We start from the raw sequence: 186,103 nt of genomic DNA on the forward strand, positions 1-186,103 counted from the left end.
GGAACGGGCCCGTGGTCTCTATCCAGCCAAGGTGAGGATACCATTTTCTCTTGCCTACAACTTGTTTTTAAAGAATTTTTGACACACTCTTTCATAGCTGTAGGAAGTTGAAACACGTCTTGATACACTGTTTCCGTTTCTAATTGACCTCTTCTGATTGCATCTAAATCCAATTCCTGGATCAAAATTGTTCCGTTCTTTTTATCTGCTCTTTTTGCCAAAATTTTCCTTAAATTCTCTTTAGTCCCTTCACAGATAAAAATCTTTCTATTTACTTGATGACAGTACATCCCCGGAGATAGAAAACGCAGCCGCCTTAATAAAGAGAGGTACTCTTTCTCTGTTATGGAGGAGATGCTAGGTTTACGATAATGTAACTTTGGAATTTCTATACGCGTCCAGGCTTTGGCATATTGACAATACGCAACAATGCATAGCAGAATCCCAAGAATTAACAACCCAATGCAGGGGAGGAAAGTTTGACACATACTTGCAGCAAGCACACTACAGGAAAATGCTGCGGTCCCTAATAATGAAAGGAGCCCTGCAGTGATTTTTCTAGCTGCGTGCCGAGCAGTAGGAATGTAATGAACCCTGCCCTTTTCTTTCGTACACATAAATGCGGGTTTTGGGAGGTGCCCAAAACTCATTCGAGGCAATTTCATTTAAAAAACCTTATAAAATTGAAATATTTGTCTCGCGACTGAAAATAATGACCTTTAAATGCAATTAAGTATAACAAATCAAAGAAATAAAAAACTGCTAGGATCTTCCAAACAAAAAATTTTTATCAATTTTATATTTATACAATTGCGCAGATCTTTCATACGTACGCCTTAAGATGAAAGTCCTAGATTAAAATGGTAGAGGAAATCAAGGCATTGAATCCGACATCAATTTTAAGAAATATTTTTATAGTCGAGATAAAAAACACGGGCCTGTGCTATCTCTATCGAGTAAAAACTCAAAGACAATTCCCCTAGGACCAACAACCTCAAAATCACTCGTTAGAAGTCGTCCTTGAAATTTGTAAGGCTTTCCCCTTCTGGGAAGACGACATTGATTTAAGAATGTCAACTTGTCAAGATATGGTGTTTCTTCTACTATGCCTCTCGGGATTCCAATTTTTTAAATTGTTGTCAGGTTGTTTTGCATTTCGAGAAACCTACAAGGCTTTTTATCTACGATTTTAGCTTAAAAAGGGGTTTATCTGTTGTCTTTGAAACCAAGCCATAACTCACACTGCACAACTAACGATGTAAATATGTCTCTCACCTTAAAACAGGCGGATCAAGCTGATCCATCAACGCAGTCTCTACCGAGGCATGTAGCCATTATTATGGATGGCAATCGTCGTTGGTATCAGCGACATCAAATACTAAGATCTATCCAACATTCCTCAGGGCATCATTACGGAGCCAAAGCCCTGCCTGATATTATTGAATCTGCGTTTTCTTTAGGTATTGAGGTTCTCACTTTATTTGCTTTTTCTACAGAGAATTTTCTCAGGTCAACTGAAGAGGTTGAAGAACTTTTTTCTCTTTTCCATTCCCAACTGGATGAGCAGCTTCCCCATCTTATTGAAAATAAAATCCGTCTGCGCTGTATAGGGAACCTGCTAGCTTTACCTAAACACCTACAACAACAAATTGCTAAGATTACATCGCAAACTAAGGAATATTCGGGAAGAGAACTTGTTTTAGCAATTAATTATGGCGGGAAAGACGAACTTGTACGCGCGTTTAAGAAACTGCATCAAGATTTATCAGATCAAAAAATATCTTTAGACTCTGTTTCAGAGGGGTTGATCCGCTTGTATTTAGATACCTCAGAAATCCCTGATCCTGATTTATTAATTCGCACTGGTGGCGAAATGCGTGTCAGTAATTTTCTCTTGTGGCAAATAGCATATACAGAGCTATATGTAACTGATGTTTTATGGCCGGATTTTAAACCCGATCATCTTCTAGATGCTATTAAAGCTTACCAACACAGAGCGCGACGAGGAGGCAGGTAGCCATGTTGAAACTGAATAAGTTTAAAACTCCTTTCTATGGGGATCTTTTCCAACGAGTTGTTGTACATTCGTTGGTTCTTACATTCTTGGTACTTCTTCTTTACAGTTCCTTATTTCCTATAACATCTTTCGCTTTAGGATTTATCTCTGCTCTTTGTAGTGCCGTAGGAACCTATGAATATGGGACCATGGCCAAAGTTAAGATGCTGTACGCTTACCGTCTTTATAGTGCGATAGGATCTTTTATTTTTGTCTTAACCAGCTTTATTGCGATTCGTTGGCATCATGTTCTTCCAGAATTTATTTCAACAATCCCTTGGTGTTTCCTATTCGCTTGGGTAGTGATTAATGTCTTTAGATCGAGGAAAAAAACCTGCGGTCCTTTAGAGACTTCAGGAATCACTTTATTTTCCATGCTGTACGTGGGTATTCCCGTGCGTTTGTTTTTACAAATACTGTATGGGTTCATTCATACCAATGAGCCATTTTTAGGTGTGTGGTGGGCATGTTTTCTCATTGCCACAACAAAAGGAGCTGATATCTTCGGTTATTTCTTTGGAAAGGCGTTTGGTCAAAAGAAAATCACCCCTGTAATCAGCCCTCATAAAACTGTAGTTGGTTTTGTTTCAGGATGTTTAGGCGCTACATTGATTAGCGTAGCTTTCTATTTACAAATTCCCTCTAGGTTCTCTAGCTATATCACTATGCCAAGCATTTTAATTGTATTAGGATTGATTTTGGGAATTAGTGGATTTTTCGGCGACATCATTGAATCTATCTTCAAACGAGATGCGAAAATTAAAAATAGTAACCAACTAAAAGCTGTGGGAGGCACTTTAGATACTCTAGATTCTCTATTACTTTCTACTCCTATTGTATATATTATGCTTTTGATCACGCAAAAATCTATGTTTCTAAGATGATTATTACAATAGACGGCCCTTCAGGAACAGGGAAAAGCACGGTGGCAAAGGCGCTTGCACAGAGATTAAAATTTAATTATTGTAACACGGGGGCTATGTACCGCACCCTAGCCTACACGCACTTGCAAGAGCCTTGGAATTGTCTTTCTATTCAAGAACTCATAGACAATCCTCCTTTTTCCTTTTCATTTATTTCAGAACAACCCTTGGAAGCCTTTTTAGACGGGCATCGTTTATCTGAGGAATTAGGAACTCAAGAAGTAGCAAATGCTGCTTCGCGACTTTCTCAGCTTCCTGAGGTGCGCTCTTTTATGCATAAACTACAAAGAAAGTATGCAGAATTGGGCAACTGTGTTTTTGAGGGAAGAGACATGGGCTCTAAAGTGTTCCCCGATGCTGATGTAAAAATTTTTCTAACAGCAAGTGCTGAAGTAAGAGCTTTGCGAAGGCTGAAAGACTTACCCAAGGGCTCTCTATCGCAAGAAGCTTTACACGCTGAGCTTGTAAAGCGTGATGAAGCAGACAGCCGACGTATTCATGATCCTTTGGTCATTCCTGAAGGAGCTATTGTTTTAGATTCTTCAGATTTGACAATAAGCCAAGTTCTAGAGAAAATTTTAGCTTTAGTTTCCCCTGAAATGCCATGATATTTACAGTTTGTAAATTCCTTACTAGAGTCGTTTTTTCCTTACTCTATAGACATAAAGTTTATGGAGTGAAAAAGAATCTTGTTAAAGGAGCCGCTATCGTTGCTGCAAACCACAATTCCTACCTTGATCCTATAGCTTTACAGTTATCAGTTCGTGGTTGTATGCATCATCTTGCTCGCTCCACATTATTTAGCAATCGGTTCACAGGATGGTTACATAGACAATGGGGGTCGTATCCTGTCAAAAGGGGCGGGGGAAATTCTGCAGCATTTAAAGCTGCTTTTGAACTCTTTAAAAAGAAAAAAAAGCTGATCATTTATCCCGAAGGAGAACGCAGCCCTACAGGAGAGCTGCTTCCTGGGAAAATCGGCGTTGGGTTGATCGCCATTAAATCTCGAGTTCCTGTAGTGCCAGTTTATGTTGGAGGAACCTACGATATTTTCAATCGTTATCAAAAATTCCCTAAAATTTGGAAAACAGTCACATGTGTTTTTGGTACTCCATTAACTTTTGACGATTTGATTGGCAATGAGACATTAAGTTCTAAGGAGACCTATCAGATAGCGACCGACAGAATTATGAGCAAAATAGCGGAGCTAAAAACTTGGTATGAAAACGGCTGTATTGGAGAGGTACCTTAAATAGTATGACTCTTCTTTCTTATTTATCTTCTCTATGTCGAGAAGCAACTCTATCAGCGTTTCCTCAAGTAGAAAATCCTTCTCCCGACATTACACAATCCACTAAAGAACATTTCGGTCATTATCAATGTAATGATGCGATGAAACTTGATCGCACATTAAAAATGGCTCCTAGAGCTATTGCTGAGGCGATTGTTAACAACCTTCCTAAAGACAACTTTTCTTCTGTAGAAGTTGCTGGTGCAGGTTTTATTAACTTCACATTTTCCAAAGAATTTTTAAAACAGCGTTTGGAGACATTTTCTGCAGATTTATCTTCAGGATTTTGCGTTAAGGATCCTAAAAAAATCGTCATAGATTTTTCTTCTCCAAATATTGCTAAAGATATGCATGTGGGTCATCTACGCTCTACAATCATAGGAGATTGCCTTGCTCGTGTATTTTCTTTTGTTGGCAATGATGTTTTAAGATTGAATCACATTGGTGATTGGGGAACAGCTTTTGGCATGTTAATCACCTATCTTCAAGAAGAAGCCTCTGAAGATGTGGGAAATCTTGAAGATTTGACAGCTTTGTATAAAAAAGCACACGCACGTTTTGCTGAGGATGTGGAATTTAAAAAGCGCTCGCAAGCTAATGTTGTTGCTTTACAATCTGGGGATCCCTCAGCATTAAATTTATGGAAACACATTTGTGAAATTTCTGAGCGCGCTTTTCAAAAGATTTATGATATTTTAGGTGTTGCTATAGAAAAACGTGGTGAGTCTTTCTATAATCCTTTTCTTCCTGAGATTATCCAAGATTTAGAAAATAAAAAACTCATCACGGTTTCTGATAATGCTAAATGTGTTTTCCACGAAGGATTTTCTATTCCCCTAATGGTTCAGAAAAGTGATGGCGGCTATAACTATGCGACTACAGATTTAGCTGCTATGCGTTATCGCGTAGAAAAAGACCATGCGGATAAAATCATCATTGTCACTGATATGGGACAATCCTTACATTTCCAACTTCTAGAAGCTACGGCATTAGCTGCTGGGTACCTTCGCGATAAAGAAACCTTTTCTCATGTAGGTTTTGGTCTTGTCCTTGATTCTGAAGGGAAAAAATTTAAAACACGTTCTGGAGAGAATATCAAGCTCAAGGAATTATTAAATACAGCTGTAGATCAAGCCGTAGCCACCCTAAAAGAACACCGCCCGGAAATGTCCGAGGAAGAAATCTCTCAACGTGCGCCTATTCTTGGTATCAATGCTATCAAATATGCAGATCTTTCCTCACACCGTGTGAGTGATTATGTCTTCTCCTTTGAGAAGATGCTCCGTTTTGAAGGAAATACTGCGATGTTTCTTCTTTATGCTTACGTACGTATTCAAGGGATAAAACGACGATTAAACATTGAAAAATTAAACTTAGAAGCCGTGGTAAACATCCAAGAGCCTGCTGAAGAGGCTTTAGCTTTAGCCCTATTGCGCTTTCCAGAAGCTATTGATGTAACTCTTAAAGAACTTTGTCCGCATTTCCTAACAGATTATCTTTATATGCTCACGAACAAGTTCAATGCCTTTTTCAGGGATTGTCACATCGAGGGATCTCCTTATCAACAAGAGCGCCTATATCTTTGTGCTCTTGTTGAAAAGACCTTAGCTACAGGAATGCATTTACTAGGATTACAAACTCTAGACAGGTTGTAAGATTAGGGAGCTACAGGATCTAAATGTAATAAATGGATCCTTGCTCCTAAAGAGTTTAACTTCTCTACCCAATTATAATATCCTCGATCTAACAATTGGGTATTTTCTATTAAGGAGGGTCCCCCTTCGGCAATAAGAGCGGCCATAATATAGGCAAACCCTGCCCGCAAATCAGGAATAACCAGGTGTGAAGCTTTTAGAGGAGTCACTCCATGAATAACAGCGCTATGAGGAAAATTCCCTGTGGCATAGCGACAAGCCTTTGAGCTTAAACACTGATAGAATAGCTCGCAATTTGCTCCCATTTGCTGCAAACCACGTAAATACCCTAGACGATTCTCATGTACTGTTTCATGAATTACTGAAGATCCCTCAGCTTGAGAGAGAAGGACAGAAAAAGGTTGTTGCCAATCCGTAAGAAATCCGGGATGAACGTCTGTTTCTAAAACAACTCCCCCTCTTAACGGCTCATTATAAAAAAACTCGATTCCTGATTCTGTAACTGAAAATCCCCCACCTATAGAGCGCAAGGTTTTAAGAAAGGGAATCATCAAATCTTGTTCGGCATTTTCTACAAAAACGCGTCCTCCGGTAAGGACTGCAGCCATACCAAATGATGCGGCTTCTATCTTATCAGGAATCACCCAGTGATCTACTTCATAGAAATCATCGCAACCGAAAATTTCTATAGTCCTATCATTGTCTGTGGTGATCTCCACGCCAGCTTTTTGTAAAAACAGTATAAGATCAAGGATTTCGACTTCTAAAGCGGCATTTTTAATAATCGTTCTACCTTGAGCGCGTACAGAGGCCAATATCAAATTCTCAGTAGCGCCTACAGAAGGATAAGGGAGGGTGATATAAGCCCCTACAAGACCTTTAGAAGCAGAAGCTTGATATCCATGTCCATCATAAGAAACTTTCGCACCAAGCTGCTCTAACCCCTCAAAATGAAAGTTCAGAGTTCTTTCTCCTATAGCATCCCCCCCAACACAGGGAACAACAACACCTTCGGGACAACGTGCAAGCAGGGCTCCCAATAATAAAATGGGGATGCGATTTACCCGAGAAAACTGCGTAGATACCTCAGACACACGAATCTCAGGAGTGTGAATTTCTATAACTTCCGCCTGTTTATCCCAATGTACTATAGAACCTAAAGACTGACATAGCTCAACAGTTAAACGTACATCTCCAATATCCGGTACATTGCGTAAAACACATTTGCGATCCGACAATAACGAGGCGACAAGCAGCTTAGTTGTAGAGTTTTTCGCTCCGGATACTCGTACCGAACCCTGTAGCACACAACCACCAAAGACTTCTACCGCCGCCATTCTTTCCCCTCACTGTCAGTTTCTCTTCATCTTAAAGAAACGTTAACTCTCCTTAGCGTTATTTTCCACGCAAACTTTTCATTTTTTTAAACAAAGGTCTTTTAACCACAGCAATTAAAAACTTTTAAAAACAAAAACATAAAACACTAATCAAATAAAAATCGAGATATTAATAAATAATTTGTTTTACAATCTAATTAAATTAAAAGTGTTTTTATTTAGTTGTTAAATCATGACTTTTCCAATTAATAATCCAGTTACAACGAATGTCACAACAACGACTTCCACAACTCCTGTAGTAACAACATCTACATCTTTTGGCGGACACGTTGTATCTACCACAGGGACTGGGAATGTAGAAACAACTGCGCAAACTGTGAGCACAGCAGCAGATCAGGCTGTATCCCAGGCAGAAGCAGATCCAGGAGCAGTGATCTTTACAACTGAAAGAAACGTCTCTTCAACAACCCCATCTACGGGAGGAGCTGCTGCAACAGCAACAGCTGCCAATCTAGTGGGATCTCGTATTCTAGGAATAGGAAGAGGAAGAACAGAAAGTACATCGAGCAGTGATAGTAGCATTTCTGACACATCAAGCTCTTCATCATTACAAGGAGCCGGCGGGGCTACAGGAGGAACTCAAGAAGCCTCTTCTGACGTAGATTTAGGAGACCTTGCCGGTCTTCGTGGTTCAGAAGCTACTGAAGGCGCTGCACGACCCGATGGTCCCGGCGGTCTGCCAAGCATGGCTCTGCCTAAATACGATCCGACAAATAAAGCTTCCATTATCAAATTCTTGTCCACTCCCTCTGTACAAGCCAAGTTACAGACCAAGGCGGGTCATATTGTGTTTATGGATGAGGCTAGAGGAAGTTTTATTTTCGTAAGAAATGGCGATTGGAACACAGCAGAGTCCATAGCTGTAACTAATGGGAAAACCAAAGAACCCATTACAGATATTAAAGATTTAGAAATGTGTATTGCAAAGTTCTGCGTAGGTTTCGAATCTATGCACGCGGATTGGGAAAATAACATTCAACCACGTATCGCAGGACAAACAGGAGAACAAGGAACTTACAATCACCTGCTTATGAGCATGAAGTTTAAAACGACTGTGCTCTATGGTCCGTGGAATTCTAAAGAATCTAGTGGAAATTATACGCCCTCCGTATGGCGTCGAGGAACCAAATGTGACTCTGGACCTATATGGGGCGACGTTGGAGGTTTGAAAGGAATCAACTGGAACAATTTCCAAAAACCGGAAGAAAGTACGGCCTTCTCAAGAGAAACGGCATCTGCTACACAACCTCAGACTGGTCCATACACTCCACCTGTGATCAATGTTAACCTTGGAGGCATCAGTACCAATGTAAATGTTACTGGGGGAACAACAACTACTACTGTTAGCTCAACATCTTCGCAGCCTACAGACACTTCTGGTGGCAGGGTTTCTCATGATCAGAGTACGGATACTTCAGAATTCGATGAAGTGGGTACTCCTGGTGAAGACCAGCAAGAAGTATACGACTTTGATGAGGTAGACTCTCTAAGCACCACAAGCCTCAAACACGAAGACGAATTATTCTTCGAAAGTGAAGGTGAGGGTGAGCCTAGCTTAGACCCCCTACCTCCTGGGCCACCAGCCGCACCTCAAGAAGCACCTCCACCTCCAGCCGCACCTCCAGCAGCTGCTCAAGGTGGTGTCAATATTTCAGGAATGCCCGTAGATACTTTAAAAGATATACTAGCCAATGCCCGTCAGCATTTAGATACCGTCTATGATCAAAATGGAGCACACCACGAAGGCAACCAGGACTTGGGTACTGTAATCAGAACTTCTGAAAACGGAACATACCAACCCACAATATTATTGAATAAACACCAGGCTGATGGTGGAACTAGTGTTCAAGGAGGAGGAGGCCTAGACAATGATGAAGGAAGTGAATTAGGAAATATCTTAAGTCATGTCCGACAACACTTAGACGTTGTCTATCCTGCAGGAGGCGGTGGAGAGGCTATCTCTGCAAATCAGAATCTTGGTGACGTCATCAGGGATGTTCAATCAGGAAACACTCCAAAACCTACACAACCCGAGGGAGTATTTACAGCCAGACGCGTGGATATCGGTGGTGATGAAGACACCACAACACAGGGAGCTCAAGGAGGCGAAGGGACATTCTTTGCACAACGTGTAAATCTCGATGAGAATGGGAATATCGTTGGCAACTCAAGAACCGAACCTGGATCACGAGCGAGTCGTTTAATGGGAGCGTCATCTGGCGAAGGCCCTGGAGAATTAGAGCATTTATTACAAAAATTAAGAGCTCACCTAGACAATTCGTTCGATCAACAAGGGAATCTAATCACTCCTCAGAATACCAATGTAGGACGGCTTATCAAAGCTTTCCAAGAACGTACAGGTTCAGGAGGTATCGTTGGTCCTGCCCCTATGCAGGCTACCGTAATAGCTTCAAGCCCTACCATACAACAATTGCCCTCCACAGAGACTCTTCAACAACCACAGACAGCAGAAACAATCTCTTCTAACGCTGCTCCAGATCTTTATGCAGCTGCCGGAAATGTTGCGGACAGTTTATCTAATCTATTACAGGCTGCTACCCCTCCCGTGGGACAAACAGTAACCTCTCCTGCTATTACGCAAGGGACAGCAACATCTATGCCCGTTGCAGGGTCTAGACAAACAGCAACGACCCTAACAGGAGAATCTCCGTCAGGAATTCCCCAAGCGGCAGCAAATGTTACACAAACATTAAGCAATGTTACCCAAAAACTTCTGTTATTTGAGAAAGGTAGAAGATTACAAGAAGCTCTTAACAGTGCGGATACTCCTACCCAAGGGCAGAAGCTATTCGATGCAGCAAAACAAACAACAGCACAGCTATCAAAAATGATCTACCGAGCTACTGGAGCCCCGCCGCCGCCTCAACGGAGTTCCTCTCTTCCTAAATAAAACCTTCTAAGGCTTTTTTATTATTATAAAAAAGCCTTAGGCCATGTTGTGATAAACCTCATCGACATCGTCAATCTTCTCCAACCACTCAATCAAAGCAAGGTTTGCCTCGCCGTCTTTTTCGTCACAATCTACGACGCGTAAAGGAACATAAATCAGTTTTTCCTCAGTACAAGTCACTCCCAAGGCAACTAACTGTTCCTTCACGGAAGAAAGATCTACAGGGTCGCATAAAACAACGAAATGCTCTTCGTCATCATTATCGAGATCCTCGGCTCCTACTTCGATAACGTGAGATAGCAATGCCGCTTCATCTATAGAGTTCTTAGGAACATAGCAAGCTCCTTTGCGAGAAAAATTATAAAGAACGCTTCCGGGTTCAACAAGAGAACCTCCACGTTTGTTAACAGCTATGCGCATATCGGAAGCAGTACGATTTTTATTATCTGTCATGGCTTCGACAATAATCCCCACTCCCCCATAACCATAAAGCTCATAAGTCACATCTTCGAAATTTTTCTGATCTGCTGAAGAAGCTTTCTTGAGGTTTCTTTCAATATTTTCACTAGGGATATTTTGATCTTTCGCCTTTTGTATAATCACTCGCAAACGCGCGTTTGTTTTGGGATCAGGACCTCCCATTTTCACAGCAGATATGAGTTCTTTTATCGTTCGGGAAAAGATTTTTCCCCTTTTATGATCTGCTCGTTCTTTCCGATATTTTGTATTTGCCCACTTACTATGTCCTGCCATGTCTCTTACCTAACCTTGATTTATATCCTTGCAACAAAACGTAAATGTTAGCCTTTTCCCACGCTACAGCACTTTCGTATAAAGGGAAACGCCTCTCGCACTCCTTAAATTTCTTCCCGTGAAAAATTGTTCTTCCCGAGGGAGAATATTCACGAGGAACCACGCTATGGACCATTTCATGATAAATAAGATATTCCATAAAAAATAACGGAATATCTTCACGATCTAAAGATCGGTGTATGCGTATTGCCTGTTCTTCTTCATGATAGGACCCTAGGACAACCCTACAGGCTTTCCCCGATCGTTCTCGACCAAACCATCCGATCTTCAGATTCAAAGAACCTTCAAATAGCCTTAAGTTTAAGTCTTGGTATATCTTTTCTAAGTCGTATACTTTCCCAGGAGTATAATCGATAAGAAGAGCGGATCTTCTTGGGAGAGTGCTATATCTCTCCGTTAGCTGCGTAGACGTAGCTTTAGAGACAAGAAGCGACCTAGAAAATTTTTTAAGGATTTTGCGAATTTTCTGAAATGACATAGCACTCAAGGAATACAAATAGGTTCTAGAAAAATTACCTAAAGGTCTTTTTCCATAGTAATCTTAGCAAGATACCCTATCTCATCTTTATAAAAACGCCTTTGTCTCCCTACTTCAATAAATCCAAAACGCTTGTACAACTCTATAGCAGGATTTTCTTCGTATACCTCTAAATAAAGAATCTCCAAATGAAAACGACTTTTGGCCAAGTGGCAAAGGTTATTTAACAATGCCGTTCCAATACCTTTATTTCGATAAGGCTCACCAACGATAATAGAAATTAAAGAATGATGCGATACCTTAATATAGGGGTTTAAAATCAGAGTTGCCACACCAGCAACTTCTCCTTCATATACAGCTGTTAAACTACTGTGATAACGGTAAAAGCCTACCCAAAAATTTACACTGTCACGAATTTCCGCTTCGGTCTTTAATGGGAATCCTCGAAGTATCTTAGGATCGTTCAACCACTTCTGCATATACACACCATCACTGGGTAGTGTGTAACGTATTTCCAATCCTGGGACTCCTGTATCTCTACTCTCTGTCATGAGACCTCTCCATACTCTGCTAAATACGCCTTGACGAAATCATCTAGTAATTCTCCGTCCATCATAGCCTGAACATTGCCAGTCTCATATCCTGTACGCACATCCTTGACTAAGGTATAAGGCTGAAAAACATAATTACGAATTTGTGAACCCCAAGCAATTTCTTTTTTATTTTTCCTTTCAAGAAGCTGCTTTTCTAACCGTTCTTGAAGAATCTGTTGATACATTCTTGCTCGCAACATCTTCATACAACTTTCACGATTCTGCAGCTGACTACGTTCATTTTGACAGGACACTGTGATTCCGGTGGGAATATGCGTAATTCTCACTGCAGAATCGGTTACATTGACATGTTGTCCACCAGCTCCTGATGAACGAAACGTATCTATCCGCAAATCATTGGGCTGGATATCTATCTCTATCTCATCGTCAATCTCAGGATACACGTCCACAGAAGCAAAGCTCGTATGACGTTTCGCGTTGCTATTGAATGGAGAGATGCGCACAAGCCTATGGACTCCCCGCTCTGCCTTAGCATAGCCGTAAGCATAGTCCCCGGAAAACTTCACTGTAACATGTTTAATCCCAGCAACGTCACCGTCTTGCCGATCTATAACCTCTACTTTCCATCGGTGTTCGGACGCCCAGCGACAATACATCCTGAAAAGCATTTCTACCCAATCGCAAGATTCTGTGCCTCCAGCACCAGCATTAATCGTTAGAAAACAGGAATTTTTATCTACTTCTCCAGAAAGCAGACGTTGAATTTCCCACTCGGAAAGAATGTTCTCACAAATAGAAAATTCCTTTTCTAAATCTTCACGAAATTCGGGGTCTGAAGAAGCTTCACTATCATTTAAAAAAAAGGTCAGGTTATCGACCTTACTTTTAAAGTTTTGATAATCAGAAACTTGTCGTTTTAATGATGCGATGCGTTCGGAAATTTTTCCTGCATTGGCAACGTCTTGCCAGAAGTCCTCTTGCGAGGCCTGTTCTTCTAAGGTTGCTAACTCTTGTTGCTTACCTTCAAGGTCAAAGAGACCTCCCGGCTAAAGCCAAGCCTGTAATCAGGCTCTCTAACCGTTTGTCTAAATTTTCGTGCATACGCCTCTCTTAAAAAGACTTAATATTAGAATTCTAGAAAAGCAAAACCAATAAAGTCAACGAGTCCGATTTTGCTTAATCCCTCTGGGGATCTCTATCATGTTTCTTCTCCGAGCTCTTCTCGAGACTGCCCCTAAAACCTTAACAAAGAGTTATTGAGGAGCGAATTCTGTTTTTTTGTTTTGACGAGAAACCTTCTCGAAAGATAAAAAAGTTGCGATGAAGAGCTTGTGTCTCTTCGTACCACCTTTACTAGGAGTAACCGAATGAGTCAAAAAAACAAAAACTCTGCTTTTATGAACCCCGTCAATGTTTCTGCTGATTTAGAAGCTATCGTTGGCAAAGGGCCCATGCCCCGCACCGAAATTGTAAAAAAAGTATGGGAACATATAAAAAAACATAATCTACAAGACCCTAAGAATAAAAGAAATATTCTCCCTGACGATGCCCTAGCTAAAGTCTTTGGTTCCAAGAACCCTATCGATATGTTTCAAATGACAAAAGCTCTCTCCTCCCATATCGTAAAATAAAATTAAGAGTTGGCTCTTTTTCAAGATCCTCGTCCTCAAGGGCGAGGAGAAAATGTATTTATAGTGTTTTTGTGGTTATTGCTTCTCTATCTTTAGCTACTGCAGTTCCTCTTGTCGCCTTTTCGTGGGCAAACTTTATAGAGCCGAACTGGGTGCGAACATCTTTATTAACATGGAAGCTGCCTAAGAAGTATGCGCATCTTCATGGATTACGCATAGCCCAAATCTCTGACCTACACTTTCACAAGGGTGTTCCCAAGAAATTTCTTAAAAAAGTTTCTTCAAAAATCTCAAAGTTTTCTCCTGATATCCTTTTATTTTCCGGTGATTTTCTTTGCCGAGCACAAATAGAGAACCGTTCTCAATTGGAAGTTTTTTTAAATACTTTACATGCTCCTTTAGGGACATTTGCCATTCTCGGAAATCACGACTACCAATCATATATTTCTCGCAATATCCAAGGGAAAATCAGTGTGATTTCCATGAAAAGCAGCCAACCATTAAAACGAGCGTTTGTTTCCATCACTCAAGGACTATTTGGCCCTAGGCATTATGAATATGATGAAAATCTTGAAAAACAAGAACCCAATAAAGAACTTTTACAAATATTAAGAAACACACCAGTTCGCCTGCTGCATAACGAAAGTCATCAAATCCCTGATATGTTAAATATTGTGGGTTTAGGTGATCTTTTCGCTAAACAATTTGATCCTGAAAAAGCGTTTATTAACTATAATCCTTCCTTGCCAGGCATTATTCTTTCTCACAATCCAGATACTGTGCATCAGCTAGAGGATTACCCAGGGGATATGGTATTTTCTGGTCATACGCATGGCCCACAAATTTCTATTCCTTGGCCAAAGTTTGCCAATAAAATTATGAATAAAATTTCTGGCTTAGAAAACCCGGAACTAGCGCGGGGTCATTTCTTCTTTTCTGGTGGGAAAAGACAATTGTATGTGAATCGTGGGCTGGGGGGATTGAAAAGATTGCGTTTTTGTTCTCCCCCAGAAATTTGTTGTGTTCGGTGTGTATATGAATCCTAAATGTTCTTTGATCTTGCTTAGTGGGGGAAAAGGAGAGCGCTTCGGAGCAAATCAACCTAAACAATACTTACCTTTTCAAGGTCAGCCTCTTATCTTACATGCTTTAAACTCAGCTCTGCTCATTCCTGAAATCAATGAAATCATTGTAGTGTGTGATGCTAGCTATGAGCATATTTTTGAAGGTTATTCTGTAAAATTTGCTCCAGCTGGAATGCGTCGTCAGGATTCTGTTTTTTCGGGATTACACCACGTTACCAATCCTTGGGTCTTAGTACACGACGGTGTACGACCTTTTATCTATCCTGATGAAGTTTCTGAACTTATTGTTATTGCACAACAAACAGGGGCAGCAACACTCGTATCTAATGTCCCCTACACTATAAAACAACGCAATCCCGTAAAAACACTAGATCGCGATTCTTTATCTATTGTTCATACACCTCAATGCATCAAGACAGAGATCCTTTTGGAAGGTCTTGAGCTAGCCGATAGAGAACAGATCACTCTTGTTGATGATACCCAAGCAGCGGAGCTTCTAGGCATTCCTGTATCTTTAGTATCTAATAAACATCCACAAATAAAAATTACTTATCCTGAAGATTTAACCATCGCTCATGCTCTGCTATGAAACGAGTTGTTTTACTCTTAGCTTATCAGGGGACTGCCTATGCCGGTTGGCAAAGACAACCTAACGACCTCTCCATTCAAGAAGTTATAGAAAGCGCCTTAGCAAGAGTTTTAGGGAAGCCTATTGTTGTTTCCTCTTCAGGCCGTACCGACTCTGGAGTTCATGCTTATGGTCAGGTAGCGCATTTTTCACAACCCGACCATCCGTTATTTTCTCAACCTCAGAGCATAAAAAAAATGCTCAATGCCATTTTACCTAAGGATATTGTTATCCGCGATGTTGTGCTTAGCGATGTAAACTTCCACGCTCGCTTCTCAGCTATTGCTAAGGAATACCGTTACTCGCTAACAAGGTCTCCTAAACCTCTTCCTTGGCAACGGTATTTTGCCTATTACCCACGACACTCTATAAAAATAGACCTTATGCAAAAAGGGGCAAAGTATCTATTAGGCACACATGATTTTGCCTCTTTTGCCAATCATGGACGTGATTATACCTCGACAGAGAGAACTTTATTCAAATTAGACATTATAGATAATGAGGAAATAGTCACCATCATATGCAAAGGCAACGGGTTTTTGTATAAAATGGTAAGAAATATCGTAGGATCTCTTTTAGACATTAGCAAAGAGAAATACCCTCCTGAATATATCCAAGAAATCCTAGCACAGAAAAGTCGCAGGAAGGGACCGCCAGCGGCTCCTAGCCACGCGTTGTCTTTGCACCACGTATGTTATCCTAAACCCTACAACTGGTTTTGTACTCCAGAGTGCGACATTAACTCTTTAAAAGAAGAAAAATAGTGAAAGTCTTTTTCATAAAAATCTTCATGGCTATTGTGAGACAATGGCAAAGTCGAATTTACAGCAACTAACGTTGCGGGAATTCCTGAAAGAGCGCGCAAACCTTTTACACTATCTTCAAAACCAATAACCTTCTCTCCTTCTTGAACAAAAGCTTGGTAAGCGTATTGATAACTATCAGAATAGGGTTTGGGACGTGCATAATCTTCACGGGTCACCCAAAATTGAAACAGATTCAAAACAGGAATAGTCTTACGAAAATGTTGGGTAAGCTCTTCTGAAGAATTTGTCACCACACCTAAGGTTTTATTTTCAGCAAGTATCAACCCAAGGAAATCTTCAACACCAGGAAGCAGAGAGGGAACCTCGGTCTGTATTAACTTTTTATAGATGCGTTCGCGATCATGAAAACATTGTGGGAAGAAGGACTCCGTATTAGGATAAAGATTCAAAAATTTCTGTTTAAAAACCTCTCTACCCAACATGGAAAATAAATAATAGGTGGAGAAGTCCATAGTTACATCTAAGGAATTCTCCCTACACGCTTCTAAAAATGCCCGATAGTATAGGGGTTCGGTATCAAGAACCAAACCGTCTAAATCAAAAAAGAAAACCTGATAATCATTGATATTCATAGTTATCCTAACTGCCGCCCTGTAAGCTTTTTCACTAATTGAATATAGTACATCTAAAACATAGTTAAATAAGTTTAGAAGTTGTGCTACATTTCCCTTAAAAAACATTATGAGAGATTCTAATCCGTGCTTAGGATTCTTATTAAGATAAGTTTTGGATTATTTTTAGTCCCTCTGCTTTGCGCTTGTTCAACAACAGCAGAACCTAGCAGACATATACGCGCAGGAAGAATCACCTCGCAACAAGGACATTCTGTCATTATTTACCCAGAAATAAAAGAGATCCCACCGCCTGTTTATCCCTGGCCAACACCTAAGAATTCGGTAATCACCGCATATTCTTTTCATTGCCGAGGATCCTTAATGTCTAGGGAAACAGAAATGGGAACTCTGTATGATTGTGACGGATTAAACCACAGCTTGTGTAAACATTTTTCCATACACCCAAGAATCATCGATATCACACGCTTATTGCATAATCTTTGCCCTCTTTCTATAGTTGAAGGATTTTGTTGTCATAAGCACTTTCGTTTTCTAAAAGCCTCTGGACAATTACTATCAACAAAGCATCTCTCTGGAGATGCGGCTATTTTATTTACTGAGGAAGAACCCTCTATACAAATTCTTTGCTCAAGATTAAGTTCTCTTTATAAAAAGAAATCCGCCTACCCATGTTCCACGGTCTTCATTATGGGAGAAACGACTCTGCGCAACGAAGAATTCCTCCTTACCCTAGTAAAAAAGGATGGGGGAACCTACTTATCTATAGAAATGTTGTATGACATAGAGAAAGCTCAGCCTATAGTTGTTCCTCTATCTTCCCTATCTTAAAAGATTTCCCTTGCGCATATTAGAAAAGAACACTTACAGTGTAGGTGCACTTTGTGCCGGCGTGGCGGAATGGTAGACGCGGTAGACTCAAAATCTACTCTTAGCAATAAGGTGTTGGTTCGAGTCCAATCGCCGGCATAAGTTTTCTTTACGAGCTTTTTTTCAGGTTGCCAATAAATTCGTTAGTAGTTTTTTTTAAGAAAAGCTACATGCCGAACCCGTTGCTTCCTATGAAAGAACAAGCTCTCTTACTTCTCCTTAAAAAAAAGAAAGGCTTTTTCTTAGCCATTCTTGATCTCACAGAAACAGAGCCTTCTCTAACTCCTGTAGAACTTGAAAAAGTATTACGGCAGAAAAAAACTCTCCTATCTTGTATAGACAAAGTTGATAACCAGATAAAAGAATTTCGGCATTGCTTTACTTCTGTACTGCCTCAAGATATTCAAGAAGAACTCTCAGAAATTCGAGAAATCATTACGAAAATTCTTGATACAGACAAACTCAACTATCTGCAAAGAAAAAAAGAGTTAGGGATTTATGAGAAGCAACGATTGTAAGTCATGTTCTTCGACTCAGGAACTAATAGAGATAAAATCTCGCATCACGCAATCGTATAAAGAAGCGGATACCATTCTTACAGCAATTCCCGACGGGATTATTCTGCTTTCAGAAATGGGCAATGTCCTTATTTGCAATTCACAAGCACGCGAAATCTTGGGCATTCCTGAAGGATTAGAAATGCTGCATAAGCCCTTCACAGATTTTTTCCCCGAAACCTTCTTTGGATTTTCTATAAATGAAGCTCTGAAATCTCTACCTTCTCCGAAAACACTGCGTTTAACCTTATCGAAAAACGACCAAGAGCGAGATGCAGAGATATTTGTCAGAAGAAACGCATTAAACGGGTACCTGTTCTTACTCATTCGAGATCGCTCGGAGTACAAACAGCTAGAAAACGCTATAGAACGTTACAAAAATATCGCCGAACTAGGGAAAATGACAGCTACTCTAGCTCATGAAATTCGCAATCCCCTAAGCGGAATTGCCGGATTTGCATCTCTATTAAAGGAAGAACTCCCCTCTTCACGTCATCAACGTATGCTATCCTCGATCATTGATGGAACACGCTCTCTCAATACACTAGTTTCATCCATGTTAGAGTACACGAAATCTCAACCGTTAAATTTAAAAGCTGTAGACTTGCAAGAATTTTTCTCATCACTAATTCCCCTATTATCGATTACATTCCCCTTTTGCAAATTTGAACGTGAAACCACAGCATCTATAGTACGGTCTATAGATCCTGATAGAATGAATAGTGTGGTGTGGAATCTTGTAAAAAATGCTGCAGAAGCGACAGAATCCCCTATGACACTAACGCTGCATACATCGGGAGATATCTCAGTAACCAATCCCGGACAACTGTCTCAAGACGTTTTTGACAAACTGTTCATCCCGTTTTTTACAACAAAAGCTCAGGGGAATGGCTTGGGCCTGGCAGAAGCTTTAAAAATTATGCGTTTGCATGGAGGTGACATTCGCGTAGACAATGCTAATGCGAAAGTCACCTTCACTTTAAAACTTCCCTAATCCTAAACTAGAGATTTAAATATCTTTTGGAGGTATCCATGAACCGGCTTGATACTTTTGGGTCCACCCTCCTGTATAAACCTGGGTGGTTGTCCTTACTACGCTCTCACAAATATCACTCATTTCTAAGATAGCCGGACCACTGAGGTTGCTTCTTGCAACCAAGAGCCCCTCAACTATTCTCTCCAACCTACCCCAGGTAATATTGCCTAAATTTGCAAAATTGCAATCTCCTAGAGGATTTGCTGATCCTGGAGTTGTTCCAGCACCGTGGCCGATACTTCCTAAAACTAAAGGAAGCTTTCCAGAGAAGTTAGATATTACTTTGAAGAATTTCTCTTCTTCCTCAGAGAGATTTTCTAACATTCCCCCGGTTCCTCTGTGCATTTTCTGCAACAGAAGCACTAGGAAATCAGACCAGCGGATATAATCATTAAAACACTCAAGCTGGGTCACATAACCGTAGCAGTTTGTCAACCACGCATTCAGCATGCCAGACGAAACGCGAAGGTCTGGGAACTCGTCTGCTAACGCATCAAATACTCCCCCAGGTCTTAACTGTCCTTGAGATGCTTGGATTAATTGTTCAGCTTTTTTAGACAAAGTCTCGATCTGCTCCAGAGAGAAAGATCCTAGCAAAGCCAAAAGCCATTCACGTAGGCAGCGCTGTTGGACAACCTCTTGTTTTTGAGTTTCAGTAGCATCTTCAGGGAGTTCCGCTTCTAAGAACACACCAGGACGCAATCTGTTACAAGATATGTCGGCTCCTATATATCCAAAGAACCTTGGAGCACAGAAAGCAAGCATTTCTGCGAACTCTAGATGCTGTATTGCACTTTTTTTCCTTTGCTTGATAGTTGAAGATAAAGATATCAATTGCGAAACCAGCATCTGCATCGCTCCCTCATTACCATGTCCAGCCATTTTCTGGGCATCTCGAAGTAAATTCTCTAACTGCAGTTTCTCTGCCTGCACCCGAGAGACCTCTTCTGTATGCTCTAAATGGCGATCTTGCAGAGTTTGTTGGAGTTGAGCCACTTGCGCTTCTAAATTCGCTTTTTCTTGAGCATAACGTGCTCGCAAATCCTGGATCTCTAGAAGCAGCTTCTCTTTTTCCTCTGTGCTTTGTTGTAGCAGACCTACATTCTTATGGTTTTGAACAGAAGCTTCTACAACACAAGAGTTAAGACGAAGTATTTCTTGTTCCTGTCTCTCAATCTCTCTTCTCAAGATATCCATAGAGCTTTTTAAATCAGTCTCGCCTACTAGAGAACTTTGTAGTTTGCCCATGTCCTCTTTATACATCTCGACTTCACGACGTAATCTCTCAATTTCTATCTTAAGCCGATCAACTTCTTCGTCTTTAGCTAAAATCTCTTCTTTGAGTTTATTGTAGCGCAATTGAGATTCTGTCAATTGTGAATGGGTAACCGAGCAAGCCTCAGAAAGATCTGCCTTCTCCTGAACCACAGCATTCAACTCACTTGTTATTGCACGAATTTCCCTTTGAAAAGCTTCTATTTGTGTAGTTGAATCAGTACCGCTTTCACTTTGTGAAACTAAATCTTTTAAATGATTATTTTCCTTTCGCAAATGCTGTTCTTCGCGACTACATTTATCAAGCTCAACTTGTAAAGCCTGGATTTTCGTAGTTAAAATCTGTTCTCTTTGTTCTAAAGCGGAAAGCTGCAGGTTTTGACGTTCTTTCTCCTGGTTCCACTGGGAAATACGTCTGTTCACAACAGCAGCCTCTTCAATAAGATTTCGGTATCTTACCAGCTGTTCTTGGAGTTGATCTATAGATAAGTCCCTAGAAGCTATAGTTTTATGGAATCCATCTATATCCTCTTGAGAATATATTCCGTTGGGATGATGATCCCGTAATCTGGCCACTTCTTCACTCAGGGCTTCGATTTCCGTAATGAGAGATAAAAGAGTTGCTTCTTTTTCACGCAAATTATTTGTTAGTTGATTTATGGTTCCTGCAGAACGTAGATATTTTTCCTTGTATTCGCGGTTAAACGTCACCTGTTCGGATGCAGATTCAAGAATGCCTTGAATTTCCTTCTCCACACTCATACGACTGCGCGTTAGGCTTTCTTCCCGTATAGACAAAGTAATTATCGTATTATAGGCTTGAGCAAGCTTAGCTAATAAAGTATTTTGCTCTTGCAACAGAGGCTGAAGAGTTGTGACCGAGTCCTCGTCTTGCAATCCTCTGCTTGTATCATCAGAAAGTTGATGTTCTATCCCCCGAATCCGTTGAGTAAGAGTATTTAAAACAGACTGCAGTCTTACAATATTTTCTTCTTGATTTGATTTTTCAATCCCGATACCAGAAAGTTCCTGAATCTGCAAATCTCTCTCCTGATACAGAGCAAGCACTCGCTCATCCCGATGCACCCCTCCAAGAGCTCCTGTCAGGTGCTGATTGTAACAACGATATAAAAGCTCAAGCTCCTCACTAATATGTTCCTGCATTTCACGAAATTCTGATAAATCAGACAACGCCTCATGTCGATTTTCTGTATCAGAACTTAAAAGACGGTATAAATGAACTTCCTTCTTACGTAAATCCCTATCGAATGTCGCTAAAAGCTTCTCTCGTTCTTGAATTATTAATCGTGGGTCGCCATTAGGATCAAAACCTTGTTCTGCTAAACCACGCGCATCCGTACTTGCTAGTAAACAGTGAAGTTGGGTTTGCAAATCTTGGATATTAACCTGTTGTATAGGCACTTTTTTACTAGGCCGTGTCGAACAGTATAGTAACGCACTCGTTACTAGTAAAACGCTACCAAGAGCGATAAAGGCTACACCAAGGAGAGCGGGAGTTCCGGGAAGCAAAGTCAAAACTAAAATCCCAGCACAAATAGCAAGCAGAGATAAACACAATAGTCCTACACAGGAGGCTAATTGACATTTTTCCTTCCACGAGGAAGAAATTTCGCCCCTCTCTAAGGGAGTTAAATCCGAAAATAGAGACAAACGAGAACGTACAGTTTCTGGATTCGATGAAGAAACCACAGCATTTGATGTTGAAGATGCAGCCATGCTATAAAGGCCCTAAAATAAAATTAAATCGAAAGATTTTACAACCTTAAGCGACTATAAATCAAACAAAAACACCAAATTCCGAAAGAATTGAAAGAAAATTAAGACTAATTAAATCCTATTTACACAGATTAATAACATTTAGTAATAAGAAATCTTAACTTAAAAAACTAATTACAGCCCAATGACCATAGAAAAAGTTCTGATCGTGGACGATGAGCCCCTACTTAGAGATTTTCTTTCTGAACTTCTTTTGTCTCGAGGATTCTCTCCGTTTACGGCCGACAATGTTAAGATAGGCTGCCACAAGATCAAGACTGAAAAATACGATCTGATTATCTCGGATATGAACATGCCTGATGGAACTGGGATCGACATTATCAAAGCAGCTAGGGAACACTCTCCTCTGACTCCGGTCCTAGTGATCACCGCCTACGGGACCATAGAGAATGCCGTAAAAGCAATGTATCACGGAGCTTTTAACTATCTGACTAAACCCTTCTCCTCAGAAGCTCTTTTTGCCTTCATTGCCAAAGCCGAAGAACTACAAAATTTGGTCAATGAGAACCTTTTACTAAAATCGCAAATTTCTTCAGAATCCCACCCTCTAATCGCAGAAAGCCCCGCAATGAAGGATTTACTGTCTAAAGCAAGAAAAGCTGCTGACAGCGCGGCAAACATCTTTATTCATGGAGAATCTGGGTGCGGGAAAGAAGTTCTTTCCTTTTTCATTCATAGGAATTCCCCCAGGGCTTCCCAGCCTTACATCAAGGTAAACTGCGCTGCCATCCCGGAAACCCTATTGGAGTCTGAGTTTTTCGGTCATGAAAAAGGAGCCTTTACAGGAGCAACAGCGAAAAAAGCCGGGCGTTTTGAACTTGCTCACACGGGGACTCTTTTACTAGATGAAATTACCGAGGTTCCTATACACCTTCAAGCCAAGCTACTCAGAGCAATTCAAGAGAAAGAGTTCGAACATCTAGGAGGCACTAAAACTCTGTCGGTAGATGTACGCATTCTGGCCACATCAAACCGCGATCTCAAAGAAGCTGTGAGTCAGAAAATCTTCCGTCAAGATTTATTCTACCGTCTTAATGTTATCCCTCTCTATCTTCCTCCTTTAAGAGAGAGGAAGGAAGATATTCTTCCCCTCTCTCAATACTTCTTAGAAAAGTTTTGTAGATTAAACAACAGGCCGATAAAAACACTTTCGGCAAGTGCCAAAGCCGCGCTGCTGGATTACTCCTGGCCGGGGAACATCCGCGAGCTCTCAAACGTATTAGAGAGGGTAGTGATCTTAGAAAGCCCCACACATCTTACAGACACCATGCTTGCCCTATGCTAAGTATGGATAAACTCAATACCAGGGAGTTTTTCTTGAGTTTCAGAAAATCTTCTGCTAAGCTATCCATCCTCCAAGGTCTCCAATCTCGCGGGAGAAGGATGTCCTAGGCACCGATAGCTCAATCGGATAGAGTACCTGGCTTCGGACCAGGTGGTTAGAGGTTCGAGCCCTCTTCGGTGCGTTAAAAACTTTTTAGAATAAAGATCTTCCCTCCTATAATAACGAATAGGAGAATCTCTTTTTCTTTTTCTGATTTTTTCATCTCCATATGTTGTACAAATCTTTCTACCATAAGGAGACGGCATGCACAGCCCACAACGTCGATCGTCTAAACAGAAAAAAATTCCAAGTCCTAAAGTCCCTAACCTAGAAATCACGGGGAAATCCTTTCATATTTCCCAACCGCTACGCCAGTTGATCATGGAAAAGAATGCTCAACTATCTGCAGTAGACTCTACACACGTAGTGTTGACATCGCACAAAGATAAGCGGGAGGGGACTGAGGTACATCTTACCGCTACGAAGGGGAAAGAGATATTTCAAGCGAAAACTCATCACACCAATGCCTATAGCGCGGTAATTTCAGCCTTTAAAAAAATCCGCACATTAGCAAACAAGCATCAGAAAATCCGCCAGGACAAGAAGAAACATGATCTGGGACTATCTAAAAAAGAAGAACATATCATTGAACTTCAAGAGTCTTCCCATCTTTATGACGATCTGCTACCTATAGAAACTATGGATGCTTGGGACTCTCTAAAACAATACGGTTTTATCCCTGGATCTGCAAAAAAGTTGCTGTTTAAGAAAAAAATACCTCTTCCTGTTCTCTCCGAAGACGAAGCTATTAAGAAATTCGAAGCCTCTCGAGATAAAGTTCTAGTTTTCCTAAATGAAAAAGAGCATAAAATTCAGCTAATCCACAAACAAAACGACGACAATTATGTCCTCATCGAACCTATTATCTCCCCAGGATTCCACATCTTCTAGTGAGCAGACGCCTATAACAGATTCGTTTAAAGTCTTCGATCCGATACGGGATAAGATCTTGGCTTCCACACCGGAAGAAAAAGTACGCCAAGAACTTATCACGTTTCTGATTGAAGAGCTACTCTACCCCCCCTCTTTGATTATTGTGGAAAAAGGGCTCAAAACCCTATTTCCTCTTCTTACACGCAAGAATATTCGTCCTCCCCGACGGCGTACCGATCTCCTAGTGATCACCCCAACAACATACACGAATTTAGAAGGAAAAACGTATAACTTAGGCAATCCCAAACCTCTTCTGCTCATTGAATGCAAAGCACGGGTGATTAACCAACAAACCTTCAATCAATTACTAAGTTATAATTATATTATTGGGGCACCGTGTCTTTCCGTTGTGTGTTATCAAAAACAACAAACAGGATTCCTAAATCCAAAAACGCAAACCCTAGATTTTTACCCGGGATTGCCCAGTTACTCCCAGCTCCTCTCCTATTACCTAACTCTCAACTCCGCACAACCTGTAAACTAAACACATGCACACCCTAACCCCTGCAATTGCATTAAAAAATCTTCCTCTGGGGAAAAACCACTGTGTAACTACAATATTTTCTCCCTTAGGTCTGCTTTCATTTTTCGCCAAGCATGGCCAAACCCTACACTGTGATTTTCGAGAAGCCCTTATCCCCTTATCTCTGGGAATTTACAGTCTAGACTACTCTCCCCCTAAAATGCGCAAGCTGATCTCCGCTGAAGTAAACAATCCCTTTTCAGAAATAAAATCGTCATTCCCTCTACTTCAAGCTGCAGGGAAAATGGGACAGAGTATTTTAGAATCGCAGTGGCAAGAAAAACCTTCTCAAAAACTGTTTTCTTTATTTTTAAACTTCCTCCACCGCCTACCCGAAAGTAAAAATCCCGAAATGTTTTCAGCGACTTTCTTACTCAAACTCTTACAATATGAAGGGATCCTTGATCTCTCCTCCACGTGCGCCACCTGTAAACAACATATCCCTACGCAACAGTGTTATCGTCATAAAGGAATGAAATTTTGCCTAGAACACGGGCCTGAATCCGCAGTGAGTATAGAAAACGAGGAAGAACAAATTCTCCAAGCACTTGTACATGCCAAGAGATTTCAAGATCTGCTACATTTATCGGATTTTCCCTTAGGATTTTCGGAAAAAATTATCCACATGTTTGAAAGCACTATCCATGAGGATAAGAAATTACTGCAAAGTGATGGTTCCACCAGAGCCACTGTGCACGTCAAAGACTAGGGTAATTGGCGCTATACCCACCAAAGAGTTGTGATATGTTTTCTTCCAAATACCACGACCTTGTTTTTCAAAATTTCCCTCTACAATAACCTTCCCTTTTGTGGAGACCTTGGTATGAACAATTACGCCCACATCTTTCGGGAAAGTTAACGTAAGGGGTGCAGATTCGTTACTCACGGAAATCGAAGTATTTTTCTCCCACTTCCCTCGGAAATCTAAATCCATTTTGCATGATGAACAAGCAATCACTAACGAAGTCAGCTCAGGATACCATCCTGTTAATTTTGCTCTTAAAAAGCCAAACGATCCGTTATAAACAATAGATTCTAATTTTGGGAAAACCCCAGACGCATCGAAATGCACACGCTTTTTACGCTGTGCGTGAATTTCCATAGTTTCCATATCAAGAAACTTTCCGGAAAAATTAAACCGGTCCACATGAAACTTTTCGTCCTCGGAAATATAATGCTCAGAAAACGTAGGGAAGTTTAATGAGATTAGAGGAGAAAAGATAAAAAGAAAAATAGAAAGAAACCGCAAGGTTTACACCCCAATCTTGCAACTATGCTCACTATGAAAATTCGAGATAAAGAAATCAAGAAGAAGAGGATCTATTCGCAACTTCCATTGCGAAAGAGGGGACTCGAACCCCTAAGGAAAGCTCCACTACCACCTCAAGATAGCGCGTATACCAATTCCGCCACTTCCGCAAGAAAACTAGCTTAGCGAGGAAATCCCCTTTACCTCAAGAAAAAAAATGTTTCCGACAGAGGAAAAATGAAGTACATTAGAGAGAGATTTAACAATAATTTTTAGGAATCATGCGTTGTACCGCTCATTGCACAGCTTCGTCGTATAATTTACACGTGCTCTTTCACTTACTTAAGACACGTTTCCCCACAGTGCTATCTAGGGAATATGTGCTAGTCTCTTCGGAAAATCCTGATGAATATGACAAGATTGCTGTGTTTTTCCCTTTTGGAGTTGCTGTTTTTTGGGGTTGGGAAGAATTTGAGGAAATCAAGGTTCTTCAATCTATTGTTACAGCTTCTCCGGAAATTCTTCCCCAACCAGAAATAGACTGTTACAATTTTCATTACGGAGAAAAACTTCAAATACGCAGAGACAGACTTATTCTCTCTGATTCTCAATTAAATACAAAATTAGCGATATCTTTTGGTCTCGCCCAATCAGTAAAGCTCACTATATTTGAAGCCACCATTTATAAAACTATTGAAGATTCCAAGCGTCTTCCTCAAGATCTGGCAACAAAAGGGAAAATCTCCATGCCAAGGAGGGCTATCGCAAAAAAAATTGGCAAATTATTTTTGGATAAAGCCTCTGTTAACCTCCATTCTGATATTCTTGATGAGCCAGACTTTTTCTGGGAACATCCGGAAACACAACCTATTTACATTGACGTACTCAACTGCCTGGATATTAACGCGAGAATCAATGTTCTCAATCACAGGTTAACAATCCTTGGAGATGTATTGGAAATCTTAAACGATCAGCTCAACCACCAGCACTCTTCATCCCTAGAATGGACTATTATCTGGCTTATTATGTTAGAAGTTTCTGTAGCCCTACTCAAAGACGTTTTCAATGTCATTTAAATCGCTTTTAAAAAACCTCCCTAAGTTCTTCTTCCTTGGGCTTATTCACATCTATAGATGGACTATTTCCCCTTTACTAGGAAGCCCTTGCAGATTTTTCCCGACATGCTCACAGTATGCTCTGCAAGCCTTAAAACATCACGGGTGCATTAAAGGACTGGGATTCACCATAAAAAGAATTGGGAAATGTGGCCCCTGGCATCCAGGTGGAGTTGATCTAGTTCCTATGACGACTTTGGAGGAATCTTTAGACATTTCCCCGGCAACAAACGATGATGACTCATGTGATTCACAAGCATAATTTCTTCAACTGTTACCCCAAAACGCCGCGCTATTAGCCATAAGGAATCTCCATCTTTTACAATATACTCCTCTTCAACAGCTTTTTGAGCATCAGAAGCAAGAGTTTCTATTGTATTCTCTTCACTAACAGAATAAGAACGTGGCGACGAACTAACTCGAGAAATAAAATTCTGACTATAAGGAGATTCTTTAGGAAGCAAGCTAATAAACGTCTTCAAAGCCTCATCAGTGAATTCATGAATAACCCAATCTTCATCGTGAACAAGTAACAATAAAGCTGCTAAAGGCTCTCCTAAACTCATATAAGTAGACAATACTTTTTGGCGTTGCCTATCAGAAATATTTGTAGCGCGGTTATGCTCGTTACATAAAGAAAAAAAGACCCCTTTCCCATTACATATGACCATTTTTGCTAACGACGCCACAGAGGATACCTGCTCATCAGCACCACAAAGTAATGTTCGCAAATAGAGAAATTCTGGCGTATGACAAAAGTGATAAAGACAATCTTCGTCAACAATCCCCTGTTCTAAATGTTTAGAAATAGAAACAAACAAACCTCGAGAGGTAAAAGGATAGCGCTCATAAGTTAAGTAGCGACGTATTAAACTATACTCCCTCTCGTCAACATTTGGGAGTAACCACGTTTTCCCACGACTACGCAATTGTGTAAATGTCAGAGGATGAGATAACGCCCCTCCCACATCCACATCATAAGTGTGAATAGCCACACTTAACGCCCATAATTTTAACGGATACCCATAAAGCAAATGATCCTCGTCTAATAAACGATATAACTCTTCAAGAGAAGCTTCTGATAACTGATCTAAAAAATCTTCGGGGATTCTCTGTACCCGGCAGCTCTTTGCTACCAAGGGGCCTGAAAACAAACGCAGTTTATAAATATCTTTTCTAAAGATTGTTGAGTAAAACAGAAGTAAAAAAACAATATTTAATACTGCACTTAAAATTAATGCCTGCCATAACCAACGTGTTGTTTTTTGCACAGCCATTAAATCTACCTTCTATAGCGGAGTTTCTCTCTGAACATTAAAATACTTGCCACTATACACCCCTCCCCGTAAAATCTGTCATAAAAACGTCTCATCTTTAATATCCATGCGAGTTTCTTTATCCTCATTACAAAGATTTTTTTCTTCACCCTTGCCTATAAAACAAATTATAGAAGCTTGCGATCGTATAGGGATTGAAACTGAGATAGAAACACTTCTTACCTGTTCTTTCTCCTCCATCGTCACAGCAAAGGTGTTAACAACCCTTCCCCATCCTAATGCGGATAAACTCGTAATCGCCACTCTCTTTGATGGACAAAAAGAATACCAGATAGTCTGTGGTGCTCCTAATTGCCGTCCTGGTATCATAGTTCCTCTAGCTCTTCCAGGAGCAAAACTTCATGATAGTGAGGGCAAAGCTTTCACAATAAAAAAATCCAAAATTCGTGGTGTAGAATCCCAAGGCATGTGCTGTGGCGCCGATGAATTAGGATTCCCGCATTTGCAAACTTCGGACCGAGGACTCTTTGAGTTTCCTTTAAACACCCCTTTGGGAGAAAGCGCCTGCACCATCCTTGCCGATACTTTGATTGAATGCTCCCTAACTCCTAATCTAGGTCACTGCGCCTCCCTTCTAGGCCTAGCCAGAGAAATTACCCATGTAACAAATGTGGAGCTTGTTCTTCCGAAAGAATTCTCACTTGCTCCTCTAGAAACTAATGCAGAAGAAAATCCTGAGCATGATCAAAATCTTTGCCCCATCTTTTGCTGTGTAAAAATTTCTGGAGTATCTTCAGAAACCTCTCCCCAAGAGCTACAAAACGCTCTCGGCGAACTTAAACAAAAATCTATAAATTCCATCGTAGACATCACCAACTACATCATGTTGTCTTTAGGCCAACCCTTACATGTCTATGATGCCCAATCTGTGGATTTCGATTCCCTAAGAGCTCAAAAATCACAGGAAAAACACACTGTAAAACTTTTAAATAACACAGAAGTCGTTATCTCTGAAGGAATACCTATCATTTGTGATAAAAACCATACAGTAGGTTTAGCGGGTGTTATGGGGAGTTTAGATTCTTCTTTCATCGAAACGACAACTGATATTGTCTTAGAAGCTGCGTATTTTTCTCCCCAAGCCATACGTGCTTCACAAACTCACATTCCTCTACATTCTGAGGCTGCGTACCGTTTCACAAGAGGTATCGATCCCAACAACGTTCTTCCTTCATTGTATGCAGCTATTCACTACGTTAAAAAGTTGTTCCCTAATGCTAAGATATCACCGATCCGTGTTTTGGGTGCCGCTCCTCAATCTCCATCTCTGACATTACGTACAGATATGATAAAAAGGCTCCTCGGGATCTCGTTAAGTGATTCTCAAGTCGAGGAAAAGCTTGTTTCTCTAGGATTTACTGTTACTCCTCAAGAAACCGGCAGTTTATTAGTACATGTCCCCTCCTATCGTCATGATATTCATGAAGAAGTAGATCTTGTTGAAGAAATTTACAGAACACAACCATGGAAAATAGAGAGTAGAAAAGCTCCAGCTGTTTACACTCCTATGTACTCTTTGAAACGAGAAGTGGTAGATTTCTTAGCCAACTCCGGGTTGCAGCAATTTTTCACCTGTGACCTTTTAGATGCAGAAACAGCGGCATTAAATAGGCAAGAAGCCGATTACATTTCGTTACAGGGATCCAAACAAGCTACTGTATTACGCGATTCTCTACTTCCTGGATTATTGAAAAGTACCGCAACGAATTTAAATAGACAAGCACCGTACGTACATGCTTTTGAGCTAGGGACTACGTACTCAAAGAAAGATTCCAAATATCAAGAAACACAGAGTTTAGGAATTATCCTATCTGGACAAGCTGAAGGCTTATCTTGGATATCTCATGAGCGTCCTTTATCGTTTTATTCTATAAAAGGCTGGCTGGAACGATTATTCCAGTATTTTCATATTTCTTCCCAGGCCTATACACTCCTTCCTAGCGATAATCTAAATTTCCATCCTTATCAACAAGCGGAGCTCTATCTTCACAAGAATATGTTAGGGAGATTTGGAACATTACATCCGCAATTGTGTAAGAAGGCTCAAATTAAACATTCTGTATTTTTTGCTGAGCTCTCTTTGGATGTTCTTTTGTTTATGCAAAAGAAAGCCATACACCTATATAAACCGTATCCTATTTATCCTTCTTCATTCAGGGATATTACACTTACAGTTCATGAATCTGTACCTGCGAATTCTTTACGCAAGAAACTTTTAAGTTTCCATTCTAAATGGCTTGAAAGTGTTTCCATTATCAGTATATATCAAAATAAGAACCCCGATACTCAGAATAAAAATGTTTCCCTACGCCTTGTGTTCCAAGACAAGGAAAGAACATTATCTAGTCAAGAAATAGAAGAAGAACATGAGCGTTTACTTGCTATGCTTAAAGAGCAAATAGACGATACAAAAGGAATGATCTATTCATGAAACAGCTGCTTTTTTGCATTTGCGCCCTCTCTTTCTCATGCTTTACCTATGGGTCTGTTCTAAAACAAGATTCCTCGGTTATGAAGGAAACCTTCCGAAATAACTACGGAATTATCGTATCGGGGAAAGATTGGGTAAAACGGGGTTGTGATGGAACAATCACTAAAGTTTTAAAGGATGGGTCTACCCTTTATGAAATTTACGTTCAGGGTCTTCTTCATGGCGAGATCACATTAACATTCCCCCATTCTACAACTCTATCCGTAATCAAAACTTACGATAGGGGAAGACTTGTTTCTTATAAAACATTCTTCTCTAATGGTCTACCCTCTAAAGAAGAGGTATTCCAAGAAGATGGATCTCTCACTGTTACCCGTTGGCCTGAAAGTAAAAACAATGATACAATTACCGATCCTTATTTTATTGAGACCACCTATCAGGGACGTGTAATTGAAGGGAGCTATTCTTCATTCAATGGGAAATACACATCAACCATTCGCAATGGAGAAGGTGTACGCTCAAACTTTTCTCCAAATAACGTTCTTCTTTCTGAAGAGGCCTTTAACGACGGTTTTATGGTAAAAAGAACGACATTCTACGCCACTCGAGACCCCGAAACCGTCACCCATTATGTTAATGGCCAACCTCATGGATTGCGGCTAACTTATCTCCCAGGGGGTATTCCTAACACTATTGAAGAATGGCGTTATGGATACCAAGACGGAACGACAACAGTATTTAAAAATGGTTGTAAGGCTGCAGAAATTCCTTTTATAAAAGGATGCAAGGAAGGATGTGAGTTACGCTACAATGAAGAAGAAGTTATTGCCGAAGAAGTATCTTGGAGAAATAACTCCCTCCATGGTATGAGAAAAATTTATGCCGCCGGAATTTATAAATGTGAGTGGTATCATCGCGGACGCCTGGTCTCAAAAACAAAGTTCGAGAGACTCAATAATGCTGGATAATATAGTTTGTTTTCATGTCCGAGAATCTTTACCTAGTTTCCGACGATTCTAAATTTTCCCTATCGCAAGCCTGTTCTCAAGGCTTGCAGATAGCTAAGTACCCGCCTCTCCAAGTCATAGTTCACTTCCAAAACAATACCGTCATAAAAACTCAGCTTTCTATAGCTCCTGTATTTTCCTGTTTATTTCTTGGTCCCGGCTCACATAAAGCTATGGAAGAAATTGTCCTACTATGTGCTAAGTATTCACAGAAAATTGCCATTCCGCAATCCTCTTATATCAATACATCCGTGTTGTCTGGACAGCAGGAAACAATTCTGAATAGCGTTGCGCAAATTCCTTTCGGGCAGACGCGCACATATAAAGATATCGCCAGAGAAACCGATACGCATCCACGTACAGTAGGATCCGCGTGTAAGAATAATCCCTTTCTTCTATTCTTCCCCTGTCATAGGGTAATAGGAAGTAACGGCGAACGTCATTACTGTGCTGGAAAACAAATCCAAAATATTCTTCTGAACTTTGAGGAATCTTTAAGTTAGTCCTGCAGCTTAGGATCCAAAGCATCCCGAACACCGTCACCTATCAATGCTATAGCAATAAGCAATGCGGTAAGCATGATAGCTGGAGGCCAAAGAATCGCGCTCTCTGATGGGAAAGCAGTCACTCCTTCTTTCATAAGATTTCCCCAAGAAGCGGAATTTTCCTCACCAAGGCCTAAAAATGTTAGACTCGTTTCACAACTAATCATGGCCATCACAGAAAAGGGCAAAAGAGAAATGATCGGCACTATGGCATTAGGGAGTATCTGATGCACCATAATATGGTAATTACTGTAGCACATGTTCGTAGCAGCCAACACATAGGACATATTGCGTTGTTTTAGAGTTTCAATCCTGACGTATCTGCTAAATCCCGTCCAACCAAAACACCCCAGTAATACGGTATCTAAGATTAAGGATTTTTTCTGCGTTATAGAAACAACCAGCATCAAAATAAATAACATTGGCATAGTTTCCCAAATTTCGGTGAATCTAGAAAGAACTATGTCCGTGGTTCCTCCAAAATACCCAGAAACCAAACCAATAATGGTACCGATCAACAAGGCGATAGCTACGGCAAGCCCGCCAAGAACCAAAGCAACACGAATACCGAAAATCAAGGAGGCTAAAAGATCCTTACGGTTAATTCGGGTAAGCTGCCACCAACGGACATACTTGTTCATTTCTCGAGAACCTCCGGCATCGTCTTCCCAATGAAAAGTACTCAATAACGGACTGATAAGAATGCGCAGTTTTTCAGATTCTTCATTAATCCACGCGCGCTTATCTTGGATAAAATTAATCGCACTATGAATTTTATTATATTCTTCAAGGACCTGACGCGTACTTATCAAACGCTTGCGGAAAGGCTTGGCTTCTTCTTCTATCGAAGAATACATTGAGAGTAAGCCTTCATGATGATCTTTATTATACAAGGCCAGATTTAAATCATGTTCCACTCGGGTTAGAGACATAAGAAAAGGACGGTACTCATCAACAGCTCTATGCCAATTTTGTAAAGAAGACTCGTAAGAAGTACTCAACTTATCTAATCTTTTCTGTAGTCGCTCTAAACAAATCTGCTCATTTTTTATCTGTGAGAGATGTAGCGTGGGTATTTGTGAGCCTCGGGCTCCCTCATAAGCTACGCAAAACTTCTGTAATTTCTCGTGCTGAAGTTGGCGATATTTTGACTTTATCAAAATCCCCAACTGCTCGTACTTGCTCATATAAGTCCTTTCTAATTCCCAAGTACGTAGATCTTTAGGGAGCAAAACTAGAGTTTCTTCTTTGCTATTTGCTATTTGCGAAAGGATTTTCTCTGCACGTAATTTCTTCAGATTTTCATCTACAGAAGGATCCTGGATATTACCACGATAGACAAAAATAAAACCGGAGACTTGTACTATGGCTAAAATGCCCAGAATTACTTTGCGTGCATTTCTCTTAAAGAACTTACATCCTATAAAGAAAAAGGGCAGAGTCACCATCAACACATTAAAAAAGAGATCGATAGCCTTAGTATAAAAACCAGGGAACCACAAGTATCTAAATAGGGGGAAAAACAGAGAACCTTCCCACTGCACTAAAATGGGTTTACTGCTAGCAAATAAAGGAGCATAAATCCCGATTAGAGACAAGACTATGACAAATTTCCAAGATAACGAAGCCAGGAAATTTTTTTTATAAGCTTGAAAAAATCTCTGGAGAAAAGAAGTCTGGGATTGCATTTTCTAAATCCTCCTACCTTCTAGCTGTACTCTAGGGTCTAATAACACGTAACAAATATCCCCTATTAAATAGCCTAATAAAGACAGTGCAGACCCAACAAGCACAGAAAATAACACTACGTTATGATCACGATTTAAAATAGCCTGGTAGAAAAATTTTCCAAACCCATCAATATCAAACAAAGTTTCTACTATTAAAGCACCTCCTAATATCGCTCCTAAAGATGAAGCTAGAGGAGTAATCAGAGAAGAAGCAGCGCTCTTTCCTACATGCTTTACAAGAATATCAGAACGAGACACTCCTCGAGCGCGTGCCGCACAAATATAATCTTCACCTAGGATTTCTAAGAATATGGATCTGCTTAATCTCGACTGAGAAGCAAATGCTCCATAACTTACAGCACAGAAAGGAAGAAAACTATGGGTTAAAGTGTCTAGAATCTTGCCGAAAGAACTCAATTGATTAAAAATTTCTGGAGAAGACTGTAGTCCGCTATACGGCATGGGTATAGAGGTAAAGGGTATGGTTTTATTAATAACAAACTTATCAATAATCCAAGGAACTGCGACAAAAACGGGAACAGAAAAAAGAAATAGGAATATAAAATTCAATGTATGATCCAACCATTGATTCCTATTTAACGCCATAATCATTCCAAATACCTGGCATAAGACAAATACCAAGATCATAGGAAGGACGGAGAGGGTTAATGATGAACGCAACCGTTTGACAACTTCAGACACCACTGTCTTATGAGGATCGTTACGTAATGTCCCGAAATCCAAACGCAAAACACGAGACATATAACGGGAAAAACGCGTCTCTAAAAGCAGTGTTTTCCAAGAGAAGCTTTTATAGGAAAAAGTTTCCATTCCTCCTTCTTTATGAAACCATTCTTTTAAAGAACTCACTTTTATTCCTATATCTTCTTCGGCAAGCAGCTTTACAAGAAAGCTGTTGTTTTTAGAAACTTTTTCATTATAGGCGTATTGCTCTGGAGATAACCCCGAGCCTACGATTCCCTGCCGGATACCTCCGCGAATAAATAAATCCGCAGCAACATGACGATAGGAAGGACTTTTCGTATTATCACTAGCTTCAAACAATAGTGCTGGCATAATAAATTTTGCCCTATCGCCCCAGTAAATCTTTAGCTTAGATGACGATAGTGTCTTGGTTTTATTCTGAAAGCTATCTACGATTTCCTGAATTCCCATTTTTACTTTAGCGTGAGATATGCTCGGCCGGGTATTAAAGAAAATGGGTAAAGTCAATCCGTAGTGCTCCCGAAACTGCAGGTAACGATCTGGCCCCTTGTACGCGCGAATTTTATCGGATCTCCCAGCCTCTCCATGAGCATCTACGGATTGATCTTCTATAACATCTCCTGGAGCTGCATTAAGTATGATAAAATTAATCGAAACGATTGCAAAAAGCGTCAGAGGAATCAATATCAGACGTTTTAAGATATACTTGAGCACTCTTCCTCCTTCCTGTCTAGCCAAACCGTGTGAAGATTAACCATTTCGTCTTGAGCATCAGGGATCAAATCAGTTCTCTGTTTAGGAACAAAGACGTTTTTCACGTAATCTTTATAGAGCAAAGAAAAAGTACGAGAGTATAAGAAAGCGTAGGGAGATTCTTCATGAATAATTTCGTGGAAACGGTGGTATAAATCCATCCGTTTTCTTGCGTCATATTCATAACTAAGTTGATCTATAATTTTATCGGCTTCGGGATTGTGGAAACCAACAATATTCGCAGATCCCTTCTCCATAGCACCTTCAGAATGCCAAAGAGCTCGGGGATCTTCTGGAGGCGCCCCTAGACACCAACCAGAGAGCATAGCATCGAAATTTTTTTCTTCAACAGCTTGAGAAAGGTCGGCAGTATCTAATCCCAACAAACTGCATTCTATACCGATCTCCTTACAGACCGTGGCTACGTATTCTGCAATAGTCCGACCTGTGATGCTTTTTACATAGTAACATAGGCGGAAACGAAAAGGAATAACGGCTCCATCTATGACTTTTTCTCGAATGCCATCACCGTCAGCATCTACCCAACCTTCATCTTCCAATATACGTATAGCTTCTTCCGGGGAGTGGTGCCACCCCTCTACTTTTTGATTATAGGCAAGAGAAAAAGGCGAAAACGGTCCGCTGATTACATGAGCACGACCGTCTAGACATTCTTCTATAATTCTGTTTCGATCTATGAGCATATTCATAGCACGTCGCACTTGACGACTCTCAAAAAACAAAGAGTAGCAATTCCAGCCAATATAAGCATAGGAACGATCTGGGTAAACCATTTCACGAATGGCTTCACCTCTAGCAGCTTGATTTTTATAGGCCGGGGTTCTCATAAAACTTGCAAGATTATCTATATGATTCGGTGGGAGGTAGGCTAAATCCAACTTTCCCGCTTTAAAATCTTGAAATAGAGAGTCGGTATTGTCCTTAATGTAGACATAGCGCTTCTCCACGAGCGCTTCCAAAGGATCATAATGGTTTGGATTCCTCGTAAAAACAATCTTTTCATCATCCATCCCGGAGAAACAAAACGCACCACAGCTAACAAGATAATTCATGGACCAGTGCGAGGCAAAGTTCTGAGCCCATACAGAATCTTTACGATAGGTATCGGGATCAGAATCATCTTTAACGATTTTCTCTCCGTTAGCAAAATATTGATATACAAAGCGAGGCAAGGGATTTAGACATAAAGTGTTAAAGAAAGCTGAGTACAGAACCTTCTTCTCCTCTTTCCCTTCTTCATTTACAAGAGTATGAGCTTTCCATCGCACCACAAATTTTAAATCATTTTCTACTGTAACAGACACAATATCTTCAAAATACGAACGCAAAGCTACTGCGCGCATTTCTGCAATATAGGGATTCATTACAGCATCGTAGTAGAATTTAAAATCATGTGCTGTCACGGGATGGGGTTGCATGAAATCATCAGCTAACTGCACATGTTTGGGGAAACGAGTCGGATCAATAGGCTCCCAATATACATTTGGGCGTAAATAAATATGAAACTCGCGATCACCTGAGCCGTCTGCAACACCGCGCTCTTCTATTTTCAAAGCTAGCGCTGGAGAAAATTCCTCATGTTTTCCCACATGAGCATTTGCCAGTCCGGGAACGCACAGATCGTATAATTGTACGACATAGGCATAGCAGTTAAAAGGACTCAGATTATCGGGTTTCCCCACATGAGCCGTACGCAAAATACCTTTGGGGACAAACCCATCTCCCACAAGATTCGCTAAAGTTTTTCCCCTATAAGGATCTGGAGAAAGTAGATTGGGGTAACGGGGATCTCCCACTTCTGAAAGATTATTAGCACAAGTAGCTACGGATAACGCCGAAGGATGTACTGTATTAGAAGATCGTGCTGCATTATTTTGCTTCACAATACTAAGTAATTCCTGGATGTCTTCTTGTACATCCCGAACTTTCATTTTGATTAACTTGACGTCTTTTTCAAGTAAATCAGATGACCAGTATAACAAAACCAAAGAGGCAATAACTACACACTTTAAAATTTTGTCTATTACACACCGTTTATTCATATAAAACAGATCCTCTGCCAAAGACTATTAAACTCTGACAGTTCCTGAAAAACATGTCTTTCAGCCTTTAGGCTTTTCAAGACTCTCGTGCTCAACTATTATAGCAAACCTCGACAAAAGCAGCTAAAAAATTCAAGCCCTCTGAGTTCTATCAAACGACAAAAAAATTATTTACCCGTTAAAATAACGCAAAAAAGCACTCTAAGTTTATTTATAGAAAGATTTCCCCTTTTTAGACAAACTCCACTTCGTTGCTTAGGACTCTATTTAACCGAAAAACCTAATAAAAAAATTTTAATACCATGAGGACACATGAACTAAGAAGAAGTGCCCTGAAGTTCAGAACAGAAGCTTTACCAACTCTGGTTATCTCTGTTTTGCCTTCCCAAACATTTAAAATACGATCTGAATTAGGTCTTTTGAATTAAACTTTTCATATATTAACCGTGAATCAAATAAAGCACCTAAAAGCACCTCTTAATCAGATCTTAAAATAAAACGAAAAATCCTTTTGAAAAGGTTTTAAATAATTGTCTTTATTAATGCAATAATTTTAATCCCCGTGGAAACCTTCTCTGTAATACCCCACGAAGCTTTATTCCTATTTTAAAATAAAAAAGACAGAATATTGGAATCTTTGTTATTTCTCATATATTCCCAAGAATAATTCCCCTTCAGAATCATCTAGAAAGCCTATCAAGGATTGGGAAATGCGCAATAACATCCTTACAAAGGCTATATCAGGGAATTTTATGATTATCAAGAGAATCAAAGCTTGGTAATTTGCAAACTATATTAAATTGAAAGAGAACTAGAGGAACTTTTTATAAAGCAATTAGAAAGTATTTTTACGACGAGAAACAGGGGGGCCCCCCTGTTTCCTCAACACAAGAGAAGAAACTCTTATTCCTGATTTTCGGAACCATTGGCTTCTGATCCGCCAGTCTCATTTCCGGACTCAGTTCCTGTCTCGCTGCTTTCGCTCACCTTTACATCATCACTATCATCGGCAAAAACAGCTGTTCCTAAAGAACATGAAGAAGCCAAAAGAAGAGTTAAGATTAATTTTTTCATTTTTATTCTCCTTGTTGTATATGCCAGAAAAAATACATCCTCACCATGTTTAGAAGACTTCGAAACATGGGCAAACTTACTCCAGCATAAAGGTTTTCGCGGATTTTATTAGGAAATAAGAATAATGCGCAATTAAAAAACTATGACATCTGGATGTGAATCTATATATTTCTCTCTGTAGCAGGAATAAATAAATCCTAGATTATCTTGTAAATTAAACTGTTAGATTTTTGATATTTTCAAATTTAGATACAGCCGATAATACTGTGGGAACCATTTTCTCCAAACTTGAATGATACTAGATGAAGATAAATCCTGTTATTTCTAACCATTAGAATAAACAATTTCAATCTCATGAATTACTAACCAATCTGCATATCTAAGGCAGTCTTAGCAAGATTTTCTACTTATACGACAAAAAAGATCATCCAGGAATTTTAATAGACTTGAGAACATAACTATTCTCGATACAGATAGGAGAAAAAATAGGCGTAAAGTATGTTTGAAATCATAAAAAGGATCTTCTTAAAAACCGTGTATCTAAAAGACCCTTACAAGAGTCTTTTATTATACAGACGTGGGAGCGATTTCGAAAAGGATATCTAATCTTCCCAGCATTCTCCTCCGGTGCAAGAACCCTCAGTACTGCCTCCTTCTTTTTCTTCACTATCTTCTAAACAATAAACTTTATCAAAAGACGTTTCACAACCAAATACACGCTGTGCAGAACAAGAAGTTAACAATAACAACGCTAGCATAATTTTTTTCATTTTATTCTCTTTATTTTACATTAGGTTAATCGTGCGTACACTATTTTCTGAATAATAAATACACAGGCAAATAGTCATTACACTGAATAAGAAGAGTCACTTTGACTCTTCTTTCTGCTGTGGCAATAGGTAGATACCGTAAAGAAGAATCAGAATACCCAGGAGTAAAGAAAGTATCGCCACAGGAATAGGCATTAATCCTAAAGAAACACATCCTAGAATAAACGAATCAGAAATAGCGCATGATGTAAAAGCAAGATAGACAGCTCCGGATCCACATAAAGCTAAAACTAGGCCAAAGATAGCCACAATACTTGCTATTTCATAACGGGCACGAACAGAAAAGCGTGCTCGCCATGAAACACTCATCCTGTCGCAAAGCCCGTTTCGCATTACTGTATCGCTACCTACATCAGCACTTTTCATACGTAAGATGCTCTATAAACCAAGAGAACTATTATAAAGAATGAGAAGAAAAATTAATAACCATTGTATTCTATCCCATAGAATTTAATTAGTTTTCTAGATCTCTTGTAATCTCTTTTTTTTAACTCCTCATATATGCGTAAGCCTTTCGCATTCATCCCTTGTTGAAAATAGAGAATGCCCAATTTAGTCATTGTCTCTACATCTGCGGGCTTTAACTTAAGAATCATCTCGTATTCTTGAATCTCTTCTAAAGGCATTTGCAAATCATGATAACTATAGGCTAATTGTGTGTGTACCCAAGCATTACCAGGAGCATAGTCATTTAAAATTTTAAATTCCTCTATGGCGCGTCGGGCTGTTGTGAAAAATTTTTCTCGAACTTCTTCCCCGTATCTTCCTGGGGGGACCCAGTAATTAGAATCAAATTCGGGATATTTTCTTGGATCAGCATAGAGGCCTGAGAGGGCTACGTAGGCATCCGCGAGAGATACATGAGCTCCGAGGTCTACGGGAATGGATTGTACTACTTTAATGTAAGCATCTATAGATTTTTGCAGTAGGCATTCTCTAAACAGAAAGTAATCTTTCCAGAAGCAAAAACAACTAAAATTCCTCATAACATCTTGCTGAGGAAGAAAATTTAGCATACTAGACAAAAGAGTGTATTCTTGATTTTGTAAATCTATAGCGAGTTTTGTAGCTGAAGATGCTAGATGCGTTTGCTCTTCAACAACGTTTTGTTTTCCCTTAAACAAAGCTTGAGCATCTCTTAAATAGCTGGTTGCGAGATTTTCAAAAAAATCGGGTTTCCCCGACAGTATATACATACGTGCAACGAGGCAAGCAAATAGGGTCAGAAAAAAGCACGCTAAGCAAAATGCTGGAACGATAGTTTTCCCTGAAAACAAGAAGAAATATAGGAAGACTCCCAATTCTACAGCCATTAATAATACAGATCCAAATAACAGCAGTCCGTATCGGATAAGGTATTGGCGTAATTTTTGGTGTGTTTTTTTACATAAAGCTTCTAGAGTCGGGAGAGCATTATTTAACTTCATGTATCTTAAAAACTCATCTTAACTTTATGGGAAATTATGCAACTAATTGTTTTAATGCAATAGCTCCAATATTATTAAATAATAAAGCTTGTTACCATGGTTTCTGTGTACTTATTAGCAAATTTTGGCGGTCCTCGTCATGCTAGTGACATTGAAGTTTTTCTTACTTCATTACTTACAGATCGTGATGTTACTGGGAAGTTTCTTCCACCTTTCATTCACAAACGTTTATTTTCATTCATTGCTAAAAAACGTGTTGCTAAAGTTCTCCCCCAGTACAACTGTATTGGTGGATTTTCTCCTATATATCGAGATACAGAAGACCTTGCGGACACCCTATCCTTGTACTTAGATGCCCCCGTAATTACCTTTCACCGTTATTTACCTGATACGCACCAGCTTACAGTTCAGAGATTGAAAGCCTTTGGAGATTGTCCCGTTATTGGTGTTCCCCTCTTTCCTCATTTTACTTATTCTGTGACAGGAAGTATTGTGAGGTTTATTCATGCTCACCTTCCGTTACTAAATATCTCTTGGATATCCCATTTTGGAAATCACCCTCAGTTTATTTTCTGCATGATTGATCATATTCTGAAATTTTTACAATCCCACGATATCTCCATACACGACTGCTGTCTATTATTTTCTGCCCACGGGCTTCCTATGAGATATATAAATAAAGGCGACCCATACAACAAGCATTGTGAAAAATCTTTCAAAACAATTTCTGAAAGATTACCTAATATAGAAACTCACCTGTGTTATCAGTCTAAATTCGGTCCGGGGAGATGGCTAACGCCATCAACAAAAGACGTATGCGAGACGTTAAAGACAGATAAAACATACGTTCTTATCGTGCCTTTTGGATTTACTTCAGATCACATCGAAACTCTTTACGAAATAGAAAAGGAGTACATCCCGATACTTAAAGCTAGGGAATATAGAGCTTTACGCGTACCAGCGATTTACCAGTCCCCCGAATGGGCAGCATCTTTAGCTACAATCATTCAAAGTACACCACGTGCGGAGAAGGAAAGCTTAATAAAACCGTAACAACTTAAGGAAGACGGTATTGCTGTTTGATAGCTTGATACTTACCGGAGCGAATGCTTTTTACTAGTCCCATATTAAAACCCTCTAATAGGTTATCCTTCTCGCCACGAAGAACTACCAATCTTAAGCCATCTTGATTCAAAGGTTGAGAAATGATTTTCAAGCGCCCTTTATATGCTGTATCTATCAATGCTGTAACTTCTATAACAGGAGCTAATAAAGCATCGTAGCAATTGGAAGACAGGGCTTCTAAGGCTATGGGGACATGCTGATAGGGTTTCAAAACAGCATCAGGGATATCTTGACCCACAAGTACCGAAGAATCAAATTTGTAAACACCGATGAGTTTACCACGAAGGTCCTGAATAGACTTATACGAAGATCCTTCAGCAACAACAAGAACAGGTCCTGTAAGTAATATAGGATTGGAAAATTGATAACGATCTAATATCTCTGCTGAGGGCAACATAGATGTGAAAGCCCCGGCCGTCTTTTGATCATCAAGATTTTCAAAAAGATGCAGCCAATCTTGATTTATGATATTGATATTGAGATTCTCACGGTAGTTAATTTCAGATACAAGATCATTCAGGAAAGCGTTGATATTTGCAGTATAAATACCAAATTGCTTCGGGAACCAAGTAGTATCCCGTCCTACTAGTAGTTCTTTCTTTTCTCTAGAACATCCTAGAAAAACCAAAGGAAGGGAACACAAAAGAGCTAGGAAATATAGCTTGGAAGATTTCTTGATTTTCACGCTAACTCACGCCTCGGATTCCGGACTTATTTTTCGCATCATATTCTACAAAAGAAATTTTATCCAGCATGCTCTCCAGGATAAACTTTAAGTAAAAATTCCTGGAAGAAACAGCCAAAAAGCGAAAAAAGTGTTTATCAAAACAAAAAACACACCAGCTGTTTAATGTTAAGCGTTTTATGCAAAAATTTTTCTAGTCCAGACTCTCTTCAAGAACATATTCTGATAAAAATGTTCCGCCAAGCTTTCTTCTTCGTTTCAGTATTAAACCATCAACTAAGATGGGTTCTGCAGAAGCATTTTCTAAAAATAACAAACCGTGCTTATCCAAAAGCTTCCCAACAACAATATCTCTTAATACGGCTGCAAGATAGCGATCTTCAAGGTCATAAGGAGGATCCAGGTAAATTAGATCAAAAGACATGTCTTTTTTGGCAAGCCTTTGAATAGCAGATCTTACCTCATGTTTCATAATTGTAATTGGTAAATCTGGATTAATGAGTTGGCTGTTTGCGCGAATCAAGCGTACAGCTTGTGCTGAAGAATCTACAAAGGTTACCGAAGAAGCTCCACGGCTTAAAGCTTCAAACCCTATAGATCCTACTCCAGAAAAAAGATCTAAAAATAGTGCGTTTTCAACATAGGCAGAGCAAATATTAAACACAGCTTCTTTCACTACGCCACAGGTAGGACGTATCGAAGAATTAGAAAAAGTTTTTAAAGATTTCCCTTTGTATTTTCCAGCAAGAATTTTCACATTATAACCTGAGGAATAAAATCTATATAATCAGCAGCAACTAACTTATATTCTATATTACGTATCTTCCCAAATCCCTCTAAAAAAGAGCTCACTTTGTGCATATGACCAAATATGCAGTGGGATACTCTTCCATCCGCTTCTAAAAGTTGTGATACGGGTCCTGAGGAGCCATCACTACTGATAGGTGGATAGTGAGTCATGACAATAATCTGTTCAATATCTTTAGGTACCGCACCCAAAGCTCTCTGCAATTTGCCCAGTTCTCTTGAGAAAATTTTCTCATCTTGCTCACTATAATCTCTTTCCTTTTCTGGATGTGGGGCTTGAAAACACTGGGGAGCGACACGTATGGTAGGACTATCCCAAAGTCTTACACCTACAACAGCTATCCTTGGCTGGATTACAGCAAAGCCTTGTGCTAGATAGTGTAGATTTTCGGGAAGAATGTGAGATATTTTCGTCGCTGATGCGGAACTCCAGTAGTCATGATTCCCACGAATCATATACTTTGTTCCGGGAAGATCCCCTAGAAAATCAAAGTCTTCTTTAGCTTCTTGGATATGCATAGCCCAGGAAATATCTCCGGGGAGCAAAACTATATCAGCGGGTGTTATTGTCTGTTGCCATCTTTCACGGATTTTCTCCTGGTAGGAAATCCAGGGCTCACCAAACACTTCCATGGTCTTTTCAGGGACTCCGATAGCTAGGTGTAAATCCGCTATTCCGTATATCTGCATACAAGGGTGATCCGCGCTTTATCTCTATGGGAATATTCTACTGGATAGAGTCTAAAATCTCGACGGATAAAAATAATCTGGGAGATTTTTATTTCTTATAAAAATCGCCACTCAGAACACATAATTATCAGGGATTTTAGTTCCCCGGGGAATAATAATAATCCCATCTCGAACAACTAACTTCCCGTCTGGAGAATCGTAATCTTTATATCCTTGAATATTTGTGAGTTTCACTCCATTGCCAATTCTGCAGTTTTCATCGATAATGGTTTTATAAATCTCACAATTATCGCCAATACCCAAAGAATTCTGGTGAGCATTTCCATAGCGGTCATTTCCCATAACAATAGAGTGATCTATAATAGAGTTTTTCCCTATCACTCCACGAATCCCCACTACGCTGTGAAAGACGTTACTAGAGTCAATAACAGCACCCTCGCAAAGCAGAGAATTCGAAATCATAGAATCTGTGACTATAGTTCCAGGAAGGTGATGGTTCTTACTATAAATCATGCCTCCATCATCATAACAATTCAGCCCACGGACTTGAGGATGTGGTCTTTGTGTTAGGGCAATATTTGCTTCATAATAAGATGCGATAGTTCCAATATCTGTCCAATAACCATCATAAAGGAAGGTCTTTACTGATCCCCGTTTCATTTGAACTTGAATAAGATGCTTACCGAAATCATCTCCTTGTTCTTCTTGAAGGAGTTTGAATAAGCTTTCTCTTCGGAAAAGGTAAATTCCCATATTCCCCAAAAAGTTTCCATATTGAGGATCAAGCTTATGTTTACGACACTCCTGTGAGGATAGACGGAAACGATTTAAAATTTCTTCTTCTTGAGGTTTTTCGTAGAAATCTAAAAGATTTGCCTCTTCATCTATCTGTAAAACCCCCATTCTTGAGGCATCTTTTTCCTGAATCGGTTGAGCAACGATGACCATATCAGATTGCATAGACAGGGCGTAATCTACAATCTTGCGGAAATCCATATTGTATAACTGATCTCCAGACAAAACCAAAAAATACTCTATTCCCGTATCTTCCAAGTATAAGAGGTTCTGACGAATGGCGTCTGCGGTTCCTTTGTACCACACTTGACTTCCATCTCGCCCTTCTGGGGCTAGAAGATGGATCTGATCCTGGAGTACTCCGTGATAGAAATATGTCTTCACAATGTGCTGTTGTAAAGTGTAGGTAAGATACTGGCCTATCACGAAAATCTTAGAAAATCCTGAGGCTATTGCATGTGAAATAGGCACATCAATTAACTTGTACCTACCACCAAAAGACACGGTAGGTTTACAACGCCAACATGTTAGAGGGGATAATCTTTTTCCCTCGCCGCCGCATAAAACAATAACACCAACCTTATCTCGATAAAAATGAGAAGCCTGATAATTTGGGGGATAGCCCTGAAAATCGTTTTCTATCATTTGCCCTGCCTTCTGTAATTCCAATTTTAAATTAGAATCAAATAAAAAGGCTATACAAACTAACTAGAATATAATTACAACAAAAAGAAACAAAATCCAAACTTTTGTTATTAAACAGAATAAAAACAAACAAATGCAATTACAAATTTTTTATAAGCGCAGAGGCCATGGCCGCATCTGTATCTTTCAACTCGCATTTGGATAATAAGGATTTAACAAGATCTTCTAGAGTAAATACAGACCGTAATTTTATTCCTGCTTCTTTTAGGACCGCCTCCCCTCCGACTTGTCTATCCAAGAAAACCAAGGATTCTCGGATATTTAAACCCTCATCTTCTAAAGCTTTAGCTGTTTCTAAAATTGAACGTCCTGAAGCAATAACATCATTGATTACCAAGCATGTCTGTCCTGAAGAAAATAATCCCTCTACTTTTATTCTGTCTTCTTGACTTGAATGTTTTAATTCTTTCCTTCTTAACACCATAGAGATGTTGTATTTCAAGGATATGCAAGTTGCTAGGGCTAAAGCTGTGTAAGGAACACCGCATAATAAGCTACTATTGAAAGAAGGGCGTAGACGCCAAATCAACGAAGCGATAGTTTGCAATACATCGGGGCAAGAAATAACCGGACGCATGTCGACATAAATATGGGTTTTTTGGCCATCTGAAAGATTAAAATCACCGAATCTTATTGCCCCTATCCGGTATAGGTTAGCCACGGCATGATCACGCAACTGTTCTTCTTCAAAGCTCGTCATTATCTGGTACCCTCATCATTTTTTGACAAAATACAAAAGCCCTTATTATAAACACAAAGATATGCTCATTCGCTTATTTTTTGGTATTCCACTAACTAAAGAACTACGGGGAATTCATCAGACTCCCCTAACCGTGGCAATCTTTCAAAGAAAAGAATACCTAGGAATCTATAGTCCTGCGGAGCCTTCTTTACATGTTGTAAATCTTGAAAGATATTATCGCCAAGCACAAGAAATCCTGGAGAAGACAACTCAAGGCAGGCATCTCTCTAACAAAGAGATATCTTTGATTGTTTTCCCAGAAATTCTCATCGGAAAGTAAATTTAAAATAAAAAGACGACCTTTCTTCCCTTTTCCCAATGAGTTGATAGATATCCATCTATCAACTCAACAAAAAGAGTATAAGACCCTTGAATTGATAAGATCAATCACTTCAGGATTTTCACCGAATCATAGGCATGATTAGGAACAGTAATGAGCGAGAATCTGATCCGATAACGGCCTGACAACTATGTCAGCAAGCTTCTCTCCTATCATTTCGGATACTTTCCACAAGCAGAAACACAATAAGCTTATCGTTTATTCTTTTAAAGAAAGCAAAAATTCTGCATTGCTATTTGTCTTTTTTAATCTACCCAATAACAAATGCATAGCATCTATAGCGGTAAGATCGGCTATCGCCTGACGGAAGAGATACACCTTTTCTAATTCACTAGGATGATAAAGTAGCTCTTCTTTTCTTGTGCCGCTCTTAATGAGATCAATAGCAGGATAAGTTCTTCGATCAGAAAGACGACGATCCAGCACAAGTTCCATGTTTCCTGTACCTTTGAATTCTTCAAAAATCACTTCGTCCATTCTAGAGCCCGTATCAATCAGCGCTGTAGCTAAAATGGTTAATGATCCCCCACCCTCAATATTTCTGGCGGCTCCGAAGAATCTCTTTGGTTTATGTAGAGCGCTGGCGTCCACACCACCTGTTAAAATTTTTCCTGAATGCGGTTGTACGGTATTGTAAGCTCGAGCTAAGCGTGTAATAGAATCGAGAAGAATCACAACATCCTTTCCGTGTTCAACTAGACGTCGAGCCTTTTCTATAACCATTTCCGCAACTTGAATGTGTCTTTCGGGTTGTTCATCAAATGTAGAAGCCACAACTTCACCACGCACCTGACGAATCATGTCTGTAACTTCTTCAGGTCGTTCGTCGATGAGCAGAACGATTAAAACAATATCTGGATTATTAACGGCAATAGCATGCGCTATGCTTTGTAAGATTACAGTCTTTCCAGAACGTGGAGGAGCGACAATAAGTCCTCTTTGACCTTTCCCAATGGGAGCCGTAAGATCCAATACCCTTTCTGCAAGGTGCTCTTTCCCCATTTCCATAACAATTCTTTCATTAGGATAGAGAGGAGTTAAGTTTTCAAATAAAACTCGTTCCTTGGCTTTATCTGGGGTAGATCCATTAATTTTATCTACTTTTAATAAGGCAAAATACTTTTCCTTCTCTTTTGGAGAACGTATAGTCCCTATAATTGTGTCTCCCTTTTTCAAATCAAATCTGCGGATCTGAGCGGGAGAAACATAAATATCTTCAGCTGAGGGGAGGTAGTTATAAGTAGGAGATCTTAAAAAACCAAACCCGTCGGGAAGCACTTCTAAGACCCCTTCTCCAATTAGAAGCTCATCGGAACGCTCCGATTTTGCTTTAACAATCTCAAAGACCACTTGAGATTTAGTAAGAGACCCAATGTTCTTCACTCCATATTGACGAGCCAATATGTTAAGCTCTTCAATTCCCATCCTTTGCAATTTGGCAATTTTGGTAATAGTTACAGGTTGATTTTCATCAACAGCCTCTGCAACTACTGCACATTCTCCTGCAAAAGATTTCTCTTGCAACACAGGACACGTATGTTTTTTATTCTCTTTCACCTTTGGCAAGACTTCTGAAGAACGTTCTTCTTTCATAATGCTCCCTTTAAAGCGTAAAAATATTCTTCAACTTTATGACGTAATTCTTCTTTAGTTCCGTTATTTTCTATAATAATATCAGCATGCATCATTTTTTCTTCATTAGAAGAAAACCGCGCACACCTTTGATAAAAATTTAAATCAGAACAATTAGTTTTTCTGGTAAACCTTTCCCTACGAGTATTCTCATCGGCTGTAATAAGAATTACACGATCAAACTTGTTCGCATACTGTATTTCATACAACAAAGGCACCTCAGCAATGAACAGAGGATATTTGTTCTCCTTGGCGACCAGACAATACTGTTCTTCAATTATTCGACAAACTTCAGGATGTAGAATTGCTTCTAAAGCTTGTAGAAGAACTAAATTATCAAAAACTTTTTCTGCTATGACTTTCCTATCGAATGCATTGTCAACAACAACATCAGAACCCAGAAGATCTATAACGCGATGACCTATATGCGAGTGAGGAACAAGGAAACTATGCGAAACTTTATCAGCACTAATTACATAAGCTCCCAGATCTTGAAAAACCCTACAAGCTTCAGTCTTTCCTGAAGAGAGATCCCCTGTAATAGAAACTTTTAACAAGTCTAACATTCTGCCCAATTTTTTCCAATTAAGATATTCACAACTAATGGGACAGATAAAATCATTGCAGATTCCATTATATCACGCACTAAGGTTTGCATTTCTTCTTTTTCTTCTTCAGGAACTTCGAAAATTAATTCGTCATGTATCTGTAACAACATACGACTTCTCAATTTACGTTTTTCCAAGGCATCAGAGAGTTGCAGCATCGCGAGCTTTATCAATTCAGCAGCGCTACCTTGTATGCGGGTGTTAACAGCAAGACGTCCTGAAGCAGCACGAGAGTTTGAAAACTCTGTCCAATTATCAATAATTCTTTCTCTTCCTAACAACGTCTTCACTCGTAAATTTTCACAAGCTTGACTGACCGTTTCATTAATAAAACGAGCTACGTCAGGATAACGATCAAAATATGCATCTATTAACTTTTGAGCTTCGGAAACACTGATTTTTAAAATCTTTGACAATCCATAAGCCTGTTGCCCATAGATAATACCGAAATTTACCGTTTTTGCCTGCATGCGCTGTTGTTTCGTAACTTTTTCTAATGGCACATGAAATACTTGAGAGGCAGTAAACGTGTGCACGTCTTCTCGCGACTCAAAGGCCAATTTTAACGACTCATCTTGGCTCAAATGTGCAAGAAATCTTAACTCAATTTGAGAATAATCTGCAGATAAAAAATATGTATTCTGATGGGTATCACAGAAAGCTTTTCTTAACAATCTTCCCCTCTCTGAGCGAATGGGAATATTTTGCAAATTTGGGTCCTGACAAGCTAGTCTACCGGTTACTGTGCCCATTTGATTAAATGTAGGATGAATTCTAAATGTGCAGGGATCTACTTGCTTAGGAAGAGCTCTGACATATGTAGAGAGCAACTTTTCAACAGATCTAAATGCTAAAATCTTCTCAATAACATCATGTTCCCCCGTCATGGCTTCCAAAACTTCTGCTTTGGTAGATCGGGCTTTATCCACAGGTGTCAAGCCAAGCTTATTATATAAAACCTCTGCCAACTGCTTAGGAGATTTAATATTAAAAGGAGATCCTGCCAAGGCATAAATATCATCAGCGAGAATTGCCAATTCTTCGGATAAAATTTTCTCAAGATTTTGAAGATCTTCCACATCTAAAGGCATTCCATTTCTTTCAATAGTGAAAAGGACCTTCTCTAGGGGCATTTCCATATTAAAAAAAATATCTTCAATATTTTTGCTTTTCAGCTCTTTTAACAAGGTTTCTTTAATTGTGGGCAAATGAGAAACAAATTCCCCAAAATACTGAGCAGGATTAGGGGGAGACTTCTGTATAGGCAAACTTAACTGTCCCCATTCCTTTCCGTATCTACCTGCTGAACTAACTAACCCAAGGTCGGCAAGAAGCGTTTGATAAGAGATCTTTGCTCCTCCATTGATTAAATGTTCGGCCAAGGCTAAATCTAGGGCTATATTATTAACATGAATACCTGCATTTTTTAATGCATGGCTATCTCTTTTTATGTTGTAACCATAAAATTCTGTGTCTTTTCTTCCAAAGAAGTCTTTGAGAGGTTTGATCACATCATCAGTAGCATTTTCTACATCAACATAATAGACAGAATCATCACAGGCTAAAGCCACGCCCATTAAAGACAGAGAGGGAAGAAAGCTTCCTTTATACCCAACAGAAAAAGGGACTTTTTTCCCATGTAAAGTAGGTAGGACTTCAATAAGATTTTCACTATTATTGATAACCTCTACATATACATTGGATGCTTCCTCAACCTGTTGAACTAGAGTTTTAAAACCTTGTCGCATGTAGAAAGCATTCATTTCTTCCTGACGAATTTCATGCATGGGGAATTCTAGATCTTTTATTTCTGTAGGCAGCGGGACGTTATTGTTTAATACAGCAAGATCCTTACTCAATAATAAAATATCTTTTTGCTCTGAGAACATTTTATGAGTGGATCCGGTCAATTCATCAAGATGTTCTAAAATTCCTTCTACAGAATGATATTTTTGTAAAAGCGCTGCAGCTTTTTTAGGACCACAACCAGACACGCCCGGAATATTATCAGAAGTGTCCCCAACTAAAGCTAGGTAATCGGGAATTCTACATGGCGGTACGCCGTAAATATTCACAACTCCATTTTCATCAATCGGGGGTTGATCTTTCCAAGGATTTATAACAACTACATTGGGACTAACTAACTGGAGTAGATCCTTATCTGCAGTACAGATACAAACTTCATAACCTTCAGCAATAGCCAGTTTTGAAACACTGGCAATTACATCGTCAGCCTCTACTCCCTCCACTTCCAAGTGGGATAGACCGAGTAAATTACAATATTCTTTAACCACAGGAATTTGTTGATAAAGATCCTCCTCTTTTTTCTCTCGATTACTTTTATAATCGGCATAGATCTCTCTACGACTCTGTTTATTATTTGGGCCATCAAAGACGGCCACCATATGATTAGGAGAGAATTCTTTGATTAATTTATTAATAGAACGAATAAAGCCAAAAACTGCTTGCGTTCCTTTTCCAGAAGAATTTTTCATATCTGGGAGAGCAAAATACGCTCTGAAAACAAATCCTGAAGCATCTAAAATAAAAATCTTTCGCACCGATTCTCTCCGCTTTCTAATTAATCAGAATCATGAAGCCAAGTAATAAAATGTACTTGTGGAATTCTCTAGATTAGGCAGTAGTTCATGTTGAATCTTCCCTGTAATTAATGGACTGTTAGTTATTGAAGACATAACTTTTTTCAACCAACCATCACTTCCTAAACCAATTACACGGTAGTTATTTTCAATTTTACAATCAGAAACTAAATCCTGAATCACTTGTTGCTTAGTAACATTTACGACATCAACATAACCTTCTTCTAAAGCTTTTTCTGGAGAGTATAAACGTGCGCCCAAAACGCTAACCAATTTATCTTTGGTTAGCAGCGGTCGATTCGTTACAACAACATCAACAAATTGGCCATAAAGATAATTTATAACCTCTTGTCGGATTTCACGATCCTTAGTTGTCCATTCCGTATAGGGATTCATGGGAGCTTTATCTTTTCCGGCTGTTAGCAAATCACTTTGCACTCCGTAACGAGATAAACCTTCTTTTACATTAAAATATGGTCCGGAAAGCACTCCTACAGACCCTATCAAAGAGGAAGATGTGGAATAAATTTTATCCGCAGCGCAGGCAACATAATATCCACCGGAAGCACACAGGCCATTTACAAATACATAAATGGGACAATTTGTACGTTGTTTCCAGAATTGAATTACTGAGTACGTACGAGCAATTTCGAAAACTTCCCCCCCAGGACAATCCATATCAATAATTATACCCTTCACTCTGTCTTTATATGGGGCAGAATCTAGTGTCGTAATGGCATCTTGAAGGATTCTTGCTGTATGTTTGGCCGAAGAGATAACATCCTTCATCTCTAACACAGCTATAATTGGCGCATCTTTGCCAAGATCTTTTACTTCTCCCCTAGCATCAGGCATATTCACAAATTGAGAATCATTCATTCCAGAAGTAGAAACAACTAACATCACAGTAACTAAGAAGGCGAGAATCACCCCCAGAGACAAACCCACAATCGCAAGGAAGCCTTTAGACAAGAAATGCCAAAACGTTTTCATAAATACCCGTAACATCAAAAATTTATAGAATAAATAAAATAAAGTATGTGAGGGGAAGCTTAAAGATCAAAAAAAATATGAATAAAAAGGGCTTAAAAGCCCTTTAAACTATAGAGTAGCAACTTCTTCTTTAGCAGAATTTTCTCCAGAAGTTCTACTGACAGCCAAGTCAGATACCATTGGATCAGCATCCGCGTTTTCATCAACGACAGCAGCTTCTTTAGCGTTGTATTCTTTTCCTATAAAAGCAACAACACCAATCCAAATTACCATAATAACAAGAAGCACTACGGCAATAACATTGAGACTTGCAGCTACAGAAGAAAAGATAATCAATAGCCCTTGATAAATCAACGAGCCCCCTGATTTCCCTACTCGAGATACCACACCATCAATGGCGGCCTTACCAAAGTTTTTCTGATCATTGGGTAACGGAATAAACGCCATTTCTTTAGTCTGATCAAAGAAGGTAAATTTAGCAGAACGTGCAAATACGTTTTGCATCCCTCCCATCCAAGCCGCTATGGCCAAAGGAGCCATGTTAAAAAAACCACCGAAAATCATGACGTCTTTCTTTACAGCAAATACAGCTCCAAAGAATAGCAGACCAGTGATTAGCATAACAACGGGGGTAGTCAATGCTCCAGCTGTCCAACCCCATTTTCGGATACTCTGTCCTGTCAGGAAAAGAGCAGCGAAAACAGATACAATCCCTGTCAAAGTTGTAATCCTACTCATGTAACTGCTGAATTCAACATGGGAGCTATAAATCTGACTGACTTGGTCTTTCCAAACGACTTCGAATAAGTGAATGACAAGGTTATAGGATAAAACTATAACAGCTAAGCCTAGCAAGTAACGAGAACGAATAAGATAGAGGAAAAGACTTTTTGCTTTGGTTTTGGTTTTTTTCTTAGCCTTTACACTAGCCACGCTTTCTTCAATCTGAGGAATAGCTTCTTCCGGAGCTTCAGAAGAAATGGCTGTTGAGAAGTGATAAGAATTTTGTGTCAGGATATGAACCTTTCTATATAGCCAAATCATACATAACCCAGCTAAAACAATTAACATTGTGAGGTTCATCATAATTTCATGCCACCGATCCTTAACAAAAGGAAGAGAGCAGAGAGAATTTTTGCTCATCCAATAGGAAATTTCACCGGCAAATATAGAAGCAAGATTCAGCCCAGTATTAATTAAGGAGTAAAACCTTCCAGCTTCTCTTACGCTGGTCACTTCGTTGGCCAACCCCCAAAAGAGAGTTGAAAGAACTACGGAGCTCCAAAGCTCCGACATTACGTAGTAAAGGCTATAACTCCAATAGCGAATCATTACAATGAATCCGCGCAATCCTGTAGGCAGTATGTCTTGTAGTTTATTTGCCAAGGAATGCAAATGTAGAGCATCCCCCAAAGGATAAATCACTACGGCAAATAGGAAAAAGAAACCAAGAAAAGCACCTATGAAAGAGTAGAAAACTGTGTCTCTTGGACACCGACTACTTAACCAACCATAGACCATAGTGACGATAACGGCTCCAGGGACTATCCCCCACACCTTCAAGAACGGTATAACTTCTGCACCCGCATCAGACCCGACCACCACTAAAGTATCTTTCATACTTTTAAGGAGGCAATAATTAAATCCTACGAAAAAGGCTAACCAGAAAAGAGGAAAAAATTTTGGGAACTCTGATCGATATATGGGGCAGAAGTACGCCCGCAGTCTTGAAAAGGATTTCATCTCTGATGACTGCATAGACTCCTTCCCAAAATTATAGAGTATAAAGTGTTGTAAACAGATGATAAATCATGCCTGAAAGACTTTGAACCCGTGAAGTTCTCATGATACTTGTTGCAGAGCAAACGGCAAGGCATATTTTAAAAGACGTTGACAAATGTAAAGGACCATTGTAGCGAAACCCCGCCTAAAATACAAGTTGTTCCTATGAGATACCCCGCTCTTTTTCTAAAGAAAAAACTTGTCGAAACATTTAATCGAGACATTGCTTTCTGTAGTCTATCACTCTTTCTAGGAAATAAAGAAATCCAAGAATAATTAGAGGCATCAACCCAAATACAGGAATCTGCAGCCCGGCGGTAACTCCAAGCAAAATAATAAATTGAGCCACTGTAAAAATCTTTCCAAAGAAAAGAGCTCGGTAATCGTATCCTCTCCACCCCCTAACAACAGAGAGATAGATGGCAAATAGAACAAGAAAAATGTCTCTAGCAAAAATAAGGAGCAGGTGCTCTGGAGAAAGAGATCTTTCCCAATAAAGGATGGCAACGCAAACAAAAACAAAGAACTTATCAGTAAGCGGGTCCAGCATGGAACCGAAACGACTGGTAGCCTTATAACGACGAGCAAGATATCCATCTAGAACATCGCTAGCCATAGCCCCAAGAATCACCAACAAACGCAAGTGTATCTTTTCTTGGTAAAAGAACAGGGCTAGCCATATACGTGATAGAGAAAGTAAGTTACAAAATTGTCTCATGGTTTTGGCTAACGCGATCTTTTTAAGGAATCTTAATATAATCTAAAAGAGCTTATTATAGGATAAGCCGAGTCTACAGGCAAGAAGAGAGTGCTTCTCCTTTACGACCATCTCCCAGATTACCTTATATTGATACCTATTTGATATTTTAGAAAAATTTTAAAGAAAAAGAGCAGCAGACTAACTTTATTGTGGTCCTTATTGGGAAAAATCGGAAAGAGAGGGATTCGAACCCTCGGTACCCTTTAGGGGTACGCGTCCTTAGCAGGGACGTACTTTCGACCACTCAGTCATCTTTCCTTATTAGAGGCGCATCTAGAAGTTCCCAATTGAAAAACTTTTGCCACCTTCTTGTTCAATAAATTAGAATAATTCCTATCTTTAATGAAAGCAAGTTAACTTTTAGCTCTATAGCTTCTGCCCCTTAGGCCGAATAATAAAAGAGCAAAGCAAACCAAGAATTTGCTCTAAAAGAAGAGACTCATTCTATTGCAAGTGAGTATTAGTGATCTAGTAATTTCTACTCCGCTTTCTTCGAGATTTCCCCGCAAGTCCCACCCAAACTTTATCGTCTCCCCGAACCTTATAACTTGAGCATATATTTTCGATATCCTAACCTGATCTCGAATGACTCACGACTTAGATTGCATCATAAAAACTATGTCAACTCAAATCCAAAAGACCCCTGCACCTGCTTTGCCCAGCCCCCCTAACTCTAAAGAATCAGAAATGATTGTCCTGGGTTGCATGCTCACTGGAGTTAACTATCTTAATCTAGCAGCAAATCAGCTTAATGAAGATGATTTTTATTATCTTGAACACAAAATTATCTTCCGCGTTCTTCAAGATGCTTTCAAACACGACAAACCCATAGATGTACATCTTGCTGGAGAAGAGCTTAAAAGAAGAAACCACCTTACCGTCATTGGGGGGCCTGGTTACTTAATTACCTTAGCAGATTTTGCAGGAACCGCAGCATACATTGAAGAATATATTCAGATCATTCTTTCTAAATCGATTTTAAGAAAAATGATCCAAACTGCTAAGGAGATAGAGAAAAAGGCAATTGAAGAACCGAAAGACGTTGCTGTGGCCTTGGATGAAGCTCAGAACGCTTTATTTAAAATTAGCCAAACAACCTCCCTCACACAGTACGTTCTCGTTGCCGACAAACTGCAAGGTTTAGTTTCCGCCCAAGAAAAACCCTTCCTTGTTCAATTACAGGAAAAACAAGAGTTCTTTCAACAGCACGCACAAAGCGGCGATGCGTTACCCATTTCCGGCATCCCCACACATTTCCTTGATCTAGACAAAATGATCAATGGTTTTTCTCCTTCTAATTTAATGATCCTTGCAGCCCGACCTGCTATGGGGAAAACCGCTCTTGCCCTAAATATCGCAGAAAACATGTGCTTTCAAAGCCGACTTCCTATAGGAATTTTTTCTCTAGAGATGACTGTTGATCAGCTAATTCACAGAATCATATGCTCTCGGGCTGAAGTAGAATCTAGAAAAATCAATGTAGGAGATTTATCCGGTCAGGACTTTCAACGCATTGTTTCTGTTGTAAATGAAATGCAGAAACATACTCTACTTATAGATGATCAACCCGGATTAAAAGTAACCGATCTGAGAGCTCGCGCTCGAAGAATGAAAGAAAGTTATGACATTCAATTCTTGATCATTGACTACCTTCAACTTCTTTCCGGTTCAGGGACCCTACGTTCTGCGGAAAGTCGTCAAACTGAAATTTCAGAAATTTCCAGAATGCTGAAAACTTTAGCTAGGGAATTAAATATTCCTATTCTCTGTCTATCACAGTTATCTAGAAAAGTGGAAGACAGGGCGAATCATCGGCCTATGATGAGCGATCTTAGAGAAAGTGGAAGCATAGAACAGGATTCTGACTTAGTTATGTTCCTATTGCGTCGAGAATATTATGATCCTCATGACAAGCCTGGAACAGCTGAACTTATAGTAGCTAAAAACCGTCACGGGTCTATAGGTTCTGTGCCTTTAGTTTTTGAAAAAGAACTTGCAAGATTCAGGAACTATGCAGCTCTTGAATTCAACGGGTAGAAAAATTTTTATAAAATTAATGCAGAACATCTTATTGATATTTGAATCAAGTTTCACAAAAAAATTCATCCCGTTTCTCTAGTGAGACGAGGTTAAAATCGTTAGTAGACCACAAAATATCTTTGTAGTAACATCTCTCATGTTGTTTCCTGTGAGGGACACTTGCTCCGCAATCCTAGGTTTACTTAGTGTGTTGAGACTGCGGGGAAAAACGAGCAGAGCAACACGGAGTACCTGATTTAAGTTGGGTATCCTGGAAATAGTTCTAGTTGAAATCTAACTATTCCACCGGCGATCTTTTCTTGATTGAGAGAGGATCAAACCATACACATATTCATACGCTAACAATAAAAAAGACTATGTCATCTGTTAAGAAAAAACGAAGACTAAAAATCGCTAAACATAAGCGTAAAAAAAGACGTCGAAGAGACCGTCATAAAAATAAATAATTGCTAGTTTATGTGGACTCACCCAATTAGTTATGATGTTATTGTAGTTGGGGCTGGGCACGCAGGTTGCGAGGCCGCATTTTGCTCTGCAAAAATGGGAGCCTCCGTACTCATTTTAACGTCAAACTTAGATACTATTGCTAAGTTAAGTTGTAATCCTGCCGTTGGCGGTATCGGCAAAGGGCATATTGTTCGAGAAATCGACGCCCTAGGCGGTATTATGGCTGAGATTACCGATCGGTCTGGGATACAATTTCGCATCTTAAATCAGACCAAGGGTCCTGCTGTCCGAGCACCAAGAGCTCAAGTTGATAAGCAAATGTATCATATTCATATGAAACGCTTATTAGAGAGCACCCCTGGCCTACATATCATGCAAGGTACGGTCGAGTCCTTACTAGACAAAGAAAACGTCATTCAGGGCGTAACAACAAAAGAGGGTATTGCATACCTGGGGAAAACAGTTATTCTTTCTTCTGGGACGTTTATGCGCGGTCTCATTCATATTGGCGATCGTAGTTTCTCTGGAGGACGTCTTGGAGATCCTGCAGCTACAGGGCTGTCAGCAGCTCTAAAAGAGCGGGGTTTCCCGATAAGTAGACTAAAAACAGGTACCCCCCCTCGTTTACTTGCTTCTTCCATAGACTTTTCAGTAACAGAAGAACAACCTGGGGATCCTGGTGTAGGATTCGTCCACAGAGATGAACCGTTTGTCCCTCCCCTACCACAAGTATCGTGTTACATTACTCACACCACTGAGAAGACTAAAGAGATCATTACGGCTAATATTCGGCGTTCAGCTCTTTATGGAGGGCGTATTGAAGGGATTGGCCCTCGGTATTGCCCATCTATTGAAGATAAAATTGTTAAATTTGCAGATAAAGAACGCCATCATATTTTCATAGAACCTGAGGGAATTTACACCCAAGAGGTCTACGTTAACGGCTTATCCACATCCATGCCTTTTGATGTGCAGTACGAGATGATTCGTTCGGTTCGTGGTTTAGAAAACGCAATCATTACCCGTCCTGCTTACGCTATTGAGTATGATTACGTCCACGGGAATGTCATCTATCCCACTTTAGAAAGCAAGACCATAGAAGGCCTATTTCTTTGCGGGCAAATCAACGGAACAACTGGATACGAAGAAGCGGCGGCCCAAGGTCTTATTGCGGGTATTAATGCGGTAAATAAGGTGCTTAGGAAGCCAGATTTTATTCCTTCAAGGCAGGAATCTTATATTGGAGTTATGTTAGATGATCTTACAACTCAAGTATTGGATGAACCTTACCGCATGTTTACGGGAAGAGCAGAACACCGCCTTCTTCTAAGACAAGATAATGCCTGCTTGCGCTTATCTCACTATGGTCGTGATCTGGGGTTACTAAGTAAAGAGCGTTATGAGCTTTTCGAACATCAAAAGCAAATTATAGAAGAAGAAAAACTTCGTTTAAGTAAGACATTCAAAAAATACGGGAATTCCGTTGTTTCCCTAGCCAAGGCTTTATGTCGTCCTGAAGTATCCTATGATACTCTTAGAGAGGTATTCCCAGAAGAAGTGCGTGACTTTGGTTCTATTCTCAATGCTTCTTTGGAAATGGAAATCAAGTATGCAGGATATATAGAGCGACAGAAATCTTTGATTCATAGTTTATCGAAATCAGAAAATATGACGATTCCTGAAGATATAGATTATCAAAGTATTTCCTCTTTAAGTTTAGAAGCCAGAGAAAAACTAGCTAAATTTACCCCAAGGACGATAGGGTCAGCATCGAGAATATCGGGCATAGCTAATGCTGATATTCAAGTATTGATGGTTGCTGTAAAAAAACATGCGCATAAATAAGTGTATTTTCTTAAATCTATCTGGGAAAACTATCTTTGAGCAGCTGCAAATAGAAGAAGCCCTTCTTCGCAACAGCAGAGAAAATTACTGTATTATTAATTTTGATGCACCTGAAGCTGTGGTTTTAGGTATTTCAAGACTCCCACAAGAAGATCTTTATCTTCCAGAATTACGATCCGATAATATTCCTATAATTAAGCGTTACAGTGGTGGAGGAACAGTATTTATCGATAAAAATAGTTTATTCGTAACGTGGATTATGAACTCTTCAGAACCCATGGCCAATTCTCAAGATTTGATGCATTGGTCTTATGAAATTTACTCCCCTATTTTCCCAAAGACATTTTCCATTAACGAAAATGATTATACTTTAGAAGAGAAGAAAATCGCAGGAAATGCCCAATATATCCAAAAATCTCGCTGGGTACACCATACAACATTTCTCTGGGATATGGATATAGAGAAGCTTTCTCGTTATCTACCAATACCCCAAAAACAACCGTCGTACAGGAAACAACGTCTACATCGAGATTTCCTCACAACTATTCGTCCGTGGTTCCCTACCAGAGAAAGCTTTTTCGAGAAATTAAAAGCATCAGCAGGTAGAGCTTTTCATTGGAGCGCCCTTTCAGAAAATGAGCTGAAGGACCTTCTAGAAACGCCCCACCGAAAGTCCACCACTTTATTGTAAAACTATTTCCTTCTACTCAACAGAATTAACGATTTCGGTTTTGCTGAAGAAATAGCTAATTTCTATAGCTGCGTTTTCCAAACTGTCAGATCCGTGTACAGCATTGATTCCAATAGATTCACCAAACTGAGCACGAATAGTGCCTTGAGCCGCCTCTTGAGGATTCGTAGCGCCCATAATTTCTCTATTGCGAACGACAGCATTATCACCTTCAAGAACCATAACAACTACAGGACCAGAAATCATGAAATCTACAAGTTCTTGGAAAAATGGACGAGATTTATGAACAGCATAGAATCCTTCGGCTTCTTTCGCTGATAGATGCACCATTTTCATAGCAGCTATGCGAAATCCAGCTTTTTCAAAAATTGCAACAATCTCACCGATATGAGCCTTACCAACAGAATCTGGTTTGATAATTGATAGTGTTTGTTCCATGTATACACAATCTCCTTAAACAAAATGAACTGAATACGGAGAAAATTATACCACGATCTTTAGGAAAGTCTAGCTCTTGTTCAATCCTTGTAAGTTCTTTTTTAAAGCAATAGGAAGAATCTCTGCTAGGGAAGCATTATCAGGAAGTTCCGTTATAGCTTCAGCTATCATCCTTTCAGCTGAAGATTTCGGATACCCTAACGCAGCTAAAGCTTGTATGCCATCTTCCATACACGAAGGCTTTGCAGGTTTCCAAGAAGTCAGTGTTTGAGAATCTAAAGGAAGTAATTCTGGAAGTTTCTGCTTCAGATCTACCATAAGCTTTTCTGCGGTTTTCTTCCCTATACCAGGAACTGATGCTAGGGCTTTTACATCCTCTGCACGCGCTATAGAACATAATTTGCTAAGAGCAAATGTATTTAAAATTGCTAGCCCTGTCTTAGGGCCTACTCCAGAAAACGATATTAACATGCGGAAACACTCACGTTCTCCTCGAGAACGAAATCCATAAAGAACATGCTCAGTCTCTCGCACAACCGTATATGTATAAACTATAACCTCGCGATGTAACAGCCCTGCTAACTCCATAAGCCATCTATCGGAAGCACAAATACTAAATCCTAATCCTTGGCATTCGATTACCATCGTTCCTGAACTCATGTAAGTAAGAATTCCACGAATATAGTCGTACATTATCGAACTCCTAAGAAATCATAAGAAGAAGTATGCGCATGGCATATGGCCAAAGCAAATGCATCCGCAATATCTTCACAATTGGCATTTAAAACATCAGGAATATTTAACATCTTACTAACCATAAGCTGCACTTGCTGCTTACTTGCGTTTCCTCTACCGACAACAGCCCTCTTAGCTACGTTCGGAGCATATTCAAAAACAGGGATATCTCTTAAAGCAGCTGCTAGCACAAGCACTCCTCGTGCCATGCCCAATTTTATCGTGCTTTGAGGATTCTTATGAACATATTGTGTTTCAAGAACGACAGCATCGGGAGTAATATCATTCAGTACTCCGGATATTGTTTGGAAAAGCTGTTTATAACGCTGCGTTAATGAATCTTTAGAAGATAAACGAATAGCTCCGTAACTATGAGCTCGGATCTTATAACGCTGTTCAACGAGGATAATTGCATATCCAGAAACTAGTGTTCCAGGATCTATCCCCATAATCAATTGCGTCATAATTAAGTTCCTTATTGTAGGCTTAAGAGAAAGCTTCCCAGAACAACTTAGTGTTTAGTCTAGCCTTATATCGTACAAGAAATCTCTATGTAAGATCTATACTCTAGGACCTTATTATGTGAGAAATTCTTGCACGCATTCTCTACTTGTACAGTCTAAATCCCTGCCTAAAAGCTGTTTTAAATGAGGAGCATTCTCAATATCCTCCAGCCCGAATTTCTTTCTAAGTGATTGTATCTGACAATACTGCTCTTCAATAACATCCTGTAGTAAGGCTACTTCTTTCTTCTTCTGAACTAGCTCATCTTGAATTTGGAGAATTTTTTGAGACCCCAGATTTGTGTGTTCAGACTGTCTATAGTACTGTAATTCTAGATTTAATCTTGCAATTTCTTCTTGATACTGCTTAAATTGATCATCCCGTTCCTGTCGCAACACTATTAAAGCTGCATTCAAATCAATGATCTCCTGCTCTTTCAATGAGCTTTCTTTAGATCTTTGTTCAAACATATCAGTTTCAGGAACACGAGATAACGTCAACTTATCTAACTGTTCCTCGAGGATCTTAATCTTATGTTCGTAACATAGACGCCTTCCTTCACTAATTTCTGTTTGCTGAACGCTCTCTATCAAATCCCTCTTCAATTCATCAATGACATCATTTTGATGACGTGATTGTTGTAGCTTCTCAGAAAGACGATGTTGTAACCAACTATTCTCACTTTTTAACTTCTCAATTTCAGAATTTTTAAGCTCATCACGAGATGCAAGTTCTTTCTCCAAAGCTACACATCGATGCTTCCATTCAGAATGATCATCTTGATCATGAGGAAGATCTACTTTCACTATTTCAGATTGATTGGATACAAGGTGTTCGCTCATCTTACTGCAAACATCTACTAGGGCATTACATGCGTATTGCCATTCCATAATGTCTGCATCTTTCCATCGACAGAGTAGCAGAAGCATAGATCTCGAGTACATACCGTAATGATTAGAAGAGGAGTAGGAGGAATTGCTAGACCGTATAGAAGTTAGATGCAGCTTAATTGCCGATAAGAGCCGCCGCAAAGGATACCTCTAAGAGTATATTATATTTTTCTGCGTTATAGCACAGAAGGGAGTTCTTGTCTCAAATTCACAGGCAAGAAAAAATATCCGAAAAACAGAGAAAATCTAAGTTAATGTTCTCTAGTGCAGATTTTCGAATCTTAGAATTTCACAAAAATTAAACGAAAATAAAAAACCAACCGCTCGTTCCATATTCAATAAGGAACACGAATTACTTGGTTAAGATCTGAACAAAAAGCAAGAAACTGCTCAGAACAAGACTCGAACTTGCACGGGCTTGCGCCCAAGGGATTTTAAGTCCCTAGTGTCTACCATTCCACCATCTGAGCAATAAAGAACCGTATCAATCATTAGGAAAACAACTGAAACAATTCGAATTATAGTTTTTAGAAGTTTCTTTTCTAATCGAAACAACAAAAACATAAGTCAAGATCTTACCAGAAGACTCTTTCTAGATCAATGGTTTTCAAAGAAGAAGACGAGCAAAATATTGGATGTTATTACTCATCTTCTGTAGGGAAAGAGGAGGGCAAAGGCTGTTCGCAAGCCGGAGCCACTTCCATTTCTTCTTCTGGGAAAATAAGAGACTGATCACCGGACAATAAAGCGTTGATCACATCAGAACTTTCAGCAACTAACGCTTGCAAAGACTCATCCAAATCTGCTGAAGTCTCAGTAGGATCAGACACAGACTGAGAGATAATCTCAGAAATCAATTTCGCAGGTGGAGGTAGCAGTGAAAACTTTTTCTGTTCGCTTAACTTATTTTCTTGTGATTCTTCCCAAAACTCTTCAGTAACGGCGTTAATAATCTCTTGAGAATCACCCGCAACTTCAGATACTTCTTTACTAGCCTTTTTACGCCCTTGCTTTTTCTTCTCTTTCCACTTATCTCCCTTACGTTCCTTTTTTTCTTTCCTAGCGGCAGGATAAGATGCTGATGTTGAGGGAGTTTCCGAAGATGAAGTTTCAACTGCAACAGTTTCTGAAGATCCTTCTTCAACAACCGTTACAGGAGCTGCTTTAGGTAACTTAATTAAAGCTTCACGACCCCCAGCAATCTTAATGCCACGATCTAATCCCACAGCTTTAAGATTGATCTTAGTATCGCGAATCTCCATTACTTCATAATCACCGGCAGGAACTATGAAGGGCTTACTGTGATCGCAATTACGAAAAAAACAAGTATTCCCTAAAGAGATCACTTCCACAGCTTCAACAACAAAAGGATCCTGGGAAAGATGCTTAGTATTGCGAACTGATAGTTTGTATCCTTCTCTAGACGTAATTACAGTTTCAATAACTGGATCTCTTGTAAAATACACGAATATAACCTTTTATTTAGAGTTCTTTGCTACATACTCTAATAAATCCACAATGCGGGTTGCATATCCTATTTCATTATCATACCAAGAAACTAGTTTGAAAAAGCGATCTGTTAACGCTATTCCAGCACCAGCATCAAATATAGAAGAATATTCGCATCCTATAAAATCAGAAGAAACAACTTCTTGATCAGTATAACCTAAAATCCCGCGCAGATTAGTTTCTGAAGCATTTTTAATAACAGCACAGATTTCTTCGTATGTTGTTGACTTTTGTAATCTCACAGTAAGATCAACTACGGAGACATCTGCAACAGGAACTCTAAAAGCCATTCCTGTTAGTTTATTTTTTAATTGTGGAAGACATAGAGCTACGGCTTTAGCAGCTCCTGTAGAAGCGGGGACGATATTTTGAAACGCTCCTCTGCCACCTCTCCAATCTTTCTTAGATGGACCATCTACAACGCTCTGCGTGGCCGTAGCGGCATGGACTGTGGTCATTAATCCTTCTTCGATACCAAAATTATCTAGTAGGACTTTAGCTAAAGGAGCAAGACAATTTGTAGTACATGAGGCATTGGAAATAATTACATCCTTTTCAGGATCGAACTTATTTTCATTTACTCCCATGACAAATGTTGGGACTTCTCCTTTTGCAGGAGCAGTAATGAGTACGCGTTTAGCTCCGGAGTCAAGATGCTTAGCAGCGTCCTCTCTTTTAGTAAATAATCCCGTACTTTCAACGACAACATCTACACCTAGATCTTTCCAGGGAAGCTTTTGAACATCACGTTGATCCAACAATTGAATTCTATGGCCATCAACTACGAGATGGCCATTATCATAAGACACGTCGGCAGAGAAACGCCCGTGAGTAGAATCGTACTTAAATAAATACGTTAAAGCTTCTCCAGGGACAAGATCATTAACAGCCACGACTTCAATAGAAGACTTTCTTTTAAGAATTTGTCTTAAAACTAATCTTCCAATCCGTCCAAAACCGTTAATTACAACTTTCATCGTTTTTCCCTAATAGTCAGTATTCGCAAAAAAAATAGCCTAGTTTGCTAAAAACTCTATAATACACTTTCGTGCATTATCACCAACTCTATTTTGCAATTTCAAAATACGTGTATATCCACCTTGTCTAGAGACAAAACGAGTGCCTAATTCATCGAAAAGCTTGTTTATCACTTTACGATCCACATTATAAACTGATAAATCGCCGGCCTTAGCTTGACGAGCTTCTTTGCTTGTCAATTTATTGTATCTAACCATAAGCCTAGCAACAGCTAAACGTCTTGCAGCCAATGTATTTTTCTTAGCCAAAGTAATCATTTTGTCCGCACAACGACGCAGCTCTTTAGCTTTAGGCAAAGTAGTCTCTATTCTTTCTTGATGGATTAGAGATTTCAACATATTAGCTAACATACAACGATTATGAGCAGAAGTACGACCAACTCTAAATTTCTTTCTAGCGTGTTGCATATACTTAATTATCCCTTGACGTTTTTAGACCGAATTTTTTCGGCATACCACTTCATTTTTTCTTTCACGTTGTCTAAGCCAACGCCGAACTGACTGAGATCCATTCCCAATTCAAGCTTCATTTCTTTCAACTTATTCTTAATCTCACAAAGAGACTTCTTACCAAAGTTTCTGAATTGTAGCAGGCGAGGCTCTGGCATAATAACCAACTCACCAATGGTTTCAATATTTGCATTAGACAAACAGTTTGTGGATCTTACGGATAGTTCTATCTCGTTAATACCTAAAACCAACTTATGAAGAATATCGTCTTTATTCTCTTTCTCAATAGAAATAGCTTCTTCAAAGACAATCTTCTTCTCATCCATTTTTTCAAAAATGGAGAAATGTTTAGTTAAAATTTGTGTAGAAAAAGCCAAAGCCTCTTTAGGCGATACCCTACCATCTGTTTCTACATACAAAATCAAGCGGTCAAAATCTGTATCTTGACCAACACGAGTATCTTCTACAAAGTAGTTAACTAAAACTACAGGAGAAAAAGCCGCGTCTAACACGATTTCATTAACACCTTTATCTTCAAGGATGATTCTCTCTGATGTAGAATACCCTCTACCGAAAGCCACTCTTAAAGCGACTTCAACCTGCATAGGTTGAGTTACAGTAAAAATCACATGCTCTGGATTAACAGCTTCAAACCCGCCTTCTTGCAACAAATCAGCCAATGTTACAGCTCTCTGACCACCACAGGCAGCCAAATCAGAGGCATCTATAGAAATCATAGACTTTAATAATTGAGGGCGACGACCGTCCTCACTGTCTTGGAAAGGATACTTCTTTAGTAAAGCACCTTTCAAATTTAAGACGATGTTTGTTACATCTTCTATGATCCCTTCAATTGCCATGTACTCGTGAAGCACTCCGGTCATGGAGAAAGAAATAATTGCAGGAGCTTCCAAACCAATTAGCAATGCCCTTCTCAAAGCATTACCCAAGGTATGACCCATACCTCTTTCTAGAGGCTCAGCGACAAAACGTGCGTGTTTATCGATCGACCCTCCGCTACCTTCTACAGTCATCATTTTGACTGACTTTGGCAATTCAAATTTATCGTATAGTAAATTTTGTGAATTATCCGACATCCCCTACTCCCTCCTTAAAACTACACTCTGCGCCTTTTTCTTGGTCTACAACCATTATGAGGAACAGGAGTTTCGTCACGGATGACAGAAACAACTAAACCAGCGGCTATGAGAGCGCGAACTGCAGATTCTCTTCCGGCTCCGGTGCCTTTTAAACATACTTCGACTTCTTTAAGGCCAGAATTCATAGCATTTTTTGCTGCGTCTTGGGCAGCTACTGTTGCAGCAAACGCCGAAGACTTACGAGATCCGGAATACCCAACTTTTCCAGCTGAAGCCCAAGAGATAACATTCCCTGCAGGATCTGTTATGGACACTATCGTATTGTTGAAGGTAGCCTTAACGTGAACAACGCCCGAAGGAATATTTTTTAACTGTTTTCTTTTTACGCCTTTTTTCTGCGTTTGATGTTTAACCAAAGCACGTTCTCCTAAAAAAATTATTTCTTCTTACCTGCGACAGTTTTGCGCTTGCCTTTACGTGTTCGAGAATTTGTTTTTGTTCTCTGTCCTCTTACAGGCAATGAAAGACGATGTCTTTGCCCACGATAAGCGTGGATCGAAATCAATCTTTTAATGTCTGACTGCACGCGGCGTCGCAAGTCTCCCTCGACCACATACTCTGATTGTAGGAGAGAATTGAGGCGACCGATTTCTTCTTCCGTCAATTCAACAGCCCTAGCCTCAGGATTTAATTGCAGCTTAGCAATAATCTCTTCAGAAAGAGCTGGCCCTATCCCATAAATATATGTAAGACTTATTTTTAATTTTTTCTTCGCAGGAATATCAATTCCAATGATGCGTGGCATACGTAGGGCCTCCCTTAAAGTAGTATAAGCATCTTAGGTCAAAAATTGTTATTTTTCAATGCCTTCCTTTGGGACGATCTTTTTTCAAAAAACTATCGTACCGGCGCATAAGCAAAAAGGCATCCACTTGTTTCATCGTATCTAAAACCACCCCAACAACGATCAACATTGCCGTTCCGCCTAAAAAGTAACTTACATTGGCATCTACATGAAGAACGCGTCCTAAAATAGATGGCAAAATGGCAATAACAGCTAGGAAGACCGCTCCTAATAAAGTCACGCGGTTCATAGTGTATTCTAAATACGTTTGTGTAGGTTTCCCTTGTCGAATTCCGGGAATAAAGGCGTTATTCTTTTTCATTTCAGAGGCAATCTGTTCTGGATGGAACTGTGTTGCCGTCCAAAAATAGGTAAAGAATATTATAAGCAGAACATAGCACAAAGAGTATACCCAGCCCCCTGGGGATAACATCATTGCGATCCGCTTCAGCCAAGAAGAATCCGAGGACATAAACTGTCCTATAGTCGCAGGAAACATAAGCAAGGACGATGCAAAAATAACAGGTATAACGCCCGCGTAGTTAACCTTTAGCGGCAAATAGGATCCTCCTCCGGGGATTTCTCTCCTACCAATTACTCTACGTGCATATTGCACGGGAATTTTCCTCACGCCTTCAATGATTAATATCGTTGTGACAAGGACAAATACAAAAATAAAGCACAACAATAGGAGTGAGAATAAACCTAGTTGAGAAGGGTCTTGAGAACCAAGATTTAATTTATTTACTATCGATCCCAAAACAGAAGGGAAAGAAGCTAAAATCCCAAGACTGATAATTAGGCTAACGCCATTACCAATACCCTTATCAGAAATCTGTTCACCAATCCACATGAGCAACAAGGTTCCTGTCGTCATAACAATAACCGTTGTCATATAGAAGATCCAAGGGCCTCCAAATAACTTAGAGGATAATAGAGTTGGGAGCACTATGCCCGGGATAGACATATTCATCTTTAAAGCGAACTTAGCAAAAAGCAATGACTGAATAAAAGCTAAGCCAACAGTAAATAGACGGGTTAATCTACCTATCTTTCTTTTCCCTTGGTCAGGGCTCTCTCGCATTTCCCTCTGAATGGAAGGCATAAATACTAAGAGAAGTTGCACAATAATCGATGCTGAAATATACGGAACCACACCTAATGCGATAACCGTCATTTGTGCAAAGGCTCCTCCAGAAAAAATATCAGCTAACTGAAACAAATTCTGACTGGAACCTAATAGTTGTTTAAAATAAGCAACGGCGCGCTCCCCGTTAATTCCAGGGACAGGAATGAACACGCCAACTCGGCAGGCCGCAAGTAAAGCAAACGTAAAAAATAACTTCTGCCTTAACTCAGCAATGGAAAATATCTGTCGTAAAGTTGTCATAGTCGGGCCCAAAAATTTTTATCTTTAAGCAACACCAATAAGGTTTCGTACTCCTTGAGACAATACCACATTAGCATCCTTCCAGATAAATGTTTTCTCTAATTCGCCTTTAACAATTACTTTTACTCGAATAGCGTGCTTATCTATGGCTTTTTTCTGCTTCAATGCATCCAAAGTAATTTCCTCTCCTTCGTTGAACAGGCTATTCAAACGTTGGGTAGTGATTTCTTCTACACATTCATCAAAGCGTGCGTGAGAAAACCCTCTTGTAGGGACCCTTCTATAAAGAGGAACACCGCCCCCTTCATAACCAAATCGGCGTTTATAACCAGAACGACTTCCGTCCCCTTTATGGCCTCGGCCACTGGTTTTACCGTGTCCCGAACCTGGGCCTCTTCCTAATAATTTTTTTCTTCTCTTACGTGGTGAAGGATCTTGTAACGATTCTAATTTAATCATGTGTCACTCTTCTCCTTTGTAAAACGTCTTTCCTGCTAGAAAGACTCAAGAGAGCTTTAAAAGCAGCCTTTACTTGATTCATGGGGTTATTTGAGCCTAAACTTTTAGCAACAATATTTTTGATTCCGGCCATTTCTAAAATCAGACGAATGCGAGAACCTGCCACAATTCCAGTTCCTGGTTTAGCGGGTTTCAAAAGCAACTGAGCTCCGTCCTGATCAACTAGAACCTCATGAGGAATGGAATCTCCATCCAAAGTTTCAATAGTGATTAGATTTTTTCTCGCAGCTTCTCCACCTTTGCGAATAGCGTCTGTTAACTCGTTAGCTTTGGCAAAACCGCAGCCCAAACGTCCTTTACCGTCACCCACCAAAATAAGCGCGGAAAAACTAAATTTACGACCGCCCTTGACTACTTTTGAACAACGATTGACAACAAGAACTTTCTCCTCTAGCTGATCTTCTTTGTGAGAATTCTTTGATAACGTCATCTCTTTAAACCTTTCTTAAAACTGTAATCCGCCCTCTCTAGCACCGTCAGCAACCATGGCAATAACTCCATGATATTTGAAAGGACCACGATCGAAAACGACTCGATCTACTTGAAGATTTTTCCCTAGCTCGGCAATTTTGCTTCCTAACGCTTTAGCAACGTCTTGATTCTTTTTAGTTAATCCGGAAGCTTTACTTGATTTCGCCATAGTTGAGACAGAAGCCAAAGTTTTGCCAATAGAATCATCAATTAATTGTACATAGATATGCTTGTTAGTCTTTACAACAGACAAGCGAGGCTTTAAAGAAGAGCCTCTTAAGACTTTACGCACTCTTAAAGCCCTACGAATTTTCTTTTCAGACTTCTTGAATAACGAATTTTCCATAACCTAACTCTGCCTTGCTACACTATTTTTTACCTGTTTTTGCCGCTTTTCCAGCTTTACGACGGACATACTCGTTTTCGTAGCGGATCCCCTTCCCTTTATAGGGCTCAGGACGACGTTTAGCGCGGATATTAGCAGCAAACTCTCCGACTAGCTGCTTATTTATTCCCTTCACAGAAATCAAAGTGTTCTTTTCGACAGTAACTTGAATGTCTGCAGGAATAGGAATTTTTGTAGGATGAGAAACTCCGATCGATAAATCCAAAACTGATCCCTGAACAGCAGCTCTAAAACCGACTCCTATCATTTCTAATCGTTTTTCGAACCCTGCGCTGACTCCTTGAACCATGTTAGAAATGAGAGCCCAAAATAAACCTTGCACACGACTTGGTCTATCAACAACATTGGGAGCTGGGGAAACAAACACCTCTTTGTCTTTAATTTCGACAACTACTTCTGGAGCCAAAGTTTGTGTTAAAGAGCCCTTAGGACCTTTTACTACGATTTCATTATTTTGAAGGGAGACCTCTACTCCTTGAGGGAGTACAATAGGGTCTCGAGCTTTACGAGACATTCTTTACCGTCCTATAAATTCTTTTATCCTGTTACCAAACCAAACAGAGTAGTTCACCACCAATATTTTTAGCTCTGGCTGTTGATCCATCCAATACTCCTTGAGATGTGGAAAGAACGGAAATTCCCATATTTCCGAACACATAAGGAATCTTTGCTGCGGGGACATAAACCCTTCTAGAAGGTTTAGAAACTCGCTTCAATTGGCGTATCACAGGCCTACGGTCATCACTATATTGTAAAAAGATACGCATTGTGCGTTTGCGATTTTCTTCTTTCACCAAATAACGAGCTAAAAACCCGTGGTGTTTCAGAATTTTTACAATCGACTCACGCATTTTGCTATGTTCTAAATCCACATATAAATGCTCTGCTTTCAAAGCATTTCGGATTCGTGTTAACAAATCGGCTATAGTATCACTAGTCATGCCCATACGATCTTATATCTCCCCTATTGAGCCTTCTTAAAGCGCAAACCCATCAACTCTAAAAGAGTAGTGCATTCAGCATCTGTTTGTGCTGTCGTTACCCAAGTAATATTCATTCCTTGAGTTCTCTTAACGCGATCTAAATCTACTTCAGGGAAAATCTGTTGATCTTCTAGCCCTAAAGAATAACATCCGCGTCCATCTCCTTTTTTCGAGAAACCACGAAAGTCACGAATTCTAGGAGAGACTATGTTGCAAAAACGATCCATAAAATCGTACATACGTTCACCACGTAATGTTACTTTGGCCCCAATGCCTTGTCCTTCACGGAGCTTGAAGCCCGCGATAGAATTTCTAGCTTTCGTTACCAAAGGCTTTTGTCCGGAAATCATAGAAAGTTCTTCTAAATGAGCCTGGAAAAGATTCTTATCCTTAGCTGCTTCTGCAAGACCCATGCTTATTACAATTTTTTTAAGAACAGGAATTTGCATGGTATTGGTATACCCAAACTTTTCTTGGAGGGACTTTCGGATCTCTTCAGTATATAGTTTCTTTAACCTGCTCATATTAACCTTTTCTCTCTTTCACAAAACGATACAGTTTGGAAGTGCCGTCTGGAAATTTATTCCACAACTCTCGTCCTTTCTCAGTAACTTTGACAGAAATCTTTGCTGGAGCTCCTTCTATACTTAAACGAACATTAGAAACGTGTATTGGAGCTTCAATACTAATCCTTTTACCTTTAGGATTTTCTTGACTGCGCTTGATATTTTTTGTGCGAACGTTGATGCCTTCAACGACCACTTTATTTTTTTCTCTAAGACAGGATAAAACTTTGCCTTGTTTTCCCTTGTCGTTCCCGGCCAGCACATAAACCGTGTCGCCAACACAAACACTACGTCTTTTCATATCTTTTCTTATCCTTAAATCACCTCAGGAGCCAAAGAACTAATTTTCACGAAGCCACGATCCCGAATTTCTCGAGCTATCGGACCAAAAATTCGTGTTCCTTTGGGATTTCCTTTTTCATCGATAATTACACAGCTATTAGTATCGAATCTCAAAGAAGAACCATCTTTTCTAAGAATATCGCGACGTGTTCTAACGATTACAGCTTTAACCACATCGCCCTTTTTAATAGAGCTATCGGGTTCAACATCTCTAACAGAGCATACAATGATGTCACCCACTGTAGCGTAGCGTCTACGAGAACCGCCCAAAACTTTAAAACACTTTACTTTTTTAGCCCCGGTATTATCGGCAACTTTTAACTGACTTTCTTGCTGAATCATAACTGCATCTACCCAATGTTGCTAATCTACCCAACTAACTTATGCGCTCAACAACACGCCATCTTTTTAACTTAGACAAGGGTCGCGTTTCTTGAATTCTAACTTTCTCGCCTTCAGAAACGTTCAAATCATTATGCGCATAGTACTTTTTAGAGTCTCTAACAACTTTAGCGTACTGAGGATGAGAGTATACTCTTTCAACTCGAACAATTACGGTTTTATCCATTTTCGACGAGACAACAACGCCCACCTTGGTTTTTCTAAGGCCTCTTACTTCACTAGCCATCGATTTTTCCCTCTTTTTCTTGTTTGACCGTCATAGATCGAGCTATGTTTTTCTTATACATAGAGAACAGGTGCGTCTTGACAGCTTTATTTTGCAAACCGACCTCTGCTCTCAAAGAAAAAAGAGCTTTCTTATTTTCATGGATAAATGCATCTAGCTCGTCTGTGCTTTTCTCTCTAAGCTCAGCCAACAATTTCTTCTTTCCTGCCATATAACTTATACCCTTTCGACCCGCTTAACAAAACGCGTTCTTATTCCTAATTTTGCTGCAGCTCTTCTTAAAGCGTCTTGAGCATCTTCTTTAGAAACGTTAGCCACTTCAAAAAGAATCCTTCCTGGTCGGACGACTGCTACCCAATGGTCTGGAGCCCCTTTACCTTTACCCATACGAGTTTCTGCAGGCTTCTTAGTTACGCTTTTATCTGGGAAAACACGAATCCAAACCTTTCCCTTACGTTTTAAATATCTATTGATGGCAACCCTGCAAGCTTCTATTTGCCGACTAGTTACCCAACCTCTTTCCAAGGTCTGCATTCCGAATTCGCCAAAGTCAATAAAAGTAGCACCCTTGCTTAGGCCTGCAAATTGACCTTTTTGCTGTTTGCGAAATTTTGTTCGTTTAGGCATCAACATAATAATTCACACACCCTTATTTACAGCTATTGTGCGGTAGAGACCGCAGAGCCTGCGCTGGCATTAGCTGTAGAGGTTTTCTCTCCAAGATTAATCCAGACTTTTACGCCGATAATTCCATAAGTAGTCTCTGCAGATGCTGTGGCGTAATCAATATCAGCTCTCAATGTATGCAGAGGAACGCGACCATTTTTATACCACTCAGAACGAGCGATTTCAGCACCCGCTAATCTTCCAGAAACTTGAATCTTAACGCCAATAGCGCCAGCTTCCATAACGGATTGCATAGCTTTCTTCATGGCACGCCTAAAGGAAACGCGGCGTTCGATTTGTCTAGCGATATTGTCTGCAACTAACTTAGCATTCAATTCGGGGCGTTTGATTTCTGCGATTTCTACCCAGACTTCTTTACCAGTAAGCTTTCTTAACTCTTCTTTTAAAAGATCTACTTCAGCACCTTTTTTCCCGATGACGAGTCCTGGGCGAGCCGTTTGAATTGTAACTTCAATCTTACCGCTCATACGTCTTACGACAAAACCCGCAGCTCCTTGACAAGAAGGTTTCTTTCTTAAGTGTTCGCGAATTTTAACATCTTCGATAAGAAACTTACCAAACTCTTGTTTGTTTCCGTACCACAGGGAACGCCATTTTTTAGTAACGCCTGTACGAAAACCAATTGGACATCCTTTCTGACCCATAATTTCTCCTACCGCTCCCTCTCACCAACAATAACAGTTAGGTGGCTAGTGCGTTTTAAAATTGGGGATCGCCCTCCCCGACTTTTTGATTTAGTTCGCTTATACACAGGGCCTGCATCCACTCTAACTTCGATAACATTCAATTGCTCACGTTTTACATTTTCGTTGAGCTCGGCGTTAGCTACAGCACTATCCAAAACTTTTTTTAGACATCTTCCAGCTTTTAATTGAGAAAAACTCAATTGCTTTTGAGCTTCCATAACACTTAAATTTCTCATAAGCCCAGCAGCCAGTCGAGCCTTGCGAGGCTGAACCCGTATGTAGCGGGCGGTCGCTTTAAACATAACGCGTCTCCTTTAGACTTACCCCTTCTTCACGGGATGACTTTTAAACATTCTTGTGGGAGAAAACTCTCCCAACTTGTGCCCTACCATGGTTTCTGAAACAAAAACCGTTAAAAATTTTTTTCCATTATGAACTTCAAATGTGTGTCCAATCATCTCGGGGGTAATCATAGAACGACGAGACCAAGTTTTAATTGGAGCTTTCTTCTCCAATAAGTTCATGGCGCGCACTTTTTTTATCAGACTGTGATCAACAAAAGGACCCTTTCTTAACGATCTTCCCATAATCCCTATTTCCTACGATCTTTAACTATCCACTTATTGCTTTTGCGCTTGTCACGAGTTTTTAGACCTTTCGTAACTTTACCCCAAGGAGTTCGTGGAATATAACCATTATGACGGCCTTCACCTCCCCCGTGAGGGTGATCGACAGGGTTCATTGCAGTACCACGAACGGTTGGACGAACGCCCTTCCATCGCTTTCTTCCCGCTTTACCGTCAACACATAAATTATGATCGGCATTAGAAACTTCGCCGATAGTAGCTCTACAACCTTCGTTTAGCATGCGGAACTCGCCAGAAGGCATTTTTAGTGTAACATATCCTGGAGTTTTAGCAATAACCTGAGCAGCCAATCCTGCGGATCTTACTAATTTCCCTCCAGAATGGGGTCTCATTTCAATGTTGTGAACAGTTGACCCTAAAGGCATGCTTTTTAAAGTCATGCAGCAACCAAGTTTGAAAGGGCTGCCTTCCCCAGAGATAACTTGATCTCCTCTTTTAATGCCTTTTGGAGCTAGTATGTAACGTTTTTCTCCATCAGCATAATTTAATAAGGCAATGTAAGCGGAGCGATTTGGATCGTATTCAACAGAAACCACTTTAGCTTCGATACCATCTTTATTACGCTTAAAATCGATAACTCGGTATAGACGTTTAGCCCCTCCACCACGATGACGGCAAGAAATGTGACCCAAATTATCGCGACCACCAGAACTCTTTTTGAAAAACGACAGCTTCTTATTTGGCCGCACACTTTTTCTAGTTCTTTTTCCAGTCAAATCTCCTTGCCTGGTCAGCTCATCAAAAGCCGGAAGAACCAACTGTCTAGTCCCTGGAGTTACTGGCTTAAACTTTTTAAACATGTTTTTCTTCCCTCTACTCTAATAGATTACCCGATAGAATGGCCTTCGTAGAAGGTTACAACAGCCTTCTTAAATCCTGCAGTCTTTCCTTTTCGTTTTCCACGAAACATTCGGGCTGGCTGAGGCTTCACACATATCGTGTTTACACTTTTAACTTTTACTTTTTTATCCGCATAAATAGATTCCAAAGCTTGAGCAATTAAAGGCTTAGTAGCATCACAAGCCACAATAAATGTGTATTTTGGATGCTTACAGAAACTGCCTTTCTTTTTGCCCTCGCCACTTCCGAGACTTAAACCTTCTAGAGTTTTAGCTTTCTCGGTTACATAATGCCGCTTGATTACATCGTAAGGATCTTTCATGTCCTAAAATTCCCCTTTAATCTTTCGTTCCAGAAGTAAGATGCCCAACGAGTCCAGTGAGGGCCTTTTCGGAGATCACTATGTTGCGGGCGGAGACCAGGTCATATCCATTGACATTCATTCCATACGCAAAGCCACGCACAGCTGGTAAATTACGCAAGCTTAGTCTTAAACCTTCGTTGTTTTGAGCATGATTTAAATCATCGATGAAGAGAACTCCGCGACACTCCACATTGCAAGATTTTAAAAATCTCAAGGCTTCTTTTGTCTTTGGAGCAGTCAGACTTTTTGTGAACACGCTATCATCAGCTACAATCAATCGATTCGTTTGAATCTTTTGAGATAGCAACAAGCGAATTGCCGCTCTTTTTTCTTTCTTATTGATACGAACGTGTTGATCGAACTTGGGTTTAGGACCGAAAACAATTCCACCACCACGAAACTGAGGAGCTGCCAAACATCCCTGACGAGCATTTCCGGTACCTTTTTGTCTAAAAGGCTTTTTCGTGGAATGGCTAACTTCTGAACGGTTTCTCGTGCATGCGGACCACTGTCTTTTATTAGCGCGGATTGCCACAATATAGTCCTTCACTAATTGAAGCCCATTTCCTTCCTGAGCAAAAAAGGCATCTGGCAATTCAACCTCTCCCGCCTTATTCCCAAAAAAATCAAACTTTGATAATAAAACCATTAGGACCTCTTCTGTATTACGCCTTTGCTCTGGAAGAACGTCTTACGACAACAACAGAGCCCCTAGGACCAGGGATCGCCCCCTTCACCAGCAATACTTTTTTCTCTAAATCTATTTTTATCACTTCTAAATTCTTAATGGTTACGTTAACCGCTCCCATATGACTAGGACGCTTGCTTCCAGGGAAGCATCGTCCAGGAGTTGAGCGCATTCCTATTGAACCCGCATGACGATGGAACCCAGAACCGTGAGTTTTAGGTCCTCCACGAAATCCGAATTTCTTCATGACCCCCTGAAAGCCCTTACCTTTAGAAACACCACTAATATCTACGGACGAGACATCTTCAAAAACTTCTAAACCAAACTCGCTTCCCAAAGAGGCTTCATTAACTGCATCCTCAGAAACGCGCACCTCTTTTAATGTACGAAAAACACGAGAGCCTGATTTTTTAAAATGCCCGAGAATAGGCTTATTGACACGTTTTTGCAGAGTCTTTTCCGGAACGCTGATTTCATCCGCGCCCATCTGAATAGCGTTGTAACCATCAGTCGAATCAACTTTTATCTGAGAAACGACATTGGGACTCATGCTAATTACTGAACACGCAACCAGATTTCCATCTTTGTCAAAGACATGAATCATGCCTTCCTTTTTTCCCATTAAGCTAAGCTGAGATCGCATATAATTACCCATTAATACACTGGACTGTTCGCACTCAAGTGAGAGCAATCAGGTAAGTCGTTTTAGCATTTTTACTCGTAGAATTCCCTAAAAGGAAAAGGAACCTTTTCCTTAAGAAAATAAAGGGACAGGTTATCAGAGGGAGGAGATTTTTACAATAAGAAAAAGCGGGAACAACTTAATGAGAGAAAGATAAAAAGTTCTTATAAAATTTTATTCCCCTAATAAATAAAAAAATCGCTTCTAGAAAACCTAGAAGCGATTTACAAGATTATCTGAAACTGACAAATCTTTTTCTTAGGAAGAAGTCCACAAGCTGTAAAGACCAATAGCGCTGGAAATTGAAACGGCTCCAGATGTTACAGCTAATCGGACGGAGGCCGCACAAGGGAAAGGAATAAATTTGACTACATCAGCAATTAATTCAAATGCTTTTTCTAATATTCCAAGTATAATCTTCTTAACAGCAGCAAAGTGCGATGCTTTCAATTGTCGAGACACCTGGCTGTAAACCTCAGCGTTTACTTCCGTCTCAACTCTAGCTAGCTCTAATCCTTCAGAAGCACGTTTATATGCGCGATTTTCGTATAACAGGGAAGCAGCTCCACCGATAACGCCTGCAGCATGGTTGGCTGTCATCATATACGTTACCCCGTCACCCAATCCAACCTTAGCCGTGTCAGGAAGAAAAGGCTGGTGCGCAAGCTTATTGGCCAAAAGCACCGGACGACAAACTCCGAACGTTCCGACAAAAGTTGCCGCGCCTATCGCAGAACATCCTTCTTTAACTGCTGCCAATACATGATCACCTCTAGTAAGGTAGAGCTTGTTGTAAAGCACGCCTTTTTCAGCGTTGCCAAAATTGCCTTCCTCGTTTGAAGAAAAACATTTCCTAATATGGTTAAAACAATTTTTAGAAGAGGAGACAAATCCTGGAATTGCGCCGTTGAATACGTTAGCTAAAGCTAGAACAGATCTTGTTGTTCCCAAAGCTCCAGCCACATTTTTAGCCACCTGAAGAGCGGGGCCGGTCTCTCCTGAACTCTCAATAACACCGCAGCTAAATTCGGAAACCGATTTAGCTAATTTAAACGTCTTGTCTAGATTTTTTGCACCACTAACGAAGCGCGTTAGATGATTGTTTCCACTAGTAAAAAACTGCTTAATACAGTTCCCGGAACCAACTCTTTTAGCCTCAAGCGCTGCTGTTTGCATAAACACGTTTTTGCCTGCCATGACAAGGCCTGTCACACGTGGCATTGCGGACGCCATATCCACCTCCCCAAAATTAAAGGGTTTTTAGAATAGAACAAATATGTCAGGGAGCAATTGTAACACAAAAGCAACTTAATAGAGCAAAGGAACTTGAATTATCTTGAAATTAATCTCTTTTAGTAAAAGATAATTTGAGTTTATGCTGAGAATGACCGTTCAAGAAAGTTTTTGAGTCCATCACTCCTTTGCCTTCGGGCTGAATTTCTTTTAAGCAAACAGCTCCTTCAGAACAAGCAATGAGAAGTTCTTGTTGACCCGACACGATAATATCCCCGGGATTGCCATAAACCCGTTTGTCAGCAACCAGGGAAGCCTTACGAATAACCAAACGCTTTTCTGGCTTATCTTGATAGGAATAGAGCGCCCAAGCTCCCGGAGCGGGTGTTACACCCCGTATTTGAGCGTACACTTTATCGGCGGGACGATCCCAAAGAACAAACCCTTCTTCCTTGGACAGCTTTGGAGCAATGGATGCTTTCGACGAATCCTGGGGGGTATGAGAAATCGTCCCATTAGAGATTTGTTGCAAAGTTTTTATTAGGATCTCCCCACCTTGATTGGCCAAGACTTCTGCCAACTCTCCTGCCGTCATATCAGGCCCTACAGGAACATAGGATACGCCGGCAATGTCTCCGGTATCCATACCAGCATCCATGCGAATTACAGTATTCCCAGACTGCGTGACGCCATCCATAATACATCGCTGTATGGGAGCTGCGCCTCGATAGGCTGGCAATAGGCCCGCGTGCAAATTATAACAGCCGTATTTTGGGACGTCTAAAACAACTTGGCGCAAGATAGCACCGTAAGCGACAACGACAAATACATCAGCTTCAAAAGCTCGCAACTGCTCAATGAATTGAGGATCTGAAGCTTTTTCCGGCTGTAAAACAGGAAGATTCTTAGATAACGCTAACGTTTTAACCGGGGAGGGGATGGGTTGCGATGAACGTTTTTGAGGTTTGTCTACACGAGTAACTACCCCTATAACATTTACATCATGATGTAACAAATCTGCTAAAACCGTGGCGGCAAATTGCGGGGTGCCGAAATAAATAACCTTAAGACTCAATGAGAGCTCCCTCCTTATCCACACTCTCTTCTTGGAATGCATCTTTAGTAGCCCCGCGTTCTATTCCACGTTTGCTGGGATTTTGACAAAAATGAATAAAATTTTGAACTTCAGGAATATGACCATACTCCTCTTGAGCTTCTAAAAGAGCTTCGGAAAAACTGTCTTCGGAACGATAGACTTTTTTAAACACCTTGATCAAAGCTAAACGTGTTTCAAAGGGCACCTGTCGTCTCTGCAATCCGACTTTATTAATACCACCTAGTTGATAGGGATTTCCTGTACCTATGGTATACGGAGGAATGTCCCTGCGGACACCACTTAAAGCTCCAACCATGGCGTGAGCGCCAATACGTACAAATTGATGCACTCCCACCATTCCGCCAATAATTGCGTAATCCTCTACGACAACGTGTCCAGCTAATTGAGCGTGATTACTTAAAACTACGTGACTCCCTATCACGCAATTATGAGCCACGTGAGCCCAGGGCATAATAAGACAATTATTGCCTATCGAAACTGTTGTCCCTTCGAATGTAGATGAAGTAATAATGGCGAATTCGCGGATCTCGCACTTCTCTCCTATAGTGACATAGGTCTTCTCCCCCTGATATTTCAAATCCTGAGGTTTGTTCCCAATCATTGCGGATGGCCAGATCGTTGTTCCCCTACCTACAGTAGTGTATCCATCAATATATGCATAAGATTTTACAACTACATCATCACAAAGGGTCACCGTAGATTTAATAACAACATACGGCTCAATAACAACATTCTTTCCGATTTTAGCCCCGGGTTCGATAATTGCTGTTGGGTGAATGTTCGTCATACGTCTCCGTTAATCTAAAGATTCCTTATCTACAAGAGCAAAGCTCAGTTCTCCCTCAGCAGCAACCTGAGAACCCACACAAGCTCGAGCCGAAGCTTTCCCCCCCTTCGAAGAAATCAATGAAAACTCAGCGCTCAATGTAAGAATATCGCCAGGCCTAACTGCATGACGAAACTTTGCTTTCTGTATTCCCAAAAACAAAGCCAATCTTTTATTCCTGTCGTTTTCTAAAACCAAACCCAATAAAACCCCGGCCGCTTGCGCTAAAGATTCCAATATTAACACTCCGGGCATAATGGGCGCCTCGGGGAAATGCCCTACAAAAAAAGGCTCGTTTATTGTTACGTTTTTTTGTGCAACAATAGATCGTTTCTCTAAATCATAAGACAACACCTTATCCACAAGCAAAAAAGGATAACGATGTGGAAGTAAGTTTAATAATTCTCGTAATTTAATTACAGGCGCCTCTTTCATCTATAACTCATTTCTTAGGGTTGTAGCTCTTCTAAAATCTTTCTACCCAAGGCAATATTCGAAGAATGTCCCGATCCTACAGCAACAATATGAGCAACAAAAGGTCTACCCACCAGAGATAGATCTCCTATTAAATCTAGGATCTTATGTCTTACAGGTTCATCTGGGAACCGTAGTTGCCCCAGGCTAATAATGCCATCATCTTTAAAGACCACGGCATTTTCTAGGCATCCTCCTCTAATCAACCCCCTATCCATTAAAAAGCATAACTCATTGTATAGAGCAAATGTTCTACAAGGAGCGATTTCTTTACGAAAAGACTCTTCTGTTATAACAAAGGAGCGATATTGCGTTCCTATAGTGGGACTTTGAGGATAGTGTAAAGTGTAGGAAATCTTCAATTCATCACAAGGAAATGCAGCTAGAAAAGTATCCTGAGTTTGATAGTACACAGGCCGAGCTAGTTTGGCGATAGGGACGGTATCATTTTGCGTGCAAATGCCAGCTTCATCTATCAGTTGCATAAACACATGAGAACTTCCATCCCCTATCGGAATTTCCTCTTCGCCACAACGCACTATGACATTATCGATATTGCTCGAGCGTAAAGCGGCCATCAGATGCTCAACAGTGGCAATAACAGAATCCCCCGAAGACAACGTGGTACTGCGTCCCGTATTGCATACATGAGGAAGTAAAGCGGGGATACGATCTCCCAAAAGATCGGAGCGGTAAAAGACTATTCCAGTATTTTCTTCAGCAGGTTCTAAAGTTAAAGTCGCCGATTTTCCAAAATGTATTCCCACACCTGAGTAATGTACTTTGCGCTTTAACGTTCTTTGAGCTCGTTCCAACATGCAAAAACCTGACAAAGAGAGTCCGTATATTATCCTTTTTCTTTTTTAGCAAGCAAGCGATATCCAAAATAACATCCAATATACCCCACTGATAGCAAAGATAAAAGAATCATAGGGAAGTCTCCCCAAAATGCATATAGCGTGGGGTAATTGTACAATGGAAGATCCACTTGTAAAACTCCTGGAGAAGCTTTTCTAGAGCGAGTTTCATAGGGAAGCATATTTACAATCCTTCCGATTGAATCTGCTGCTACGGTAACTCCGGTATGACAAGAGCGAATACAAGGCATCCCTAGCTCTTGGTTGCGTAAAATTCCGTGATAAAAATGCACTTGTGGCAGCCTTGATGAAGGATACCAGCCGTCGTTGCTCAGGTTTACAAGGAGTTGGGCTCCTTCTTGCTTGTAATGGCGCAATAAGCTTCCGAAAGTTTCCTCATAACAAATAGAGACTCCCATTTTAGGCAAATTCTCTACTTGCATCACGCCGGAACGTTCCCCGGGTATACGCTGACACGCCAATGCGTATTCTGGGAAATATTTCTTACAGACAGACCAGCCGAATTTGCCTCCTGGGATATATTCTCCGCCAGGCACTAAAACACGTTTATCGTATCCGACAGGCTCCCCGTGTTGTGAGATGCACTCTGCAGCGTTATATAGATGTAGCTGAGCCTCTCGTTCTTCCCAACGTTCTAAGCCCATAAGAATAGGGCAATTAAAGTGGTTTGAAAGAGCCTGCATCCAGTCTATATTCGTCAGAAGATCATCTTGATGATTAAAGCATGTTAAGGGGGAGAGAATCTCTTGACTATCTTCATATGGATAGACTCTTCTATCTCTTCCAAAAGGTACAGAAACCTCAGGGAAAATAAGGAGATCGACGGGCTTTCTTACAATAGACGAAAGACTCACAAGTTTTTGCCAAGCCATAGCTGGGGATCCTGACCAAGGCCCGTCTAAAAAGGTTGAGGATGCTGGCTGTATAATGGCAACGCGAAGATTTTCTTCTGTTGAAAACGTCCGTTTGAGATATTCGTAATGTATTCCACCCAAGATATAAGGAAATAACAGACAGATCAACCAAGCAAGTCGAGAAAAACGCTTTTTTAATAAGACGTGATAAAAACTCATTCCTGTTGCCACTAGGGCAAAGCTTTCTCCAGCCCAACCAAAAAAACCACCAAACTGGCGTCCATAAGCACACGCTGTTATGGGCCAGCCCAAGTAATCCAACGACATTCCTGAACAGAGATAATAAAATCTTATCATCTCCATGCCCACCCAGAGTCCGGGCAAGCACCAAAAAATTTTTACATACTTTTTGCGCACTACATAGAACAATAGACAGGAGAAAGCGGTAAATAGCGCAGCCAATAAACTAGTTAGCACACACCAAACAAGATAGATAAATTTCCCCACATATAAATCGGAAAGCATCCAGGAGAAATGCGCTCCATGTATTGTGACGGACCACAAAAACAGTAGAAGAATCAGTAGTTTCCAAGAAAGACGAGGATTCTTTAGAGGCTCTAAGCTGTACCATAAAAGTCCATAACCTACGGCGCCTCCTAATAAAGATAAAACCCAGCTCATATCAGGTTGAGCAAAAGCTACTAGAATCCAGGAACAAAAAAAACTAAGAATTCTGAACAAAATGTTCCTATTTATTCATATTCAATCGAGCTTGTCTACGCTGATCAGCTTCATCGTATCGACGTTTTTCTTCTGGAGTTTCTGGGACAACCTGATGAACAGGAGTGGGGGCATTATTCTCATCTACAGCGACAAAGGTAAAGTAAGCCGAGGTAATGTGACGCCGCTCCTGCCTATAGATATTTTCTGCCCAAACTTTAACTCCAACTTCTAACGAAGTTTTCCATGTGCGATTCACAGAGGCTTTACAAATGAGATTTTCTCCCATATACGCGGGGGCATAAAAACATAAAGCGTCCACAAAAGCGGTTACGCAAATGCGTTCGGTATGCCTTTCTGCAACGACAAGAGCCAACCGATCCAATAAACTCATTAATAAACCACCAAACACGGTATTATTTGCGTTTAAATCGTTTGGGAAAATTTTATAAATATGGCCGTCAATACAACTAAAAGATACGGGCTTTTTCTTAAGCATTAAAAATTCCCCCGGGAAGAGATAACACTCCCAGCTTTTTGTTGGATAGTATCTTTAGACTCAAAGAAAATCAAGAGATTACTCGAAACGAATTTTCTATTTCGTTAGTAACTAGAGCTTCAAAAATTTCAAATAAATTTTTATAAAATAAATTTGTTCTATAACCCTATAAAAGGATTATTAACTTGAGTGAAACCAGTGCCTTTTTGTCGGTGTTTGATTTCATGTCTTATAGAAAAAAGCAAATCTGCATCAAAATCCATCTTAGATGCCCACTGCAAGTAGGACAGTGGGATTTCAGAAAAGCAACGTCCTTTATGTTTGCCTAAGGGCATATATTTCATTTTTATTGGCTTTGATAGTACTTGCTTTAGCTGTTCTATTGTTCGAAAACGTTTACAGAAATGTTTGAAAATGTTGATGTTGATCTCAACATCTTTCATAGCGCGATGATTGCCATCGTATGGGACATTGAAGTGTACAGCTAGGGCTTCCAATGAATTATTCGGGCTATCCCCGTATTCCTTAGCCAATCTCAAAGTATCGATAATACAGTACTTAGATAAAAAAGTTTCCCCAATACGCTCAGCTTCTTGAGTTAAGACTTGTAGATCAAAACCTACGCTATGTCCAACTATATAGTCACCTTCTTTCAAAAAGGCTTGAATTTTTGGAAATACCTCAGAAATCCTGGGTTGATCTTTTAACATTGCGTCAGAAATACGATGTATTCTCTGAGATTCTGCTGAAATAACGCGGTCGGGATTGATCAGGGTCTCCATGGAATCAATCACATTATCAAAAGTGAAACGCTTTGCAGCAAATTCAATAATACGATCTTTTTTTACATCTAACCCAGTCATTTCACAGTCTAGGCAAACAAAAATCGTATCTTTTAGTAAAGTCATGATTCTCTTTTATTCCTTAAGCAATTTTAACAATATCAATGGAGAGGCATCTATACTTACCTCTCTTTGAGAAACCGTTAGAGTATCAATCTGAACTCGCACTGTCTCTCGAAATTGCGGAAGCTTGATGTTTTTCGGCCATTCTATACAGAGAACATCGTCCTCTTCAGCATCTTGAAAAAGACTTTGCTGATTTTCTCCGATAGTATCTACACGATAAAAATCATAGTGGCAAATTCTTCGCGGCCCACTACCATACACATTTAAAAGGGAAAATGAGGGACTGGCGACTTCTTGGGCCAAGGTATCCCCCAGATACCCTTGTGCGACACCGCGCACAAATTCTGTTTTCCCTGAACCATAATCACCAAACAGAAACAAAACAACCCCCGGAGGAAGGGTTTTGCCAAGTTCGATACCTATACCCGCAGTTTCTTGAGAAGAATTGGTTACTCTTCTGTATCTACCCATTGACTAATATATACATGAAAGGCTGTATCATCCGCCAAACCTTCTACAAACTCGGCGATTTTGTCTTCCACTAGAGCATCTTGTAGCAAAGATAAGAAAGTGCTTTCTAGTTGGAACTTATTTTGATTTTGCACTTCTTCTAAAGTCATAGGACGCAAATATGAAGAAGTAAAATCTTCGATCAGCGCTGGCAAACTATGGAAGAGCTTTCCTGTGATAGCAGAAGCAAAAACAGTTTTAATAATGGGCTCTTTAGGAGGAACTATATATTCTTTGATCATATTTGGATCATCGGAAACCAAAAAACGCTTTACACGCACACCACTTTGACGCTCTGTATTCTGGGGACAGGACGATAGCCAGTCATAAATAGCGTCTTGAGGATCAGCATATACATTGTCTGCAAACACTTTCCCCGTGAAAGGACAGATGTAAATTCTTTTTGTCTGTTCGTTAACTTCTGGTTTCCCAGAGCAAATTTGTATCTCTGTTTCTCGCCAAACTTTCTTGTCTTTTTCAAGAATTTGAATGGCATCTTCTGGGGTTTTAAAAATTATTTTGTCCCGAACAAAAACCACAGGATTTATATTTAGAGCTTGTTCCAAATAAAATAGATACGTAGCCAACAATTCTGGTGCTTTTTGTTTTCCCAAAAACTGGAGGAGTTTCTTCTTGATACTTCCAGAAATATTCATGCCCATCCCTTTTTCAGCTAATGAAGCAAATTACAAGTTTTCCTGGCCTACTGAAGAAAAATTATTTTTCTCAAACAATAAACGCAAGAATAGTTTAGCTCTGTTTCTCATTAAATCAATCATACTAGCATAACACGAGAATTATGTTGAACATAAAGCTACTAACCCTCTTTCTTAGCTAAAAAGATAAAGTTATTATTCGCAATAATGATAAGAACAGTATTGTTGAAAAAATTGCCCGGGCTATGCCTAGAGCAACTTATTCCAGTTTCAAACGAAATTAAATAATTACCTAATATGTCTTAGGAAATATCTTATAAAATACTTCAACCTTTTAAAAAGTTAGTAAATAGAACTAATCCAGCTTTATTAAAACTGCTCTGCACCTTGCCGAGGTATAACCTCATGGGCACTCGTCTTATAAACATTTTCAATTTTGAAAAAATGTTTATAGAAATCTCCTAGGCCTCTATTCCCATAAATTCCCGAAACTCATCTTCTCATTATAACTGTTTTGAACATCTTTTTGTAACAGGCCTCAGTCAAATAATTTAGAAACAGGTCAAAACGAATCCTGACTAAATCCTGACTATATGGATACGCATGAAATGTTGTTTCTGTCTCAAAATAACCGTTCGTAAAGATGATCATTTGACTTTAGCCCCTGCTTATGACCACAGTATAGCCCTTAAGCATAGACGGGTTTTTCTCTTTTTCTTTGAAAAAGTTTCCGAATTGTGTTTTTTTTATTCCTCGTCTACAATCAGCCTGCGTGCAGCTGTGGCGGAACCGGTAGACGCGCTAGATTCAGGTTCTAGTGAGCTTATGCTCGTGGAAGTTCAAGTCTTCTTAGCTGCAAGTAACATTCAAAACGCATACCCCGAACTTATTGGAGAATTATGGTCAAAGTCGTATCTGCTGAAAATTTCGATTCCTTCATTGCCTCAGGCCTAGTGCTTATAGACTTTTTTGCTGAATGGTGTGGTCCTTGCAAAATGCTTTCCCCCGTCTTGGACAGCCTTGCAACAGAAATGCCTGCGGTACTCATTGGAAAAGTAAATATCGATGATCATCCTGCACCCGCAGAAAAGTACGGCGTTTCTTCGATTCCAACTTTAATTTTATTTAAAGATGGGAAAGAAGTAGATCGTGTAGTTGGATTAAAAGATAAAGATTCTTTAATTAAGTTGATTAATCAATACGCTTAACCTCCATTACGGATACAAGCACTTTGATTATTTTGTCGAACTGCTTCGAAAAGTACTACACCCACGGTTGTTGCCAAATTTAGAGACCTGACTCCAGGTTTCATAGGCAAGTAATAACAGTGGTTGTAGTATTTTTTTAATACTTCTTCGGGCAATCCCTTTGATTCGGAACCAAAAACATATACTCCATCCATAGGGAGAGAAACATCCCCATAGCACTGAGAACCTTTGGTTGAAAGACAGAAAACTTTGTTCTCATCGATACCAGACAAAGCTTCATCTAAAGAGTCTACAACAGATGGATTCACCTTATCCCAGTAATCCATCCCTGCGCGTTTAACAAATTTATCTAACAAAGAAAACCCTAGGGGCCTCACTAAAATCAATTCAGCACCTAGAGCTACACAAGTTCTTCCTATATTCCCCGTATTCTGGGGAATATCAGGATTATAAAGAACTACCTTCATGACGCCGAGTTTTCGTTCTCTGTATTTTTTGTAGCTACAGAATCTTCTGTAGTTTCAATTAAATTAATTTCAAAAATTAAAAGAGAGTTTGGTGGCAATTGACCAGATGTTCCATAAGCAAGATCTGGATGAATATAAAGAATACGAGTTTCGCCTTCTCTCATACCCTGCATTCCCATAGCAAATCCAGGTATTGTTTGTGCTAAAGGAAGAAGAATAGGTTCTTTATTAGCTTCAGAACTGCTAAAGACCTGACCATTGATAAAACTACCTTTATAGTGAAGAAGAGCTGAAGGTTTGCCTGTTATAACCTTACCAGAACCTTCTTTCACGATGCGGTATTGCAATTTATCAGGTTGAACTTCTACGACACCTGCATTCTTCTTATTTTCTTGTAAAAATTTTTCAGCTAGGGAGAGATTCTCTTTTGCTTTATTCTCGAAAATCTTTTGCTGTATTTCCGCCATTTTTTCCTCATATTCTGATTCTGTTAAAGGTGCTCTTTTGCATTCTAACTCAGCTTGCAATCCTTTAGCAACCTCGGTGATATCCATAATAATATCTTCCGACTTACGTAATTGTCTTGCCAGCAAATGACCGAAAGTACGCGATATCTGTTGATTTACAGAAAGTTGTGAATCATTGGCAGTGCTATTTTCTTCAACTTGTGGTGCTGGGCTCCCATTTTGAGAACTCTGATCACAGGAAGCAATGGAAAAGGACACAACCATTGTTGTTATAATTAAAAGCCAGCATTTTTTCATATTTTCTCTCCTATGGTTGTAGCCTAAACGCTCACGTCATATGGTGCTGTGCACCCGAAATAGGTATAAAATTATTTAAGAAGTTACCTTAATATTTAGTTCTTTTAATTGGGAAGTCATAATTTCTGCAGGGGCGCTCATCATTAAATCCGCAGCCTTTTGAGTTTTCGGAAAAGCTATCACTTCTCGAATACTCTCTGCTCTTGTTAACACCATCATAATACGGTCTAAACCTAAAGCAATTCCTAAGTGTGGTGGTGTGCCAAAACTCAAGGCGTCTATAAAGAAGCCGAATTTTTCTTTTATACTCTCTGGAGATAACTCTAAAATAGAAAATATTTTATTCTGCAAATCTGCGTTATGGATACGTTGCGATCCTGAAGCGATTTCATATCCATTAAGAACCAGATCGTAACTAGAGGAACGTACTGACAAGGGATCTGTATCTAATAAAGGAATGTCTTCCTCTAAAGGCGCGGTAAATGGATGGTGCTCCGAACATATTTTCCCATCTTCTTTAGCAAATAGAGGGAAATCCGTAATCCAAACAAAATTGTATTGCGATTCGTCGTATAGGTTGCGCTCCTTAGCAATCAATCTACGTAGATGATCCAAAGACTGATTAGCCACAGATTCTGGAGCTGCTATCAAAAGTAAAATATCGTTATCTTTGGCGTCGAAATCAGCAAACATTGCTTTAAATACTTCTTCTGAAGCGAATTTAGCTACGTTAGAGGCTACACTATTTTCTTGTTTTTTAATCCAAACAAGTCCCATAGCCCCGTAACGCTTTACAAACTCTGTATAAATATCTAGTTGTTTACGAGACATATCAGCGCCACCAGGAACACAAAAACCTTTTATTGTGCCTCCTTGAGCAAGTTGATCCAAAAATATGGAGAAAGAAAATTCTTTTGCATGTTCTCGACAATCACGTAATTGTAAACCAAACCGAAGATCCGGTTTATCTGTTCCGTATAAATCTTTGGCTTCCTGATATGTCATTCTTGGCAAAGGAAGATCTATGTTAATTCCTCGAACAGAAAAGATCTCCACGACTAATTGCTCAATAATTGGGAAGAGATTCTCAGGAGTAGCAAAACTCATCTCAATATCAATCTGAGAAAATTCGGGCTGACGGTCGGCTCGCAAATCTTCATCTCTAAAACAAGTAGCTATTTGGAAGTAACGATCTAGCCCCCCCACCATGAGAATTTGCTTAAACAATTGTGGAGACTGGGGCAAAGCATAAAAACTGCCAGGATATATCCTAGAGGGCACAAGGTAATCCCTAGCTCCTTCAGGAGTAGATTTCCCCAAAACTGGAGTAACAACCTCTGTGAAACCTTGTGTATCCATGTATTGACGGCAAGCCATCATAACTTTATGACGATAGATCAAGCGGTCCAAGATTTGACCTCTACGCATATCTAGGTAACGATACTCTAATCGCAATTCTTCATTCACATTGATATGATCTTCAGATATGGAAAAAGGAAGATTTCTTGCTTTTGACAAGATGTCAACTTGTTCCAAATCAACTTCAATATCTCCTGTAGCTAAGTTTGAATTTTCCATGCCCTCCAAACGTCGGCATACCGTTCCCTCTACAGATAAAACCCATTCCGAACGTACAGAATCCACTAATTGATGTAATTCAGGCTTTTCATCTTCACAACAAACTATTTGTGTGATTCCAAAACGATCTCGTAAGTCTATAAAAACAACGCCTCCATGATTGCGATAACGATGTACCCATCCAGACAGGCGCACACGTTCTCCAACATTGCTTAGGGATAATTCGTTACAACGATGTGTTCTGTATTTCATATAGCAACCTTTGCTCTACTTCTTGCTTTGAACCAGAGAACTCTTGACGTGAAGACATATCTTTTATAGTCAACTGCTCTGAAAGTAACTCTCTTTCTCCTACGAGACAAACAAAAGTTGCTTTCTCTGCGTCTGCTGTTTTTAAAGCGTTTTTTAATTTCTTATGCGTCCAATCAATTTCTGTGGGGATCCCCAATCCACGCAAATGCTGAGCCCAAATAAAACAAAATGAGTCTGCTTGTGATTCAACTGGGATCAAACGTAATTTATGAGACGACGGAAGTGTTATATTCCCTTGAGCTAATAAAGTCTGCATTACCCTCTCCAATCCAACTCCGAAACCGCAGGCAGGAGTTGATGGTCCTCCGGATGCAGCAACAAGACCATCATAACGCCCTCCCCCGCCAAGAGCATAAGAATGCCCTCCAAATGTCGTAATTGCTTCAAAAACTACGTCAGTATAATAGTCTAAACCGCGCACAAGCTTCGGATTAATGGAATGCGGAATATCTAAAGAGTTTAAAGCTGTAAGAATCTCATCGAAATATTTTTGATCTTCGTCAGAAATATACTCAAGAATCGATGGTGCTGATTTAATAATCTCTTGATCTTCTGTCTCTTTAGAATCCAGTATTCTCAATAGGTTTGTATTAAACCTTTCCTTACTTAAAGAAGATAGGGACTCAAAATGTTCGAGGAAATATTCTCGCAAAACTTTGTCATAGCGTTGGCGTGTAGTCCCTCCCCCCAAGAAATTCAACTGAATTTGCATGCCTTGCAGACCTACGGCAGAATAAAAATTCCAGAGTAAACTGAGAACCTCTGCATCACGCAAGGGATGACGAACGCCTATAGCTTCTAAACCAAACTGATGATGCTGGCGGTATCTTCCCGATTGCTGTCGCTCATAACGAAACATAGGAAGAATGTAATAAAATTTATTATCATCACGTTGATTCATAGAATTATCTATAAATGAACGTACAATCGGAGCTGTTCCCTCCGGCCGTAGTGTTAGTGACCGTCCCTTTTTATCTAGAAAGGTATACATTTCTTTTTTTACAATGTCACTTTGTTCTCCGGCATGCAAAAAAACTTCAGACTTTTCAAAAACAGGTGTGCGAACTTCCGAAAATCCATATAAATCGCATACTTCATGAATTACATCTTCTACCCGATGCCATAGAGAAGTATGTCTCCACATATGTTTTGCATCAGTAATGTAAGGGAATATGTCGAAAACCCCTTTGGGCAAAGCTACTTTCACCGTATGTCTTTAATTTTAATTGAATGATTTTAAGAGCAGAATATCCAAAATTCAGATAAAGAGCAAAATTAAACCCTTCCTACGCGAAGGTCTAAAGATTCACAAAAGAGAGGTTCTATAACCTCTTGTCGAGGAAAGCTGCTTTCATAAGCAGGTATTTGCAAGATTTTTGTCCAAGTTATCGTCTCATGAGAAAGCATTTCTTTATTGTCTTCGCCCCCAATTGGAGTTAAAAACAAGCTTATGAACAATACAACCACCCTCTTCACAATCTGGTTCCCCGATTCGGTTCCCTAATGTTTATCTCTGTAATAATACACTAATATAAGGATGCTAACTTTGGGTATTATTGCATCGATTTATACTAAAATAAGTAACAGAAAACTACAATTAATCAATATTTATGCGTACTACAGGGGACTATTACTCTCTTGTTTTTTCATTGCCCATATGTTAACCTCAGGTCGTCCCTCTCCACTGAAACTATATTAAATATTTAAACATGAGATCTTATGATGAATATTTGGACCAAATTCTTTCAGCCTCCCAAGCCCATTAAAGAACTTGATGATCCAGAGTTAGTCAAAAAACAATACAAGTATTGGAGAATTCGAATCTTCTACAGCATGTTTATAGGGTATGTCTTCTACTATTTCACAAGGAAGAGCTTTACCTTTGCCATGCCTACATTGATGACAGACCTAGGTTTTGATAAAGCACAACTAGGAATCATCGGAAGTACGTTATACATCAGTTATGGCATCAGTAAATTCGTTAGTGGTGTTATGTCTGATCAGTCAAATCCTCGCTATTTCATGGCTGTGGGTTTAATTATCACAGGATTCACTAATATCTTCTTCGGAATGTCCTCCTCTATTCTCTTATTTGCTTTATGGTGGGGGCTTAATGGTTGGTTCCAAGGATGGGGCTGGCCACCATGCGCACGTTTATTAACCCACTGGTATTCAAAATCTGAAAGAGGAACCTGGTGGAGCGTCTGGAGTACATCGCATAATATTGGCGGCGCCTTGATTCCTATTCTTACAGGATTTGCTATTGATTGCTGTGGTTGGCGTGGAGCAATGTTCATCCCCGGCATTCTATGCATTATCATAGGATTTGTTTTAATTAACCGCCTTCGTGACACACCCCAGTCACTAGGTCTTCCAGCCATTGAAAAATACAGAAAAAAACAAGAATCTAGAAAACACGAAGAAACAACAGCAGATATTCTAGAAGAAGAAGCTGAGAAGGAACTATCGACTAGAGAGATTCTTCTTACTTATGTTTTGAAGAACAAGTGGATCTGGTTATTATCTTTCGCCTCATTCTTCATTTATGTTGTCCGTATGGCTGTAAATGACTGGAGCGCTCTATTTCTTATTGAAACCAAACGTTATGCTGCTGTTAAGGCAAATTTCTGTGTTTCTTTATTTGAGATCGGAGGTCTTTTCGGCATGCTAATCGCTGGATGGTTATCTGATAAGATCACCAAAGGGAAACGCGGCCCGATGAATGTTGTCTTTTCTTTAGGGTTGTTATTTTCAATTTTGGGCATGTGGTTAAGTCGCTCTCAAGGTATGTGGTGGTTAGACGGCACCCTGCTCTTTGTTATCGGTTTTTTCTTATTCGGCCCACAAATGATGATTGGTTTAGCTGCTGCTGAATTATCTCATAAAAAGGCTGCGGGTACCGCTAGCGGTTTCGCTGGCTGGTTTGCTTATTTTGGAGCAGCGTTTGCTGGTTATCCACTAGGAAAAATAGCTCAAGATTGGGGCTGGAAAGGTTTCTTTGTTGCTCTACTAGGCTGCGCTTTAATCGCTCTGGTCTTATTCCTACCCACATGGAATGCCTCCGAGAGAAGTTTACAAACTAAAAAGTAATACGGGTTGACACGAGGGATTACTTGTGACTTGGATACCTCTTCATTGTCATTCTCAATATTCTATTTTAGATGCTACAAGCTCTATTAAGAGCTTTGTAGCAAAGGCAAAGGAATATCAAATCCCGTCTCTCGCATTAACAGATCATGGCAATCTATATGGAGCGATTGAATTTTACAAAGAATGCTATCAGCAAGACATTAAGCCTATTATCGGCTGTGAAGTCTATGTCGCTCCCTCCTCTCGCTTTGATAAAAAGAAAGAGAAGAAAAGTCGCGTAGCGAATCACCTCATTCTTTTATGTAAAAATGAGCAAGGCTATCGTAATCTTTGTTTACTGTCTTCCTTAGCTTTTACTGAAGGATTCTATTATTTCCCAAGAATAGATAGAGAACTTCTTAGCCAATATTCTGAAGGACTAGTTTGTTTATCCGCATGTCTTTCCGGTTCTGTAGCTCAAGCTGCTTTAGAGTCTGAAGAAGCTCTTGAAAAGGACCTCCGCTGGTATCAGAGCCTATTCGGCGAGGATTTTTACAGTGAAGTTCAGCTTCACAAAATGTCCGAGGAAAAAATAGCCTCTCTAGGTGAAGAATGGCTAAAGCATGAGTATCACCAATTTATTGAAACCCAGACCAAAGTTAATCAAGCCGTATTAGAGACAAGTAAACGCTTAGGGATACGTTCAGTAGCGACTAATGATATTCACTATATTCATCCTGAGGATTGGTTAGCTCATGAGATCCTTCTTAACGTGCAGCTCGGGGAAACGATAAGAATTGCTAAGCAAAATACGTATATTCCTAATCCCAAGAGAAAAGCTTTCCGAAGTAGGGAATATTATTTTAAATCCCCAAAGGAAATGGCAAATTTATTTGCCGATCACCCGGAAACGATTTCTAATACTTTGGAAGTCGCAGACAAATGTAACCTTAAATTAGATTTTTCTGTTAAGCACTACCCTATCTATGTCCCTGAGTTTTTAAAAGAAAAGCAAACCTATACTGAAGAAGAGCGTTACACAGCTTCTTCAGCTTTTCTTCGAGAGCTTTGTGAAAAGGGTTTATTAAAATATACTCCAGACAAACTCGCTCACATATCTAAAAAATTCCCCAATCGCGATCCTTTGGAATTAGTTAAAGAGCGCATGGAAATGGAAATGTCTATTATCATCCCCAAAGGGATGTGCGACTACCTCCTTATTGTCTGGGATATTATTCATTGGGCTAAAGCACACGGGATTCCTGTAGGCCCGGGGCGAGGCTCCGGAGCAGGTTCTGTGATGCTATTCCTTTTAGGAATTACAGAAATTGAGCCTATTCGTTTCGATTTGTTCTTTGAGAGATTTATCAATCCCGAGAGATTATCCTATCCCGATATCGATATCGATATTTGTATGGCAGGACGAGAACGCGTTATCAACTATGCAATAGAACGCCATGGGAAAAACAATGTTGCTCAGATTATTACTTTCGGAACGATGAAAGCCAAAATGGCTGTAAAAGACGTGGGAAGGACTTTAGATGTTTCTCTTTCTAAAGTTAACCTCATTGCTAAGCATATCCCAGAGCTAAACGCCACGCTATCAAAAGCTTTAGAAACAGATCCCCATCTAAATCAGTTGTATGCGGATGACGCTGAGGCGGCTCAGGTTATTGATATGGCAATGCAACTAGAAGGATCCATTCGCAATACAGGAGTTCACGCCGCTGGAGTTATCATCTGCGGAGATCATTTAACGAACCATATTCCTATTTGTATTTCTAAAGACTCTACCATGATCACTACACAATTTTCCATGAAGCCTGTGGAAAGTGTTGGGATGCTTAAGGTGGACTTCTTAGGGTTAAAAACTTTAACAAGTATCCATATCGCTATTCAAGCCATCCAAAAGAAAACGGGAAAGCTATTAGAAATGGCGACTTTGCCTCTGGATGACAAAACGACATTTTCTCTTTTGCACCAAGGGAAAACCATGGGGATATTCCAGATGGAATCTAAAGGGATGCAAGAATTAGCCAAAAATCTTCGTCCCGATTCCTTTGAAGAAATCATAGCTATAGGTGCTTTATATCGTCCCGGTCCTATGGACATGATTCCCTCCTTTATCAACCGAAAGCATGGTAAAGAAGTCATAACCTATGACCACCCGCTTATAGAATCTATTCTCAAAGAAACCTATGGCATTATGGTGTATCAAGAGCAGGTCATGCAAATCGCGGGATCTCTAGCCAGCTATTCCTTAGGGGAAGGTGATGTCTTACGTCGTGCCATGGGGAAAAAAGACATTAACCAGATGCTTCAGGAACGAACAAAGTTTTGTGAACGAGCGTGTAAAAATGGTATTGATGCCGATTTAGCAACGACCATTTTTGATAAAATGGAGAAGTTTGCTTCCTATGGATTTAACAAATCCCATGCCGCTGCTTATGGATTGATTACCTATACAACAGCTTATCTTAAAGCCAACTACCCTAAAGAATGGCTAGCAGCCCTTCTTACCTGTGACTCTGATGATATTGAGAAGGTTGGAAAACTGATTCATGAAGCTCATAGCATGAATATCTGTGTCCTCCCTCCTGATATCAATGAATCGGGGACAAACTTTGTTGCTACAGATAAAGGCATTCGATTTGCAATGGGAGCCATTAAAGGCATCGGTAAGGGGCTTGTAGAGAGTATTATTGAGGAAAGAGAAAAACACGGACCTTATCAAAACATTCAGGATTTTCTTAAGCGTTCTGATTTAAAAAAGGTGACTAAAAAGCATACAGAAAACCTTATTGATGCAGGATGTTTTGATGTTTTTGAACCCGATAGGGATGTGGCTCAAGCAGTTTTAGAATCTATCTATGAGAGTATATCTAAAGAAAAGAAAGAAGCTGCTACTGGTGTCATGACTTTCTTTTCCTTAAACACTATGCTCAAAGAACAGCCTATAGTACTTACTCCAACTACACATATTGTTCGTAGACAGAAAAAAGAAATACTTAAGAAAGAGAAAGAACTTTTGGGTATATATCTAACGGAGCATCCTATGGATGCTGTTAAAGATATTTTACCCCGGCTCTCTGTTGTAAGCCCTGGAGAATTTGAAAGTCTTCCCCATGGGGCCGTAATTCGGACCATATTTATTATTGATAAAGTAACAACGCGCATCTCTTCAAAAGGCCAAAGAAAATTTGCTTTATTACGTGTTAATGATGGTGTTGATTCTTACGAGTTACCGATTTGGCCGGAAATATACGCTGAACAACAAGAACTTTTAGAAGAAGATCGTTTGATTTATGCTATTTTATCTATAGATAAACGCAGCGAGTCTTTACGCTTATCATGCCGATGGATGAAGGATCTTTCTCTTGTTAATGAAGATCTCCTTAAAGAATGCGACGATATGTTTGACAAAATTAAAAGTCAGATGCAGAAAATGTCGTATTTAAACTCAGAAACTCTTAAAGATTCGAATCAGAGGAAAACACCTACTATGTCAAAGACTACTGATAACGGGTCTCCGGTTTCTACAGTCAAGCTCTCTTTGGATCTTGGGCAACTACGCCATAGCCATTTATGTATGCTAAAACAAATAATACGCAAATATCCGGGTTCTCGTACGCTTTCTCTAGTTTTCACCCAAAATAATGAACGTGTGGCCACGATTTCTCCTGATGCGGATTATTTCGTCTCCGACGATATTAGCGGTCTTCAAAAAGAACTGGAAAGTTCCCAACTTCCCGTTCGGCTTGTGGCAGTTTAAATATCAAGAAAAGGTTTCCCTGTTACCGCATTGATATACTCTATACGCACGCTGTTATCCGCAGCCGCTAAAGACACCTTATACACAGGAACATAAACAACAACCTTATCTAAAATTAGAAAGTTATTTCCAAAAACCATTCCAGCAAGATTACTAATGCAATCTTCAGAAAACTGTTGAGATACAATAGAAGAACCCCGAGGTCTTCGTAACCACACTGGAGAAGATTGGATCGTTGTTGTACAACCCTTAATTGGTTGGAGCTGTTGGAAATGGCTTCCAATTTGACTACCCATAGAGAAAATCAATTTCTTTTTTTGACAGGATCGGATTACCTTTTCTGCTCTGATATTTTTCATAGACAGGGCGTGTGCTAAAGATTCCTTAGAAGCAGCTCCTCCGAGATTGGCCAATGTTTGCATAACACTTACGTCTTGCTTGCCAGCTTTTAGTAACAAACACTCCCTAAATCCTCTAGAACAGGTCCATGTTCCTGTATTCAGAACCATCTCACCGTTGGCTAGGTTCCAAAGGATTTCACCCTCTTGGCTAACCATGCTTTTCCTAATCGCATCTTCTCGAGAAAAACGCACATGCATCAATGTATGAGGAACAAAAATTAGTTCGATAGAAGCCTTTCCCTCAGCATGTTCCGGGAAGAAAGTTAATATCTGCTCAGGAGAAAACCTCCTCTCAAAAACACGTAATTTCTCAAATCCAGAAATTTTGCGAACAATCCGGCAACTCTTTTCAAAAACATCAACACTATAATTTGCGGTAACTTGCATGGCCTTATGTGCGCAAGGCACATTATCCCACAAAAAAACTCCGCAAAAAAGAGATGCTACAAAAGTGCCAAAGTAGAAAATTAACTTTCTCATAAAAAAACCTTTTTATTTATTTTACTAAATAAAAAAATGTTTTATCAAACAAAAAAAATATATTTTGTAAATAAAACAAAAACAACGGATTTGACAAATTCTCTTTTTCTTTTTTATGATGACGTTTTGTTGTCATAGCTTCATGCCGGATTTATGAAATCTGTTTTACAGTTTGTTGTTTTATCACTACTTTTATGTTCTGGATGCTATGCCAGACCGGTTTCTTTTGAGCCTTTTTCTGGAAAATTATCTCCTCAAAAGTTTGTGCCTAAATACTCTCCGGAAGAATATCTTTCCGAAGGAAAGTACTATTTAGAACAACAGCGTTATCGCCAAGCGTTACTTTGTTTTGGCATGATCACTCACCATTTTCCAAAAGATCCTTTATGTACTGAAGCTTTGTACTTAACAGGAGTATGTTATTTTAAAAATGATCAGCCAGATTTAGCTGAAAAAGCTTTTGCTTCCTATATGCAACGTCCTGATTCTGACTATTCTGAAGAATTATTTCTGATGAAATATTCCATAGCACAGAGCTTTGCCCAAGGGAAACGCAAGCGCATATTCCTTTTAGAAGGATTTCCTAAATTAGCGAATGCGGATGCAGACGCCTTGCGTATTTATGATGAAATTCTTACAGCTTTTCCTAATAAAGATTTAGGGGCTCAAGCTTTGTATCTAAAGGGAGACTTGCTGATTATCAAAAAGGATCTTCCTGAAGCCATTAAAACATTTAAGAAGTTAACACTACAATTTCCTTCGCATGCATTATCGCCTAAGTCTTTTGTACGTCTTTCAGAGATTTATCTTATGCAGGCGAAAAAAGAACCTCACAATGTGCAGTATCTAAACCTCGCGAAAATCAATGAAGAGGCTATTAAAAAGCAGCATCCTAACCACCCCTTAAATAGCGTAGTTTCTGAAAATGTACGTTCTATGTGTGAACGTTATGCTTTGGGTTTGTATTCTACGGGTCGCTTTTATGAGAAAAAGAAGAAGCTTCATGCCGCAAGTATTTATTACACTACGGCACTAAATAACTATCCTGAGTCATCTTTAGTGGCAAAGTGTCACAAACGACTAAATAGAATAGCCAAACATTCTTCTTAGTTTTACCTCTCATGCGCATATTAAGCTTCGCCCTGTTTTTCTGTTTATCCGGTTTAGGACTGTCTTCTTGTTCTGGATATTCTATTTTAAACTTTCCGGGATCTTTATCAGAAGTAGGGAACTCTGTTCGTTCTGAAGGAGTTTATCTTTCTCCTATTGATAAAGACTCTCTTGGGCAATTGACATCAGCTCTCATCTATGAATTAGAGAAACGCTCTCTTACTGTACGCAATAGCGAAAGCGCTACTCGCTACCATCTCAAGGTACAACTCCTGAATGAAGTTGACGAGAATACGGGTTTTACGTATGCCCCGAAGAAAGTTGATGATAAGACCCCGAGACATTTTATTGTTTCTAGTGAAGGGCGTTTATCTGTGTCTGCGAAAGTACAACTTATTGACAGACATTCGGGCCAGGTCTTAGTCGACGACTGTATATCAAGAAAATCGGTCTCATTTGATTTTGAACCTGATTTAGGCGTGGTGAACGCTCATCAATTTGCCTTAGGTCAATTTGAAATGCACAATGAGGCTATTAAGAGCGCCTGGCGCTTATTATACGCTCATTTAGCTGAGACTATTGTTCAACAGGTGTATTATGACCTCTTCTGATGGAGAAGCAGTCTTCCCAGCACTCCTTAGTGAGCTTCACAATATGCTAAACTTCGTTAAAGGGACAGGGCAGCTCCAAACCTTTCCGAGAGAGAAACTTTTAAAACTCGAACTTGCTTGCGAAGAGTTACTTGTTAATATTATTTCTTATGCTTATCAAGAAACGAAATCTCCAGGAACTATAGTCATCTGTTGTAATGGGAATAAAGAAGCTTTGCAGGTAACTATTAAAGACAACGGGCCTTCTTTTAATCCCCTAACTGCTCCTATTGATCTTCAAGATCAACTTCCTTTAGATGAAAGAAAACTTGGGGGTTTAGGGATCTTTTTAGCTAAAAACTCTGTGGATGAATTTCTATACGAACGACATGGAGATTCGAATATTGTACATTTAAAAATCCACAATAACTGAATTAGTCTTGATTAAACCGGAAAGAGCGCAGAACACTTTCCGTATCTTTTATATCTTGTAGATATATCTGCAGGGCCTCAAGAATCAGAGTGGATTGGTTATATTCTCCAGCAGCTTGAAAAGCCATTTCTGGGGTATACTCCCCTCCAGAATGGTACAAAGCAATGTATCCTCGAGTTACGGCCTCTCCTTGGACAAGCTCGGGGACTAACCAAACAGCAAAATCAGCATTAAATAAAGTGAGTTTATCTTCCGATTCTGCAATGATAAAATTGTTAATAGGAAGATCGCTAAAAGAGTCGATTTTATATTCAGATACAGAATGAGGCAGGACGTCGGCTATATCCATAAAGCCCTCGGGGAAAGCTGTTCCTTTATTACAAATAGAACGGCGATAAAACTCTTCTAAAAAATCCAAACTCATAGTGTTTTCCCTCCTACTTATGGTAATTCTTTATTTTAAGAGGCGTCAAGAGCTTTCTCTGGCGGTTGCGAAGATTTAACCCTAAGTAACAAGCTATCAAAATCCCTACAATGACAAGAGTTTTTTTAATATCTGGACTGTTTAGTTTGCTTTTAGGATTATTCACGGTTCCTTCATATGGGGACATACCTTTTCCTGAAACCCGAGGGAATGCTGCAGCTGTTATTCATGCCGACTCTGGCAAGATACTTTATGCTAAGGATATAGACAAAAAAATCTATCCTGCGAGCATGACTAAGATCGCCACAGCCCTATTTATTTTAAAAAAGCATCCCGAAGTGTTGAATCGTTTCATAACCGTAAAACAGGATGCGATTGCCTCTATTACTCCTCAGGCTAAAAAACAATCAGGATATCGCAGCCCCCCGCATTGGCTAGAAACTGACGGAGTGACAATACAGTTACAAAACAAAGAAGAAGTCTCGGGCTGGGACTTATTTCATGCGTTATTGATCTGTTCTGCTAACGATGCGGCAAATACTTTAGCCACAGCTTGCTCAGAATCTGTAGCAGAGTTTATGAAGCAATTAAACACATTCCTTAGGGAATTAGGGTGCGAGCATACGCATTTTAACAATCCCCATGGTCTACATCATCCTAACCACTACACAACAGCGCGTGATTTAACACGCATTATGCGTGAGTGTTTAAAAGAGCCCTTATTCCGTCAGGTTATCCGAACAACCAACTATAAAATGGCGCCTACAAACCTTAGCCAAGAAAGAGTTCTAAATCTAACGAATAAGCTAATTCTTCCCGGATCTACTTATTACTATCCTCCTGCTTTAGGGGGAAAAACGGGAACGACAAAAGATGCGGGAAAAAACCTTATCTTTGCAGCGAAGAAGCATGGCCGGTCTATTATCACGATAGCTGCCGGTTATCCTGCCATGGGGGAACTGTATGAGGATGTGATTGCTTTATGCGAAGGAGTCTTCAATGAACCTTTATTACGAAGATATTTAATTCCTCCGACAGAAAAATACACGCTGCGGTTGGGTCTTTTAGGGAAAGTTTCTATTCCTTTACCTCAGGGAGTATATTACGATTTCTATGCTTCTGAGGAAGAAGAACATCAGACAATTTCCTTTGTTCCTCACGCAACAAAGTTTCCCATTCACCGAGGAGATCTTCTGGGTCATTGGGTATTTCGTGGTCTTTCAGGAATGCAAATCCGTGCCGAGCCCCTGTATGCCTCCGAGACTATCCAACCTTCCATTACTCAGAAGTTTCGCTTGTATGCCAAGAGAGCTGTGACCTCTTACAGAACGTATATAGTCCTAACATTAATACTGCTTTATTACAGAAAAACTCGGATGCATAGGCATAAATCTTCTCGTTACTACCTATAATACAACTCTTTCTTTTAGCTTATGGAAAACCTGATTTTCGCATAAACTACACGGGTACTATTGAGAATAAGGCTTATCATGCGCAAATATCTAGTTTGTAGCTTACTTGCTTCTCTTTTCTTACCTATAGTAGGAATGGCGGAAGATGTTCCCGAAACTTTAATATCTACTTCGTTGAGCATTTCTAGGAATGTCACTCCGGAGACATTTACTTGGCATTTTTGGAAAGACCCTAAAGTTGTACGAGAAGAGCAGCATACCCTTTTTCTAAAACAAGTGATCTTTGCATTAAAACGTCCTGAAATCTGGAATGATCCTCTGAATCTGCTGCTTATTTTATTACAATTTGATAAGTTCCCCGAGGCATCCGGAGAGTGTCACAACTTATTGACAGTCATTATCAAACATAGAGTTATGATACTGACCATGAACATGGCGTAAATCCTACGCTATACAAGAATCTTTCTGCCCTTGCGAACAAAGCGGGCAGAAAAAAAGCCATCGCCACCTTCGGGGGACAGTGCGGTGTGCATACAACGTTCTTCTTCCCATCCTAAAGACTGCATAAAAGCAACTTGCTTTTCATTTTCTTCAGAAAGTAGCGAACACGTGATATAGACTAACTTCCCTCCAGGTTTCACGTAACGTACAGCATCCCTAAGGATTTTTCTTTGCACCTGAGAGAATGTTAGAAGGAGTTTCTTAGAAAACTGACTTTTCTTTTCTGGATGACGACGGAATACTCCCGATCCTGTACAAGGAGCGTCAACAACTACGATAGAAAAGCTATTTTTCCTTAGATATTGTTCCCCTATAGAAAAATTCCTTGCTCCAGCTCTACGTAAACGCTGTTTTGCTTCTTCCAAAACGTCTTTTCTACTGTCATGTAAAACAACATGATGCGCTCTGTCAGCAAAAATGAGGCTTTTTCCTCCAGCTCCTGCACAAAAATCCAGAATACGATCTTTTTTGCTCACAGGAATATCTAGCGTGACTTTCTGAGACGATTCGTCTTGAATTTCAAACAATCCGCGATGAAACGCTGCGCTATGCTGCAAAGGATAGCGTTTATCAAAACGCAGGGAACCGGGAACAGATCCAGGTTCGCAGGGATATTGCAAACGCTTTCGAAGGTCTTCTACAGAGGTTCTTCGTGTGTTCACACGAATAGCGCAGGGAGCTTCCTTAAGAAAAAATCCTGCAAGTTCTTTTGCTCGTTCTTGGCCATAATCTTCAATCAAGCATTCGGCAAGATCATCGGATATAGAATACCTTACAGGCCAAGGAAGATCCTGATACTGCTCAATATCATCTAAAGCTCCCTCCTCTACTTTAGCAACTAGAGTCTCGGGGGAAACCTCTTGATTATCTCGTAGAATAAGAGTCTCTAACAATCGTCGGTGACGAAGGATCGCGAAAATACGTGCACTCATCCATTGGCGATCTTTAGATCCCAAAGAGCGGTGTTGTTTAAAATACAGAGCCACACGATTTACCTCACCAATAGGTGTGGTGTATAGCTCATTAAGTAATGTATATAGATGATAAAGACGAAAAGGCAGCATAACGAAAATAGTCTACACTTTTTTACGATATTTTCCTTTGAAAAAACCTTAAAAGAAAAAATATGACTAAAATGGCATCTTTCAAAAAGATGAGATACGAATATTGAACGGAAGAGATATTATTAAAATTTTTTAAATAAGTGCCAGATTTGTTGCCAGAAAGTCGGTTTTGGCGTGTAGAAGTTAATACTTTTTTTCAACAAAGAGTGTACCCTATCATCGAAATCTAAAAGCCAGCGCATGAGAAGTATGCGCATCATTTTCACCCACAATCCCGGGCTGCAATCTCGAATACTATACATTTTGCCGATTTGTTCTGGAGTGGCATCATTAGCGATTGAAACGATATTTTCTAGGTCTTCTGAAACGATTCGTCGAAGGATTTCTGATAGGAATCCCTGAGTAAGAGTGGCTTCTTTAGGGAAAAATTCCGAGACTTCCTGCCATGTGCTCACCATAGCTTTCCCCTGGGGAGAGAGTAGTTGAGATCCGACCAATGAATCTGCAAGCACATCAGAAAGAGAACCTGTGATAATTCCCCCAATGATTGTTTGAAAGTCTTCTCGACTGAAAGCGTAGAGGTTTTTTAGCTCAGTCAATAACTGAAAACTTCTTTCTGAAAGAGTATGAAGAGAGGTGACCTTCTCAGATAGAAATTGATCTAGTAATTCCAAACTTAGGGGAAGGTAAGAAGCTTGACTTTCTAAAAATGTCATCAGAGCTTCCATGACTACTTGAGAAGAAGACTCCGCAGAAATTCCTTCTTTTGCAGCAGAGCTTATACTGGTATTGTCTGCATGAATCTCCACGTCATGGGTAAAGTCTTCCCAGGAAGAAAAATTTGTTTTTTCTTTTCCAAACACGGAGTTTGCTACATTTGAGATTTTATTGAGGGGGCGTTGGCGTTCTAGGAAAATGATATTTTTTAATAACAGGAGCTTTTTAACAATGGTCTTTTTTCTCTTAAAGGTATCCTTACAAAATATCCTATAGAGAATACGAGTGTATGGGGATTCCTGACGTAGCCGCATGTCAATAATCGAAAGAAGTCTTCCTGATAGCGAGTAGGAAATCTCCGAACGGGAAAAAAGCTCTTGTATGGCTTTTTGGATAGTTTCTTTCATACCGTCTTGCTCCGGAGAAAGATCTATATTTATCGGCCAAGTTTCCAAAAGACCCTGTTTCTTGTTATAAACAAGAGTCCGAGAGCCATCGCGGATAGATAATTCAACGACACGGAGGTAATAGTCTGTAGAAAATCGCAAATCCAACATCATAGAAGAAATAAGGCTCTATAGAGTTTTTTTGCTTATTCTTTAGAAGAACTATTTAGTGCATTACTTTTTTATATTTCACAAGTAGCTTCCTCTACTTCTCCGGGTCTTCATCATCCATATTTTGAGGATATTCTATATTGGTTTGATGTAACCTTCGCTGCTTATCCCCTTGTGTTTCGTAAGCAAAGAAAAAGTGGCGGATAATGTCATTAAGCTTTTTTTCGTATTGCTTATGATTATCTCGATACGCCTCTTCTAAGCTGGGTAGATTAATCGCAACAATGTCAGCGACTAATTCATAATTTACAGGAAGTACTGTCTCCAACTGCAATGCATCATCTCCCCATAAATTGAGGTATTCTCCCATTGCTTGGGAATGTGTAACACGCAAAGATGCAAGAATCTGTCTTGCCAGAATAGTTTCTTCATATCCCTTACGGGCAAGATTATCAATACGAGCGGCTAGATCTAGCATAAATGAGTAGTCATAATTAGGATCGGTATCGCTTAGGGATTTTATAGCACGTTTACAATCAATTTTTTTACTGTGAGACACAGCCGCAAGCTTTGCAATCCCCCGCATGGCTGCGATAGGATCTTCTTGAGATTCTCCGGAAACTAAGGACTCTAGACGTGTCACAATCACAGAGGTCTCTACATAACTTGCTATGGGGGCAATAGCCGCAGCCACAGCAGGGCTAAATTTTTGACTTCCTATTTCATAGGAGAGATCCTCACCTGCAGACCACTTAGTAGCCATGCGCAATATTAAAGCAAGGGCTATAGTTCCTTCAGGCCCCTCGGCATCTGCTCCGCAGAAATCTATAGAAGATTCCGAACGTCTTTTACAGATGCAATTACTCATTTTTTTAAAGGCTCTTTCAAAAAATCTTCTTATGGACGTGCAACAGCCGGTTACAGATTCTGGAGTCGATTTAGCTGAAGCAATAACCTCTTCGGGTAATTCTGTTTCTCGGAAAAGTTCCCTGTAGACTCGGGTACATGAATTGCCTATTGAAAAACGCGGGGATCCTAATCTGTTATACCAGATCCTTGTAGCAACTCGACGTATCCTAGATAATAAACTTCTAAAAAATCCTTCTTGAATCTCTAAATCTACTCTTCCTTGAAGATCACTATTGATCCCCTCAGAAGCACTAGCTTCGGGTATGCCACCTTCGGCTTTTTGTTCATCCAAAATAGAGCCTACGTGATCAGAAATACGATCCTCTAAATCAAGATCGTCACCCTCGCCCTCCGTAGAAGGCTCTTTTTCCGTAAACATATCTTTCCATGGAGGTTCTGTTCCCCCACTACCTGAAACTGGCGATCCCATAAACTTACTCTTTAATCCTCTCCAAAACTAAAAACATCAACAGCTAAAACTGAAGCTGTTTTCACATATGTTTCTGGGCTTAAACCCTTCATTAAATCCAAGGCCCCATTATTCCATCGCCTTTCTGCTTGAACCTTACCGGAATCATATTTTCCTGTATTTGTAGCCGCGGTCCTATTGTACGCACTTCTCATAATGGCTTCGCCTTTTCCAGAAAAACTAGACCAGAATTTTGGCATGCCACTGGGGTTAGCTTCTCTTATGCTATTTAACTCTCTCGCAAGAGACTGTAGTATGGGCTGCCAACTATACCCTTGATCAGGATCTCCGTATTCATCTATCAGTTGACTAACGTAATCCTCATAGTCTACTTCGGGGCTTAGTAAGCCCCCTTCCAAAGCCATACGTGTTAACACTTGAAGAAGATCAGACCCCCCATCTGATCTGTATTCTTTCTCGCCAAGATCCCACAGAGATCGCGCTTGAGAGGTTGCCATCTTTAACGGAGCTTCATTAATCGCTGGCCTTGTCAAACTAGATTCAACCTTTAAGCGAGACTCCTCGCGGGCTTGAGAGCATCTAGCTGCTAGCGTTTGCAAAGAAGAGAGCTTGTATTCTAAAGGAGTTTGATTTTCATTATTGGTCCAACGATCTCTAATCTGATCAGATAACGAGGCTAGCTGCGTTTGTCTCTTAGCACTGTGCGCCTCCAGCTCTAATTTTAATCTGCTTGCGATTGAAGCTGATTCTTTTGCGGAGCTTTCACTCCCTATAGAGTCTATGCTTGACATAGACGATGTACTGCCACGACGTTGTAGTTTTGCATGAGAACCTCCTGTTGGAGGCTGAGGAGCCTGACGTTTAACACGGACTCCTGAACTGCTTGTTGATGGAGCCACAGGGGGCTGAGGAGCTGGGTGTGTTGGTCGTTGTAGTCTTCTAGCTCCTTCAGGTGGCACTGTAGGAGTTTGCACTCGTGTGCCTGGGGTATAGCCTTTCTTTTGTAATCCTCGAGCAGCACCTTCTGTGGACCTTGCGCTATCGGAATCCGAACCAGATCCACCTATCTCCATACTCGATGTGGAAGAATCGTCAGATGCATGGGAAGACCTACGACTACTAGATGGAGTTGTTTGTGGCGAAGCAGTTCGAGAGCTCGTTTTTGAAGAGGAACTTTTACTGAATAATCCCGAGAAAAATCCCCTAACAATACTTCCAATTCTTGATAAGAAACTGCTGCTTTCCTTTGTATTATTTTCCGTAGAAACATTATGGGCTCCTATTGCTCCCAATGAACCACCAGCATCTTGAACATCTTCATGTTGGTTATGAGCTCCAGAAATCCATAGATCATTGTTATTGCCGCGACCGCTTGGATTAATTCCCATAATTTTTCTCCATATTTATATTTTAATTTTAAAACAAAATAATTTAGCGGCACACATTTTGTTTAAAAAAATAATTAAAACCTTCTGGTTAATTATAAAAATTAAACAAATTAGAGAATGAAAAGAATTAACAAGACTATAGGTTATAATAAGTTGAAAGTAAGTCTGTTAAGACACGGTGACTGGAGTACTGTAATAAGAACGGAATAGGAGAACCCTAGAAAAATTGCTTGCTGCACACAATCAATGGTTTAAGAAAAGCCTTCTTCTAGAATCAAAAATTAAAAGAGGATCAATTAAACAAAACGAAAAAGAATGAATTTTTCAGTATAAAAAGTCTTAGTTCTAGAAACATAAGAGAACGTTATTACTTCTGGAAAAGCAAAACGCACTTTATTACAGAGAAGCCTTGAACAGGGATTCTCTGTAATAAAGACTTAGAAAATTTTACCCTCGAGTTGGAGAAAGAACTTCCGTTCCCGGTAAAAAGCCTTTTTCTAAAAACTCTAAAGAAGCTCCCCCACCGGTGGATACATGCGAGACCTGGGAAGAACACCCAGCTAGAGCAATAACAGCTGCGGCATCCCCTCCCCCAACTACGGTAGTAGCAGAGGGATGACGTGCTAGACAATTTGCAATAGCCATAGAGCCCTGATCAAAAGGAGGAACTTCGTAAACGCCGACAGGTCCATTCCAAAATACTGTCGCCGAAGCATCTATGATTTTACAAAATTCTTGAATCGTTTGCGTTCCGATATCCAGCCCCTCAAGATCTGCAGGAATTCCCTGATTTATGGACACTTCAGACCAGGAAACACCAGAATCACAGGTCTTAGCAACCTTTGCATCTACGGGAAGGACAATACGCACGTTACGCTGCTTAGCAATTTGCAAAACACGAGTAGCGAGTTCTATTCCCGACTCTTCCACTAGGGAATTCCCCACAGATTTCCCTAAAGCCTTTAAGAAAGTATAACCCATTCCTCCAGCAAGAAGTAAGTTATCTACTTGAGAAAGTAGAGCTTCTATAACACCAATTTTTGAAGACACCTTAGCTCCGCCTAGGATTGCTGTGAAGGGGCGCTTTGGAGAAATTAAAAGGTGCGTCCCTAAAAACTCGAGCTCTTTTTCCATAAGAAGCCCCGCTGCACATCTCCCTGGAAAAGCCTGGGGAACAGTATAAACAGAGGTGTGTTTCCTATGCGAAGTTCCAAACGCATCATTCACATAAAAATCCCCATAAGAGGAAAGTTCAGCGGCAAAAGCCGGATCTTCTTCAGGATGTTCTTCTCCTCTATGGAAACGCAGATTCTCTAGTATCAACACGCGTCCTGGAGAAAGCTGTGCAACAGCCTGGCGCGCAACTTCTCCGATACAATCGGGGGCAAGTGGCACATGGTGTCCTAAATATCCTTCTAAAACTTCAACAACAGGTTGTAGAGAATATTTCTCTTCGAATCCACTTCCTCTGGGGCGTCCTAGGTGACTCATTAAAATGACAGCCGCGCGTTTTTGCAATAGGTAATTAATCGTCGGCATTGCACTACGAATGCGGATATCATCAAGAATCTTCCCATCTTTTATAGGAACATTAAAATCTACACGAACTAAAACCTTCTTTTCTTCTGGGGAGAGGTCCCTGACTGTCAATCTATCCATTATACCTTGAGAAACTATCTAAGATGATTTCCCTATTTTTAATGGAAGAGAGCTCTTAAAGCAAAGAAAAATAGAATAGAGAGTATCGCTCCGGCAGGAAGAGTGATAAACCACGACATGACAATATCTTTAATAATATTTAAATTAATGGCGTGGATACCTCGGGCAAGGCCTATGCCTAAAACGGCACCAACAACCACGTGAGTTGTCGATATAGGCAAGCCCAATGCCGAAGCCAAAGCGATTGTCACAGCGGAACTTAAACCAGCAGAAAAGCCTCTTGATGGAGTGAGTTCTGTAATTTTACACCCTACGGTTTCAATTACGCGCCATCCCCAAATAGATAAACCGATGATTAAACCTATGCCCCCAAAAGCCATAAGCCCTATTAATGTGTAGGAGGAATATGTTTGAGGGTACGCATGTCTTAAAACTCCAGCAACAGGAGCTACGGCGTTAGCAACATCGTTAGATCCATGAGCAAATGCCATGAAACAGGCAATGATAATCTGTAAATAAGCGAAGATTCTCTCTACGATAAGATATTTTCTGCCGTAATTTCCTCCACATGTTTTTAAGCGGCAGAGCAAACTCCCTGGTTTAGGAGTGTCACAAATAAAAGAGCAATGTGGTGTATGCACATATTTGAACATAATTCCATAGGCAAGAGTCCCAGCAAGGCATACTAGCACCAGTGCCCAAGGAAGGGAGATTAATCGAGTAACTACACCACCACAAACAATAATGACCCCTAGAGTAACTATAACAAAAGCTGAGAGAAGGGGTGCTATACGAATCATCGCACCCACGGGATCGTTCTTGTATAAGATGTTTCTACGTATAAAAGAAAAGATCATGTAGGCAATGCCCCCGCCCATTAACGGGGAGATTATCCAGCTGACTAAAATTGTCCCTATAGATCCCCAGTAAATAACTGTACCTTTACCAAGGACAAGACCAAACCCAATTACAGCTCCGACAATAGAGTGCGTTGTAGACACTGGCCATCCAAAATAAGAGGCTAGTTGCAACCATACTCCTGTGGCTAATAAAGCTCCCGTCATGCCATACACATAATCTCCAGAAGCCATCAATGGATCTGAAACTGAAACTATACGACTTTCTATAGTCCCTGCAACGCGATCTCCAAGAAACAGAGCTCCTAAAAATTCAAAAATCGCGGCAATAACGACAGCCTGGCGTAGTGTTAATACTCCAGACCCCACACTAGGGCCTACAGCATTAGCAACATCGTTAGCTCCTATATTCCAAGAGGTGTAAAAACCACATAAGAGAACAAAAATGAGTAAAGCGAGCATGAAATATTACTTTTCTTCCAGTGTCATGTTAACTCGATGGGCAAGCTTTTCTGCACTATCGGATATGCCTGCTACACGCTTAACTATCTTCATCCATAAATAAAATTCTTTTTCAGGAATGATGAATTCATCAGAAAAGAATATTTGCATGATCTCTCTTTGAATAACATCACACTCGTGTTCTGCCTTCGCTACACGACTTACTAAAAAGCGCGCTTTATCGGCTTTACGCCCACCAAAAGAGCTTTCCAATAATTTATTGAATTCTTGTATGACCGTCATAGTAAGATCAAAAGTTTCAACACTTTTGTGTAAGAATTGAAAAAAGATTTTCTCAAATTCTGGATAAAAACGCAGTTTTCTCACAGTAAGTAGAATAGCTACGTCTTCAGAAACATCAGCAATGCTATCCTGTATAGAAATAATTTCCAGCAATCCAGCCCGAGATATAGGCATAAATAAACCTACGGGAAGGTGATTACGCATATCATTTTTTATACAATCTGCTTGATATTCCTTATCGGAAATACTCTTCGCTATTGTTTGTACCAGTTTGTAATCTCCATCACGTAAAGCCGTGAAGATCGGAACCATTTGCTGAACACAAAATGCTACAACTTCCAAGTGTGCTTGTAGCGGGGCAAAAGGAGACTGTCCGAACAGACGAGCAAGGGTTTGCATAAGAATACCTTTTTAGTAATAATAACGTGCTTTAACGATCTTGTAAATGACTTATGACTTATCCAATTTTACAGGTTAAAGAGCTATCAATAAGTCTGAATAAACGTCGGGTGTTCTATCCTATTGTCGAGTCATTATCTTTTGATCTACATAAAGGAAAGACTCTAGCAATTATTGGGGAATCGGGATCTGGGAAATCAGTAACAGCTCAAGCCCTCATGCAATTATTACCAGCCCCGTTATTTTCTGTATCAGGAAAAGTCCTTTTCCATGAGAAAGATTTGTTAGAAGCTCCAAAAGGGATCCTACGGTCTATTTTTGGAACAAAAATTTCCATGATTTTTCAAAATCCTCTATCTTCCTTAAATCCTGTTTTTACAATAGAACAACAATTTCAAGAGCTTATTCGAACCCATCTACACCTTCCACAAAAAGAAGGACGAGATAAAATTATTGAAGCTCTTACAAATACAGGATTTCATAACCCTGAACTTTGTTTAAAACTTTATCCTCACCAACTTTCTGGGGGAATGTTACAAAGAGTTTCCATCGCCATGGCTTTGCTTTCCTCTCCAGAGATTTTAATCGCTGATGAGCCAACAACAGCTCTCGATGTTTCTGTTCAATATCAGATCCTGCAATTACTCAAAGGTTTGCAAGAAAAGTTAGGAATGAGTTTGCTTATTATCACCCATAATATGGGAGTTGTTGCTGAAACCTCTGATGAAGTGCTTGTTCTCTATGCGGGAAGAATGGCAGAATATGCCCCTGTGAAGGAAATTTTCCACAATCCTAGCCATCCCTACACCCAAGATCTTCTTGCGTCTCGTCCTTCATTGCAAAGTGAAACGTTTAGAGCAATTCCTGGACAACCGCCCCGTTATAACGCTCTTCCTTCCGGATGTTGCTATTATCCAAGATGTTCAAAAGCTTATGGAAAATGTAAAGAAAAATCCCCAGACGTTCAAACTGTGAGGGAAGGACACAAAGTAAGGTGCTGGCTCTATGAATAATCCCCTAGTACAAGCCGATCAGCTAAAAAAATATTACTATAAGCGGACAAGTTGGTTTCGAAGAAAAACAATAGCAACCAAAGCCATTGATAATGTTTCTTTCTCCATACCCTCTGGGAAGATTGTGGGGCTAATTGGAGAATCAGGATCTGGAAAAACAACACTCGCGCTAGCTCTTTCAGGACTGTTATCGCTAACATCGGGCTACCTGTCTTTTAACAATACTCCAATTAAGCTGAATTCTAAACAAGATTTAAAAAAGCTCCGCTCTAGCGTGCGTATGGTATTTCAAAATCCCAAAGCTTCTTTAAATCCCAGAAAAACAATTTTTGAAAGTTTAGGCTATGCTCTTATTCATCATCGAATAATTACAAAAGATAAACTTCATTCTGTAGTTGGAGAAACTTTAGAGCTTGTAGGACTATCAGCAGATTATTTTTATCACTATCCTCACCAACTCTCGGGAGGTCAGCAGCAACGCGTATCTATAGCCAGAGCCTTACTAGGGGCTCCTAAGCTTATCATATGCGATGAAGTTGTTTCTGCATTAGATCTGTCTATGCAAGCTCAAATTCTGAATATGCTGTCCAACTTACAAAAAGAGTTACAACTAAGTTATCTCTTTATTTCGCATGATTTAGCTGTTGTTCGTTCTTTTTGCTCTGAAGTGCTTATTATGTACAAAGGAAAGATTGTTGAATCAGGAGCTACGGAAGAGATTTTCTTAAATCCCAAGCACCCCTATACACAAATGCTACTCAATTCGCAGCTACCAGATTTACCAGAACATCGCAGCGTTGAGAATAAATTAAAAGCTTACCAAAAGGACTCTTCGGAATTTCCATCTCCAACAGGGTGCGTTTTTTACAATCGCTGTCCTAAGAAACAAAAAACATGTCTTCAGGGACCTATTCCAGAACATACGGATGAGAATAAACACTCGTACCAATGTATTCTTTAGAGGATATTTGAAAGAGATTTAGACTCTCTTAAGAAACTAGGATTTTCTCATTAACCATTGTTCCAATTGTTTTAACTGCTCCTCGTCTTGAACATGCAGCGATACGCTATGATGAGAACCTTGAGATTTTATCGTCACTTTGTAGCCTAAAGACTGGCTAAGACGCTCTTGCATTTCCTGGTAATTCGAAGATGCTGAAGGTGTCTTTACACGTTCTTTGGAAGAGGAAGTGGATACAACCTCTCCTGCTAGCAATTTCTTTGCCTCTTGTTCGGCTTCGCGAACAGCAAGATGCTGCGAGATAATCTTTTCAGCGAGAATTTCTCGTAATTTAGGATCTTCGAGAGTAAGAATCACTTTAGCGTGTCCTAAAGTAATCTCCCCTGAATAAAGACTTTTCTGAATAGTTTCAGATAAGGAAAAAAGACGTAAGTAATTCGCCACTGTGGAGCGTTTTTTCCCCACTCTTAACGCTACCTTATCTTGAGTTAGCCCAAAAACATTAATGAGTTTTTTAAAAGCCTCTGCCATTTCCATAGGGCTAAGATTAACGCGTTGGATATTCTCTACAAGTGTTGCTTCTGCAGCAATATCATCAGCAATTACTTGCTTAAGAACGACAGGAATGATGGTATATCCCGCAAGCTGTAAAGCTCGCCAGCGACGCTCGCCAGCAATCAATTCATAATATAAAACTTTATCTCCGCTACGAATTTCACGAACCACAGGAGGATGAATTAAACCTACGGATTTTAAGGATGAAACTAATTCCTGAAGTTCTGAATCAGAAAATACCCGACGGGGTTGAAAGGGACTCACCCGAATACTATCGATAGCCACTTCTATTATTGTATCTTTATTGATAACTCCGCTCACAAATTACCTTCGCTATTTTCCTATCATCTCTGAAACATTTTCAGTGGCATAGAGATGCCGTTTATCCCAATTTATTGTAAGAAAAAATAGTATCACAGAAGTTTTTCTATCAAAAGAGCTTGTAGAAGTGAAGTGCTTTTTTTAGTGTTTCTTACTGTTAGAACATCTCAAATCAAGGAGTTTACGAAAAAAAATTTTCCAGATACACTGAGGAGTATTAAGCGCTTTGCACCCTAAAATCATGAAGAACTTACTATCCTCAATATGGAAAAGGGTTTATTCCTATTCATTTACTCTGACTCTCCTCGTGACCCTATCCGTATTTCTTACAGGAAAGATCATTTACAATTTTCAAAAAAATGATCGAGAAAAACATGATAGTATTCTTCTTCTTACAAAAACGGCAGAGTCTGCCGTTTGTCAAGGTTTCATCCCTCCGAAAACCGCTCTACCCATGTTAGAACGTGCTTATCGCATCGGTGGAAATTCCACAAAACCTTATGCGGGGTTTCTTTCCTCCTGTTTCTACATCCACAATGAGCCTTCACGCGGAGCTTATTATGCAGGTCTTGCCTATGGCAGCGGATCCCAATTCCGCATGCCATCCCCGGTTCAAGTGCTACTAAAAGAAATCACCGATGCTCAAGCTGCTCAAAATTACCCAACAGCCTTAGAAAAATCTTCTCAGCTTCTTCAACTTGCCGCTTCTTCTGAAGATTATCCCACATTACGTTTCCTCACCCTCCTAAGAATTATAGAAATCAAAGAAATCTTAAATCAAGACACCAAAACTGATTTTGAAGAACTCAAAACTTTGCCTCTGTTCAAGGAATTTGAACAGTTCTATAAAGATGGAGAGTGGACATTAACTAAACGTTTTGGCAAAAAACATTAACTGACCAATACCAAGGATCTGTATGCTCTCTCCTGTAGACACTCAAGAACTTCCTGAAGCCACTACAGACTCTTCGCTTTCTACACAAACAGCACCAGCTCCTTCTCCCCAACAGCCTCCGAAACTTCTCTCTGGATCTTTAGTCATATATCCTTATGAGGAAAACACCCCCCCCATCTTAAGGCAAGCGCATGCTTATTGTTTTAGCCTTTCGCCAAGTCTTCTTTTCTAAACAACCCGACCATTTAGAAAGATTACAGAGATATTTGTTGCTTCTTAAACAATCCTACCCGTTAGTGCTCCCCGGAGAACCAGTCAAAAAGCTATCTCTCATGATAACATTTGATCATGCTTCCGCGGACTTCTACTCTCATGTTTTCCCTTTTCTAAAAGCTCATAATATTCCTGCTGTTGTTGGGATAGCCTGGAGATATGTTGCTGATACGTCTGCTCTTTCCCTCCCTCTTGCACACCGTCTCGCTCCTAGCGAGACTTTAGCTTTCCAGGATGAAGTATTTGCCTATCATCAACCATTTTGCTCTCAACAAGAGCTGAAAACCCTTGCAGAGACTCCTTGTATACAATTAGCCTCGTCAGGATTTGCTATTCGCAATTTGCAATATTCTCCTCCCTATCTCGCAACAGAAATCTTTTTATCCAAATATTCTATAGAGAAAGCCCTAGGAAAAAAGCCCTTAGGCTTTTTCTATCCTTTTGGAAAATATGATCATGTGTGTGAACGGGTAGTTAAGAAATACTACCCCTTTTCTTTTGTTTTGGGAGATACGATAAATAGGAAAAATAAACAGCATGGGATTTATCGCTTAGATATGACACGAGCGGCCTATGTCTTGCCGAAATTTATCCTCAGCCCACAATATATTAAAAACTGGCTAATGGATAGGTGTAGACAAACATATCTACGCTGGCGTCCATACTCTCGAGAACGTATCAATTTTCAAGAAAGCTCGTCTAAATAAAGATTACACTCGCACTCTATCTAATATAACACGAAAAGCCGACAGAAACGTATCAATGTCTTCCTTATCGTTGTATATTCCTAAAGACACTCTAAGAACATGGCCTAAATTCCATCGATGCATAGCGGGTTGTGCGCATTGATGTCCTGTGCGAACAGCAATTCCCTGAAGATCTAGCAAACAACCGATATCAAAAGGATGCGCTCCTTGAACCCTCAAGCTAATTAAAGCTCCACGAGATTGGCTTTTGTCCGGACCTAATATATGCATGCCCGGTATAGTCATCAGCTCATTATATAGGTATTTCGTTAGCTCCTCTTCTTGCTGATACAAAGATTTAGGTAATGACTGTAAGTAATCTAAGGCTGCTCCCAATCCTAAGATAGAGGCAATGGGAGGAGTTCCTGCTTCAAATTTTAACGGGGAGGGAAGATATTCTGGATATTCGCTATCATAGACAGAGACCATATCCCCACCGCCTTCTACAGGAGGAAGTTTTTCTAACAACTCCTTCTTCCCATATAACACGCCTAATCCTGTGGGGGCATACATCTTATGTGCTGAAAAGGCATAGAAATCAATATCCCAATCAACAACATCTACAGGGGTGTGAGCAACTCCTTGAGCTCCATCTATAGCAATATAGGCCCCATATTGATGAGCTAGACTGGCTATTTGCTTTACAGGCTGAATACATCCTGTAACATTTCCTACATGTGCTATGCTAACAAAAGAAGCACCTGCTTTTAGCAAGGTTTCTAAATGTTCTAAATCTATAAAACCAGAGTCGTCCACGCGGATTTTTTTAACAAAAGATCCCCGTCTACGACAGGCCAATTCCCAAGATAAAACATTAGCATGGTGTTCTGCTTCAGACACCAATACTACCCCCCTTTCAGGAATGAAAGCATCGTTAGCCGATATGGCTAATAAGTTTAGGGCTGCTGTAGTTCCTCGAGTAAAAACAATTTCTTCATTATGCGAAGCACGTATCCATTCGCGAATTTTTCCACGAACAGCGTTATAATCTTCAGTAATATTTTTCGAAGAACTATACACATTACGATTTACAGTAGCGTAAGAGCTACTGTAAAAATCTGTGACAGCCTCTATGACTTTCTTAGGTTTGTGCGTAGTGGCCGCAGAATCTAGATAAACGTAGGACTCCCCCTGAAGCTTTTTATTAGAAAAAATAGGAAAGTCTTCTTTTATCCTACATACCATCTAGTGAATGCTCCTTCGTAATACTCTGATTTCGCATTTGCGCTGATAGTTTAGGAAAGGCATCCTGAGAAAGCCCCATGGATAAAAATCCTTGCACAAGTTTCTTCTGGGCTTCTTCTCGTGTCATCCCCCGAGATTGCATATAAAATATCTGCTGGGGATCTAACGGGCCTACAGTAGCTCCGTGAGAAGCTTTAACATCATCAGTAAGAATTTCTAGTCTTGGGAAAGTTGTTACACGAGCTTGATCACTAAGTAACAATGTGTCGTGCTTTTGATACGCGTCAGTAAACACTCCTCGGGAGGTTACATGAATACTCCCCTCAAAAAGAAAATGTCCAGAATACAATATCGATTTGATAGTTTGGCGCGATGTCGTTGATTCAGCATCATGATGCATAAAATTTCTCACCCAAGTTTTCTTTGGGGAAAGGGCTGAAACCAAAGACTCCCCATGAGAATTGCTGCCGATCATGGAAAAAGTATTATCAAACCATCCATAACCGCCAACATCTTCCTGAAGACGTTGGTATATAGAACAGGCCCCAAGTTCTTCAATAGTTGCTATATGCGTCCAACTTACCCTTTCCTCATTAATGTACTTGGGCTCCATCGTCAAGGTGAGTTCTGCCCCCTCAGATACAAAGACTTCTGTAACACCGTTAACTATAGCAAAACTTTGAGCAACACCACTTTCTCGTTCGGTATGGTGAGAGACTAATACTCGACAGCAAGAGCGTTTCCCTAAAATTAAAATAATCTTCGGAGAATAGATCACTCGATCATCTTGAGAAGTTGAAGAACAAATATGACGAATAAATAAAGTTTCGCTTACCTGAAACTTTTCAGGAACATAAATCACCACGCCTTCATCTTGAGCGCATACGGAGTTAAGAAAGGCTAGGGGTTGTGTATCTACGGCATATCTTTGAATGAAGGTAGAGAAAACAGACTGTGCTTCTTTTAAAGACATAGCCAAAACTCCCTCCGGTAATTGAGAAAGAGAAGGCTCGTATTTCCCATTAATTAAAACACATTCACAAGATAACGAATTCTTATGATGCAACCAATACTGCTTTGTTGTTTCAGATCCTCCATTGGCAATATGGTACTTCTCTGGGAACAGCATCAAGTCTTTAATCCAGGGAAAGCTAGAGAAAACCTCTTTAAAAGACTCAGACTGAAAGTGCGTACTGTAACACGCTTGCGCCGCTTGATGAATGGGAGAATCTTTTGCTATAGAAAAGCTATGCTCTAAAAAACCCAACATATTACCCCCAAGAAGAGCATGCTAACACTTCGTGATAACTTTTTTCTTCGAGTTCTCGCATCAAGGAAACCCCTCCGGAACAAGCTATTCTGCCTTCTAGTAGAATATGCACCTGATCGGGTTGAAGAAGATTCCCTAACTTAGGGTTATGTGTAACTATACAAATAGCACTTTTAGGATGAAGTTCCCGATACTTCTCAATGGTTTTGCATATTACTCTCAAAGCATCAACATCTAAACCTGAATCGGGTTCGTCTAACAGTATCATTTCGGGCTCTAAAACCAGCATTTGCCAAATTTCGTTTTTCTTCCTCTCTCCGCCAGAAAATCCCTCATTGATATTTCTTCCCAAGAAATGATCAAACGATTCAAATTCATAAGTTTCCGACACAGAAGATAAAAGCAAATCAAATTCAACTTCTGTGATCTCTTCTTCCTGACGAGAACGCCTACAGGCGTTATAGGCATCCTTTAGAAAAAGCCTATTGTTCACTCCAGGAATTTCTGGAGGTTGCTGGAATCCAATAAATAATCCCATTTGTGCCCGTTCTTCAGGAGCTTTTTCTAATAGATCTTGATCTAACAGGCTGATATCTCCAGAAATAATAGATACGCTATCATCTCCCGACAGCACTTTCGCGAAGGTAGATTTTCCTGCTCCATTAGGGCCCATAATAATATGTAATTCTCCTGGACGCACATGCAAATTTAAATCATCCAAGATTTTAACATCCTCACAACATACGTGTAAGTTTTGTATATGCAGCATCAACTACCCCACACTATTTTCCAACTTAACAAACAATAGTTTCGAGGCTTCTCTAGCAAATTCTAAAGGCAGCTGTTCGATAATCTCACGGCAAAAACCGTGGACGACTAAACTTACAGCTTCTTCAGCGCTTAATCCCCGACTACGCAAATACATTAACTGATCTGCTCGCAATTTTGATGTTGTTGCCTCATGCTCAACAGACGACATGGTATTCTCTACTGAAATCTTAGGATCAGTATAAGCCCCACATGTCTGCCCAATCAGCATCGAATCACATTGTGTGTAATTACGACTTCCAACAGCTCCTTTAGAAATAGAAACAAGACTCCTAAAGGTATTATGAGACTCGTCCGAAGAAATCCCCTTGGAAACTATTGTCGAAGTTGTTTTTTCCCCCACATGAATCATCTTCGTCCCGGTATCAGCTTGCATCTTACCATTTGTCAAAGCGATAGAGAAAAACTCTCCAACGCTTTCTTTCCCCCTCAAAATGCAACTAGGATACTTCCAAGTAATCGCCGCTCCAACTTCAACCTGAGACCAAGAGATTTTTGACTTATAACCCGCGCATAAACCACGCTTGGTTACAAAATTATATACCCCGCCTTTGCCGGTTTTCTTATCTCCAGAAAACCAATTCTGCACGGTAGAATAACGCACGACGGCTCGTTCATGCGCCACTAATTCTACAACAGCTGCGTGCAGCTGATTTGAAGAATATGACGGAGCTGTACATCCTTCAAGATAACTCACAAACGAATCATCTTCTGCGATAATTAACGTACGCTCGAACTGCCCCGACTCCTTATCATTAATTCTAAAATACGTAGAAATCTCCATAGGGCAACGCACGCCCTTTGGAATGTAGACAAAAGAACCGTCACTAAATACAGCAGCATTTAAAGCTGCGAAATAATTGTCCCTATAAGAAACAACTGAACCTAAATATTTTTTTATCAAATCCGGATGTTCTCGAATCGCCTCGCTCATGGAGCAGAAAATTACTCCGGCTTTATCCAAAGCTTCTTTAAACGTTGTCCCTATAGACACGGAATCAAAAACTAGATCCAAGGCAACATTCTTCACATTTAATAGACGCTTTTGTTCATCTAAAGGAATCCCCAACTTTTTAAAAGTTTCTAAAATTTCAGGATCTGCCTCTTCTAAACGCCCTAAAGGATTTTTTTGCTTTGGAGCAGAAAAATAGACGATGTCCTCATAATCAATGGGACTGTATTTCAGCCTAGCCCAAGCAGGCTCTTGCAGCTTTTTCCAATGACGATAGGCTTTTAAACGGAAATCTAAAATAAAAGAAGGCTCATTGCGCAACTGAGAAATTTTCTTGATGGTCTCTTCTCTAAGTCCCTTAGTCAATCCTTCAGACTCTATGGGTGTGACGAAACCATAAGGATAGTCATCTTGAGTCTGTAAAAAATCTTCTATGGATTGGCTCATAACGCCCAGCCTCTGCGCACGTAATATTATTGTGTAGATCTACACAAGGGCTTACCCAGATTAGCAAATTTTCAATATTTTTCGAAGCATTAAAGATGGGCGTGAAAGAAAAAGCGAGGCTTGGACTTTCACGCCCGTTTAGAAAAGAATGACAACTTTTGCACATTCTTTCAAAGATCGTGTCTCGTGTCCCTTAAGATATAAAACCTTGAAACACAAAACCATTTCAGATCCTTACCTTTTTGCCCCAAAAACTTCTGTTTTGCAATATTTTTTTATATTTTACACAAACTTAATGGGCTCAAAAAAATAGTTTATCTTAAAACAACCTTATAATTTTATTTTTAAGGGAGGACATCCAGCCTACGCTCAAAGTGTCCTGAAGACACTGTTTTTTGCAGCAAAGGAGCGAACATGGAATCCTTCACGGTTAAAAACGACAGTTCTTTTTCTGCTTTTTCCGTTTGCCCTTCCATATGATAAAGGTAACCGAGAAGATAGTGCGAACGCTCATGTTCTAAATTAATGCCAAGCGCACGGTGGAAAGCATCTGATGCTTGCTGATTTTGCTTGAGGTCCATGTGAGCAAGCCCCACATAAAAATGCGCATCAGCATCTTCTTCATTTAAAAAAAGAGCTTCTTGAAAAGCTTTTAAAGCTAATCGTGTTTTATCTAAGGTGAGGTAGCATAAACCTAAGTTATAATGACCATCGGATAAATCCGGGCGCAACTGAACGACCCTTTCGTAAGCCTCCGTAGCCCTGTCCCATTGCTTATGGCGAGAGAGTAAGTAGCCCAATTTTATCCATGCCTTCCAATATAGAGGATTTTTACTTACTGCTGTCTCTAATAACGCAATAGCATCTTTCTCATTGCCCATATCTGTTAAAACAACGGACTTATTGTATAAACTTTGCGGATTCCAGGGATCTAATTCTAAGATTTTATCAAAGCATTCGATTGCTTCAATATATTGACCTAAGCGATGGTACACCCCGCCTAAGCTAAACCAACATTCCGCATCATCAGGATGTAAAACAACATAGGCGCGATATTGCTCAACCGCCTCTTCACAACGATTATCACGATCTAAAGCCACACCGTAACAATAACGCAAATAGCTATCACCCGGCTCGGACTCCAATCCCTTTGTACACCAAGTTAACGCCTCGGGAATCCTTCCAGATTCTAAAGCAATAATTCCCAAATAGCAGTAGGCTAGCGCTGCTGTCGGATCTAGCTCTAAAGTTTCTTTTAGTCTTTGTTCTGCCTGTTCGTATTCCCCACTCAAAAAGAAATTAATTCCTGAGCAGAGAAATTCTTTCGCTAGATGTTTTGCAGCTTCTTCCATGAATGTTTCTCCTGGCACACAAGTTCGTTGACCTCACGTTTCACAGGAGCAAAAAGCGTGCCATTCCTCATCGACCCGCCGAAAAAACTTCTTTTTTTCTTATTTTATCCCACTTCTCTATCATCTTTACAGCAATAGGAGCCGCATCTCTTCCAAACTCTCCGAGACGCAAATAGACTACAACAACAATATCAGGATGTGTAAGTTCTGCATCCGAAAATCCGACAGCACCAAACCATACGTGCTTCATTTTCATACTTCCGTATTGCCGATCTAAACTTGCACGAACTATCGATTCCGCCGTGCTTGTTTTCCCAATAATACGAGCGAGTAATTCTGGACTAAATTGATCGTGAATACTTCGTGTTGTTCCGTAATTCCCCCAAATCACGTTGTGCATGCCTGATTTCAATAACTCTGTTATACATTCAGGCATAAACACATCCCTTTTTTTCACAGGTTGCGTTCCACAAAACTCTTCACCATCCCCCTCACCTAAAACCAAGTTGGGGACATACAAAGATCCTCCGTTGACTAAGGCCGCCATCATTACGGCCGTTTGCAAAGGAGTGACAACAAGAGTATGCTGACCTATAGCAGTGGCATACAATCCCGAACGATTGTATGCCACATCCTGAGGAATCGCCCCTGCATACTCACCAGGTAATCCCACGCCTGTTTTCTCTCCGAATCCAAACAAAGATGCCGCGTGGCATAAATCTTCAGGATCGGAAAGATGCTCGCCAACAAGTAAGGAAAAATACGGATTGCTTGACATCTCTAAAGCAGAAATCAGGTCAATACGTCCACGCCCAAAATAATCATTCTTAGGCAAAATCCCCCCACGATAAAACGAAGGGATAGGAGATCCATCTTTAAAAAAACCCACGTGGGGCTTGGCACTTGTATATCCAAAAGATTGTCTATCAATAATAACAAACAATCGAGACAAATAGTCTACATCAACATTCCCCCGCAAAACTTCTTGAGATAAAACAGAATAAGCGGAAACCAACTTGAAAATAGACCCTAGAGTTGCTGCTTGACCAAAGGCATGTGGCCGCAGATATCCATAACCATAAGCAGGATAAAATGCTGCGGCCAAATCCTGTTCTTTTTGAGGAACGTTCCTTGTAAGCATCGGAACATAATTGCCATAAAGAGGCCTTTGAAGCTCTGAAAATTCCCTAAAGGATAAAAACAAATGCAATAAATCTATTGAGCAATTAGAAAACTTCTGCTTTAAAAACTCGTAATGCCCATACCAAGGCAAAGCCTTATGCGCGCCACCTTCAAGCTCCTCTTTCCATACAGCAAGAGATTCATAATACGCTTTTAGATACTCCGTTTCACCCTGCCCCGAAAGCAAGAAAACTAAAAACTTATCGAGATAACAACGACTGAAATCCTGATATTGCGCACGCTTCTCTTCTAACAAATAATCCACATAGGGTGTAGGATATCGCTGTTTTCTTTCGCTTTCTTCCCTACGCTTAACCTCTAAAAACTTAGCAAAATAGAGCTTTCTCCACTCTTTAAAATCTACCTCAGCAAAAACATCCTCGACTATCTTAGAAAACGCGCTACGCAATGCTACGTAATGCCCCTGGCATTCGAAAAACTCTGATAAAGAAAAAGTGCCTACCGATGAAATGAGCTCTGGATGAAATTTTGAAGGATCAACAACCATTCGAAAAAGATCCACAAGCAAAATCTTGTCATAATTTGCTGGAAGTTCAGCAAAAAACGGTTCCAGTTCTTGCTTAATATCCTCAATCTCTTGCTCATGATCTCTAAGACAACGAGCAATCCATTGCTGTTGCTTTACAGAAATCACCCTTCCTATCGCAATATGTTCTTGCTCAGCAGGAAACACAGCATCAAAGATGGAAGAGCAAAAACAATGTCCTTCAGAATAAGAAAATAAATCCACTAACCGCCCTACACTATGCTGTATCTTAACAGCATTTTCCACAGTGCCGTAGCGCTTAATAACAGACTTAACTTCTGAAGTATTCGGCAAAATAAAGTCTAAAAAATAATCGAACGTAAGGGAAAGCTCCTCATCGTAGCACAAACCCGTAAAAGGATTTCGTCTTTCACGACGCAAGGGGACTTTCCTATCATAAACTTCTGCAATGTGTTCGGTATTTTCCAGCCACCGATATACCGCAGATCGCGCTTCAGAGTCCGAGCTTATCCGCATATCGATAAAATCATTGTTATTATATCGCGGGGATGATGCCATGGCCAATATCTGGCCATTATTAGGATCTAAAGCAATAATGGCTCCACCCTTAATCCATGGGAATAAAGGGGGTAGGAATTTTTGTTTTTTTAAAGACTGAGATGAACGAAACTGTTCTGTTCTTTCATGTTCTAAAAGCAAAGCATCTGCAAACTCTTGTAATTCTGCCGACAACGTCAACCACAATCTTTTCCCAGGAGTTGCAGCGATCTCATTAAGTCCTTGTATAAAGTTTCCACGACGATCTACGAGAACCGTTTTTTTCCCTATCTGTCCTCGCAATTTCCCGTCCCAATATGCCTCTATACCCTGTTTCCCCACCAACGCATTCAAACTGTAAGCATTGTTCTCTAAAGAATTTAATAAAGAACGCACCTGATCGATACTGGCTAAACCTTCAGGAAACTTTGGATCCTCGCCCTCTTCATATGCTCGAACACATTCTCGCAATTTACTCAACTCATGCGTTACTCTCTTATATTCTTGAGCACTAATAGGACCTACATAACCTAAAATGTCGGAACCCGCCTTCCCCAAGGGATAATAACGCCGTACCGAAGGCTCGACATGTAGCCCCGGCCAATGTTTTGACATCATCTTTAATCTTAAGTATGTACGCTCAGAAACATTGGCCTGAACTAAATAGGGCACTGAACCTAGCACAGAAGCTTTAGCATGAATATTGTCTTCTATTGCCTCTTTATCTAAATGTAGTTCTTGAGCAAGGAGTTCCGATAAACGAGCTATGTAGTTTTTTCTCACAGGAATAAGCTCTCGAGAACCATCAGAACAAGCATGCCATGCCCTAGCCGGCAAATCACGAATAGAACCGTAAGCTACGCTTACATCGTACTGCATCTTATTTTCCGCCAAGACTTTGCCAAAACGATCACAAATAGCCGCACGCTCAACAAGTTCAGGAATTATTCTTGTTTGCGGTTTATAGGCCTCTTCTAACTTCTGATCATGCTCAACAACAGCTAGATGCCACAAACGTACAGCAATTATCGCTAAAGCAACGATAATTCCTGATAGCAGTCTGTTTGTCTTTTCTGGGACAGTAAGATAAGAACGACGTTTATTCGCTGGCTTCATAAAACAAATACTAGAGTCTCAACCATTGTCTGGCAAGTGATTCAACGGATTGCAAACTAGGTTTTACAAAGCACAAAACAAACACAAATTTTGCTCTCACGAAACATCGCGAATAAAACATAAAAACGAAAATCATCAAAAACATTAATGTTTTATTAAGCAATTTCGATTTGTTTTATTTGCAAAAACAAAGAATAACTCACAAAGATTCAAATATAAGAAAGTCTATTTAAACTCTTCTGTACGGGCAATTCCAACTTATTCTAAGTGGCATAAGAAATAAAAGTGTGTACAAAAATCTATTAGCCCATTTATTAGCGTATTTAAGGAGTTATGGCTTGAAACCTATGCCTGAAAACTGTCTTTTTTCTTATCGTCTTTACTATAATAAGAAAAGTTTGTTATGTTTTCGAATAATGAACTGTATGTTCATGCTTAAGGCTGTTTTCACTTGCAAGACACTCCTCAAAGCCATTAATTGCCTACAGGATATCTTGTCTGGCTTTAACTTGGACGTGGTGCCGCCAGAAGAGCAAATTAGAATAGCGAGCACAAAAAGAAAAGATACTATGCATAATCTTTAGAGGTGAGTATGAAAAAACTCTTAAAATCGGCATTATTATTTGCCGCTGCGGGTTCCGCTCTCTCCTTACAAGCCTTGCCTGTAGGGAATCCAGCTGAACCAAGTTTATTAATCGATGGCACTATGTGGGAAGGTGCTTCAGGAGATCCTTGTGATCCTTGTGCTACTTGGTGTGATGCTATCAGCATCCGTGCAGGATTCTACGGAGATTATGTTTTCGATCGTATATTAAAAGTTGATGTTAATAAAACCATCAGCGGAATGGCTGCGGCTCCAACAGCAGCTTCTGGAACTGCAAGCAACACCACTGTCGCTGCCGACAGATCAAATTTTGCCTACGGCAAACATCTTCAAGATGCCGAATGGTGCACCAATGCTGCTTACTTAGCATTAAATATTTGGGATCGTTTTGATGTTTTCTGCACGCTAGGAGCGTCTAATGGTTACTTCAAAGCAAGTTCTGATGCATTTAACCTTGTCGGATTGATTGGTCTTGCAGGAACTGATTTCGCCAATCAGCGTCCAAACGTTGAAATTTCTCAAGGCATTGTAGAGCTATACACAGATACCGCATTTTCTTGGAGCGTTGGTGCTCGCGGAGCTTTGTGGGAATGTGGTTGTGCAACTTTGGGAGCTGAATTCCAATATGCTCAATCCAATCCTAAAATTGAAATGCTCAATGTAACCTCTAGCCCAGCACAATTCATGATACACAAGCCTAGAGGATACAAAGGGACTGCAGCAAACTTCCCCTTACCTGTAGCAGCTGGCACAGCAACTGCAACAGATACTAAATCAGCTACTGTTAAGTACCATGAATGGCAAGTAGGATTGGCTCTTTCATACAGATTGAACATGCTTGTTCCATACATTGGGGTAAATTGGTCAAGAGCTACTTTCGATGCTGACACTATCCGCATTGCTCAACCTAAATTGGCCTCAGCAATCCTAAACTTAACAACCTGGAACCCAACTCTTTTAGGAGTGGCCACAACTTTAGACACCTCCAACAAATATGCTGACTTCATGCAAATCGTTTCTATGCAAATCAACAAGATGAAGTCTAGAAAAGCTTGTGGTATTGCTGTTGGAGCAACTTTAATCGACGCTGATAAATGGTCCATTACTGGTGAAGCACGCTTAATCGACGAAAGAGCTGCTCACATTAATGCTCAATTCAGATTCTAAGGATTTAGTTTACGCTATTCCAACTTTTTGTCCCGCTATCAGAACCTAGGGCGTCTAGGTTCTGATTTTTTTATTTCCCCACCTCTTATCAAACTCTTCAAATCTCTTTTCTAAAATCCTTCCGCAAAAAAAATTCTCCCTAGCTAAAAATTTCTAAAAGCTAGAAAGCTAGAGATTACAATCTTGCGCAAAAAGCTTTATTAAATTATTATCTCCTATTTAACGCGCCCGTAGCTCAATGGTAGAGCTGTAGCCTTCCAAGCTACCGGTGTCAGTTCGATTCTGATCGGGCGCTTTCCTAAACGTTGCCAAGACTGAAATCTTGACGCTGGATCAAGATGCCATTGTTAACATATTCAAGAAATAGAGGTACAAAGCTTGGAAGAATCACTATGCAATCTTTCGGTTAAAGACTTAATGGAAGCAGGGGCTCATTTCGGGCACCAAACGCGAAGATGGAACCCAAAGATGAAACTTTACATCTTTGAGGAGAAAAATGGTCTTTACATTATCAATTTAGCCAAAACTCTTTACCAGTTACGTAAAGCTCTTCCCCAAGTCTGTAAGGTTATCAAAGAAAACAAGCCTATTCTCTTTGTAGGAACTAAAAAACAAGCCAAATGTGTGATCAAAGAAGCCGCTATAGAAGCTGGCGAGTACTTTGTGGCAGAAAGATGGTTAGGTGGCATGTTAACCAACATGACGACCATTAGAAATTCCATCAAAACTTTGGACAAAATTGAAAAAGATCTTACCCAAAATAGTTCTTACCTTACGAAAAAAGAAATCGCTTTACTAGCAAAACGTCATCAAAAACTATTGAAAAACTTGGAAGGTATCCGTTACCTAAGAAAAACTCCTGGTTTAGTCATAGTTGTTGACCCTGGCTATGAAAAAATTGCTGTTGCTGAAGCTAAGAAGCTCGGCATTCCCGTATTGGCTTTAGTCGACACGAACTGTGATCCAACACCCATCGATCATGTTATCCCCTGTAACGATGACTCGTTAAAAAGCATTCGCTTAATTATCAGCGCTATTAAAGACGCCATCGTTAACACCAAGAAAAAACTTGGGGTTGAGATCGTTTCTCCAATCAAAGCTTTAACTAGCGACGAAGAAGCCAATTCCTCTGCAGAAGAAAACGAAAATCGTCAAGAAGACCTATTAGCAAAAAAATACGACAGTAGTGAGGCTAACTAATGAGCAACTTTTCTATGGAAACCCTTAAACTCTTAAGACAGCAAACCGGTGTAGGGTTAACCAAATGTAAGGAAGCTCTAGCTGAATGTAATGGAAATCTTGAAGAGGCGGTAGTTTACTTACGCAAACTAGGCCTTGCTTCGGCCAGCAAAAAAGAACATAGAGAAACAAAAGAAGGTGTTATTGCTGCAAAGAGTGATGCTCGCGGCACGGCTATTGTTGAAGTGAACGTAGAAACTGACTTCGTTGCTAATAACGCCGTATTTCGATCTTTTGTTGATGGCCTTGTTGAAGACGTCTTAAATCATAAAGCAGACAATGTTGATGCTTTGCTACAACTTCCTTCTTTTCAAGATGCTTCTCTTACAGTTGATGAATTGCGCGCCGTCACTATGCAAACTGTCGGCGAAAACATTCGCATCAGCAGAATCAAATATTTTCCAAAAACAACAGAAGAAAGTGTTGGGATTTACTCCCACGGTAACGGGAAAGCTGTTTCTATCACAATTCTTTCTGGACTTTCTGATCAAGAAAGCCTTGCCAAAGACATTTCCATGCATATCGTTGCAGCTCAACCCCTATTTTTAAGCAAAGAAAGTGTTCCTGAAGACGCTCTAGCGAAAGAAAAAGAAATCATTTCTTCTCAAATACAAGGGAAACCCCAAGCAGTTATTGATAAAATTATCAGTGGTAAATTGGGAACATTCTTCCAAGATGTTTGCCTGCTAGAACAAGCCTATATTAAAAATCCTGATACAACAATTCAACATTTAATTAACGGCGTCAGCAAGACTAGTGGCAATTCCGTCGAAGTGAAAGAATTCATTTTATGGAAAATAGGTGCTTAATAAGCAAGAGGAACTATGTCTAAACGAATAACACGAGTCTTATTTAAGATTTCTGGAGAGTCTCTCTCAACAGACAGCGGAAACCGGATTGATGAAGTTCGTTTATCCAGACTAGTAGCAGAATTACGCGCGGTCCGTAATTGTGATATTGAAACGGCTCTTGTGATAGGCGGAGGAAACATCATTAGAGGTCTTGCTCAGCAAAAAGAATTACAAATTAATCGAGTATCTGCAGACCAAATGGGAATGCTAGCGACTTTAATTAATGGTATGGCCGTAGCTGATGCTTTAAAAGCTGATGATATTCCTTGTTTATTAACCTCTACGCTTTCTTGCCCCCAATTAGCAGACTTATACACTCCTCAAAAATCTGCGGAAGCCTTAAGCCAAGGCAAAGTTTTAATCTGCACAACAGGAGCAGGATCTCCTTATTTAACGACTGACACAGGAGCAGCTTTGCGTGCCTGTGAGTTAAAAGCTGATTTGCTTCTCAAAGCCACTATGCATGTTGACGGGGTTTACGATAAAGACCCTAGGGAATTTAGTGATGCTGTAAAATACAATCGCATTAGCTATAAAGAGGTTTTGTCTCGCGGATTAGGCATTATGGATGCTTCTGCTATATCTCTGTGTATGGATTCTCATATTCCTATTCGGGTCTTTAGCTTTGTTAAACATTCTCTAGAGCAGGCTATTTTTGATGAGCATATCGGAACATTAATTTGTGAGGACGCTTAGCATGTCCATTTTAGCTGATACTGAAAAGAAAATGGCTACAGCTTTGGAATTCTTCCAGAAAGAAATCAGAGCATTTAGAACAGGAAAAGCTCATCCTGCTTTAGTAGAAACTGTTACAGTAGATGTATATGGAACCACGATGAGGCTATCTGATTTAGCCTCTATTTCTGTAGCTGACACACGTCAGTTGGTAATTTCTCCTTATGACGCAAATAACGTCTCTGCAATATCCAAGGGCATTATTGCTGCAAATTTAAATTTGCAACCCGATGCAGAAGGTGCCATTATACGCATTAAGATTCCTGAGCCTACTGCGGAATACAGAAATGAAGTTATCAAACAACTACGCCGCAAATCAGAGGAAGCGAAAGTAACGATTCGCAATGTGCGCAGGGAAGCTAACGATAAGTTAAAAAAAGATTCTGACTTAACAGAAGACGCTGTTAAAGGCATGGAAAAAAAGATCCAAGAATTAACAGATAAGTTCTGTAAGCAAATCGACGAAATGTCTAAGCAAAAAGAAGCGGACCTTTCGTCAATATGATAAGTTCTGTTTCTTCTTATGAGCAGTCTTTATCTGCTTCTCTTTCTTTGGTTTTTCATGAAAAACAAAGAGAGGAAAAGATTGCTCTAAAGGAGAAGAACTAGTAATATTGTAGTTGTCTTGGCCCCATCGTCTAGCCTGGCCCAGGACATCGGATTTTCATTCCGGTAACAGGGGTTCGAATCCCCTTGGGGTCAAAATGTAAATTTACCGAGTAAACTTCGGGCCTTTAGCTCAGCGGTTAGAGCACCTCACTTTTAATGAGGGGGTCGAAGGTTCAAATCCTTCAAGGCCCAGTTAATTCTTCTTAGTTCTTTTATATTTCTTTAAAAAACCTTTTTCTCCTTTGTCACTTTTTTGTTATTGGTATTGGGTGTATTAGTATTTGGCTTTAATGGTAGATCTCCATGGCGACGTCTAAACCCCATCAGTGTTATCACTGTCAAAAGCCTGCGACAATTTGCTATACTGAAGTAGACAAGGATAAGATTTTACGAGCTTATGTGTGTGATTCTTGTCCCTGTCCTAGTCATTATTATAGTCGTGATACCATTGAGTTAAGTTCTTCAGGATCTTCAGTAACTTTAGAATGTGGCAATTGTAAAACCGTTTGGAAATCCACAGCTGACGAGGATCAGTTATTTGGTTGTCATCTGTGCTATACGAATTTCAAAACGCAGCTTATAGCCAAGCTCATGCATAACAAGGCTATTTTCTCATCAGCAACTTTAGACAATAGTCGGGGTTGTTTGCATATAGGTCGTGCTCCCGGAGAAGCTGCGAGTATGAATCCCCTTCTTAAGCTAATCGCGTTAAATGAGGCTCTTCAGGATACGTTAGCTCGTGAAGATTATGAGCAGGCAGCTGTAATACGAGATCAGATTAATCATTTAAAAAATCAGAATTCGCATGATGCTTCCCAATGATTTACTTCTTAATTTTGCTAGTAAGAAAGACGCTCCTCCTGCAAATACAACCTGGCCTATAACGACGTTTTCTCTATCTAGGAATCTTTCCATAGCGAAATTTCCTTCTTGTTTATCTAAGGAGAAAAAGCAGGAAATTTTAGAGGTGATAGCTTCGCATTTTAACCATATTGAAGGTTTTGATGAGTTTTTAGTTTTACCTCTTAAAGATGCTCCTTCTTGGCAAAAAGAGTTTATTATTGAGCATTTTCTTTTTCCTTATGACTTAACAGGCAACCCTGAGGGCGAGGCTCTTATTGTAAATCGTTCTGGGAATATCCTAGCGACTATAAATTTCCGAGATCATCTGATACTCCATGCTATAGATTTTGTTTCAGAGCCGGAAAAAGCCTTAGACCAACTGGTACGTTTGGATAGTTATCTCAATGAAAAATTAGAATTTGCTTTTTCTTCGGACTTTGGTTTTCTGACTACAAATCCTCAAGAATGTGGTACGGGATTAAAAAGCCAATGTTTCTTGCATACCCCAGCGTTAATTTATTCTCAGGAATTACAAGAGATTATTGATGACGATACGGAGGTATCTTATGCAGGCATGTTACCTGCTACACCGGGTGAATATATTGGGAATATCGTTGTATTATCTAATAGATGTTCTTTAGGGCTTACTGAAGAGCAAATTTTGTCTTCGTTAAGGATATGGTCATCGAAAATATCTATGGCTGAAGCATCGGCAAAAAAGAAACATACCGAGCAAAATCCAGGGGAGTTAAAAAATCATATCTTACGAGCCTTAGGATTACTTACGCATTCCTATCATTTAGATCTTCAGGAAACGTTAGATGCATTAAGCTGGATTCAACTAGGGATTAGCCTAGGATGGATTCAGGGAGCGGATAATAGCTCTATTTGGCATCCTGTGTTCTGGCAAGCACGTCGTGGGCATTTAGCGCTTACCAAGCAGCCTGACGACAACAAGAACTTGCAAAAAGAAGTCATCACGCAATTGCGAGCTGATGTTTTAAAAAAGCTGGCGGAAAGCTTATCTCCCACTGGATTTTAAAACTCTTTCCTAACTGTATGCATGATAAAATAAAGGGGCGATAGCACTATTCATCCCCCCCCCTAAAATAGTGTCTAGAAAGGGCCTGAGGAGATTTTTTTAATGCCTCTTGGCTAAAGATACCTTACGGGGTTTGCCTTCTTACGTGTTTTTATATTAGAAAATGAGAAGAATGGATTTCTTCTAGTTTTGTTTTAGAGCAGGAAGACAAGTCTTGTTTTACTACATGCAACTATTTTTTATTGCGTCTGCCCAAAGCCGGGATCGAACCGACGACCTACGCGTTACGAATGCGTTGCTCTACCAACTGAGCTATTTAGGCAAGTAAAGAAGAAAGAGATAAGTATAGAATTGAGGGAATAAAAAAGCCAAGAAAACAACAATCATACGGCCGACGATGTCCTCTTGGCTTTCCCCCTGAAATACAACAGAGTCAGAAGCTATTCCATGGCGCAGAATATCATCTTACTTTTTCTATATAGCATTTATCGGGCTTCTATTTCTAGCATTTTAAAATCACTTTCTGCCTGCACAGCAGGAGTATGTTGACACTCAGGAGCATGTCGTGGTTCTACTTGCATAGATCCTTCATCAGCTTCCCAATTGTATCTGTAACCCTCTTTATTAGTTAAGGTTGTGCCTTCTTCAAAACTACTAATAACCTTAGGCTTAATAAACATCATAATGTTACGTTTTTGCCTTTGGTCTATGGTTCTGCTGAATAAACCACGAATTAAAGGTATAGAGTTTAAAAGAGGAACTCCGGTAACTATTTTCGTCGTTTTATCTCTGATGTGACCACTCATTACGAGGAAGCATCCATCCGGTACTTGTAAGCGTGTAGCTGCGTAGGTTTTATCCGTTACAGGAGTTAGGGTCCCCTGAGCAGAATGTAACTCGGAAATGGTTTGTTCTATTTGTAATGTAACAACGTTATTTGGAGCGATTGTAGAAGCAACAACTAGGTTAACACCGATATCTTCATATTCAATATTTTGTGTAACAGTTCCTGTTTCTTGAATGATAGTACTTGTCGTCTGGAAAGGAATTGTCTGTCCAACGAAGAAAGATGCCTGTTGCGTATCCTGAGCCATAATTCTCGGGTTAAGAACAATGACAGTATCGCCATCTTGATCTAAAGCGCTGAGAAGTCCCCCTAAGGTTAGGAAAGATTTTCCCTTATGGCTAAGAACGTTTCCTATAATTCCCAAGCCAAAAGCTGAAGATGCGTACATCATGTCACTAATACCGGCTAGCTGACCTGGTGTCGGTAAAGGAATATCCCCTGGCGAAGGTTTCGCAGGTGGGATTGTAGATTTCGTAGGATTAGAAATACCTGTATTGCTAAGCAATCCTGAAGCATAGGCAACTTTACCTTGTTCATCGCCAAGAGCTACCCACTGAACGCCAAAATCCCAAGATTTTTCTAAGCTAGTCTCTAGAATTAATACTTCAATGTACACTTGCTTTGGAGGTAAGTCTAAACCGTTTAGCAAGCTGACAACTTTATCTACGTTCGCCTGATTCCCGATAACGACGATAGAGTTGTTAACATCTAACCATTGAATACTATTCAGCGTATTGATGAAGTCTTCATCCATAGCTGTTGTTACATAGAGATTGTATCCTATATCTTGAATTGCCTGAGCAATAGCTGCGCCATTTTGATATTTCAGCTTGTACATGAAAAAGCGCAAGCTTTTAGGATTCGCAGCTCCCGAGGATCCTAAAGCAGCAGCGGGGCTGGTAACATCGTCTAGTGTATGAGCCATTTCTGGAACATCTAGAGACTTCAGTAGTTGCACAGCCTTATTGGTCAAGCGTGGGGAAGAAACAACAAAAATCTTGTTAGTTCCTGGCTGTATGAAAATCTGGAAAGCTTCATCTTCAGACATAGCGCCGAGCACATCTTGGCAATAGCTTACTAATGACGCGGGATTTGCATAACGTACTTCATACTCTGACATATCCACGGATGTTCCGGGGCTATCTAGAGCTGCTAATAATTCTCCGACTTTCTCAACATTTCCAGCGATATCAGAAACGATAACATGACGAGTAGCTTCTGAAGCACTTACTATAGCATCGTGGGAAAGCAAAGGCTGAATGATATTTACAGCAGATGTAGGATGCACGCTGTATAAGCGGAATACACGTGTAACCACAACAGCTTCGCAATTATCCTTTGCAGAACCATCAGTAACTACTGTGGATAACTTAGAAAGGCGTGGATTGCGATAGATAAGAACGTTATTCCCCTGTTCTACGACTTTCAAGTCATGCATTTTTAAGACTTGCAAGAGGATCGTAGATAGGTCGTCTACAGATGTAGGATCGTGAGAAACAATCGTTACGTTAAAATTTAGGTCATTACTGTCGAAGACAAAATTTGTTCCAGAAATCTTACTAACAAATTGTAAGAGTTCCAAAACGGAGATATCCTCAAAATTTACAGTATACCCATTATCTTTTAGGTCCTCACAAGTAATCTGTTTCCCTTTTAATAGTGAGGGGGCTTGCTCATCCTCTTTTTTTGTTTCGGGATGAATGGCTATTTTCTCAATAGAGGGTTGCTTCTCGGGAGATTTTATTTTTAATGATTGCGAGGACGACGCTCCATTATCAATTTTAAACCCTTCTTCTTGAGAGCTCTTTTTTTCGCTTTCTTCTACTAGCTTTTTAACACTGAAGTTTATTGCATTCACAGCACGTTTAGCATAAGCGCGCTTATCTTCCCAGATTTGCGCTTCTTCGCTTTTCTCTTCTGCAACTTCGGTTTTTTCTTCTTGTTTAGGAAGAAAACGTGGAGTTCGTTTTGCCGCAGCTTGCGCATAACGCTCTTGAGGGCGTTGTTTAACTTCAGGCTTAGCAAATGGTGAACCTTCAGAAAAGCCAGGAGAAAATATTTGTGAGGATTTTTTAAAATGACGAGGCTGATTTTGAGGTAAGCTCTTCGCGATAGTTTGCGGGTCTGATTTTTTTGCCGACGTCTTATTAATAATGTTTTTAGGGCAGGCAGCAATTTGATTGTTCTCATCAGCTTGAGAGTTTTTATTTCGAGGCCTTAACTCGTTATTCGGTGGTTTTTGAGAGTTCACCCCAAGCAAAACCAGGTCTAAGAAAAACAGAACTGAAAGTATCCCTATTTTTCCCTTTTTCTTATTTATGACCTGTAAGATCTTTCTTCCAATGTTCGACGTCACTATTTTCACCGGATTCTTTTTAAGCTGATAAGTGTTGAGGGACAAAGATTTCCGTCATGATTTTCTAATATCCCGTACTGTACGCTCTCTATTGGGCAGAATATAGCTGTTTGTCCCCTATCTTTCAACTCTGTGAATAAAGGACTATGTAAAGATGACATGGAATCGTCTGCCTGTAAGGTATGTAATACTGCTCCATCACCTATTTCCCATGCAACCTTGGTTTCCTGAATTTGTAAAGAACTAATTTTCCCTAACCCCAGGGATGTAGTCTCAAAACTCTGAGGAACCTTTTTTTGCTTTTTTAACCAGAAATTAGTTTTCCCACAAGCAATCCAAGAAAGTTCCTTTTTTTCTTTTGGGATAGTTAAGCAAACTAAAGAAACGCCTCTCTCATCAACAGGAACATTCATTCGCACTAGCTCGTTATGCATTTTGCGAATAGCATTTCTTACGTTATCTTCACGTCCCCATTGACTTACAAAGCTCTTCATAAGAGTTAATACTAAAGTAGGATTTCCTGAAAGGCTATAACACAACCATAGTCTAAACGCATCTTCAATCATATAGGCTTCATAGTATACGTGCGGATATGTAGGATATCCGTGTTCACATATAGAAGCAGAAAGATATTCCGGAATGAAAATTTCTGAAGGAGCCAGCCAAAATCTCTGCTGATACAGCTGCTCATGGATCTTTGCTGTATGATCTTTATAGCGGATATCTTTTTGAAGATCTTCGCCATGACGGTATTTATACAAATCTATGAGAAATTCTTTCATAGATGCGTACCGATCTTTAGGAGAGGGCTGCAAAGCTTTCGCTAAGATTTTACTCATTCTCTCGGGAACTAAAGATAAAATGACTTTACCTAGAGCTAAATTCCCTAAAATCAATTCATAAGCTATCAAACCCAAAGAATAGATTTCTGAATTTTCAGAAATTTTATCTCCTTGACGTTGTTCAGGGCTCATATATGAAGGAGTCCCTAAACATACTGGATAAGGATCGTTCGCCATAGAAGAACTGGCGGCAAGCCCGAAATCTATTAGTTTAATCTCCCCTTGAGGGGTAATTAAGATGTTTTCTGGTTTTATATCTCGATGCAGTATACCTCGACTATGTAGATATTCAAGAGCTTGAGCAATTTGTAAAATTATATCCACAGCTCTAGATAAAGGAATGAGCTGGGAGAGGATATACTTTCTAAGAGAAACACCCTGAATATGCTCCATTGCCATATATAGACCCTCTCTACATTGTCCATATTGGTATAACTTCACAATATTTGGATGAGAGATTTGTTCGATGATTCGTGCTTCTTTTAAAAAATTATGAACCCGAAGAGTATCAGCAACCAAAGGAGTTACTAGAACTTTGATAACTGTAGGTTGTAGAGTTACAGGATGGACCCCATGGTATACCGTACTTCCCTCCTTCTTGCTCATGATTCTCTTGATGCAGTATTCACCAATTACCTGGTGTGGGGAAGTTTCGGATTGACAATCCATAAGAAACAATTATGCGTTTATACTTCTAGGACACGAATTCCTAAAACATCTCCTAAAGATACTATCTCTCCTCTTCCAACTTTTGCTCCATTGAGAATCAAATCTACACCTCTAGAGGGATGGACACCATTGAGATTTAGAATGCTGCCTTGCGAGAGTTTTAAAAACTCTTCCACAGTCAATGAGTATCTGGAAACTTCTGCAACTAATTTACAGTTCCCTGGCAGAGGTGCTGCGGGTAGAGATTCCGAAGTTTCTTCAACGGGCTCTTCCTGTTGTAAATTTGGATAGCTAGTAATTTTAAATTCCCCGGAGGTAGTATCCATAAAACGACCACCGAAAAACTGATGTCCCTGAATAGTAAGCATGCCTCCGCTTTCTTCTGTATCGGGGTCATACAAACAACTATCTAGCAAGATAAAACTGCCGTGCACGACTTGTTGCCACTCATCTTGTGTTAATTGGCAGTAGCCAATTTCTACCGACATCGCTAAAGGTGTAGGGCCCAGTTGATGAATATCGAAATTTTGATTCGATTCGGAGAGAAAACGCTTACAGCTATCACATACGGCTTCTGGAAAAAGTAAACGAAAACGCATATATTTTCCGTCTAACCCACAAGTGACATCTACAGCTTGATAAGACCCCTGAAGATCCTTACTAGAAAACCGAGCATCTCCAACAACTCTCGCGGATAAAGAAGGTATCCAAGCCAGCTCTTGGAGAAACTTGCAAAGCTCTGCACAAAAGTAATAATGAAAACCTAAAAGCTTATCCTTTTCATAGAAATAAGAAGCCAAACTGGAATCATTAAATACTGCGACCATAAAGGACTGGAGATCAGCCTCTGAGGTAACAAAGAAAAAATTTCCGGATTCTAAAGGTTGAGCAACAAAAGACTGCACTAAAAAGTGCGTTCCAAAATCTTGAACAGCCTGAGCAGCAGAGAGGGAGCCACAAGGTTGAATAGTAAGACTCGTATCTTCTAAACGAAATTTTTCTCTCAACTTTTGCAAGCATAGCTCTTTAGGGAAAGGAGGGAGAGAAACTCCCTCCTCCGTTTTTACTAAAGAACTTAAAAAATCATTTCTAGATTTTAACCAACTAGCGCTAGGTTCCGCTGCTACTGCCATGAGAAATCACCTTTTATAAACGTGCTTCTTCAACTTTATATTGGTTTTGATCTTGTTCTTGTTGTTGCTGCTGATCTTTTCCTTCTTGATCTTTCTCTTCATCCCTTTGATGAATCGTTGCGGCAATCATATGTAAGGGTGTTTGCACGTCTTCAATAGTAGGCAACTGTACAATACTTGATCCAATAGTCAATTCTGTCAAATTCAAATGACGATTTTTTAATGCCTCTACCAAACCTGTAAGCTGTTCGGGGTTATTCACAATGAGATTCATTGCTTCTGCCATCTGAGTATTATCTACAAAATTAGAAAATTTTACAGAAAGATCTACTCCAGATTGTACTAAGGTTAAATTTGCCCCTGCAAAAACTTCAGGAACATTTCCTTCTGAATCTAAAACTAATTCGATTAACTGTTGACCATCAATATCAGCGATGATCATAGATTCTACAGTGCTTGCAATAATCTCTTGTACCCACTGTAAATCTGCACTAGCAATAGCTACTGTAGCACTTTCTACGACAGCCTCACTAGATACAGGAGCTGCGACATCTACAAAAGCCATTCCTGCGGCAGGGTTATCAAAAGCCATGAAGCCGTCACCGTCTTCTTGCTCTTCTTCTTTAGAAGATACTGCTGAGGTTTTTTCTTCCGCATGCTTATCATCAGCTCCACGAGTCTCTTGACGAGAACCTTTATTAGAAATTTTATCCTGACGATCTTGTTTTGATTGTTGGCGACCTTCCAAAGAAAAGACCCTAACGTCTCGGTTGTCTTTAGGCTCAGGACCAACTTCTGGTTGCACTGCATGGTGATCTATTTTGCAATTATACAAAGACTCGGATGTTTTATTGAATTCCATGAACTAGATTCCCCCGATTCACGTTGTTTTTTTCTTACGCAACTGATGAAGCAGCTGTCCCATTTCATCTTGCTCTTTTTCTATTTCTCGCGCTTCTTCTTTCAGAGCTTCTTTCATCCACTCTTCTTTATGCATGCGCGTCTTTTCTTCTTCTTTTCGCCGTTTGGCTAAATTTACTTCTGCTTTTTCCAGCTCTTTAGAAGCCGCCAAAACGCTTTCTTTTTGTTTATTAACTTTTTCTTCCTCTTCAGAAAGTTGCACAGCCACAACTTTAATATAAGCTTTTCTCTGTAAAACTATATCGCTCGTTGTGCCTTCGTCTAGCAACTCTCTCAGCTGCTGAATCTTTTGCATGTAGTGATTTTTTACTTTATCACGAGCAGCTTCTATTTCTCGTAATTTCTCTTGTTCTATTTCTAAAAGACGACGCTTTTCCTTAACAACTTTTTCAGCCCTATCAACACGATCTTTTTTAATCGCTAGAACGGGCTCTAACGGGTATTTAGGCACGGCATTCTACCCTTAATATTTTATCGGAAAATTGCCCGAAGTTGTTGCGAAGCTTCCTCATAATTTGTCTTTTCATGGATATCTTGCTTTAAGAATCTGTTCAGTTTATCTATATGATCTATAGCAAAATCCACTCCGCGATCGGAACCCCGACGGTATTCTCCAATACGTATAAGCATTTCGTTAGCTTTATACTTGGCTAACACCTCACGAGCTTTTCCTATAATACGTCTTTGTTCCTCAGGAACAATTGCTGTTAACAATCGGCTAATTGACGCCAGAACATCAATAGCGGGATAGTGATATGCCTGTGCTAAAGCATTGGACAAGACAATATGACCATCAAGTATCGATTTTACCTCATCGGCAACAGGTTCGTTCATATCGTCTCCGGCAACAAGCACAGTATAAAATGCTGTGATTGTGCCTTTATCTGAAGCTCCGGAACGTTCTAATAACCTAGGTAGGGTTGAAAATACTGAAGGAGTGTATCCTGCTCGAGCTGGGGGTTCTCCGGCAGCCAACCCCACTTCTCTTAAGGCTCGAGCAAATCGAGTTACAGAATCCATCATTAAAACTACAGTTTTTCCCTGATCACGGAAATACTCTGCTATAGCAGTCCCTACATAAGCCGCGTTTAAGCGCAACTGAGATGACTGATCTGATGTAGAAACGACGATCACCGATCGCTTCATTCCTTCTTCGCCAAGGTCTCCTTCGATAAACTCACGCACTTCACGTCCCCGCTCTCCGATAAGAGCGATTACGTTAACATCAGCTTCTTCAGCGTTTCTAGCTATCATTCCCAGAAGAGAGGATTTACCCACCCCGGCCCCGGCAAAAATCCCTATACGCTGACCTCTAGCAACTGTGAGCATACCATCGATGCATCGCACGCCTGTGGATAAGATTGTTCTTAATTTTTCTCTGTGTAGAGGATCGGGTGGCGCGCGGAAAACAGGATAAGTTTCGTTAACATCAACTAAAGGACCTTTGATTTCAGAATCAATAGGTTCTCCTAATCCATTCAATACACGACCTAAAAGACCGTTACCCGCACGAATGTATAAAGGCAGCCCGGTAGGAATCACTTCTGAAGAAGGACTCACTCCGGTAAGTTCTCCTAATGGAGATAAGAAAGCAAAATGTTGCGTGAAACCGACGACTTCAGTAACAAGCGGCTCCATACCCTGACGTTTAACCAAGCAGACTTCCCCAACTCGGACATCAGGGACAACAGCTTTGATTAACATACCGACGACTTCAGTAATACGACCGACAACTGTAGTCAAACGCACATCGTTTAATTGCGACATGAGGGTGTCAAAATTTGTCGTCAATTCGTCCATGTTAACCTAATTGTGTAGTCATTATCGTCTTTATACTACTTACTGAAGTTCCTACGATACTAGCAAAGAGCTCAGCTCTTTGCGTTGCTCTTTGAACAGCATACTGTACTTTTAAAAAGTCTGCTAAATTTTCCCGTTCGCCATTTCTGTCAGAGAAATATAGCAGAGCTCTATTTAGCACTTCTTCTCCTGAAGAGACCCAATTAATCATTTTACGCACAACAGAATCGTCTTCTTTTTCGTTCTTATCCTGTAAGCGTTGCTGTGTATGCTCAGCTATATCGCTAAGATCCCCGTTGATTAAATCAATAATCACATTAACGGCTTCAAAATGCTCAGGAGATAGTTTATTTTGATCTTGTCGTAGAGTTGTTTGAGCATCCCATAAACGTTCTTTTAGATTGTTTATTTGTTCTTTAAGCTCTTCTGAATCCAATTCTTCTTCTAGTTCAGGATCGATGAGGTTAGAGTTTCTATCTTGCATCATCGCCATAGGATTCGGTTTGACATCCTCTACATTTTTATTCAGGGCGTCTGCAGACATTCCCAGAGAAAATGCAGGGACCTCTTTATTTAGCTCGCTAGTTAAAGGAGTTCCTGAAGGCTTTTGTATAGAAGCTGTTTCTTTGTCGGAATCTAGCTTCGGGAAAAGCTGCAAAGGATCTATCATAAGACAACAACCATGCGTATTTTATTTAGCCTAAAAAGTTAACCTAAAGGTCCACTGCTTTTAGCTACTAAGTTATCGTGCCAATCTAAAACAGATTGAGCAAGAATTCTTGTTGATTCTACTTCACAATTCTCTAGAACTTGATCTGCTAATTTTAAGCAATTTTCCAAGCTGTCACGACGTACTTCGAAAGAGCTTCCTTGATGCAAAACGATCATCATATGAGTCAGAGCAAGGAAAGACTTAATGCTCCAATTGTCGATTTCTTTTTGTGCTAAAGCGCTTAAGCGTTCTTCTGCAGCAAAAATTTCCATCTTATGCAGGTCAATCAATGCTAATCCCAATTCATGACCATAGTGGTCAGGATTTAAAATTTGTAGAGATTGAAAAAGCTTTTTTGCACCTTCTTCATCGCCTTGTTTAATGGCTAGCATGCCAGCTTCAAACAACAACGCAAAATCTGCTTTAAATAATTCCAAATCTGCCATGATCCTTCTCTTAATTTATTAACTTCCTTTAACAGCTCTTGCCATAGTAATCATCTCAGTGTTCACTGCTGTCAAGATGTTGGACACTGCTTCCATGTACTGTGATAAAATTTGCATACGAAATTGCAAATTAAACATCGTACCTAAATCAACAGTCCCTTGCGTTGATGTTTCTAATTCTGTTAGGTATTGTTGCACACCTTGGACGTACTTACATACGCCGTTAAGCATTTCATTAAAATTAAAAGCTGAGCAACTGCTCCCGCTGCCACCGGCACTCATAAATTCTCCTCTTATCTAGTCTATTAAACCATTTTGCGGTTGATTCGCCCGAGAACTTTCTGAAGGGCTAGATATCCTGCTAATAGCACTTGTTGCTTCTCAAAAGATGCTTTATCAGAACCTTCACGAAGAGAAGCATTCAATTTTTGCACTTTATCCTGCACGTTGGCATTGATCTCTTGAGCTTTGCTCAGATCCTGCATATCTTTCTCTAAATCAAACAGCGGACGAGAAGATTTATCTTCTTTAGCCGCTGTATTTTCCATATTAAACATAGTATTTCTTCCTAAATACAAAAGAATTAACAAGCCTTAACATTAGCTATTTATTGTACTCGATTTTATATTTCAACCCTTCCTTCTCTAAAAAGATGCAGTGCGGTTGTATGCTGGTGACCGTCATACCATCGATTACATCACCGCGGGTTAAAATCCTTCCATTGACTACAACATTTATGCTTACGTCCCCGTATTTTGAATATCCGGTTACACGATAACGGCTAGGATATCGCAAATTTAAATTTATTATTCCCTCTTCAACAGGCAACAAAACGACAAAGTTTTTCACAAGGCGTACGCCTGGCAAAGCAGAGATTTCCTGAACAACAGCGCGGAATTTTTCCCCATCGCCATTATTAACATAGCCAGTGAGAACAACTTCGCCATTAACAAACGCTACTTGAATATTTGCGAATCCTGATTGCAAAAGTTGACCAGAGATAGCCTTCAACATTTGCGATTCTATAATTACCTTATTCTCAAGCAGGGAAAGATAGTTGAAATGCACGTTAAGATAATCAGAGAGACATACGGCTTGCTCTTCTGTTTTTAGGTATCCTGTGATCACAAACTCTCCGGGTTCTGGGGAGTGCATACTCACGCCCTTGAACTCCGGTTTCTTAGACAACAATATGTTGATTTCCTGCCAAACAGCTTCATCATCAATCACGTTGTCATCTATGGATTTGATGAAAGATAAAGCATCCATTTTATAGAGAAGTTCGCTTTTATCTATACTATTTTTTACATGCCCTATTAAAAAGAGTTGGCCATTGTTTTTATTAAACGTGTAGCGAACTGTTGGAAAAGCATTGACCACACGTTCGATGTCTTCCTGAAAATCGATATTTTCCACAGGAACAACTTCTTTCGTATGGAATAAAGATGCTGTACCTATACCGAAGAGAATAGCGAGCCCACCAATGAACAGTGTAAGAATAAACGATCCTGTAGGGAGCGTCGCCCGTTTTCGTTTTTCTTCTTCTTCTTGAGCTTCCCGTTCTGCAACTTCTTCAGCATCTTGAGGCCGGCCGAATAAACCGTAATCTTCTGGAGCAAACGAAGCGACAATAGTATCTGCAGGAGCTAAATGATCTATCAGCAAAAATAAAGTTGTTCCTAGAGCAACAACTTGATTAGAACTTAAAGTAGAGCTGTGCTCTATTTTCTTTCCTTCGATAATTACGCCATTTTTGCTTCCTAGATCTTCTAACATAACAGAACCATCGTTGCTGACGATGATTTTGGCATGGCGTTGCGACACGCTAAGATCATTAAAGACAATATCCGCAGAAGCTGGGTCACTACCTAAAATGTAAGATTTCCCTGTATCCAGGTGAAATTCTGCACCGATATTGGCTCCGGCTAATACTTTTAATAAAAAGCGTGAGGGCTGGGACAGGTCTACCGAAACGTTTTTTTGAACAATATCATCGATTTCTGCAGGGAAAATACCCTGATCAAATTTAAAGAGATCTTGTACATTAAAAGGCGACAAAACTTCGGCTTTTTCAGTTTTTTTGTTTTCCTCTTTAGACTCTTCCTCAGTAACCTTGTCAGAATCTTGGTCTTCTTCCTCTTCAGATTTTTCTACGGAATCTTCTTCGCTAGTATCCTGCTCTTTAGAAGAGCCTTCTTCTTTAGCCTCCTTTTCAGGTTTCTGGCTTTCTTCTTCGGGGTTCTCTTCTATTTTTTCTTCGTTAGCAACTTGTTCTTTAGAAGCCTCTTCATCTTGAGGTTCTTCTACATTTTGACTCCCATCAGTTGCTGTTACTTGAGGAGTTGTTTCTTCTTGATTAAAAGCAGGAGGCTCTTTAACAGGCTCATTTGCTTTAGGTTGACCATCTTCTTTAGACTGATCTTGCGTAGCGGGTGCTGAATCTGGCAACGGTTGCTGATTTTGATTAGGCAAAGCTCCGTTTTCTTCCATAGTGGCATGCTGGGTTGCGGTAGTTTTTACATCCCCTAATGGGGATTCTGTCTTTTTTTCTCCAGCTACAGATAGCGAATCTATATCTATCTTTTGACTAGAGGTTTTCTGCTCTGACTTTGCAGAAGCCAGGAAAGCTTCAGCAAGTTCTTTATCTTTATCGGAGGGAGAAGCATCGGAAGAATCTTGCTGGGTTGCTGGAGAAGGTTTTGTTGCTCTATCCTGTGAAGCCTTACTTTGCTTCTCCGTCTTTTTCTTTCTATCGGCAGGTTCTGGCGAGACATTAATCGTATTTTCTGATGAAAAGTCAAAATCGTAAACAACATCCTCAGGATCAAATTCATCCGTGAAAAAAGAATATTGATTGCTTCCAAATGTTATGACGTCGGTATGATTTATTGGTGTTGTTTCTGTAATTTCCTTTCCGTTTACAGTAACGGGATGAGCGAGGTCTAAATTGGTAATATAGTAGAGGTCTTCTTCTTTTGTAATAATCACCTGAGTGCCCGCAAGCTTAGGATCCTCCAACTGAATATCGCTAGTAGCCTCGTCCTTTCCTATGGACCAGCTAGTTCCTTCTTCGAAAACCAGAACAAATCCTGACAACGGGCCTTTATCAATAATTAACCGTGCACCCATGTTTTTCTACCTCTGTCGCCTATTGTCCTTGTTGTGGTTTGTCCAATCCCAAATCTTCAAGCCAAGTTTCAGAAAAATTCATAAAACTCTCTACGTAAAGCGCAAAGTCTTTATATGAAACTTCTTCAGGAATTCTACGTGTCATGACAATATTGCCCTCGGAATCCAACCCGAGAGCCCCCCCTCCTGTTTCTCTACCAAACAAGTTCGCTACCATCATCTGTAAGTATGCTTTATTTATATCCGCAGAAGGAGCTAGCTTCCCTAAGAAAGCGCTAAAAACAATTTCATTGTCTGCATTTTGTAATACACGTATCTTGACAAGATCGCTTATAGGCAAGACGTATGCTCCGTCAGCATCGAATTCGAGGGTTGACGTTATACCAATATACGTGGCAAAATTTTTTATCAATTTCTCCAACATGCCCGCTCTTCCTACACACAGGAACGGCTGTCTCTTCTTCATAGAAAAAATTAGACAACCTCTTTTCTAGACTTTGCTTTTTCAGCCTTTAAATCGAGTTATGCCAATACAAACTTTAAAAATAAAAACGATTTCTTGTTTCTACAAACAACAGCACGTTCGTTTTTTTGTTCATCTTTTTCACTATAAAGAACAAAAGACCTAAGAAAAATCAGGCTGATTTTTATTGTGTTTGTTATCAACCACAATTGCTAGTACTAGACCACACTTGCATACAAATCCATCGCATTAACGATGAAAGCCTAGAGTATTTTCGATAGCTGTATATGTCAAGAGATGAATTAGACGCTAAAGAATCAACAGCTTGGGACGAGAAGTTCGAATCTGGCTCAAAGATATATTTGAGCTCTTTTTTTCATAAACTTCCCATTGTTTTCTTGCTGCTAGAGCTAAAAATGGTTTTTCTTTATTTGTACACTGCTTACTAATTTGAAGTTTCTTCTGCACACGCTCGCTAATAAAATCCATATCCAAATACGAGATCCCTTCGGGACGTTCCACTAAAGTAAAGGTACGCGGAACATTGAAATCAAAAACCACCCGATTTGGAATACCTGCCAAACTTTCTAAAGATAGTCCGGGAAAATCTCTGGCGGATTCCGATGATCCAAAGAAAATGACATCATAAGGCTTTCCGAAGGAAAGTTGACTACGAGCCACCGTATCGTATGGTATGGGAATATTTTTTCGAGAGCAAAAAATTAGATTTCGGTAACCTTTCGCACTCAACCCTTTTGCGATCTTCCGATTAACATCAGAGTAACCGATAAATAAAAGTTTGTCTTTTGTTGATTTACCATGCAAGTCTAGAGTTTCTTCAACAATGGATTCCATCGTCACAACAGGATAAGACAAAGACACTTGAGAACGAAAATCCTTTCCTTCTTTTAAAGCTTTCTGAAATAGAAAATGTAGAGCAAAGGGTAGTTCTCGATCTGTTTTTGCTTTAATATATGCGCGTTTCACCTGACCCTGTATTTCTGTTTCCCCAAAAATCAAACTGTCCATACCGCTAGTAACAGTAAATAAATGGGTAAAACACGCTAATCCTTGATAACAATAAGGACGCGTTCCTAAAGAAGAAATCCAAGAAAGCAATTTCGATTGAACGTTGGCATTACTTTTAGAAAAATAATAAATTTCCGCTCTGTGGCATGTCAACAGTAAAACGAAAGATCCATCTCCGCCGAAAAAACGCTGCGCCAATAGTGTATCAGCTTCAAAAGTCTTTAAGATATTAATCACTGCTTCTCTTTCTTTTAAAGCAGCCTCTCGATAGCTAATTCCAACAACTCCTAGAACCATAAGCACGTTGTAATAAGTTTTCCTCTTATTCTCTAAATACAAGACAAATAATAGAGAACTGAGAACGAAAGTAGTCTAGGTGTATAGCCCAAGATCAAATTAGATGCCATCTATTTATCCTCTCTTAGACTGGTTCCCCGTACAAAATACAGAGAAAATAAGACAAGGCCTTATCCTAATATTAAGACATAAATTATGGGAATATCCCTAGTTCCTTAAAGTCTTACTTCATCACTTGTCATCCATATTCAAGATCGTTTCAACTTTTGTGACCCACTTTCCAACTAACGAAACTCTAGATTTAATGCTTAAACTAGAAGAAGTATTATAAAATATTAAAAATATAAAAATCTTAAACTTTAGTCTAAAAACTACGTCTATCTTGATTGAGAAAAAGAAATATCGTAATCTGACAAATCTTCTGGGAGAGAGGCTTAGATCTCCCGGAGTCCAATAGTAAACAGGGCTATTGTTGAGAAATACTTATAGCACTGCTATGGCTAACCATTAACTCAAACATCGCGCAGTAGAATTCTAACAGAAGTCTTTTTCCTTAGAACGCAGTAAGAAGAATAGAAAATATGGCAACATATACTGAAGCTAGTGTTGTTTCTCTAGCCTCCCTAGAGCATATTCGCCTACGCGCGGGTATGTATATAGGCAGATTAGGAGACGGTTCCCAAATTGAAGATGGGATTTACACTTTATTCAAAGAAGTTGTGGACAACGCAATAGATGAATTCATCATGGGTCATGGGAAGACTATTTCCATCTCTACCAATGCCACCACGATAACCGTGCGCGATTCCGGGCGAGGCATTCCCTTAGGGAAAGTGATCGATTGCGTTTCTAAGATCAATACCGGAGCAAAGTATACTCAAGATGTATTTCATTTTTCTGTAGGATTAAATGGCGTGGGGTTAAAAGCTGTTAACGCCCTTTCAGAAACGTTTACTGTACGCTCCGTACGCAAGAAACAATACCACTATGCAACCTTTTGCAAGGGAATTTTGCAAAATTCGCATCAAGGTTCTACGAAAGATCCAGACGGGACAGAAATCACCTTTTCTCCTGATGCCACAATCTTTACCAACTTCTCTTTTAATGATGAATTTTTAAGAAAGAAAATCCGTCGTTATACTTATTTGCATCCTGGTCTTGAGATTATTTGCAATAATGAAGTTTTCCTATCGCAACAAGGTCTTTTAGACTTATTTAAAGAGGAAGTTCCTGAAGATACCCTTTACCCGCCAATAACCTTCCAAAATTCTGAATTATCCTTTCTATTCACACATGCAGAAACACATAACGAACGTTATTTTTCTTTTGTTAACGGTCAAGAAACTATAGATGGGGGTACCCATCTAGCAGCTTTTAAAGAGGCTATTGTTAAAGGAATCAACGAGTATTTTGGAAAAAGTTTTGCAAGCAATGATATTCGCAATGGCCTTATCGGCTGTATCGCAATAAAAATTGCCTCGCCAATTTTTGAATCACAAACAAAGAATAAGCTTGGCAACACACAAATTCGCCCAGGAATAATTAAAGACGTTAAAAGCGCGATTATTCAAGAGCTCAAAAAAAACAAACCCTATGCTGATCTTCTTCTTAATAAGATTAAGCTAAATGAAAAAACCCGAAAAAATATTCAATTCCTCAAACAGGATCTCAAGGATAAACAAAAAAAACTCCATTATAAGATCCCAAAACTTCGTGATTGTAAGTTTCACTACAACGAGCGTTCTCTATATGGCGAGGCATCATCTATTTTCGTGACGGAGGGAGAATCTGCTTCTGCATCTATTTTATCTTCAAGAAATCCACTAACCCAAGCTGTCTTTTCTCTTCGAGGGAAACCCCTGAACGTTTTTTCCCTAGAAGAGGAGAAAATGTATAAAAATGACGAGCTATTCTACTTGGCTACAGCATTAGGTATTACGAAAAATAGTACGCAGCTCTTGCGCTACAATAAAATTATTCTTGCTACTGATGCTGATGTGGACGGGATGCATATCCGTAATTTATTAATTACATTCTTTTTAAAAACCTTCTTACCAATAGTTGAAAACCGTCACTTGTTTATCTTAGAAACGCCTGTATTCAAAGTTCGTTATAAAGAGACGACGCTATATTGCTATTCAGAACAAGAAAAAACAGACGCTATACGGAAGTTAAGGAAAAAAGAAACAGCATTAGAAGTAACAAGATTTAAAGGTTTAGGAGAAATTTCTCCTAAAGAATTTAAAACCTTTATTGGTGCGGACATGCGTCTAACCCCAGTAACAATTAATGCATTAGAATCCGTAGAGACTCTTTTACAATTTTATATGGGGAAAAATACCAAAGAACGAAAACAATTTATTATGGACAACCTCATTACCAACTTATAGCTTATGCAGGACGTTTCAGATCTTTTTAAGACGCATTTTATGCACTACGCATCTTATGTGATTTTAGAAAGAGCCATTCCCCACATTCTTGATGGTCTTAAACCCGTACAACGACGTTTGCTATGGACCTTGTTTCGCATGGACGATGGCAAAATGCACAAGGTTGCCAATATTGCTGGTAGAACTATGGCCCTGCATCCCCATGGGGATGCTCCCATTGTTGAGGCTCTCGTTGTCCTAGCAAATAAAGGTTACCTGATTGACACTCAGGGAAACTTCGGGAATCCCCTAACCGGGGATCCCCATGCTGCAGCAAGATATATTGAAGCGCGCCTTAGTCCCCTAGCTAAAGACATTCTATTTAACACAGATTTAATGTCTTTCCATGATTCCTACGATGGCAGAGAAAAAGAGCCTGACATTCTTCCTGCAAAGCTCCCCTTACTTTTGCTGCATGGTGTTGAAGGAATTGCTGTAGGAATGACAACGAAAATTTTCCCGCACAATCTCTATGAACTTATTGAGGCACAAATTGCCATTTTAAATAACCGTACATTCACCCTACTTCCCGATTTTTATTCTGGAGGTGTGATGGATGCCTCAGAATATCAAGATGGTTTAGGTTCTATAACAATTCGCGCCTCTATTCAAATAGTAGATTCAAAGACCTTAATCATAAAAGAAATCTGTCCTTCAACAACAACCGAGACTTTGATTCGCTCTATCGAAAACGCAGCAAAACGCGGTGTAATCAAAATTGATTCGATTCAAGATTTCTCAACAGATCAACCTCATATAGAGATAAAGCTCCCCAAAGGAATCTATGCTAAGGATATCCTAGAACCTCTATTCCAATACACAGAATGCCAAGTTGTTTTAACGTCTAAACCGACGGCGATTTATAATAATAAGCCCGTCGAAACATCCATTTCTGAAATTTTGAAGCTTCACACGGAAGCTCTTGAAGGGTACTTACAAAAAGAACTACAGATTCTTCATGATGAGCTGGCTCAAGAACATTATTATAAATCTTTAGAATACATTTTTATTAAGCACCGCTTATACGACATAGTCAGAGAGCTCCTCTCTAAGTTAGGAAATAAAGTCTCTCAAGAAGACCTTCATGAAGCAGTATTAGCCTCTTTAGCTCCTTTCATCTCGAGTTTACCTGAGGCTCCTTGCAAACAAGCCACGAGTCAACTTGCTTCATTAGCGATAAAAAAAATCCTCTGCTTTAACGAAACTAGCTATACGAAAGACCTGGAAGGGATAAAGAAAAAACAAACTGCTGTGAAAAAAGATCTGAGCAATATGAAGAAGTTTACGATTAAATATCTCAAGGGTCTTTTAGCAAAATATGGCGAGCTTGGAAAAAGAAAAACACAAATTTTATCGTTTTCTAACCAAAAGAAATCTGTTCTTAAACAACAAACTTTAGTGTGATTAGAAACAAAAATTTTTTATTTTTTAAAAACTTTTTATTTCATGATTATAGAAAATAACTTCCCAGCATAGTAAAATGCGTAATTAAGCTAGGCATCGAGGTCTGTAGGTTTATGGAACCACGCTACATCAATATCAACAAAGCTGAGACTCAAGAAACTACACCAGCACAGGAGATCCATTCTCCCGAATATTTATCCCCAACAAATATGACATTCGATGGTCCTGTCAAAACCTTGGATCAGCTCAGGTTAGCGCTTATTCAAAAAATGGGAGAAGAAAAAGGAAAAGAGATGTACGACAAGTTCATTCAATCCATTCTCATCTCTTCTTTTGGTAACATTCATAAAGAAATAGATCGCGCTCAAAAAGCATCTAAAAAAATGCGTTCCATTTATAAAGAGTAGTATGGGAATTACCTACTTTTTAGCCCTACCTCTTGATGAAGAAGATATCTTGCGTTTTCTAAACTCAGCAAAACGTTGGGCTCCGTTTTTAAATCAAGATCTCTATCTTGCTCTTATTTCTTATAATGATTCTGCTTACCTTGCTAAGGAAATCTCCTCTTTTCCCTGCACTATTGAAGAATGGCAAAAATCAGTAGACCATGTGTCTAGCCTGCTTACCCATACATTTTTATGCGCATCAGTGAATGGGCTTACCTTCTTTGCCTGCTCACAATTTAAACAAATTGATTTAACATTCTGCGCCAAATAAAACTTTTAAATATAAAAAGATAGTTTCTAAAAAATAATAAAACTATACTCCTTTTGCTACCCCCCGACCCTCATAAAAAGAATCCAGAAAGCAACCAGCCTCCCACTAGATTAATTAAATAAGCTTCTTTCAAGAACTTATTTGTAAAGCTATTTTTAACGGCTTTTCTCTAGAACCATAAGTTTCTTTATCTTAATATATTTGAATAAAAATTTCTCATTGCAATGAAATCAAAAAACACACTTCTTTTTATTGTTAATGAAACTAATCGTGATCGATTAGATAAGTTCTTAGTGTCTCAAAACCCGGAATACTCTCGAGCCTTTTATCAACAACACATTTTAGACGAGCGTGTTACGGTTAATGAACAGGTACAAACAAAAGTTGCTACACAACTAGTTCCTGGAGACTCTGTTTCTATTATAATCGAGGAAAAAGAAGAACTCCTAGAACTGTTACCCGAAGCCATTCCTCTAGATAAAGTTTACGAAGACGAGATGATTCTCGTGATAAATAAGCCTAGGGACATGGTAGTGCATCCGGCCCCCGGTCATATTCGCGGGACTGTGGTTCACGCTCTTTTACATGAAATCGGAGAGCGTCTTAAGCAAGAGTTCCCCGAAGAGCCGTGGAGACCGGGAATCATTCATAGACTGGACAAAGACACTTCCGGCTTGTTAATCACAGCAAAAACCCGGCAAGCGAAAACGATTTATAGTGAATTATTCGCGACGAAACAGCTGAAAAAGAGTTATTTGGCCATTTGCGTGGGCAAGCCGACGGCAACCCTAATCCATACAAAACTGGCTAGACATCATAGTAAACGCAAAGAAATGGCTGTTTCCCTCACAGGGAAAGAAGCTATTACTCATTGTGAGGTACTTGCTTACAATGGGAAATTAAGCTTAGTACTCTTGCGTCCAGAAACTGGACGTACTCACCAACTTAGAGTGCATATGAAGCATTTAAATACCCCAATCTTAGGCGATCCTGTATATGGATCGCCCTCTATAAACGCCGGTTATGGTCTTGACAAACAACAATTGCACGCCTATAGCTTGGATTTCATCCACCCCCAGACACACAGACGTCTAAACCTAACAACAGAACTGCCTTGCGATATGAAGATCTTGCTATTAAAAGAATTTCATAATAGTAAAACCGTTATTGACAAACAATTGTTTGAATCAATCATTAAAACAAACATCGGTTATTAATTAAGTTTGATTATTTTAACAGACGATTTAAAATTAAATTAATCTGAGTTCGATTTTTTTTACCGTTCTCCCGCAGACAACGCGAATTTAGTTATAGGATTACTTTATGAAAGACTTTTTAGCTTATATTATTAAAAACCTTGTGGATCGCCCAGAGGAAGTGCACATTAAAGAAGTTCAAGGCACTCACACCATTATTTACGAATTAACAGTTGCGAAACCCGATATTGGTAAAATTATAGGAAAAGAGGGTCGTACAATCAAATCCATCCGCACTCTTCTTATTTCTGTAGCCAGCAGAAATAACGTGAAGGTTAGCTTAGAAATTATGGAAGATAAGTAGCTTTAAAATATTTTCCCCTATACGTCTTTTCCAGAATATTTCATCACACTCGATATTCTGTTTCCGCCTGCGGAAGCCCCGCAGGCAAAGAAGAATAGGGTTTCTTTTTGATCATACTAGAGAATTCGGACCGAGCAGGATTCGAACCTGCGACCATTCGCTTAGAAGGCGAATGCTCTATCCACTGAGCTATCGGTCCAGATTTATCAAGAAACACAAAGTCTCGGTCAGGGGATCCTCCAAGACTAGGGATAATTCGGGTTCTAGTATAAATCTAAATCTAAAAAAGTCAAACAAGACTCGGTTCTTCCGTTACTTCTCTGTGTTCCTCGAAGAGCGTTCTCTTCTTAAAATCGTAGGTGGACTTGTTTCAAATAAACCTCTATAGTGGCTTTTTAACGGAAGAAAAAGGGTGCTTACGATGTTCTCAGACAAGATGATCCTCATTGCCGGCCCTTGTGTCATAGAGGGAGAAGAAATTACGCTAGAAATAGCTTCAAAAATCCACGAACTTGTTTCTCCCTATGCGGATCGCATTCATTGGATTTTCAAAAGTAGCTACGACAAAGCGAATCGTTCCTCTATAAATTCTTATCGAGGCCCGGGATTAAGCGAAGGCCTAAGAATCCTGTCCAAGGTTAAAGAAACTTTAGGAGTGGAAATTCTTACAGATGTGCATTCTCCTGAAGAAGCCCGCGCAGCTGCCGAGGTTTGTGATATTCTTCAAATTCCAGCATTTTTATGCCGACAAACCGATCTTCTTGTTGCCGCTGCTGAAACAAACGCTATTATCAATATTAAAAAAGGGCAATTTCTCTCTCCTTGGGATATGCAAGGCCCTGTGGACAAAGTCCTCTCTACAGGAAACAATAAGATTATTTTGACTGAAAGAGGGTGCTCTTTTGGCTATAACAATCTTGTTTCGGATATGCGTTCCATTCCTGTTCTTTCGAGCATGGGTTTTCCCGTTGTTTTTGACGGAACACATTCCGTTCAACTTCCCGGCGGGTTAAAAACCCAAAGTGGCGGACAAACAGAATTTATTCCCACATTAACACGAGCTGCCCTAGCCGCAGGAGCGCACGGTCTGTTCATAGAAACGCATTCCCATCCTGCTATAGCCAAAAGTGACGCGGCCTCTATGTTACCATTAAAGACTTTTGAAGCTCTTCTTCCTCTATGGGATCAGCTATATACTTGTGTACGTTCATTTGAGATGGCTTCAGTATGACTAAATTCTTGTTCTACGGCTTGTTATGTTCTTTAGGGATATTTGGCATAGCTTGCACAACAATTGTCGCTATAATCAAAGTAGACAGCATTTGCGATGTCTCTTGTATGAACAAGCACTTTGAAAAGGCGCCGCCCTTTTTAAAAATTAAAAAACTCGGCATACACAAGCAAATAGTTTCTCCTGAACGGCAGTTTTTTAACTGCCGTATAGATAAGTCCTGTATGGAGCTTCACCTTTCTGATGCGAATTATACCTGTAAGGAATCTTTGTCGAAACTTTCCGGCCATATCCATACTCAAGATTTAAACAAGCTTATGACATTTCAGGGCAACGAAGGTTTGTTAAACTATCAAGATTGCTCTTTAAACATTTATGATTGTCGCTTTCATGTTGATCCTATCCACCCAGATCCCAACTCTTCCGAAGAACGTGCTGTAGGAGGCATGAAAACTTTATCCCTATCTTTTTATTGAGAAAGTGAGAGTTTATGCCGATACTTTCTGTCTGTAATTTAATAAAAAAGTATAACAAAAAGCCCGTCACTAATGACGTGTCTTTTGAAGTAAATGCCGGCGAGGTTGTTGGACTGTTAGGCCCTAATGGCGCGGGGAAAACAACAGCTTTTTACCTCACCGTAGGCTTGATTCGTCCTGATTCTGGGAAGATCATTTTTAAAAATACGGATGTTACTAAACGAACTATGGATTACCGAGCTAGATTAGGGATTGGCTACCTAGCTCAAGAACCCACGGTATTTAAAGAACTGACAGTCAAAGAAAATCTCGTTTGCATTTTAGAAATCATCTATAAAGCAAGAAAACAACAATCGCATCTTTTAGAAGCACTGATAGATGATTTGCAATTAGCTTCTTGTATCAATAAAAAAGCAGGGACACTATCCGGAGGGGAACGGAGAAGATTAGAAATTGCTTGTGTATTAGCTTTAAATCCTAGTGTTCTTCTGCTTGACGAGCCATTTGCAAATGTGGATCCCCTTGTTATTCAAAACGTAAAATACCTAATTAAAATTCTTTCGGGTCGCGGTATTGGTATTCTTATTACAGATCACAATGCTAAAGAACTGCTTTCGATAGCAGATCGTTGTTATCTCATTATTGATGGGAAGATCTTTTTCGAAGGTTCTTCCTCACAAATGATCGCCAACCCTATGGTAAAGCAGCATTATCTCGGGGATTCTTTTTCTTTCTAGTCTAGAAAATCATCTTCTGCGAGAACTTCTTTTGCGATAGCTTTGATAGTAGTTAACCCTTCGGGGAATCCTATATCACACAGCAAAGTATTTACATATTCTAGTTCTGTACGCAGCTGATCATTAATGAACTCTAAACGAGCTAATTCTTGTTGAATATGCGGCGTGGTCATAATCCCCTTCCTTCACTTTCTTGCTTTCACAAGAAAATAAGGAGCGAGAATCATGCCAAACACCACTGATTTATCAAAAATCTTATACTTTTATAAGAAAACTCCTTAACCCATTAAGCTTCTAGCTAAACTCAAATACATTTGGTTTAATACCTGCAGAGAAGTCGCAACAACAGTCCATTCCTGCTGCATAGATGTGAGATGCATCTGTAGTTCTAATTGATAGTTCTGTCCCATATCAGCATAAGATTGCTGATCAGCTTGTATCATTGCCTGTAGTGGGAACATTCCTCCATTAATGGCATTACCTGATAAACCTGATACCAAAGCATCCTCTAAGATCTCTAATCGCGCTTGCCACTGATCTTCACCACCTCTAACAATGAATGTTCCGGGAACAGAACCGTTTTCTATACTTAAAGGAGCTAAGTAGTTTTGTAAAAGCACTAGAGATCCTGATACGGCATTTAGATTGTCCTTATAATTATTTAATGAATCTATTATGCGCGAACGTTGCTCTTCGGTAATTTTAGAATCTTCTGTTACCTTTTTTATCTGTTCTGCAAGCACTACTTCTGCTTGTTGAGTACTTTTAAGATACGATGCAGCTTTTTGTCGCTCCGTTTCTAATTTTGCTCGAGCACTATCTGCTGTTCCAGGAAATTCATCCTTACCTTTTTGTCCTACAGCCGGCTGTTGCCCTACATAACTGGCAAAATTAAAATATGTAGCAGCATTAATATATTCTGAAATGGCATCAATCATGGCATTTCCGACAGAAGAACCTAAATTACTGTAATATAGCTGAGAGTAAATGCTATTTAAGAAATCTACTTCTTTAGGCATGTAGCGATCGATCAATACAGAAGCTACAGCTGAAGGCAATGCCATGGCCTGTAATTCATTGGCTCGAGATAATAACTCTTCTTTATACAATTCTGCTTTTAAATCTTGGCAATCTTGCAGCTGCTCCCGACTCGTATCTATTAAAGCACCAAGCTGTATTGTTTCAACTTCAGCCAATCCTTTAAATTGAAAATACGTTCTAGCAGTGCTTTCTGCTTGCTGATTTGCCCTACTTGTGACATTTTTTAACAAACCAACAGTCCCGCGGTTTAAAAGAACAGGATTAATTGTTGTTTTACCAGAATTATTGCTATAAATTGTGTATTGTTCGTTTCCGTTTAGGGTAAACACAAATTGACCATTTTGGGTAACAATACCAGTCATTGTATTTTGAATAGTAGAAGCTATACTTAGTAACGATCCGGTTAATTCTTTTGCTTCCTCTTTTATCACATTCCCAACCTCGGCCATAGTCGAGAGAGGTTTATTAGCTAGCACTGTGGAAGCAATAAAATACGCCCAGACAGCACCGACATAGTTGCCTCCAGCAAAAGAAGGTACCGTAGTCAACGCCTGGTTAACTAACTGTTGTTGTTTAACTGTCAAATCATTAAATCTAGAATTAATTGCCCGAATAGCTTGTACTGCGCCAGAAAGCGCGGCACTACTAATTTCCACGGTCACGTTTCCCAAGTCGATAGGAGCAAACACTCCAATGAATGAAGAAACTAAACTAGATATCTGATTAAAAACAGCTTCTTGGTGACGGTTTACAAAAACAGCTGCTTCGTGAATAACATTAAAAGACTCAATCGCAGCCACCTGATCTTTATAAAGACTGGAAATTCGTGCACATAAATCAATTTTATCATTTCTTGATAGAGCAGACGTATTGATGGTGTCTGATAACTGATCCCCAAGTTGGTCTATAAGATTAAACAGATCTGCACTATAAGATTGTACAGAGTTTCCTAGCTTGTTTAATTCCCCTTCTAGCTCTAGAAAAATACTGTATTCTTCTTCAGTTAACTTGGATTTCACAACCGCAAGCACAAGTTGTAATCCCCTAACACGACTATCGCCAAATACTTGGGATAACAAAGAAGCATCTTCGTATTTGTTTGACAGCATATTTATATAATCAGCTTTTTTCCCCCCGGTAAAAATAGTCGCTCTTTGAACTGTAGAGCAAATCTCTTGAGGAAGAGCGTATAAAGATGTAAAGTCCTTATCTGTTAGATTCATCCCTGCGGCAACCAAACGATTTACTTCAGATTGAATTGCTTGAAGAGCAGTAACATCAGAGTTTTGACTGCCTGCCGCTTGAACAATCGTGTTAACAACCTCTTGAATACCCTGCAGCAAACGATTAGCCCACTGTTGTTTAACAGAGTTATAGAAAGGATCTGCTGTATTAGGACCTGCACTATCTCCTACAGCAGATGTAGTCGCGACTACTGCTATTGGAGAATGTGTGTCAGATAGGGGTTTATGATGAACAGCCACGGTATGGCTCTTCTTGCTTATCACTCTGTCTTCTATTTCAGATTTACGAAGCTTTTCTACTAATAGTCGGTATTTTTTGTCAGATTGTTGATCTAAAATACGTATCAACTGCTGCAAAATAAGACGCTCAGCTTCAGTTTTTTTGTACTGAAAAAGATTCTCCAATAACTCATTTCGTTTTTGTACAGACACAGAACAAAGTGTTATTGGTAATTTTTTATAATTTTCTGAAACAGAATAACTATTGATGATATCCATACAGAGAACAGTCTTGTTAACTTTTATTTTTAATAAAATTAACATGAAAACTATTTTTATAATTAATCAAAAACTAATAGTTTTTCTTAAAGACAAAAAGAACAACATTATAAGAAAAATAAAAATTTTTAGTTAAAAAGCAGGATAGAAAAAAACTTCATAAAATAAGAAAATAAAATAAAAAATTAAAAGCAATTTCTATGTCTTCTTTTTACATACAAAATAGGCCTAAAACAGTTTCCGGTGACGGTTTATTTACTATTAAATTAGATCATAAGTTTTCTAATTTTGACCCTAAAACGCAGCCGGCTATAGACATAGAAGCCCTAAATTCTGGGTTGTATGTTTTAAAACGTTTAGCATCTGTTATAGAAGCTGGAAACATCCAAACTTCTATGTTATTAAATCCTAATAACACAATATTCCCCCCGCCACCAGCAGCTCCTAAATCTCCCAAAAGAAGCAGCCCTGCAGCAGATCCGAAAACAACCCAAACTATTCCCAATATTCAGGAAAAAACAGCTGTGGCTTTAGTTCCTCTAGTTCTTGATGGTTTAACAACCTTCATGGATTCAACCCCAGATGTTAAATTAGGACAAATTGCTTCCGTGATTCTTGCTGTAACTTTGGTTAATTCTCTCAAGAATAAACCCTCTCTTACTGCTCAAGAACAGACAAGATTATTTAGCAACTGCTACCAACCATCTAAGCAAAATATTCTTGATCAAATCAAAAAAGAACAAGCTACTGAAATTAAAAAGGGTCAGGATAAATTATCAGAAAAACTTCAGTCTGCTGGAGCTACTGAAGAAGTTATTAAACAAGCTCTTAGCCAATATGAAGACACCTTTGTATCCGACTTTTTTGATGCTCATGTGAAAGAACAGTTCATGACTTATCGATCACTTATCGGGGGAGAAATTTCCAAAATGGCGACAGAGATGAAAACTCTCGAAGCAAAAATCCCCGATCCAACGAAAGACAACGTTCAAAGTGTCAATGGCCAAACGATGTTGCAAGCTGTGTTTAACGGCCTCACAGATGCTGTGAACAAAGTTCCAGCACTGGGAGGAGAGCAGGATGTTTTTCAAACATTATTAGCTCTAAGCAATCTTCTGACTCAAACCACATTTGATACTGAAGCTTTAAAAAAGATTTACGATGCTACAGACCTACCCAGCCAAGCCTCTCTAGATTTATATTTGAAATCTCGAGACGCCGCTATATACCGAGAAGGAGTTACCAGTGCGTATCAGACTGCTGTACAAAATCTAACCTCGGTTCGCTTTTCTATAGAAAATGAAAAACAGACCCTAGAAAATCAACTCTCAGCATTTCAGCAAGCAGTAAGCTGTTTTACAGAATGGGTCAATGGATCTAAAAACATAAAAGACGGTAACACATATACTTCTGTGCTTGTAACGTCAGCAATGGAAGCTGTTGCGGGATTAACCTGTTTATCTCAAATGCTGGGGAACCTTACTCAAGAAGAACAGACTATAGTCAAAAAATATGTCCCCAACTACCTCCAACTTGCTATAGGAAACGGCACCACATTAACTAGATTCATTGCAGAAATGAGTTCTTTTCAAGAAATTGCAGAATATACTCTAAATAACGCTATCACTACCACTGCCGCTGTAACACAATTCCTAGCAGGCAAAGGAGGCGCTATTGCCACTTTTCCCCTTTTCTCTGAGGTCGGTCAAACAATAGGGACAATTGCCTATGCTTTGAGTAATTATATTAAAACAGAAAACGGGCTACAGATCCCTAATTTTGATACTTTTGTAAAAAATGAGTTAAAAGTTGCGAATATCGATGGTAATTTCGTCAATCAAGCCACTTCAGTATTAACAAATTTCACAACAGAAGCAAATCAACATATTCAAAAACTCCAGCAACAAATAGATGCTTTAGATAAAAAATACAGCGAATATAATCCGGCAAATGCTAGTTTTACTAACGATCGCAAAAAAGCTGTTGAAAGTTGGTTAAATTCTGAAAGCCTCGGATCTGCGTTTATTTATCTAATATTAAACTCACAGCTGCCCAAGCAATCAGCCTTCCTAAATCCTTTAATCGAAGAAATTAACTTTAATAACCTTGCTGCAAACGCTATTAATGATCTTTTAAAAATCACCAATCACTTTTCAACGACCTCTGTATATTACAACTTCTCCTCCTATCTTATTCAAAGTAAAGAAGGCACAGATCTATTCTGCGGTGATTATTTTGAAACCTACCTTGCCCTATCCAGAGAAAAAGAATACATAGCGCGTGATGCAGACCGTTGTAGACGCGCCCAAGCCATGGTAGAAGCTTTATTAAAGAAAATAGAAGCTTTGCCTGGAGCAAGCTCGTCTCAAAGATCTGAGATGCTCAATGCAACTTCTAACTATAAGTATGCCCTCACAATTACATTTAACCAGCTGAATCTTTTAAACTCTCTGTTGTCTAACCTGAACATTCAGGAACAAAAGAACAACGACGGCAAATACAAAAGCACCGTATTTAAAATCACTGGTCCAACAGATTGGATTCCAACTCTGGCTTCTTTGGAAGGTTTTATTTCCAATGGATTTCCTAACATAACTCCTACTGGAGGGCTAGGGCCTCTATTTACTCAGATTCAATCTGACCAACAGGACTATACCACGCAAGGACAAACCCAACAGTTAAACCTGCAAAATCAGATGACTAACGTACAACAAGAATGGACATTGGTATCGACATCAATGCAGGTGCTTAACCAAATTCTCTCGAGACTTATTGGAGAAATTTACCCTAATTAGATAACTAGTTGAAATGGGGAGCCTAAAGGTTCCTCCATTTCTTCCCCCTTTCTTCTGTTATATCCCAAACAACCGCACAATATATTTTTGCTTCTTAACTTCAATCGTATGCTCTATTTCAGAGTCGATGCATACGGTCCGTTACTCTTGGCGATACACTTTCGTATAGCAAATTGAGATGCCCAATATCTAAATCTGAGCATAAAAAAACCCGCTCTGAGAAACACAGAACGGGCTTTTTGGAAAACAAATTTTCCTGAAAGTTTCTATTTTTACTGTAGGTATCCAGAATATAGCGATGCAATGTTCACTAATACCTGCTGGATAAACAGAGGCTGTTTTTCAAACGCTGCTTCTTTTGCTTCAGCCAGTCTTTTAGATCCTCGAGCAAATTCATCCTCAAGTTTGCTAATAAATTTCTGCGTAGAGTCATTAGAAATCTGTACGTAAGGATAACCTGACTGCGGAGCTTTTGTAACCGCAGAGGTTAGTTTCTGCTTGATTTCTTCCTCATTCGCCTGAGGATTATTTTGTAATACGCCTAATAAAGTTTGTAGCACACCTACTGAAGAGTAAACATCTCCGAGGGTATTGCTATTACCTGCTATAATTCTTGCAAAGCGTTGAGCTGCTGTATCATTATCACGAGGTCGTATTTCCGTTCTTGAAACTGTCCGTGTTAATGCGGGAGTAGCCGTACGATCTAAAACTTCTCGGTTAGCCGCACTACTTTGTGAATAGATATCGCTCAGAGATTGATAAGCTCCATAACCCGCGGAAAGAGAGTCCGCATAAGATTTAGAAGTTGAAGATGAGAATCCTGTTTTGTAAAGCTGCTTTACAGCTGCCCCACCTTGATTTGCTGAAGCAATTGGGGCTCCCGTAGAAATTGAAGCTGCCGTTGTTATTGCGCCTAGGGCATTGGTAGCTCCTTCTTGTCCATTTGCTCCCTGAAGGGCTTCCTGTAAAGCTTGTTGTATTTCTTGTAGCTGAGCAGCAGATTCTGCATCCGCAGAATCTACCTGCGTCGATAGATCAACCACCTGATTCAAGACTTCTTCCAACGATGCTGAAATATCAGAGTTTGTATGGAAGCCGTCAATCATATTTCTGAAACCCTGCATGATTATCGCTGCTGTTTCGTTATCAACATCTGCAAGCAACATAGATATTCTTGTTTCTCCTAAGGTAGGACCACGATTCTGAGAAGTTCCTACACTACCAGGGGCTCCGGGTCCACCGATAGGCACATCACTGCCACCACTGGGTTTAACTAAGAGAATATCAGCAGCAGCTTTCTTCTGCTCCTCCAGCGCCTGCTTAAGTATCGGAGAATCTGGAGCTTGCTTAAGAGCTTCTGCTAACAAATTTCCAGCATTTTCAATTGTCTTTTTAGCAGCCTCTATATTTGCAGGACTATTATTCGCATTAGCTTGACCAACAGCTGCGGTACTGTTTTTCCCCGCACTATAGCCATTCATTATAACGTTAGCTAAGTCCATTACTTCTGTCGTGGACGTATTCATTTTAGATTCTAAATCATCAATTACAGGATAACTAACCCCAGCTTTCTTCAACTCTTCAATAAGAGCGGCTGCGGTTGCTTTATTGGTCTCTGCTTGTCCTGCGGCACCTGTAATTTGATCTATGGACGAAGTAGTTTTTATAGCATCTAAAAGCTTCTGGTTTTCTTCATAAAGACTACCCAATTGATTAAGCTTATTAAGAGTATCTTTATTGTTATCGAGCGCTGTTTTCCATGCACCTGCTGTAGCTTTTTGTTCCTCAGTAGCCCCATCAGCAGCGGCCAGTCTCTCCATATCAGCAACAGCTTCTTGCAGCTTCTGTAAACCTGCCTTATATTGCTCATAAGTTGTCGCGTTTTGTAGCTCGGTTTTAGCTTCCTCTGCTTGCGCCTTAGCCTCATCAAAAGTCAGGACTTTTTCTGGGGTGCTCTGAGTCTTGGATGCCTCCGTAGTCTTTCCAGAAAACAAATTAGAAATTTTCTCACCCAAATTCGACAGGGCATTTTTAGCTGAGGCTAAAAAACTTAAGCGACCCAAGGTTTTTACCGAAGGTTGAGACGATGCAGATTCTCCCTCCGCTCCGGCTATTTTTCCAGCTTCTGAGCTACGATTTGCCGCGCTAGCCTCCATACCTAGAGTAGACATGTCTGCTGGGGCTATGTTTTTTGATTCGTCTATAGGACCGACAGGATTAACCATAACAAAAAAACCGACAAAAACTTTTATTTAATTATAAAAAATAAAAAAAAAGCTCACATCTTTTAATTAGACGTGAGCTTTTTTAAAGATTTTATTAAAAACGAATTAAAATGCGGAAATTAACCCGAGATCGAACTTCCTGTAAGTAAAGTCACTACCCAGGCGATCATCCGCAGGTTTAGAGTAAGCCCCATAGGCTCTGAAAGATAGGGAATCTGTAATTCCGTACATAAAGAGGTAAGAAGCACCCTTATAGTTCGTAAAACCATTAGCTTCTTTAGGATCGTAGTTTCCTGCGATCGCTTGAGCAAACCAGTATTTCAGCTGATTTCCTCTACCGATACCAGAAACATCGATTTCAGGAACAGCTAAGGCCTCTACGTATTCATAACGCACTGTTGCCGACCAATCTCCAGCTTTTCTTAGTCTACCTAAAGTTCCTCCCACAAACCAAGCCTTGTTATGCTTTTCATTTAGGGTTGTCGGTGTGGCTTTTGCCAGAGAATTTAGTAAATAAGCGCCGTAGACATACAAAGGTTTTTTCTTTCCGTGGAACCAGGGTAATTCGGAATATTTTCCAACCAACCATTGCCATACACAATATTTATACTTCAGAGTTGTAGAAACAGGTCCTACAGCTGTTTTTGATGGAGATGGAGCTTCTGTAGGAGAGAAGGAGTTCCAGTCAATAACGCTGCATTTTACAGAGAAGTTCCCGGGAAGCTTATTAACAATACCTTCAACAACCCAGGCATAATGTTTTTTCGCCATATTTACTACGAAAGGTCCCCCATGGATAATCACATTATATGGGAAGCGTTCGCAAAGACGTCGGGTTGCATAAAGATGGATACCATCAAAATTACTATTAAACTGAACCTCTGATTCAAAAATGCTGCCCAAAGAAGAACGGCCTATTTCTGCGAAGATATTCGTACGGGTCTCAGGATTTTCGTAGAAACGATATCCCAAGAATGCTCTATCGATATCCATACCGGCTGCAGAGGATTCTCCTCCAGCAATTGCAGCCCAGCTCATTTCCGATGTTAACCAAGTTTTATCGGCATTGTAATCTACATAGAGATTGAATTCGCTACGATAACGGTTTACTGGTAAGGGTTTATACTTATCTGTCTGAGCTGGGGGTGTTTTTATATCTTCTCTAGCATGGATCCACTTAGCACGCACATCTCCTGCTAATCTTAAAACTCCACCACGTTTTCTTGTTTCTACGAAACCGCGAGTATTTAAATACGCCTTCAAATCATCTAAATTAATAAACGTTTGAGAATCATGAGTTCTCTGCGAACCAGAAGGTGTACTTGCAAACCCCTGAGACATAGTTGTCGTTAGGGTTATGCCTACCAACCATCGATAAATATACTTTTTCATAGTTTCCTTGGTGTCGTTTTACTTATTCAACATGAGAAGATCGAAGAAGAGAGGTGATTTGGACAACCTTAACGAAACAATTGCTAGTGAGAAAGTAAGAAACAACTCGCTAATTCTGACTATCTTGTACTACGGATGAATTATGCAAAAAGCCTCGGCGTCCTTTCCAGTACTGTAAAGATGTTAGGTTTACAAGATCTTCTACTCGAAGCAGTTTTGCAAAACCGAACAAAAAAGCCAAGAAAATGACGCTTTCGGAAAAAAAAGCTGTGCTTTGTGCTACAAAAGACGACAAAGACCAGGGTAGGGGGGTGTAAGGATCAAGGAAAATTACATATGTAGTATGTGTAAGAATATTAATCCCTAGAGTAACTAGAGAGGCTAAACATGTCACCCCAACAACCTTCACAGATCGTTTAAATGTAATCCACATTAGCCCCGAATATGTTGGATGTTTTTTTGCAGCATATTTCCAAAGAAAGGCTAATTGCAGCCAAGAAGCAAGAGACGTAGCATAGGCTAGCCCTGAAACATGTTTGATTAGCCAACAACCAAAAACTACATTGAGCATCATATTTGCTATAGCAGCAAAAATTCCTATAATCAGAGGAATGGTGTAATGACGACGAGCGTAAAATAGTACGGAAATCAAAGGGATAAGAGCCATAGGTATAATACTACCGCTGTACCCACGTAAAACCTCTACAATAGCATGTACGGCGCTGCGGGGGAACAACCCGTGCTCGTACAATACGCGAACTCCTGGAAGAGCAAGAAGAAGTAAACCTGCGGTCATAATGACCATTACGGAAACGGTCAGGTTTAAAGAGAACTTCATGAGTTTATAACCTTCTTCATTATTATCTTCCTGAACACAACGAGAAATTGCCGGCAGAAGAACAGTAAAAACTCCGAGACCAAACAAATGGACCGGTAGTTGCTGAATGCGTATGGAATACATTAAATACAATGGGCCGACTTCATGTATGTAACGCGCTAAACACATATCGCTCAGAAGATTAATTTGGAACACGCCCATGGAGAGTAGGCCTAAGGATAGTGGAGCAAGCAAAGCTTTTAAGCCATCGTGTTCTTTAGGTGGAGTTGTTGCTGTTCCTAAAAATTTCCTCACTCCGGGCACAGTGACCAGCCACTCTAAAATAAATCCCACAACAAGAATAACCGATAATCCTACAATTCTATGTCGTGGGTCATAATTTCTAGCTAGAAACACTGTAAGAATCCAAAGGATATTGACAACAGCAGGCGCCAAACCCACGCTGAGAAATCTTTTCTCACAATGCAGCAAAGTGGAATTCACTGTATACATCATAAGAAATATTCCTGAAGGCAAGAGAATCATAGTTAGCAGCAATGCGTCAGCAACATTCCCTTGAACACAATACAGCCATATTCCAAGAGCTATTTCGATTACGAACGTGAATGCACAAGCATTAAAGAAAAAAAACCTAGAAAAACGCCTGAAAAAAAATGCGGCACGACTTGTATCCTGGGCTCTGAGAAATTCAAAATGAGGAATGAAAGCCAGCCCTAAAATAGGTCCTCCGAGAATTTTTCTTAAAAAGAAAATTATTCTAAACGCCAACCAAAAAGCAGCGACCAAAGAATCGGCCCCAAAATAAGCTGCCATAACAATTTCGCGCAGCATTCCTGTTACACGACTAAAAAAGGTTCCTGACAACAAATTAAAAAGTGAGCTGGCTATAGATGATCCCTGGCCGTCTTTTTTATTCATTAAAATGTCTTACTCCCTTAATACTTAATTTATCCATACCAGATAGAGATTTTCGGAGCATTAAAATGCAGATATATCCGCCTCCCCAAGAACCTTTATTAGGCGCCCACACATCCACCTCAGGGGGTCTGCAAAATGCCATCTACGAAGGTCAAGAAATCGGGGCTTCTACTATTCAAATGTTTACCGCCAATCAAAGACAATGGCGTAGACGTCCTCTTACCGACACCATGGTAAATTCTTTTAAACAAGCTCTTGAAGAAACCTCTTTATCTTATATTATGAGCCATGCTGGCTACTTAATTAATCCTGGGGCACCTAACCCAGAAATCCTAGAAAAAAGTCGTATTTGCATACAGCAAGAGATTCAAGATTGTATATCTTTAGGAATCTCTTTTGTTAATTTCCATCCTGGTGCAGCTGTCAATGACACAAAGGAAGCTTGTTTAGATAGAATTGTTTCAAGTTTTTCTTTGGTTGAGCCTTTATTTGAAGACTCCCCTCCTCTTGTTGTCCTTTTTGAAACTACCGCGGGTCAAGGAACCCTTGTCGGAAGTAATTTTGAAGAACTTGGCTATCTAATAGACAAACTTAAGCATAAAATCCCTGTAGGAGTTTGCATAGATACATGTCATATCTTTGCTGCTGGTTATGATATTACCTCTCCAGACTCTTGGAAGCAAGTGCTCAGAAATTTTGATGATCACGTTGGCTTATCATATTTAAGAGCTTTTCACCTTAACGACTCTATGTTTCCCCTAGGACAACACAAGGATCGCCATGCGCCTATCGGAGAGGGAGATATAGGGATTGAAAGTTTTAAATTTCTTATGACCGATAAAGCCACGCGGATGATCCCTAAGTACCTAGAGACTCCTGGAGGCCCAGACTTATGGGCAAAAGAAATCAGTCTATTGCAAAGTTTTCAAAAGTAAGTGAAAGAAAAAAATTAGAAGCGCCAGCTAAAGGTAGGCGGCGCCTCTCTTTTTGGAAGAAAGAAATTTTATGTTCTGTGAGACAAGAACTCACATACCACAGAAATGTCAACAGGTAAAGGAAGTTGTGCTTCCATTTGATCTTGTTCTGGAGACATTAAAAGTTCTCCTTTGAAGTTGCCTTTATCTAAAGAGATATAAGAAGGCAAAGAACTTTCGTCTTTATTTTCCAAAGATTCTTGAACAGACTGTAATTTTCTAGATTTTTCTTTTAAAGAAACTTGCATTCCTGGACGCAGGAAAAAGGATCTTCTATCTACTTTTTTCCCGTTTACCAGCACATGTCCATGAGCAACTAGTTGTTGCGCAGCAAAAATGGTTTTAGCAAATCCCATGCGGTAAACCATGTTATCGAGGCGGCATTCAAATCTTTCTAAAAACATTTTTGTGACGCTGCCCTGCTTGTGAACAACTTCTTTGAATGCTTTAACAAGCTGCTTTTCTAAAATCATGCCGTAGCAAGCTTTTAACTTTTGCTTTTCCTCAAGCTGAAGACCGTAGTCAGACTTTTTCTTTCTCTGCATACCGTGCTGACCTGGAGGATGGGGCTTTTTGAGCAGAGGGTTTCGGCTTCTTCCAAAAATATTCGCTCCAAAACGCCTTGCTATTCTATTTTTAGGGCCACAATATCGAGCCATGTATTTTAGTCCTTTATTTAGTCCTTAGAAATGATTCACGCGCCCTTAGTCTTTTCCAGATAAAGGTAGCAGCGCTATTTTCGGTATAACCTGGAAGATTTTCCTCGCCAACAAAGAAAAATAACTACTCACCTAGTTGACAAAATACCAAAGAGCATTTTAGTTCCAATCCTAATTTTCTACAATGGAATTATTTCCGAGAATATGCTAGGGTTTTTCTCATGAAAAAGAATTATTACGCTTTAGCTTATTATCACTTCACTCGTGTAGATAATCCTCAAGAGGAAATTGCGTTGCACAAGGAACTATTTAAAAAATTAGACGTTTCTTGCCGCATTTACATATCTGAACAGGGAATTAATGGCCAATTCAGTGGTTATCAACCCGACGCAGAATACTACATGAACTGGCTCAAACAGCGTCCCGGATTTTCAAATGTAAAATTTAAAATTCACCACATTGAAGAAAATATTTTTCCTCGTGCGACAGTAAAGTATCGAAAAGAGTTAGTGGCTCTTGGTTGTGATGTGGACTTGTCTAATCAAGGAAAGCATATTTCTCCAAAAGAATGGCATGAAAAACTGGAAGAGAATCGCTGTCTAGTTTTAGATGTAAGGAATAATTACGAATGGAAAATCGGACATTTTGAAAATGCTGTTCTTCCAGACATTCAAACTTTTCGTGAATTTCCTGAGTACGCAGAACAATTATCTAAAGAGCACGATCCAGAAACTACTCCCGTGATGATGTATTGCACTGGGGGCATACGTTGTGAGTTATATTCTTCTCTTCTTTTAGAAAAAGGTTTTAAAGAAGTGTATCAACTTGATGGTGGTGTTATAGCCTATGGTCAGGCTATGGGCACAGGGAAGTGGCGAGGAAAACTATTTGTATTTGATGATCGTTTAGCTGTGCCTATTGATGAGGCAGACACCGATGTTTCTCCCATTGCGCAATGTTCGCATTGTGAGGCTAGCTGCGATACTTATTACAACTGCGCCAATACAGACTGCAATAATTTATTCATCTGTTGTGAGGAGTGCATTCACTCTACAAAAGGATGTTGTTCTCAGGAATGCTCCCAAGCTCCTAGAATACGCTCTTTCTCTACATCGAGGGGAAACAAACCTTTCCGCCGCATGCACTTATGCGAAATCTCGGAAGAGCAAGAAAAACCCCTTAGCTGCTGTTTACGTTAAAAATAGAATGGCTGAACAACTAACTTTACCTTGAACTAGGCCTTTTCGGTCTGGTTCAGGGATAAATGGTATGTGATTTTTTTGCAGGATACTTTCTTATGTGATAAGAAAATATCTTTTACATTAATTCCTCGTTCCAGCAACACCCTAGAGAATATGTCTATACTCTCTTCTTTTCCCAAGCAAATCACGCATAAATCTGGCTGTTTTTTCAATAACACCTGTAAATTTTTAGCCTGTAAGACCGCCCAAGCTTCTTTTATACTTCGATCACTTGTTTCATTAAGATCGGAAATCACTGTAGGAACGCAGTAAGAGATTAATCTAGTTGTCCAACCAGGTTGCAGTCTTTGATCTAGAATCACCACGGTAGAGCGTACTGTTTTTGGCAACATTGCTAATACGCGTCGTACCTCTCGATAAGAGTGGGTGCGGACCATATAACAAACAGGAGCAATGGACTTAGGGAGTTTCAGGTAGCTCCCCAGTTGTTTTATTAACACAGCGCTGAGCACTAAACGATAGACCAACTCTTTCCAAATCCATAAAAGCCATAGGCCTATACCAAAAATGATGATTCCTATGTATAGGAAGCTCATCTCTGGAGGCAGACTCAATCCTGATCCTAAAATTCTTAAAATGCCCGCAGCAATTAATACCCCAACAAAATCTAAAAAATTATTTGCGGCCAAGATTTGTCCACGTTTATGTTCTGGACTCGCGTATTGTATATAGGCGTGTAGGGGCACTTGATACACTCCGCCTAAGAATCCCAAGAGAACTAGAAAGAACATCACCCCAGCTAAAGAACAAGAAACAGCATAGAGTCCCATAAAAGCAAGGCCCAGGCCTAAAGTCATGATGGGAACATAACCTAGCTTAATATCTTTTCCCGAGAGCCACCCCGTAATATAGGACCCAGCTCCGACTCCTAGAGCTACGAGAGGAAACAGGTAACCTCCGTAATGCTTGGGGTACCCCAATGTAAATTCTACAAAAGGAATTATCTCCACTTGTGTATAAGCTCCCACCAAGAGGAAGAGAGCCACAAGAAAAATAGATAGGGTTAGGTAGTACACATGACGAGTATCTTTAACGATCTCCCAAAGATCTTTAAAGCTTACATAAGTAATTTTTTGACTGCGATTTTTAATGTTGCTTGGGCGGATTCTCCAGGCAACAAAAGTACTTATAATAGAAGAAAAAACGCAGAATGATGTTGAAAATACGTAACAATTAATCGCTAGATTTTTAGTAAGATCAACGAGTAGAGGAGCACAGCATGACCCTAAAATACTCCCTGTATAAGTTACTGCGGTCATAACCCCATTAGCCTTAGACAAATAATCTAAAGGCAACATTTCTGGGAGAATTCCCATTTTTGCCGGACCAAAAATAGCCGTGTGACTAGCCATAAGAATCAAAACTATATAGCCACCAACAGCAGATTGTATGTAGAAAAAATACAAACCCAGGGAAGTACAGATAATTTCAATAAGACGCGTAACTAAGATAATGTTTCGTTTCTGGTATCTATCTGATAAACTTCCTGCCAAAGGTGCTAGTAAAAGAAACGGCAAAGCAAAGAACAAACTTACGTACGACAGTATCTTAGCATTCTCTGTCAAACTTTTCCCTTCTAGAAGGAAAAAGACTAAAAGAAACTTGTAGAGATTGTCATTTAATATCGTAAGAAAATGCGTTATTACTAAAGCACGAAAAGACTTTTTCTGTATTGATATATCCATGAACGCGACCAAGCATAGTCAGGCAATTTTTAGCAATTCCCCCATTCATCTATTAGCTAAACTTGCAGAAGATCTATTTTCTACTTATCAACAGCCATTTACTAAAAGATGGATTCTTGTTGCCAATACAGAAGTAGGGCATTGGCTACGTAGAGAACTGACTAATGCTACGAGTAACCATATTTTCATGGGGACGACCATTTTCTCTTCTTCTGACTCCCTTGTCAAACATTTATTCTCGGAAGTTTGTCACGAAAAACCTTTACTTCCTGACCATATAACACTTCCTTTATTTATACACGAGCTACTAAATAACACCCCCTCACCTGAGGGTATTTCTCAAAGCTCTCGTCTTTTTTCCGAGCCGTCTTATAGTTTAACCAAAAACCTAGCAACTGTTTTTAAAAAGTTTTTTACATTTTCGCAAACCCCATCGGAAAACAATCGTTATCATAAGCACCTATTTTCTCAGTTAGATAAGCATTTTATGCCCACAGAGAAGATCTTCTCTTCGATATTAGCATCTCTGAATTCTGAAAAACAAAATCGTTCTCTGCACATCTTTGGTTACTCCCACTTACCCAGTCATTTTGCGACGTTTTTCACAGAACTCAGCCAATTTTTCCCTGTATACTTTTATTGTTTTTCACCAAGTCGAGAATATTTCGGAGATTTATTATCGGATAAATCTATAGACTTCCTCTGGCGTCAACTTATCAATCAGCCGAACAGAGATGCTTGGCAACACTATGTTTTAGCAGATAGGCAAGCCTTGCTTGCCAATCTCTCTCATAAATCCCAAGCGTCTCAAAATTTCTTCTTAGACAAAGAGATTCACTATCACGAAGCTTTCATTGCACCTCAAGAAACCACATCTTTGGGGGTTGTGCAAAGCAATTTATTCCACCTACGCCCCAATGTCCCAGAAGACATTCTAGATAAAAAACAAACTATAACTATCAGCAAAGCTTTAAACCCCTCTAGAGAAGTACATGAAGTTTTTTTGAAAATCTCTATGCTATTACACAAAGGGATCCGTCCTGAAGAGATCTTTATTTTATCTTCTCGTTTAGAAAACTATACCGTGTTTTTAAAAGCGGTATTCCAACCACATCTACCCCTATACTTCACCAATAGCACATCATCACAAGCTGAAGATTTAAAAGAAAAAATTTTGCTCCTCTCATCGATTTTACAAACACAGGGCAATTTATACCGTCTGTTACAACTTCTCACCCACCCTCAATTACAAAACCCTATAGAGACAAGTAAAACCCCTTATCTTTTGAAAAGACTCTCTAGTGAGTGGGAAAAGCTGTACAAAGGCAATGGGACTCAGATACAAAGCTTAGGAGATAGTATTCTGGATGAATATCCCTTTGTTGAAGAACATGGAAAAGTCAGCCAAATAGAAGATTGGGAACGCATACTTCCCCTGCTCTATGATCTACAAAAATTTGTAAACATTTACACCTCTGATGCGGTTTTAACTTACGAAGAGCATTGTAACCACATTCTATCTTTCCTAGAGTCAACTTTTGTTTTATCTTCTGAGGAGCTATCCTTTATAGCTTCTCTTAGAAATTCGCTCTTCCCTGCTTTCTCGTCCTTAAAATGTTCTTTAACCTTTTTTACAGACTTCTGTTTGGATTTCTTCTCTCATTTTTGTGGGAACAGCCCTATTTATGATAAACCAGGGCCTTATGTGGGATCATTAGGAGATCTAAGTCTCATTCCTAAGGGATACACGTTTATTCTAGGAGCAAATAAACAAACTCCAACTATTGATTTACTAGATCTTGTTGACACAACAACCCAAGAAGAACTTGTGTTTTCTTCCTCGGAAGATGAAGAAAATTTCCATTTCCTTCAGACTATAGTTTCTACGAAACACGAACTCCATATTAGTTATCTATCTTCAGCTCATAATCCCGTTTTACCCTGTGCTTATGTGAATTATCTTCAGGATGCTCTAAATCTACCAACCACTCCTTTTCCCACAAAAGCTTATGCCTCATCATTATTTGCGGACCAAACTCTTGTTCATACCTCCCAGGAATACTACTACAAACTAGCGCAAGCGTTTTGTTCTACTAAAAAGCCTCTCCCTCTCCTATTTCAAACTCCCGATAGATCACCAAAGCTTCCCGCCCACTTGTCTGTTTCTCAAATTCTCAATGCAATTTTCTCTCCCCTAGATTTCTTTTTAAAATCTAATTATCATGTGTCTCTACGACCTCCTTCGACATTAGAAGCTCGAGAAAAGCTCTTTCCCACAAAAAAGCAAGTTATGCTTTTTTGGGAAAATCACCTCTCAAATACTTCTGAGAACATGTCAGATAATTATTTATCTTCTTTTTCCAAGGATATCTTTGCTTCCTATGATGAGATAATAGCAAAATGGCTCGAAAATGCTCGTTTGAATCCTCTCACAACCCCATATTCTGTAATTTTTTCTTCTTCTTTATTTCACGACCATCTTCTTGATCATGATCAGGTACTTCCTCCCGTTTCGATAACCCTGAATAAAGAAGACGTCTCCCTACACGGAAGATTTTCAGGCGTGTTCTCTAATGGTCTTTATCTGTGTTCTATTGATCCTGCAGCCAAAACAAAAAAGACCGAGAAGAAAACGAAATCTATCCCTGAAAACACCTTTGAACTGCAAAATCTGTTAAAAGCCTATATGGCAATAGCCATGTTACAACAGTCTCAGGTTCTTTCAGAAAACGCCATAATAAGAAATATCTTCTCTCAAGATGCCTTTGAGGATCTTCCTCTTCCTTTTTCTAATCCTCAAGCATACTTAAACCGGGTTCTTCAGGTATACCAGTTGATGAGAGATTATCCTATTCCTTTAATTTCTTCTGATTGTTGGAAATTTTTAGATAATTCTGAAAAGTTTCATGACGCTGTACACACAGCTATCGAGACTGATATGAACAATCCTTCTCTATCGATTTTTTGGAAATTTCACAATTGTGATTACCTAAATCAATTCTCTGTGAACGAAGAACAACGTTTAATGATACTTTCTTTGTTTAAGGACGCGCATGAAACCGTTTGATATTTTTAATCCTCAAACATCTATTCATGGAAAATATTTCTTGGAAGCCTCTGCGGGAACGGGAAAGACATTTACTATTGAGCAAATTATTTTACGTGCTCTTTTAGAAGGTTCTGTTACCCGCACTGAAAACATTCTTGCGGTGACATTTACAAATGCCGCAACCAACGAATTAAAACTTAGAATTCAAGATAATCTTAAACGCGCCTTATCTCAGCTAAAATCTTCTCTTTCAGATCCTTCTCAGCCACTTCCTCCCTACTTGCCTGAACCTTGCGATGTAAAGCAGCTTTACATGCAAATCCGCAATGCCCTAGCAACTATAGATCGCATGGCAATTTTTACTATTCATGGATTTTGTAATCACGTTTTACAGCTGCATTTTCCTGACATGCAAATAACTCAGAAAAATGCAGCTCTTACGCACTCACAATCTATTTTTCATCATATTCGAAAATACTTATCTCAAGATCTTTGGGAAAATGTTTTATTTCCTGAACAATTTTATCTACTAGCTGCGCGATATAACACTAACTCTAAACATACATCCTTTTTAACAGACAAACTACTTTCTAGTTATACATTACAAACTTTTGAGCATCTGCCCCCGAAGAGCTTTACCTTATCCTCATTACAAACTTGGCACAATTCTATTCGATCTAAAATTAGGGATATTCCTAAAGAAGAGTTCTTAGAGCAATTACAGAACTATGTACGTAGTTTTAAAAAACAGCCGTTTTCTATAGCGGAGGACCTACAGCTTTTTGTAAGGAGTTTATACGCAGTTGAAACATCCACGCAGTTATTGTCTTTTTCTAAAATAGCAGAAACTTTCCATCCTAAAAATCGTTTAGCACGTTATCAGCCTTGCCGAGCTTTTGGTTATATCGAAGAAACCTCATGGCTTCATAATACAGAACTATTTTGTAATGTAGATATCATCTTTAATACATTGCTTCACGATCTACAATCGTACTTAAAAAAGCACTATACGTGGTGGTTATCTCCTGATGAAAGCATTTTAGCTTTAGAAGAGCTTCTACTTTCTTCAAAAGCTGAAGAAATCATAGAAACTTTAAGAAAGCGCTTCCAATTAGTATTAATCGATGAATTCCAAGATACTGATAGGAAGCAATGGAATATTTTTTCAAAACTCTTTGCAAATGAGGAATTCTCCGGATCCCTATTTCTTATAGGAGATCCCAAACAATCTATCTATGAATGGAGAAACGCAGATCTTGCTACATATCTAAAGGCTAAATCGACTTTCCCTAAAACCTCCCAGCTCCACCTCATAAATAATTACCGCTCTATACCGAAACTTATGGAGGCTGTTAACTTCCTCTTCTGTAAATGTTCACCTTTTCTAGAGATTCCTGGTTATGAACCTATAGAATACCACCCTCTATCTCCTCAAAGTTCAGAGTCTTTTGAAAATACGCAGCACTCTCCTATACATTTTTTTTCTTATAATGATGTTGCTGACCAGGCTGCATGGATTTCTCAAACAGCTTCTTATTTACAATCTACCTACGCAATTCCCTTGGGGCGCATGGCGATTTTAGTCTCAGACTCAGCGCAAGCTTTCGATCTCATCGCCCATTGCAGCATCCCCGTATCATTTTCTAAGAATAAGTCGATATTTCATCTTACAGAAACCTATCTGCTAACCTTAGCTTGGCTAGAGGCTATTCTCCATCCAGAAAGTTATGAGAAAATACAAAGAGTATTATTAAGCAGCCTATTTAGACATAATCTTCCCGAAGTTATAGAGAAGAAAGAGTTCTACTCTACTTATTTTTTCTCTCTACGCAGCTACATCTTTGATCACGGGCTCTTAGCTACCTTTTATCATTTTATGACTCTTCAAGGAGAAGCATTATTAAAAACTCCACAAGGAGATCTTACCTTCCAAGAAATGGAAAGTCTCTGTGCTTATTTAGGAACCATTTCTTCACACCCTCAACATCAGCTCCTCTATTTGCAATATTTCTCTGAAACAGGACGTTGGGAAGAAAGCTTATCTTTTTCTTCTTATTCTGAAGATTCGGAAATATTAAAAATCACCACCATTCACGCATCTAAGGGATTAGAATACGATGTTGTTTTTTGCTCAGGATTAGATAAATCCAAGAAAAACAAAAGTGCGTCAGAATGGATTAGAGAAATGTATGTCGCCTGTACACGCGCAAAAAAACAACTATTTATTCCCATCCAAAATACTTCAAGCTCACGACGCAATACTGCTCTGACTAATTATGTAAAACAAGAAGGGGTGTATAAATCTACTTCTGATTTAGCAGAAAGCTTATCAAAGGAACACCCGTTGCTTTTTTCTTTATCCAATACAAATGGGGTAGCGTCATCTGCTAGTCCTGCATATAAAATTACCCCGCCATTAGTATTTGATTTATCTCCGAGCCCCTCTAAACAAATTTTCTCTTTTTCCTCAGTAAAATTGCTATTAGACAGAGAGGGTTCTTTAGAAAATGACGTAGCAGAACCTGAGAGATCTTTAGAACTTCCTAGAGGAAGAAAAACGGGAATTCTTATTCACAAAATTCTAGAGAATATGGCTCCTAATTTTAAGATTCCTCCTTCTAAAATCCTCACGACAGTAGCGCACTTCGTTAAAAACACCCATTTAGAGGGCTATGAAGAAACTATCGCTCAAAAACTCTTTGCAACGTTTTCCTCTCCACTATCTTTTACTACGGGAACGTTTGCTTTAACGGATGTCGTTCCCGACAAGATAGTCTGTGAAGAATCCTTCCTATTTTCTCACAAAGACCAGTTATGGCAAGGTGCGCTCGACTTATTTTTCGAGCACAAGAATAGATATTACATTATAGATTGGAAAACCTCATTCTTAGGAGAAACAGCCTCAGCATACTCTCAGGAAAATCTCCTAAACTACATAAAAGAACAAAATCTCGATTATCAGGGAGCGATTTACACACACGCGGCACAACGTTTTCTTCAACAATTTGATATTAGCGACGATGTCGAAATAGGATTTGTTTTTATCCGGGGTATAGACTCTAGAGGAAATGGCTTCTTAAGCTTACCAAGTCAGAAACTATTTAATCCCACAATAAACCAAAAATATCCGGCCTATCATTAGGATTAAACTCCATAACAGGAAGAATCAAAACAGAAGATAGATTTGTTAAGTCCGAAGCCAAAGATTTTGCTTCTATTTTGTAAGAACAAGCTCCCTCTCTTGGAGGGCAAACTTTGGTAATCTCGGCAACATATAATCCTGGGGGGAAAACGCCATCTAATCCGGTTGTGATTAAAATATCCCCGGTACGCAGGCTTTTACCATCCGAAAAACAAAATCCCTCCCCATGTAAAACTAGAGTTTCATCTTTCCATAAAGGCCCACCATTTCCTGATAAAGTACCGCGTAAAAGCAGAGAATTTTCTTCGTTACATTGTATAGACGAATAAATCTCTTCTAGTTGATCAACTTTTTCATATTTATCTTTTTCAAGAATGTAGGTATCAGGGAGACGTTCTAAGTTCTTACTAAGGTCGTGAATCTGATCTTTGACTAATCGAGCTTGTATTCCTCCACGCACAGCTATTACCGAAGGTTGCATACCTACATCAGTAATCAAACGTATCCGGGATTGTTGTTCTCCCACATAATCTACAAGACCTACAAGAACTTTTCCAGATAACACTGGAGAGTTTTTCTGTATTTTTTGTTCCTTTCCTACGTTTACCCAACAAGAACTTCCCCAATGCGAGGGATCGCGGTAAATTACGCGACTAGCTATTAATTTGCGAAAATAAGGAGATAAGATTTCTGAAAATACTGAGGGTGTGTAGTTAGCAGCCTCATAAGCCTGTAGACGCTCTTCTAATACGGCAATACGATCTTTTAAAATGATGTTTTCGATATTTTGAATAGCATCATCTAGGGGAGATACCTCTGTATGTTTACAAAAAATACGCGTATACACAGCTATGAAACGCTTTTGGATATTTTCATAAAAAGGTCTTGGCAAACTCCAACACAAAACAATAATTAATGAAATGACTAAATAGACATACAACCTGTGCTTTTTATGTCGACGATAAACAACAGGACCTGTTGTTTTTATCGCGGAACGGCGTCCCTCAGGCTTTTTCATTGTACTCATTTTTCTTTGTGCTTTCGTTTTAACTCAAGATTAAACACCACTCTATCTCAACACATTTAGAGAGCATAATTAGTCAGTGTTTTACTCTTAATTTCATGATACTAACAGGTAAAATAAAACATAATTAAAACTTCAATGAGATAAGAATTAAAAACACGCGCAGACGCCTATCTGCGCTTATAATGATCTTTTTTAATTGAAATAAAGAAGGTATTGGATAGGGAGAAAAATGAAAACTTACCCTATCTAATTAAGAAATTAGGATATTTGATATGCTTCAGAGAAACTCTGAACAACATAGTCTATGTTTTCATCCGTAATTCCATTTAAATTGAATCTAGCCCCACTGGTTGTGTAGATTCCCTTCTCTAATCGTAAAAAAAGCACTTGTTCTGAAGAAAATCCTGGGTATCCGAAAAACCCTTTCTGCGACAGAATAAAGTCAAAAGAGTGGCCAATATGATTTCTCATAGCTTGAACAAACCGAACTCGCGCTTTTCCTAAAGAACTACGAATAGAATCCAATTCCGATAACCACTCTTCCTTCAAGGAAGTATCCGATAAGATCGTAGAAACAATTTTTGCGCCGTGTCGAGGAGGCGAGGAATATTCACCACGAATTTTTTCTTCCAAGCAACTAGAAATTTTATCTAAATCATCCTTAACTTTGCTGTAGGCGGAAAAATAACCTACTCGCTCTCCGTAAAGAGAAAAGTTCTTACTGGCACAAGCGGCAACAAAAACTGCGTTCCCTGAATCTATAAAAATCTCTATAGGCTTTCTATCAGCCTCGACACCGTGGCCAAAACCCAAATACGCGGTATCAAAAAAAGGCAAAAGATGATGCTCTTTCATCAATTCCGCCAGACGCGTCCACATGTTCTCATCGAGATCCATTCCTGTGGGATTATGACAACAACATTGTAGAAGAACTAAAGAGTGTTTTGGAGCAGCTTTCAATACAGAAAGCATCTCATCAAAAACTAATGTCTTACTTTCTGAACTGTAGTAAGGATATTTCAGAATTTCCAAACCTTGTTGAGAAAATATTCTCACATGGTTTCCCCATGTCTGTTCTGGAATATATACTTTTCCAGAAGGATAAGCCATAGAGAAAATCTTAGCCCCCAAATGCAAGGCTCCGCTTCCTCCCAATGCTTGAACACCAACAACAAAACTTGAATTTACATTATGACCAAAAACAAGCTTTTCCATTTCTTGGTTAAAAGAAGATAGCCCACTAATGGGTAGATATCCCTTGTTCATCTCGTCTTCTAAAAATAGAAATTGTGCCTTACGGACACAAGAAAAACCACCGCAAGCCTTGTTAGGATCTACATAAGAACCGATAACAAGATTTACTTTTTCCTTTCGCTCATCTTCTAAAAATAGTTTTTGCAAACCCAAAATAGAATCTGGAGCAAACATAGGCAATTGATTAAAAAAACTCATCTAAAGAAAATCCTTCGTCGTATAACAAAGATTGATTCTAAACCCTATCTCGTGATAGATTTACCTACTTGGGGTATTAGCTCAATTGGTAGAGCGCAACAATGGCATTGTTGAGGTCAGCGGTTCGATTCCGCTATACTCCACTTCTTTAAGCATCCCAAATAGATTGTATTCGGCTAATCTTATATTTCTTTCCTTGAAACTGTAAGCTAGCTCCAACGCTCTTATCGAGCATTTCTTGAGCGAGTTTAGATTTTAAAGATAGAATATAGTTATCTGGATCGGCATCCCAAGGACCGAGGATGGAGTATGTTATAAGACTGCCTTTTTCATCTTCTAGTGAAACCTTACAACCCACACCAACCTTATCAGTAAAAACAACATCCTTAGTCAATATTCTAGCTCGATTTACTTCTTCGGAAAGCACACGAATTTCCTCTTGTAAACGAGCTCGCTTCTCTAAAGCAAATTTATACTCTGAGTTTTCCCTAAGGTCTCCTAAGGCCCTTGCGTCCTCTATTTCTTTAGCATTCTCCACCATCTCTTTACCAACAAGAGATTGCAGCTTGTTTTTCATTTTGGTAAAGCTTTCCGGAGTTGTCCAAAGAATGTCTTCCTCTACACTAACCGTATTTTTCTTCAAATCAGGATGAACGACTTCCGCAAGGCTTTGTAAAACACTAAGATCGCTGGAGGAAAACTGACTGCATTTCGTGGAGAGCAATAAAATTTCTTTTAAATATGATAAAGAAGCTCCTTCTATCATATTTCGGATAGCTAAATAGCGCTGACTGACCAAGAAATTGTAAATCTTCTTTCCCAATTCCTTTTGTGGTGTCGAGGCAACATGATACATAAACACCATAGCAGCTTCTAAAAATAACCTTTCGACCTCTTTATCCTTTGGGTCAAAAATACCGTCATCATGAGATCCTAGTTTTAAGAAAAACCAAGTAAAAACTTCAGGATACATCATAGGCTGTTCAGCACATTCAAGAAGCTTTTTCTCAATTTTTTTACGATAAGAATCCTCTCCTTTAAACACCTTAAAAGTCTGTTCCCTAAGAGATGGAGACGTTGTAGAAAGAAAGATTTTCATAAAGACATTTTCCCAAACAGGAGAATGCTTCTTTATTAACATTAAGAAAGACTTCTGCAAGGCTACTATAGTAAAGCTATTAACAATGGAGACGATGTCTTCTTCAGAAAGAGAGGATAAGAATTTGCTATCTAATCTACTGCTTTTCTCTCCTAAAAACTCAGAAAGCAACAAATCTCTTTGGATTTCCAAGGGCTGATTATCTTCAATAGGAAGAGTTTGCAAAGCTTTTAAGATAATTTCTTTATTTTCGGTTTTTTTTAACTCGCTATGCAGGTCTCGAATAAACTGATAAATCTCAACTATCTTTTCGGGAGTATTTTCGATTTGAGAAAGTCGCGTTTCTAATTGAGAAATTAAAGAATCTCCTCTGGAATTATATCTATAAGGATCTTTTATGTTCTTTGGAGCTACTATGCTGGTGTTTTTCTTGATCTTGCTCTTAGTGGATTGCCACCAACGATTCCACTCTGCTTCGGGAATAACCAAATCTACAAGCTCATCTTTTATCTCTTTAGCAGTCTTGGGTCCTAAATCCTTAAGAAGGACTTCTATAACCTCTGATGGGTGCTCCTTAGCATACGCTTCAAACCCATCCGGATCACCAAATCTTCGAGATAAAAAATGATCCTTATCTAAAGGAATCAAACTCTTAAAAGCTGTTTCAAAGGAGATATCTTTAGCCATCATAACTCCTTCGAATTCTATGAGAACTTTCTGTTGAAGAAAGGACACGTTCATAACCTCCCCAACTCCCCATCCTCCGGGATGGAAAACAAAATTCCCCTCATGCAAATGCATTAAAAAATCAAAACGACTTAAACTATACTGAAACTCACGACCATCACGAAGACCGACAACTCTTAAAGCCTCATTAAAATTCTCTCGACCTTGATACTTCCTGTTTACATAGTCGATAGCAGCCTCATAAAACTGCTTAGCATTAGTATTTTGTATGTCTAAAACTAACTGAAGAACCTGATCCTTTTCTTTTCCTTCAGGTATCCTTTCCCACAAAGGAAGAACTGTATCTGCTATTTTTCCAAACAAAGGAGCTAAGGATGAATGCTTTACTTTCTCCAAAATCTGGACAAGCTCTGCCCCTCGCACCACATCGTTAAAACAATACTCTTCCCACAAGTTAAAGAAACTTGAGGGCTGCTCTTCGTCTATTAAGACTTGCAACTTTTCTAGATAATCCACGATGTCTCCCGTTTTTAACGGGAAATATACGCTTAACTATAAAAAAGAGCAATATCACAATACAAAATAATAATTTTTGTTTTATAATAAATCAAAATTCACGGTGTATTAATGAATAGTAATTCTGCAAAAAAAATAATAGATTCTATAAAACAAATACTTACTCTTTATAATATAGACTTCGATCCCTCTTTTGATTCTGCCTTATCTTCTGACACTGAAGTGGATTACGAATATTTGATGGAAAAAACCCAAGAAAAAATCCAGGAATTAGACAGACGGTCTCAAGAAATCCTTCAACAAACAGGGATGACCAAAGAACAAATGGAAGTTTTTGCTAATAATCCTGATAACTTTTCTCCAGAGGAATGGTTAGCCCTAGAAAGCATTAGATCTTCATGCGATGAATATAAAAAAGAGACTGAAGCTCTAATTAATGAAGTTACTAAGGACTTAGGAGAAGAAACTCCCGCTCCCGTTTCTAGTAAAAAAACAAAAACAACTTCCACGAAAAAAAATAAGAAAAAAAACTGGATTCCCTTATAAAAACGCCTATAATCCCTGAAGTATGAAAATAGCGATTACTCGGGGTTTAGATTTATCTTTGCAAGGGTCTCCTAAGGAGTCTGGGTTTTTAAAAAGGGTAGACCCGTCTCTAGTTTCCGTGGACCTGCGCCCTTATTCTGCCTTAGCTTTAAAGTTAAAGGTGGAGCAGGGAGACGTTATTTCCTCAGGTTCTCCCGTTGCGGAATACAAAAACTTCCCTGGAGTTTTCATCACATCTCCTGTTTCCGGAATTGTAAAGGAAATACGTAGAGGAGAAAAACGATCCCTCCTAGATGTTGTTATCAAAAAAACTCCAGGACAAAACCTAACAGAGTATTCTTACGACTTAGCTAAGTTATCTCAACAAGAATTGTTGGATATCTTTAAGAAAGAAGGGCTTTTTGCCCTTTTTAAACAACGTCCTTTTGACATCCCTGCTCTTCCAACGCAGACTCCTAGAGATGTCTTTATTAACTTAGCGGATAACCGTCCTTTCACCCCATCTACAGAAAAACATCTCGCCGTCTTTTCTTCCAGAGAAGAAGGTCTTTATGTTTTTAACGTTGGGGTTCGCGCTATAGCGAAACTCTTTGGCTTATGTCCCCATGTTGTTTCTACTGATAGAGTAGCTATTCCTGAAAAAGACTTAAAATCTATAGCTCATATACACAAAATCACTGGGCCCTATCCTTCAGGATCACCCTCGACACACATTCACTACATAGCTCCTATTACTTGTGAAAAAGATATAGTTTTTACTATCTCTTTCCATGAGGTTTTAACCATAGGCCATCTCTTCTTAAAAGGAAGAATTCTAAATGAACAAGTCGTTGCTCTAGCGGGATCAGGATTAAAACCTTCCCTAAGACGTTATGTTATCACCACTAAAGGAGCAGATTTCCAAAGTTTGCTTCCTTTGGAAGATATCTCTTCGGAAAACGTATCTTTGATTTCTGGAGATCCTTTAACTGGAAGACTTTGCGACAAAGAAAGCCTTCCTTGTCTGGGTATGAGAGATACAACAATCTCTGTCATTCCCAACCCAAAAACACGACAAGCCTTCAACTTTCTAAGATTAGGAATTAATAAACCCACCCGCACAAGAACCTATCTTTCTGGATTCTTAAAAAGAAAACATACCTATATGGATCCAGATACAAATCTCCACGGGGAAATACGACCCATCATAGATACAGAAATTTATGATAAGGTCATGCCAATGAAGATCCCTGTTGTTCCTCTAATTAAAGCTGTGATTACTAAGGATTTTGAGTTGGCTTGCAAGCTTGGATTTTTGGAAGTTTGTCCCGAAGATTTTGCTCTCCCCACCTTCATAGATCCATCGAAAACAGAAATGTTAACAATTATCAAAGAATCTCTAAAACAATACGCTAAAGAAACTGGTATCTTGAATCCAGAACATGAAGAAACAGAGTAAAGTTCTTCGAAGAACCTATATTCTTGCCGAAGCTATCATCTCTAAAATTAACGGAGTTGCATAAGAAATAATCATATCAGCTCCTGCTCGTTTTATAGAGATTAAAGACTCCACAAACATAGCTTCCTTGTCTAACCATCCTAGTTTAGAAGCTGCTGAAATCATAGCGTATTCCCCGCTCACTTGGTATGCAGCTAAAGGCAAAGTTGTTCTACTTCTTACTCGATGTAAAACATCAAGATATAACCCTGCAGGTTTTATCATTAACATATCCGCACCTTCCTGCTCATCTAAAGAACATTCTAGTAGTGCTTCTAAAACATTTTTCGGGTTCATCTGGTAATTGCGTTTATCCCCAAATTGTAAATGAGATCCTAGAGCATCTCGAAAAGGATGATAAAGAGAAGAGGCATACTTAACACTATAAGAAAGAATTAAAGTCTTAGTCCACCCGGATTGATCTAACTTGGAGCGGATATGACCTACTCTTCCATCCATCATATCACTAGGAGCAACAATATCGGCTCCCATTTCTGCATGCAAAGTCGCTATATTTCCGAGTATGCGCACACTTTCATCATTTAATACTTCTCCCCGATCAACAATACCATCATGACCATGAGTTGTATAAGGATCTAAAGCAATATCACTAATCACACATAAGTCAGGAAAAAATTTTTTAATCTCGTAAATACTCTTACACAGAACATTTTTAGGATTAGAGGAATATGAACCATAAGCATCTTTAAGATGACTGGGGATAATCGGGAAAAGAATCACTGCTCGTAATCCTAAAGAGCACAATCTTTCAATCTCTTTTAAAAGTAGATCTACACTCCACCTATATACGCCTGTAAGACTTTCTATTTCCTCGCGTATGTTTTTCCCATCTTTAACAAAGAAAGGACTGATAAAATCTTGAGGTAACAAAGATGTTTCAGCTACTAGGTCTCGGATTGCCGCGGTTCTTCTATTTCTACGAGGACGTCGATGTAGTGCCAATGAACTCATTATTTACATTCCTTCAACAATTTCCACAGTCTGAAAAAAAGATAGAGTATTTATATAAATATTACTTCTTCTTCTTTTAA

174 protein-coding genes, 12 tRNA genes and 1 pseudogene (1 of these 187 cut by a window edge) are annotated in these 186,103 nt (G+C 39.6%); 71 read left to right on the plus strand and 116 right to left on the minus strand.

Annotation, left to right across the window (positions count from 1 at the left end; translation table 11 throughout):
- Nucleotides 1-665: the 5' portion of a hypothetical protein gene (locus tag CF_RS04155; protein ID WP_011458377.1), read on the minus strand. 445 nt of this gene lie to the left of the window's left edge; only the first 665 of its 1,110 coding nucleotides appear in the window; its start codon is at nt 663-665; its stop codon lies off the left edge, out of view.
- A gap of 599 nt (nt 666-1,264) precedes the next feature.
- Between CF_RS04155 and CF_RS04160 the strand changes: the two genes are divergently transcribed.
- The 5 genes from CF_RS04160 to argS are packed head-to-tail and all read left to right on the plus strand — an operon-like array spanning nt 1,265 to nt 5,925.
- Complete coding sequence (locus CF_RS04160) at nt 1,265-2,017, plus strand: isoprenyl transferase (RefSeq protein WP_011458378.1); 753 nt, start codon at nt 1,265-1,267, stop codon at nt 2,015-2,017.
- Nucleotides 2,018-2,019: 2 nt separating this feature from the next.
- Nucleotides 2,020-2,940, plus strand: coding sequence for a CDP-archaeol synthase (locus tag CF_RS04165; RefSeq protein ID WP_011458379.1), 921 nt, complete (start codon nt 2,020-2,022; stop codon nt 2,938-2,940).
- Nucleotides 2,937-3,587: a (d)CMP kinase gene (cmk, locus tag CF_RS04170; RefSeq protein WP_011458380.1), complete on the plus strand. Its 651-nt coding sequence runs from the start codon at nt 2,937-2,939 to the stop codon at nt 3,585-3,587. Before CF_RS04165 ends, cmk begins: the two co-directional genes overlap by 4 nt.
- Nucleotides 3,584-4,231, plus strand: a complete 648-nt coding sequence (locus CF_RS04175) for a lysophospholipid acyltransferase family protein (protein WP_011458381.1) — start codon at nt 3,584-3,586, stop codon at nt 4,229-4,231. The genes cmk and CF_RS04175 overlap by 4 nt, the downstream gene beginning before the upstream one ends.
- A 5-nt stretch (nt 4,232-4,236) precedes the next feature.
- A complete protein-coding gene (gene argS, locus CF_RS04180) occupies nt 4,237-5,925 on the plus strand; it encodes an arginine--tRNA ligase (protein ID WP_011458382.1) in 1,689 nt (562 codons plus the stop codon).
- Nucleotides 5,926-5,927: 2 nt separating this feature from the next.
- On the opposite strand, the gene murA is transcribed toward argS, so the two are convergent.
- A complete protein-coding gene (gene murA / locus CF_RS04185) occupies nt 5,928-7,262 on the minus strand; it encodes a UDP-N-acetylglucosamine 1-carboxyvinyltransferase (RefSeq protein ID WP_011458383.1) in 1,335 nt (444 codons plus the stop codon).
- 232 nt (nt 7,263-7,494) lie between these two features.
- Between murA and tarP the strand changes: the two genes are divergently transcribed.
- Complete coding sequence (gene tarP, locus CF_RS04190; RefSeq protein WP_011458384.1) at nt 7,495-10,233, plus strand: type III secretion system actin-recruiting effector Tarp; 2,739 nt, start codon at nt 7,495-7,497, stop codon at nt 10,231-10,233.
- A 36-nt stretch (nt 10,234-10,269) separates the two neighbouring features.
- On the opposite strand, the gene CF_RS04195 is transcribed toward tarP, so the two are convergent.
- From CF_RS04195 to prfB, 4 genes are all read right to left on the minus strand, one after another.
- Nucleotides 10,270-10,986, minus strand: coding sequence for a YebC/PmpR family DNA-binding transcriptional regulator (locus tag CF_RS04195; RefSeq protein ID WP_011458385.1), 717 nt, complete (start codon nt 10,984-10,986; stop codon nt 10,270-10,272).
- Entirely contained in the window at nt 10,973-11,524 is a 552-nt protein-coding gene (locus CF_RS04200) for a hypothetical protein (protein WP_011458386.1), read from the minus strand. The genes CF_RS04195 and CF_RS04200 overlap by 14 nt, the downstream gene beginning before the upstream one ends.
- Before the next feature lie 38 nt (nt 11,525-11,562).
- Nucleotides 11,563-12,075 carry a GNAT family N-acetyltransferase gene (locus tag CF_RS04205; protein ID WP_011458387.1) on the minus strand — a complete coding sequence of 171 codons (513 nt, stop codon included), beginning with the start codon at nt 12,073-12,075 and terminating at the stop codon, nt 11,563-11,565.
- Nucleotides 12,072-13,179, minus strand: a protein-coding gene (prfB, locus tag CF_RS04210; protein WP_162465264.1) for a peptide chain release factor 2 whose coding sequence is annotated in 2 segments (ribosomal slippage) — nt 12,072-13,109 and nt 13,111-13,179 — 1,107 coding nt in all. Because the reading frame shifts where the segments join, the coding sequence is not laid out codon by codon here. The genes CF_RS04205 and prfB overlap by 4 nt, the downstream gene beginning before the upstream one ends.
- 266 nt (nt 13,180-13,445) lie before the next feature.
- On the opposite strand from prfB, the gene CF_RS04215 reads away from it, so the two are divergent.
- The 4 genes from CF_RS04215 (at nt 13,446) to truA (ending at nt 16,186) form a co-directional block, all read left to right on the plus strand.
- Nucleotides 13,446-13,709 (plus strand): SWIB/MDM2 domain-containing protein, encoded by a 264-nt coding sequence (locus CF_RS04215; protein ID WP_011458390.1) that lies wholly within the window; start codon nt 13,446-13,448, stop codon nt 13,707-13,709.
- Nucleotides 13,710-13,780: 71 nt separating this feature from the next.
- Nucleotides 13,781-14,755, plus strand: a complete 975-nt coding sequence (gene lpxG, locus CF_RS04220) for a UDP-2,3-diacylglucosamine diphosphatase LpxG (RefSeq protein ID WP_011458391.1) — start codon at nt 13,781-13,783, stop codon at nt 14,753-14,755.
- Nucleotides 14,745-15,383 (plus strand): 2-C-methyl-D-erythritol 4-phosphate cytidylyltransferase, encoded by a 639-nt coding sequence (gene ispD, locus CF_RS04225; RefSeq protein WP_011458392.1) that lies wholly within the window; start codon nt 14,745-14,747, stop codon nt 15,381-15,383. The genes lpxG and ispD overlap by 11 nt, the downstream gene beginning before the upstream one ends.
- Entirely contained in the window at nt 15,380-16,186 is an 807-nt protein-coding gene (gene truA, locus CF_RS04230; RefSeq protein ID WP_011458393.1) for a tRNA pseudouridine(38-40) synthase TruA, read from the plus strand. Before ispD ends, truA begins: the two co-directional genes overlap by 4 nt.
- Here truA and CF_RS04235 read toward each other — a convergent pair.
- Nucleotides 16,129-16,821: an HAD family hydrolase gene (locus CF_RS04235; RefSeq protein WP_041468109.1), complete on the minus strand. Its 693-nt coding sequence runs from the start codon at nt 16,819-16,821 to the stop codon at nt 16,129-16,131. The genes truA and CF_RS04235 overlap by 58 nt on opposite strands.
- Before the next feature lie 126 nt (nt 16,822-16,947).
- Between CF_RS04235 and CF_RS04240 the strand changes: the two genes are divergently transcribed.
- The 4 genes from CF_RS04240 (at nt 16,948) to CF_RS04255 (ending at nt 19,242) form a co-directional block, all read left to right on the plus strand.
- Nucleotides 16,948-17,652 (plus strand): hypothetical protein, encoded by a 705-nt coding sequence (locus CF_RS04240; protein ID WP_011458395.1) that lies wholly within the window; start codon nt 16,948-16,950, stop codon nt 17,650-17,652.
- Between the two features lie 55 nt (nt 17,653-17,707).
- Nucleotides 17,708-17,790 (plus strand) — tRNA-Leu (locus tag CF_RS04245).
- A 92-nt stretch (nt 17,791-17,882) separates the two neighbouring features.
- Nucleotides 17,883-18,209 (plus strand): hypothetical protein, encoded by a 327-nt coding sequence (locus CF_RS04250; RefSeq protein ID WP_148174346.1) that lies wholly within the window; start codon nt 17,883-17,885, stop codon nt 18,207-18,209.
- Nucleotides 18,190-19,242 carry a two-component system sensor histidine kinase NtrB gene (locus CF_RS04255; protein WP_011458397.1) on the plus strand — a complete coding sequence of 351 codons (1,053 nt, stop codon included), beginning with the start codon at nt 18,190-18,192 and terminating at the stop codon, nt 19,240-19,242. Before CF_RS04250 ends, CF_RS04255 begins: the two co-directional genes overlap by 20 nt.
- A gap of 15 nt (nt 19,243-19,257) precedes the next feature.
- Here the strand turns inward: CF_RS04255 and CF_RS04260 are convergent, their stop codons facing one another.
- Nucleotides 19,258-22,296, minus strand: coding sequence for a membrane protein (locus tag CF_RS04260; RefSeq protein ID WP_011458398.1), 3,039 nt, complete (start codon nt 22,294-22,296; stop codon nt 19,258-19,260).
- A 184-nt stretch (nt 22,297-22,480) separates the two neighbouring features.
- Here CF_RS04260 and CF_RS04265 point away from each other — a divergent pair, with 184 nt between their 5' ends.
- The 5 genes from CF_RS04265 to recO all read left to right on the plus strand — a co-directional run bounded on the left by CF_RS04265 (nt 22,481) and on the right by recO (nt 25,905).
- On the plus strand, nt 22,481-23,641 hold the full coding sequence (locus CF_RS04265; protein ID WP_011458399.1) for a sigma-54-dependent transcriptional regulator: 1,161 nt from the start codon (nt 22,481-22,483) through the stop codon (nt 23,639-23,641).
- Between the two features lie 107 nt (nt 23,642-23,748).
- Nucleotides 23,749-23,822 (plus strand) — tRNA-Arg (locus CF_RS04270).
- 122 nt (nt 23,823-23,944) lie between these two features.
- Nucleotides 23,945-24,631 (plus strand): HPF/RaiA family ribosome-associated protein, encoded by a 687-nt coding sequence (locus CF_RS04275; protein ID WP_011458400.1) that lies wholly within the window; start codon nt 23,945-23,947, stop codon nt 24,629-24,631.
- A complete protein-coding gene (locus CF_RS04280) occupies nt 24,585-25,157 on the plus strand; it encodes a type I restriction enzyme HsdR N-terminal domain-containing protein (protein ID WP_011458401.1) in 573 nt (190 codons plus the stop codon). Before CF_RS04275 ends, CF_RS04280 begins: the two co-directional genes overlap by 47 nt.
- A 4-nt stretch (nt 25,158-25,161) precedes the next feature.
- A complete protein-coding gene (gene recO / locus CF_RS04285) occupies nt 25,162-25,905 on the plus strand; it encodes a DNA repair protein RecO (protein ID WP_011458402.1) in 744 nt (247 codons plus the stop codon).
- On the opposite strand, the gene CF_RS04290 is transcribed toward recO, so the two are convergent.
- Nucleotides 25,855-26,445: a hypothetical protein gene (locus CF_RS04290; protein ID WP_041468024.1), complete on the minus strand. Its 591-nt coding sequence runs from the start codon at nt 26,443-26,445 to the stop codon at nt 25,855-25,857. The two genes, recO and CF_RS04290, sit on opposite strands and share 51 nt — an antisense overlap.
- A gap of 88 nt (nt 26,446-26,533) precedes the next feature.
- Nucleotides 26,534-26,615, minus strand: a tRNA-Leu gene (locus CF_RS04295).
- Nucleotides 26,616-26,726: 111 nt separating this feature from the next.
- On the opposite strand from CF_RS04295, the gene CF_RS04300 reads away from it, so the two are divergent.
- Both CF_RS04300 and yidD read left to right on the plus strand, forming a co-directional pair.
- A complete protein-coding gene (locus CF_RS04300; RefSeq protein ID WP_011458404.1) occupies nt 26,727-27,521 on the plus strand; it encodes an RMD1 family protein in 795 nt (264 codons plus the stop codon).
- Nucleotides 27,511-27,822, plus strand: coding sequence for a membrane protein insertion efficiency factor YidD (yidD, locus tag CF_RS05220; protein ID WP_011458405.1), 312 nt, complete (start codon nt 27,511-27,513; stop codon nt 27,820-27,822). Before CF_RS04300 ends, yidD begins: the two co-directional genes overlap by 11 nt.
- Here yidD and CF_RS04305 read toward each other — a convergent pair.
- Nucleotides 27,746-28,837, minus strand: coding sequence for a LysM peptidoglycan-binding domain-containing protein (locus CF_RS04305; RefSeq protein ID WP_011458406.1), 1,092 nt, complete (start codon nt 28,835-28,837; stop codon nt 27,746-27,748). The genes yidD and CF_RS04305 overlap by 77 nt on opposite strands.
- A 106-nt stretch (nt 28,838-28,943) precedes the next feature.
- Between CF_RS04305 and pheT the strand changes: the two genes are divergently transcribed.
- From pheT to CF_RS04320, 3 genes are read left to right on the plus strand one after another with little or no spacing between them, the layout of a single operon-like run.
- Nucleotides 28,944-31,328: a phenylalanine--tRNA ligase subunit beta gene (gene pheT, locus CF_RS04310; RefSeq protein WP_011458407.1), complete on the plus strand. Its 2,385-nt coding sequence runs from the start codon at nt 28,944-28,946 to the stop codon at nt 31,326-31,328.
- A complete protein-coding gene (locus CF_RS04315; protein ID WP_011458408.1) occupies nt 31,325-32,296 on the plus strand; it encodes a toxin-antitoxin system YwqK family antitoxin in 972 nt (323 codons plus the stop codon). The genes pheT and CF_RS04315 overlap by 4 nt, the downstream gene beginning before the upstream one ends.
- 14 nt (nt 32,297-32,310) lie before the next feature.
- Entirely contained in the window at nt 32,311-32,838 is a 528-nt protein-coding gene (locus tag CF_RS04320; protein WP_011458409.1) for an MGMT family protein, read from the plus strand.
- Here the strand turns inward: CF_RS04320 and CF_RS04325 are convergent.
- The 7 genes from CF_RS04325 to CF_RS04345 all read right to left on the minus strand — a co-directional run bounded on the left by CF_RS04325 (nt 32,835) and on the right by CF_RS04345 (nt 41,483).
- Entirely contained in the window at nt 32,835-34,568 is a 1,734-nt protein-coding gene (locus CF_RS04325) for an ABC transporter permease (RefSeq protein ID WP_011458410.1), read from the minus strand. The genes CF_RS04320 and CF_RS04325 overlap by 4 nt on opposite strands.
- A gap of 3 nt (nt 34,569-34,571) precedes the next feature.
- On the minus strand, nt 34,572-36,050 hold the full coding sequence (locus CF_RS04330) for an ABC transporter permease (protein WP_011458411.1): 1,479 nt from the start codon (nt 36,048-36,050) through the stop codon (nt 34,572-34,574).
- Entirely contained in the window at nt 36,032-38,152 is a 2,121-nt protein-coding gene (locus CF_RS04335) for an ABC transporter substrate-binding protein (protein WP_011458412.1), read from the minus strand. Before CF_RS04335 ends, CF_RS04330 begins: the two co-directional genes overlap by 19 nt.
- 903 nt (nt 38,153-39,055) lie before the next feature.
- Nucleotides 39,056-39,226, minus strand: coding sequence for a hypothetical protein (locus CF_RS05275; protein ID WP_173023628.1), 171 nt, complete (start codon nt 39,224-39,226; stop codon nt 39,056-39,058).
- A 602-nt stretch (nt 39,227-39,828) separates the two neighbouring features.
- Nucleotides 39,829-39,996, minus strand: coding sequence for a hypothetical protein (locus CF_RS05280; protein WP_173023629.1), 168 nt, complete (start codon nt 39,994-39,996; stop codon nt 39,829-39,831).
- A 96-nt stretch (nt 39,997-40,092) separates the two neighbouring features.
- Entirely contained in the window at nt 40,093-40,422 is a 330-nt protein-coding gene (locus CF_RS04340; protein WP_011458414.1) for a hypothetical protein, read from the minus strand.
- A 53-nt stretch (nt 40,423-40,475) separates the two neighbouring features.
- Nucleotides 40,476-41,483, minus strand: coding sequence for a tetratricopeptide repeat protein (locus CF_RS04345; protein ID WP_011458415.1), 1,008 nt, complete (start codon nt 41,481-41,483; stop codon nt 40,476-40,478).
- Between the two features lie 96 nt (nt 41,484-41,579).
- Here CF_RS04345 and hemH point away from each other — a divergent pair, with 96 nt between their 5' ends.
- Entirely contained in the window at nt 41,580-42,536 is a 957-nt protein-coding gene (gene hemH / locus CF_RS04350; RefSeq protein WP_011458416.1) for a ferrochelatase, read from the plus strand.
- A gap of 4 nt (nt 42,537-42,540) precedes the next feature.
- On the opposite strand, the gene CF_RS04355 is transcribed toward hemH, so the two are convergent.
- The 5 genes from CF_RS04355 to CF_RS04375 all read right to left on the minus strand — a co-directional run bounded on the left by CF_RS04355 (nt 42,541) and on the right by CF_RS04375 (nt 46,990).
- Nucleotides 42,541-43,293, minus strand: a complete 753-nt coding sequence (locus tag CF_RS04355; protein WP_011458417.1) for a transporter substrate-binding domain-containing protein — start codon at nt 43,291-43,293, stop codon at nt 42,541-42,543.
- Nucleotides 43,294-43,486: 193 nt separating this feature from the next.
- Nucleotides 43,487-44,050, minus strand: a complete 564-nt coding sequence (rsmD, locus tag CF_RS04360; protein ID WP_011458418.1) for a 16S rRNA (guanine(966)-N(2))-methyltransferase RsmD — start codon at nt 44,048-44,050, stop codon at nt 43,487-43,489.
- Complete coding sequence (locus CF_RS04365; protein ID WP_011458419.1) at nt 44,047-44,790, minus strand: metallophosphoesterase; 744 nt, start codon at nt 44,788-44,790, stop codon at nt 44,047-44,049. The genes rsmD and CF_RS04365 overlap by 4 nt, the downstream gene beginning before the upstream one ends.
- 111 nt (nt 44,791-44,901) lie before the next feature.
- Complete coding sequence (glgC, locus tag CF_RS04370; RefSeq protein WP_011458420.1) at nt 44,902-46,230, minus strand: glucose-1-phosphate adenylyltransferase; 1,329 nt, start codon at nt 46,228-46,230, stop codon at nt 44,902-44,904.
- Nucleotides 46,231-46,369: 139 nt separating this feature from the next.
- Nucleotides 46,370-46,990 carry an orotate phosphoribosyltransferase gene (locus CF_RS04375; RefSeq protein ID WP_011458421.1) on the minus strand — a complete coding sequence of 207 codons (621 nt, stop codon included), beginning with the start codon at nt 46,988-46,990 and terminating at the stop codon, nt 46,370-46,372.
- Between the two features lie 61 nt (nt 46,991-47,051).
- On the opposite strand from CF_RS04375, the gene CF_RS04380 reads away from it, so the two are divergent.
- A complete protein-coding gene (locus CF_RS04380; RefSeq protein WP_011458422.1) occupies nt 47,052-47,312 on the plus strand; it encodes a hypothetical protein in 261 nt (86 codons plus the stop codon).
- 258 nt (nt 47,313-47,570) lie between these two features.
- Here the strand turns inward: CF_RS04380 and rho are convergent, their stop codons facing one another.
- The 7 genes from rho to CF_RS04415 all read right to left on the minus strand — a co-directional run bounded on the left by rho (nt 47,571) and on the right by CF_RS04415 (nt 56,005).
- Nucleotides 47,571-48,797, minus strand: a complete 1,227-nt coding sequence (rho, locus tag CF_RS04385; RefSeq protein ID WP_408609919.1) for a transcription termination factor Rho — start codon at nt 48,795-48,797, stop codon at nt 47,571-47,573.
- A gap of 164 nt (nt 48,798-48,961) precedes the next feature.
- The gene (coaE, locus tag CF_RS04390; RefSeq protein ID WP_011458424.1) at nt 48,962-49,570 is read right to left on the minus strand and encodes a dephospho-CoA kinase; all 609 of its coding nucleotides are present in this window, start codon (nt 49,568-49,570) and stop codon (nt 48,962-48,964) included.
- Nucleotides 49,564-52,173, minus strand: a complete 2,610-nt coding sequence (polA, locus tag CF_RS04395; RefSeq protein ID WP_011458425.1) for a DNA polymerase I — start codon at nt 52,171-52,173, stop codon at nt 49,564-49,566. Before polA ends, coaE begins: the two co-directional genes overlap by 7 nt.
- Nucleotides 52,174-52,203: 30 nt before the next feature.
- Nucleotides 52,204-53,205, minus strand: coding sequence for a S49 family peptidase (locus tag CF_RS04400; protein ID WP_041468027.1), 1,002 nt, complete (start codon nt 53,203-53,205; stop codon nt 52,204-52,206).
- Nucleotides 53,206-53,313: 108 nt separating this feature from the next.
- A complete protein-coding gene (npt2, locus tag CF_RS04405) occupies nt 53,314-54,963 on the minus strand; it encodes an NTP/H+ exchange transporter Npt2 (protein WP_011458427.1) in 1,650 nt (549 codons plus the stop codon).
- Between the two features lie 235 nt (nt 54,964-55,198).
- On the minus strand, nt 55,199-55,705 hold the full coding sequence (locus tag CF_RS04410) for a CDP-alcohol phosphatidyltransferase family protein (protein ID WP_011458428.1): 507 nt from the start codon (nt 55,703-55,705) through the stop codon (nt 55,199-55,201).
- Between the two features lie 212 nt (nt 55,706-55,917).
- Nucleotides 55,918-56,005: transfer RNA gene (locus CF_RS04415), tRNA-Ser, on the minus strand.
- A 360-nt stretch (nt 56,006-56,365) separates the two neighbouring features.
- Here CF_RS04415 and dnaB point away from each other — a divergent pair.
- From dnaB to CF_RS04430, 4 genes are all read left to right on the plus strand, one after another.
- A complete protein-coding gene (gene dnaB, locus CF_RS04420) occupies nt 56,366-57,784 on the plus strand; it encodes a replicative DNA helicase (protein ID WP_041468028.1) in 1,419 nt (472 codons plus the stop codon).
- A 359-nt stretch (nt 57,785-58,143) separates the two neighbouring features.
- Nucleotides 58,144-58,233 carry an AURKAIP1/COX24 domain-containing protein gene (locus CF_RS05345; protein ID WP_072054076.1) on the plus strand — a complete coding sequence of 30 codons (90 nt, stop codon included), beginning with the start codon at nt 58,144-58,146 and terminating at the stop codon, nt 58,231-58,233.
- Nucleotides 58,234-58,243: 10 nt separating this feature from the next.
- Nucleotides 58,244-60,079 carry a tRNA uridine-5-carboxymethylaminomethyl(34) synthesis enzyme MnmG gene (gene mnmG, locus CF_RS04425; RefSeq protein WP_011458430.1) on the plus strand — a complete coding sequence of 612 codons (1,836 nt, stop codon included), beginning with the start codon at nt 58,244-58,246 and terminating at the stop codon, nt 60,077-60,079.
- The gene (locus tag CF_RS04430) at nt 60,066-60,770 is read left to right on the plus strand and encodes a lipoate--protein ligase family protein (RefSeq protein ID WP_011458431.1); all 705 of its coding nucleotides are present in this window, start codon (nt 60,066-60,068) and stop codon (nt 60,768-60,770) included. The genes mnmG and CF_RS04430 overlap by 14 nt, the downstream gene beginning before the upstream one ends.
- A 12-nt stretch (nt 60,771-60,782) precedes the next feature.
- Here the strand turns inward: CF_RS04430 and ndk are convergent, their stop codons facing one another.
- The 40 genes from ndk to CF_RS04630 form a co-directional block, all read right to left on the minus strand.
- Nucleotides 60,783-61,208 (minus strand): nucleoside-diphosphate kinase, encoded by a 426-nt coding sequence (ndk, locus tag CF_RS04435; RefSeq protein WP_011458432.1) that lies wholly within the window; start codon nt 61,206-61,208, stop codon nt 60,783-60,785.
- A 69-nt stretch (nt 61,209-61,277) separates the two neighbouring features.
- Nucleotides 61,278-61,901, minus strand: coding sequence for a Holliday junction branch migration protein RuvA (gene ruvA / locus CF_RS04440; RefSeq protein WP_011458433.1), 624 nt, complete (start codon nt 61,899-61,901; stop codon nt 61,278-61,280).
- Nucleotides 61,901-62,407, minus strand: a complete 507-nt coding sequence (gene ruvC / locus CF_RS04445) for a crossover junction endodeoxyribonuclease RuvC (protein WP_011458434.1) — start codon at nt 62,405-62,407, stop codon at nt 61,901-61,903. The genes ruvA and ruvC overlap by 1 nt, the downstream gene beginning before the upstream one ends.
- Before the next feature lie 114 nt (nt 62,408-62,521).
- Entirely contained in the window at nt 62,522-63,337 is an 816-nt protein-coding gene (locus tag CF_RS04450; protein WP_173023634.1) for a hypothetical protein, read from the minus strand.
- A gap of 387 nt (nt 63,338-63,724) precedes the next feature.
- A tRNA-Leu gene (locus tag CF_RS04455) sits at nt 63,725-63,807 on the minus strand.
- Between the two features lie 171 nt (nt 63,808-63,978).
- Complete coding sequence (gene grgA, locus CF_RS04460) at nt 63,979-64,803, minus strand: GrgA family transcription factor (protein WP_011458436.1); 825 nt, start codon at nt 64,801-64,803, stop codon at nt 63,979-63,981.
- A gap of 12 nt (nt 64,804-64,815) precedes the next feature.
- On the minus strand, nt 64,816-65,823 hold the full coding sequence (gene gap, locus CF_RS04465) for a type I glyceraldehyde-3-phosphate dehydrogenase (protein WP_011458437.1): 1,008 nt from the start codon (nt 65,821-65,823) through the stop codon (nt 64,816-64,818).
- A gap of 39 nt (nt 65,824-65,862) precedes the next feature.
- Nucleotides 65,863-66,291 carry a 50S ribosomal protein L17 gene (gene rplQ, locus CF_RS04470; protein ID WP_011458438.1) on the minus strand — a complete coding sequence of 143 codons (429 nt, stop codon included), beginning with the start codon at nt 66,289-66,291 and terminating at the stop codon, nt 65,863-65,865.
- A gap of 8 nt (nt 66,292-66,299) precedes the next feature.
- The gene (locus tag CF_RS04475; protein WP_011458439.1) at nt 66,300-67,430 is read right to left on the minus strand and encodes a DNA-directed RNA polymerase subunit alpha; all 1,131 of its coding nucleotides are present in this window, start codon (nt 67,428-67,430) and stop codon (nt 66,300-66,302) included.
- A gap of 20 nt (nt 67,431-67,450) precedes the next feature.
- The gene (rpsK, locus tag CF_RS04480) at nt 67,451-67,849 is read right to left on the minus strand and encodes a 30S ribosomal protein S11 (RefSeq protein WP_011458440.1); all 399 of its coding nucleotides are present in this window, start codon (nt 67,847-67,849) and stop codon (nt 67,451-67,453) included.
- Between the two features lie 20 nt (nt 67,850-67,869).
- Nucleotides 67,870-68,238: a 30S ribosomal protein S13 gene (gene rpsM, locus CF_RS04485; RefSeq protein WP_011006085.1), complete on the minus strand. Its 369-nt coding sequence runs from the start codon at nt 68,236-68,238 to the stop codon at nt 67,870-67,872.
- Between the two features lie 55 nt (nt 68,239-68,293).
- The gene (gene secY / locus CF_RS04490) at nt 68,294-69,667 is read right to left on the minus strand and encodes a preprotein translocase subunit SecY (protein WP_011458441.1); all 1,374 of its coding nucleotides are present in this window, start codon (nt 69,665-69,667) and stop codon (nt 68,294-68,296) included.
- A 24-nt stretch (nt 69,668-69,691) separates the two neighbouring features.
- A complete protein-coding gene (gene rplO, locus CF_RS04495; protein ID WP_011458442.1) occupies nt 69,692-70,126 on the minus strand; it encodes a 50S ribosomal protein L15 in 435 nt (144 codons plus the stop codon).
- A complete protein-coding gene (gene rpsE / locus CF_RS04500) occupies nt 70,119-70,616 on the minus strand; it encodes a 30S ribosomal protein S5 (protein ID WP_011458443.1) in 498 nt (165 codons plus the stop codon). Before rpsE ends, rplO begins: the two co-directional genes overlap by 8 nt.
- 15 nt (nt 70,617-70,631) lie before the next feature.
- Nucleotides 70,632-71,003 (minus strand): 50S ribosomal protein L18, encoded by a 372-nt coding sequence (gene rplR, locus CF_RS04505; RefSeq protein ID WP_011458444.1) that lies wholly within the window; start codon nt 71,001-71,003, stop codon nt 70,632-70,634.
- 22 nt (nt 71,004-71,025) lie between these two features.
- On the minus strand, nt 71,026-71,577 hold the full coding sequence (gene rplF, locus CF_RS04510) for a 50S ribosomal protein L6 (protein ID WP_011458445.1): 552 nt from the start codon (nt 71,575-71,577) through the stop codon (nt 71,026-71,028).
- Between the two features lie 31 nt (nt 71,578-71,608).
- Nucleotides 71,609-72,010, minus strand: a complete 402-nt coding sequence (gene rpsH, locus CF_RS04515; RefSeq protein ID WP_011458446.1) for a 30S ribosomal protein S8 — start codon at nt 72,008-72,010, stop codon at nt 71,609-71,611.
- A 17-nt stretch (nt 72,011-72,027) separates the two neighbouring features.
- Nucleotides 72,028-72,570 carry a 50S ribosomal protein L5 gene (gene rplE, locus CF_RS04520; protein WP_011458447.1) on the minus strand — a complete coding sequence of 181 codons (543 nt, stop codon included), beginning with the start codon at nt 72,568-72,570 and terminating at the stop codon, nt 72,028-72,030.
- A 1-nt stretch (nt 72,571) separates the two neighbouring features.
- Nucleotides 72,572-72,913, minus strand: coding sequence for a 50S ribosomal protein L24 (rplX, locus tag CF_RS04525; protein ID WP_011458448.1), 342 nt, complete (start codon nt 72,911-72,913; stop codon nt 72,572-72,574).
- 14 nt (nt 72,914-72,927) lie between these two features.
- On the minus strand, nt 72,928-73,296 hold the full coding sequence (gene rplN, locus CF_RS04530) for a 50S ribosomal protein L14 (RefSeq protein WP_011006076.1): 369 nt from the start codon (nt 73,294-73,296) through the stop codon (nt 72,928-72,930).
- A gap of 34 nt (nt 73,297-73,330) precedes the next feature.
- The gene (rpsQ, locus tag CF_RS04535; RefSeq protein ID WP_011458449.1) at nt 73,331-73,582 is read right to left on the minus strand and encodes a 30S ribosomal protein S17; all 252 of its coding nucleotides are present in this window, start codon (nt 73,580-73,582) and stop codon (nt 73,331-73,333) included.
- Nucleotides 73,575-73,793: a 50S ribosomal protein L29 gene (gene rpmC, locus CF_RS04540; protein ID WP_011458450.1), complete on the minus strand. Its 219-nt coding sequence runs from the start codon at nt 73,791-73,793 to the stop codon at nt 73,575-73,577. The genes rpsQ and rpmC overlap by 8 nt, the downstream gene beginning before the upstream one ends.
- A 5-nt stretch (nt 73,794-73,798) precedes the next feature.
- Nucleotides 73,799-74,215 carry a 50S ribosomal protein L16 gene (rplP, locus tag CF_RS04545; protein WP_011458451.1) on the minus strand — a complete coding sequence of 139 codons (417 nt, stop codon included), beginning with the start codon at nt 74,213-74,215 and terminating at the stop codon, nt 73,799-73,801.
- A gap of 26 nt (nt 74,216-74,241) precedes the next feature.
- Nucleotides 74,242-74,913: a 30S ribosomal protein S3 gene (gene rpsC / locus CF_RS04550; protein WP_011458452.1), complete on the minus strand. Its 672-nt coding sequence runs from the start codon at nt 74,911-74,913 to the stop codon at nt 74,242-74,244.
- 8 nt (nt 74,914-74,921) lie between these two features.
- Complete coding sequence (rplV, locus tag CF_RS04555) at nt 74,922-75,257, minus strand: 50S ribosomal protein L22 (protein WP_011458453.1); 336 nt, start codon at nt 75,255-75,257, stop codon at nt 74,922-74,924.
- 18 nt (nt 75,258-75,275) lie between these two features.
- Nucleotides 75,276-75,542, minus strand: a complete 267-nt coding sequence (gene rpsS / locus CF_RS04560; RefSeq protein ID WP_011458454.1) for a 30S ribosomal protein S19 — start codon at nt 75,540-75,542, stop codon at nt 75,276-75,278.
- Between the two features lie 5 nt (nt 75,543-75,547).
- A complete protein-coding gene (gene rplB / locus CF_RS04565; RefSeq protein ID WP_011458455.1) occupies nt 75,548-76,402 on the minus strand; it encodes a 50S ribosomal protein L2 in 855 nt (284 codons plus the stop codon).
- Nucleotides 76,403-76,428: 26 nt separating this feature from the next.
- Nucleotides 76,429-76,764, minus strand: coding sequence for a 50S ribosomal protein L23 (locus tag CF_RS04570; RefSeq protein WP_011458456.1), 336 nt, complete (start codon nt 76,762-76,764; stop codon nt 76,429-76,431).
- 16 nt (nt 76,765-76,780) lie between these two features.
- Nucleotides 76,781-77,455: a 50S ribosomal protein L4 gene (rplD, locus tag CF_RS04575; protein WP_011458457.1), complete on the minus strand. Its 675-nt coding sequence runs from the start codon at nt 77,453-77,455 to the stop codon at nt 76,781-76,783.
- A gap of 16 nt (nt 77,456-77,471) precedes the next feature.
- Nucleotides 77,472-78,137, minus strand: a complete 666-nt coding sequence (rplC, locus tag CF_RS04580) for a 50S ribosomal protein L3 (RefSeq protein ID WP_011458458.1) — start codon at nt 78,135-78,137, stop codon at nt 77,472-77,474.
- A gap of 297 nt (nt 78,138-78,434) precedes the next feature.
- A complete protein-coding gene (locus tag CF_RS04585) occupies nt 78,435-79,409 on the minus strand; it encodes a hypothetical protein (RefSeq protein WP_011458459.1) in 975 nt (324 codons plus the stop codon).
- 109 nt (nt 79,410-79,518) lie between these two features.
- A complete protein-coding gene (gene fmt / locus CF_RS04590) occupies nt 79,519-80,484 on the minus strand; it encodes a methionyl-tRNA formyltransferase (RefSeq protein WP_041468031.1) in 966 nt (321 codons plus the stop codon).
- The gene (lpxA, locus tag CF_RS04595) at nt 80,474-81,313 is read right to left on the minus strand and encodes an acyl-ACP--UDP-N-acetylglucosamine O-acyltransferase (RefSeq protein ID WP_011458461.1); all 840 of its coding nucleotides are present in this window, start codon (nt 81,311-81,313) and stop codon (nt 80,474-80,476) included. Before lpxA ends, fmt begins: the two co-directional genes overlap by 11 nt.
- A 9-nt stretch (nt 81,314-81,322) precedes the next feature.
- Complete coding sequence (gene fabZ / locus CF_RS04600; protein WP_011458462.1) at nt 81,323-81,787, minus strand: 3-hydroxyacyl-ACP dehydratase FabZ; 465 nt, start codon at nt 81,785-81,787, stop codon at nt 81,323-81,325.
- A 14-nt stretch (nt 81,788-81,801) separates the two neighbouring features.
- The gene (lpxC, locus tag CF_RS04605) at nt 81,802-82,644 is read right to left on the minus strand and encodes a UDP-3-O-acyl-N-acetylglucosamine deacetylase (RefSeq protein ID WP_011458463.1); all 843 of its coding nucleotides are present in this window, start codon (nt 82,642-82,644) and stop codon (nt 81,802-81,804) included.
- A gap of 29 nt (nt 82,645-82,673) precedes the next feature.
- Nucleotides 82,674-84,299 (minus strand): apolipoprotein N-acyltransferase, encoded by a 1,626-nt coding sequence (lnt, locus tag CF_RS04610; protein WP_011458464.1) that lies wholly within the window; start codon nt 84,297-84,299, stop codon nt 82,674-82,676.
- 7 nt (nt 84,300-84,306) lie between these two features.
- On the minus strand, nt 84,307-84,777 hold the full coding sequence (locus CF_RS04615; RefSeq protein ID WP_011458465.1) for an acyl-CoA thioesterase: 471 nt from the start codon (nt 84,775-84,777) through the stop codon (nt 84,307-84,309).
- A 158-nt stretch (nt 84,778-84,935) separates the two neighbouring features.
- Nucleotides 84,936-85,685, minus strand: a complete 750-nt coding sequence (locus CF_RS04620) for a putative quorum-sensing-regulated virulence factor (RefSeq protein ID WP_011458466.1) — start codon at nt 85,683-85,685, stop codon at nt 84,936-84,938.
- A 9-nt stretch (nt 85,686-85,694) separates the two neighbouring features.
- Nucleotides 85,695-86,156: a tRNA (adenosine(37)-N6)-threonylcarbamoyltransferase complex ATPase subunit type 1 TsaE gene (tsaE, locus tag CF_RS04625; RefSeq protein WP_011458467.1), complete on the minus strand. Its 462-nt coding sequence runs from the start codon at nt 86,154-86,156 to the stop codon at nt 85,695-85,697.
- A complete protein-coding gene (locus CF_RS04630) occupies nt 86,135-86,851 on the minus strand; it encodes a DUF2709 domain-containing protein (RefSeq protein ID WP_041468034.1) in 717 nt (238 codons plus the stop codon). Before CF_RS04630 ends, tsaE begins: the two co-directional genes overlap by 22 nt.
- Before the next feature lie 774 nt (nt 86,852-87,625).
- Here CF_RS04630 and CF_RS04635 point away from each other — a divergent pair.
- Together CF_RS04635 and trxA are read left to right on the plus strand one after the other, a co-directional pair.
- Nucleotides 87,626-87,709, plus strand: a tRNA-Leu gene (locus tag CF_RS04635).
- 41 nt (nt 87,710-87,750) lie between these two features.
- Nucleotides 87,751-88,059, plus strand: a complete 309-nt coding sequence (gene trxA, locus CF_RS04640; RefSeq protein ID WP_011458469.1) for a thioredoxin — start codon at nt 87,751-87,753, stop codon at nt 88,057-88,059.
- On the opposite strand, the gene CF_RS04645 is transcribed toward trxA, so the two are convergent.
- The 4 genes from CF_RS04645 to hisS all read right to left on the minus strand — a co-directional run bounded on the left by CF_RS04645 (nt 88,056) and on the right by hisS (nt 92,387).
- On the minus strand, nt 88,056-88,526 hold the full coding sequence (locus CF_RS04645; RefSeq protein ID WP_011458470.1) for a tRNA (cytidine(34)-2'-O)-methyltransferase: 471 nt from the start codon (nt 88,524-88,526) through the stop codon (nt 88,056-88,058). The genes trxA and CF_RS04645 overlap by 4 nt on opposite strands.
- A complete protein-coding gene (locus tag CF_RS04650) occupies nt 88,523-89,290 on the minus strand; it encodes an FKBP-type peptidyl-prolyl cis-trans isomerase (RefSeq protein WP_011458471.1) in 768 nt (255 codons plus the stop codon). Before CF_RS04650 ends, CF_RS04645 begins: the two co-directional genes overlap by 4 nt.
- Nucleotides 89,291-89,365: 75 nt before the next feature.
- Complete coding sequence (gene aspS, locus CF_RS04655) at nt 89,366-91,120, minus strand: aspartate--tRNA ligase (RefSeq protein WP_011458472.1); 1,755 nt, start codon at nt 91,118-91,120, stop codon at nt 89,366-89,368.
- On the minus strand, nt 91,095-92,387 hold the full coding sequence (gene hisS, locus CF_RS04660; protein ID WP_011458473.1) for a histidine--tRNA ligase: 1,293 nt from the start codon (nt 92,385-92,387) through the stop codon (nt 91,095-91,097). Before hisS ends, aspS begins: the two co-directional genes overlap by 26 nt.
- A gap of 515 nt (nt 92,388-92,902) precedes the next feature.
- On the opposite strand from hisS, the gene pgtP reads away from it, so the two are divergent.
- Nucleotides 92,903-94,270, plus strand: coding sequence for an MFS transporter (gene pgtP, locus CF_RS04670; RefSeq protein WP_041468035.1), 1,368 nt, complete (start codon nt 92,903-92,905; stop codon nt 94,268-94,270).
- 25 nt (nt 94,271-94,295) lie between these two features.
- The gene (gene dnaE / locus CF_RS04675) at nt 94,296-98,021 is read left to right on the plus strand and encodes a DNA polymerase III subunit alpha (protein WP_011458476.1); all 3,726 of its coding nucleotides are present in this window, start codon (nt 94,296-94,298) and stop codon (nt 98,019-98,021) included.
- On the opposite strand, the gene CF_RS04680 is transcribed toward dnaE, so the two are convergent.
- Entirely contained in the window at nt 98,018-98,902 is an 885-nt protein-coding gene (locus CF_RS04680) for a hypothetical protein (protein WP_011458477.1), read from the minus strand. The genes dnaE and CF_RS04680 overlap by 4 nt on opposite strands.
- A gap of 153 nt (nt 98,903-99,055) precedes the next feature.
- Here CF_RS04680 and CF_RS04685 point away from each other — a divergent pair, with 153 nt between their 5' ends.
- From CF_RS04685 to CF_RS04695, 3 genes are read left to right on the plus strand one after another with little or no spacing between them, the layout of a single operon-like run.
- The gene (locus CF_RS04685) at nt 99,056-100,012 is read left to right on the plus strand and encodes a tetratricopeptide repeat protein (RefSeq protein WP_011458478.1); all 957 of its coding nucleotides are present in this window, start codon (nt 99,056-99,058) and stop codon (nt 100,010-100,012) included.
- An 11-nt stretch (nt 100,013-100,023) separates the two neighbouring features.
- Entirely contained in the window at nt 100,024-100,623 is a 600-nt protein-coding gene (lptE, locus tag CF_RS04690) for an LPS assembly lipoprotein LptE (RefSeq protein WP_011458479.1), read from the plus strand.
- Complete coding sequence (locus tag CF_RS04695; RefSeq protein ID WP_011458480.1) at nt 100,610-101,035, plus strand: ATP-binding protein; 426 nt, start codon at nt 100,610-100,612, stop codon at nt 101,033-101,035. The genes lptE and CF_RS04695 overlap by 14 nt, the downstream gene beginning before the upstream one ends.
- A 1-nt stretch (nt 101,036) precedes the next feature.
- On the opposite strand, the gene CF_RS04700 is transcribed toward CF_RS04695, so the two are convergent.
- Nucleotides 101,037-101,459, minus strand: a complete 423-nt coding sequence (locus CF_RS04700) for a hypothetical protein (protein WP_011458481.1) — start codon at nt 101,457-101,459, stop codon at nt 101,037-101,039.
- Nucleotides 101,460-101,569: 110 nt separating this feature from the next.
- On the opposite strand from CF_RS04700, the gene CF_RS04705 reads away from it, so the two are divergent.
- Together CF_RS04705 and CF_RS04710 are read left to right on the plus strand one after the other, a co-directional pair.
- Nucleotides 101,570-102,871: a D-alanyl-D-alanine carboxypeptidase family protein gene (locus tag CF_RS04705; RefSeq protein ID WP_011458482.1), complete on the plus strand. Its 1,302-nt coding sequence runs from the start codon at nt 101,570-101,572 to the stop codon at nt 102,869-102,871.
- A gap of 78 nt (nt 102,872-102,949) precedes the next feature.
- A complete protein-coding gene (locus CF_RS04710; RefSeq protein ID WP_011458483.1) occupies nt 102,950-103,312 on the plus strand; it encodes a hypothetical protein in 363 nt (120 codons plus the stop codon).
- An 8-nt stretch (nt 103,313-103,320) separates the two neighbouring features.
- Here the strand turns inward: CF_RS04710 and CF_RS04715 are convergent, their stop codons facing one another.
- The 7 genes from CF_RS04715 to CF_RS04745 all read right to left on the minus strand — a co-directional run bounded on the left by CF_RS04715 (nt 103,321) and on the right by CF_RS04745 (nt 112,096).
- Nucleotides 103,321-104,436: an RsmB/NOP family class I SAM-dependent RNA methyltransferase gene (locus CF_RS04715; protein ID WP_011458484.1), complete on the minus strand. Its 1,116-nt coding sequence runs from the start codon at nt 104,434-104,436 to the stop codon at nt 103,321-103,323.
- Between the two features lie 122 nt (nt 104,437-104,558).
- Nucleotides 104,559-105,713, minus strand: a complete 1,155-nt coding sequence (locus tag CF_RS04720; RefSeq protein ID WP_011458485.1) for a hypothetical protein — start codon at nt 105,711-105,713, stop codon at nt 104,559-104,561.
- A gap of 91 nt (nt 105,714-105,804) precedes the next feature.
- On the minus strand, nt 105,805-107,049 hold the full coding sequence (locus CF_RS04725) for a TmeB family type III secretion system effector (RefSeq protein ID WP_011458486.1): 1,245 nt from the start codon (nt 107,047-107,049) through the stop codon (nt 105,805-105,807).
- Nucleotides 107,050-107,060: 11 nt separating this feature from the next.
- The gene (gene semD, locus CF_RS04730; RefSeq protein WP_011458487.1) at nt 107,061-108,437 is read right to left on the minus strand and encodes a SemD/SinC family type III secretion system effector; all 1,377 of its coding nucleotides are present in this window, start codon (nt 108,435-108,437) and stop codon (nt 107,061-107,063) included.
- A gap of 447 nt (nt 108,438-108,884) precedes the next feature.
- Complete coding sequence (locus CF_RS04735; protein WP_011458488.1) at nt 108,885-110,096, minus strand: phosphoglycerate kinase; 1,212 nt, start codon at nt 110,094-110,096, stop codon at nt 108,885-108,887.
- A gap of 38 nt (nt 110,097-110,134) precedes the next feature.
- A complete protein-coding gene (locus CF_RS04740) occupies nt 110,135-111,415 on the minus strand; it encodes an inorganic phosphate transporter (RefSeq protein ID WP_011458489.1) in 1,281 nt (426 codons plus the stop codon).
- 6 nt (nt 111,416-111,421) lie between these two features.
- Complete coding sequence (locus CF_RS04745) at nt 111,422-112,096, minus strand: TIGR00153 family protein (protein WP_011458490.1); 675 nt, start codon at nt 112,094-112,096, stop codon at nt 111,422-111,424.
- A gap of 53 nt (nt 112,097-112,149) precedes the next feature.
- On the opposite strand from CF_RS04745, the gene CF_RS04750 reads away from it, so the two are divergent.
- The gene (locus CF_RS04750) at nt 112,150-113,109 is read left to right on the plus strand and encodes an ABC transporter ATP-binding protein (RefSeq protein ID WP_011458491.1); all 960 of its coding nucleotides are present in this window, start codon (nt 112,150-112,152) and stop codon (nt 113,107-113,109) included.
- Nucleotides 113,102-114,070, plus strand: coding sequence for an oligopeptide/dipeptide ABC transporter ATP-binding protein (locus tag CF_RS04755; protein ID WP_011458492.1), 969 nt, complete (start codon nt 113,102-113,104; stop codon nt 114,068-114,070). Before CF_RS04750 ends, CF_RS04755 begins: the two co-directional genes overlap by 8 nt.
- Nucleotides 114,071-114,106: 36 nt before the next feature.
- Here the strand turns inward: CF_RS04755 and CF_RS04760 are convergent, their stop codons facing one another.
- Nucleotides 114,107-114,946 (minus strand): ParB/RepB/Spo0J family partition protein, encoded by an 840-nt coding sequence (locus CF_RS04760; protein WP_011458493.1) that lies wholly within the window; start codon nt 114,944-114,946, stop codon nt 114,107-114,109.
- Nucleotides 114,947-115,187: 241 nt separating this feature from the next.
- Here CF_RS04760 and CF_RS04765 point away from each other — a divergent pair, with 241 nt between their 5' ends.
- The 3 genes from CF_RS04765 to CF_RS04775 are packed head-to-tail and all read left to right on the plus strand — an operon-like array spanning nt 115,188 to nt 116,821.
- Nucleotides 115,188-115,841 carry a hypothetical protein gene (locus tag CF_RS04765; protein ID WP_011458494.1) on the plus strand — a complete coding sequence of 218 codons (654 nt, stop codon included), beginning with the start codon at nt 115,188-115,190 and terminating at the stop codon, nt 115,839-115,841.
- A gap of 22 nt (nt 115,842-115,863) precedes the next feature.
- Nucleotides 115,864-116,073 carry a hypothetical protein gene (locus tag CF_RS04770; protein ID WP_041468038.1) on the plus strand — a complete coding sequence of 70 codons (210 nt, stop codon included), beginning with the start codon at nt 115,864-115,866 and terminating at the stop codon, nt 116,071-116,073.
- A complete protein-coding gene (locus CF_RS04775) occupies nt 116,033-116,821 on the plus strand; it encodes a polysaccharide deacetylase family protein (RefSeq protein ID WP_011458495.1) in 789 nt (262 codons plus the stop codon). The genes CF_RS04770 and CF_RS04775 overlap by 41 nt, the downstream gene beginning before the upstream one ends.
- A gap of 3 nt (nt 116,822-116,824) precedes the next feature.
- Here CF_RS04775 and CF_RS04780 read toward each other — a convergent pair whose 3' ends face one another.
- The 6 genes from CF_RS04780 to CF_RS04805 form a co-directional block, all read right to left on the minus strand.
- The gene (locus CF_RS04780; protein ID WP_011458496.1) at nt 116,825-118,045 is read right to left on the minus strand and encodes a SufS family cysteine desulfurase; all 1,221 of its coding nucleotides are present in this window, start codon (nt 118,043-118,045) and stop codon (nt 116,825-116,827) included.
- Nucleotides 118,035-119,315: a SufD family Fe-S cluster assembly protein gene (locus tag CF_RS04785; RefSeq protein ID WP_011458497.1), complete on the minus strand. Its 1,281-nt coding sequence runs from the start codon at nt 119,313-119,315 to the stop codon at nt 118,035-118,037. Before CF_RS04785 ends, CF_RS04780 begins: the two co-directional genes overlap by 11 nt.
- 1 nt (nt 119,316) lies before the next feature.
- On the minus strand, nt 119,317-120,084 hold the full coding sequence (gene sufC / locus CF_RS04790) for a Fe-S cluster assembly ATPase SufC (RefSeq protein WP_011458498.1): 768 nt from the start codon (nt 120,082-120,084) through the stop codon (nt 119,317-119,319).
- A gap of 3 nt (nt 120,085-120,087) precedes the next feature.
- Complete coding sequence (sufB, locus tag CF_RS04795; protein ID WP_011458499.1) at nt 120,088-121,542, minus strand: Fe-S cluster assembly protein SufB; 1,455 nt, start codon at nt 121,540-121,542, stop codon at nt 120,088-120,090.
- 344 nt (nt 121,543-121,886) lie between these two features.
- Nucleotides 121,887-122,894 carry a tetratricopeptide repeat protein gene (locus tag CF_RS04800; RefSeq protein ID WP_011458500.1) on the minus strand — a complete coding sequence of 336 codons (1,008 nt, stop codon included), beginning with the start codon at nt 122,892-122,894 and terminating at the stop codon, nt 121,887-121,889.
- Nucleotides 122,895-122,961: 67 nt separating this feature from the next.
- Nucleotides 122,962-126,237 carry a penicillin-binding transpeptidase domain-containing protein gene (locus tag CF_RS04805; protein WP_011458501.1) on the minus strand — a complete coding sequence of 1,092 codons (3,276 nt, stop codon included), beginning with the start codon at nt 126,235-126,237 and terminating at the stop codon, nt 122,962-122,964.
- Nucleotides 126,238-126,829: 592 nt separating this feature from the next.
- Between CF_RS04805 and CF_RS04810 the strand changes: the two genes are divergently transcribed.
- The 10 genes from CF_RS04810 to CF_RS04855 all read left to right on the plus strand — a co-directional run bounded on the left by CF_RS04810 (nt 126,830) and on the right by CF_RS04855 (nt 133,327).
- Complete coding sequence (locus CF_RS04810; RefSeq protein WP_011458503.1) at nt 126,830-128,008, plus strand: porin; 1,179 nt, start codon at nt 126,830-126,832, stop codon at nt 128,006-128,008.
- Between the two features lie 224 nt (nt 128,009-128,232).
- A tRNA-Gly gene (locus CF_RS04815) sits at nt 128,233-128,303 on the plus strand.
- An 83-nt stretch (nt 128,304-128,386) separates the two neighbouring features.
- Nucleotides 128,387-129,208 (plus strand): 30S ribosomal protein S2, encoded by an 822-nt coding sequence (rpsB, locus tag CF_RS04820; protein ID WP_011458504.1) that lies wholly within the window; start codon nt 128,387-128,389, stop codon nt 129,206-129,208.
- On the plus strand, nt 129,208-130,056 hold the full coding sequence (gene tsf / locus CF_RS04825; protein WP_011458505.1) for a translation elongation factor Ts: 849 nt from the start codon (nt 129,208-129,210) through the stop codon (nt 130,054-130,056). Before rpsB ends, tsf begins: the two co-directional genes overlap by 1 nt.
- A 15-nt stretch (nt 130,057-130,071) precedes the next feature.
- A complete protein-coding gene (pyrH, locus tag CF_RS04830) occupies nt 130,072-130,794 on the plus strand; it encodes a UMP kinase (protein ID WP_011458506.1) in 723 nt (240 codons plus the stop codon).
- 1 nt (nt 130,795) lies between these two features.
- Nucleotides 130,796-131,338: a ribosome recycling factor gene (frr, locus tag CF_RS04835; RefSeq protein WP_011458507.1), complete on the plus strand. Its 543-nt coding sequence runs from the start codon at nt 130,796-130,798 to the stop codon at nt 131,336-131,338.
- Nucleotides 131,339-131,460: 122 nt separating this feature from the next.
- Nucleotides 131,461-131,535, plus strand: a tRNA-Glu gene (locus CF_RS04840).
- Between the two features lie 26 nt (nt 131,536-131,561).
- Nucleotides 131,562-131,634: transfer RNA gene (locus CF_RS04845), tRNA-Lys, on the plus strand.
- Between the two features lie 111 nt (nt 131,635-131,745).
- On the plus strand, nt 131,746-132,264 hold the full coding sequence (locus CF_RS04850; RefSeq protein WP_011458508.1) for a UvrB/UvrC motif-containing protein: 519 nt from the start codon (nt 131,746-131,748) through the stop codon (nt 132,262-132,264).
- Complete coding sequence (locus CF_RS04855; protein ID WP_011458509.1) at nt 132,248-133,327, plus strand: protein arginine kinase; 1,080 nt, start codon at nt 132,248-132,250, stop codon at nt 133,325-133,327. The genes CF_RS04850 and CF_RS04855 overlap by 17 nt, the downstream gene beginning before the upstream one ends.
- A 249-nt stretch (nt 133,328-133,576) precedes the next feature.
- Here the strand turns inward: CF_RS04855 and CF_RS04860 are convergent.
- From CF_RS04860 to CF_RS04925, 14 genes and pseudogenes are all read right to left on the minus strand, one after another.
- Nucleotides 133,577-133,649, minus strand: a tRNA-Thr gene (locus CF_RS04860).
- A 163-nt stretch (nt 133,650-133,812) separates the two neighbouring features.
- Nucleotides 133,813-136,539 (minus strand): secretin N-terminal domain-containing protein, encoded by a 2,727-nt coding sequence (locus CF_RS04865; RefSeq protein ID WP_011458510.1) that lies wholly within the window; start codon nt 136,537-136,539, stop codon nt 133,813-133,815.
- Nucleotides 136,536-138,041: a serine/threonine protein kinase gene (locus tag CF_RS04870; RefSeq protein WP_011458511.1), complete on the minus strand. Its 1,506-nt coding sequence runs from the start codon at nt 138,039-138,041 to the stop codon at nt 136,536-136,538. Before CF_RS04870 ends, CF_RS04865 begins: the two co-directional genes overlap by 4 nt.
- Nucleotides 138,042-138,058: 17 nt before the next feature.
- Nucleotides 138,059-139,174, minus strand: a complete 1,116-nt coding sequence (gene sctQ, locus CF_RS04875) for a type III secretion system cytoplasmic ring protein SctQ (protein WP_011458512.1) — start codon at nt 139,172-139,174, stop codon at nt 138,059-138,061.
- A 13-nt stretch (nt 139,175-139,187) separates the two neighbouring features.
- Nucleotides 139,188-140,036 (minus strand): DUF5421 family protein, encoded by an 849-nt coding sequence (locus tag CF_RS04880; protein ID WP_011458513.1) that lies wholly within the window; start codon nt 140,034-140,036, stop codon nt 139,188-139,190.
- A pseudogene (locus CF_RS04885) lies at nt 139,991-140,546 on the minus strand (type III secretion T3S chaperone). Before CF_RS04885 ends, CF_RS04880 begins: the two are co-directional and overlap by 46 nt.
- Nucleotides 140,547-140,566: 20 nt before the next feature.
- Nucleotides 140,567-141,895: a type III secretion system ATPase SctN gene (gene sctN / locus CF_RS04890; RefSeq protein WP_011458515.1), complete on the minus strand. Its 1,329-nt coding sequence runs from the start codon at nt 141,893-141,895 to the stop codon at nt 140,567-140,569.
- 1 nt (nt 141,896) lies between these two features.
- Nucleotides 141,897-142,565 carry a hypothetical protein gene (locus tag CF_RS04895; RefSeq protein ID WP_011458516.1) on the minus strand — a complete coding sequence of 223 codons (669 nt, stop codon included), beginning with the start codon at nt 142,563-142,565 and terminating at the stop codon, nt 141,897-141,899.
- Between the two features lie 38 nt (nt 142,566-142,603).
- Nucleotides 142,604-143,053 (minus strand): hypothetical protein, encoded by a 450-nt coding sequence (locus CF_RS04900; protein ID WP_011458517.1) that lies wholly within the window; start codon nt 143,051-143,053, stop codon nt 142,604-142,606.
- A gap of 18 nt (nt 143,054-143,071) precedes the next feature.
- The gene (locus CF_RS04905) at nt 143,072-143,335 is read right to left on the minus strand and encodes a DUF5407 family protein (RefSeq protein WP_011458518.1); all 264 of its coding nucleotides are present in this window, start codon (nt 143,333-143,335) and stop codon (nt 143,072-143,074) included.
- A gap of 23 nt (nt 143,336-143,358) precedes the next feature.
- Nucleotides 143,359-143,610 carry a DUF5398 family protein gene (locus tag CF_RS04910; RefSeq protein WP_011458519.1) on the minus strand — a complete coding sequence of 84 codons (252 nt, stop codon included), beginning with the start codon at nt 143,608-143,610 and terminating at the stop codon, nt 143,359-143,361.
- 46 nt (nt 143,611-143,656) lie between these two features.
- Nucleotides 143,657-146,182: a type III secretion system inner membrane ring subunit SctD gene (gene sctD / locus CF_RS04915; protein ID WP_011458520.1), complete on the minus strand. Its 2,526-nt coding sequence runs from the start codon at nt 146,180-146,182 to the stop codon at nt 143,657-143,659.
- 19 nt (nt 146,183-146,201) lie between these two features.
- On the minus strand, nt 146,202-146,606 hold the full coding sequence (locus CF_RS04920; RefSeq protein WP_041468111.1) for a CesT family type III secretion system chaperone: 405 nt from the start codon (nt 146,604-146,606) through the stop codon (nt 146,202-146,204).
- A 348-nt stretch (nt 146,607-146,954) separates the two neighbouring features.
- Complete coding sequence (locus tag CF_RS04925) at nt 146,955-147,971, minus strand: glutamyl-tRNA reductase (protein ID WP_011458522.1); 1,017 nt, start codon at nt 147,969-147,971, stop codon at nt 146,955-146,957.
- A 581-nt stretch (nt 147,972-148,552) separates the two neighbouring features.
- Between CF_RS04925 and CF_RS04930 the strand changes: the two genes are divergently transcribed.
- The 6 genes from CF_RS04930 to CF_RS04955 all read left to right on the plus strand — a co-directional run bounded on the left by CF_RS04930 (nt 148,553) and on the right by CF_RS04955 (nt 154,081).
- Nucleotides 148,553-150,361 (plus strand): DNA topoisomerase IV subunit B, encoded by a 1,809-nt coding sequence (locus CF_RS04930; RefSeq protein WP_011458523.1) that lies wholly within the window; start codon nt 148,553-148,555, stop codon nt 150,359-150,361.
- 3 nt (nt 150,362-150,364) lie between these two features.
- On the plus strand, nt 150,365-151,804 hold the full coding sequence (locus tag CF_RS04935; protein ID WP_011458524.1) for a DNA gyrase subunit A: 1,440 nt from the start codon (nt 150,365-150,367) through the stop codon (nt 151,802-151,804).
- A gap of 113 nt (nt 151,805-151,917) precedes the next feature.
- Nucleotides 151,918-152,211: a hypothetical protein gene (locus CF_RS04940; RefSeq protein WP_011458525.1), complete on the plus strand. Its 294-nt coding sequence runs from the start codon at nt 151,918-151,920 to the stop codon at nt 152,209-152,211.
- A gap of 1 nt (nt 152,212) precedes the next feature.
- Entirely contained in the window at nt 152,213-152,521 is a 309-nt protein-coding gene (locus tag CF_RS04945; protein ID WP_011458526.1) for a hypothetical protein, read from the plus strand.
- Between the two features lie 224 nt (nt 152,522-152,745).
- Nucleotides 152,746-153,738, plus strand: coding sequence for an RluA family pseudouridine synthase (locus tag CF_RS04950; protein WP_011458527.1), 993 nt, complete (start codon nt 152,746-152,748; stop codon nt 153,736-153,738).
- A gap of 106 nt (nt 153,739-153,844) precedes the next feature.
- Entirely contained in the window at nt 153,845-154,081 is a 237-nt protein-coding gene (locus CF_RS04955) for a KH domain-containing protein (RefSeq protein ID WP_011458528.1), read from the plus strand.
- A 126-nt stretch (nt 154,082-154,207) separates the two neighbouring features.
- On the opposite strand, the gene CF_RS04960 is transcribed toward CF_RS04955, so the two are convergent.
- Nucleotides 154,208-154,280 (minus strand) — tRNA-Arg (locus CF_RS04960).
- 222 nt (nt 154,281-154,502) lie between these two features.
- Here CF_RS04960 and kdsA point away from each other — a divergent pair.
- Genes kdsA through lptB form a run of 3 tightly spaced genes read left to right on the plus strand, consistent with a single transcriptional unit; the run spans nt 154,503 to nt 156,525 of the window.
- Nucleotides 154,503-155,312, plus strand: a complete 810-nt coding sequence (kdsA, locus tag CF_RS04965) for a 3-deoxy-8-phosphooctulonate synthase (RefSeq protein WP_011458530.1) — start codon at nt 154,503-154,505, stop codon at nt 155,310-155,312.
- Complete coding sequence (locus tag CF_RS04970) at nt 155,309-155,788, plus strand: DUF1137 domain-containing protein (RefSeq protein ID WP_011458531.1); 480 nt, start codon at nt 155,309-155,311, stop codon at nt 155,786-155,788. The genes kdsA and CF_RS04970 overlap by 4 nt, the downstream gene beginning before the upstream one ends.
- Before the next feature lie 14 nt (nt 155,789-155,802).
- Entirely contained in the window at nt 155,803-156,525 is a 723-nt protein-coding gene (gene lptB, locus CF_RS04975) for an LPS export ABC transporter ATP-binding protein (protein ID WP_011458532.1), read from the plus strand.
- On the opposite strand, the gene CF_RS05285 is transcribed toward lptB, so the two are convergent.
- Both CF_RS05285 and CF_RS04980 read right to left on the minus strand, forming a co-directional pair.
- Entirely contained in the window at nt 156,522-156,698 is a 177-nt protein-coding gene (locus CF_RS05285; RefSeq protein WP_011458533.1) for a hypothetical protein, read from the minus strand. The two genes, lptB and CF_RS05285, sit on opposite strands and share 4 nt — an antisense overlap.
- 105 nt (nt 156,699-156,803) lie before the next feature.
- Complete coding sequence (locus tag CF_RS04980; RefSeq protein WP_173023631.1) at nt 156,804-159,308, minus strand: CT620/CT621 family type III secretion system effector; 2,505 nt, start codon at nt 159,306-159,308, stop codon at nt 156,804-156,806.
- 200 nt (nt 159,309-159,508) lie between these two features.
- On the opposite strand from CF_RS04980, the gene CF_RS04985 reads away from it, so the two are divergent.
- Nucleotides 159,509-162,103 carry a CT620/CT621 family type III secretion system effector gene (locus CF_RS04985; protein ID WP_011458535.1) on the plus strand — a complete coding sequence of 865 codons (2,595 nt, stop codon included), beginning with the start codon at nt 159,509-159,511 and terminating at the stop codon, nt 162,101-162,103.
- 272 nt (nt 162,104-162,375) lie between these two features.
- Here CF_RS04985 and CF_RS04990 read toward each other — a convergent pair whose 3' ends face one another.
- From CF_RS04990 to CF_RS05000, 3 genes are all read right to left on the minus strand, one after another.
- A complete protein-coding gene (locus tag CF_RS04990) occupies nt 162,376-164,328 on the minus strand; it encodes a hypothetical protein (RefSeq protein ID WP_011458536.1) in 1,953 nt (650 codons plus the stop codon).
- A gap of 105 nt (nt 164,329-164,433) precedes the next feature.
- Nucleotides 164,434-165,720, minus strand: coding sequence for a hypothetical protein (locus tag CF_RS04995; protein ID WP_011458537.1), 1,287 nt, complete (start codon nt 165,718-165,720; stop codon nt 164,434-164,436).
- A 109-nt stretch (nt 165,721-165,829) separates the two neighbouring features.
- Nucleotides 165,830-167,476, minus strand: coding sequence for a lipid II flippase MurJ (locus tag CF_RS05000; protein ID WP_011458538.1), 1,647 nt, complete (start codon nt 167,474-167,476; stop codon nt 165,830-165,832).
- 65 nt (nt 167,477-167,541) lie between these two features.
- Between CF_RS05000 and CF_RS05005 the strand changes: the two genes are divergently transcribed.
- Entirely contained in the window at nt 167,542-168,411 is an 870-nt protein-coding gene (locus CF_RS05005) for a deoxyribonuclease IV (RefSeq protein ID WP_041468043.1), read from the plus strand.
- A 68-nt stretch (nt 168,412-168,479) separates the two neighbouring features.
- On the opposite strand, the gene rpsD is transcribed toward CF_RS05005, so the two are convergent.
- Complete coding sequence (rpsD, locus tag CF_RS05010) at nt 168,480-169,109, minus strand: 30S ribosomal protein S4 (RefSeq protein ID WP_011458540.1); 630 nt, start codon at nt 169,107-169,109, stop codon at nt 168,480-168,482.
- A gap of 221 nt (nt 169,110-169,330) precedes the next feature.
- Here rpsD and CF_RS05015 point away from each other — a divergent pair, with 221 nt between their 5' ends.
- Nucleotides 169,331-170,308: a rhodanese-related sulfurtransferase gene (locus tag CF_RS05015; protein WP_011458541.1), complete on the plus strand. Its 978-nt coding sequence runs from the start codon at nt 169,331-169,333 to the stop codon at nt 170,306-170,308.
- 35 nt (nt 170,309-170,343) lie between these two features.
- On the opposite strand, the gene CF_RS05020 is transcribed toward CF_RS05015, so the two are convergent.
- Entirely contained in the window at nt 170,344-172,056 is a 1,713-nt protein-coding gene (locus CF_RS05020; RefSeq protein WP_011458542.1) for an MFS transporter, read from the minus strand.
- On the opposite strand from CF_RS05020, the gene CF_RS05025 reads away from it, so the two are divergent.
- On the plus strand, nt 172,055-175,123 hold the full coding sequence (locus CF_RS05025; protein WP_011458543.1) for an exodeoxyribonuclease V subunit gamma: 3,069 nt from the start codon (nt 172,055-172,057) through the stop codon (nt 175,121-175,123). The two genes, CF_RS05020 and CF_RS05025, sit on opposite strands and share 2 nt — an antisense overlap.
- On the plus strand, nt 175,110-178,247 hold the full coding sequence (recB, locus tag CF_RS05030; protein WP_011458544.1) for an exodeoxyribonuclease V subunit beta: 3,138 nt from the start codon (nt 175,110-175,112) through the stop codon (nt 178,245-178,247). The genes CF_RS05025 and recB overlap by 14 nt, the downstream gene beginning before the upstream one ends.
- Here recB and CF_RS05035 read toward each other — a convergent pair.
- Together CF_RS05035 and CF_RS05040 are read right to left on the minus strand one after the other, a co-directional pair.
- On the minus strand, nt 178,207-179,274 hold the full coding sequence (locus CF_RS05035; protein ID WP_011458545.1) for a rod shape-determining protein MreC: 1,068 nt from the start codon (nt 179,272-179,274) through the stop codon (nt 178,207-178,209). The two genes, recB and CF_RS05035, sit on opposite strands and share 41 nt — an antisense overlap.
- A 258-nt stretch (nt 179,275-179,532) precedes the next feature.
- Entirely contained in the window at nt 179,533-180,726 is a 1,194-nt protein-coding gene (locus CF_RS05040; protein ID WP_011458546.1) for an amino acid aminotransferase, read from the minus strand.
- 70 nt (nt 180,727-180,796) lie between these two features.
- Here CF_RS05040 and CF_RS05045 point away from each other — a divergent pair.
- Nucleotides 180,797-180,869 (plus strand) — tRNA-Ala (locus tag CF_RS05045).
- A 5-nt stretch (nt 180,870-180,874) separates the two neighbouring features.
- Here CF_RS05045 and CF_RS05050 read toward each other — a convergent pair.
- Nucleotides 180,875-183,028 carry a GreA/GreB family elongation factor gene (locus CF_RS05050; protein WP_011458547.1) on the minus strand — a complete coding sequence of 718 codons (2,154 nt, stop codon included), beginning with the start codon at nt 183,026-183,028 and terminating at the stop codon, nt 180,875-180,877.
- Nucleotides 183,029-183,139: 111 nt separating this feature from the next.
- Between CF_RS05050 and CF_RS05055 the strand changes: the two genes are divergently transcribed.
- Nucleotides 183,140-183,574, plus strand: a complete 435-nt coding sequence (locus tag CF_RS05055; RefSeq protein WP_011458548.1) for a hypothetical protein — start codon at nt 183,140-183,142, stop codon at nt 183,572-183,574.
- Between the two features lie 22 nt (nt 183,575-183,596).
- The gene (locus CF_RS05060) at nt 183,597-185,012 is read left to right on the plus strand and encodes a Na(+)-translocating NADH-quinone reductase subunit A (RefSeq protein WP_011458549.1); all 1,416 of its coding nucleotides are present in this window, start codon (nt 183,597-183,599) and stop codon (nt 185,010-185,012) included.
- A 15-nt stretch (nt 185,013-185,027) separates the two neighbouring features.
- Here CF_RS05060 and hemB read toward each other — a convergent pair whose 3' ends face one another.
- Complete coding sequence (hemB, locus tag CF_RS05065) at nt 185,028-186,023, minus strand: porphobilinogen synthase (protein WP_011458550.1); 996 nt, start codon at nt 186,021-186,023, stop codon at nt 185,028-185,030.
- Nucleotides 186,024-186,103 lie beyond the last annotated feature (80 nt).

The organism is Chlamydia felis Fe/C-56 (assembly GCF_000009945.1).
GTDB lineage: Bacteria > Chlamydiota > Chlamydiia > Chlamydiales > Chlamydiaceae > Chlamydia > Chlamydia felis.

What these genes read in the sequence shown, in the direction of transcription:
- CF_RS04980 (WP_173023631.1), bottom strand. Translation starts at nt 159,308, where the DNA reads ATGGATATCATCAATAGTTATTCTGTTTCAGAAAATTATAAAAAATTA.
- CF_RS04650 (WP_011458471.1), bottom strand. Translation starts at nt 89,290, where the DNA reads ATGAAAAAATGCTGGCTTTTAATTATAACAACAATGGTTGTGTCCTTT.
- CF_RS05285 (WP_011458533.1), bottom strand. Translation starts at nt 156,698, where the DNA reads ATGACCACGCCGCATATTCAACAAGAATTAGCTCGTTTAGAGTTCATT.
- CF_RS04705 (WP_011458482.1), top strand. Translation starts at nt 101,570, where the DNA reads ATGACAAGAGTTTTTTTAATATCTGGACTGTTTAGTTTGCTTTTAGGA.
- CF_RS04985 (WP_011458535.1), top strand. Translation starts at nt 159,509, where the DNA reads ATGTCTTCTTTTTACATACAAAATAGGCCTAAAACAGTTTCCGGTGAC.
- CF_RS04720 (WP_011458485.1), bottom strand. Translation starts at nt 105,713, where the DNA reads ATGATGTTGGATTTGCGATTTTCTACAGACTATTACCTCCGTGTCGTT.
- CF_RS04800 (WP_011458500.1), bottom strand. Translation starts at nt 122,894, where the DNA reads ATGGAAGAAGCTGCAAAACATCTAGCGAAAGAATTTCTCTGCTCAGGA.
- rpmC (WP_011458450.1), bottom strand. Translation starts at nt 73,793, where the DNA reads ATGGCAGGAAAGAAGAAATTGTTGGCTGAGCTTAGAGAGAAAAGCACA.
- pheT (WP_011458407.1), top strand. Translation starts at nt 28,944, where the DNA reads ATGCGAGTTTCTTTATCCTCATTACAAAGATTTTTTTCTTCACCCTTG.
- CF_RS05345 (WP_072054076.1), top strand. Translation starts at nt 58,144, where the DNA reads ATGTCATCTGTTAAGAAAAAACGAAGACTAAAAATCGCTAAACATAAG.
- rplP (WP_011458451.1), bottom strand. Translation starts at nt 74,215, where the DNA reads ATGTTGATGCCTAAACGAACAAAATTTCGCAAACAGCAAAAAGGTCAA.
- CF_RS04735 (WP_011458488.1), bottom strand. Translation starts at nt 110,096, where the DNA reads ATGGATAGATTGACAGTCAGGGACCTCTCCCCAGAAGAAAAGAAGGTT.
- sufB (WP_011458499.1), bottom strand. Translation starts at nt 121,542, where the DNA reads ATGAGCCAATCCATAGAAGATTTTTTACAGACTCAAGATGACTATCCT.
- CF_RS04895 (WP_011458516.1), bottom strand. Translation starts at nt 142,565, where the DNA reads ATGATAGATCCTTTGCAGCTTTTCCCGAAGCTAGATTCCGACAAAGAA.
- CF_RS04900 (WP_011458517.1), bottom strand. Translation starts at nt 143,053, where the DNA reads ATGGCAGATTTGGAATTATTTAAAGCAGATTTTGCGTTGTTGTTTGAA.
- CF_RS04940 (WP_011458525.1), top strand. Translation starts at nt 151,918, where the DNA reads ATGGAACCACGCTACATCAATATCAACAAAGCTGAGACTCAAGAAACT.
- argS (WP_011458382.1), top strand. Translation starts at nt 4,237, where the DNA reads ATGACTCTTCTTTCTTATTTATCTTCTCTATGTCGAGAAGCAACTCTA.
- rpsM (WP_011006085.1), bottom strand. Translation starts at nt 68,238, where the DNA reads ATGCCACGCATCATTGGAATTGATATTCCTGCGAAGAAAAAATTAAAA.
- CF_RS04715 (WP_011458484.1), bottom strand. Translation starts at nt 104,436, where the DNA reads ATGCTGCCTTTTCGTCTTTATCATCTATATACATTACTTAATGAGCTA.
- glgC (WP_011458420.1), bottom strand. Translation starts at nt 46,230, where the DNA reads ATGATAGAAAACGATTTTCAGGGCTATCCCCCAAATTATCAGGCTTCT.
- CF_RS04695 (WP_011458480.1), top strand. Translation starts at nt 100,610, where the DNA reads ATGACCTCTTCTGATGGAGAAGCAGTCTTCCCAGCACTCCTTAGTGAG.
- CF_RS04755 (WP_011458492.1), top strand. Translation starts at nt 113,102, where the DNA reads ATGAATAATCCCCTAGTACAAGCCGATCAGCTAAAAAAATATTACTAT.
- lptE (WP_011458479.1), top strand. Translation starts at nt 100,024, where the DNA reads ATGCGCATATTAAGCTTCGCCCTGTTTTTCTGTTTATCCGGTTTAGGA.
- kdsA (WP_011458530.1), top strand. Translation starts at nt 154,503, where the DNA reads ATGTTCTCAGACAAGATGATCCTCATTGCCGGCCCTTGTGTCATAGAG.
- CF_RS04945 (WP_011458526.1), top strand. Translation starts at nt 152,213, where the DNA reads ATGGGAATTACCTACTTTTTAGCCCTACCTCTTGATGAAGAAGATATC.
- CF_RS04205 (WP_011458387.1), bottom strand. Translation starts at nt 12,075, where the DNA reads ATGACAGAGAGTAGAGATACAGGAGTCCCAGGATTGGAAATACGTTAC.
- rplE (WP_011458447.1), bottom strand. Translation starts at nt 72,570, where the DNA reads ATGAGCAGGTTAAAGAAACTATATACTGAAGAGATCCGAAAGTCCCTC.
- CF_RS04255 (WP_011458397.1), top strand. Translation starts at nt 18,190, where the DNA reads ATGAGAAGCAACGATTGTAAGTCATGTTCTTCGACTCAGGAACTAATA.
- CF_RS04250 (WP_148174346.1), top strand. Translation starts at nt 17,883, where the DNA reads ATGAAAGAACAAGCTCTCTTACTTCTCCTTAAAAAAAAGAAAGGCTTT.
- rplN (WP_011006076.1), bottom strand. Translation starts at nt 73,296, where the DNA reads ATGATTCAGCAAGAAAGTCAGTTAAAAGTTGCCGATAATACCGGGGCT.
- fabZ (WP_011458462.1), bottom strand. Translation starts at nt 81,787, where the DNA reads ATGAAAGAGGCGCCTGTAATTAAATTACGAGAATTATTAAACTTACTT.
- CF_RS04200 (WP_011458386.1), bottom strand. Translation starts at nt 11,524, where the DNA reads ATGTCATTTCAGAAAATTCGCAAAATCCTTAAAAAATTTTCTAGGTCG.
- CF_RS04260 (WP_011458398.1), bottom strand. Translation starts at nt 22,296, where the DNA reads ATGGCTGCATCTTCAACATCAAATGCTGTGGTTTCTTCATCGAATCCA.
- CF_RS05035 (WP_011458545.1), bottom strand. Translation starts at nt 179,274, where the DNA reads ATGAGTACAATGAAAAAGCCTGAGGGACGCCGTTCCGCGATAAAAACA.
- tsf (WP_011458505.1), top strand. Translation starts at nt 129,208, where the DNA reads ATGAGCAACTTTTCTATGGAAACCCTTAAACTCTTAAGACAGCAAACC.
- CF_RS04685 (WP_011458478.1), top strand. Translation starts at nt 99,056, where the DNA reads ATGAAATCTGTTTTACAGTTTGTTGTTTTATCACTACTTTTATGTTCT.
- CF_RS04410 (WP_011458428.1), bottom strand. Translation starts at nt 55,705, where the DNA reads ATGAGACAATTTTGTAACTTACTTTCTCTATCACGTATATGGCTAGCC.
- CF_RS04740 (WP_011458489.1), bottom strand. Translation starts at nt 111,415, where the DNA reads ATGCTCGCTTTACTCATTTTTGTTCTCTTATGTGGTTTTTACACCTCT.
- CF_RS04275 (WP_011458400.1), top strand. Translation starts at nt 23,945, where the DNA reads ATGCACAGCCCACAACGTCGATCGTCTAAACAGAAAAAAATTCCAAGT.
- CF_RS04430 (WP_011458431.1), top strand. Translation starts at nt 60,066, where the DNA reads ATGCGCATAAATAAGTGTATTTTCTTAAATCTATCTGGGAAAACTATC.
- CF_RS04700 (WP_011458481.1), bottom strand. Translation starts at nt 101,459, where the DNA reads ATGAGTTTGGATTTTTTAGAAGAGTTTTATCGCCGTTCTATTTGTAAT.
- CF_RS04970 (WP_011458531.1), top strand. Translation starts at nt 155,309, where the DNA reads ATGACTAAATTCTTGTTCTACGGCTTGTTATGTTCTTTAGGGATATTT.
- rplD (WP_011458457.1), bottom strand. Translation starts at nt 77,455, where the DNA reads ATGGTTTTATTATCAAAGTTTGATTTTTTTGGGAATAAGGCGGGAGAG.
- CF_RS04870 (WP_011458511.1), bottom strand. Translation starts at nt 138,041, where the DNA reads ATGGATTGTCAATCCGAAACTTCCCCACACCAGGTAATTGGTGAATAC.
- rpsS (WP_011458454.1), bottom strand. Translation starts at nt 75,542, where the DNA reads ATGGGAAGATCGTTAAGAAAGGGTCCTTTTGTTGATCACAGTCTGATA.
- CF_RS05055 (WP_011458548.1), top strand. Translation starts at nt 183,140, where the DNA reads ATGAATAGTAATTCTGCAAAAAAAATAATAGATTCTATAAAACAAATA.
- dnaB (WP_041468028.1), top strand. Translation starts at nt 56,366, where the DNA reads ATGTCAACTCAAATCCAAAAGACCCCTGCACCTGCTTTGCCCAGCCCC.
- lpxC (WP_011458463.1), bottom strand. Translation starts at nt 82,644, where the DNA reads ATGTTGGAACGAGCTCAAAGAACGTTAAAGCGCAAAGTACATTACTCA.
- CF_RS04855 (WP_011458509.1), top strand. Translation starts at nt 132,248, where the DNA reads ATGATGCTTCCCAATGATTTACTTCTTAATTTTGCTAGTAAGAAAGAC.
- rplF (WP_011458445.1), bottom strand. Translation starts at nt 71,577, where the DNA reads ATGTCTCGTAAAGCTCGAGACCCTATTGTACTCCCTCAAGGAGTAGAG.
- rpsE (WP_011458443.1), bottom strand. Translation starts at nt 70,616, where the DNA reads ATGACGTTATCAAAGAATTCTCACAAAGAAGATCAGCTAGAGGAGAAA.
- rplC (WP_011458458.1), bottom strand. Translation starts at nt 78,137, where the DNA reads ATGCGATCTCAGCTTAGCTTAATGGGAAAAAAGGAAGGCATGATTCAT.
- CF_RS04910 (WP_011458519.1), bottom strand. Translation starts at nt 143,610, where the DNA reads ATGTTTAATATGGAAAATACAGCGGCTAAAGAAGATAAATCTTCTCGT.
- recO (WP_011458402.1), top strand. Translation starts at nt 25,162, where the DNA reads ATGCACACCCTAACCCCTGCAATTGCATTAAAAAATCTTCCTCTGGGG.
- CF_RS04320 (WP_011458409.1), top strand. Translation starts at nt 32,311, where the DNA reads ATGTCCGAGAATCTTTACCTAGTTTCCGACGATTCTAAATTTTCCCTA.
- CF_RS04570 (WP_011458456.1), bottom strand. Translation starts at nt 76,764, where the DNA reads ATGAAAGATCCTTACGATGTAATCAAGCGGCATTATGTAACCGAGAAA.
- CF_RS05000 (WP_011458538.1), bottom strand. Translation starts at nt 167,476, where the DNA reads ATGAATAAAAAAGACGGCCAGGGATCATCTATAGCCAGCTCACTTTTT.
- ndk (WP_011458432.1), bottom strand. Translation starts at nt 61,208, where the DNA reads ATGGAACAAACACTATCAATTATCAAACCAGATTCTGTTGGTAAGGCT.
- sufC (WP_011458498.1), bottom strand. Translation starts at nt 120,084, where the DNA reads ATGCTGCATATACAAAACTTACACGTATGTTGTGAGGATGTTAAAATC.
- ispD (WP_011458392.1), top strand. Translation starts at nt 14,745, where the DNA reads ATGAATCCTAAATGTTCTTTGATCTTGCTTAGTGGGGGAAAAGGAGAG.
- CF_RS04380 (WP_011458422.1), top strand. Translation starts at nt 47,052, where the DNA reads ATGCTCATTCGCTTATTTTTTGGTATTCCACTAACTAAAGAACTACGG.
- CF_RS05040 (WP_011458546.1), bottom strand. Translation starts at nt 180,726, where the DNA reads ATGAGTTTTTTTAATCAATTGCCTATGTTTGCTCCAGATTCTATTTTG.
- CF_RS04990 (WP_011458536.1), bottom strand. Translation starts at nt 164,328, where the DNA reads ATGGTTAATCCTGTCGGTCCTATAGACGAATCAAAAAACATAGCCCCA.
- CF_RS04805 (WP_011458501.1), bottom strand. Translation starts at nt 126,237, where the DNA reads ATGAAGCCAGCGAATAAACGTCGTTCTTATCTTACTGTCCCAGAAAAG.
- CF_RS04775 (WP_011458495.1), top strand. Translation starts at nt 116,033, where the DNA reads ATGCTTATTGTTTTAGCCTTTCGCCAAGTCTTCTTTTCTAAACAACCC.
- coaE (WP_011458424.1), bottom strand. Translation starts at nt 49,570, where the DNA reads ATGTTAGACTTGTTAAAAGTTTCTATTACAGGGGATCTCTCTTCAGGA.
- CF_RS04620 (WP_011458466.1), bottom strand. Translation starts at nt 85,685, where the DNA reads ATGACTTTACTAAAAGATACGATTTTTGTTTGCCTAGACTGTGAAATG.
- trxA (WP_011458469.1), top strand. Translation starts at nt 87,751, where the DNA reads ATGGTCAAAGTCGTATCTGCTGAAAATTTCGATTCCTTCATTGCCTCA.
- recB (WP_011458544.1), top strand. Translation starts at nt 175,110, where the DNA reads ATGAAACCGTTTGATATTTTTAATCCTCAAACATCTATTCATGGAAAA.
- murA (WP_011458383.1), bottom strand. Translation starts at nt 7,262, where the DNA reads ATGGCGGCGGTAGAAGTCTTTGGTGGTTGTGTGCTACAGGGTTCGGTA.
- CF_RS04810 (WP_011458503.1), top strand. Translation starts at nt 126,830, where the DNA reads ATGAAAAAACTCTTAAAATCGGCATTATTATTTGCCGCTGCGGGTTCC.
- CF_RS04335 (WP_011458412.1), bottom strand. Translation starts at nt 38,152, where the DNA reads ATGAATAAACGGTGTGTAATAGACAAAATTTTAAAGTGTGTAGTTATT.
- CF_RS04615 (WP_011458465.1), bottom strand. Translation starts at nt 84,777, where the DNA reads ATGCTTAAGAAAAAGCCCGTATCTTTTAGTTGTATTGACGGCCATATT.
- CF_RS04920 (WP_041468111.1), bottom strand. Translation starts at nt 146,606, where the DNA reads ATGTTGGAGAAATTGATAAAAAATTTTGCCACGTATATTGGTATAACG.
- secY (WP_011458441.1), bottom strand. Translation starts at nt 69,667, where the DNA reads ATGACAACTTTACGACAGATATTTTCCATTGCTGAGTTAAGGCAGAAG.
- CF_RS04400 (WP_041468027.1), bottom strand. Translation starts at nt 53,205, where the DNA reads ATGAAAACGTTTTGGCATTTCTTGTCTAAAGGCTTCCTTGCGATTGTG.
- CF_RS04645 (WP_011458470.1), bottom strand. Translation starts at nt 88,526, where the DNA reads ATGAAGGTAGTTCTTTATAATCCTGATATTCCCCAGAATACGGGGAAT.
- CF_RS05275 (WP_173023628.1), bottom strand. Translation starts at nt 39,226, where the DNA reads ATGAAAAAATTAATCTTAACTCTTCTTTTGGCTTCTTCATGTTCTTTA.
- CF_RS04215 (WP_011458390.1), top strand. Translation starts at nt 13,446, where the DNA reads ATGAGTCAAAAAAACAAAAACTCTGCTTTTATGAACCCCGTCAATGTT.
- rplQ (WP_011458438.1), bottom strand. Translation starts at nt 66,291, where the DNA reads ATGCAACACGCTAGAAAGAAATTTAGAGTTGGTCGTACTTCTGCTCAT.
- pgtP (WP_041468035.1), top strand. Translation starts at nt 92,903, where the DNA reads ATGAATATTTGGACCAAATTCTTTCAGCCTCCCAAGCCCATTAAAGAA.
- CF_RS04195 (WP_011458385.1), bottom strand. Translation starts at nt 10,986, where the DNA reads ATGGCAGGACATAGTAAGTGGGCAAATACAAAATATCGGAAAGAACGA.
- CF_RS04325 (WP_011458410.1), bottom strand. Translation starts at nt 34,568, where the DNA reads ATGCAATCCCAGACTTCTTTTCTCCAGAGATTTTTTCAAGCTTATAAA.
- hemB (WP_011458550.1), bottom strand. Translation starts at nt 186,023, where the DNA reads ATGAGTTCATTGGCACTACATCGACGTCCTCGTAGAAATAGAAGAACC.
- semD (WP_011458487.1), bottom strand. Translation starts at nt 108,437, where the DNA reads ATGGGAATTAATCCAAGCGGTCGCGGCAATAACAATGATCTATGGATT.
- CF_RS04955 (WP_011458528.1), top strand. Translation starts at nt 153,845, where the DNA reads ATGAAAGACTTTTTAGCTTATATTATTAAAAACCTTGTGGATCGCCCA.
- CF_RS04925 (WP_011458522.1), bottom strand. Translation starts at nt 147,971, where the DNA reads ATGGTTCTAGGAGTTGTTGGAATTAGCTATCGAGAGGCTGCTTTAAAA.
- rpsD (WP_011458540.1), bottom strand. Translation starts at nt 169,109, where the DNA reads ATGGCTCGATATTGTGGCCCTAAAAATAGAATAGCAAGGCGTTTTGGA.
- CF_RS04280 (WP_011458401.1), top strand. Translation starts at nt 24,585, where the DNA reads ATGTCCTCATCGAACCTATTATCTCCCCAGGATTCCACATCTTCTAGT.
- CF_RS04745 (WP_011458490.1), bottom strand. Translation starts at nt 112,096, where the DNA reads ATGCAAACCCTTGCTCGTCTGTTCGGACAGTCTCCTTTTGCCCCGCTA.
- CF_RS04160 (WP_011458378.1), top strand. Translation starts at nt 1,265, where the DNA reads ATGTCTCTCACCTTAAAACAGGCGGATCAAGCTGATCCATCAACGCAG.
- CF_RS04300 (WP_011458404.1), top strand. Translation starts at nt 26,727, where the DNA reads ATGCGTTGTACCGCTCATTGCACAGCTTCGTCGTATAATTTACACGTG.
- CF_RS04315 (WP_011458408.1), top strand. Translation starts at nt 31,325, where the DNA reads ATGAAACAGCTGCTTTTTTGCATTTGCGCCCTCTCTTTCTCATGCTTT.
- rplB (WP_011458455.1), bottom strand. Translation starts at nt 76,402, where the DNA reads ATGTTTAAAAAGTTTAAGCCAGTAACTCCAGGGACTAGACAGTTGGTT.
- CF_RS04680 (WP_011458477.1), bottom strand. Translation starts at nt 98,902, where the DNA reads ATGAGAAAGTTAATTTTCTACTTTGGCACTTTTGTAGCATCTCTTTTT.
- CF_RS04265 (WP_011458399.1), top strand. Translation starts at nt 22,481, where the DNA reads ATGACCATAGAAAAAGTTCTGATCGTGGACGATGAGCCCCTACTTAGA.
- tarP (WP_011458384.1), top strand. Translation starts at nt 7,495, where the DNA reads ATGACTTTTCCAATTAATAATCCAGTTACAACGAATGTCACAACAACG.
- CF_RS04365 (WP_011458419.1), bottom strand. Translation starts at nt 44,790, where the DNA reads ATGCAGATATACGGAATAGCGGATTTACACCTAGCTATCGGAGTCCCT.
- tsaE (WP_011458467.1), bottom strand. Translation starts at nt 86,156, where the DNA reads ATGGGTAGATACAGAAGAGTAACCAATTCTTCTCAAGAAACTGCGGGT.
- CF_RS05060 (WP_011458549.1), top strand. Translation starts at nt 183,597, where the DNA reads ATGAAAATAGCGATTACTCGGGGTTTAGATTTATCTTTGCAAGGGTCT.
- ruvA (WP_011458433.1), bottom strand. Translation starts at nt 61,901, where the DNA reads ATGTACGACTATATTCGTGGAATTCTTACTTACATGAGTTCAGGAACG.
- CF_RS04375 (WP_011458421.1), bottom strand. Translation starts at nt 46,990, where the DNA reads ATGACGAGCTTTGAAGAAGAACAGTTGCGTGATCATGCCGTGGCTAAC.
- CF_RS04780 (WP_011458496.1), bottom strand. Translation starts at nt 118,045, where the DNA reads ATGGTATGTAGGATAAAAGAAGACTTTCCTATTTTTTCTAATAAAAAG.
- CF_RS04995 (WP_011458537.1), bottom strand. Translation starts at nt 165,720, where the DNA reads ATGAAAAAGTATATTTATCGATGGTTGGTAGGCATAACCCTAACGACA.
- rpsC (WP_011458452.1), bottom strand. Translation starts at nt 74,913, where the DNA reads ATGGGTCAGAAAGGATGTCCAATTGGTTTTCGTACAGGCGTTACTAAA.
- CF_RS04880 (WP_011458513.1), bottom strand. Translation starts at nt 140,036, where the DNA reads ATGGAATTCAATAAAACATCCGAGTCTTTGTATAATTGCAAAATAGAT.
- CF_RS04630 (WP_041468034.1), bottom strand. Translation starts at nt 86,851, where the DNA reads ATGAATATTTCTGGAAGTATCAAGAAGAAACTCCTCCAGTTTTTGGGA.
- hemH (WP_011458416.1), top strand. Translation starts at nt 41,580, where the DNA reads ATGGTTTCTGTGTACTTATTAGCAAATTTTGGCGGTCCTCGTCATGCT.
- frr (WP_011458507.1), top strand. Translation starts at nt 130,796, where the DNA reads ATGTCCATTTTAGCTGATACTGAAAAGAAAATGGCTACAGCTTTGGAA.
- rpsH (WP_011458446.1), bottom strand. Translation starts at nt 72,010, where the DNA reads ATGGGCATGACTAGTGATACTATAGCCGATTTGTTAACACGAATCCGA.
- CF_RS05020 (WP_011458542.1), bottom strand. Translation starts at nt 172,056, where the DNA reads ATGGATATATCAATACAGAAAAAGTCTTTTCGTGCTTTAGTAATAACG.
- CF_RS04175 (WP_011458381.1), top strand. Translation starts at nt 3,584, where the DNA reads ATGATATTTACAGTTTGTAAATTCCTTACTAGAGTCGTTTTTTCCTTA.
- cmk (WP_011458380.1), top strand. Translation starts at nt 2,937, where the DNA reads ATGATTATTACAATAGACGGCCCTTCAGGAACAGGGAAAAGCACGGTG.
- CF_RS04905 (WP_011458518.1), bottom strand. Translation starts at nt 143,335, where the DNA reads ATGAGTGCCGGTGGCAGCGGGAGCAGTTGCTCAGCTTTTAATTTTAAT.
- CF_RS04935 (WP_011458524.1), top strand. Translation starts at nt 150,365, where the DNA reads ATGCAGGACGTTTCAGATCTTTTTAAGACGCATTTTATGCACTACGCA.
- lpxA (WP_011458461.1), bottom strand. Translation starts at nt 81,313, where the DNA reads ATGACGAACATTCACCCAACAGCAATTATCGAACCCGGGGCTAAAATC.
- mnmG (WP_011458430.1), top strand. Translation starts at nt 58,244, where the DNA reads ATGTGGACTCACCCAATTAGTTATGATGTTATTGTAGTTGGGGCTGGG.
- CF_RS04770 (WP_041468038.1), top strand. Translation starts at nt 115,864, where the DNA reads ATGCTCTCTCCTGTAGACACTCAAGAACTTCCTGAAGCCACTACAGAC.
- CF_RS04585 (WP_011458459.1), bottom strand. Translation starts at nt 79,409, where the DNA reads ATGGCGTCCGCAATGCCACGTGTGACAGGCCTTGTCATGGCAGGCAAA.
- rplX (WP_011458448.1), bottom strand. Translation starts at nt 72,913, where the DNA reads ATGAAAAGACGTAGTGTTTGTGTTGGCGACACGGTTTATGTGCTGGCC.
- CF_RS05025 (WP_011458543.1), top strand. Translation starts at nt 172,055, where the DNA reads ATGAACGCGACCAAGCATAGTCAGGCAATTTTTAGCAATTCCCCCATT.
- CF_RS05005 (WP_041468043.1), top strand. Translation starts at nt 167,542, where the DNA reads ATGCAGATATATCCGCCTCCCCAAGAACCTTTATTAGGCGCCCACACA.
- CF_RS04725 (WP_011458486.1), bottom strand. Translation starts at nt 107,049, where the DNA reads ATGGGATCGCCAGTTTCAGGTAGTGGGGGAACAGAACCTCCATGGAAA.
- rpsQ (WP_011458449.1), bottom strand. Translation starts at nt 73,582, where the DNA reads ATGGCTAGTGAAGTAAGAGGCCTTAGAAAAACCAAGGTGGGCGTTGTT.
- CF_RS04165 (WP_011458379.1), top strand. Translation starts at nt 2,020, where the DNA reads ATGTTGAAACTGAATAAGTTTAAAACTCCTTTCTATGGGGATCTTTTC.
- CF_RS04750 (WP_011458491.1), top strand. Translation starts at nt 112,150, where the DNA reads ATGACTTATCCAATTTTACAGGTTAAAGAGCTATCAATAAGTCTGAAT.
- CF_RS04450 (WP_173023634.1), bottom strand. Translation starts at nt 63,337, where the DNA reads ATGGAATGGCAATACGCATGTAATGCCCTAGTAGATGTTTGCAGTAAG.
- CF_RS04850 (WP_011458508.1), top strand. Translation starts at nt 131,746, where the DNA reads ATGGCGACGTCTAAACCCCATCAGTGTTATCACTGTCAAAAGCCTGCG.
- ruvC (WP_011458434.1), bottom strand. Translation starts at nt 62,407, where the DNA reads ATGACGCAATTGATTATGGGGATAGATCCTGGAACACTAGTTTCTGGA.
- rplR (WP_011458444.1), bottom strand. Translation starts at nt 71,003, where the DNA reads ATGGAAAATTCGTTATTCAAGAAGTCTGAAAAGAAAATTCGTAGGGCT.
- CF_RS05015 (WP_011458541.1), top strand. Translation starts at nt 169,331, where the DNA reads ATGAAAAAGAATTATTACGCTTTAGCTTATTATCACTTCACTCGTGTA.
- CF_RS04475 (WP_011458439.1), bottom strand. Translation starts at nt 67,430, where the DNA reads ATGTCGGATAATTCACAAAATTTACTATACGATAAATTTGAATTGCCA.
- CF_RS04765 (WP_011458494.1), top strand. Translation starts at nt 115,188, where the DNA reads ATGAAGAACTTACTATCCTCAATATGGAAAAGGGTTTATTCCTATTCA.
- yidD (WP_011458405.1), top strand. Translation starts at nt 27,511, where the DNA reads ATGTCATTTAAATCGCTTTTAAAAAACCTCCCTAAGTTCTTCTTCCTT.
- CF_RS04345 (WP_011458415.1), bottom strand. Translation starts at nt 41,483, where the DNA reads ATGAAGTTAAATAATGCTCTCCCGACTCTAGAAGCTTTATGTAAAAAA.
- CF_RS04340 (WP_011458414.1), bottom strand. Translation starts at nt 40,422, where the DNA reads ATGAAAAGTGCTGATGTAGGTAGCGATACAGTAATGCGAAACGGGCTT.
- sctN (WP_011458515.1), bottom strand. Translation starts at nt 141,895, where the DNA reads ATGGACGAATTGACGACAAATTTTGACACCCTCATGTCGCAATTAAAC.
- CF_RS04235 (WP_041468109.1), bottom strand. Translation starts at nt 16,821, where the DNA reads ATGAATATCAATGATTATCAGGTTTTCTTTTTTGATTTAGACGGTTTG.
- sctQ (WP_011458512.1), bottom strand. Translation starts at nt 139,174, where the DNA reads ATGGCAGTAGCAGCGGAACCTAGCGCTAGTTGGTTAAAATCTAGAAAT.
- rplO (WP_011458442.1), bottom strand. Translation starts at nt 70,126, where the DNA reads ATGATTAAATTAGAATCGTTACAAGATCCTTCACCACGTAAGAGAAGA.
- CF_RS05280 (WP_173023629.1), bottom strand. Translation starts at nt 39,996, where the DNA reads ATGAAAAAAATTATGCTAGCGTTGTTATTGTTAACTTCTTGTTCTGCA.
- CF_RS04785 (WP_011458497.1), bottom strand. Translation starts at nt 119,315, where the DNA reads ATGTTGGGTTTTTTAGAGCATAGCTTTTCTATAGCAAAAGATTCTCCC.
- lptB (WP_011458532.1), top strand. Translation starts at nt 155,803, where the DNA reads ATGCCGATACTTTCTGTCTGTAATTTAATAAAAAAGTATAACAAAAAG.
- rho (WP_408609919.1), bottom strand. Translation starts at nt 48,797, where the DNA reads ATGGGAATTGAAGAGCTTAACATATTGGCTCGTCAATATGGAGTGAAG.
- pyrH (WP_011458506.1), top strand. Translation starts at nt 130,072, where the DNA reads ATGTCTAAACGAATAACACGAGTCTTATTTAAGATTTCTGGAGAGTCT.
- truA (WP_011458393.1), top strand. Translation starts at nt 15,380, where the DNA reads ATGAAACGAGTTGTTTTACTCTTAGCTTATCAGGGGACTGCCTATGCC.
- rplV (WP_011458453.1), bottom strand. Translation starts at nt 75,257, where the DNA reads ATGTTTAAAGCGACCGCCCGCTACATACGGGTTCAGCCTCGCAAGGCT.
- CF_RS04710 (WP_011458483.1), top strand. Translation starts at nt 102,950, where the DNA reads ATGCGCAAATATCTAGTTTGTAGCTTACTTGCTTCTCTTTTCTTACCT.
- npt2 (WP_011458427.1), bottom strand. Translation starts at nt 54,963, where the DNA reads ATGCAGTCATCAGAGATGAAATCCTTTTCAAGACTGCGGGCGTACTTC.
- CF_RS04950 (WP_011458527.1), top strand. Translation starts at nt 152,746, where the DNA reads ATGAAATCAAAAAACACACTTCTTTTTATTGTTAATGAAACTAATCGT.
- sctD (WP_011458520.1), bottom strand. Translation starts at nt 146,182, where the DNA reads ATGGGTGCACGGTTAATTATTGATAAAGGCCCGTTGTCAGGATTTGTT.
- aspS (WP_011458472.1), bottom strand. Translation starts at nt 91,120, where the DNA reads ATGAAATACAGAACACATCGTTGTAACGAATTATCCCTAAGCAATGTT.
- gap (WP_011458437.1), bottom strand. Translation starts at nt 65,823, where the DNA reads ATGAAAGTTGTAATTAACGGTTTTGGACGGATTGGAAGATTAGTTTTA.
- CF_RS04305 (WP_011458406.1), bottom strand. Translation starts at nt 28,837, where the DNA reads ATGGCTGTGCAAAAAACAACACGTTGGTTATGGCAGGCATTAATTTTA.
- CF_RS04930 (WP_011458523.1), top strand. Translation starts at nt 148,553, where the DNA reads ATGGCAACATATACTGAAGCTAGTGTTGTTTCTCTAGCCTCCCTAGAG.